Origin of the sequence: Streptomyces sp. NPDC005775 (genome assembly GCF_042871565.1) — a bacterium.
Lineage (GTDB): Bacteria > Actinomycetota > Actinomycetes > Streptomycetales > Streptomycetaceae > Streptomyces.
Genome location: NZ_JBIAIU010000010.1, coordinates 1 through 226,322, shown reverse-complemented (window position 1 = coordinate 226,322; position 226,322 = coordinate 1). Strand labels below are relative to the sequence as shown.

The window sequence follows — 226,322 nt, the reverse complement described above, 5'->3', positions numbered from 1 at the left end:
GGCCTTCCGGATCGGCACGATCCTGATCGGTGTGGCGCTCATCGGGGGTGCGGTCCTGCGTCTGGTGGTCCCCTCGGTGGGCATGCTCGCGGTGCGTTCCCGCTTCACCGACCTGGTGACGTACGGACTGCTGGGCGTCCTCATCGTGATGCTGTCGCTCATGGCGCAGCCCAAACCGTGGCTGGACATCCCGTTCCTGGAGGACGCGGTCCACTTCACGATCCGTTGAGCGGAGCCGTCAGGCGCGCAGTCCGTGAGCGCGCAGTCCGTTGAACGCGCAGTCCGTTGAACGCGTAGTCCGTTGAACGGTGTCCGTCCCCTCCCCCGAGAAGGGACGGACACCATGGACGAGGCATACCGGAGCGAAACGCCCCGGAAAGTGGCGACTTGAGCGGCCTTGCCCCGTCCTGGTGTCAGCCTTGTCGAACGGGATCACGGGTTCAAGGGATGGCTGTGGCCTGTGGCACGGAAGTGACCATTCCGCCACGGTGTGATCGCTGGGCAACGGTGGCAGACTGGCCCGGCTGCCACGGGCGGGCGCGCGAGGGCGCGCCCGGACGCCCGAGTGCCACCGTGCGCTCCCTCCTCAGGAACTGGCAGCCTGCGTTCGCGCATCTACCTGGGTAGTCCGGAACGGCAGACCACCGGTTCCGGACAGGTGGGCAGACCGTGCGCGGCGCAGCAAGCCCGTTGGTGAGTGGGGGAAGTGGGGAAGTAATGCCTCGTTGGAAGGCACTGCCGGAGGAGCTCGACCCGCAGATCCGGGAGTTCACCGGCCAGCTGCGCAGACTCGTCGACCGCAGCGGCCTGAGCATCGCCTCGGTGGCCGACCGCACGGGTTACAGCAAGACGTCGTGGGAGCGGTATCTGAACGGCCGGCTGCTCGCTCCGCGCGGGGCGATCGTCGCGCTCGCCGAGGTGACCGGCACCGACCAGTCCCACCTCAACACCATGTGGGAGCTGGCGGAGCGGGCCTGGAGCCGGGCCGAGATGCGCCACGACATGACGATGGAAGCCATCCGGATCACCCAGGCACGGGCCGCGCTCGACGAGGCCGGGGGCCCGCGCGGCCACGGCAGGAGCCGACCCTCCGGCGCCGTCGGTACGTCGCGGGGAGCGGCGGCGGGACCGGTGCCCGCTGAGGGCGGCTCACCGTCCGTGCCGGCTCAGCGCGGGCCCCTCCCCCGGGTGCCGCAGCAGCCGCAGGCCGGGCCGGGCGCCGCCCCGGGGCACGGCCTGCCACCCGCCGTGGCCTTCGCCGCGGGTATCGGTGGACACCAGCCCCCGCCGCCCACGCGCCGCGACGGCAGGGGCAGCCGCAGGACGGCCGTGATCGCGGCGGTCGTGGGCGTCCTTCTCGTGGCCGCCGGTGCGGTGCTGCTGGTCGGCCGGGGCGGCGACTCCAAGGACGACGAGGCCGCGACCACGCCCTCCCCGACGCCGACGACCGGCGCTCCGGTCCTGCCCGCCGGCGTCGAGTGCGGCGGACTCACCTGCGCGGGCGGGGACCCCGAGGAGATGGGCTGCGGCGGCGAGCACGTCCGTACGCTCTCCAGCGCCACCGTCGGTACGAGTGTCATAGAGGTGCGCTACAGCGAGACCTGCACGGCGGCGTGGGCGCGGATCACCAAGGCCGCCCCCGGTGACATCGTGAAGATCACCGCGGGCGGGAGGGGGCAGAACAGCGCGGTGGACGCGACGGCCGCCGCGTACACGCCGATGGTCGCCGTGAAGCGGATCGCCGACGTCCGGGCGTGCGCCACGCTCGTCTCCGGTACGCAGGGGTGCACGACCGGAACCGCCGGGTAGGCGAGACGACCGGGTTGCCGCGAGTGACGGGTTGTGTGCGGGGCCACAGGGGGGCGGGCGGCCGGGGGGTTCCGGGTCCGATAGCCTGATCGCCGGATATCTCTTCACATCAAGATTCAGGGATGTCCAGCACCAGGGGCCAGGAGCCCCCACCGCCAGCTGTCTAACGGAGATCGCCATGACCCGCACTCCCGTGAATGTCACCGTGACCGGCGCAGCCGGCCAGATCGGCTACGCGCTGCTCTTCCGCATCGCCTCCGGCCACCTGCTCGGCCCGGACGTGCCGGTCAACCTGCGTCTCCTGGAGATCCCCCAGGGCCTGAAGGCCGCCGAGGGCACCGCGATGGAGCTCGACGACTGCGCCTTCCCGCTGCTGCGCAACATCGAGATCACCGACGACGCCAACGTCGGCTTCGCCGGTGCCAACGTCGCTCTGCTCGTCGGTGCCCGCCCGCGCACCAAGGGCATGGAGCGCGGCGACCTGCTCTCCGCCAACGGCGGCATCTTCAAGCCGCAGGGCAAGGCGATCAACGACAACGCCGCGGACGACATCAAGGTCCTCGTCGTCGGCAACCCGGCCAACACCAACGCGCTCATCGCGCAGGCCGCCGCTCCGGACGTACCGGCGGAGCGCTTCACCGCGATGACCCGTCTGGACCACAACCGCGCGATCTCGCAGCTGGCCGCCAAGACCGGTGCCGCCGTCTCCGACATCAAGAAGCTGACGATCTGGGGCAACCACTCGGCCACCCAGTACCCGGACATCTTCCACGCGGAGGTCGGCGGGAAGAACGCCGCCGAGCTCGTCAACGACGAGGCGTGGCTGGCCGACACCTTCATCCCGACCGTCGCCAAGCGCGGCGCCGCGATCATCGAGGCCCGTGGCGCGTCCTCGGCCGCCTCGGCCGCGAATGCCGCCATCGACCACGTGCACACCTGGGTCAACGGCACGGCCGCCGGCGACTGGACCTCCATGGGTATCCCGTCGGACGGCTCCTACGGCGTGCCCGAGGGCATCATCTCGTCCTTCCCCGTCACCACGGAGAACGGCACCTACAAGATCGTCCAGGGCCTGGACATCAACGAGTTCTCCCGTGCGCGCATCGACGCGTCGGTGAAGGAGCTCACCGAGGAGCGCGACGCGGTTCGCGAGCTCGGCCTGATCTGATCCGTCACGTCCCCCGGGGACCACGCGGACGCCACCGCCCCCGGCAGCAGTCACTCGCTGCCGGGGGCGGTGGCGTCTTCGCGTAAGGGGGCTCGGCCTCACGCCTCGCGGAGCCCGTGGGCGAACTCACCCAGGGCGGCCATGGCCCGGCGCTGGAGCCCGGGGCCGAACGTGACGCGGCCGGCGCCCAGTTCACCCAGGCGCCGCGGACCCGGGCCGTCCGGCCGGGCGAGGGCGTTCAGCGGTACGGGAACGGCGGCGGCCAGGCGGGGGAGCGCCTCGGGCGGCGCCATGATCGGGTAGACGCCGTCGGCGCCCGCCTCCGCGTACAGCAGGGCGCGGCGCACGGTCTCGGCCTCCTGGTCCGTGCCGTCCGGGACGCCGGTCACGTACGTGTCCACCCGGGCGTTGACGAACAGCTCGTCGCCGGCGGCCGCCCGCACCTCCGCCAGCCGGTCCGCCTGCCACCGGGCGTCCACGAGGACCCCGTCCACCGTGTCCTCCAGATTGCAGCCGACGGCCCCGGCGGCGAGCAGCCGCTCCATCAGCTCCCGGGGCGCCAGCCCGTACCCCGCCTCGATGTCGGCCGAGACCGGTACGGGGACGGCGCGGGCGATCCGCGCCACGGCCGCGAACATCTCGGCGGCGGGTGTGGCCCCGTCCTCGTACCCGAGCGAGGCCGCGACGCCCGCGCTCGGGGTGGCGAGAGCGGGGAAGCCCGCGTCGGCGAGGACGCGGGCGCTCGCGGCGTCCCACGGGCCGGGGAGGACCAGCGGATCGCCGGGGGTGCGGCCGTGGTGCAGCGCGCGGAGGGCGGAGGCGGTCATCGGAAGGCTCCTGCGGTGGACGGAGTGGGAGTGGGCGGCTCGATCAGTGGTCGCCGGGGGTGTAGTGGCCCGGGACCATGCGCGTGGACACGGCGAACCGGTTCCAGGCGTTGATCGCGATGATCGCGGCGATGAGGTGGGTCAGCTCGGTCTCGTCGAAGTGCTTGGCGGCCTTCGCGTACACCTCGTCGGGCACGAAGCCGTCGGTCAGGACGGTGATCGCCTCGGTCAGCTCGATCGCCGCGATCTCCTTCGGCGTGTAGAAGTGCTGCGACTCCTCCCAGGCGCTGAGCTGCACGATCCGCTGGATGGACTCGCCCGCGGCGAGTGCGTCCTTGGTGTGCATGTCGAGGCAGAACGCGCAGTGGTTGAGCTGCGAGGACCGGATCTTCACCAGCTCGGCCACCACCGGGTCGAGCCCCTTGTTGGCCGCGGCGTCCATGCGGGCCATCGCCTTGTAGACGTCGGGGGCGTGCTGGGTCCACTGCATGCGCGGGGTGTGCTCGGCGGTGTACTCGGAGGTCGTGTGGCTGTTCTCGTTCGTCGTCATGGATATGACGCTACGCGGCCAGTGGCGCACCTGTATGGTCCATTTCCATGACGGAACCCTGGGCCACTTTCGGTGCCGACCTCCACCTCGACCTGACCGGATCGACGGGGCTGCGGGCCGGTCTCATGGACGCACTGCGGGAAGCGGCCCGGACCGGCCGGCTGGCGCCCGGCACCCGGCTGCCCTCGTCCAGGACCCTCGCCGCCGACCTCGGCATCGCCCGGAACACCGTCGCCGACGCCTACGCGGAGCTGGTCGCGGAGGGCTGGCTCACGGCCCGGCAGGGCTCCGGCACCCGGGTCGCGCGGCGGTCCGAGCCCCGCCCGTCCGCCTCCAGGGCGCCGCGCACCCGGCCGCCCCGCAGCAGCCCCGCGTACAGCCTGATGCCCGGCTCGCCCGACCTCGCGACGTTCCCGCGCGCCGAATGGCTGAAGGCGGCCCGCCGCGCCCTCACGCGCGCGCCCAACGACGCCTTCGGCTACGGCGATCCGCGCGGCCGCATCGAACTGCGCACCGTGCTCGCCGACTATCTGGCTCGGGCCCGCGGGGTGTACGCGGACCCCGAACGCATCGTGATCTGCGCCGGCTTCGTCCACGGGCTGAGGATGATGGGCAAGGTGCTGCGGGATCGCCGCGTGCGCGAGGTGGCCGTCGAGTCGTACGGACTGGACCAGCACACGAGCCTGCTCACGGAGGCCGGACTGCGCATCCCCTGCCTGCCGCTCGACGGACTCGGCTCGCGGACCGGCGAACTGCACGGGATGCGAGGCGCGGGCGCGGTGCTCCTGACCCCCGCCCACCAGTTCCCCACCGGGGTGCCGCTCCACCCCGACCGGCGGGCCGCCGCGGTCGACTGGGCGCGCAGCACCGGCGGCCTGATCCTGGAGGACGACTACGACGGGGAGTTCCGCTACGACCGCCAGCCGGTCGGCGCACTCCAGGGCCTGGACCCCGAACGCGTCGTGTACTTCGGGACGGCCAGCAAGTCCCTGGCGCCGGGCCTGCGGATGGGATGGATGGTCGTGCCGCGGGCACTGGTGGGCGACGTGAGCGCGGCCAAGGGCTGGAGCGACTGGGCGTCGAGCGCGCTGGACCAGCTGACACTGGCGGAGTTCATCGCCTCCGGTGCGTACGACCGGCATGTGCGCTCCATGCGGCTGCGCTACCGCAACCGCCGCGACCAACTGGTCGCGGCACTGGCGGAACGGGCCCCCACCATTCAGGTCAGCGGAATCGCCGCCGGCCTGCACGCCGTGCTCGAACTCCCGGAGGGCACCGAGGCCGAGGTGATCCGCGCGGCGGCCTGGCAGGGCCTCGCGGTGGAAGGCCTGTCCTTCTTCCGCCACCCGGACGCCGAGGTGCGACGCGAGGCGCTGGTCATCGGGTACGGCACACCGACCGACAGCGCGTGGGCGGGCACACTGGACGCGCTCGTGCGGGTGCTGCCGTGAGCGGGGTACGGGCCGTCAGGCGGTCGTACCCGGGACCGCGGGCTCCGGGGCGTCCGCCGGCGCCTCGCCGAACCGGGCCAGGGCCAGTGCTCCGGCCACGGCCACCGCGAAGCCGGTGACCGCCAGCCAGCCGAGGCCGTCGCGGGTGCGGTCCCCGAGCCAGACCACCCCCACCAGCGCGGGCCCGATCGTCTCGCCCAGCACCATCCCGGCCGTCGCCGTCGTCACCGAACCGCGCTGCAGCGCCGAGGTGAGGAGCAGGAACGCCGAGCCGCCGCCCACCAGCAACGCGTACACGGCGGGATCGGTGACGAGCGCGGACGGCGACACGTCGTCGATCAGCCGGACGGCGACCTCCACCACGCCGAAACCGCAGCCGGCTCCGAGCCCCAGGACGAGGGCGCGCGCCCGCTCGGGCAGCCGGCCCGCCGCCGTGCCGATCAGCAGGATGCCGACGGCGATGCCCAGCATCGACCAGCCCAGCGCGTCCGGTCCTGCCGTGTGCCCCTCCTCGCCGGAGGAGAGCCCCAGCATGCCGAGGCCCGCGCAGACGACGGCCACGGCCGTCCACTCGGTGGAGCTCAGCCGCACCCCGAGCAGCCGGGCGGCGACGACCGCCGTCACGGCGAGACTCGCGGCCAGGGCCGCGCCCACCGCGTAGATGGGCAGGGAGCGCAGGGCGATGATCTGGAAGACGAAGCCGAGGCCGTCGAGCGCGAGCCCGGCCACGTAACGCCACTGGCGGAGCGCCCGCAGCAGCAGCGCCGGATCCACCCCCGCGCCGGCCCCCGGCTGGGCCGCGGCCCGCGCGGCGACGGCCTGAAGGACGGAGGCCGTGCCGAAGCAGACCGCGGAACCGAGCGCACAGATCATCCCCAGGAGCACACAGCGACTCTACTGGCGGGGCCGGACCACTCCGCGCGGTCTCGGCATCAGCCCCGGAGCACCTCGCGCAGCTGCTCCAGGCCCCAGTCCAGGTCCTCCTTGCTGATCACCAGCGGCGGGGCGATCCGGATCGTCGAGCCGTGCGTGTCCTTCACCAGCACCCGCCGATCCATCAGCCTCTCGGAGATCTCCCGGCCCGTGCCGCGGCCCGGCTCGATGTCGACACCCGCCCACAGCCCGCGGCCCCGCACCGCCTCCACCGCGCCGCCGCCCACCAGCAGGCCCAGCTCCTGGTGCAGGTGCTCACCCAGCTCGGCCGCACGCTGCTGGTACTCGCCGGTGCGCAGCATCGCGATGACCTCCAGCGCGACCGCGCACGCCAGCGGGTTGCCGCCGAACGTCGAGCCGTGCTCGCCGGGCCGGTGGACCCCCAGCACCGCCGCGGACGACACCACCGCCGACACCGGCACCACACCCCCGCCCAGCGCCTTGCCGAGCACGTACATGTCCGGAACGACACCCTCGTGCTCGCACGCGAAGGTCCTCCCGGTCCGGCCGAGGCCCGACTGGATCTCGTCCGCGATGAACAGCACGTTCCGCTCGCGGGTCAGCTCCCGGACCCCGGGGAGGTAGCCGGACGGCGGGACGAGCACCCCGGCCTCGCCCTGGATCGGCTCCAGCAGCACCGCCACCGTGTTCTCGGTCATCGCCTCCCGCAGCGCGGTCAGATCCCCGTACGGCACGATCTCGAACCCCGGGGTGTACGGACCGAAGTCCGCCCGCGCCTCGTGGTCCGTGGAGAAGCTGATGATCGTCGTCGTCCGGCCGTGGAAGTTGTCGGCGGCGACGATGATCTTCGCCATGCCGTCCGGGACGCCCTTGACCCGGTAGCCCCACTTGCGGGCGGTCTTCACCGCGGTCTCCACGGCCTCCGCCCCGGTGTTCATCGGCAGCACCATCTCCATGCCGCACAGCTCGGCGAGCTCCGTACAGAAGTCGGCGAACCGGTCGTGGTGGAAGGCCCGCGACGTGAGGGTCACCCGTTCCAGCTGGGCCTTGGCCGCGTCGATCAGACGCCGGTTGCCGTGGCCGAAATTGAGCGCCGAGTAGCCGGCGAGCATGTCGAGGTAGCGGCGTCCCTCGACATCGGTCATCCAGGCGCCGTCCGCCGTCGCGACGACGACGGGAAGCGGATGGTAGTTGTGCGCGCTGTGCGCCTCGGCGGAGGCGATGGCGGTTTCCGTGGTCGACACGGGATCTCCGTTCGTCGTGCGGCGTGGGCCGTGGATGGGCCCACTTTGTATCGTCGGTCGGATCTCCCGCGAGGAAACCTTCACTACGCGGCGCGCCCGCGTTTTCCGCTGTCCGGTGCCATCCGAGCGCCGCCCGTGCGCCCCCTCCGGCGTCCTCACACCTTTCCCGCACCGGCTGCCCGGGATGGGCCGCGTACCTGAGACAATGACGTCCATGGCCTCTGAACGTCCCCGTGTGCTCTCCGGAATCCAGCCCACCGCCGGCTCGTTCCACCTCGGCAACTACCTCGGCGCGGTCCGCCAGTGGGTGGCCCTGCAGGATTCCCACGACGCCTTCTACATGGTGGTCGACCTGCACGCGATCACCGTCCCGCAGGACCCCGCGGAGCTGCGCGCCAACACCAGGCTCGCCGTCGCCCAGCTGCTGGCCGCCGGAGTGGACCCGGAGCGCTGCACGCTCTTCGTTCAGAGTCACGTCCCCCAGCACGCCGAGCTGGGGTGGGTCATGAACTGTCTGGCCGGGTTCGGCGAGGCGTCCCGGATGACGCAGTTCAAGGACAAGTCGGCCAAGCAGGGCAGTGACCGCACCACGGTGGGTCTGTTCACCTACCCGCTGCTGATGGTCGCCGACATCCTGCTCTACCAGGCCGACCAGGTCCCGGTGGGCGAGGACCAGCGCCAGCACCTGGAGCTCACCCGCAACCTCGCCGAGCGTTTCAACGGCACCTACGGGGACACCTTCACCGTGCCGGACCCGTACATCCTCAAGGAGACGGCGAAGATCTACGACCTGCAGGACCCGTCCGCGAAGATGAGCAAGTCGGCGGCGACCACCAAGGGCCTGATCAACCTCCTCGACGAGCCGAAGGTGACCGCCAAGAAGGTGAAGAGCGCCGTCACCGACACCGACATGGTGATCCGGTTCGACCAGGTCGAGAAGCCGGGTGTCAGCAATCTGCTGTCCATCTACTCGACCCTCACCGACACGTCCGTCGCCGACCTGGAGCAGAAGTACGAGGGCAAGGGCTACGGTGCGCTGAAGACGGACCTCGCCGAGGTCATGGTCGACTTCGTCACACCGTTCCGCACCCGCACCCAGGAATATCTCGACGACACGGAGACGCTGGACTCCATCCTGGCCAAGGGAGCGGAGAAGGCACGGGCCGTCGCCGCCGAGACCCTGGCGCGGACCTACGACCGGATGGGCCTCCTGCCCGCCAAGCACTAGCGGCTGTCGGGTGACCTGTGTCCGGGAAGCGTGCGTGCCGGGGTGCGGCCGCCCGGTCGCGGGTCACCGGAGAGCCTCCGGGTCCAAGGACCCTGGCGCCAGGGCCTTCACAGGCGGCACACTGGCGGCGTGAAGCATGCGGCCGACAGTGGCTGAAAACAGATGCTCGAGGATTGAGGAGAACGACGTGGGGACCGTAACGCTCGGCGTTTCGATCGCGGTCCCGGAGCCCTACGGCAGCCTGCTCCAGGAGCGGCGCGCGAGCTTCGGGGACCCTGCCGCACACGGCATTCCCACCCACGTCACCCTCGTCCCGCCGACCGTGGTCGAGGCGGCCCACGTGCCCGCGATCGAGGCTCACCTCGCCGCGATCGCGAGCGGCGGCCGCCCCTTCCCGATGAGGCTCTCCGGGACGGGCACCTTCCGTCCGCTCTCGCCGGTCGTCTTCGTCCAGGTCGTCGAGGGCGCCTCGGCCTGTTCCTGGCTCCAGAAGCGGGTCCGTGACGCCTCCGGGCCGCTGGTGCGCGAGCTCATGTTCCCGTACCACCCGCACGTGACCGTGGCGCACGGCATCTCCGAAGCGGCCATGGACCGGGCCTACGCGGAGCTCGGCGACTACGAGGCGTCCTGGACCTGCGGTTCCTTCGGGCTGTACGAGCAGGGCCGGGACAGCGTCTGGCGCCAGATCAACGAGTTCCCGTTCGGAGGGGGCGGGGGCAGCCCCGCCGTCCCCGCGCAGAGCGGCAGCTCCATGGACGCCCCCTCGCTCCGTACCTGAGCGGGGCCGTCACATCGGCAGGCGCCGGAACAGCGGCCGCGGCACGTGCCGCAGCGCCGACATCACCGCCCGCAGCGCCCCCGGCACCCACACCGTCTCCGAACGCCGCCGCAGCCCCGTGACGATCGCGTCCGCGACCGCGTCCGGCGTGGTCACGAGCGGGGTCCGGGTGAACGGGATCATCGCGAGCGGTGCCCCGGCCGCCGCAGCGCCGGATCCGGCCGGTGCGGTCGCCGGCCGGACGAGGCCGGGACGTACGACCATCACGTGCACGCCCGTCCCGTGCAGGGCGTCCCCGAGTCCCTGGGCGAACGCGTCCAGGCCCGCCTTGCTCGACCCGTAGATGAAGTCCGCGCGCCGGGCGCGCTCCCCGGCGACGGAGGAGAGCACCACCAGCGAGCCGTGCCCCTGCGCCTGGAGCGCACCGGCGCACACCAGGCCCGCGGAGACCGCCCCCGTGTAGTTCGTCTGGGCGACCCGGACCGCGGCGAGGGGTTCCTCCTCGTCGCGCTCCTGGTCGCCGGGGATGCCGAAGGCGAGGAGCACCATGTCGATGTCCCCCTCCGTGAAGATCTTGCCGAGGCCCGTCTCGTGGGACTCGGTGTCCAGGGCGTCGAAGTCGACGGTACGGACGTAGGCCCCCCGGCCGCGCAGTTCGGCAGCGGCCGAGTCCAGGGCGGGGGAGGGGCGTCCGGCCAGCCAGACCGTGCGGGTGCGGCGGGCGATCAGGCGGCGTGCGGTGGCGAGCCCGATCTCCGACGTGCCGCCGAGGATGAGCAGGGACTGCGGGGCACCGAAGGCATCCTTCACGGGAACGCTCCTTAAAGGCGGATGGCGGAAGAGGGAAGGGTGCGTGGCGGCCGGGGTGGCCGCCGTCGCGCCGTCAGAGGGACAGCCGGCGCGAGAGGTCCGAGCGGAACGCCCCGGTCGGGTCCAACTCAGCCCTCAGCTGCCGGAATTCGCCCAGCCGGGGGTACATCGCGGCGACCGTGTCGGGGCGCAGCCGGGAGTCGGCCGTCAGACAGACCCGGCCGCCCGCCGCCGCGACCTCCTCGTCCACACGGTCGAGGAAGCGGGCCAGCCCCGGCAGGCCCGCGGGCAGGTCGACGGCGAGACTCCAGCCGGGTGCCGGGAACGACAGCCAGCCGGGATCGCTCGGCCCGAACCGCTTGAGCGCGGCGAGGAACGAGGGGCAGCGCCGCTGCGAGAGCTGACCGACGATCCGGCGCAGGGTCTCCGCCCGCTTGTCCGCCACGGCGAACTCGTAGTGCACGAAGCCGGCCCGGCCGCGGAACCGGGGGGCGTGCGGGACGGCGTCCAGCGGGTGGAAGAACGTGGAGATCCGCTGGAGTTCACCGGTGCGGGACCTGGGCGCGCGGCGGTAGCGGACCTCGTTGAGCGCGGCGGCCGACACGCGGCCGAGCAGCCCGCCCGGCACGAGGTCCGGTCCGAGGAAGGGGGTGGGCGGCAGGGGGGCGGGGCGCAGGGCCAACGGTGTGCGCCGGGCGTGCGCCGGGAGCATGTTCAGGGGTGCGTGCTCCCCCAGCGTCAGCACGCCGCGCCCGGTCGACCGGCCGCGGGCGGTCAGGTCGACCCAGGCGGACGCGTAGTGATGGCGTCGGCTGCCGGTGGCGAGCCTCGTCATCAGGTCGTCGAGATCGAGGGCCCGCTCGGTGTCGACCGACATCAGGGACGTCGCGACAGGAAGGAACCGGAGCGTGGCCGAGAGGATGACCCCGGTCAGGCCCAGGCCGCCCGCCGTCGCGTCGAAGAGCGGCGTGCCGGGGCGGACCGTGCGGATCGCGCCGTCCGCGGTGAGGAGCGCCAACTCCGTGACGTGCCGGGAGAAGGAGCCGGCGGTGCGGTGGTTGTGACCGTGGACGTCGGAGCCGATCGCCCCGCCCACGGTGATGTACCGGCTGCCGGGCGCCACCGGCAGGAACCAGCCGAGCGGCAGCAGCATCTCCATCAGCCGGTGCAGGCTCACCCCCGCGTCGCACACCACGAGTCCGGCCCCGGCGTCGATGGTGCGGATCCGGTCCAGCCCCGTCATGTCGAGGACGGAACCCCCGGCGTTCTGCGCCGCGTCGCCGTGCGCCCGGCCCAGGCCGCGGGCGATCGAGCCGCGCGGCCCACAGCCGCGCACCGCGACGACCGCCTCCTCGGGACTACGGGGGTGGAAGCGGATCGCGGTCGTCGGGGCGGTACGGCCCCAGCCGGTCAGGGACACGGTGTCGACAGACATGAGGGTGACCGTATCGCCCGAGAAAACACCTTTGAGGGATTTGTTACAACACTCACCGAAATGGGTGATTGAGGGGTCGTCATCAGGCCCTCGGCAGAACGGGCGCCGGTTTTCGGCGCCGGGGAGGGTAGTCGTACGTCATGGACTGGCTGAAGAAACTCCCCGTCATCGGGCCGATCGTCTCCCGGCTGATGGAGACGCACGCCTGGCGCAGCTACGAAACGCTGGAACGGGTCCACTGGGCCAGGCTCGCCGCGGCGATCACCTTCATCAGCTTCCTGGCGCTCTTCCCGCTGATCGCGGTCGCCGCGGCGATCGGCGCGGCGCTGCTCTCCGACCAGCAGCTGGACAAGATCGAGGACAAGCTCGCCGACCAGGTGCCCGGCATCTCGGACCAGCTGGGCATCGACAATCTGGTCGCCCACGCGGGAACGGTCGGGCTGGTGGCCGGTGCGCTGCTGCTCTTCACCGGCGTCGGCTGGATCGGCTCGATGCGGGACTGTCTGCGCGCCGTCTGGGAGAAGGACGACCAGGACGAGGGCAATCCCGTCCTGCGCAAACTCAAGGACGCCGGGGTGCTGTTCGGGCTGGGCGGGGCCGCCCTGGTGACCCTGGCGATCTCCTCGGTCGGCTCCGTGGCCGTCGGCCGGGTCGCGGATCTGCTCAACATCCCGGAGAACGGCGCGGGCGGTGTGCTGCTGCGCGTCGCGGCCCTGCTGGTGGCCGTACTCGCCGACTTCCTGCTGCTGCTCTACCTGCTGACCCTGCTGCCCGGCGTCGAACCGCCGCGGCGCCGGCTCGTGGTGGCCGGGCTGATCGGCGCGGTCGGCTTCGAACTGCTCAAGCTGCTGCTCGGCAGTTACATGAACGGCGTCGCCTCGAAGAGCATGTACGGCGCCTTCGGGGTGCCGATCGCGCTGCTGCTGTGGATCAACTTCACCGCGAAGCTCCTGCTGTTCTGCTCCGCCTGGACCGCCACGCGGAGCAAGGGCGAGGCCGGACCGGCGGCGGACGCGGAGCGGGACTCCGGGCCCGCCGTCGGCGGAAAGGCCGGTGGCAGCACCCTCAGCGGCGGGGGAGGCGCCGCATCAGGTCCGGCAGCGGCCAGCGCCGGTTGACCAGGAACACCGCCCCGGCCAGCAGCACCAGCACCCCGCCGGTGATGCCCAGGGCGATCCCGGCCCCGCCGGAGCCGCCGGTGGCCGCTGCGGCCTTCGTCGTCCCGGGCCCGTTCCGGCCCTTGGCCACGGCCGGCTTGTCGGCCTGGGCGCCCTTGCCCGTACCCGTCCCGGTGTCGGCGGACTGCGGCGGTACGAGTTCGCCGACCGGGGTGACCTTGCCACTGGCGGCGAAGCCCCAGTCGAGCAGCCTCGCCGCTTCCTTGTAGACGGCGTGCGTCTCGTCGGACGACGGGTTCATGACGGTGACGAGCAGCACCTTGCCGTTGCGCTCGGCGACACCGGTGAAGGTGTTCCCGGCGTGCGTCGTGTAGCCGTTCTTGACGCCCGCGATGCCCTCGTACTGGGTGACGCCGTCCGCCCCGGTGAGCAGCCGGTTGGTGTTCTGGATGCCGAAGCTCTCGCGCTTCTTGCCCTTCTCCTGCTCACCGGGGAACTGCGCGGTCGCGGTGGCGCAGTACTCGCGGAAGTCCGCCTTCTGCAGCCCGCTGCGGGCGAACAGCGTGAGGTCGTACGCGCTGGAGACCTGGTTGGGGGCGTCGTACCCGTCGGGCGAGACGACCGTGGTGTCCAGGGCCTGCAGCTCCTGCGCGTGCGCCTGCATGTCGTTGACGGTCTTCGGCACGCCCCCGTACATCGAGGCCAGCACGTGCACCGCGTCGTTGCCCGAACGCAGGAAGACCCCGAGCCACAGGTCGTGCACCGTGTAGCTGAGGTCCTCCTTGACGCCGACCAGGCTGCTGCCCTCGCCCATATCGGCGAGGTCCTCGTCCTTCACGGTGTACGAGAGCGTCTTCGGCTGGAGCGCCGGCGCCTGGATCAGGGTGTCGGCGAAGAGCATCTTCAGCGTGGAGGCGGGGGGCAGTCGCCAGTGCGGGTTGTGCGAGGCGAGTACGTCACCGGTCTCCGCGTCCGAGACCATCCAGGACCTGCCCGTCAGGTCCTTCGGCAGGACCGGTGCGCCGGCGCCGAGATTGACCTGGGTTCCGCTCCGGCCGAGCTGCGCGCCGCCGACCTGTGACATGACCGAGGGCGGCTTCGGTTCCTTGTCCGCGGTGTCCTGGCCGACCGCGGACGCGGGACTGACGAGGAAAGCGGACAGCAGGGCGGCAGAGGTGACCGACAGCGCGGCCTTCTTGAGAGCTGACACGGTCGAAAACGTACATGCCATTGATGTGATTATCGGCACCGGAGGTGTGACCCGCCGTGCGTACCGCCGGGACAGCCCACCCCGGGCGAGGCGGCCGGAGCGTGCCGGAGATACTGATGCCATGAAGCTCAGCCGCCCCGTCTCCTGGTTCCTGCTCGCGTTCGGGGTGTGGAGCTGGTTCATCTGGGTCACTTTCGCTAAGAATCTCTGGCAGGACGGCAGTGGTCTCGCCTTCGACGACGCGGGTGACCCGACTGCCTACTTCTGGGTGCATCTGCTGCTCGCCATCACGTCCTTTCTCCTGGGGACGGCAGTCGGCGTGATCGGGTTCCGTGGCGTCAGGTCCCTGCGCCGCCAGGACGCGTAGCACGTCGACTTCCGGCCGGAACCGCACGCGGGACAAACAGGGACGAACGGGGCGAGGGGGCGCGCATGGCGGTCGTGGGGTTCGCTCTGGTGGCGGTCGTGGTGCTCGCCCTGCTGGTCCTCGTCCACCGCTACGTCTGGCGCCGCTTCGTCGGTGACACCACGACAGCGGGCAGCCTCCCGCGCAGGGCCGGCACGGTGGCGGCGTACGTCCTGCCGCTGCTGAGCGTCGGCGCCCTCGTCTCCGGGCGGGCGGGCACGCCCTTCTGGCTCCAGCGGGTGCTGGCCTGGCCCGGCTACCTGTGGCCGGCCGCCCTCCTCTATCTGACGCTCGCCCTGCTGGCCGGGGAGTTGGTGCGGCCGCTGCTGCGCCGGCTGCTCGCCCGCCGGGACCGCGGCGCGAGGACGGCGGAGACCGCTCCCGCCGAACCGGCCCACGCCGCCGGCGCGTCCACCCTCACGGCCGCGGTCCCGCCGGCCCCCGCACCGCCCGCCCCCGCCACCCCCTCGCGCCGCCTCTTCGTCGCGCAAACCGTCGGGGGCGCCGCCGCCGTCGCGGGGCTCGGTACGACCGGATACGGCGCCTACGGGGTGCTGCGCGGGCCCCGCGTCAAACGCGTCACCGTCCCGCTGGCCAGGCTGCCCCGGTCCGCCCACGGCTTCCGGATCGCCGTCGTCAGCGACATCCACCTGGGCCCGATCCTCGGCAGGGACCACACCCGCCGGATCGTCGACACGGTCAACCGGACCCAGCCCGACCTGATCGCGGTCGTCGGGGACCTGGTCGACGGATCGGTCGCCGATCTCGGGCCGGCCGCCGAACCGCTCGCCCGGCTCCGCTCCCGGCACGGCGCGTTCTTCGTGACCGGAAATCACGAGTACTACTCCGGAGCCGCCGAATGGGTGGACCACGTAAGGGAATTGGGACTGCACCCGCTGGAGAACGCCCGGGTCGAGATCGGCGGCTTCGACCTCGCCGGGGTCAATGACATCGCGGGCGAGAGTGAAGGGCAGGGCCCCGATTTCGGCCGGGCGCTCGGTGACCGGGACCGAACCCGCGCCGCCGTCCTCATGGCCCACCAGCCCGTCGTCATCGACGAGGCCGTCGAGCACGGCGTGGACCTCCAGCTCTCCGGGCACACCCACGGCGGCCAGCTCTGGCCGGGCAACTACGTCGCGGAACTGTCCAATCCCACGGTCGCGGGCCTCGAACGGTACGGAGACACCCAGCTGTACGTCACCCGGGGCGCCGGTGCCTGGGGCCCGCCGGTACGGGTCGGCGCCCCCTCCGACATCACCGTCGTCGAGCTCGCCTCCCGCCAGGCGTAATCACCGTCGAACGCCGCCGGAACGGTGATCGGGTGACCGGTGATGAACCCTCTGTATTCGGTCTATCGGCCCAAGGTTTCAAGTATCGAACAAAAGGCTATGAGCCTCCGATTTCCTCTTCCAGATGTGAAAATCGTGTGATTGGCTGAGCACGAACGTGCGGTGATCTGCGTATCTGAGCGCGACGCCGAGGTGGGGCTGTTAAGGGAGAGCACGGCAATGCGGTCGATCCGGCTACGGATTCTCGCGATTTTCGCGGTATTGGTCATCGCAGGCGTGGTCGCCTGGCAGTTGCTTCCCTCGGACGAGGGGAAGAGTGATCCGGTCACCGTCGGCACGACCGACGAGGTGACCTCGCTGGACCCGGCGGGGGCGTACGACGCGGGTTCGTGGGCGATGTACAGCAACGTCTACCAGTCGCTCATGACGTTCAAGTCCGGGGCGATCGTCCCCGAGCCGGACGCCGCGGAGAGCTGCGGGTTCATCGGCGGGAAGCTGCAGACGTACCAGTGCAAGCTCCGTGACGACCTGACCTTCTCCGACGGCAAGGAGATCACCGCGGAGGACGTCAAGTACTCCTTCGACCGGATGATGGCCATCAAGACGGACGTCGGTCCGTCGGTCCTCTTCCCCAGTCTGAAGAACGTGGTGACCGAGGGCCGGACCATCACCTTCAACCTCACCGCGCGCGACGCGACCTTCCCGCAGAAGCTCGCCACCGGCGCGGGCTCGATCGTCGAGCAGGACGCCTACGCCGAGCACAAGCTGCGCAACGACGGCCATGTGACCGGCTCGGGGCCGTACGTACTGAAGTCGTACGAGCCGGGTGTCTCCGCCGAACTCGTGCCGAACACGAAGTACAAGGGCGCGCTGAAGGGCACCGGTGGTCCGGTCACCGTGCGCTACTACAAGCAGTCGGAAGAACTGCTGGCGGCCTGGAAGTCCGGCCAGGTCGATGTCACGCACCGTCAGCTCCCGCCGTCCACGCTCGCGGAGCTGGACCCCGGCGCCGTCGACCAGCACGTGACGGAGGCCGACAGCGCCGAGATCCGCAACCTGGTCTTCAACGTCCGGGACAACTCGCCGCTGGCCGACAAGAAGGTCCGCCAGGCCATCGCGGCGATCATCGACCGTGCGCCGCTGGTGACCGATGTCTACAAGGGCACCGTCGAACCGCTCTACTCGCTGATCCCGCAGGGCTACATCGGACACAGCACCCCGTTCTTCGACGCGTACCCCTCGCCGAACCCCGAGCGGGCCAAGGAACTGATGCAGGAGGCGGGCGTCAAGCTGCCGCTGTCCGTCACCTTCGCCTACCGGGAAGGCGACGAGTACACGACGGAGACCGCGGAGATCCGCCGCCAGCTGGAGGCGGACGGACTCTTCAAGGTCAAGATGAAGGCCGTCGAGTGGACGAGGTTCCAGAAGGGCTACGCGGCCGGTGAGTACGACATGTACACCGTCGGCTGGCTCCCCGACTACCCGGACCCCGACACCTTCAGCCAGCCGCTCGTCGGCCGCGACAGCAGCCTCCACAACGGCTACACCAGCAAGAAGATGGACCAGCTGATCAGCTCCACGCTGCAGTACAGCGACCGCAGCCGCACCTCGGCCGACTTCAAGGAACTCCAGAAGCTGGTCGGCGAGGACGTGCCGCTCGTACCGCTGTGGCAGAAGAAGGACTACGTCCTGGCCAAGCCCGACATCTCCGGATCGCAGTACCTCTCCGACGGCACCGGCATCTGGCGGCTGTGGGAACTGGGCTGGATCTGATCCGGCATCACAGCACGACAGCGAGCGGCCGCCCCCGGATCATCCGGGGGCGGCCGCTCGGCCGTTTTCCCGCGCTACTTGCCCGGCACCCGGCGTGCCACTCCGGGCAGGAACTCCTCCAGTACCTCGTACACCTGCCGCACGAGCGGCCGCAGCACCCGGAACCGGGACAGGGCGATGGCCCGCGCGACGATCGGGGCGGTGCGCTCGACGAGGCGGCGGCTGCGTTCGGCGTCGTCCGTCCGGTCGTACACCCAATACAGCACCAGACCCATCTGGTTCAGCCACATCAGCTGGGGCAGCAACTCGGCCAGCTCGGGGTCGATCTTGGTGTCGGAGCCCGCCAGGCAGCGCTCGTGGATGGAGATCGCCGCCTGACGCGCGGAGACCGAGTCGGGCGAGAACGGGCTGAGCGGACTCTCGGGGTCGGCGGCGTTCTTGAAGAACTGCGCGGCGAAGCGGTGATACGGCTCCGCCACGTCCAGCCAGCTGAGCAGGACCCCGCGGATGCGCACCGCGAGGTCCTCGTCGCCGGCCAGGACCGGCTGGACCGCCGCCTCGTGCTCGGCGGCGATCCGGTCGTAGAAGCCCTGGACCAGGTGCTCCTTGGACGAGAAGTAGTAGTAGGCGTTCCCCACGGAGACGCCGGCCTCCTGGGCGATGGCCCGCATCGTCGTCTTGTCGTAGCCGCGTTCCTGGAAGAGCCGGAGCGCGGTTTCGAGGATGAGTGTGCGGGTCTGCTCGCTCTTGGGAGCCCTGACTTCCTTCACGGCCTTCTCTTCCTTCACCACGGTCCCGAGGGTATCCGGACCGGCTACGTCGCCGGGCCGGGGCCCCGCACCCGGCACCCGCCGTCCCCGGCGTCGCCCCCGTCCGCGCGGCACGGCTCGGCCGTCAGCGAGCGGTACTTGGCGGCGGCGAGGACGGTCGCCCGGGCGAACGGCCGGCCCGCAGGGGTGGTCAGCCAGTGGGCCTTGGGCCGGTGCTCGGCCAGTGCCCAGAGGCAGACGATCCACGCGGAGGTTCCGCGGTAGACCTGACCTCCGTCACCGATCACCGTGATCTCCTCCAGGGTTCCGGCGTGGTCGAGACCGGGGAAGCGGCGGTGCGCCTCGGCCGAGTCAGCCGGGACGAGGTCGAGCGGGACCAGCTGACGCTGGTTCATCAGCCACTGGCGCAGATGGACGCAGAGCGAGCACTGTGCGTCGTAGAGCACGGTGAGCCGCTCGACGGACCACCGCCCTCCACCGGTACGGGGCGTCATGACCGGCCCTCAGGCCCTGGGAGCGGGGGCGGCCCACGGTCCCTGTCCCGGTCCCGTCCAGCCCTGCGGAGCGACGGGCGGGGTCTGCTCGCGTTCCATCAGGCCGCGACGGCGGATCTTGTTGAGTACGTAGACGTTGCCCAGGTGCAGGACCCCGAGGACGAGCAGGACCACGCCGACCTTGACCGACAGGGCCTCGAAGAGCTCCCGGGCGTCGGTGACGCCGTCGGAGTTCTTCAGATAGAGCGTCACGAACCCCAGGTTGACCAGGTAGAAGCCCACCACCAGCAGGTGGTTGACCGCGTCGGCGAGCTTCTCGTTCCCGTGCAGCACATCGGCCAGGAAGACCCTGCCGTTGCGGCTCAGTGTGCGGGCGACCCAGATGGTGAGCGCCACGCTGATGAGCAGGTAGATGACGTACGCGACAACAGTGAGGTCCATGCCCCACCCTCCCTTGAACGCGTTCAAATGCTGTTGTCATGGACTGTAGACCCGTCTTTGAACATGTTCAAGCCGGGGCCCCCGTGGTCCGCGTCACCGCCTCGGCGGGCCTGTCGGACGCCTTGAAGTGCCGCACGCCCGGCACGGCCGCGGTGGCTACGCAGGCCGCTCCGACCAGCAACCCGGCTACGGCGAGCGGGACTTCGACACCCCACGCGGAGGCGGCGAGCGGGGCCAAGGCGTATCCCAGCGGCATCGCCCCGAGCGAGAGCAGCCAGTCGTACGAGGTCACGCGGGCGAGCGCGTGCGCGGGGACGGCGGACTGGACGGCGGTCTCCCAGACGGGGTTGAGGAAGCCCAGCCCGGCCAGCGCGATCCCGTACGCGGCGACGGAGACGGCGACGGGTGCGTGGGCGGCCAGCAGGCAGAGCGGGAGGGCGTAGAGGGCGCCGCCCAGGTTGGCGGTCAGGACCGGGCGGCGCGGCCGGACCCGGCCGGCCACCAGTGAGCCGATGAGCAGGCCGACGGCGCCGGTCTGCAGGAAGGTGAGCCAGACGCCCTTGCCGCCCAGGTCGCGCAGGAAGAGGGCGGGGCCGAGCGTCATCAGGACGGCGGCCGCGCCGTTCCACGCGGCGTGGGCGAGCAGGCTCGTCCAGTACCAGTCGCGGCCCCGGACCTCGCTCCAGCCCTCCTTGAGGTCGCCGATCAGTGAACGCCGCGGGATGGGGACGTGCCGCACCTCGATCGCGGCGAGCAGTGCCGCGCTCACCGCGAAGCTCGCGCCGTCCAGGACGAAGGCCCAGCCCGGCCCCGCGGTGAACACCAGCGCTCCGGCGACGGCCGGGCCGCCGATCCGGGTGGCGCTGTTGACCACCGCCATCAGGGCGTTGGCGCGCAGCAGTTCCGACGCCGCCACGGTGCCGCGGATCAGTGGCGAGACGGTCGGCATCGAGAAGGCGCCGGCGGCGCCGCCGATCGCCTCGGCCAGGGCGATCTGCCAGAGCGCCGGTGTTCCGGAGAGCAGTTCGGCGCCGACGAAGAGCTGGGTGACGCACCGCACGAGGTCGGTGGTCAGCGCCACCGTGCGGGCGTTGAAGCGGTCGCCGACCACGCCGCCCAGGGGCAGCAGGAGCAGCTTGGGCACCATCGCGCAGGCGAGCACCAGGGCGAGGGCGCCGGTCGAGCCGGTGGCGAGGTAGACGGCGATGCTGAGCGCGGCGGGAATCGCGGCGTCACCGAGCAGCGAGAGGCTGCGTCCGACGAAGAGCAGGCGGAAGGAGCGCGTGCGTAAGGGGTGGGACATGAGCGGGAATCTATTTCGTCACCGAACTATTCGTCAACGAAATATTAGTTTCCGAAGCGTGTAGGGCCCCGGCGTAGGCTGTCGTGCATGCAGCAACGCGACTGGACCGACGGCCACGTGGAGCGGTGGAAGCCGGTCCTCCCGGAACTCGACCCCGATGTCGAGGGCGCGGTGACCCGGATGAAGAAGCTCTCCGTCCATCTGCGCCGGGTGCGCGAGCAGTCCCTGGTCGACTTCGACCTGGACCGTCAGGAGTTCGACACCCTGCACAAGCTCGCCGGCCGCGGCGGCACGGCCGCCCCTTCCGAGCTCGCCGCCGACCTCGACCTCGCGCCCGCCTCCGTCACCGGCCGGCTGGACGCCCTGGAGCGCCGCGGCTTCGTCCGACGTACGCCCTCCGTCACCGACCGGCGCCGTGTCGACGTGGAGCTGACCGACGAGGGCCGCTCGACCTGGGTCGGCGCGATGAAGTTCCTCGGCAACGAGGAGGACCGGCTGCTGGGCGTCCTCGCCGAGGACGAACGCGCCCTGCTCAACGACATGCTGCGGCGCATCATGGTCGTCGCGGAGCACAAGGGCGGCGCGGACTGGGACTGAGCCGCCCCGGGTGCGCCCCGGGTACGGCAAGAGGCCCCGCCCTCCGCAGTGTTCCTGCGAGGGGCGGGGCCTCTGGTGCGCTCGGGGAATCCCGGGGGATCAGAAGCGACGCGTGATCAGCGCGCGCTTGACCTCCTGGATCGCCTTCGTGACCTCGATGCCACGCGGGCAGGCGTCCGTGCAGTTGAAGGTGGTGCGGCAACGCCACACACCGTCACGGTCGTTGAGGATCTCCAGGCGCTGCTCGCCGCCCTCGTCACGCGAGTCGAAGATGAAACGGTGCGCGTTGACGATCGCCGCCGGGCCGAAGTACTGGCCGTCGTTCCAGAACACCGGGCACGAGGACGTGCACGCGGCGCACAGGATGCACTTGGTGGTGTCGTCGAAGCGCTCGCGGTCCTCGGGGGACTGCAGACGCTCGCGGGTCGGCTCGTTCCCCTTGGTGATGAGGAAGGGCATGACGTCGCGGTAGGCCTGGAAGAACGGGTCCATGTCGACCACGAGGTCCTTGAGGACCGTGAGGCCCTTGATGGCCTCGACCGTGATCGGCTTCTCCGGGTTCAGGTCCTTGATCAGCGTCTTGCAGGCGAGCCGGTTCTTGCCGTTGATCCGCATCGCGTCGGAACCGCAGATGCCGTGCGCGCACGAGCGGCGGAACGTCAGCGTGCCGTCGGTCTCCCACTTGATCTTGTGAAGGGCGTCGAGCACACGCTCCTTCGGGTCGATCTCGATCTGGAAGTCCTGCCACTGCGCCTCGTCCGAGACCTCCGGGTTGAACCGGCGGATGCGGAAGGTGGCCGTGATGTACGGCGAGTCGGCGAAACCGGCTTCGGGCTCGGGAGCCTTGTCTGCCTTTTCCAAGGTGGGGGTAGCCATCAGTACTTACGCTCCATCGGCTGGTAGCGGGTCTGGACGACCGGCTTGTAGTCCAGCCGGATCGACTCGGTGCCGTCGTCGGCGACCTCGCGGTACGCCATGGTGTGGCGCATGAAGTTGACGTCGTCGCGGTTCGGGTAGTCCTCGCGGTAGTGACCGCCGCGGGACTCCTTGCGCGCCAGCGCCGAAGTCGCCATGACCTCGGCGAGGTCGAGCAGGTTGCCCAGCTCGATGGCCTCCAGCAGGTCCGTGTTGAACCGCTTGCCCTTGTCCTGGATGGACACGTTGAGGTAGCGCGCGCGCAGCTCCGCGATCTTGTCGACCGCGGTCTTGATCGTCTGCTCGGTGCGGAACACCATCACGTTGGCGTCCATGCACTCCTGCAGCTCCAGGCGGATCGCCGAGACGCGCTCGGTCCCCGTGGAGCCGCGCAGCCGCTCGACCTGGTCGATGACCATCTGCGCCGGGTTCTCGGGAAGCTCGACGAAGTCGTTCTTCGCGCAGTACTCGGCGGCGGCGATGCCCGACCGGCGTCCGAAGACGTTGATGTCGAGCAGCGAGTTGGTGCCCAGGCGGTTGGCGCCGTGCACGGAGACACAGGCGACCTCGCCGGCGGCGTAGAGGCCCGGGACGACGGTGGTGTTGTCGGCCAGCACCTCGCCCTGGACGTTGGTCGGGATGCCGCCCATGGCGTAGTGCGCGGTGGGCTGGATCGGGATCGGGTCCGTGTAGGGCTCGATGCCGAGGTACGTACGCGCGAACTCCGTGATGTCCGGGAGCTTGGCGTCCAGCTGCTCCGGCGGCAGGTGCGTGAGGTCGAGGTAGACGTGGTCGCCCTCGGGACCGCAGCCGCGGCCCTCACGGATCTCCGTGTAGATGGAGCGGGACACGACGTCACGGGACGCGAGGTCCTTCATGACGGGCGCGTACTTCTCCATGAAGCGCTCGCCGTCCTTGTTGCGGAGGATGCCGCCCTCACCGCGGGCGCCCTCCGTCAGAAGGATGCCCATGCGCCAGATGCCCGTCGGGTGGAACTGGAAGAACTCCATGTCCTCCAGCGGCAGACCGCGGCGGTAGCAGGCGGCCTGGCCGTCACCGGTCAGGGTGTGCGCGTTCGACGTCACCTTGAAGAACTTGCCGGTGCCGCCGGAGGCGTAGATGACCGACTTCGCCTGGAAGACGTGGATCTCGCCGGTGGCCAGCTCGTAGGCGACGACGCCGGCGGACTTCTTGACGCCGTCCTCCTCGACGACCAGCTGGTCCAGGACGTAGAACTCGTTGAAGAACTCCACGCCCTCCTTGACGCAGTTCTGGTAGAGCGTCTGGAGGATCATGTGGCCGGTGCGGTCGCCCGAGTAGCAGGCGCGGCGGACCGGGGCCTCACCGTGGTTGCGGGAGTGACCGCCGAACCGGCGCTGGTCGATCTTGCCCTCGGGCGTACGGCCGAACGGCAGGCCCATCTTCTCCAGGTCGAGAACGGCGTCGATGGCCTCCTTCGCCAGGATCTCGGCGGCGTCCTGGTCGACCAGGTAGTCGCCACCCTTGATCGTGTCGAAGGTGTGCCACTCCCAGTTGTCCTCCTCCACGTTGGCGAGCGCGGCGGCCATGCCGCCCTGCGCCGCGCCCGTGTGGGAGCGGGTGGGATAGAGCTTGGTCAGCACGGCGGTGCGGCTGCGCTTGGTCGACTCGATGGCCGCGCGCATGCCGGCGCCGCCGGCGCCGACGATGACGGTGTCGTACTTGTGGATCTGCATGGTTTACCTCTGGTCCTTCGGGCCCGGCGCCTAGCGGATGTTCGGGTCGAAGGTGAAGATCACCAGCGTGCCCAGCAGGACGGTGAACACCGTGGCGGTGTACAGCAGCATCTTCAGCCAGAAGCGGGTGTTGTCCCGTTCGGCGTAGTCGTTGATGACCGTACGGAGGCCGTTGGCGCCGTGCAGCATGGCGAGCCACAGCATCGCCAGGTCCCAGACCTGCCAGAACGGCGAGGCCCAGCGGCCCGCCACGAAGGCGAAACCGATCTTGGACACGCCGCCGTCCAGCACCAGCTGGATCAGCAGGTGGCCGATGACGAGGACGACCAGCACGATGCCCGACAGGCGCATGAAGAGCCAGGCGTACATCTCGAAGTTGGTGCGCGAACCCTTGGGGGTCTTGCCGGTCCGCTGGCGCGGCGGCTCGATCACGGGCGCCGGGTTGTCGACGTCGTAGAGGGCGGAGCCTTCGACGTCGCCGATCGCGGAAGTTTCGGTGGACATTGGCCTCAGCTCCCGAATACTTCGCGTACGGCGTGGCCGAGGACGGGGTACAGGGCCCCGACCATCAGCACGATCCAGATACCCAGCACGGCCCAGAGCATCTGCTTCTGCACGCGAGGGCCCTTGGCCCAGAAGTCCACGGCGACGATGCGCAGACCGTTCAGCGCGTGGAAGAGAATCGCGGCCACCAGGCCGTATTCGAGGAGCGCGACGATGGGCGTCTTGTACGTGGACACGACGTCGTCGTATGCCTCGGGGGAGACGCGGACGAGTGCGGTGTCCAGGACATGTACGAACAGGAAGAAGAAAATGAGGACACCGGTGACTCGATGAGCCACCCAGGACCACATGCCTTCCCGGCCGCGGTACAGCGTTCCAGCCGGCACGGAAGAACCCTCCGGGAGCGGGGATTGGGGTCGGCCGGCTTGACTGTCGGTCTGACCCGGCCGGGTACGGTCCACCGGCCCTGGCCATCGTAGCGACGGTTTGTCGGTTCGATCGCGCGGGGGCCTGTGGTGTGATCAAAGTGGCAACGAATCAGGCACGGACGGACTATGGACAGGCTTCCGGGAGCCTGTTTGCCCGCCTCTGGCAGGGAATCCGCCCGTCGCGCACCGCTGCCAAGCCGTTACTGACTCGATACCAGCTCGATGATGCGGCCCCGGGCGAGTCGCCGCATCTCGTCGGCCGTCACCACCCGCTCCTCCTCGGGTTCGTGCCCCAGCCGGGTGCGGATGCCGGCCAGCACCTGATCGGGGTGCTCGGCGGACCGGAAGTCGTCCAGGCAGATCACGAAGACATGGCCGAACCTGCATTCGTACGCGGCGTGCGCTGCGGCCAGCGCGAGGTGGGCGGAGTGCGGCGCGTCCGGGGGCAGCCCGGGGGAGACCTCGGCGGCCAGTGCCTCGGCGCGATCGGCGGGGGAGAGGTCGTAGCCCGCCTCGTCGGCGGCGGCCAGCAGCGCGTCCAGATCCGGGTAGGGACGGTGGTCCGCCAGCCGCTTGGCCCAGCGGCGGCTGCCGTAACACTCCAGCAGGGCGGCCTCGGCCTCGGCGGTGGAGGCGGCGTTGAATCCCGGCAGGCCGAAGGGGCCGCGGGAGGCCCGGCCCGGCACGGATCCGCAGCTCTGCACGGGTACGGCGGTCCGCCGGGCGGACGGGGACGGCTGCGCGGGGAGGCCGGCGTGGGACTCGCTGGACCTGGACAGCGTGGGCTCCTCGAATCAACGGCATCTGTGAACCTGGAGTGGGGAGGGACCGGAGGGACCAGGTGGATGCAGGGTGAAGGGAGAGACGAATGTGCCTCAAAGCTAGCGACGCCGGGCAACGGTCGTCCGACGGATGAGCGAATTTCACCCGGACGGGAGAGTTTTGCGATGCCTGCCGGGCAAATGGGCGACGAGAATACCCGCCTATCTCCTGACATCTGCGCTGTTCCCTCTCGCTTCTGCTCCCATTCCCCCTCGAACCGGAGGTTTCTGACTGATGGCACCCTCACGTGGCGCCCTCATGGCCGTCGCGACGGCCGCTGCGGCGACCCTCACCGTCGCCGCCTGCGACAGCTCCGGCACCGGACACGGGAACGGATCCGAGACGTCCCGCTCGTCCTCGGCGCCCCCGTCCGCGTCCCCCACGCCTTCCCCCACCCGGAGCTACCCCCTTTCGAAGACGCCCCGCACCATCCCCTCCGTACGGGACCACACCCCCGCCCGCGGCCCCGGCTGGCAGCCCGGCAAGGACAGCGGCGTGGTGATCGCCAAGGGCGACAAGGCGCTCGCCGACGAGGGACGGATGCTCGCCGGGGAGCTGAAGATCCGCTACCGCGGCGAGGTCGCGGCCCGCGCGGGTGACGTGGAACTGGCCCTGAACCCGAAGGGCGGCGGCGGCCCCGAGTCGTACACCCTGCGCACCCACGACGGACGCGTCACGATCAGCGGTCCGGGGGAGGCGGGCGTCTTCTACGGAACCCGCACCCTCAAGCAGTCCGTGCGCGCCGACGGGAACATGCCCGAGGGCGAGGTGCGCGACCGCCCCGGCCGCCCGCAGCGCGGGCTCAACCTCGACATCGCGCGCAAGCACTACAGCGCAGGCTGGATCGAGGACCGGCTGCGCGGGATGGCCGACCTCAAGCTCAACCAGCTCGGCCTGCACTTCTCCGACGACCAGGCCTTCCGCATCGAGTCCGACACCCACCCCGAGATCGTTTCGCGCGACCACCTGACCAAGGCCGAGGTGCGGCGCATCGTCGCCCTGGCCGACCGGCTGCACATCGAGGTCGTCCCCGAGATCGACTCGCCGGGCCACCTCGGGGCGGTCCTGCTCGCCCACCCCGAGCTCCAGCTGCGCAACGTCTCGGGTGTGCCCTCGAAGGGATCGCTCGACATCTCGAAGCCGGGCGCGGCGAAGCTCGTCGACGAGCTCCTCGGCGAGTACACCGAACTCTTCGGGGGCGCCTACTGGCATCTGGGCGCCGACGAGTACCAGGCACTCACCGTGAACGATCCCGCCGCCTCGTACCCACAGCTCCAGCGCGCGGCCGTGAAGAAGTACGGGGCACAGGCCGGGATCGAGGACCTCGCCACCGGCTGGCTCAACGACCGGGCGGCGGTGGTCCGGCCGCACGGCATGAAGCCCAAGGCGTGGAACGACGGTCTCTTCCGCGACAGCACGGTCCGGGCCGACAAGGACATCGAGATCGAGTACTGGACGGGCAAGGAGTACGGCGCCCGCCCGCCGGAGCAGTACCTGCGTGAGGGGTTCAAGATGCTGAACCTCAACGACGAGTTCCTCTACTACGTCCTCGGCCAGCCCAACGCCTTCGTCTATCCCACGGGCAAGCGCATCTACGAGCAGTGGACCCCCCTCGTGCTGCGCGGCACGAGCCCCGTCCCGGCGAAGTACTCGGACCAGATCCTCGGCGGACGCTTCGCTGTCTGGGGCGACTTCCCGAACGCCCAGACCGCGGCCCAGGTGGCCGAGGGCATCCGGATGCCGCTGCGGGCGACCTCCCAGAAGCTGTGGGACCCGGACAAACCACAGTTGACCTGGGACGGGTTCAAGGCACTGGCGAAGGAGATCGACCAGGGCTGAGGGCTGAAACGCGTGGACAGCGCGGAGAGCGGGGGCTACGTTCCGCTTGCCGCGCGGTCCGGGGAGGGACGCGCGCTCCATGCGTAGACGTCCGAATCCTGGGGGGTTCCACTTTCATGCTCTGCTCACTCTGCGGTACGAGACCTGCCCGCACCGCCGACGGGCGGTGCACGGTGTGCGCCGCCTTCCGCCGTTCACGGGCGGGCGGGCTGATGCCGACGCCGGTGGGACCGCAGTCCACGAGGTCTTTGCGGTCACCGGTCGGGCTGGGCAAGGCGGTGTGCGTGCTGCTGGGCTCGGTGGCCGTGGCGGACGTGCTGGCGCTCGGCGCCGGTGTCCACTCGCGACAGGTGCTCAGCGAGGGGATGGCCGATGACTTCCTGACGTACGACGAAGCGGTCGGGGACCGTGCCGACATGCTGTACCAGGCCTCCGGATCGCTGCAGGTGCTGACCTTCCTGGCCACCGTCGTCGTCTTCCTCATCTGGTTCCGCCGGGTGCGGCTCAACGCGGAGGTGTTCGATCCGTACGCCCACTCGATGCGGCCCGGCTGGGCGATCGGTGGCTGGTTCGTACCCATCGGTGCTCTCTGGCTGCCCCACCGCGTCGCGGGAGGTGTCTGGACCGCGAGCTCCCCGGGCGGCAGCAACCGGCCGACGGCCCCGCGCGGGCTGCTGCATGCCTGGTGGGCGGCGCTTCTCGGCGCCGAGATCTTCTCCCGGTACGCCGGGGAGGTCTATTCGGACGCCCAGGAGCCGGACGAGGTTCTGAGCGCCTTCGCCCTGGTCATGACCTCCGACGCGCTCGACATCGCCGCCGCCGTGCTCGCGATCCTGTTCGTGCGCCGGCTGACCGCCATGCAGGGCGAGCGGGCGGCGCAGGGGCCGGCTTCCGTCACCCCGCCGATCCCGGCGGAACGGGCCGGCTGGGGCCGGGCGCACTGACGGGCGGGGGTCGGCGCGTCAGGTCGAGCAGCGGTAATCAGACGGAGTCAGTGACGCTTTTCGGCCATTCGGCGCTGAACGCGATAAGACGACGCGCCGCGTCCCCGTGCGTCCGGTTACGGGGAGGCCGACGGGAGACGCCGATGAGCCTGCTCGAACTGATCGCCGCCGCTGACGCGCGGGGGCTCGCCGCAAGCGCGGCCGCCTGCCTGGACCGCTGCCTGCCGCAGCCGGCCGCCGGGGCCGATCCGGATCCGCTGCGACCGCTGTGGCCCGGCTGCGCCGACCCGGAGGACTGGCCGGACCGGCTGGCCGAGGCACGCGCGGCGCTGGACGCCCTGTCCGATCCGCCGGAGGGCCTCCTGCGCGTCCGGACCCTGCTCGGCGAGGCACCCGCGGACCGGTCGGGGGAGGGGCTGCGCACCTGGGCGGACGCCTGCTCGGTGCTGGCCCTGGACACGCACCGTCGGCACGACGCCGAACGCGCCGACGCCGCGGAGCTGGTGGCGCGCTGCCGGGCGGGTGATCCGGCCGGGGCGGGACCGCTGCTGTCCGGGGAGGCCGCCCGCCAGGTCCGCATCCTGGAGATGCTGGCGGAGACCGGGGACGGCGCCCCCACGGGAGCCGGACTGCGCCAGGTGAGGGACGTCTCGACCGAGGGCCAGCGGGTGCTGCGCGCGGCGGTCTCACGCCGGGCACGGGTGCGCGGCTGACGGGGTGCGGTCCGGTGCCCCGCGGGGCACCGGCGGTCCGGCAGGGTGAGGAGCGGTCCGGTCATGGCCGAGGTGAACGGAGCCATGACGACCATGGAGCCGGACAGGGCCGGGCCCGGCCGGTCGGCCGCCGGGCCCGTGCCTCCCGCCGGGGGAACCCGCAGGTCAGGCGGCCAGTGCCTGGCGCCACCGTACCGGCGCACCCACCCTCAGCACCGAGTTGCGATAGATCCGCGCGGCGAGAGTCATGCAGCCGGCCGTGACCACCAGCAGGATGCCGGCGGCGGCAAGCTGCTCCGACACCGTCGCCGTGCCCACGGAGGCCTTGAGCGGCATCAGCAGGCCGGAGAAGGGCGGTATGTACTGCACGACCGACACCCAGGGCGCGGAGAGATGGGCCGCGGCCGCCGTCGCCGCGCCGACCGGCGCCAGGGCGAGCAGCATCACCGGCGTCAGTACGCCCTGCAGGTCCTCGGGCCGGGACACCAGTGATCCGGCCGCCGCGTACAGAGAGGCGAACATGGCGAAGGTCAGGAGGAACCAGAGCACCGTCACCACCAGGGCCCCCGGGCCCGGCATCGCGGTGCTCTGCTCGGATACCACCGACTGCGCCCCCGCCACGGCGCCCACCATCATGGCCACCTGTGCCATGCCGGCCGTGACGATGCCGGAGACCTTGCCCAGGAGCAGCTCCAGCGGAGTGAGCGTGGCGAGCAGCACCTCCACCACCCGGGTGGACTTCTCCTCGACCACGCCCTGCGCGATCACCGATCCCTGATTGACGATCTGCATGAACAGCACGATGATCAGGCTCGCCGCGGCGCCCAGTTGGAGCGTGCCCACGGACTTCCCGACGGTCACGACGGTGGGCGCGGCGGCCGCGGTGTCCCGTGCCAGTCGGCCCAGATCCACGTCCTGCCGGAGCATGGCCTGCCGGCCGGCCCAGGTCCCGGCCAGCGCGTCGGCGCTCGCCCGCGCCTGCTCGCCGGTGTCGGCACGGGCCAGGAGGGATGCCCGGCCTCCGGCGACGACCACCGCCGCGTCCGCGTCCTTGTTCTCGACGAGCTCGCGCGCCTCGGCCATGCCGTCGCACGACGTCACCCGCACGCCGGGCGGCGCGGTGCCGAGCGATGAGACCGGGGTGCCGCAGACGGCCACGGTGGCGGACGAGCTGCCCCCGATCAGGTTGAAGCCGATCACCAGACCGAAGGTGACGAGGGAGAGCAGAACCAGGCTGACGAGATAGCCCCTGGTGAACATGCGCGCCCTCAGTTCCCGGACGTACACCAGGCGGACGCGGGTGGGGCGGGGCGAGCGCCGCTCGGATCCGGGGCGCTTCATGCGGACACCTTGCCCGAGCCGGAGGTGCGGGCCGGGGCCCCGGTGGCCGCGGAGCCCGGCGGCGGCGGCTCCTCGACCGGATCGACCAGGTCCCGGAACAGTTCGGCGAGACTGGGTACGTGTCGCCGTATCTCCTTCACGGTGCCGTGCCGCACGGCCTCCACGAGCAGGTCGTTCTCGGTGTGGCCCACTGCGGGCTCGACCAGGACGCCCTGCTGGTGCGTCCGGAATCCGGCAGCCGCGGTGCAGCCCGCGAGCCAGTTCTCGTCGGCGCCCTCGACCTCGATGTACACCTGTCCGTTCGCCTCCGCGGGCCGCAGCTCGGCGAGGGTGCCACAGGCCACGCGGCGGCCGGCGCGCACGATCGAGACCCGGTCGCAGAGTTGCTCGACCAGATCCAGCTGGTGGCTGGAGAAGAGGACGGGCACACCCTGCGCCGCCTTGTCGCGAAGGACGTCACTCATGGTGTCGACGGCGATCGGGTCGAGCCCCGAGAACGGCTCGTCCAGGATGAGTACTTCGGGATCGTGCACCAGGGCGGCGGCCAGCTGGACGCGCTGCTGGTTGCCCAGGCTCAGGGTGTTCACCCGCTTGTCGCGGTGCTGGGCGATCCGCAGCCTGTCCGTCCAGCGGACCATCGCCTCACTGGCATCGGCATGGGACAGCCCGTGGAGCTCGCCGAGATAGACCAGCTGCCGCGCCACGGTCATCTTGGGGTACAGCCCACGCTCCTCCGGCATGTAGCCGAACCGCGCCGACTCCAGTCTCCCGACCGGTTCCTCACCCCAGAGCACCTGTCCGCTGTCCGGAGCGAGCACCCCGACACCGATGCGCATGGCCGTGGTCTTGCCTGCCCCGTTGCCGCCGACGAAGCCGGATATCTCCCCCGGTCCTACGGTCAACGTGAGTGCGTCCAAAGCCTGTTGGGATCCAAAGCACTTCGAGACTTCCTCAAGTACCAAGGGTTTCACGGGTCCTCGCCTTCCGCTTCCTGTGGCTGCCGATCTGTGCGCGGAGTCTACTTTCCTGTCAGGAAAATACCTGTTACTTTCTCAATAGGAAAGTAGAAGTGCAGGAGGAGCGATGGCGCCCGACGACACGTACGACAGGAACCCCGGAGACCGGCAGGCCGTGACACCGGTCGACGCCGAAGCCGCACTCGAGGACATCCGCAGACGGCAGGAGCAGTCCGGTGTGGCCGAACTGCGGTTCGGTCTGTCCCGTTCTTCCCTTCTGACGGCGGCCCTGCTGCTGTTCATCTCGTTCGCGTCCTTCGACCTGCCCAACCCCTGGGGCGGTGCGGTGCTGGTCCCGGGGCTGCTGCTGGTGGCGCTGATCGTGGTCCGCCACACGCACCGCGCGCCGGTCCGCAACAGGCCGGGGGTCGGAGCCGCGCTGGTGGGGTCGGCCTGCGGGATCGCCGCGTACGGGGTGTTCCGGGGGCTGGCGGCCGCACTCTCCTCGGGCGGGGTGCCGACGCCTCATCTCATCGCCGCCGCGGTGGTGGTCGGGGCCTGCCTGCTGGTGGCGCCCCGTGTTCGCGGGGCCGCCGAGGCGCGGCTGCGGCGCCGGGCGGAGCGGCGGTTCTGATGGACGCAGACTTCGACGCCTTTCTGCACCCGGCCCAGCGGCTGACGATCGTCGCCCTGTTGGCGCCCGCGGGATGGACCGAGTTCGGATTCATCCGGGATGCGATCGACACGAGTGACTCCGCCCTGTCCAAGCAGTTGTCGGCACTCGCGGCCGAGGGGTACGTCGAGGTGCGCAAGCAGGTGGGCGTGGGTGGCCGGCGCACGCTCGCACGGCTCACGCCGAAGGGGCGGGAGGCGTTCGCGCGGCATGCGGGGGCGCTGGAGCGGATCGCGGCGACGGCACGGGCCGCGCGACCGGCCGACTGATCACGTGTGACGTCCCGGTGATCCGGGAGGGTACGGGCGCCTGACGCTCGCCGACGGGCCGGCATCGCGCGTCCTGTCGCGCCACCGGGACGGACGCGGCGCTGCCGAACGGTACGTGGGGCACCCGCCCGGCCCTTCCCTGCCCATGTTCATGTACGGAAAGTCAACAAGGGGAGACTCGGTGTGATGATCGAAGTTCGAAACCTGACGAAATGGTACGGAAAGACTCGGGCGGTCGATCAGCTCAGTTTTCGCGTCGAGCCGGGACGGGTGACGGGATTCCTGGGGCCCAACGGCGCCGGAAAGTCGACGACGATCCGCATGATGATCGGTCTCGACCGGCCCACCTCGGGCGAAGTGCTCATCGACGGCAAGCGGTACGAGGAGCTGTCCCGCCCCCTGACCCGCGTGGGCGCACTGCTCGACGCCCGCGCGGTGCACAACGGCCGGAGCGTGCGGGGACACCTGACGGGCCTGGCCCGCAGCAACCGGCTGCCGCTGCGGCGGGTCGACGAACTCCTGGAGATGGTCGGGCTCGCGAGCGTCGCGGACAAGCGGGCGAAAGGGCTGTCGCTGGGCATGGCCCAGCGGCTCGGCATCGCTGCCGCTCTTCTCGGCGACCCGCAGGCACTGCTGTTCGACGAGCCGGTCAACGGCCTCGATCCGGAGGGCGTGAAGTGGATCCGCGACCTGATGAAGCGCATGGCGGACGAGGGACGTGTGGTCCTGGTCTCCAGCCACCTGATGAGCGAGATGGCGCTGACCGCCGGGCACCTGGTCGTGATCGGACGCGGCCGGCTCCTCGCCGACACCTCCGTGGAGGACTTCATCGCGGGCAACTCCCGGTCCTACGTGCTCATTCACACACCTGAGCCCGAGCGCATGCGCGACCTCCTGACCGCCCGGGGCGTCCAGGTGGACGCGGGGCCCGACGGATCACTCGAGGCGGTGGGCACCGACCCGAAGACGGTGGGCACCCTGGCTGCCGAGAACCGGATCGCCGTCTACGAGGTCAGTCCGAGGACCGCCTCCCTGGAGGAGGCGTTCATGCAGTTCACCGCGGATGCTGTCGAGTACCGCGCAGGGCAGGAGGCAGTGCGATGAGCGACGATCTGCACGCGGCCGTCGGTTTTGAGTGGTCCAAGGTGCGCACCCTGCGTTCCGTGCTCTGGAGCCTTGCCGTCTGCGCCGGCCTCAGCCTTGCCTTCGCCCTGCTCACCGGAGTCGTGGTCCAGCACCAGTACGCCGACAAGCCCGCCCCCTCGTCCTTCGACCCGGTCTCCGCCGGCTTCAGCGGGCTGAGGCTGGGGCTGATCGGGCTCGTGGTCTTCGGTGTGCTGGTCGTCACCAGCGAGTACTCCTCCGGGACGATTCGCAGTTCACTGGCCGCGGTGCCCCGGCGCGGGGTCTTCTACACGGCCAAGATGCTCGCCGGCGGCCTGACGGCCCTGGCCGTGTCCGCCGCCGCCGCGGTCACCAGTTTCTTCCTCGCCCAGGCGACCATGGGGGACGAGGGCGTGTCCCTCACGGACGACGGGGTGCTGCCCGCCCTGATCGGGGCGGTGCTCTACGCGACCCTGCTCTGCCTGTTCTCGATGGGCGTCGCCGTCCTGCTGCGCTCCTCCGCCATCAGCATGGGCATCCTCGTGCCGCTCTTCTTCACGATCTCGACGATCCTCACGAACATCCCCGGCGTCGGAAAGGTCGCACAGTTCCTCCCCGACCAGGCCGGCGGGCTGGTGCTCTACCGGAACGTGCCCGACGAGTACGTGCTGAACGCGTGGTCCGGACTCGCGGTCCTCGCCGCGTGGACCGCGTGCGCGGCCGGCGCCGGCTATCTGGCCCTGAGGCGACGCGACGCCTGACGGTGCGGTCCGTGTGCCCCACGCATGCGGACCTTATGCGGGGCCGATGCGCGCTCTCCCCTGTCGGTCATGCGGCGGCTGAATGCGGGCCTCCCATGATCGGTGCGGGCGCCGATGGCGAACGGAAGTTCGACGCCCGCATCGACCACATAAGGGAGAACCTCCATGTACCAGGGCGACCTGTCCCTCCTCGAGGAGATCGACGAGCAGGACTTCGACGGTGTGGCGTACGGAGCATGCACCACGAACACCTTCTCGCTCTCGGACGCGCTGGGCAACGGCGGCGGCTGGTGCACGCTCACCAAGGAATGCCAGCCCAACTGCAACTGACCTTTACCAGAATGAGGAGAAACACCATGCAGAACGAGAAGGACATCATCGGGGCCTATGACGAGCTCGAGCTCATAGAGCTGAGCGAGGCGGACGTCACCGGTGGCACGACGCCGGTCTCCATCGCGGTGACCGTGGCGGCCAGCGTCGCCTTCTGCCCGACCACCAAGTGCACCAGCTCCTGCTGATTGCTCTGTAGGCCGGTGTAAGCGGGTGGGGGCGGAATGAATCGAAACCCCAAAGATCCATTCCGCCCCCGCCTTTGGGGTCACTTCACATCGCGTGCAGAAGGACAGCAATGAGATCTGCGATCAACCTCTATCCGGAGTTCGACGACACGGAGATCGGTGAGACGATCACGCCGCTGGCGCCATTCGACGACCATGTGCTCGCCGTGCTCGCCGGTGAGCCGCAGAAGCAGACCGTGGTGTCCGCCCTGCCCGGCGTCGTCAAGGACTGGCTGACACGGCCTGAGGAGTACCCGTTCCAGCACGTGGTCAGGGCGATCGCGGCCGAGGCCGCGGACGGAGATCCGTTGGCCGCCTTCCCCGGCCTGTTCGCCGACCCCGACGACGCACTCGTCGAACTGCTCGGCCGGGCGGAGATCCGCGTCCGCGAGTTGCACACCCGCCCGTTGGTGGTGGCCGTCAACCACGCCCGCGAGCAGGGACTTCTCGAAGGGGACAGCCCGCAGGAGCGCTACCGGTACTTCGTGGACGAGGCGATCCGCAGTTCGCTCACCGCCGCCGGGGGCCTCAGCTTCCCCGTGCTGCGGGATCTCACGCCGGTGGTGCTGGCCGGCACCGTCGACGCCGTCGTCGAGCTCTGCTCCAGGCTGGTGGCCGACAGGGAGGCTCTCCGCGACGCCTTCGACCTCGCACCGGGCGACCGGCTGGTCTCCTTCGGCGCCCCCGAGGGAGACACCCACCATCACGGCCGGGCGGTCTGCGTCCTCACCTTCGAGTCCGGCAGGCGCCTTGTCTACAAGCCGCGCGACGTGTCCTGCGAGGCCGCCTTCGTCCGGCTCGCCGCGGAACTCAACACCGCATTCGGCACCCGTCTCGTCGCCGCCGAGGCGCTCGCCCGTGACGGTTACGGATATGTCGAGTACATCGAGACCGAGGACGTCTCCGACATCTCCGAGAGCTTCATGCGCGACAGTGGCGAACTGGCCGCGGTCCTCTACGTGCTGAACGCGCGTGACATGCACTTCGAGAACATCGTGCCGACCCGCCGCGGTCCCGTCCCGGTGGACCTCGAGACTCTTCTCCATCCGGAGCGGGTCCACGACGGGCCGGTCCCGGAAGCGGAGGGGAACGCGTACGCCACGATCGGGCAGTCGGTCTACGGGGTCGGCATCCTGCCGCTGGTGATGGCGGGCAGGAAGAAGGACCGGGGCGGACATGTGGACCTCGGATTCCTCGGCGGGCCGGGGCGCGGCATGTCCCCGTTCAAGCGGATGAGCTTCGACGCCCCCTACACGGACCGGATCAAGCTTTCCCTCGAACCGCAGAGGGTGCAGGGGCGCAAGACCGTCGTGGGCGAGCAGACCGAGGAGGCGATCCTCCGCCTGGGCCGGGAGATGGCGGACGGCTTCGCCCGTACGTACCGTGCGGTCCTCGCGGCACCCGACACCTGGACCGCACTGTTGCGGACGTTCGCCGACGGCCTGCGGATCCGCTACGTCCACAACCCCACCGCGCTCTACTCGCAGACCCTGCGCATGACCACGGGGCCGAGCGCACTCGACGACCCGGGCACCTATCTCGCGCTGCTCAAGCGCATCGCCATAGCCAGCAAGACCTCGGCCCGGCCGCTGATCGTCTCGGAGCTCCGGCAGATGGCGGAGCGTGACGTCCCGTACTTCACCGTCAGCGCCACCGGCACCGAGATCCGCGACGGAGACGGCCAGGAAGTGGGCGCCGCCTTCAGCCGCTCCCCGCTGGAACTCGCCCTCGGCAAGGCGGACCGCCTCGGCGAGACCGATCTCGTACAGCAACTGCGGCTCATCCGGTCGGCGTTCACCGCACAGTTCCCGGACAACCACCTGTCTCCCGCACGGGACGCGGATGCCCCCGCGGTGGCCGGCGGCCCCGGCAACGACGAGCGTCAGGACCTCGTCGCCCTCGCGCGGGAACTCTGCGACGGCCTGGTCGAGACCGCCCTGCCCGACCGCTTCGCGCACCTGCCCAGGACGTGGATCGGGCCGCTGGCGTCCGCGGAGGCGGACCGCCCCTGGCCGCCCGGCGTACTCGGCTACGACCTGTACACCGGCCGGACCGGTATCGCTCTCACCCTCTGCGCGGCCGGACGTGTCCTGGACGACGACCGTTACCTGAGTGCGTCTCGGCAGGTCTTCTCGGCGACCGCCGACATCCTGGCCACACACCGCTACGAGTCCCGCAGCCTCCAGCAGGCCGGTTACGGCGGCTACACCGGAATGGCGGGCATCCTGTTCTGCCTCTCGGCGGCGGGCCGCCTGGCCGGTGAGGACGACTGGGTGCGCGCCGCCCGGGGAGCGGTACCCCTGATCATCGATCAGATCCGCGCCGAGCCGGCCGACGAGCTGCCGCTCGACGTCATCAGTGGTCTCGCGGGTGTGCTGAGCTGCCTCACGGACATCGTGGGACCTGACTCGCCCGAAGCGATCACCGAGGTGGCGCTCCTCCTCGCCCGGGCCGTCGAGGGGGACGGGGCCTACGCCCGGTCGCTCCTGGACCAGTCGGGGTTCGCCCATGGCATCAGCGGGGTCGTGCACGCCCTCGGCCGCGCCCACCCCCTGCTGCCGGCGGAACACCGGCCACCCGTCGAGAAGGTGCTGACCGCGCTCGTCCGGCGGCTCGACACGTTCTACGACCCGGCCGAACGGAACTGGTCGTCCCGGGCCTCGCAGGACGGAACCTTCGCGACGGGCTGGTGCCACGGCTCGACCAGTGTCGCCCTGGCCCTCACCACCTACGGGACGGTGGCCGGCAGCGAGGACGTCACGGCCCTGCGGGACCAGGCGGTCAGCAACACGCTGCGTCTCGGTTTCGGCCGGAACCTGACCTGGTGCCACGGTGACCTGGGGAACCACGCCGTCCTGCGCTTCGTCGCCGGCCCGGACAGCGCGCCGCTGCACGCCGAGGTGCGGGAAAGGGAACACCGGTGGCTGCGGCCGGAGGTGTTCCGCCGCAAGATGGCCGACCCCGACAGCCGCTACGCGCACACCAACAGCCTCATGGTCGGCAGCGCGGGCCTGGCACTGCACCTGCTCAACCGGATCGATCCGGACCTGCGCCTGTGCCCGGTCACCCTCACCACGGGAGGGCGTCGGCCATGACGAATTCCCCCCGGGAGAAGATCTCCACGGCACGCCGCGTGCCGACCGTGACCCAGGTCACGCAGACGGAGTGCGGTCTGTGTTCGTGCGTCGCCCTGCTGCGGTACTACGGGCGCGCGGAGGAGATCGTCAGTGCCCGCGAGGTCATGGAAGCGGGACGTGACGGCCTGTCGGCCAGCCAGTTGGCGCAGTTCCTGGAATCACGCGGCATGCGGGTCAAGCCGTACCGGGTCAGGAACGTGGCCGCCCTCGAGAACTTCACCTCACCGGTGATCCTCTACTGGGAGAACTACCACTTCGTCGTCCTGGAGAGCTTCGACGGCCGGACGGCCGTCGTCATGGACCCCGCGGTCGGACGGCGCAGGATCGGCCGCGAGGAGCTGGAGAAGAGCTTCACCGAAGTCGTCCTCGCCGCCGAGCCGGCCGAAGGATTCGAGAAGAAGCGCGCGAGGCCGTTCTCCGAGTGGCGTAAATTCCTGCTGCTCACGGCGGACGCGAAGAAGCGCATCGGCATGGTGGCCCTGCTGTCGCTCAGCGGGTACGGGACGGTCCTCGGTATTCCCATCCTCACCCGGTGGGCCGTCGACCGGCACACCCAGTGGGACGGGCTCGGTGATTCGGCCGTTCTCCTGGGCGTCGTGGTGGCTGCCGCGCTGTGCTACTTCCTGCTGCACGTCACGAGGGTCCTGCTGCTGTCCTCGCTGATCGCCGTCCTCGGCAAGGACCTGATGAGTCAGACGTTCACCAGGCTCCTCAACCTGCCGTACAAGTTCTTCACCACACGGCCGCCAGGTGAACTGATCTACCGGCTCAACAGTGTGACCGCGGTACGCGACCTGGTCTCGTCACGGATGGCCCAGGGTGTGCTCGACGTGGGCACACTGCTCTGCGTCACGGTGTACCTGCTGGTCACGGAGTGGCGCCTGGGCCTGGTCGCGGTCGGCCTCTTCCTGCTCAACGCCCTGTATCTGATGAAGACGCGCTACCGCGTCACCGAGGCGGTCGACTCGGAGATCGCGTACCTCGCCAAGAGCCAGGGAACCCAGCTGGACGCCATCGTGTCGATCCCGGCGATCAAGATGGGCGGCTACGCCCAGGAGTTCCTGGCCGGCTGGAACGAGACGTACAGCAACTCGCTGAACGCGATGAAGACGCGGATGCGTCTCCAACAGGGCCGGATCGCCGGACTGTCGACCACGACACAGATGTTCGCGCCCCTGGTCCTGCTGCTGTTCAGCCTCTACCTGGTCAGCCACGGGGGCATCTCCCTCGGGGCCGCCGTCTCGGTCCAGGCGATCTCCGCGACCTACTTCTCCCTGGCCAGTTCGGTGTTCCAGACCTGGACCTCGTTCAACGAGGTGACCCGGTACGTGTCCCGGCTGGCGGAGATCTCCGAAGAGGAGCCGGAGGCCCCCGGCGGCAGCCGTACCGAGCTCGGCTCCCCCTCCATCAGCCTCAAGAACGTCAGCTTCCGCTTCACCAAGCACAGCGACCTGGTGGTCCAGGACGTCACGATGACGATCGGCGCCGGAGAACGCGTGGCCATCGTCGGACCCTCGGGATCGGGAAAGAGCACGCTCGGCCGCATCATCTGCGGGCTCTACGGGGCCACGAGCGGATCGATCGAGTTCGGCGGCCACGACCTCGACGCCTACGACAAGACCGCCCTGCGCCGCAACATCGGCTACATCCCCCAGGAGGTGCACATGCACAACCGCACCATCCTGGAGAACCTGACACTGGGCAAGAACCTGTCCGAGGAGCACGTCCGGGCGTTCTGCGACCGTCTGGGAATTCTCGACTTCGTCGACGACCTGCCCATGGGGTTCAACACCCTGATCTCCGACATGGGAGCCAATTTCTCGGGCGGTCAACGCCAGCGGATCGCCATCGCCCGGGCCCTGCTGGGAAATCCGAAGATCCTGGTCATGGACGAGGCCACGGCGGCACTCGACAACATCAACGAACGCCGCGTCATGCGGGTCATCTCGGAGATCGGGGCCACCCAGGTCGTCATAGCGCACCGCCTGGCCACCGTGAAGTCGGCCGACCGGATCTACGTCCTCGACAAGGGCACGATCACGGAAGCCGGAACCCATGAAGAACTGCTCGGCGAGGGTGACTTGTACGCGAACCTTTACGGTGAAGACCAGCGGGAGGAAACGCTGGTGGGGGGAGAACGAGCGTGACCGACCCGCAGGTGGCAGTCGTCGACTTCCTGCCCTTCTACACGAACCGCATATCCCGTGGGGCAGTCGTGGCCCGACTGCACGTTCCCCTGTCCCAGGTGGCCACGCCCGAACACGCGGAAGAACTGACCGACCAGATCTGGGAAGACCTCGTCACCACCGTGGAGGGGCACTCCCTTCGCGTGCTGATAGCGGAATTCCACGCCTTCCGCGAAGCTCAGGGACTGCCCATGGCAGCCGAGAGCGACGAGGCGCTCCAGAAATTCCGCCGGCATCTGGACGACCCGCCCAACTGTCGTGAAATCCTGTCCCGTTACGAGGTATTGCGCCGTCGGATCACGGTGGTCCTGGACCACTTCCTCGATGCCTACGACGACCTGTTCACCGCCTTCCGCCAGGACCGGCCGCGGCTCGTGGCGGCCGGTCTGATGGAGGACGGGAACGACACGCTCGCCTCGCTGATCACCACGGGCGGGGATCCCCACAACGACAACCGGCGCGTCGTGGGCGCGCGCCTCGCCGGCGGCGGGAAGCTGGTCTTCAAGCCGCGCACCCTGGCGGCCGACGACCTGGTCCGTGACCTGTACGCCGTGGCCGAGCCGTATCTCGCCCACTCCCTCGACGGATGCGTGCCGGCCTCGCTGTCCGTCGGGGACCACGGATGGCAGGGGTTCGTCACCCCCCGCGCCATGACCTCACCGGAACAGCCGGCCCGGTACTTCTACCGCTTCGGTGCGCTGTGCGCGCTCTTCGGCGCCATCGGCGCGTCCGATCTCCATGACGAGAACCTGCTGGCCGCCGGGGAGCACCCGTGCGTCATCGACACGGAGATGATGCTGCGGCCGGGCGCCGGGTCCGGGAACGACTCGCTGGAACACCGGCTGATCAACCACCTCGAGGTCTCGGTGGCCTCCACCATGCTGGTCCCCAACGTCAGACCCGAGTCACCGATCGACGTGATCATGGCGGGCGTCGGCGTCGGCGGCGAGCAGGTGTCCGGCAAACTGAAGAAGACCGTGATCCAGGACGGTGGCACTGACGCCGTCCACCTGCGCTGGGAACCCGTCGTGTACCGGCACAAGGAGAACGTGCCGCGGCTCGGCGAGGAGAAGCTTGCAGCGGTGCGGTACTACCGCGACATCGTCGCCGGATACGTCGACGCCCTGGGAGCCGTCCGGCAGCGCGAGGCCATCGAGGGCGTCCTCGACCGGTACGCCGATCTGCCCGTCCGCTGCCTGATCCGTTCGACGATGGTGTACGGGCGCTTCCTCGACGCGGCCACCCAACCGCGGTACCTGAGCGACGCCGGGGAGACCGAGCGCCTCCTGGGGCTGCTGAAGGGCTTCCCCCGGCATCTGACGCCCGAGGCCCGCGTGTTCGCGGGCGAGGCAGAGCGCGCCGCGCTGGACACCGGGAACGTGCCCTACTTCACGGCACGGGCCGGCTCCACGGAGCTGGCCACGAACAGCTCCCGGCAGGAGGGGGCCCACCCGTCGTCACCGGCCGACTTCGCCCGGGCGGGCCTCGCGCTCCACGCCGGGCAGAGCGACGCCTACCACCGGTTCGTGCTGGAGGAGTGCTTCGGTGAACTCGCCGAGGGAGCACCGGGCGTCATGCCGCCCCAGAGCGTCTTCGCCCCGGTCCTCCACACCGCCGCGGACGGGGCGTGGTGGCCTCAGGTGGCCCGCACGCTTCAGGAGCTCCAGGTGACCCACCAGGGCGAGCAGGGTGCGGAGTCCGGGTGGATCGGCGGGGTGGGGCCCGACCGCGGAGCCCCCACCATCGTCCCGGGCAACTTCCTGTCGTTCCACGACAACGGCGGGATCGTCACCTTCCTCCAGGACGCAGCGCGGCACGACCCGGAGCTGGAAGAGTCGCACCTGAGCGCCGACCGCGGCCTGAGCGCCCTTCTCGAGGTGTACGGCGAGGCGCTGCTGCGGGCCCCGGAGAGCGTGTTCACCGGAGCGGCCTCCCTGCTGCTCACCCGGCCTCGCCGGCAGGACCGTGCCTGGGTGGCCCGGCTGCTGGAGCGGCTGCCGGAGCGAATCGAGGCCGGCACCGTCGAGAAGGACCTGGTCAATGGTCCCGCCGGTCTCCTCATGGCCGTGCTGGCCCGCCTCGAAGCGGGTCAGGACCCCCTGATGGACGAGGCCCGGCTGACGCGGCTGTGCGACCTGGTGCTCGCACAGGCCGGGACGAAGCTGGACCGCGCGTGGTTCGACGTCGCCCACGGCGACATCGGCATGCGGTGGGCCGTCTCCCGGATCGGCCGGCACCTGGGCGACCCGGCCCTGACCGACGCGGCCGCGGACTGGCTGACAGAGCGCCTGGCCGACGGAGGGCTGCCGCCGGTGCCGGGATGGTGCAACGGCAACGCCGGGCTGCTGCTGGTCGCGGCGGAGATCCTGACGTCGGCGGGCCGGCCGCGGACACTCACCGACGGCCGCCTCGCGGAACTGGCCGACCGGGCGACGTCGTTGCGGGAGCAGCACCCGGTGGACCTGTCGGTGTGCCACGGCTCCAGCGGCGTCATCCAGTCGTTGATCGCGGCGAGCGACCTGCTGGACGACTCCTCCCTCCTCGACCGGGCAGCCGACTACCGGGGCCGCGTGGCGCGGGCGGCCCGCAGACAGGGGTTCCACACCGGCTGTCCGGGAAGAACCTCGCTGCTGGGCTACATGTTCGGCTGGTCGGGCATCGGCCATACCGATCTCATGCTGAGCAGGGCACTCGACGGCAGGGCCCCGGACTTCGTGCCGGTCGCACTGACCGCCTCAGGCGTGCCGGAACCGTCGTCGCCGCGGCCACGCGGCGCCGGTGCCGTGACGGGAGGCCTGCGATGACCACCGAGACAAGGGAGAACCCAGTGATGAGCCGGAACCAGAAGAAGGGCATGGCGCCCGCCTTCCCCCTGTTCATCGGGGCGGTGATCGCGGCCGCGGCCTTCAGCCAGGACAACCGGGGCGGTGCGGTGCTGGGTCTGGTGGCCGGCGCCGTGATCTCCCTGATCGTGTCGGTGCGGCGGCGGAAGCGGTAGCGGACGATGAAGTACTCGATACTGCTGCCGGTGGTGCCGGCCCGTCCCGAGCAGGCGGTGCTGTTCGCGAACCTCGTGCAGTGGACCGCCGCCGAGCGCCTGTGGCAGGGGCAGTCGCTGCTCCTCGACCCCCACCACCTGGCCACCTGGCTCGCCGGGATCGGGGTGCGCGTCCCGATGGGTTTCGGGGTCTCCCTGATGCCGCTTCGATCGCCCTACCAGGCCGCACTCGAGGCGCGCTCGGTCGCATTCGCCACCGGGCACTCCGTGGTGGCCGGGTTCGGGCCGGGGCCCGTGTCCTTTCAGCGTGCTCTCATGGGGAAGCCGTACGCCAGTCCGCTGCGGGCCTCGCGGGAATACGCGACGATCGTGCGCTCCCTGGTGTCGGGTGACGACGCCATGGTCGAGGGCGAGGACTTCTCGGTGGCCGCCCGGTTGCTGAAGCGCCCCGCACCACCGGTGGAGGTGGGCCTCGGGGTGCTGCGCCCGAAGATGGCGGCCCTCGCGGGCGAGGTGGCCGACCGGGCCATCACCTGGCTCCTGCCGGCCGGACACCTCGGCGAGACGCTGATCCCGGCGATGCGCGGTGCCGACCGGAAGCTGGAGAAGCCCGTGCACACCACGGCCATCGTGCCGCTGGCGGTCGCCCGCCAGGGGCGGGACGTCACCGCCCTGGTCGAAGCGACCTGCGGAAACCATCTGAAGGCGCCCCACTACCAGGACGCACTGCGGAAGGCCGGGATCGCCGTGTCCGACCGGGGCGACGCCCAGGATGCCGCGCGGGTCGTGGACGCGGGCGCGTTCCTGTACGGCACCGTGGAACAGATCCACGGCCGGCTCGCCGAGTTCGCCGATGCGGGGGTGGACGAGATCGTCCTCAACACCATCGGCGTCGCGCAGACGTACGGACCGAAAGCGGCTGCCCAGGACCTCCTGCAGGTCCTCGGCAGCGAGACGGGTGTGTCGGCAGCCGAGGTCGGACTCACCTGACGTGTGGCCGGGCGGCGCCCGCTCGCCCGGCGTCGCCCGCGGGAGCCATTTCTCCCGGCCCGGCACGCGCCACCGAACGCGTGTCACTTCTTCATGCCGTGATCACACAATTTTCCGACAGCAGAGAGGGTGACCGCACATGTCCCGCACTGAGAGCGTCGATGTCGTCGTCGTGGGAGGGGGCCCGGCCGGAGCCACGGCCGGAAGCCTGCTCGCCAAGGCGGGCCACACGGTGCTCATCCTGGAACGCGAGACGTTCCCCCGGTACCACATCGGGGAGTCCATGGTGTCCGGCATGGCTCCGCTCATGGAGGAACTGGGCCTCGTGGAGGAGCTGGACGCCCGCTTCCGGCCCAAGAGCGGGATCACTCTGCGGTGGGGCAGGGATCCCGAGCCGTGGCGCAGCGACTTCTCCGCGGCCTTCTCCGCGACCGGCAGCCACTTCACCCACGCCTGGCACGTCACGCGGAGCGAGTTCGACGAGCTGATGCTCGACAACGCCCGCAAGCTGGGCGCCATGGTGCACGAGGCCGCCCAGGTCACGAAGGTCCTCCAGGACGAGACCGGCAGGGTGACGGGGGTGGCCTACACGCAGGACGGGGAGACCCACCAGGTCACCGCCCGGTTCGTGGTGGACGCCTCCGGCCAGGGGCGCCTGCTGACCCGTCAGCTGACTGAGACCAGCTGGCAGGAGGACCTGCGCAACGTCGCGGTGTGGACCTACTTCGACTCCTACACACCCATCGAGGACAAGGACGACATCCTTGTCGAGGCCATCCAGGGCGGTGGCTGGGTATGGGGCATCCCGCTCTCGGAAACCAAGCTGAGCATGGGGTACGTGCTGCCCGCGGAGATGCTCGCCGAACAGACCCGTGGCGGCCGTACCCAGCGGGACGTCTTCCTCGACTGCCTGAAGGACAGCCACGTCGCGAAGAAGATGGTCGACGTGGCGGCCCTCGGTGACCTGAGCACCACGCGCGACTGGTCCCATGTGTGCGACACCTTCCACGGTCCGGGCTGGGCCGCGGTGGGGGACGCCGCCGCGTTCATCGACCCCCTGTTCTCCTCCGGCGTGTGGCTGGGCACCTCCGGGGCCTGGCTGGCCGCCCGGGCGCTCGACGCCGCGCTGAAGGACGAGGGCCGGGAGGAGCAGGTCCTGGAGCGGTTCGACTCCCTGTACCGCCAGTTGTTCAAGGACATCCTGGCCTACGTGCGCTTCTTCATGGACCCGACCCGGCTGCGCGAGGAGTACGAGGAGCGGGCGCGGGAGATCGGGAACATGGTGACGCAGAGCTCGCGCGTCGGGTTCGTCTCGATGATCTCGGGCGTGAGCGCCGTCGCGGATGTCGTGGACTTCGACCCGATGAGTGCCGAGGAGGTCGAGGGCGTCATGCAGGAGTGGGACGAGCAGGCCGCCGCGAGCCAGGAAGCCGGCGAAGGCGACGAAGAAAGGTCCCTCGCACAGGAGGCGCACGCGTCCTGACGCGCCCTCGGGGCACCGGCACGGACCGGTCGGTCATGCGAATCGCGTATGGCCGGCCGGTCCGTGCCCGCGGTCCGGGTCCTGCCTAGTGCCTCGGCAGGCAACGTTCGCCCTGTCGCGACGCCCGGCACGCACTCTCGCCGCACCGGCCGAAAGCCCGAGTACGTCCAGTACGGGGGCTTCCGGCCGGCACGCCGAGAGCACGCACCTGACGCCGCTCCTTACCGGGCGAACGTTGCCTGCCGAGGCACTAGATCCACTGTCGGCGAGCGGCCTGCACACCTGCCTCGAAACGGCTGGAGACGCCGAGCCGCTCCATCAGCGTGGCCAGCTTCCGTCTCTCCGTGCGCACACTGATGCCGAGTATTCGTGCCACCGCGGTGTCGGTCAGCCCGGCGGCCAGCAGCTCGAGCAGCCTGCGGTCCTGGGGTGTGATCTCGTCGCGCTCCGCCTCGTGGGGGGCGGCTGCCTGGGACAGCGGGTTCGCATGGTCCCAGTACGCCTCGAACAGGGCCCGCATGGCCAGCACCATCGGTCTGTTCCTGAACAGCAGCGTCGAGCTCGATCCCTGCCCCGGCAGCCCGTCGACCACGGCAGCCGTCGTGTCCACGATCAGGAGCCGCATCGGCAGGGAAGGGGCGGTGCGGACCTCGCAGGTGTGCTCGTCCATCCATCGGGCCTGCGATCTGGTGACGGGATCGCGCATGATCTTGTCGACGTAGATGGAACGAAAACGCGCGCTGCGCCCGAACGCCCGCTTTTTCAGGAGGCGGCAGGTCTCCAGCGACTCCTCGGTCGGTCCTCCCGCCGGGTGGAGGGCCAGGCTTTCCTGCCGGCAGGACTTCAGCAGGGTCTCCACCCGTGTACGGACATCGTCGACGTGGTGCAGTTGCTCGACGCCGTCGGCATGGGCCGATCTTCCGTCAGCGGCGTACTCCGCGGCTATGGTGCCGAGCACCGTCGTGTTCTGCTGGATGCGGCGGGCTCGCCCTGCGAGCGTCTCCTGTTCCCGTTGGAGCAGGGTCCTCATCCCGCACAACGGGTTCACGGCCCTCAGACCCCTGGGCGAGTCCTCGGAGGGGGCAAGCAGTGCCAGGTCGATGAGCTTCGCTATGGCCGCCTCGGTGGTGCCGGCGTCGCCGTTGGTCAGCCGGGCCAGCTCGTGCGCGTCCTGTTCGTCGTGGAACAGGAACGCGCGATACACCTGGAGTGCCTCTTGGTCGAGTGCGAGCGCATCCATGAAGTCCCCCTTGGGCTGCTCTGAGAGCTGACGCGCGTGGGCCACGACCACGCGCCTGGATCGGAGCGCCAGCTTGTGTGTTCCTGGTGAACTTCCGTCAACAGTTTGCAAGATCTTCACATGACTCAGAGCCCATCGCTTTGCGGTTCGGTGACCCTGTGTGAGTCATGTGCGGTCCTGTCCGAGGCTGGTGGGGTGCGGGAGCGGCACGAGGCCCGCACGGGGAGACCTGGCCGCCGTCGCGCGGCCCACCGGGCCGGAGGGCCGGGCCGAATGACCGTCGGGCCCCGGGTTCCTCCGCCGGCTGTAACGTCGCCCGTCGCTTCGTCACAGGCTGCTTCAAAACCCCGTACGCCGGACGTGTCCTCGACGAGAGAATTCGCGAGTTCCGACGACTCGTCACTTCCCCGCCTTACGCGCCAGAAAGCATTGCGGGAGTGGGTCGAAGAGATCTCGGTCGACCGGCAGTAGTGGCGGACGGCGCCGGTTCGTCCTGCCATGTCCGGCTCGACGTATCCGTGGGCTGCTCCAGCGGCTCTCTGGCAGCTTCCTGACAGATCCCGGATGTAGACAGGCGGGATGCTGAAATGGTTCCCTTTCCTGGATAGGCGATGCCACTGGAAGAAGGCGACAGTGGCCGTAGTGAAGGAGTGTCACCGACCCAATGCTCCTAAACGGCCGCTGCGTTCGCATGAAAGGGAGTGGCGTCAAGTTCCCGGAAGTCGCACTCTCCGCGGCCTTCGCGTCGAGCTCCTCGCGCCGACGGTGGCCATGAGTGACCACGCACCGTCAGGGTGTGCTCCGCCTGCCCGTCCGTAGACCGTGCCGCAGGCGATCTGGACAGATCATTATAATGAGGAATTATGGGGGACAATGATGACCTCGACCGCACGACGCTGCTCGCTCTTACCGAAATTCTCTCCCCGGAGGAAGGCGTTTTTTGCAGCAATGTGCTGCCCACTCCCATGAAAGGGATAGGTGACACGATGCTGTTCAGAATTCTGGGACACCTTCGAATTCAGGAAGAGGTCGAGGTCCGTTCACCCACGCGGCGGGCGATTCTCACGGCCATGCTCCTGCGGTCCGGTCATCCCATCGGGATGACGGAATTGGCCGAACTCCTCTGGGACGATCCGCCCTTGTCGGCCAGTGCGAACATTCGCAGTCACTTCACTGGACTGCGGCGCGACCTCGACCGTGCCCTGCCGGGGCTGAGCCACAGGATCAAGACATGCCGCGGCGCCCAGAGCGGCTACCGGATCGAGGTCGGGCCGGAAGAGGTGGACCTGCCCGTGTTCGTCCGGGCCTCCAGGCAGGGCCGCATGTGCTGGGCGCGGGGCGAAGTCGAGAGCGCCATTGCCGTACTCGAGGATGCGCTGGCTCTCTGGCGCGGCCCGTTCGGGCAGGATCTGCCGATGACGCGCTGGTTCGACGCACACGCGACGGGACTTCGCAACGGGTGGCTCGACACGTACGAGGACCTCTTCACCGTGCTCCTCAGCGCGGGCAGGACGGAGATGCTGTCCTATCGCATCGAGACGATCATCGCGGAAGCGCCCTACCGGCAGCGTCTGTGGGAACTCCTGGCAGCGGTGTACTGCGTCCAGGGCGACTCGGCGGGCGCGTTGAACGTCCTCAAGCGATGCAGGGCGGTTCTGGTCGAGGACCTGGGCCTCGACGTACCTCCGAGCATCGAGGCCATCAGGGGAGCGGCGCTCGCCTGGGACGGCGACGAGGCCCTGCGCCTGGTCGTACGCGCCGCCTGAGGGCCTTCGTCCCGCGCCCGGTGTTGACCCGGGGCGACGAACAGGGCCGAGATCCGGACCGGCGGGTGGAACGCCGCCGTCGCGGTGCTCTCGTGTCTTTCGAACGTACTGGCGCACGGCAACGCGTCCCATGTTCCGCGGCGGCTCATACCGCAACCGATGGGCGTGCGCCGATGGTGAATCACGGAGGAGTCATGGAACACCCGAGAGGCCTCTCGAAGGCAATAGATGATTTCGTTTCCACGCTGACGGGCGGCGACTTCCTGTCGGAGGTCTACCACCACGATCACCGCGTATTACCCGGTGCCGCGGAGGAGATCAGGAGCCTCTTCGGCTGGGGCGACCTGAACGAGATCCTGGAGACGCACCAACTCAGGTCCCCCCAGATGCGGTTGTCACGGGACGGCAAGCAACTCCCCGAGACCTCCTACCTGGAGGTGGGCGCCGCCCGGCGCGGACGCCGGCGCATCCGCGTCGATCCGGCGAGGCTGCGAGCGGCGTTGTGCGCGGGCCACACGCTCGCGATGCGGTACGTGGACGAGATCCACCCCGGACTGTCGAAGCTCTCCGAAGCCTTCGAGCGCGTGCTGCTCAGCGACTTCGAGTTCAACCTCTACGCCTCGTGGGCGCCCACCGGCGGTTTCAACGCCCACTGGGACAACCACGACGTGTTCGCCATCCAGCTCCAGGGCAGGAAGCGGTGGCGCATCTTCGGGCGCAACGAGTTCTCCATGCGTCCGAGGGATTCGGCGATGGGTACTCCGCCCACCGAGGTCGTCGACGACGTGGTGCTCTCTCCCGGCGACGTTCTCTTCCTGCCCCGGGGCTACTGGCACGACCCGGTGACCGAGGAGGGCCCCTCCCTCCACATCACCGGTTCGATCCCCTGCACCACCGGCCTGGACCTGGCCCGCTGGCTGCTGGAGCAGCTCCGGGAGGACGAGGCCATGTGCGCGGAGCTGTTGCGCTTCGGCGACCCGCAAGGCCCGCAGGAGGTGCTGCGGAAGGTGCGGGAGCGGCTGAATGGAGCGTTCGCGGAGGAGGACCTGTTGAAGCGGTTCTTCGCCGTCCGGGACGGTGCGCAGTTCGGGAGGTTCGCCATCGGGCTCCCGGACATCGGCCCCACGTCCCCCGCGCCGGGTGGCCCCCCGCCAGGGCTGTGACCACGGCTGCCGCGAGTCCCGGCTGCCGCGGCACGGACACGCGGCTCGTCATGCACCGGCACGTGCGCAGGGCCGTGACGCGCTGAGGTCCGGGCGGTCTCCGCCCTCTCGGATCCTCTCCCGACCGGGCGAAGGCGTGGCCGTGGACGTCACTGCCACGACTGCCACCACCCCACCGGGTACCTGTCGTTACCCGGTGGGGTGGTGGCCGAGGTGGGCGGCGATCAGCTCCCGCAGCCGGTCCGAGTCCTGCGGTGCGGCCAGACCGCGTTTGGGCAGGATCATCACCCCGGCTCTCGACGCGTCCGGAGTGAGCAGCACGAATACTCTCCGGCCCTCGACGCAGCGTCCGTAGAACTGCCAGCCGGTCTCTTGCGCGTGCCGCTCGGTCACAGTCCTGATGCCGGACGCGTCGACAGTCACGCGGTGCTCGCCCAGATGCCGGGCGTAGCCCAGCAGCCCCAGAGCCGACACCCAGCGGACGCCCGCCAACAGGAGGCACGTGACCAGGAACGCGATCCATGTGCTCGCGTCCACGGCACCGATGCCCCGGGTCAGCACCGTGGCGGCGACCGCGAAGGCGAAGAACGCACCCAGACCCCACATGATGCGATGGCACCACCGCCCGATCGGACTGTGCCGCAGTTGGATCTTCAACCCGTCGGATATCTCCCGCCACGTCACTGTGTACGTCAGCTGCACCGGCACATCAACGGCCATGCTTTCTCCCCCGGAGTTGATGGGCAGGGACTGTACCGGTGGGTGGCCGGCGTCGGCGGGCGCCCGCTGAAAGAGCGGCAGCCGGCACCGGACGAGCCCGGTGCCGCGACCTGACGCCGTGACGTTCGACACCAACCCGAAGGGACGGTCGTACCCGACAGGACCGATCGTCTTGTCCTTTGAGGCACAGGTCCCGACCGGCCCGGGCCCCGACTGCCGTGCGCGGCCGAGCGGCTCGGTGTGCGGCCACGGCAACGCCGGGCTGCCCGGCATCGGGGCGGCGAGGCGCCCCGATCCGAGTCGGGGTGAATGGAAGGACGACCGGGGCCGCCACCCCCCACAGGAGAGGCCCCGGTCGTCTTCCTGGGGGCCGCAGGACGACCCCGTACTCATCTCAGCGCCGTGACTGCGTTTTCTGTCACACCGTGCGGTGCCGGAGGAATGTTGCGGGTTGTACAAGTCATGGACGCGATGCCCGCCCAGGACGTAGCGTGCTGAGTCGCGCAGGGTGGCGCGGCAGTGGTGACCAGCTGCGATTCAGGACAGCAGGGCAGGTTGAGGGAGTGCTGGGGGACGACGCGGGGCTTACTGCCGCGGTGCTCGCGGCGCAGGACGGGGACGAGGACGCCTTCCGTACTGTGTACCGCGCTGTGCAGCCGCGGCTGCTGGGCTACATACGGACGCTCGTGGGGGAGCCGGACGCCGAGGACGTGGCGTCCGAGGCGTGGCTGCAGATAGCCAGGGACCTCGGCCGGTTCAGCGGTGACGCCGACCGGTTCCGGGGGTGGGCGGCTCGGATAGCGCGCAATCGCGCCCTGGACCATCTGCGGATGCGCGGCAGGCGGCCCGCCACCGGCGGCGACGAGACGGAACTGTCCGAGAAACCGGCCGGGTCCGACACGGCCGATGAGGCGATCGAGGCGCTGGCCACCGGCCGCACCATGTCGCTCATCGCGCAGCTGCCGCAGGACCAGGCCGAAGCCGTGGTGCTGCGCGTGGTGGTCGGCCTCGACGCCAAGAGCGCGGCGCAGACACTGGGCAAGCGGCCCGGGGCGGTCCGCACGGCCGCTCACCGGGGGCTGAAGCGGCTCGCCGAACTGCTGCGGGCGGACGGTGCGGACGGCCCGGACGGCGCCGGGCACCCGGGCGGTGAAGGCGGCCTGTCGGACGCCGGCCGCGCGGAAGGGAGCCGTCCGCGGGGCGACGGGCCGGCCGGGGGAGTCGGCGCACCGAGGGGACAGGCCGAGGGCACGGCCCCGGCGCAGTCGCCGCAGGGGAACGGGGCGGGGCGGTCGCTGGAACTCGGCGCCGTCCCCGCGCAACGCCCCAACCGCACCGGCCTGGTGGCGCCCGCCGGTGTGACGCATTCGCGTCTGTGGACGCAGAAGGACATGTGATGGCCGACGAGCAGCACGAATGGCTTGACAAGGAAGCGGCGGAGAAGATGCTCCGCCGCGAACCGGTCGACCCTTCCGACGGCCGCCCCCGACACGAAGCCGAGAGGCTCGCGGCCGCCCTGGACGCCGTGGCCCGCACCGCCCGCCCCGCCGCGGGGGAGCTGCCCGGCGAGGCCGCGGCGCTGGCCGCCTTCCGTGCCGCCCGAGGCTCCGCTCCCCGTACCCCCGCCCTCTCCGCGCCGGCGGACCGGGTGCGGGCCGCCCGGACCACGGGGGCGGACGACTCCGCCGAGTCCGGGATGCTCGCCCCCGTACACATACGCCCGGCCGGTTCCGGCACGCCGGCGGGGGCCGCGGACAGCCGCGGCCCCCGCCCCATGCGCTGGAGCCGGCCCATCCGCTTCGGCCTGGTCGCCTCCCTCGCGTGCTGTGCGATCGGCGGGGTGGCCGTGGCCGCCGGGACCGGGATGCTGCCCGGCCCCTTCGGCCGGCACGCGCCGACGCCGGCCACCTCGGTGTCGGCCGCCGCGTCCCCCGAGGAACTGGGCTCCGGACTCACCGGCGACGACGAGATGTCCGCCCCGCCGCCCCGGTCCCCGGGCGAGGGCGCGGCGTCGCCGGACGCGCCCGGGGCCGGTCCGACCGCCGGGCCGGAGAGCGGCCGCCCCGACGACGGCGACCGCACCACCGGCGAGGACCCTGCGGGCGACAGCACGGACGGCGGCGAGAGCCGCTCCGGTGGCGCCCAGGACGACCCGGCGGACGGCACCGGTGCGACGAAGGGCTCGGCCGGCCAGGACGGCGACGGGACGTCCGGTGACTCCGACACCACCGGTGACACCGGCGACAAGACGTCCGCCTGGTACGCCAAGACGCTGAAGGCCTGCCGCGCCTACCGCGACGGCAAGCTCGACGACGAGAGCCGGAGCCGCCTCGAAGCGCTGGCCAAGGGGGCCCGCAACCTCGACCGCTTCTGCGACCGGATGCTCGACCAGGCCGATGGCAAGAACGGCGACGGGAACAACGGCAACGGGAACGACGGCAACGGCCAGAGCGACGACGACCAGGCCGGCGGCGACGGCGCGTCCGGCGGTTCGGGCACTCTGCCGTCGATCGGGTTCTCCACCGCCTCCCCGGAGCCCTCGGGGGCCGCGGGTTCCACGGACTCGGCGACCTCGCACTCCGCGTCGCCGTCGCTCCCCCTCGCGGCCCGCTGAGGGCGCGCACCGCCCCTCCGACGCCGGCGTACACGCTCTCACTCCGCCGTCCGCACCGCCCCCGCCACCAGGGGTGTGACGTTTTTCGGCCTGCGGACGCAGTAACAAGTGAGCCGACTGGTCATCGGCAGCGCCCGGAGCCGGGGTTCCCCCCGTACCTACGGCTCGGCGCAATGGCGCGGGCGGGACACGTTCCCCCGGTCCCGCCCGCGCCCCTCATTCATGGCCTCACTTGTAGACCACGACCTTGTCGCCGTCGCGGACCTGGGCGAACAGCGACGCGATCTTCCCCTCGTCCCGGACGTTGACGCAGCCGTGCGAGGCACCGTTGTAGCCGCGGGCCGCGAAGTCCGACGAGTAGTGCACCGCCTGGCCGCCGCTGAAGAACATCGCGTACGGCATGGCCGTGTGGTAGATCGACGACACGTGGTGCCGGGACTTCCAGTAGACGGAGAAGGTGCCTTCGCGGGTCGGCGTGTACTGCGAGCCGAACCGCACGTCCATCGACGAGACGACCTTGCCGTCGATGATCCAGGACAGCGACCGGCTGTTCTTGCTGATGCAGATCACCCGGCCCGTCATACAGCGCTTGTCCGGCTTCGCGGCCGGCCGGGTGGTCGGCGGGTGCAGCTCGGCGGCCGTCGGCTCGTGTGTCATGCCGAGCAGCTTCTGCCAGGTGAGCGTGTCCGTCCTGCCCGTACGGGACAGGCCGCGCTTGCCCTGGAACGACTGCACGGCGGTGACCGTGACGGAGCCGTAGTAGCCCGTGGGGCTGCGGTCGAAGTGGCCGATCTGACGCAGCCGGGCCTGGAGCTCGCGCACCTGCCCGCTCTGCGCGCCGCTCGCCATCAGCACCTCGGCCTGCGGATCGGCCGACGGCGTGGATTTCGGTGGTGTCCCGGGCTTCGTGCTCGGCCTCCCGCTCGGCTTCGCGCTGGCGGACGGTGTCGCCGACCGGGTGCGGTCCGTGCCCGGTTTGGCGTCATCGGTGGGTGTGCGGCTCGCCGACGCCGCCGGGGAAGCGGCCGGTGCGCTGCCGGCGGGCTCCGCCTTGCACCCGGCGGTCACGGCGACGAGTGCGAGTACGGCGACAGCCGCGGAGACCGTGCCGGCTCCCCGGCCGCCTCGGCGTGCGTGGCCGCGCCCGGTCCTGCTGCTGCGTATCATCCCGGCCCCCTGAGTCTGCGGTATCTCATGAGACGGATTCCCGCTCTGCCCGGTTGCCGAATCCTGCGCATGATGGGGAAAGCGGCATCGAGGACCGGAGGATGTCAGGCATCAGGGCTGTGAGCAAGGTCCCGGCCCGGGCCCCTCCGACGGTTGCGGAGCCGTCGCTACCGTCGGTCGCGAGGGCCATCGGTCACCAGCGAGCAGCTCCAGCGGGAGGCACAGCAGATGACGCGCGAGTCGGAATCGGGACTGCCCATCGAGCCGGTCTACGGGCCGGACACGCTCGACGGATGGAACCCCGCCGAGAAGCTGGGCGAGCCCGGCGCCTACCCCTTCACGCGCGGCGTGTACCCGTCCATGTACACCGGACGCCCGTGGACGATGCGCCAGTACGCCGGCTTCGGTACGGCCACCGAGTCCAACGCCCGTTACAAGCAGCTCATCGCCAACGGCACGACGGGCCTGTCCGTCGCCTTCGACCTGCCCACCCAGATGGGCCACGACTCCGACGCGGAGATCGCGTCCGGCGAGGTCGGCAAGGTCGGCGTGGCGATCGACTCCATCGACGACATGCGCGTGCTGTTCGGCGGGATCCCCCTGGACCAGGTCTCCACGTCCATGACGATCAACGCCCCCGCCGCCCTGCTCCTGCTGATGTACCAGCTGGTGGGCGAGGAGCAGGGCGTCCCGGCGCAGCAGCTCACGGGCACCATCCAGAACGACGTGCTCAAGGAGTACATCGCCCGGGGCACGTACATCTTCCCGCCCGCGCCCTCGCTGCGGCTGACCGCCGACATCTTCAAGTACTGCCGGGCCGAGATCCCGAAGTGGAACACCATCTCGATCTCCGGCTACCACATGGCGGAGGCCGGGGCCTCGCCCGCGCAGGAGATCGCGTTCACGCTCGCGGACGGCATCGAGTACGTCCGTACCGCCGTCGCGGCCGGCATGGACGTCGACGACTTCGCCCCGCGGCTCTCCTTCTTCTTCGTCTCGCGGACGACGATCCTGGAGGAGGTCGCCAAGTTCCGTGCCGCCCGTCGCATCTGGGCGAAGGTGATGAAGGAGGAGTTCGGCGCGGAGAACCCCAAGTCGCTGATGCTGCGCTTCCACACCCAGACCGCCGGCGTCCAGCTCACCGCCCAGCAGCCCGAGGTCAACCTGGTGCGCGTCGCGGTACAGGGCCTGGCCGCGGTCCTCGGCGGCACGCAGTCCCTGCACACCAACTCCTTCGACGAGGCGATCGCCCTCCCCACCGACAAGTCCGCCCGCCTCGCCCTGCGTACGCAGCAGGTCCTGGCGTACGAGACGGACGTGACGGCCACCGTCGATCCGTTCGCGGGCAGTTACGTCGTCGAGAGGATGACCGACGACGTCGAGGCCGCGGCCGTGGAACTGATGCTCCGGATCGAGGACATGGGCGGTGCCGTCCACGCGATCGAGCGCGGCTTCCAGAAGGACGAGATCGAGCGCAGCGCCTACCGCGTCGCCCTGGAGACGGACAGCGCCGAACGAGTCGTCGTCGGCGTCAACCGCTTCCGGCTCGACGAGGAGGAGCCGTACGAGCCGCTCCGCGTCGACCCGGCGATCGAGGCCCAGCAGGCGGCCCGGCTGACGAAGCTCCGCGCCGAACGCGACCGGGGCGCCGTGGACACGGCCCTGGCAGCCCTGCGCAGGGCTGCCGGGGGCACGGACAACGTGCTGTACCCGATGAAGGACGCGCTCAGGGCCCGCGCCACGGTGGGCGAGGTGTGCGACGCGCTCCGGGAGGTATGGGGGGCGTACGTGCCCACCGACGCCTTCTGAGGCGCGGGGTGAAGGTGGGGCGCGGGGCGCAACATGCCTCCCCGCGAACCCAGTTGTGACGTGAGGAACCCGGCCTCCTGTCACGCGCCTGTGACACGGAACGGATGGCTCCGCTGCTGTATGCACCTAGATTTATCCATGCAGCCCGCCCCACCTCACGGCCCCACACTTCGAGGAAGCGGCATGCGACTCTCCCAGCCTTCCGAGCCCGCCAGGGCCATTCCTCACGGAGTCGATCATGTCTTTCCGTCCCTCGTACCGCCGTGTCTCCCTCCGTACCGCCGTTGTCGCGGCCGCACTGGGGGGCGCCGCCCTCGTCCCGGCCGGCGCGGCTTTCGCCGACACCGTCCCGGCCACCCCGGCCGGCCGGGTGCAGCAGGTCACCGACGAAGGCACGCCGGTCCGCACCGACGAACTCGAGGGCGGCCTGACCGCCAAGGTGTACAAGCACGGTGACCAGCACATCTACTACACCGCGACGGTGCTCGAGGGCGCCAGGGAGCTGGGGGTGCTCACCGCGGGCGGTGGTTACGCTCCCGAGGAAAGCAAGGTGTTCGGCAACGGCGTCAAGGTGACGCTGGACTTCACCGGCGCCGTCACCTCCGTCGTCGACGCGGGCAGCGACGGCCAGGGGCCCGAGACGCCGGCGGGCGTGCTGGTCCACACCGACGAGCTCGAGGGCGGGCTGACCGCCAAGGTGTACAAGCACGGCGACACGGACGTGTACTACTCCGCCGACATCGACCGGGAAGGCAAGGTGCTCGACGGCCTCGTGGCCGGATTCGGGTACGCGAAGCAGGACACCAAGGTCTACGGCGACATCTCCGTCACGCTCTACTCCGACGGCCGGATCACGTCCGTCGACGACCACGGCAGCGACGGCCAGGGCCCCGTCACTTCCGTCAAGTGCGTCGCCACGGTGACGAAGAGCATCGGGGCCGGCACCGTGGCCGAGCTCAGCATCAGCCCGACGGGCCCGTCCGCCGTCTTCAAGGGCGCGGGGGAGGACACGGTCATCGGCCGGCTCGACCGGCTGCACCCGAAGCTGCCGGTGAGCGCGGGCTTCCTCGGCGAGATCATCGACCCGAGCGGCCCCGCGCCGCGGCTGCGGACCAACATGGAGGGCGGCGGCCAACCGGCGTCCGTCACGGACTTTCCGAAGCTGCCCAAGGGCTGCGGCTTCACGTACGCCACGACCTCGGGCAACGGTACTCAGACGCGGACTCAGACCTCGCAGACGTCCGTCGTCCCGAAGGGCAGTGTCGCCGCCGGTGCCGAGATCGAGCAGAGCGGCAGCCCGGTGCTGATCGCAGTCGGCGGTGCGGCGGCGGTCGGCGCGGCGGGCCTCGGCTTCGTCCTCATCCGCCGTCGTACGGCGGCGTCCGCCCGCTGACCCGGTCGTCCCCTGCCGAGGGAGGGGCTGTCGCACCGCGCGGCAGCCCTTTCCGGTTCCGCCTGTCGGGAGTCCCCGTATGCACACCTCTGTCTCGCGCCGTCTCCTGACGGCCCCGTTCCTCGCCCTCGTCTCCGCCGCCGCACTGACCGGCTGCGCCTCGGGCGACGGCGGGCCCGCCACCCCGCCCGCGCACATCGCGGCCCCGGCCACCGCACCGGCGTCACCCGCCCCGTCCACGTCCGCAGCCCCGCTGCCCGCCTCCGAGCCGGTCCGGGTCCGGATCCCGTCGGCGGGCGTCGACACCGGCCCGGTCCTGAAGCTGGGCCTGGCGTCCGACGGCACCGTCGAGGTCCCGTCCGTGGCGCAGGCGGACCGGATCGGCTGGTACACCAAGGGCGTCACCCCCGGAGAGACGGGACCCGCCGTCCTCATCGGCCACTTCGACACCGCCGAAGGCCCCGCCGTCCTGAAGAACGTCGCGAAGATCGCGGCCGGTGACCGGATCACCGTCACCCGGGCGGACGGGTCCGACGCGGTGTTCGCCGTACGGAAGCTCCAGCAGGTCGACAAGGGCGCCTTCCCGACCGACGAGGTCTACGGCGACACCTCCGGCCCCGAGCTGCGTCTGATCACCTGCGGCGGAGAGCTGCGAGGCGGCCACCGGCCGGACAACATCATCGTCTTCGCGGATCTGGTGGGCTGAGACCTCACCGGGGCGACAGTGCCGGAACCCCCGTCCCCGGAGTGTCGTACCCCCGTGCGACACTCCGTTTCATGCTGGGTGTCACCGACCTTCCGACCTACCTCGCCGGCCTCGTGCTGATCGTGCTGCTGCCGGGGCCGAATTCGCTGTACGTGCTGTCCGTCGCCGCCCGGCGCGGGGTGCGGACCGGCTATGTGGCCGCCGCCGGGGTGTGGACCGGGGACACCGTCCTGATGACCCTGTCCGCACTCGGGGCCTCGTCCCTGCTGCAGACGACGCCGGTGCTCTTCGCCGTGGTGAAGTACGCCGGCGCGGGCTATCTGACCTGGATGGCCATCGGGATGCTGCGTGCCGCGGTGTCGATGTGGCGCGAGCGCCACCGCCGGGTGGCCGAGATCACGGGCGAGGCGGCGGCGGACGGGGCCGGGGCCCCGGGGGCCATGGAGCGGCCCTACCGGCGGGCGCTGGTGGTCAGCCTGTTCAACCCGAAGGCGATCCTGTTCCTGATCTCCTTCTTCGTGCAGTTCGTCGATCCGGGGTACGCCTACCCGGCGCTCTCCTTCCTGGTGCTGGGCACCCTGCTCCAGATCGCCAGCTTCCTGTACCTGTCGATGCTGATCTTCGGCGGCACCCGGCTGTCCGCCGCGTTCCGCCGCCGCAAGCGGCTCTCGGCGGGGGCCACGTCGGCGGCCGGGGTGCTGTTCCTCGGCTTCGCGGCCAAGCTCTCGCTCAGCAGCGTCTGACTCTCACGCCGCCTCGGGGCACAGGCCCAGCGGTGCGGCGTACTCCACGAGTCCTGACGTGTCCTCGCCCGCCCAGCCGACGTAGCCGTCCGGCCGGACCAGGAAGAGCCCCTTGCCGTACGCCTCGTAGGCGTCCATGCGGTGCACCCGGACCGCCGGGGTGTCGAACTCCGGCAGCTCCGCGTCCGTGCCGACCGCCAGCAGCGTGAAATGCGGGCCCCTGAAGACGTCGAACAGCCGCTGGTCGCCCGTGGGGCCGTCGGGGGCCCGGTCGCCCGCCTCCAGGACGCCCGCCCGGCCCGCCGACAGCGGCCCCTCCCGGTAGCCGAGGCCCAACTGCTGGACGGCCGCGCCGCGTTCCTGCTGGCCGCGGTGGATACGGGTGGACAGGCCGAGCACCTCGGCGGCGATGGGGCGGCGCTCCTCCTCGTAGCTGTCGAGCAGCGCCCCGGGCGTCCCGTGGCCGAGCACCTGGCCGAGCTTCCAGCCCAGGTTGTACGCGTCCTGCACGCTGGTGTTGAGCCCTTGGCCGCCTGCGGGGGAGTGGACGTGGGCGGCGTCCCCGGCCAGGAGGACCCGCCCGTCGCGGAACCGGTCGGCGAGGGCGGCACGCGGGCGGAAATCGGAGGCCCATAGCACCTCGGTGACGTCCTGCGCGTCCAGGTGGGTGCGCTCCGCGACGACGGCCCGCACGCCCTCCGGGGAGGTGTCCGGCGCCCCCTCCTTGAACTGGGCGACCAGCTGGAAGTCCGTCGTACCGGGCAGCGGGCACAGCGCGATGAACCCTGCGTCGGTGTTCATCATGTGCCAGTTGAGCCGGTCGAGCGCCTCCTCGGCGACCCGGACGTCCGCCACCAGCATCGGCGCCGGGTCGACCGTCTCCCCGGTCATCGCGATGCCCAGCGCCCGCCGCACGGTGGAGCGCCCGCCGTCCGCCGCGACCAGGTAGGAGGCGCGGACCGGGCCGGTGGAGAGCTGTGCGGTGACCCCGTCGGCGTCCTGCGCGAGGCCGGTCAGCGCGGTCGAGAACACCACGTCGCCGCCCAGTTCGCGCAGTCGGGCGAGCAGGATCTCCTGGGTGCGCCACTGCGGCATCATCCACGGCTCCCCGTACGGCTCGGCGTCCGTCGGGGCCGCGACCCGGAACATGGGGTGCTCGCCCATCCGCTCCCCGTCCTGCCAGGCCATCCCGACCGGCGCGGGCCCCCCGTGCTCGCGGACCGCGTCGCCGACCCCGAGGTCGTCGAGGACCTCCCGGGTGCGGGGCTGGATGCCCTTGCCGCGTGAACCGGGGAAGAGCGTGGGCGCCTGCTCGACGAGGAGCGCGGGGACACCACGGCGGGCCAGGTCGCACGCCAGGGCGAGGCCGCAGGGACCGGCGCCGACGATGAGGACCTGGGCCTCCCCGACGCTTTCCTTAACACCGTTAAGTTCCATGGCCCGGAGTCTGCGCTTAACGCTGTTAAGTTGTCAAGGAGGGGCTGTTAACTTGTCGAGGTGGGTACGACGAAGATCGACCGGTCCCGAGTGGCCGACACGGCACTGCGGCTGCTGAACGAGGTGGGCCTCGACGGCCTCAGCCTGCGCGCCATCGCCAGGGAGCTGGACGTCAAGGCGCCGGCCCTCTACTGGCACTTCAAGGACAAGCAGGCACTCCTCGACGAGATGGCCACGGTGATGTACCGCCGGATGCTCGACGAGGGCCTGCCGGGCCCGACCCCGGAGAGCTGGCAGGACCAGCTCATCGCGTACAACAGCGGGCTGCGCACCGCACTGCTGCGCTACCGCGACGGGGCCAAGGTCTACGGGGGTGCGCAGTTCACCGGCACGGACCACGCGGACGGGCTCGAAGGCCATCTGCGGACCATGGTCGACGCGGGCTTCGAGCTGTGGCAGGCCGTCCGGGCGGGCACCACCGCGTACTCCTACACGATGGGCTTCGTCAGCGAGGAGCAGGGCGTCCGTCCGATGCCGGACCAGCGGCGCGAGGGCTTCGACATCGGCGAACGCGCGGAACGCATGGCCCGCTACCCGCTGGCCGCCGCGGCCGGTGAGGAGATCTTCGCCCACTACGACGAACGGTTCGAGGACGGCCTGCGGCTGATCATCGCGGGCATCGAGGCGCGGTACGGGGGACGGGTGTGAGGCGGCGACCCCGCTTGCGCGCCCAGGGGACCAGTGCGGTCGCCAGCAGTGCCGCCAGGGCCCCCGCCCCGGCGACGGACCCGGCCCGCAGTCCCGGCGGCCGGAACGTGCAGTCCACCACGGTCCGGTCGCCACGCACCGGTACGGCGACCAGGCCGAGGTAGGAGTCGGCCGGACGGCCGTCGCAGCTCCACCCGGCGATCCGGGGCGCGGCCAGCACGGCCACTCCCGCGGAATGAGCGGGGAGTCGGGCCCGTACACCGCTGTCGGTGACCTCGGTGCTCGTCGCGCCCGTCCGCTGCAGCGCGGACACCGCACCGGACAGGCGCCGCCGGTCCAGGCAGCCGACGGACTCGTGCGGAACGGTGCCCGCCCTGGCGGCCCGCAGTGACACGGCGAGCTGTCCGCCGCCCGTACCCAGGACGCGCATCTCGGCGCGCCGGCCCGGCAACTCCCCTCGGAAGTCGGCCGGTTCGCCCGCCGCTCCCAGCTGTGCCCGGCCGAACAGGTCGGGGGCCCACAGGTACACCTCGCTGTTCGCAGGGCAGTTCACGCTCAGGGTGTACGTGCCCGGCCGAACCCGGTAGTCGTACGCACCCTCGTCCGTGGCATCCGTCCCGTCCGCGGAACGCAGCGTGGTCGCGGGCACCGTGTACACGGACGCGCCCAGCAGCTTCTCCTGGTTGCGGAACGGCGAACGGCCCAGCCCCGCACCGGCGTCGGCGGCGGGCCGCACCGTCACCAGGGGCGGCACGTCCTGCCGGGTGACCGTGACCGGGCTGTCGTCCGGGCGGTTCCATCCCTGGTGCGGATCGCGCGGCACGTGGACCCGGGCACCGACGGAGAACACCGCGTCGGTCACCGGGTTGTCCAGGCTGTGCAGGGCCCGGCCGTTCGACGTCCAGCCGGCGCCCAGAGCCAGGAACGTGCGCGTGAGCACGTCCGGTGTGTGACTGCTGTAGTAGGCACCGCCCTGGCCCCCGACCAGCAGCGGGTCGTTGGCGGTGGACTGCTCCAGGCCGGGGTCGGTGCGGTAGCGCGGCCAGCCGTCGGCGCGGGCGACCGCGGCGGCCTGCAGGTCCTGGCGCTCACCCCACGGGGCGTAGTCGTCGAGCCGGTTCAGCCGCTGCCGGTCGGCGTACGCGGTCGTCGCGGCGGCCTGACCTGCCTGCGCCCCCACCAGCAGCAGCGCCGCGAGCACGGCGAACCTGCCGTCGCGCGCCAGGACCAGCGCACCGATCACGGCCAGCAGGCCCGCGGCGAACAGCGGATACGTCCATCCGGTGATCAGGGTGCTGGACGCGGCGCCGGCCGCGATCAGTGTCAGGACCATCGCCCCGCCCAGCAGGGTCCGCCGGTCCGGCCAGGCGGTGGCGACCGAGGTCCAGGCGGCGATCACGACGAGCCCGGAGAGGACGAAGGTCTGCCGGAACGGGCTCCCGTTCGGCGTCGCGAAGGCATGCCACAGCAGATGCGTGGGCCCCCACTGCAACGACAGGGCCACCGCCGCCACCAGCCCCGCCCAGACGAGGCGTTCGGTGCGCGGCACCGCGCGGTGGAAGGCCAGCGCGCAGGCCAGCAGCAGGGCGCCCGTCCCCAGGAACAGCGCCGGGCTGAAGAAGCTGTACGTGGCCGGCAGCAGCCGCGCCGCGACGTCCGGCCAGGCGGCCGGGGCGAACGCCCGGTTCCAGCCCGGGTAGGCGTGCTTGGTGCCGAGGAACACCGGGATCAGGACGGGAGCGGCCAGCCCGATGCCGATCAGCACCGTCCGTACCGCACGCACCAGGCCCCGGACCCGCTCCCGCGACGTCCCGTCCTCCAGCAGCAGCCGTACGACCAGCACCAGGGCCGCGCCGAGCGTGGCCATGTACGCGGTGTAGAAGTTGGACACCCAGGCGAGCGTCACCAGGAGCGTCCCCCACACCGGCCGCCGCGCGGTACGCGCCCACTCGCCGGCCAGGCACAGCAGCGGGAACGCGATCAGCCCGTCCAGCCACATCGGGTTGTACACGGCCTCGACGACCGACCAGCCGCACAGCGCGTACGAGGCGCCGAGCACGGCCGCCAGCCACTCCCGGCCCCGGCCCCTGCGCAACGCGGTGAGCAGCCAGGTCATGGCCGCCGCCGCCACCCCGGTCTTCACCAGCGTGACCGCGTACACGGCCAGGTCGATGCGGTCCCGCGGGAAGACACCGACGAGCAGGGCGAACGGGCTGCTCAGATACGTACCGAAGTCCGGCAGGAAACTGCTGCCGAAGCCGGACTGCCAGTTCAGCAGCAGCCCGCCGTCCGCCCGCCCGTGCAGCAGGTCCCAGAGCCGGGCGTGGAACGGGACGAACTGATTGCCCAGGTCGTTCACGCTGCGGGTGTGCGGGCCGAACGGGTAGCTGCGGGCCACGGCGTCCCCGGCGCAGACGATCGCGACGGTGAGCAGTGCGGCAAGGGCGGCACCCCGGGCGCGCGGCGAGCGGAGCATCGGCATCGACGGAGTTCTCATGATGAGTCGAATATGTCATCGGACATCGTGAAATCACGGGCGCGGAAGGCTGGTTCATGCAATGGACGGCCGGGCTTCACGCAGCCGTCCCTGCCCGGTCACGCGCCGCGCCGGTGCCGGGGGGAGCCGTCGCCGCGGCCCCGCCCCGGCCGCTGGGTCAGCTGCCGGACGGCTCGGGCAGAACCCGGGACTCGAACGCCGGTGCGGTCCCGCTCGTGGCCGCTGCCGTGCGCGCCGCGAAGCTCTGCTGGACCTGGTAGACGCGCGTCTGGTTGTCGGCGGTGCGGAAGGTGTAGGCCCAGGTCGGGCCGTTGCCGTTGGTGTAGGTGAAGGCCGTCGGCACGGTGGCCGCCGCCTCGTTCGACGGCTGCTGCCAGGCGCGCCAGGTGCCACTGCCCTGGGTCGTCTCACCGGTGTTGTGGATGAAGCCGTCGGTGCCGCGCGCGGCGATCTCGGTCAGGCCGGTCAGCGGCGAGATGACGGCGCTGGGCTCTCCGTCGGCTGCCAGCCCGGCGACGGTGTCCCAGGAGCCGTATGCGCCGTTCTCGGCGGACTGGGCCGCGGTGATGATGTGGCCCTGGCCGTCGTTGGCGAACACCCGGACGCGGTAGCCGGGGTAGACGACGACCGACGGCGTGCCGCTGACGTTCTGCGCGCCGAGCCCGGTCCAGGCGGAGAGCGTGCCGCTGGCGGAGAACGTGGCCGTGCTCAGCGTCCCCGCGGTGGTCGTGGCGAAGAGCTGGATGCCGTCGCGCGCGGTGACCGCCTGGAGGGTGCCGGAGAGCCCGGTGCCGGTGAGCGGCATCCAGCCCATGAAGTCCACGTTGGCCCGCTGCTGGATGCGGTACCAGGGCTTGCCGTCGCCGTCGACGGCGAACTGTACGAGCAGCCCGTCCGGGGTCTTCGCGGTGACCGGGTGGTGGGCCATGGCGCCGCCCAGGTCGATCCAGTCGTTCCAGTCCGCCGAGGCCTTGGCGGTCTGGTTGCGCTGCCAGATGCCGCCGGACGTGTTCTGTGCGGTGAGGACCACGCGGCCGTCGGTGTGCTCGGCGAGGGTGGGCCGGCCGGTGAACGCCTCGTTGCCCGACACGGTGGTCCACTGCACGCCGTTGAAGTCCGAGGCGTCCGCCATCCGGCCGTGCACCAGACGCCCGATGTTGTCCGTGTAGGCGAACTCCAGCGAACCCGTGGCGGACTGGGTCACCGCGGCCGGCGTGTAGCTTTCCAGCGGCGCCGAGGGAGATGCCGGGGTGTGGTTCGTGGTGATGCGGCAGGCGTCCGGGGCCCCTGACACGTTGGAGTAGTTCTGCCAGCCCGCACTGCCGACGGTCTTGTTGTACACCGGGAAGTCGCGGATGTTCTCGTCGAAGCGGTAGTAGTCGGCGACGCCCGCCGCGTTCACCCCGACCAGGGTGTCCCCGCCGATCGAAGTGATCCCCCTGCTGTACTGGCGCCAGTCGGCCAGGCTCTCCACGACGTGGCGCTCGATCCATCGCTGGCTGGCGAAGTCGTAGCGCGAACGGTAGAGCCGCCCGTCGGAGGCCGCACGCCCGTAGACCACGCCGGAATCGGCGGCGACGATCAGGTCGTAGCGCTCCCAGCCCTGGTCGATGATCTTCCCGCTGTCGGCGCTGAAGGTGCCGGCGGCGGAGTCGTACTTGTACGTGCGCAGGGCGCCCTCGTTGTCGAGCACCCAGATCCGGTCGCCCCGGTCGATGGTGACCTGGTTGCGGTCCGCGGCCTTGGTCAGCCAGCCGAAGTTGGGGCTGATCTTCTTGTGGTGGATGTCCCAGGTGCCGGTCGCGCTGACCCGATGACTCAGATAGAGACCGTCGGACTTGATCCCGTAGAAGCGCGCGCCCTGCCCGGCCATCATCCGCCCGTAGCCGGTCCAGCCGGTGTCGATCGTGCTGGGAGAGGCGAGATTGCCGCCGCTGACCGGCGTGGGCATGTCGTATCGGAGCAGTTTGCCCGCGGAGTCCAGGGCGTATACGGGGCCCGTGGCCGTGCAGGTGGCGGAATCCGCCGCCTGTGCGGTGCCGGGCAGGGCCACGAGCAGCGGGAACGCGGTGACGGCGGCAGCCGCGACGGCGGCCCAGCGTGCCGTACGTCGATCGGTGTGGGAAGTCATGAAGTCGGACGCTAGGCGAGCGGTGGTGAACGGGGCGGTAGCGGCCGGGTGAAGAAGACCTGACGCTGATTGACGGGTACATGAACACTTCGTGCAACCGTCGACACACGTCCCTCACGGTCCTCAACATCAATTGGTCCGTTCCATCACGCACTTGGGGGAGCCGTGCCTGCGTACCGAATAATCGCGCGACGTCTGATGATGCTTCGCGCGGTACGTGGGATCTGGGGCACGGGCGTCGGGCTGGCCGTCGCCGTGACGCTGGCCGTCGGTTCACTGGCCCTGGCCGGTTCCGGATTCCCGTTGTTCCCGGACAGGCCCGGGACGGCCGAGGGGCCCGAGCAGCGGTGGGCGAGCGCGGAGGGGCGTAGCCACGTCGCAGGCGGACCGGGCAACACCGACTCTCCGCTGTCGATGCGCGCCAAGTACCCGCTGAAGCCCCCGCAGCCGGCCCGGCCGGTGACCCGCCCGAACGTCGCCGCGGTCACCGCGCCACCCGTCCCGAGGGCCACCGGCTTCGACCGCGCGACCAGCACGGAGCTCGTCTCCGAGCGCGACGCCCGCAGCCGCACCTACGCCAACCAGGACGGCACACGCACCACCGAGATCTCCACCACGTCCCTCAACTACCGTGACGGCAAGGGCGACTGGCGCCCGATCGACTCCTCGCTGGCCGAGCGCGAGAAGCCCGCCGGAACCGCCCGAGAGGGTGAGGCGGGCGCCGGGTGGACCAACACGGCCGACTCCGTCGGCCTCGCACTGGCAGCGCGGGCCGACGCCCCTCGGCTCGCCGCTCTCACCCTCCCGTCCGGGGAGTCCTTCTCCTACGGGCTGAGCGACGCCGCGCCCGTACCGGGAAGCGCGGACGGCGCCAGAGTCAGTTACGAGAAGGTTCTGCCCGAAACCGATCTGTGGCTGGACTCGCAGGCCGGCGGGGTCAAGGAGACCCTCGTCCTGCGCTCCGCCGCGGCCCCCGCCGAGTTCCTCTTCCCGCTGGACCTCGACGGCCTCGACGCCACCGTCCGGGACGGCGCTGTCGTGCTCACCGGGTCCGACGGCCGCACCCGGGCAGTCATCCCGGCCGGCTTCATGACGGACGCCCGCGGCGCCACCTCGTACGCCGTCCGCTACACGCTCGTCGAGCGGGACGGCCACCCGGTCCTCAAGGTGAACGCCGACCGCGGCTGGCTCACCGACCCGGGCAGGGCCTTCCCCGTCCGTGTCGACCCGTCCGTCGAGACCGGCGCCGCCGCCACTTCCCTGTACGTCAGGGACGGGGGCCCCTCCGTGGTCGGCGCCGACGAACTCCAGGTCGGGCGCGGCCCGTCCGGCGCGACGGCTTCCTATCTCGGCTTCCCCGGTCTCGACGAGCGGCTGCGCAACCACCGGATCTTCGGGGCGCAGCTCCAGATCGTGAACTTCGACTCCGCCTCCTGCAAGCCGCGGCCGGTCTCCGTCCACCCCGTGACCCAGTCCTGGACCGCGGGTACCACCACGGCCTACCCGGGACCGGCGGTCGGCGGGGCGCTCGCCACCAGGTCGTTCGCGTACGGGCACGTCGCCTTCGGCGCCTCGAGGTCCAACTGCCCCGCGGCAGGCGAGCTCTTCGACCTCGGCAAGGGCGGCCGCGACCTCGTCCAGCGCTGGGCCGACGGCACCCAGGCCAACAACGGCCTGTCGCTGCGGGCCTCGGCCACCGACACGCTCTCCTTCAAGAAGCTCACCGGCCACGCCACCGCGAACCCGCCCAAGCTGTTCGTCACGCACTCCCCGTACAGCGCCACGTACGCCTTTCCCAAGCCCGTTCCCGACCCGCCCGTGCTCCAGAACCAGGCGGGCAAGGTCAAGGTCGCGGTGACCAACACAGGTGCCGAGACCTGGACTCCCGGCACCTACTACCTCGCCTACCGCGCCTATGACGCCAAGGGCAAGCTCGTCACCCAGCAGCGCGCCGCCAACCTCACCGGCAGCGTCGCCCACGGGGCGAAGGCCACGCTCGACGCGACCATCAAGGCGCTGCCCCCGGGCACGTACCTGGTCGACTTCACCATGGTCCGCACCGGTGGCAAGGTCTTCACCGACGAACAGGTCCCACCCGGCCGGCTCACCCTCCAGGTCTTCGACATCGCCCCGGTGGTCAAGGAGCAGTTCCCGCCCAACGGCTACCAGGCCCAGACCCTCACCCCGCAGCTGTGGGCGGCCGGGGTCGACATCGACGCCCCGCCCGGCTCGGCCCTCCAGTACAAGTACGAGATCTGCGAGGCGGACAAGGACGGCAAGCCGACCGGCTGCACCACCTCCGCCTACCAGACGTCGTCCGCCTACCCCGTCCCGGCCGGCCGGCTGAAGTGGGGCACCACCTACCTGTGGCGCGGCTTCGTCAAGGACGCGTCCAACGAGGTCCCCACCGCGCAGATCGCGTTGGTCGCCGCCGTGCCGCAGCCCGAGATAACCTCACGGCTGTCCGAAGCTCCGGGCAAGGAGTTCGACCCCAACGTCGGCAACTTCACCTCCTCCGCCATCGACGCGTCACTCACCACGACCGGCCCCGACCTGACCCTGGTCCGCACGTACAACAGCCTCGACCCGCGGCGCGACCTCGCGTTCGGCGCGGGCTGGTCGACCCGGTACGACATGCGGCTCACCGACGACGGCGACGGCAGCGGCAACGTCGTCATCCGCTACCCCGACGGCCAGGACGTCCGCTTCGGCAAGAACCCGGACGGCACCTTCGCCCCGCCGCCCGGCCGCTACGCCAAGCTCACCCTCGACGCCGCGACGGCCACCTACCGGCTCCAGGACAAGTCCGGCACCAGCTACGACTTCAGCACCGGCGGGCTGCTGGCGAAGATCACGGACGCCTCGTCCAACGTGGTCACCTACACCTGGTCCGGCGGGAAGATCCGGAGTGCGACGCACCCCCGCAGCGGCCGTTCGCTGAACTTCACCTGGACCGGCTCCCACGTCAGCGGGGTGTCGACCAACCCGGTCGACGGTGCCCCGCTCACCTGGTCGTACACGTACACCGGCGACCTGCTCGACCATGTCTGCGACCCGACCGGAGGCTGCACCCGCTACGCGTACGGGGAGGGCAGTCACTACGGCACCACCGTGCTCGATTCCCACCCCGAGTCCTACTGGAAACTGGGCGAGGCCGAAGGCACGGCGGCCGACAGCGCCGTCGAGGCCAACCTCGCCAAGGACCGCGGCACCTCCACCGACGTCACCCTCGGCGTGACCGGGGCGATCCCCGGGGACCCGGGCACGGCGGCCGGGTTCAACGGCAGCAGCTCCCGCGTCGTGCTGCCCTCCGGCACGCTCAAGAAGAGCCGGGACACGGCCGTCGAGGTGTGGTTCAAGACGCCTGCCACCGGAGTCGGCGGCCCGCTCGTCGGCTACCAGAACAAGGCATGGGGCACCGCACCCGGGACCGGGGTGCCCGCGCTGTACGTCGGCAACGACGGCAAGCTGCGCGGCCAGTTCTGGACCGGGGCCGTCGCCCCGATCACCGACACCACCAAGAACGTCAACGATGGCAAGTGGCACCACGCCGTGCTCTCGTCCTCAGGGTCCAACCAGAGCCTCTATCTGGACGGGAAGCTCTCCGGAACCCTCACCGGCAGACAGCTCGCCGCCGGCGACCTGACCTACAACCAGATAGGCGCCGCACACGCCACCACCCCGGCCTCCTGGCCCGGCTGGGGCAGCACCGCGGCCCGTTCCTTCGCCGGAACCATCGACGACGTCGCCGTCTACCACCATCCGCTGGGTGCGACGGCCGTCGCCGGCCACTACCGCGAGGGCACCCGGACCTCGGACATGCTGACCCGGACGACGCTGCCCTCCGGCCGCGTGGCCTCCGAGGTCACGTACGACACGGCCCGCGACCGCGTCCAGGAGTACACCGACCGCAACGGCGGCACCTGGAAGATCGGTACGCCCGCGGTCTTCGGTGACGACAGCGACCTGCGGCGCACGGTCGAGGTCCACGACCCGGTCGACTCGCCGTACTTCTACGAGTACGACGGCCTGACCTCCCGCATGCTGCGCTACGGCGAGCCCATGGCGCTCGGCGCCCGCGAACCCGGCCCCTCGCCGAGTCCGTCGGACACCGACCCGCCGCAGGAGGTCTGCACCGAACCCGACCCGGGCGACCCGGCGTTCTGCACCGATCCGCCCGGTGACGGCGGCAGCGAACCGGACTTCATCCGGCACCCCGCCGACGGCGTGGCCATCCGCCTCTTCGCGTACGACGACAAGGGCTTCCAGACCGGCATCACCAGCGAGAACGGTGACCGGGTCACCCTCGGCTACGACGACCGGGGCAACGTCACCACCCGGACCACCTGCCGGACCAAGGACGACTGCCAGACCACGTACACCACCTATCCGACCCCTGCGGGCGACATCGACCTGCGCGCGGACCAGCCCTCGCAGACGCTCGACGGCCGGTCCTCAGGACCCACCGACACCCGCTTCCGCACCCAGTACCAGTACGACACCCGGGGGCTGCTCACCCTGCAGACGTCCCCCGACGGCGGGACCGTCAAGAACAGTTACACCACCGGCGCCGAACCCGCCGTCAACGGCGGCAACACCCCGACCGGACTTCCGCTGACGTCCACCGACCCGCGCGGCAAGATCACCGGCTACCGGTACTTCAACAGCGGTGACCTCGCGCAGGTCACCGAACCCTCCGGCCTCGTCACGAAGTTCACCTACGACGCACTGGGCCGAAAACTCACCGAGACCGCCGTCTCGGACGCGCAGCCCGACGGCGCCACCGTCACCCTCGCCTACGACAAGCTGTCCCGCCTCGTCTCCACCACCGAACCGGCCACAACCAACGTCGTCACCCTCTCCAGGCACCAGCAGCGCACCGTCACCGGCTACGACGCCGACGGCAACACCGTGCGTACCGAGGTCGGCGACGTGCTCGGGGGCGATGCGGCACGCGTGATGACCTTCGAACACGACGCCTACGGCCGGCCGGAGAAGGTGACCGACGCCGAGGGCAGCGAGACCACGTACGGCTACGACTCCCTCGGTAACAGGACTTCGATGGTGGATGCCAACGGCAACCACTTCGACTACGTGTACACCGCGCGCAACATGATGGCCGAGACCCGGTTGCGCGACTGGGACGACGACGGCGGAAACCCGGACTACACCGTGGTGCAGTCGTACGCGTACGACATGGGCGGCCGGGTCGTCCGCAACACCGACGCGATGGGACGCGACCTCGTCTACGAGTACTTCGGCGACGACCTGCTCAAGTCCCTCACACTCAAGGGATTTCACGACCCCGACGGCACGCGACGGGACATCGTCGTCGAATCCAACACCTACGACGGCGCCGGCAACGTCCTGACCGAGAAGGCGAACAACGGCAAGCTCGTCACCGAGTACACCTACGACGCGGTCGGCCGCGCCAAGTCCGAGGTCACCGACCCGGCCGGACTGGCCCGCCGGACCACGTACGGCTACGACCTCGCGGGCAACGTGGAGACCACCACCTCCAACGGCGCTCCGTCCAACGTGCCGTGGCCCACGAGCGTCACCCCCGAGACGGTCCGGTACGTCTACGACAACGCGGGCAACGCCGAGCAGGAGATCGTCCAGAACGGCACCGAGAGCCGTGCCACGGTCTACGCGTACGACCAGCGCGGCCTCGTCACCGCCCGTACGGACCCGGCGGGCAACCGCACCGACTACGCCTACGACGAGGTCGGCCGACCGCTGTCGGCCACCGCGCCCGCCGTGGACACCGAGTCAGGCGGCGCGGCTCCCGTGAGCTCCCGCCCCACCACCTACACGGGCTACGACACCTTCGGCGCGGTCACCGAATCCGTTGACGCGCTGGGCAACACCAACCGCACCACCTACGACCGGCTGGGACGGGCGCTCACCGCCACCGCCCCCGGCTACCGCGCCCCCGGCTCCGCGGAGACCGTCACCCCGACGACCTCCCGGAGCTATGACGCACTGGGCAACGTCACCACCGCCACCGACCCGCTCGGCCGGGTCACCGAGTTCGGCTACGACCGGCAGAACCGGCTCACCACGAAGGACGTGCCCGTAGGCAAGGACGACGAGCAGGCCCGGTGGTCGTACACCTACACCCGCACCGGTGAGCCCCTGTCGGTCACCGGCCCCGACGGATCCCGCGCCGAGACCACGTACGACGATCTCGACCGCCCCGTCACCAGCACCTCGATCGAACGCAGTCCGGAGCCCGGCGCGTTCACCACGCGCAACGACTACGACGACGCCGGCAACGTCGTCAAGCAGACCGCACCGGGCGGGGGCGTCAGCCTGTACGGCTACGACGGCCTGGGGCAGCTCACCCGGGCCACCGACCCGGGCGGCGTGGTCACCCGGTTCGGCTACGACATGAGCGGGCGCGAGGTCCGCAGCACCGACGGCATGGGCCGCACCTCGGCCAAGGTCTTCGACGCCTTCGGCCAACTGGTCCAGGACTCCGACCTGGACGCGGACAACAGCCCGTTGCGCAAGGTGGACTACGGCTACGACACCGCCGGCAACCTCACCACCTCCACCGACCCGCTGGGCCGCACCACCCGCTACGCCTACGACGCGCTGGGCCGGCTCACCGAACAGACCGAACCGGTCTCCGCAGCCGAGTCCATCACCACCTCCTTCGGCTACGACGCCCTGGGCAACCGCACCCGCTACACCGACGGCCGCGGCAACAGGAGCCTCTACACGGTCAACACCCTCGGCCTGCCCGAGTCCGTCGTCGAACCCGCCACCAGCCGCGACCCGGAGCCGCAGGACCGCACCTGGACCACCGCGTACGACGTCGCGGGCCAGGCGGTGAAGGCCACCGCACCCGGCGGCGTGGTCCGGAGCCGGGCCTACGACCGTGCCGGTCTGCTCGTCCACGAGACGGGCAGTGGCGCCGAGGGTGCCACCGCGGAGAAGTCCTTCGGTTACGACACGTCCGGCCGGCTGACGAAGGCGTCCTCCCCCAAGGGCGACAACACCTACGCGTACAACGACCGCGGCTCCCTGACCGAGGCGGACGGGCCGTCCGGCAAGGCGTCGTACACCTACGACTCCGACGGCCTGCTCACCTCCCGCACCGACGCCGCGGGCACCGCGAGCTTCGGCTACGCCCGCAGTCAGCTGACCTCCGCCACCGACCCGCTCACCGGCACCGCCCAGACCTACCGCTACGACGGGGCGGGCTCCGTCAAGCAGATCGACTACGGCGCGGGGCAGTCGCGCACCTTCGCCTACGACGACCTGGGCCGCATCGACACGGACACGGTCACGAGCAGCGGCGGCGCCACGATCGCGGCGACCGACTACGGATACGACACCGACGACCACCTCACCGCCAAGAAGACCACCGGCACGGCCGGAGCCGGTGAGAACACCTACGGCTACGACGACGCCGGCCGTCTCACCTCCTGGACGGAGAACGGCGCCACCACCGAGTACGGCTGGGACAAGGGCGGCAACCGCGTCAGGAACGGGGACAAGGCGGCCACCTTCGACGAACGCAACCGGCTGCTGTCCGACGGGGACTACACCTACGACCACACCGCGCGCGGCACCCTGGCCAGTCGCACCAGCTCCGGCATGACGGAGGAGTTCACCTTCGACGCCTTCGACCGGCTGACGAAGGCGGGGGAGTCCGGGACCGAGTACACCTACGACTCCCTCGACCGGGTGGCGTCCCGCAACGAGGCGGACTTCAGCTACGCGGGCCTGGCCCCCGACCCGGTGCAGGACAACAACTCCACCTACGGCAGAGGTGCGTCGGACGAACTGCTGTCGGTCGCCGAGGGCACGGGTGCGGCGCAGCTGACGGTGACGGACAAGCACGGCGATGTGGTCGGCGACCTGTCGGCGAGCGACGGCGCGGCCACCTCGCTGACCGGCTCCACGGCCTTCGACCCGTTCGGGCAGGCGTCCGCGGCGAGTGACGCGCAGCCGGGCACGGCGGGCAACGCCGGCTACCAGGGCGACTGGACCGACCCCGACACCGAGCAGGTGGACATGGGGGCGCGCTGGTACGACCCGGGGACCGGTGTCTTCGACTCGCGGGACTCCTACACGTACGCGTCCGGGGCCTCGATCCTCGCGAACCGGTACACCTACGGGGCCGGGGCGCCGATGGACTACACCGACCCGGACGGTCACTGGCCCAGCTGCGGCTGGTGCAAGAAGGCGTACAACAAGGTCAAGAAGAACAAGTACGTCCGGGCCGCCGTCAAGACGGCCAAGAACATCGGCAAGGCGGTCGTCTACACGGTCCGCCACCCCATCTCCGCTCTGAAGAAGGCCCTCAGCTACGTCGGCAAGGCGGCCGGCTACGTCTACCGCAAGTCCGGGCTCAAGACGATCGTCGACGCCGGCGTGCGGATAGCGAAGAGCGTCGGACGCAGTACCGGGGCCACCCAGTGGGCCCGGGAAAAAGCGGCTGAGGCCCGCCGGATCTACCACGAGACCCGGGCCGCGGTCAGCCGCAAGGCCAGGGCGGCGGTCGCCTTCGTGGCCAAGCACAACCCGATCCCCGACATCGTGGCCGCGGCCCGGCCCCTCATGGCGGTCGCCAAGGCGATCGTGACGGCCGATCCCAATCTGCCGGCGATTCTCGTCGGCGCGGCGCGCGACGTGATCGCCGACGTGGCGAAGGCGACGGACGCCATTCGCGAGGCCGTGGTCGAGCAGGTCGGTGCCGTCGTCGAGACGGTCCGCGACTCCGTCGAGTGGGGCGCGGTCTGGGAGGGAGTCAAGACGGTCGGCAACGTCGTCGGCGACGTCACGGGCTTCAACGACATCAGGGACTGCGTCACCACCGGCGACATGGAGGCCTGCGCCTGGGCCGTCGCGACGGTGGCGGGGGTGGCCCTCGGCGGGGTCGGCGCGGGTGCGGTCCGGGCGGCGAAGGCGGGCCGGATGGCGACGAAGGCCGCGAAGTACGCGAACGACATCGCGAAGGCCGCCAGGAAGGCCGACGACACACTCGACCGCGTCGAGTCGGCGGTCGAATGCGTCCAGCTCGCCTCGGACCTGGTGGGCAACAGCTTCGTGCCCGGCACCGAAGTGGTGATGGCCGACGGCAGCCGGGAACCCATCGAACAGGTCGAGGCGGGCGACGAGGTGCGGGCCACCGACCCCACCACCGGCAAGGCCTCCAGCCAGGAGGTCACGGCCACGATCAAGGGCAAGGGCCTGAAGAAGCTTGTCCGGGTCACCATCGACACGGACGGCGACAAGGGCGACGCCACCGACACCCTGACCGCGACCGCCGGCCACCCGTTCTGGGTTCCGTCCGCGCACGAGTGGCTGACCGCCGGGGAACTGAAGCCGGGCCAGTGGCTGGAGACCGGCTCGGGCACCCGCGTCCAGGTGGCGGCGGTCCGCGCCTGGACGCAGCAGGCGGCGGTCTACAACCTGAGCGTCGCCCGGGCGCACACGTACTTCGTGGCAGCGGGCGCCACTCCGGTCCTGGTGCACAACTGCGTGGCCAGCCCCCATGCGCTGGAGCGCACGGAATCGCTGGAAGGCGCCTACTCCCGGCAGCACGTGGACGAGATCGCCGAAAGCATGAGCCGCGACGGATGGAGCGGGGACCCCATCGAGGTCCTTGAGCACAACGACCGCAAGTACGTGATCAACGGACACCACCGGGTCGCCGCTGCCAAGAAGGCGGGAATCGATGTCCAGTACCGTTCGCTCAGCCTCGAAGAGGTGCAGGCCTACGGCTACAAGGATGTGGACCAGGTGGTCTGGTCGGCGGTCGAGGTGGGCCGGGACTTTCCCACCAACCGAAGGGGGAGGCGCAGGTGAGCGGTACCGGAGAGGAAGCCGGGACCACGGTCGTCGCGTTCCTGGAGGACCTGCACCGCATCAGGCAGGGCCTGCTGCGCGAACTCCCGGAGTTCACCCGCCTGGAGGCGGTCCTGCGCGGCGTTCGGTCGGGCGGCCTCCCGCGGAGGGGACGGACAGCCGGAGGATTCACGTATTCCGTGCACGGACGGGGCTGTCTGCTCATGGCCCCGGACGGCACGGAAGTCGATGTGGACCTCCTGCCGGACGGGTGCGAGGCCTTCGACGTCTGGCGGCTGGCCAGATTCGAGAAGAGCCGGGGCACTCAGCCCGTCCCCGATGACGCCGCTCTGCTGCGCGAGTGCCGTCGGTTCGTCGACCGGGGCTTTCTGACCGAACCGCTCCCCGGCTGGTTCGGCCCCGCTGCTCGGCAGCGGTAGAAGCCCCCGCTGCTCGGCAGCGGGGGCGTGCATGGCGCCCGGGTCAGCCCGCCGCGGCCCGCTTCAGCGTGCGGGCCCTGCGGGCGAGGCGGCGGACCGTCGCGTTGCGCGGGATGAACGCGAGCTGGGCGGGTATGGCCCCCGGCAGCCCGAGCGCGGTCAGCCGGCGCCGTTTGAAGTACCGCCAGAGGGTGTCACGCTGCCCGCTGAGGTAGCGCTCGGCGTCGGGGCGCAGGACGGCCTGGATCTGCGGCTGCATCGCGTAGCCGACGGCGGCGACGAGACCGGTGGTTTCACCCCGGACCTCCTCGGCGGACGGGAGCGACCAGCCGGTGACCGCGGCCGGGTCCTCCAGATCGGGCAGCAGGGCGTCGACGATCGTCAGGGGGATGCGGTTGCTGTTCTGGTACGGACTGAGCTGTTCCAGCAGCGGGCCGGTGCCGACCCGGGCGACCGGGAGCCCGTAGAACGAGGCGGCGGTCAGCAGGGCGGTGGAGAAACAGCCGACGACCAGGGCGGGACGCATCGTGTCGAAAAGCGTCTCCGCGAGGACCGGGCTGTCGAGCACGGTGAGGTCCGCGCCCAGCCGCTCCGCCTCCTGCTCCAGCGAGCGGGCCCAGTGGGCCGGTGCGCTGGGGTGCGGCTTGAAGACGATCCGGGTGTGACCGAGGGCGACGGCCCCGCGCAGCATCCGCGCGTGCTGCTCCTCCTCCTGCTGGGGCGTGAGGATGCCCAGCGTGGACAGGTACTGGCCGAGCAGCAGGGCCGCACCCGGGCCGGTGTGGGCGTCGGGGAGATCCGCTGAACCGGCGAGCTCGGCCAGGACCTTCAGGAAGACATCCGTCGGCACGATCTCCGGCTCGACGCCGAACTCGGTGAGCAGCAGCGGCCGCAGGCCCGGCACCAGGTCGAGGTGGAGCAGCCGGCGGATGCGGGTGCCGACCAGCTGGTCGAGCTTGCTGCGGGTCGGGCCGTAACTCATCAGCCCGTCTGCGTAGATGTGCACCGGGCTGTCGCCGAAGATCACGGTGAGGGCCTGGGCGGGATTGGCCTGGATGGACTCGCAGGCGATCTCGACCGGACCGTCGCCGATCTCCCACGCGGCGCGCACGGCCCGTTCCCACAGGGAGGCGTCCTGGTCCCTGGGCGACCAGCCCGCCGGATGGAACGGCCGGATGAAGTCGTTCCAGGACCGCACCGCGTCGAACTCGGCGGCCAGCGCCTCGAATCCGGGCCGGTGGTGAAGCGGGGTGCCGAGCTCGGGGGAGGGCGAGGTATCGCTGACGACGAGGATGCGCCGGTGTTCGTCGCGCGGACCGAACTGACCCGCGCGCAGGGCGGCGACGAGCGTGGCGGCCGCGTACTGCGTGCACGCGGAGAAGATCTGGGTGGTGGACCGGCCGACCGGCGCGGTGTACGTGCCGGGCATCAGGCCGCGACCTCCCGGGAGACGGAGCGGCGGCGTACCCGTCGCAGCTGGTCCGCGCGGCGGTCGCCCAGCGAATTCAGGGTATCGGCGAGAACTTCCTGAGGCATGCGCCGCAGGGAAGCCGCGCTCATGGAGCGCAATTTCCGTGCCACTGCCGGTTCGAACCTTTCGATGGATTCCAAGTGATGCGCCATGACCGCGCAATAGGTGCGTACGGCCTTCGGTAGCAGTCGGTCCGCCTCCGGGTCCCGGGACGTTTCTTCCAGGACCTGGTCGAAAGCCCGGATGAAGTCGAGTTGGCGCACATCGCCGATCTGCGTGAGCGAAGAGGCGACGCCGCGCCGGTAGAAGACTCCCGGCAGGCCGACCACCGCGAACGATTCCGCCTCACGGTGCAGCCGCCAGATCCAGGGCCGGTCCTCCGCGGTGCGCAGCCCGTCCCGGAACCGGAGCAGCCCCGAATCCGCGAGCCGCCGGTGATAGGCACCGGCCCAGGCGTACGCGTAGTCCACCGGCGTCGACCGGTCGGAGGGCAGGATCACGTCCCGCGGACGCAGAACGGTGTCGCGCAGGCCGTGCGGGACCCGGTGCACGGTGCGCACCCGGTCCGTGAACTGCACGTGATCCGTACGGACGAAGTCGCACCCCAGCCGCGTGATGGCGGCCAGCAGCCGCTCGTAGTGGCCGGGAACGACCCAGTCGTCGCCGTCGAGGAAGGTGAGGTACTCGCCACGCGCCGCATCGATCCCCGTGTTGCGTGCGGTGGCCAGGCCCCCGTTCCTCTCGTGCGCGACCAGGACGGCGCCGGGGATCTCGCGTTCGGCGCGCCGGAGGATCTCCAGAGTCCCATCGGTCGAACAGTCGTCGACGAAAATGAATTCGAAGTCATCACGGGTGTTGGCCCGCAGACTTCGCAAGGTATCGGGGGCATAGGCCCGTACGTTGTAGAACGGCACGATGACGGAGAGCTTAACCACGGGTCACACGCTAGGCGGAGGTCCGGCATTTACCCTGGCCCCGATGGGGACGGCAGGTGAACGACGCATGTCGAAGTGATGAACCGGGTTCACCGCTCGCCGTCAGTGGGGCGGGCAGGAGGGTGATTCGCCAATAGTCGGCAGGCTGTTAACCCGCTGTTGCCGTCACGTTGGGCTGCGAATCGGAATGCCTTCCTAAGTTTTGGGACGTGCCCCCACGTACCGAAAAGACGACCGCCCTCCGGGTAGCCGTACTCGCCGACTCCGACACCCGATGGAAGTGGGGCGCGCTCACCGCGCGCCGGCTGACCACGGGCGACGGCGGCGCGCCCATGCCCCGTGCGGAGATCAGCGGACTGCTGCTGCGTGGCCGGGCGACCCCGACACCCCGCCAGCTCGCCGAGGTCGGCGACGTCGGCATCGACACCGGCCGGGTGCGCGAGGTGACGGCCCTGGAATTCCTCGACGCGGTGCGCGAGGAGGAGTACGACCTCGTGGTCCTCGCCCTCGTCGGCGGCGCCGTCCAGGCGATGCTCCACGGGCTCGCCGCGCTTCGGACGGAACCCCGGCCCGTCGTCGTCACCGGCTACGTGGGAGTCGTCTACGAGAAGCTCGCCGACGGACTGCTGCTGCGGCACGGCGCCGACGTCGTCCTCGCCAACTCCCGTCACGACGCGGAGCGTTTCCGTACCGTGTACGAAGGGGTGGGCGCCGACGCCTCGGCTGTCACGGAGGCCGCCCTGCCCTTCCTCGGCGGCGCCCCGCACACCCCCGAACAGGGGCGCGACACCGTCGTCTTCGCCGCCCAGCCGTCCGTGCCGGCCTCCCGCGCCGACCGTACGTACCTGCTGCGCAGGCTCGTCGAGCACGCCAGGCTGCACCCGCACCGCGAGGTGCTCCTCAAGCTCCGCTCCAAGCCCGGCGAGCACACCACGCACATCGAGGAACTCCCGTACCAGCGCCTCGCCGAGAGGCTGCCCGGCGGGCTCCCGCCCAACTTCCGCCTCGTGTACGGACACATGGGCGAGGTCCTGGACCGCACGGACCTGCTGGTCACCGTCTCCTCGACCGCAGCCCTGGAGTCCCTGCACCGGCGCATCCCCACGGCCGTACTCACCGACCTCGGGGTGCGCGAGACCCTCGGCAACCACCACTTCATCGGCTCGGGGCTGCTCACCTCCTGGGACCACCTCGACGGCGGCGCCCACCCGCGGCCCGACGCGGCCTGGCTGGCCGGCCAGGGCGTCGCCGCCGACGGCACCTACGCCACGGCCTACGACACCGCCCGGGCCCGGGTCACCGCCCTGCTGGCCCAGGACCGGCTGCCGGACCTCGCCCCGTACTACACACCCGCCACCGCCCCCGGCTACCTCCCGGGCATCCTCGCCCGCCACCACCTGGCCCCCGACGGCCACCCGCTGCCGGGAGCCGCCGCGCCCAGGGAGGCCGGCCGGGTCAGGGGAGCGGTGCGCGAGGCGGTCCGGGACGCGGCCCGGGGCGCGTACCGCCACGGCGTCCAGCGGGTCGCCCCGGTCATCCGACGGATGGGCGAGCTGTGAAGACCACCACCCCGACCCCTCCTGGAGCAGCGATGACGCAGCCCACCAAGCAGCACGCGAAGCAGCCCGCCAGGCAGCCCACCGTGCTCGCCGTGATCCCCGCCCGCGGCGGATCCAAGGGCGTACCCGCCAAGAACCTCGCCCGGGTCGGCGGCGTACCGCTCGTCGTGCGCGCGGTCCGCGCCTGCCTCGCGTCGAGCGAGGTGACGGACGTGGTCGTGACGACCGACGCCCCGGCCGTCGCGGAGACGGCCCGGGCAGCGGGCGACGCGCTCGGCGAGACCGGCCGGCTGCACTGCGTCCAGCGCCCCGAAGCCATCGCGGGCGACACCGCGACCAGCGAGGCCGCCGTCCTGCACGCCCTCGACACCTACGAGGCGGAGCACGGCCGGACCGTGGACGTGGTCCTGCTCGTCCAGTGCACCAGCCCCTTCATCACCCGCGAGGACATCGACGGTGTCGCCGCCGCGGTCGCCCGCGAAGGCGCCGACACGGCCGTCACGGTCGCCCCGTTCCACGGCTTCCTGTGGCGCGACGGCAGCGCGGTCGAGGACCACAACTACGGCGTCAACCACGACAAGGCCGTCCGCCCCCGCCGCCAGGACCGCCCCGAGGACCTCCTGGAGACGGGCGCCGCCTACGCGATGGACGCGGCAGGATTCCGCACCCACCGCCACCGCTTCTTCGGCCACACCGCGCTGGTGCGCACCGACCCGGCCCGCGTCCTGGAGATCGACGATCCGCACGACCTGGCCCGCGCCCGCGCCCTGGCCCCGCTCCTGGACCCGGCCCCGCTGCCCACCCGCGACGACATCGACGCGGTCGTCCTCGACTTCGACGGCACCCAGACCGACGACCGGGTCCTCATCGACTCCGACGGCCGCGAGACGGTCGCCGTCCACCGGGGCGACGGACTGGGCATCGCCGCCCTCCGCAAGGCGGGCCTCCCCCTCCTGATCCTCTCCACGGAACAGAACCCGGTCGTCGCGGCCCGCGCCCACAAGCTCCGCGTCCCCGTCCTGCACGGCATCGACCGCAAGGACCTCGCGCTCAAGCAGTGGTGCGACGAACAGTCCATCGCCCCCGAACGCGTCCTGTACGTCGGCAACGACGTCAACGACCTCCCCTGCTTCGCACTCGCCGGCTGGCCGGTGGCCGTGGCGAGCGCGCACGACTCGGTACGCGCCGCCGCGCGTGCCGTGACGACAACCCCCGGCGGCTTCGGCGCCATCCGCGAGATCGCGGCCTGGCTCCTGGGCCCCACCCTCACCCTCAACACCCCCCTCCCCAAGTAAGGAAACGCACCATGAGCACCTCCCGTCTGCGCACCCTCGGCGACCGCACCGCGGGCCCCGGCAACCCCGTGTACGTCACCGGTGAGATCGGCATCAACCACAACGGCGACCTCGACAACGCCATCAAGCTGATCGACGTGGCCGCCGAAGCCGGCTGCGACGCCGTCAAGTTCCAGAAGCGCACCCCGGAGATCTGCACCCCGCGCGACCAGTGGGACATCGAGCGCGACACCCCCTGGGGCCGGATGACGTACATCGACTACCGCCACCGCGTGGAGTTCGGCGAGAGCGAGTACCGGGCCATCTCCGAGCACTGCGCCGAGCGCGGCATCGACTGGTTCGCCTCCCCGTGGGACACCGAGGCCGTCGCCTTCCTGGAGAAGTTCGACGTCCCGGCCCACAAGGTGGCCTCCGCATCCCTCACCGACGACGAGCTCCTGCGCTCGCTGCGCGCCACCGGCCGCACGGTGATCCTCTCCACCGGCATGTCGACCCCGCGCCAGATCCGGCACGCCGTCGAGGTCCTCGGCTCGGACAACATCCTGCTCTGCCACGCCACGTCGACGTACCCGGCGAAGGCCGAGGAGCTGAACCTGCGGGTCATCAACACCCTCCAGCAGGAGTACCCCAACGTCCCGATCGGCTACAGCGGCCACGAGACGGGCCTGCAGACCACCCTCGCGGCCGTCGCGCTCGGCGCCGCGTTCGTCGAGCGCCACATCACCCTCGACCGCGCCATGTGGGGCTCCGACCAGGCCGCGTCCGTCGAGCCGCAGGGCCTGACCCGCCTGGTCCGCGACATCCGCACCATCGAGGCGTCCCTCGGCGACGGCGTCAAGAAGGTGTACGAGTCGGAGCTCGGCCCGATGAAGAAGCTCCGCCGGGTCCCGGGCGTCGTGGCGGAGAGCGGCGAGACGGCCCAGGCCGCCGAGCCGGTCGCGGTCTGACGGGCAGACCGGTGAACCTCGCCTTCGTCGAGAGCCCGGTCCAGCTCCTGAACGTCCTGGAGTGGGCCTACACAGAGGGGGGCGGCGGCCGTGTCGTCGCGGACGTCACCGTCGTCGTCCTCCCTCCGGTCGACCCGATGTCGCGCGGCCAGCTGCGCCGGATGGCGGAGCTGGCCCGCGACGAGGGCATCACCGTGCGCTGGCAGGAGGCGCGCGGCGACTCGGGTACGCCCCTGAAGTCGCTGCGCGCCCTCACCCGGCTCGTCCGCAACGCCGACCACATCGTCATCGGGGATCCGTTCTCCCGGTACGTACAGCTCCTGCTCTCCCTGGTCCGCCCCCGCCGGCTCACCGTGGTCGACGACGGGACCGCCACCATGGAGTTCGTCGCCCTGCTGACCCGCGGCGAGCGCCTGGTGCGCTGGCACCGCCGCGGCGGCTCCGGCCCCCGCGACCTGGCCCTGGCCCCGGTCTCCGCCACCGCCCGCCGCCGCTTCACCCCGTCCGCGGTCCGCGAGGTCGAACTCTTCACCGCGATGCCGGTGATCCCGCCGCCCGGCATCACCCTCATCCCCAACACCTTCTCCTGGACCCGCTCCCGCTTCGGCCCGCCGAGGCTGACCAAGGGTGCGGACCTGGTCGGCACCTCACTGGTCGAGACGGGCGTGGTGGACCGCGCCCCGTACCTGGAGGCGGTCGCGGCCCTGGCCCGTACGCACGGCGCCACCCGCTACTTCGCCCACCGCCGCGAGTCCACCGAGAAGCTCCACGCCCTGGAGGCCGCCACCAACCTGGAGATCGTCCGCCCCGACCTCCCCCTGGAACTCATCGCCCGCCGCGGCCCCATCGGCCGCACGGTCCTGAGCTTCCCCTCCACGGTGGTCCACACCCTCCCCCTGGCCCTGGCCGGCACCGAGGTGAAGGTCGCGGTCTGCGACATCGCCCCGGAATGGCTCCGCGAAACGGCGTCCCCGAGGGCGCAGGGCTTCCTGGCGGGCGTCACGGAGACGGCCCGCGACGTCCAGCGGCTGGCACCGTGGCGGGTTACGGCGGTGACTACGGAGGCGTGAACCGGCCTGGCAGGCCCCTGCGGATCAAACGGGCGTGACCCGCACGTCGTAGGAAGGGATCCACTTGTCCCGGGTCAGGATGGTCATGCCCTCGGTCTGGGCCTGAGCGATCAGTATCCGATCGAAGGGGTCCCGGTGGTGTCCGGGCAGTCGGCCCGCCCGTACGGCGTGTCCGGCGGTGATCGGAAGTGAGATGAGCTGGCTGTCCCGCACGCGCTCCGCCAGGTCCTCGGGGCCGTCGAGCTTTCCGAGGGACTGTTTGATCGCGATCTCCCAAGGCGTGACCGCACTGACGAAGACCGACGGTTCCGTGTCCACCAGGTGTTTGACCTCGTCAGTGAGCTCGGCGGAGTCGCTGAGCCACCACAGGACGACGTGGGTGTCGAGCAGCAGCTTCATCAGCGCATCCCGAAGGCGTCGGCCACATCGGCCGGCAGTTCGTCGAAGTCGTCGGCGATGCGAATCTGCCCCTCCAGTGAGCCACGTCCGGTCCGCCGCACGCGGGCGCGCAGCGGCACCACCTTCGCCACTGGTTCTCCCGCCTTGGAGATCACCACCTCCTCACCGGTGGCCACCTGCTCCAGAATCCGGGAGAAGTGGGTCTTGGCCTCATGGACGTTGTACTGACGAGCTGCTTCCACGGCTGCCTCACAGGGGCGATGACGGGGTGGACTAACCACTGGACCAAGCTTACGCCGCGAGGTATCGACATGCCGAACTTCGGCTCCGCGACTCGTGGTCCTCCGAGCCGAGAGGGGCGGAAGCCCTACCCGCCTCGCAGTCCTCCCACACGCCGCGACCCAGTCATCTATTCGTCTATGTGGCTGAACTTTTCTTGTTTCATGGTCAGTTGGATGGGGAAGGGCCTTACCCTTCACCAGTGAACGACTCGACGCCCCGCGATGGTGACGCCCGCCTCCTCACCGGAGAAGCCCTGCCCGGCACACTTCCCGCGTCCCTGCGCGCCGAGCTCATCGCCTTCCGTCGCGATCTGCACATGCACCCCGAGCTCGGCAACCAGGAGTTCCGGACCACCGCGGCCATCAAGGCCCGGCTGGAGCAGGCCGGCCTGGAGCCGCGGGTGCTCGCCTCCGGGACCGGGCTCATGTGTGACGTCGGGACGCGGGGCGAGGGGACGCGGCCCATGCTGGCGCTGCGGGCCGACATCGACGCGCTGCCGATCCCGGACACCAAGGCCGGCGTCCCGTACCGCTCCACCGTCCCCGACCGGGCGCACGCCTGCGGCCACGACGTGCACACCACCACCGTCCTCGGGGCCGGCCTCGTGCTCGCCGAGCTGGACCGGCAGGGGCTGCTGCCCAACCCGGTGCGGCTGATCTTCCAGCCGGCCGAGGAGGTGCTCCCCGGCGGGGCGCCCGACGCGATCGGGTCGGGAGTGCTGGAGGGCGTCGGCCGGATCATCGGGGTGCACTGCGATCCGAAGGTCGACGCGGGCCGGATCGGGCTGCGGGTCGGGGCCATCACCTCCGCCTGCGACCGCCTGGAGGTGTCCCTGGACGGCCCAGGCGGTCACACCGCCCGCCCGCACCTGACCACGGACCTGGTCACCGCCGCCGCCAAGGTCGCCACCGAGGTGCCCGCGCTGCTCGCCCGCCGGGTCGACGCCCGGGCCGGGCTCGCGGTGACCTGGGGGCGGCTGGAGACCGGGCACGCGTGCAACGTGATCCCGCAACACGCCGAGCTGTCGGGCACGGTCCGCTGCCTGGACCTGACGGCGTGGCGCGACGCACCGGACCTGGTGCACGCCGCGATCGACGAGGTGGCCGGAATGTACGGCGCCAAGACGGTGATCAACTACGTCCGGGGCGTCCCGCCCGTGGTCAACGACGCGGCCTCGATCGACCTGCTCGGCGGTGCGATGGCCGCCCGCCGGGGTTCGTACACGATCGAGGACACCGAACAGAGCCTGGGCGGAGAGGACTTCTCCTGGTACCTGGAACACGTCCCCGGCGCGATGGCGCGCCTCGGAGTGCGCACCCCCGGCGACACGCGCGGGCTCGACCTGCACCGGGGCAACTTCGACGCGGACGAGGAGGCGATCACCGTGGGGGTGGAGCTCTTCACCGCTTCCGCTCTGCTTGACACGGTGGGCTGAGGGCGGTCTGGTCGGAGCTGGTCGGCAGAGCCAGGTCGGCGACCATTGGTGAACCGTTCCGGATCGGCGAGCTATTAAATGGACTCGCGCGCCTCGTAGGTGTCCAGGGTGTGCGTTTTCCGAACACTGAGTGCTGGAGATATTGCCTCCGGAGCGTCCCCGTTGCATTCCGTTGGCCGACCGAATGGGTAGGTCAGCATAGGTGGGGTATGCCCGCGCCTCGGAGCGCGAGGGAGTACGCCACTGCACGTCGGCAACAACGTCCGTGGAGGCGTCCTCGTCCTCGTACCCGACTGGGCGAGGACGAGGACGCAGTGTCAGACTATCGTGGTGTGCACCTTAAGGATGCCGACGTTTGGGTTATCCGAGCACTTGACGGCCGAAGTCCCAGTGTTTCGCGCCCACGGTCCGTTCACGACCCAGGTGCTCCCGCGAGGATCGACGCACGTGGCCTGCACCCGAAACCGTTTGGCCAGCGACAATCCGCTGCAGGAGGTGTAGGCGACATATGGTGCAGTTTTGGAAACTCCGTACTTGCATGTCGGCATCGCTGTTGCTGTTGGAGCCATTGCGCCTGCGGCTGCCAGCATTCCTGCTGTGATTGAAAGAATGGAAATTGTCCGCTTCATGTTTTCCCTTCGTCAGTGGTCCGGAAACGGGGGGGGGATTCGTCGCAGGGCGTCGTCGTCGACGAGCCTATTCGCGGAATATCCAACGAGGGTCGCCCATTAAAGGCGCGTACGATTAACCCCCACCTTGTAGATGCCCACGCTCGAGTTGTCGGAGCACTGGGCGCTGGAGGTCTTGCCGTTGCCCACCCGGTTTCCATTGACGTGCCACTGGGAACCGCGTGGGTCGATGCAGGTCAGCCGTACCTGTACACCCTCGAGTGGGTAAGGGAGCATACCCGTGCACTTGGCGTATCCCTTGTAGGGCGCGGTGCTCGACTTCCAGGTATCGCAGTCGACGGAGGCTGCGCCGACTTCCGTGGCGGTTGCGGTGGGCGCAGCGACGAAGATCGAGCCAGCTGCGACGATAAGCCCGGCGGCCAGGTTGTACATCTTCTTCATGGGAATCCCTCAGATGCGTGGAAGTGGTCGGGTATCTGTGCGGTCACCCCCGTCCCCCGATTGGTTGAGGGACGAGGGGAGGCCGGAGTCAGGCGCTGAACGAGACCCCGGTCTTGAGGATGCCGACGTTCGGATTGTCCGAGCACTTGACGGTCGAGGTTTTGGTATTTTTCACCCATGGGCCGTACGCGATCCACGTGCTCCCGCGAGGATCGACGCAGGTGACCCTCACTCGGAACTTGTCGGCTGCAGCTATTTCGCTGCAGTAGGCGGAGCCGGTATAGGGAGCGCTGTTGGACGTCCAGGTCTTACAGTTTCCTACGCCAGCCGATGCCGTCGGAGCCATTACGCCGGCGGTCGCCAGCGCCGCTGCCGTGATCGAAAGAATGGACAATATGCGTTTCATTGCTCTCCTCGGTCCGGAAAGTAGCGTCACGATCGAGTGGGTAGGTTTATTCAATGAAACTTTAAGATTTGGGTCAACTTTTTTGCAAGATTTGGCCAAATAATGTAGATCGGTAGAACGTGAGTGTTCATTGTGGGTGCATATGGAACGGTTTGTGCCCGGGGTGTGGCCTGTTCCGTTCGAATGGACGGCAATGATGCGTGAGCCCTCGCCTGAGTTGCTGTGGTGGTTTGCGCACACCGCGCGTCGGGTGGCGGTGGTCGATTGGTCATGTCTGGTGGGTCGAATGGTGTCGGGCGCATGCAGGTCTGCGGCCTCTCGCGGGCGAGCCGGCGCAGACGAGGGGAGCATGGGATCGCCGTGCTCGCGCTGCTGCGCGGCAACCATCCGTAACCGGACAGGTCACCCCAGGTTCGCGACGATCCGATAACGGCTTCCGTACAGGGCTTTATCTGACATCTACGCGCGTTACGATCGCGGCGAAACCAGCGCCGGAAGAGGCGCTTCGGTCAGGTTTGAAGGAGCCTTCCCTTGCGCCGGGTATCCAAGATCACCGCAGCGTGTGCTGTCACCGCAGCTCTCGCGCTCACCGCCACCGCGTGTGGCGAGTCGTCCGACGAGAGCTCCACCTCGGACAACGGCCAGATGAAGATCGGCATGGCCTACGACGTCGGCGGCCGTGGCGACAACTCGTTCAACGACTCCGCCGCCCGTGGCCTCGATAAGGCCAAGGCCGATTTCGACGCCACGACGAAGGAGCTCACCGCCAAGAACGGTGAGACCCCCGCCGACCGCGAGCAGCGCCTGCAGTCGCTGGCCGAGGGTGGCTACAATCCGGTGATCGCCGTCGGCTTCGCGTACAAGGACGCGGTCGACAAGATCGCCCCCAAGTACCCGAAGGTCAACTTCGGTCTGGTCGACTCGGTCGCCGAGGCCAAGAACGTCGCCTCCATCGTCTTCACCGAGGAGCAGGGCTCCTACCTCGCCGGTGTTGCGGCCGCGCTGAAGTCGAAGGATGGCAAGGTCGGCTTCATCGGTGGTGTGGACCTTCCGCTGATCAAGAAGTTCGCCGCCGGTTTCCAGCAGGGCGTCAAGGACACCAAGCCCAAGGCCACCGTGCAGATCCAGTACCTGTCCACCGGCTCGGACCTGTCCGGCTTCGGTAGCCCCGACAAGGGCAAGGCCGCCGCCAAGGGCATGCTCGACAAGGGCATCGACGTCATCTTCGCCGCCGCGGGCGGCTCGGGTGCCGGTGCGATCGAGGCCGTCGCGGGCCAGAAGGGTGCCTGGGTCATCGGCGTCGACTCCGACCAGGCCCTGGACCCGGCGCTGGCCAAGTACAAGGCGTCGATCCTGACCTCGGTCGTCAAGAACGTCGACACCGGCGTCTTCGACCTGGTCAAGTCCGTCAAGGACGGCAAGCCGCTGACCGGCACGCAGACGTACTCCCTGGCCAAGGGCGGCGTCAGCCTCACCACCACGGGTGACCACCTCAAGGACATCCAGACCCAGCTCGACGAGGCGAAGAAGAAGATCGTCGACGGCACCATCACGGTCAAGACCACGACCTGATCCGTCCCGTCGATCGGGGCCCGGACGAGCGGCTTCGGCTGCTCGACCGGGCCCCGATTCCCGTACCCCCGTCTAGGGGGCCAACGCCCCGGTCCGCCATCTGTGATCAGGTGGCCAACGATTCGGTGGCGCTACGCGCGTAGCTCCGGCTCGGGCGCGGTACCTTTTTCCGCCCCCCGCTCACGCCTTCCCGTCTCCGTCCCACCGCCTTCGCCCTCCGCTCCTGCCAATGGAGAGTGCGCCATCAACGCGTCCAGCAGTCCTCATGCCGTGGAGCTCCGCGGCATCACCAAGCGATTCCCCGGGGTCGTGGCCAACCACGACATCGACATCACCGTGCGCCGCGGCACCGTCCACGCTCTCGTCGGTGAGAACGGCGCCGGCAAGTCCACTCTGATGAAGATCCTGTACGGCATGCAGAAGCCGGACGAGGGCACCATTGCGGTGGACGGCGAACAGGCCACGTTCTCCAACCCGGGCGACGCCATCGACCGCGGCATCGGCATGGTGCACCAGCACTTCATGCTCGCCGACTACCTCACCGTCCTGGAGAACGTCGTACTCGGCTCCGAGAAGCTGTACGGCATCGGCGACCGGGCCCGCGCGAAGATTCGGGAGATCTCCGACGCCTACGGTCTGGGCGTCCGCCCGGACGCCATGGTCGAGGACCTCGGGGTCGCCGACCGTCAGCGCGTGGAGATCCTCAAGGTCCTTTACCGGGGTGCCCGCACCCTGATCCTGGACGAGCCCACCGCCGTACTCGTACCGCAGGAGGTCGACGCGCTCTTCGACAACCTGCGCGAGCTCAAGGCCGAGGGTCTGACGGTCATCTTCATCTCGCACAAGCTGGGCGAGGTCCTGTCGGTGGCCGACGAGATCACCGTCATCCGGCGCGGCACGACCGTGGGCACCGCAGATCCGAAGCACACCACGACCAAGCAGCTCGCCGAGCTGATGGTCGGCAGTGAGCTGCCGTCGCCGGAGACCCGCGAGTCGACCGTCACCGACACGCCGATGCTCACCGCCGACGGGCTGCGGCTGACCGCGACCGACCCGGACGGGGTGGTGCGCGCCGTGCTCGACGGCATCACCTTCACCATCCACAAGGGCGAGGTCCTCGGCATCGCCGGCGTCGAGGGCAACGGCCAGTCGGAACTCGTCGACGCCGTCATGGGCATGCGCACCCTCGACGCGGGCTCCTTGTCCCTGGACGGTGCGGACATCTCCCGTACGCCGACGCGCGCGCGCCGCGAGAGCGGCATGGCCGTCATTCCCGAGGACCGCCACCGGCACGGTCTGCTGCTGGAGGCGCCCCTCTGGGAGAACCGCATCCTCGGCCACGTCACCGAACGCCCCAACAGCAAGGGCGCCTTCCTCGACCTCAAGGCGGCCCGCGCCGACACCGAGCGGATCGTGCGCGAGTACGACGTGCGCACGCCCGGCATCGAGGTCACCGCCGCCTCCCTTTCCGGCGGCAACCAGCAGAAGCTGATCGTCGGCCGCGAGATGAGCCACGCGCCCAAGCTCCTGATCGCCGCGCACCCCACCCGGGGCGTGGACGTCGGGGCCCAGGCCCAGATCTGGGACCAGATCCGCGAGGCGCGCCGTGAGGGACTGGCGGTGCTGCTGATCTCCGCCGACCTGGACGAGCTGATCGGGCTCTCCGACACCCTGCGCGTCATGTACCGCGGCCGGCTGGTCGCGGACGCCGACCCGGCCTCCGTCACCCCCGAAGAGCTCGGCTCGGCGATGACGGGCGCGGCCGACGGCCACCTCGAAGCGCCGGAGGACGACGGCGGATCCGCCGCCGCCACGGACGACACCGACCCCCGGAACGGGGGAGAGGACCGATGAAGAAGATCGACAAGGAGCGGCTGCTCCTGGGGATCGCGGCCCCCGTACTCGCGATCGTGGTGGCCTTCCTGGTGACAGCACTCGTGCTCGCCGCCACCGGCAAGGAACCCTTCAGCGCCTTCGGCATCATGTTCGACTACGGCCTGAAGTCGGACAGCCAGGTCTACATCCTCAACAAGGCGACGACGTACTACCTCGCGGGTCTCGCGGTGGCCGTCGGCTTCCGGATGAACCTCTTCAACATCGGCGTCGACGGCCAGTACCGCCTCGCCGCTTTCTTCGCCGCCGCCCTCGGCGGCGCACTCACCCTGCCCGGCTCCCTCCAGATCCCGCTGATCATCCTCACCGCGATGATCGTCGGCGCGATGTGGGCCGGCATCGCTGGTGTCCTCAAGGTCACCCGGGGCGTCAGCGAGGTCGTCTCGACGATCATGCTGAACGCCATCGCGACCGCAATCATCGGCTATCTGCTCCAGCAGAAGCGCCTCGGTCACCTCGACGAGGCCGGCACCAAGATCTCCACCAAGCCGCTCCCGGATTCCTCGCACTTCTTCGAGTTCCCGACCACCCCGACGCCCATCTGGGGCTTCATCGTGGTCGCGATCGTCGCGGGCATCGCCTACTGGTTCACGCTCTCGCGCACCCGGTTCGGCTTCGACCTGCGCACCGTCGGCCAGTCCGGCTCCGCAGCCGAGGCCAGCGGCGTGAACGTCAAGAAGATGGTCGTTACCTCGATGCTCATCTCGGGCGCCGTCGCCGGCCTGATCGGCATGCCGACCCTGCTCAACGACAGCTACGAGTACAGCGGCGACTTCCCGGTCGGTATCGGCTTCACCGGCATCGCCATCGCCCTCCTCGGCCGCAACCACCCCATCGGCATCGCGCTCGGCGCACTGCTCTGGGGCTTCCTGGAACGCGGCACCGGAAAGCTGGAGTTCGAGGGGTACGACAAGGAGATCGTCGGCGTGATCCAGGGAGTCATCGTCCTGTGCGTCGTCATCGCCTACGAAGTCGTCCGCCGCTACGGACTCAAGCGCCAGCAGAGCAAGGTCGGCGCGGAACTCGCCGCACAGGCCGCCCGTAACTCCGACCAGCAGGAGGTGTCGGCGTGACCGTCACGGCGACTTCCACCCCGCCCCCCGCGGCCCCCAAGGTCTCCGGCGGCAAGGGCGGCCGCACCCGTCTCTCCTTCCCTGTCGTCCTGCTGATCATCGCGGGCGTCCTGCTCGCGCTGTCCGCGGTGCGCGCCATCACCGGCGCGCAGGACGTCACCTCGGCCGGACAGATCAGCGCGGCCCTCGCAATGGCCGTACCGATTGGCCTCGCCGGTCTCGGCGGCCTCTGGGCCGAACGCGCTGGCGTGGTCAACATTGGCCTCGAAGGCATGATGATCCTGGGCACCTTCTTCGGCGCCTGGGCCGGCTGGCAGACCAACCCCTGGCTCGGCGTTCTCGCCGGTGTCATCGGCGGCATGCTCGGCGGACTGCTGCACGCGGTCGCCACCGTCACCTTCGGCGTCGACCACATCATCTCCGGCATCGCGATCAACATCCTGGCGCTCGGTTTCACCACGTACTTCGCCAAGCTGTGGTTCAACTCCGGTGACGCCGCCGCCAAGGGCGGGTCCCCGAAGCAGTCCCCGCCCGCCGACGAGATCACGTCGGTGACGATCCCCGGCCTCTCCGACTGGCTGCACTCCGTCGAGAAGCACCACTGGTTCTTCGTCTCCGACCTGGCCGGTGTCATTGGCGGCGTGGTCACCAACGTGTCCCTGCTGACGATCGTCGCCGCCGTCCTGTTCGTCGCGACGTTCTTCATCCTGTGGAAGACGGCCTTCGGCCTGCGCCTGCGCTCCTGCGGCGAGAACCCGGTGGCCGCCGAATCGCTCGGCGTAAACGTCTATACGTACAAGTACATCGCGGTGATTGTCTCCGGCGGCCTGGCCGGACTCGGCGGTGCCTTCCTCTCCCTGGTCACCTCGCACATCTACAACGAGGGACAGACCGGCGGCCGCGGATACATCGGTCTCGCCGCGATGATCTTCGGTAACTGGCGTCCCGGCGGACTTGCCATGGGTGCGGGCCTGTTCGGCTTCGCCGACGCGCTCCAGTTGCGCAACGGTGGCGAGTCCGTCCACGCGCTGCTCCTGCTGCTCGTGGTCGTCCTGGTCGGCATCGCCGCCTGGAAGCTCTACCGCAAGAGCTTCCTGCAGGGCGTCGTCAGCGCGGTCATCGCCGCCGCTGTGCTGGTCTGGTACCTCGGTACGGACACGGTGCCCACCGAGTTCGTGAGCGCCACCCCGTACGTCGTCACGCTGCTCGTCCTCTCGCTCTCCGCGCAGCGGCTGCGGATGCCGAAGGCGGACGGCATGCGCTACCGCAAGGGACAGGGCAAGTGACGCCCACCGCCGGCGCGGACGCCGCTGCCGTCGCAGGGGCCGACTGGGACGCCCTGCGGGCCGCCGCCCGGGACGCCATGTCCCGGGCGTACGCCCCGTATTCGGGCTACCCGGTCGGCGTCGCCGCACGGGTCGACGACGGCCGCACCGTCGTCGGATGCAACGTCGAGAACGCCTCGTACGGCATCGGACTGTGCGCGGAGTGCGGACTGGTCTCCCAGCTGCACGCCACCGGCGGCGGCCGCCTCACCCACTTCACCTGCGTGGACGGAGCGGGCGAGATCCTGGTGCCGTGCGGCAGGTGCAGGCAGTTGCTGTACGAGTTCGGCGGACCGGAACTCCTCCTGGAGACGCCGGACGGCTTCCGCACGCTGGACGAGATGCTGCCGCAGGCCTTCGGGCCGGCGCACCTCCGGTAACAACCCGCCGGGTGGGCCCACATGCGGCCCACCCGGCGGCCTTTTCCTCCTCTATGCGCGTAGAGTCAACGGGACTCATGCGTGCTCATGTGCGTACGTACGTACCGGCCGGAAGGACTCCAGACCATGGACGCCATCTCCGTCATCCGCACCAAGCGGGACCGAGGCGAGCTGACCCCTGAGCAGATCGACTGGGTCATCGACGCGTACACCCGCGGCGAGGTCGCCGACGAGCAGATGTCCGCGCTGGCCATGGCGATCCTGCTGAACGGCATGAACCGTACGGAGATCGCCCGCTGGACCGCCGCCATGATCGCCTCCGGTGAGCGGATGAACTTCGACGCGCTCTCCCGCCCCACCACCGACAAGCACTCCACCGGCGGCGTCGGCGACAAGATCACCCTGCCGCTGGCCCCCCTGGTCGCCGCCTGTGGCGCCGCCGTACCGCAGCTCAGCGGCCGCGGCCTCGGCCACACCGGCGGCACGCTCGACAAGCTGGAGTCCATCCCCGGCTGGCGCGCGCACCTGTCCAACGCCGAGATGCTGAACGTCCTCGACACCACGGGCGCCGTGATCTGCGCGGCCGGCGACGGGCTCGCCCCCGCGGACAAGAAGCTGTACGCGCTCCGCGACGTCACCGGCACCGTCGAGGCGATCCCGCTCATCGCCAGCTCGATCATGTCCAAGAAGATCGCCGAGGGCACCGGCGCACTCGTCCTGGACGTCAAGGTCGGCTCCGGCGCCTTCATGAAGACCATCGAGGACGCCCGCGAACTGGCCTCCACCATGGTCGCCCTGGGCACCGACAGCGGCGTACGCACGGTGGCCCTGCTCACCGACATGGCCACCCCCCTCGGCCTCACCGCCGGCAACGCCCTGGAGGTCCGCGAGTCCGTGGACGTCCTGGCCGGCGGCGGCCCGAAGGACGTCGTCGACCTCACCCTGGCCCTGGCCCGCGAGATGCTGGACGCGGCCGGGCTCAAGGACGCCGACCCGGAGAAGGCCCTCGCGGACGGCTCCGCGATGGACGTGTGGCGCCGCATGATCTCCGCCCAGGGCGGCGACCCGGACGCCACCCTCCCGGTCGCCCGCGAGCAGCACGTCGTCACGGCCCCGTCCTCCGGCGTCCTCACCCGCCTCGACGCCTACGACATCGGCGTCGCCGCCTGGCGCCTCGGCGCGGGCCGCGCCCGCAAGGAGGACCCGGTCCAGGCCGGCGCGGGTGTCGAACTGCACGCCAAGCCGGGCGACGAGGTGACGGCCGGGATGCCGCTGCTGACGCTGCACACGGACACCCCGGAGAAGTTCGAGTACGCGCTGAAGGCGCTGCCGGACTCGTACGACATCGCCCCGACGGGCACGCCGTTCGCCGCCGTCCCGGTGGTGCGGGAACGTATCGCCTGACCTGCGGCTTCACGTGCGGTTACCTCGTGCGGGTGAACGGGACCGGTGGACTGCCACCGGTCCCGTTCGGCATGCTGGACTCGGTGACGCACCGATAAGAGGAGACCGCCATGAGCGCACTCACTGTCGACCCCGCGCCGGGCTTCGGCCAGGACTGGGACGACCTCGTCCGGATCTGGGAGGAGACGGACGCGCCCGAGGGCTGCAAGGTGGAGATCATCGAGGGGATCGTCACCGTGTCGCCACCGCCGTCCAAGGACCACAACACCACCGCTGCTCTGCTCCAGCGCAGGCTCTACACCGTCATCCCGGAGGACTGGGAGATCTACCAGACCCTCGGCGTCTCCGTTCCGGGCCGCGCCGGGCTCTACATCCCCGACCTCGTGGTGCTGCCGCGAGCGGTGGCCACCGGGCCGGGCAACCGCGTCCCGGCGGAAGAGGTACGGCTCGTCGTCGAGATCACCTCGCGGGCCAACGCCAATCACGACCGCATCGGCAAGACACACGGCTACGCGCAGGCCGGCGTCGAGCTCTTTCTGCTCCTCGATCCCTGGCACTCCGGCCGCCCCACCGCCACGCTGTACGGGGAGCCGGCCGACGGCACATACCGTGTGCTGAACACGGTCGAGTACGGCGAGAAGTTGACGCTGCCCGAGCCGTTCGGGCTGGATCTGGACACCGGGATCTTCCCCGTGAGTTGAGAAGTGCCGCAGCGCCGCGATGAGTTTCGCCCGCGTCGCCGGTCTCCTAGGTATGGATCCCTTGTCGCCGGCCGTCTTCGTCCTCTCCGGGCACGTCACCAGGGCCGGTACGCCCCGTCTCTGCGCCGAGTTGGAGGCGATACTGGCCACGTCGGAAGCCGCGGTGGTGGACTGCGACGTGGGCGGTATCGTGCGTCCCGACCTGGCCGCGGTGGAGGCGATCGCGCGCCTGTCGCTGGTGGCCCGCAGGGCGGGAGGCCGACGTCTACGGCTGCGCGGGTCCGCTCCGGAACTTCAGCTGCTGCTCGACCTGGTGGGGCTGGCGGACGTGGTGGGCTTGGCGGAGACGGGGCGGATGCCGTCGGCCGGGGAGTGAGCGGGGACGGGGTGCGAAGACCCGGTTCGGCTGGTCTGGCGTTCCCAGGAAGATCTGGACCGGCACAACGCGACCCCGCCGCTACGTGCCTTCTTGGACAACCTGCTGGATTTCCTCGAAGAAGCCCCTGACGGCTACTTCAACACCATGGTCAGTCCTTACCCGAGCCCATCCGTCCCCAGCGGGCGTCACTCGGGCTCGCCGGACGCGGAGCCGATCACGAGCACGAGCTTCCCGCGCACGTGACCGCTCTCGCCGACGCGGTGCGCCTCCGCGATCTCGGCGAGGGGGAAGGTCTGCGCGACCGGGAGCGCGAAGCGGCCGGACTCGACCAACTCACCGATCCCGGCCAGCGCGTGCACCGCGCGGCCGGTGTCCCCGCGGCTGAAGGTCACGCCGTGCTCCGCCGCACCGGCGAAGTCGGCGATCGTCACGACGTGCTCCGCCCCGCCCGCGAGTCCGATGAGCTCGGGCAGGACGCCGCTGCCTGCGACGTCGAGCGCGGCGTCCACGCCGTCGGGCGCGAGTGCGCGGACCCGCTCGGCCAGACCCTCGCCGTAGGCGACGGGCTCGGCGCCCAGTGAGCGCAGGTACGCGTGGTTCGCCGGACTCGCGGTGCCGATCACCCGCGCGCCGCGCGCCACGGCGAGCTGGACCGCTGCGCTGCCAACGCTTCCGGAGGCGCCGTTGACGAGCAGGATGCTGTCCTTGCCGAGCCCTCGGCCGTGATCGCCCGGGGGTGATCCCTCCCCGGCAGCGAGCTGGTCGAGAGCGCGCGTGGCCGTCTCGACGGCGGCCGGCAGGGCGGCGGCGCCGGTGAAGTCGAGCGACGGCGGGATCGGCGCGTAGTGGGCCAGCACGACCAGCTCGGCCTGGGCCGCCGGCTCGGCGGAGAAGCCGAACACGCGATCACCGACCGCCACGTCCGTGACGCCGTCGCCGAGCTCGTCGACGATGCCTGCCGCCTCGTGGCCCAGAGTCTGCGGGAGCTCCTCGTCCATCAGGCCCCCGCGCTTCTTCCAGTCGCTCGCGTTGACGCCGGCCGCACGCACCATGATCCGGATCCGGCCGGGACCTGGGTGCGGATCGGGGAGGTCCACGATTTCGAGGACCTCCGGGCCCCCGAACTGCTGGAAACGAGCTGCCTTCATCAATGTGCTCCGAACCGGAATCGCTCCGAACTGGAATCAAGGGGTCGCGGTTGCTCCGCGAACGTACGACACCCGGGCCGCGCACGGCTTGGCGCGGGGATCGGCGCATGACTGCCCCCGCTGCCCCCGTCCGGCAACATCGCCGGATCAGCCGACCACCGCGTAGTCGCACAACACCTGGGTGGCCCGGGAGGCCTGAACGTCTGCCTCCACCGGCGCACGCTTCGTCGGCAGGCCGGTGACAGAGGGATCCGGCGTTCTGGGCCGCGACCGCTCCTCAGCCCGGGCGAGCGCCTCCCGGCAGTCGGACTCCGGCTGCGGCCCCGGCTCCGCCCCGGAGCCCGGCGGCACGACGCGGGCCGGTCCCGACGTCGCCGCCGGCTCACCCACCCACTGCGTGACGCCCCACCCGGCGACGGCGAGTACCACCCACCCCGCGACCAGCCCCCGCGCGACGCCCCGTCTCACGCGGCGTCCGCCTCCAGATGATCCGGCAGGCCGAACAGCGGGAACCAGCGCGGCGTGTCCAGGAAGCAGTGCATCCCCGTGATCGCACCGTCCTGGATGTCGATGACCTGCACCGCCCACGGCACGAAGCCGGGTCCGTCAGGATTCGGCTTGTAGTGCGCGAAAGCCGGGGTGCCGTTCGCCGACGTCGCGACCAGGCGGGAGCCCTCGCAGGCCGCGCCCATCGACGTCATGAAGCCTGTGATGTCGTCGTGCCCCTGGAGCCAGAGGTCGAACGGCGGCATCGTCATGATCGCGTCCTCGTGGAGCAGCGCGGTCAGTGCCTTCATGTCGTAGCCCTCGAACGCCGCCACGTAACGCTCCAGGAGCTTCGCCTGCTCCTCGTCGAGCGGATCCGCCGCGTCGGCGGGGGAGCTCTGCTGGTCGGTCAACGTGGCCCGGGCCCGCTGGAGCGCGCTGTTGACCGAGGCGACCGAGGTGTCCAGCAGCTCGGCGACCTCGGCGGCCTTCCACGCCAGCACCTCGCGCAGGATCAGCACCGCCCGCTGCTTCGGCGGCAGGTGCTGGAGCGCGGCGACGAAGGCGAGCCGTACCGACTCGCGCGCGACGGCGGCCTCCGCCGGGTCCTCCACCGACGGCAGGATCCGCCCGTCCGGCATCGGCTCCAGCCAGGCGTTCTCCGGAAGCGGATTGAGGGCCGCCTGCGCGAGCGGCGTCGGGCCCGACAGGTCGACCGGCCGGGCGCGCTTGTTGCCCGCGTTCAGCATGTCGAGGCAGACGTTCGTCGCGATGCGGTACAGCCAGGACCGCAGCGACGAACGTCCCTCGAACTTCTCGATGTTGCGCCACGCGCGCACCAGGGTGTCCTGGACCGCGTCCTCCGCCTCGAAGGCCGAGCCGAGCATCCGGTAGCAGTAGCCGGTCAGCTCGACCCGGTGTCCCTCCAGACGACTGTCGAAGTCGGTCGCCGTCGCCGTCAGATCACTCATCGCTTTCGCTCACCCCTGTTGCGCTGTGACACCGCTCACTCCAGCACTTCGGAAGCTACCGCAAGCCACTGACAACGGGGGCGGGAAGGGGAGAAGCGGTCACGTCCCGAGCTTGCGCCCGTACACGTACACGTCGTCGCCGTTCTTCAACAGGTTCCAGTATGACTTCGCGTCGGCGGTGCGCATGTTGACGCAACCGTGCGAGCCCGGCGGGTTCCACATCTTCACGCCCACCGCGTGGAAGGCCTGCCCGCCGTCGAAGAACTGCGAGTACGGCATCTTCACGTGGTAGAGCGACGAGACGTGGTTCTTGTGCTTCCAGTAGATCTTCTTCGCCCCGGTCCGGGTCTCGTACCCGTTCCGCCCGGTCCGCACCGGCACCGGCCCGAACTTCAGCTTGCTGCCGTCCTGGATCCAGGTGATCTGCCGGGTCAGGTCCACGCACGCGATGCGCCCCTTGTTCGTGGGGCACTTCCTGGCCTTGTTCGGGTTCTTCCCGGCCGCCTTCTGCGCGGAGAGCGTCTGCATGGTGCGCCAGGTGACGGGCCCCGCGTAACCGATCGTGGGCGTGACGCCGTACTTGCTCTGGAACGAGCGGATCGCCTTGCAGTCGGCGGCCGACTGCTTGCCGTCCACCTTCAGGTGCAGGTACTTCTCGACCTGCTTCTGGTACGGCCCCCTGGACGTCGTGCACGACGCCGCCTGGGCGGTGCCGCCGGTGCCGAGTACGAACGCCGGTACGGCCGTCAGACCGGCGACGGACAGCGCGAGCACGCGCCGTGCCCGCACACCCCGTATGTTCCCCGTGATCTTCATATACGCCAACTCCCCTTCGCGCGCAGTGCGGTGATTCCGCCTGCTAGACGCGCGTCGGGGAGTGGATGGTTGTGCGCCGAATGTCTCAGTTCTGTACGGACGCCATCGCGGGCACCGGCCGACGCCGCTCGACCCGCGCCGCCCGTGTCCCGTACAGCGTGATCGATACGACCCCGAGCACCGCGACCAGCCCCAGCGTCACCGTGCCCGCCCAGCCACCGGCGTGGAAGGCGACCGCGCCGAGCGTGCCGCCCGCGCTGGAGCCCAGGTAGTACGCCGACTGGTAGAGCGCCGACGCCTGGGCGCGGCCCGTGGTCGCCGTACGGCTCACGGAGGACGAGGCGACCGCGTGTCCGGCGAAGAAGCCAGCCGTGATCAGGACCAGGCCGAGGAGCACGGCGGCCAGCTGGTCGGCGAGCGAGAGCAGGAGCCCGGCGGCGGTGGTGGAGACGGCGAGGTACAGCGCGCCCCGGCGCCCCAGCCGGCCGACGAGCCGCCCCGCGGCCGCCGAGGACACCGTGCCGACCAGATAGACGAGGAAGATGGACCCGACGACACCCTGCGGGAGGCTGAACGGCGCCTCGGCGAGCCGGAAGCCGATCACCGTGTAGACCGCGCCGAACACCGTCATGAACAGGGCGCCGATCGCGTACAGCCGACGCAGCAGCGGGTCGGAGAGGTGCCCCCCGACGGTCTTCGCCAGGGCCTTCGGGTTCAGCGAACCGGGGGTGAAGTTCCGGGCCCGGGGGATCATGAAGTGGAAGACGACCGCGCACGCCACGGCCAGCAGCCCGACGGCGCCGAGCGCCGCCCGCCAGCCCCACGCCTGGGCGACCCAGCCGGTGAGGATGCGGCCGCTCATCCCGCCGATGCTGTTCCCGGCCACGAACAGCCCGATCGCGGCGACGAGCGCCTTCGGCCGGACCTCCTCCGCCAGGTACGCCATCGCGGAGGCGGGCAGACCGGCGAGTGCGGCGCCCTGGACCGCACGCAGCGCGATCAGCCAGCCGAGCGAGGGCGCGAACGGCACGAACAGCCCCACGGTCACCGCGACCACCAGCGAGGCGGTCATCATCTGCCGCCGCCCGAACCGCTCGGACAGCGCGCTCAGCGGCAGCACGCACAGCGCCAGCGCACCCGTCGCCGCGGACACCGTCCAGCTCGCCTGCCCGGCCGTGGCGCCGAAGGACGCGGAGACGGCGGGCAGCAGCGCCTGGGTGGAGTAGAGGAGCGCGAACGTCGCGACACCGGCGGCGAAGAGCGCGAAGCTCATCCGGCGATAGCCGGGGTGTCCGGGCTCGAGCCGGTCTGCGGTGGAGGGTACGGGGGACGGCTGGGTCGAGGCGGCCACGATGAGGGTGGACGCCCCGGTACTGGCAGGAGGCATGCCACGAAAGTAGGCCCGACACCTTTCATGCGTCCAATGCACAAACACGCGATAATCAATCCCATGGCGCATCAGTACAGCTCACAGCCTCGGCTGTCACCAAGCAGTTACGAAGAAGACATCCGCGCGGTCCTCGCGCCGCGCCTGGCGTACTTCGAGGCCGTCGCCCGCCACGAACACGTCACCCGCGCCGCGCACGAGCTGGGCGTCCCGCAGTCCACACTCTCCCGGGCCATGGTCCGTCTGGAACAGGACCTGGGCGTCGCCCTGTTCGCCCGCAAAGGCCGCACGGTCTCCCTGACCCCCGCAGGCCGCACCTTCCTGGGCTCGGCGGAACGGGCACTGGCGGAAGTGGAGAAGGCCGCCGACTCGGTACGGGCCGACGCCGACCCCACGGCCGGCAAGGTCGCCTTCGGGTTCCTGCACACGATGGGCTCGGAAACCGTCCCCGCCCTGATCCGCGCCTTCCGCGTCGACCACCCCCTGGTCCGCTTCCAGCTCGTCCAGAACTACGGCGAGGCGATGCTGGAACGCCTCCGCGCGGGCGGCCTCGACCTGTGCCTCACCTCACCGGTCCCGGACGCCCCGGACCTCGTCGCCCGCCGCCTGGACGAACAGCGCCTGCGCCTGGTCGTCCCGGAGGACCACCGCCTGGCCGGCCGCCGCCGCGTCCGCCTGGCGGAGGCCGCCGACGAAACGTTCGTCACCCTGGAACCGGGCTACGGCCTGCGCCGCATCACGGACGACCTCTGCACGGAGGCGGGCTTCGTCCCGCGCGTCGCCTTCGAGGGCGAGGAGGCGGAGACCCTGCGCGGCCTGGTCGCGGCGGGCCTGGGCGTGGCCCTGCTCCCGCCACCGGCGGTGGCCCGCCCGGGGGTGGTGGAGCTGACGGTGACGGCACCGCGGGCTGCTCGGGAGATCGGGGTGGCGTGGCTGGACGGGCACCCGGACACCCCGCCGGTGGCGGCGTTCAAGAAGTTCCTGCTGTCGCGGCGGGGGAATCTGCTGCCGGACTGACAGGTCAGGCGGCGGGCATGGTGGCGGACGCGTACGCGGTGAAGTCCGCCCACGCGGCGGGGGAGACGGCGAACGGGCGGCGGGCGGTGTCCTTGGAGTCGCGGACGTGGACGGCGTGGGGGCGCAGGGCGACCTCGACGCAGTTGTCGCCGTCGCCGCCGCTGTAGCTGCTCCTGAACCAGTCCAGCTCTGTGGTGGTGCTCATAGCGCTCCTCGCATCTGTTGCAGCAAGTTCACCGTAGCCCGGCAGTCCAGGGCCTGGGAACGCAGCTTGCCATAGCGCTGAAGCAGGATGCTGACTTCGCTGGGAGCGGTGAGCAGGGCGCTTGAACGGTGGCCCTCGGTGTAGCCGAACCATTGGTTGCCCTGACTCTCGGCCAGGTACATCTGCCCGTCGATGCCCGTGTGATCCTCTTGTTTGAGCGGCATGATCTGGACTTCCACGTTGGTGTATAGGCCGACGCTGAGCAGGTGGTCGATGACGACGGCGGTGACGTCCGCTCCGCCCACCTGGCGCTCAAGAATGCCCTGTTCGATGATGAAGCTGAAGGCAGTGTTGGGGCGTTGGGCCAGGAGCCGCTGCCGCTCAAGGCGAGCTGATACCTGCCGTTGGATCTGCGTTTCGGTGAGTGGCGGAAGCTGGCGCTCGAACACTGCTCGGATGTAGTCCTCCGGCTGCAGCAGCCCTGGAACGCCACGGCACTCGTACGCGTACAGCGTGATCGCTTCCTCTTCGATCCCCGCCCACTGCAGGAACCAGCTCGCCAGCCCTGCCTTCCTTCGCAGGCTCTGTGCGGCAGCGCCCAGGACCTTGCCTGCGACCGGTCCGAGAGCCTCGGCAGCCCGCTCCGGGAGGTTCTCAGGCGGATACCTCTTGCCCTGCTCGATCTTGGCGATGTAGGCGGGCGAGTACTGCACACGGGGCGCGAACTCCTCCTGAGTGAGACCGGCGGCCTCACGCAGGGCCTTTATGACTGCGCCGAAGGTCTTGAGGCCATCAGAAAGCTCGGGCTCGCTGCCCGCCGTGGTGCTCTCGTGCTCCGACGCCATCGCCGCCCCGCCTTCCACGCATCGATCAACGCGACAATGATCACGGACGGTCACCCACCCCGTCCAGAGCGTCAACCCGTACAGGTGGATCTGTATGGGCGTCGTTCCTGCTGGAAGCAAGGGCCGAGGCGGAACGCTTGGCGCATGACAGCACTGCAAGCCCAACCGCCAGTGACCGTAAGCGTGTTCGTTCAGCGCTGCTCCGCCACCCGCCTGGGCGCCACCCTCGCGCGGCGCCTGGCCGTGTGGAAGCTCGACGTCTGGGGGGTTCCGTACGGCACCCCGCTCTCCGAGGACGTGGCGCTCCTCGTCGCGGAGCTCGCGGCCAACGCGGTCCTGCATGGACGCGTCCCCGGGCGCGACTTCGAGCTGCGGCTCTCGTACGCGTATGGAGCCGGAGTCGTACGGGTCGAGATCTCCGACACCCACGAGGCCCGCCCGGACCCCGCCGCCGTGCCCCCGCCCGGCTCGATGGCCGACGGGGGCAGGGGCCTCCTCATCGTCGAGGCGATCGCCGCCCGGTGGGGCGTGACCGATCGGCTCGGGCCGGGTAAGACCGTGTGGGCGGAGACGGGGCCGGCGGTTACCCGGTGAGGACCGACTCGGGGCCGGACGCCGTCAGGAGAGGGGTTCGTGGTTGGCCCAGACCACCTTGTACGGGTGGCGGGACTGCCAGCGCTTGATGACGTCCTCGAGTCCGGGAGCCGTGAACGAGGCGTTCAGTGCGTCGAGGTCGGCGAGGGCGATCTGCACGATCGCGGTGGCGGCGGGCCCGGGACTGTGGTCATCGGCGGCTACACGGATGTGGTGCGAGGCCGCGAACGTCTGGATCTGCCCCGAGTCGCGCATGACCTGTTCGATGTCGTCGAGGAACTGATCCAGCTCGGCGGCCGGGATGGAGTCGGTGAAGGAGACGATCATTGTGTGGTGAATCATGGGTCAATCGAACCTCGCTCCCCGAACGAAGTCCAAGACCGATTGATTCTCCAGCGATAACCTGGAGGCATGGTTGATCTGGAGACGCGTGAGCTGGAGTACTTCGTCGCGGTCGCCGAGGAGCTGCACTTCGGCCGTGCCGCCGCGCGCCTCGCCATCGCGCAGCCGGCCCTGTCGAAAGCGATCCAACGCGTCGAATCGCGGCTCGGCGTCCAGCTGCTCGTGCGTTCCAGTCGTCATGTCTCGCTGACGCCGGGCGGGGAGGCGTTGCTGCACCACGGCCGCCATGCGCTCAACGCGGTGAGCGCCGCGGCCCGGAGCGCGCGCCGGGCCGGTGACGTCCAGGCGCAGTTGCGGCTGGTGATCAAGCCCGGTGGCGATGCCAACCTGTTGTCCGGGATCCTCGCCGCGTACGCCGGGCAGCCGGATGCGCGCCGGGTGGACATCCTGTTCGGCGGTGCCACCGACCGCGCCGACTACCTGCGTGACGGCAGAGCCGATGTGGCGCTGCTGTACGCGCCGTTCGACGATCTCACGGGGCTGGAGTCCGAGACGCTGTACGTCGAAGGGCGCGTGGCGATTCTGCCTCGCGGCCACAGGCTGGCCTCGCGCGGCGAGGTGCGGATGGCCGACCTGGAGCACGAGACGCTGCCGCGCTGGAAAGGGGTGCCGGACGGCGGGACCGGTCCGGAGATCGTGGACCTGGCGCAGATGACGCAGATGATCATGCTCGGACGGACCATCGCCATCCTGCCGCGCTCGTCCATCGACCCCCTTCACCCCGGGCTGGTCTACAAACCGGTGATCGATGCGGCGCCCAGCCGCCTGGTCGTCGCATGGTCGCGACTCGACCAGCGGCCGCTGGTCGCCTCGTTCGTCACCGCCGCGGTTGCCGCAAGCCGTGCGCGGCGGGATCCGGCGTCGTCGTCCCCGGAGGCGGGCGCCTTCCCGGGCGGTGAGGCCGGATAGTCGCCGGGGACGCCGGTGCAGGGGCCCCGCCCGGGTGAGGTCGGGACGGGGCTCGCTCCCGGTCAGATTCCCCGCCGGCCTCCCCCGAATGACCTCGCGGCGCGTTGGCGTGCGGTGCGGGCGAGGCGGAAGTCGAGGTAGGCCAGAGCCATGACGATGAGGGGAGCGACGGTGCACATGAGCAGCAGTCGCAGGTCTCCGTCGGTCAGGGTGGCCACCAGAACGATCGCGACCGTACCTCCGACGAACCCCGCGAGCTGCCGGTAGGACCGGAAGGACCCGAGGGCCACCGAGGTGTTCGACTCCTCCGGCTCCTCCTCCGCGAAGGCGGCGCGTACGGGGTGATCGGCACCGTCGTGGTGTGCCTGGCGCCAGGCCAGGACCAGGCGGGTGAGCACGTAGAGGGCGAACGCACCGAGGTAGATCCACCACTCGGTCGCGCTGTCGGGTAAGGAGTGGGCCGGAGTCATGACGTACGCGTGCCCCGGATCCCCGGGAAGAGCCCACGTCTCCACGGCCGAAGTCGCTACCCTGACGCGGAAGTTGTGTGCGATCGGGACGAGCCGGCGCAGGTGTTCGGATGGGTGAGGGCAACGGAGAACATGGTGCGCTTGATCAGGACGGTCGTTCCGGTGCTTGCTCTGCTCGTGGTGACGGCCGGGTGTTCCTCCGGTGACGGCAGGAGCGAACAGCGGCTGACCGAGCAGCGCGAGGGTTACTGCACCCAGCTCGGGGCGTGGGAGGACGCGAAGGGAGAAGAGAAGGACGCTGAGGCGGAGGGAGCGGAAGCGGATGAGGCGTCGGGGTTCGACATGGTCGGGGCCGTCGCCGATGATGTGTTCCTTGCGATGGACCCGCTCCGGGACGAGTCCGTCGGAGGAGGGCGCACCCTGGCGGAGGCCACGGCGGCGGCGCTGAAGAGCAATGATCGCGGGGCAGGCGGGCTCATCGTGCGGTACTGCCAGGACAACGGCTTCGAGACCCAGGTCGGTTGAGCCGGGCCGGGGTTCTCCGGCCCGGGCCCGCCATGCCCCCTCACCCCCGCAACGACTCCCCGAACCCCGCCGCCAGCGGCATCCGCAGCCCGAGCGGCGGCGGGGCCGCCAGAGCGTCGGCGACCGGGCGGGCGTAGCCGTGGCCGAAGAGGGAACCGCGGACGAAGTCGGCTGCCAGGGCGGCGACTTCGGAGTGGTGCTGGCGTAGTGCGTGGCCGTCCGAGTGGACCTCGAAGCGGCAGGTGTCGCGGTTGGACTTCTTGGCGCGTTCGGCCAGGCGGAACGACAACTCCGGGTCGCAGTGCGCGTCGTTCGTCCCGTGGACCAGCAGGACCTGGCGGCCGACCAGGTGCTTGACCGGTTCCGGTTCGGTGTCCGGGTCGCCGGGGAGCCAAGGGGCCATCGCGAGGACCGACGTGACGGCCGGGTGGCCGCCCGCGCGGAGGGCCGCGCGGCCGCCCATGCCGTGGCCGGCCAGGCAGATGGGGATGTCGCCGTAGCGGCGTACGACCTCGTCCACCGCCCATTCGGCGTCCGCCGCGAGCTGGGCGTCCGTGGTGTTCCAGCCCCGGCAGCGGTAGTGCACGACGTGGGCGGCCAGGCCGTCCGTGCCGCCGGCCCGGGCCAGTGAGCGGGCCAGAGGGAGGCGGCGGGCGTAGGAGAGGGGGGAGGGGCGGCGGTGCGAGTAGGGCTCGCCGTCCGGGAGCAGCAGCACCACGCCGCTGACCGTGGTGGATGCTCCGGCCGTCCTGACGGCCCGTCCCAGCCTTGCAGCAGGCAGGGGGAGTGCGCGCTGTGCCATGACGTAACAGTGTCAGAAGGGTGGGTGTACGCCACCCGTATTCGCGGTCTCTGTTACGTATCGGCGGCCCGTTCCCGCAGCGCCCCGCGCGAGTGGCGCGCGGTCTCTGTTACGTATCGGCGAGCCCCGCCCAGCGGCGCTCTACGCGCGTAGGCGTTAGAGTGCGTGGATGATGAGCCCGACCCTCAATGTGCCCGGCCAGGATCAGATCCGGCGTGCCCCCAAGGTCCTTCTCCACGACCACCTCGACGGCGGCCTGCGCCCCGGGACGGTCGTCGACCTCGCGGCGATCAACGGTTACGACGGACTTCCGGAGAGCGATGCCGACAAGCTCGGCATCTGGTTCCGGGAGGCCGCCGACTCCGGGTCGCTGGAGCGGTATCTGGAGACGTTCGCCCACACCTGTGCCGTCATGCAGACCCGTGACGCGCTGTTCAGGGTCGCCGCCGAGTGTGCGGAGGACCTGGCCGCCGACGGGGTCGTGTACGCCGAGGTGCGGTACGCCCCCGAGCAGCACCTCGAAGCCGGCCTGACCCTCGAAGAGGTCGTCGAGGCCGTCAACGAGGGCTTCCGCGAGGGAGAGCGCAGGGCCCGCCAGGACGGGAACCGGATCAGGGTGGGCGCGCTGCTCACCGCGATGCGGCACGCCGCGCGGTCGCTGGAGATCGCCGAGCTGGCCAACCGCTACCGCGAGCAGGGCGTCGTCGGCTTCGACATCGCGGGCGCCGAGGCGGGCTTCCCGCCCACCCGGCACCTCGACGCCTTCGAGTACCTCAAGCGCGAGAACAACCACTTCACCATCCACGCCGGCGAGGCCTTCGGCCTGCCGTCGATCTGGCAGGCCATCCAGTGGTGCGGCGCCGACCGGCTCGGCCACGGTGTCCGGATCATCGACGACATCGAGGTCGCCGAGGACGGCAGCGTGAAGCTCGGCCGCCTTGCCTCCTACGTACGGGACAAGCGCATCCCGCTGGAGCTCTGCCCGACCTCCAACCTGCAGACCGGTGCCGCGGCCTCGTACGCCGAGCACCCCATCGGGCTGCTGCGACGGCTCCACTTCCGGGCGACCGTGAACACGGACAACCGGCTGATGAGCGGTACGAGCATGAGTAAGGAATTCGAGAAGCTGACCGAGACATTCGGATACACGCTCGATGACATGCAGTGGTTCACCGTCAATGCGATGAAATCAGCATTCATTCCTTTCGATGAACGTCTGGCGATGATCAGCGACGTCATCAAGCCCGGATACGCCGAGCTGAAGTCCGAATGGCTCTTCGAGCAGACCGCTGCGACCAGCGTGTCCACCTCGGTCGCCGGCTGAACGGCCGCCTTCGCGGAACGGCCGGGAATCACTTTCCCGGCCGTTTTTCGCGTTTTTCGATGTTTGCGGTAGGGGCAGGGGGCTGACTACGTTCAAGAGCCGCTCACATCCCCCTCCCCAAGGATGAATTTCACATGAAGCAGTCTGCTGCCAGGACTCTCGGCGTCGCCGTTCTCGGTGCCGCCTTCGCCGCTGCCGCCGCCGGTACCGCTTCGGCCTCCGCGCTGCCGCTGGAGGCCGCGACCAGCGCCCTGCCCGTCGCCGGCGCCCTGGCGAACGCCACGTCGACCCTGCCGGTCCAGGACACCGCCACCGAGCTCCTCGGCACCAGCCAGACGAAGGTCCTGGGCGACGTCACCGCCCCGGCCAAGGGACTCCTCGGCGGTATGCCGTCCGGTGGTCTGACGACCAGCGGTCTGTCGGCCAACGGGCTGCCGCTCGGCCGCTGAGCCCGCTCCACACGCGCCTGTGGGCGGACACCCGGTTCCGGGGGTCCGCCCACAGGCGTATGCGTACGTGGATCAGTGGATCAGTGCGTCACCAGGCGGTCGCGGACGCCGCCTTCTCCTCGGGGAGCAGCAGCCACAGGGCCAGGTAGAGCAGGAACTGCGGCCCCGGCAGCAGGCACGAGACGACGAAGATGATGCGCATGGTCCTCGCGGAGGTGCCGAAGCGCCGTGCCAGCGCTGCGCACACTCCGCCGAGCATGCGTCCGTCACGGGGGCGGGCAAGTGCGGCCATGGTGGGCTCCTTCGCGAACCTTTACGGAGGGAGCGGTCCGTCGCGCTCCCGATGTATCCAGGATGGCTCGCGGAACGGGGCAAAGCATCGCTCTACGGGGCCATCCCGACCCTGGAAATCGTCGGGGTCGACCCCTGAGATCCGCGAGCGGGCGACGATGCCTGAGAGGTACGGGCCGTCCCGAGGCCGCTTCGCTGCTCCCGGCGGCGCTGCCGCGACCGCCAGGCCGGGACGATCAGGACGTGGGCGAACCCGACGCCGATGGTGTTCAGGATCAGCGAGTCGACGTCGACGACCTGGCCGGGCACTCCCGTCTGGCCCAGTTCGATGGCCAGCGAGATCAGCGCCCCGGCCGCGACCGTACGGGCCAGTGAGGACCACGAGGAGACGAGGAGCCGGCCCCCGGCCATCGGCAGCAGCACGCCCAGGGGCGCCAGCAGCAGGAGCTCCCTGCCGATGCGGCGGGTGGCGGCGACCGGGCCCAGGGACAGGTCGGCCTTGATGCCGGCGAACGGCTGGAGGTTGGCGGCGGTCATCCACGGCACGTCCAGCGGGCGCAGAGTCAGCCACCCGACGAGCAGCAGATGCGCGAGGAGGAGGGACACTCCGACCGCGCGGAAACGGATGACGGCTTGGCCGCCCGAACCTTGACGCACGCCACCCAAGACGCGGGCGGCGGCAGGATCGGTTCCGCTCGGGTGGGGGAGACCTGGCTCACCACGCCCGAGGACTGCCCGGAAGCGACCCGCGGCCCGCCCGGGGCCGGGCCCGCCACCCGCCCGTCCCCGACCCGCTCAGGGCAGTTGGGCCGTGCCCTTCGTCGATACGGCCTTCGGGCTGGCCTTCGTCTCCGTCGTGCACACGTAGCCGCGCGGGGCGTAGCTCCCCGGGCCGCCGAGCGTGACCGAGCCGTCGGGGACGAGCGCCTCGCTCTCGGCGTACGTACAGACGATCTGCGCCAGCGCCTCGGACGGCAGGTCCTCCGGCTGCTCGCTCAGGCGCAGTGTGCCCTTCGGGTCGCCCGCGAGGGGGCCGTCGACCCGGAGCGTCTCGGGTACGTGGGTGGAGAAGCCCGCCTGCTCCTCCGCGCTCGGCGGATCCCGGCGCAGCTCGTCCAGGAGGGCCCGCGCGATCCGGAGCCGGTCCGAGGCGGTCTCCCGGACCTGCACGGTGCGGTCGACGGTGACCAGTTCCGAGGCGCAGACCAGATAGATCTGTACGGGGATGCCCTGCTGGGCCTGGGTGGTGATGTCCTCCGCCGGCATGGCGCACGGCACCCGGGAGGGGGCCGGGCCCGCGTCGACGGGTACCGAGGTCGTCCTGATGCCGCAGCCCGCCGCCAGTACGGCGCAGAGTGCGGCAGCGGCCAGAGTCGCGGCGGGGCGGGCCCCCCGGCGTTCGGTGGGCGTCACGTCGCGTCGTTCCCCTCGTCCGGGATCTCGGCGTCGTGACCCTCGGTGGTGCGGTTCAGCGCCTCCGCGTCGCGCGGCAGACGCAGGACGAATATCGCGCCGTCGCCGTCCGGCGAGTTGGCGGCGGTGATGTCGCCGCCGTGGATGTGCGCGTTCTCCATGGCGATCGAGAGCCCCAGCCCGCTGCCCTCGGAGCGGGGGCGCGAGGCGCTGGCCTTGTAGAAGCGGTCGAAGACGTGCGGCAGCACGTCCTCGGGGATGCCGGGGCCGTGGTCACGCACCTCGATGACCAGGTCGTCGCCCACGGTCCGTACCGTGACCCGGACCGGCGAACCGCCGTGCTTCAGCGCGTTGCCGATCAGATTGGCCAGGATCACGTCGAGCCGGCGCGGATCGAGGCGGACCATCATGCCGCGCTCGGCGTCCAGGTCCACCGCGTCCAGCCAGGCGCGGACGTCGATGCAGGCGGTCACCTGGTCGGCGACGTCGACGGTGTCGAGGACCAGGCGGGCCGTGCCCGCGTCGAAGCGGGTCACCTCCATCAGGTTCTCCACCAGGTCGTTGAGGCGCCGGGTCTCGCTGACCACCAGGTGCACGGCGGGCGCGATCATCGGGTCCAGGTTGTCGGCCTCGTCCTCCAGCACCTCGGCGACCGCGGTGATCGCGGTGAGCGGGGTGCGCAGTTCGTGCGACATGTCGGCGACGAAGCGGCGGCTGGACTCCTCCCGCGCGCTCATGTCCGCGACCTTCTTCTCCAGGGAGCTCGCCGTTCTGTTGAACGTCCTGGAGAGGTCGGCCAGTTCATCGGTGCCGGACACCGTGAGCCGGGTGTCGAGCTTGCCTTCGCCGAGCTTGCGGGCGGCGTCGCCGAGCCGCTGCACGGGACGCAGCACCGTCGTCGCCGCGGCCTGGGCGAGCAGGGCGGAGCCGACCAGGGCCAGGGCGGTGGCGATCCCCAGTGACCAGGCGAGGGAGTTGAGGTCCTGCCGTTCCTGGTCGAGCGACTTGAGCATGTAACCGGTCGGGCCGCCGCCGATGATCTTCGTACCGGCGACGAGGTACGGCGTACCGCGGATCGAGGTCCGCTGCCAGAACAGGTGGTACTCGTACTTGTTGCCGGCCTTGACCGGCTGCTTCTTGTCGACCTGCTTCTGCAGCGACACCGGCACGTTGTCGCGGGTGAAGGTGTCCAGGTCGGAGTTGCCCACGATCGGCTTGCCCGGGTCGCGTTCGTCGATCAGCAGCACGCTGTAGCCGGGGCTGCTGCTCGCCATCTGTACGGCGGCGGTCTGCAGGTCCTCCCTGGTGGGGCGCAGCGGCAGCGAGGCCGCCCGGCCCTGCATCTCCTGACGGAAGTCCCCGAGCGCGGAGTCCTGCGTACGCGTCAGCACCGCCTCGCGGTTCAGCCAGTACGCGATCCCGGACGCGGACACCGCGGCGGTCAGCGCGACCAGCGCGAACACGACGACGAGCCGCAGCCGCAGGCTGGTCCAGCGGAGCCCGGCGAGCAGGCTCCGCCGCACAGCCGTGCTCACTGCGGCGAGTCCAGCCGGTACCCGACGCCCCGCACGGTACGGATCAGGGTCGGCGAGGACGGTACGTCCTCCACCTTCGCGCGCAGCCGCTGGACACAGGCGTCCACCAGCCGGGAGTCACCGAGGTAGTCGTGCTCCCACACCAGGCGCAGCAACTGCTGCCGGGACAGGGCCTGGCCCGGCCGGCGGCTCAGCTCCAGGAGGAGGCGCAGCTCGGTCGGCGTGAGCTGCAGATCCTCCCCGTTCTTGGTCACGGTCATGGCGGACCGGTCGATCACCACGCTGCCGAACGTGGCGGAGTCCGTGGACTCGCGCTCACCGCGGCGCAGTACCGCGCGGATCCGGGCGTCGAGCACCCGGCCCTGCACGGGTTTCACCACATAGTCGTCGGCACCGGACTCCAGCCCGACCACGACGTCGATGTCGTCGCTCCGGGCGGTCAGCAGGATGATCGGCAGTTGGTCGGTGCGCCGGATGCGCCGGCACACCTCGAAACCGTCGATCCCGGGCAGCATCACATCCAGCACGACCAGGTCGGGCCGCTGCTCACGCAGCAGGTTGAGGCCGTCCTCTCCCGTCGCCGCGGTGGCCACACGGTGGCCCTGGCGAGACAGCGAGAGTTCGAGGGCCGTGCGGATGGCGTCGTCGTCCTCGATCAGCAACAGGAAAGGCACGTTGGTCATTCTGACCCATGGGGGTGCCCCAGTTCGACAGTTGGTCCCCTCTCATGCATCCGGCAGCCCCGAATCGTGTGCGCGCCGGGCCCTGTGACAGGTCTGTGACAGTCGGAGGACAGGGCCATGAAATCGCCCCGGCAAGCTCGTTGACACAAGGAACGGACGGACTCCACCGATGGGGGGCGCGAGATGAACACAACGCACAGCATCACCACGAGCGCAGTTGTCACGCGTCTCCACGACGTCGGGCGGAGCACCGAGAAGTCCGGCGCCGCAGTGAACGGACGGGGGTGCGTTCGAGGCGCCGGGCGTCAGCTCCCGTCGTACATGACGGTGGTCGACGCGTCTGCCGCTACGGGGGCGGGCAACGGGGGAAACGCGTACGGGGAGGTCACGGGGGAGCGGAAGGCACCGGAGCGGGCCGAGGACGCCGAAGCGGCGTTCACGGCCTACGTCCGGGAGCGCCGCGCCTCCCTGTACGCCACCGCCTACCACCTGACCGGTGACCGGTTCGAGGCCGAGGACCTGCTGCAGAGCGCCCTCTTCTCCACGTACCGGGCATGGGACCGGATCAGCGACAAGGCGGCGGTCGGCGGCTATATGCGCCGCACCATGACCAACCTGCACATCAGCGCGTGGCGCAGGCGCAAGCTGAACGAATACCCGACCGAGGAGCTGCCGGAGACGGCGGGCGACACGGACGCGATGCGCGGTACGGAGCTGCGCGCCGTGCTCTGGCAGGCGCTGGCGCGACTGCCCGAGACGCAGCGCACGATGCTGGTCCTGCGCTACTACGAGGGCCGCACGGACCCGGAGATCGCGTCGATCCTCGACATCAGTGTCGGCACGGTGAAGTCCAGCATCTGGCGGTCGCTCCGTCGGCTGCGTGAGGACGAGGTCCTCAGCTTCGGCCGTGACGAGGAGGAGTCCTTCGGCGAGCTGGTGGCCTGAGGCAGCAGGGGGAACGGGGACGTCGCTTCGGGGGAGGCGGCGGTTGTACGGGGGGATCGGGGACGTCGCTTCGGGGGAGGCGGCGGTGTACGGGGGAAGCTGAGGGGTCGGACGGGCCGGGGGGTCTTGTCCGGCCCCTCGGCGCGTCCGCCCCGGGGCTCCCGTGTGCGCGGGCCTTTCGGGGGCGCTGCCCCGGCGCCCGCGCTCCTCAGTCCCCGGCGGGGCTCACGTTCGCCGCCGGTGTGCGGCACCGGCCCGCAGCGGCGGCGGCGAGGCGGCCCAGCGCCTCGTCCTTGCCGCAGGGGTACGCCCCCAATTCCGCCTGCCGCGCCACGATCCGCCGTTCGGCGCGCATCAGCCGCCAGCCCCGGCGCAGCAGGAACGGCACGGACTTGCGGCCTTCCCGCAGGTCCCGCAGCAGCCGGCGGCGGAAGGTCGTCGACGGACGGCCGCGCAGGCACAGGGCGTCCGCGAGGAGGCCCAGCGACTGGCACCGCCCGACGATGTCCGCGGCGAAGATGCCCTCGGCCACGAAGAGCGCCGTGCGCTCGATGTGGAAGCCCTCGTGGCCCGTGCGGGAGCTGGTCGCGATGTCGTACACCGGTATGTCGGTGCGTCCGGTGCGGCACAGCTCCGTGATCGCGGCGACCGCCGCGTCGGCGTCCCAGGACAGTGCGGAGTCCCAGTCGATGTCCGTGCTGCCCTGGACGAGCGGCAGCGTGGGGTCGCCCGCCTCCTTGTAGAAGTCGTCCAGCCGCAGCACCGGAAGACCGGTACGGGCGGCCAGGGAGGACTTGCCGGAGCCGGAGGGGCCGGCCAGCAGGACGACACGGCTCGAAATCGCTTGGGGACTCACAGAACACAAGTGTGAGGCATTGACCCGCACAGGGGATCCCCGGAGGTCCTGTTGGTATCCGGCATCACAACTCAACTACTCTGTGCACTCAACCGATTACTCGATTGATGGTTCGAATCGGCCCGATCAGGTGGGAACTTCATGGCACGTCACGCACTTTCCAAGTCCCGGCGCCGCACGCTGCTCCGGGCAGGTCTGACCGTCACCGCGGTGGGCGCCGCGCTCGGTGCGGGGGGTGCGGCGGCCCAGGCGGCCCCGCTGCCCCTCGTGCAGGCGACGGGCACGGACACCAGCCTCGGCGAGGCGGGCGAGGCGGCCGGCGGCGCGGTCACCGGCGCGCTCGGCCACTCGCTCGACCATGGCATCGCGCCCGTGACGCATCTGCGCCTCGACCCGCTGGCCGGTACGGGCGTCGACCCGCTGGACAACGCGGTGGGCACGCAGGTCGCCGACTTCAAGCCGGTCTCCACCGCGGCCGTCACCGACCCGGTGACCAATGGCGGCGCGCTGAAGGACCTGCCGGTCCTGGGACAGGTCACCGGCCTGCTGCACGGCTGACGGCACAGCGGCCCGTACCCCGCAGCCGCGGGGTACGGGCCGCTGTCGTGGATCGTCCGTGTCAGTATGAGGAGCCCGACACGCCCAGTGCGCCCGTCGGGTGCCAGACCGTCTTGGTCTCCAGGAACGCGGTCAGCCGGCGGGTGCCCGGATCGGCCGTCCAGTCGGCCTCCGTGTCCGCGTCCACAGCCTCGGGGCGCGAGACGCGCTTGAGGTTGTCGGCGGCCGCGATCTCCAGCTCCTTCGCCAGCTCCGCACCCGCCCCCGTCAGATCGATGCCGTTCACGTCCTGGTGGGAGGCGAGCGGCGCGGCGATCTCCGCCGTCTTCCCCGACAGGATGTTGACCACACCGCCCGGCAGGTCCGAGGTGGCCAGCACCTCGCCCAGCGACAGCGCGGGCAGCGGTGACCGGGCCGAGGCCACGACGACCGCCGTGTTGCCGGCCGCGATCACGGGTGCCAGCACCGAGACCAGGCCAAGGAACGACGACTCCTGCGGGGCGAGGACGGTCACGACCCCGGTCGGCTCGGGGGTCGAGAGGTTGAGATACGGCCCCGCCACCGGGTTGGCGCCGCCCACGACCTGGGCGATCTTGTCCGTCCAGCCCGCGTACCAGACCCACCGGTCGACCGCCGCGTCCACGACGGCCGCGGCCTTGGACTTCGACAGCCCCTCGGCCTCCGCCACCTCGCGGACGAACTGGTCCCGGCGGCCCTCCAGCATCTCGGCGACGCGGTACAGGATCTGGCCGCGGTTGTACGCGGTCGCGCCCGACCAGCCGCCGAACGCCTTGCGGGCGGCCACGACGGCGTCCCGGGCGTCCTTGCGGGAGGACTGGGGCGCGTTCGCCAGCCACTTGCCCTTCGAGTCCGTCACCTCGTACACCCGGCCGCTCTCGGAGCGGGGGAACTTGCCCCCGACGTACAGCTTGTAGGTCTTGAAGACGCTCAGTCGCCCGTCAGACATCGAGGTAGGCCTCCAGACCGTGACGGCCGCCTTCGCGGCCGAAGCCCGACTCCTTGTAGCCGCCGAACGGCGAGGTCGGGTCGAACTTGTTGAACGTGTTGGCCCAGACGACGCCCGCCCGGAGCTTGTTCGCCACCGCGAGGATGCGGGAGCCCTTCTCCGTCCAGATGCCGGCCGAGAGGCCGTACTGGCTGTTGTTGGCCTTGGCGACCGCCTCGTCCGGCGTACGGAAGGTCAGGACGGACAGCACCGGGCCGAAGATCTCGTCGCGGGCGACGGTGTGCGCCTGCGTGACCCCGGTGAACAGCGTCGGCGCGAACCAGTAACCGGCCGACGGCAGCTCGCACGGCGCCGACCAGCGGTCCGCGCCCTCGGCCTCGCCCGTCTCGACGAGCGTGGTGATGCGGGAGAGCTGCTCCGCGGAGTTGATCGCACCGATGTCGGTGTTCTTGTCCAGCGGGTCGCCCAGGCGCAGCGTGGACAGCCGGCGCTTGAGCGAGTCCAGCAGCTCCTCCTCGATCGACTCCTGTACGAGGAGGCGCGAGCCGGCGCAGCAGACCTGGCCCTGGTTGAAGAAGATGCCGGTGACGATGCCCTCGACGGCCTGGTCGATCGGGGCGTCGTCGAAGACGATGTTGGCGCCCTTGCCGCCCAGTTCGAGCGTGGCCTTCTTGCCCGTGCCGGCGATCTGGCGGGCGATGGCCTTGCCGACGGCGGTCGAGCCCGTGAAGGCGATCTTGTTGATGTCCGGGTGCTCGACGAGGGCCGAACCCGCGTCCCCGTACCCCGTCAGGATGTTGACGACGCCCTTGGGCAGACCGGCCTGGCGGCAGATGTCCGCGAAGAAGAGCGCGGAGAGCGGAGTCGTCTCGGCGGGCTTGAGGACCACCGTGTTGCCGGTGGCGAGCGCCGGGGCGATCTTCCACGCGAGCATCAGGAGCGGGAAGTTCCACGGGATGATCTGACCGGCCACGCCGAGCGGACGCGGGTTCGCGCCGTAGCCCGCGTGGTCCAGCTTGTCGGCCCAGCCCGCGTAGTAGAAGAAGTGCGCGGCGACCAGCGGGAGGTCCGCGTCGCGGGTCTCCTTGATCGGCTTGCCGTTGTCCAGCGTCTCCAGGACGGCCAGCTCGCGCGAGCGCTCCTGGATGATCCGGGCGATCCGGAACAGGTACTTGGCGCGCTCGGAGCCGGGCAGCGCCGACCACTTCTCGAACGCGCGGCGGGCCGCCTGCACCGCCCGGTCCACGTCCGCGGAGCCTGCCCGCGCGACCTCGGCGAGCACCTCCTCGGACGACGGGCTGACCGTCTTGAAGACCTTGCCGTCGGCGGCTTCGGTGAACTCGCCGTCGATGAACAGGCCGTACGAGGGGGCGATGTCGACGACGGAACGGGATTCCGGCGCCGGTGCGTACTCGAATGCAGATGCCATGGGAATCAGTCCACCGTCACGTAATCGGGGCCGGAGTAACGGCCGGTGCTGAGCTTCTGGCGCTGCATCAGCAGGTCGTTCAGCAGGCTGGAGGCGCCGAAGCGGAACCAGTGGCTGTCCAGCCAGTCCTCGCCCGCCGTCTCGTTCACCAGCACCAGGAACTTGATCGCGTCCTTGGTGGTGCGGATGCCGCCGGCCGGCTTCACGCCGATCTGGACGCCGGTCTGCGCACGGAAGTCGCGCACCGCCTCCAGCATCAGCAGGGTGTTCGCGGGGGTGGCGTTGACCCCGACCTTGCCGGTCGACGTCTTGATGAAGTCCGCGCCGGCCAGCATCCCGAGCCAGGAGGCCCGCCGGATGTTGTCGTACGTGGACAGCTCGCCGGTCTCGAAGATCACCTTCAGCCGTGCCCGGCCGCACTCGGCCTTCACGGCGAGGATCTCCTCGTACACCTTCAGGTAGCGGCCGGAGAGGAACGCGCCGCGGTCGATCACCATGTCGATCTCGTCGGCCCCGGCCGCCACGGCGTCACGGACGTCCGCGAGCTTCACGTCGAGCGCGGCGCGCCCGGCGGGGAAGGCCGTCGCGACGGACGCCACCTTCACGCCGGAGCCGGCCAGCGCGGCGACCGCGGTCGCCGCCATGTCGGGGTAGACGCAGACCGCCGCGGTGTGCGGGGTCGTGCGGTCGGTGGGGTCGGGATGGACGGCCTTGGTGGCGAGCGCGCGGACCTTGCCCGGGGTGTCCGAGCCTTCCAGCGTCGTCAGGTCGATCATCGAAATGGCGAGGTCGATGGCGTGAGCCTTGGCCGTCGTCTTGATCGAACGGGTTCCGAGCGAGGCGGCGCGCGCTTCGAGGCCGACGGCGTCGACGCCGGGCAGCCCGTGCAGGAAGCGGCGCAGCGCACTGTCGGACGCCGTCGCGTCGGCGAATGCGGGGGCAGTGGTGGGCATGGTCACCACATGAGCATATCTACGCGCGTAGCGGCCTGTACAGGGGCCCGGGCCGTTCGCGCATCGAGCGGCCCGGTACGCGGTGTGCACACCTGCCCGAGGCGGGCCCCGCCCGCCCTCGTACGCGTGTCCGGGCAGCCGCCACCGCGTTCGGTGCGCACGTCAGGCAGAATCGGGCTCATGACGAGCCCCACGCCGCCCACCGAGCCCACCTACGCCGACCGGACGTTCCGGTCGCCCGCCGGGCTGGTCGGTGGAGTCCTGCTGCTCCTGCTCATCGGCTGGATCGGCGGGGACGCAGCCCTCCGCGGCGAGGGCCGCGTGCCGTGGCTGGCGCTGGCCGGGCTGCTGACGGTGGTGCCACTGGTGATCGCCTTCAGCCTGCGGCCGATGGTGGCGGCCAACGAGGAGCGCATCCGGATCCGCAACCCGTTCCGGACGATCACGCTGCCGTGGACCGAGGTGGCGGACGTCCGGGCCGGGTATTCGAGCGAGCTCCTCACGCGCGACAGCGAGAAGTTCCAGCTCTGGGCGGTCCCGGTGTCGTTGCGCCAGCGCAAGAAGGCCGCCCGTCACCAGTCCAGGCAGGCGATGGACGACCCGTACGGCAAGACGTCCGTCACCGCGGACGTGCGCGACACGGCGGCACGGACGGCAGCCGCGGACCAGGCGGTCGTGGACCTGAGGGAGCTGTCCGAACGGGCGGGCGACAAGCCCGCCGCCGGGGGCACCGCCAGGTCGGTCCGCTGGGCGTACGAGGTGATCGCCCCGGCCGTGGTGGGTGCGGTGCTGCTGGTGGTGCTGGGCGCCATCGGCTGAGCCCGTACGAAGGGTCCGGACCGTCCGGCTCTCAGGCCCCGCGTCCGTCCCTGCCGGGACCGCCCGCCGTCTGCCCCGCAGCGTCCAGGAAGGGCTCCAGCAGCCCGAGCAGCGCCTGCGGGCGGTGCAGCGGGATGATGTGGCCGCAGTCCTCGACGAGGTGGCCGACGAGGTCGTCGGCCACCGGCCGGAGTTGCTGTTCGAGCGCCCTGCCCACCGGGTGGGAGCCGATGGCCATGGCCGGGACGGTCAGCCGTCCCGTACGGACGGACTCCTGGATCTGCCGGGCACTCGTCGGCAGCGCCCGGTAGTACGAGAAAGCGCACCGCAGTGCCTCGGTACCGGTGTACGCGCGGACGAAGGCGTCACGGACGGCGGGAGCCACTCCCTGCCCGAGCGTTCCCTCGGTGAGGAACCAGTCGACGTACCGGGCCTCGTGGCCGGTGAGCACCGATTCCGCGAGGCCGGGCTCGCGGTGGAAGCCGAACCACCAGGGCGCCCCGTGCGCGAGGAATTCCTCCGCACCGGGCAGTCCGCCCAGAAGCGACTCCATCAGCACCAGCCGCCGGACCCGGCCGGGGCGGCGCATGGCGAGCAGGAAGGCCGGGGGCGCGCCCGCGTCGATGCCGATCACGGCCGCCGAGCTCTCCCCGAGGGCGTCGAGGAGTGCCTCGGCGTCGGCCGCGAGCGTACCGGCGTCGTATCCGTCGTCCGACCGCGTGCTCAGCCCGGCCCCGCGCAGGTCGGGGGCGATGACGCGGTGGCGCCCGGCCAGCGCGTCCATGACGTGGGTCCACAGCTGCCAGGTGTGGGGGAAGCCGTGCAGCAGCAGAACGGCGGGGCCCTCGCCGGCGATCGCCACGTTGAGTTCGACCCCGTTGGCCGTGATCCGGCGGAGCTCGACGGGACGGTGACGGCTGCGCGGCGGGGGCGGCGACACGGGCATGTGGTTCTCCCAGGCAGTTACCAATGGTGACAACCCAACGGTAGGTAACTAGCCTGGAGGAGCCAAGACCGCACTTCTGCCACAGGTGGTGAGCTCCAGGTGACCTCCTCGACCCTTCACGCCTCCGACGGGCGGCGCGGGGATCTCTTCGACCCGCAGTGTCCGACCCGCCGCCTGCTGGACCGGATCGGCACGAAGTGGATGTCGATGGCCGTCAAGGTGCTGGCGGAGGCTTCCCCCGGGGAGGTGCGCTTCGGCGAGCTCCGGCGCGGGATGACGGGCGTCTCCCAGAAGATGCTGTCGGTCACCCTCCGCGGGCTGACCCGGGACGGCCTGGTGGGCCGCCGGGTGGAACCGTCGGTGCCGCCGCGCGTGTACTACCGGCTCACCCCGCTCGGCCTGACCCTGGTGGAACCGCTGGCCGTGCTGCGCGCGTGGGCCGAGGAGCACATGGCCGAGGTCGACCTCGCGAACCGGCGCAGCGAGGAGGAGGACGCGGCGGTCGACGCCTGACCCGTGGACGGGGGCCGAGTGGCCGGCCCCGTCGAACCCGCCCCGGCCGACGGCACGCGCCCCCGCCCCCAGCGCACCCGGACCGCCGGCCGCGCGCACGGCCGCCTGGGATGACCCGGCGCCGGGCGGGGGCCGCGGCCCGGGCGTGCGGTCAGATCCCGGCCGCGGCCGCCAGGTCCCTCTTGATGCCGCCCAGCAGCTCCGCGCCCCGCGCACGGGCGGCGGGCAGCTCGTCGGCCGAGCCGACCGGGACCACGACCTCCAGATAGCACTTGAGCTTCGGCTCGGTGCCGCTCGGGCGGACGATCACCCGCGCGCCCTCCAGGTGGTAGCGCAGCCCGTCGGTGGGAGGCAGCAGCTCCGTGCCCCGGGACAGGTCCTCGGCCGAGACGACGGCGAGGCCCGCGAGCGCGGTCGGCGGCCGCTCGCGCAGGCGGCGCATGGCGTCGGCGATGACGGACAGGTCCTCGACCCGGACCGAGAGCTGGTCCGTGGCGTGCAGCCCGTGCTCCAGGGCGAGGTCGTCCAGCAGGTCGAGCAGGGTGCGGCCCCGCTCCTTGAGCACGGAGGCGAGCTCGGCGACCAGGAGCGCGGCCGTGATGCCGTCCTTGTCGCGGACGCCGTCCGGGTCGACGCAGTAGCCGAGCGCCTCCTCGTAGCCGTACCGCAGACCCTCCACGCGGGCGATCCACTTGAAGCCGGTCAGCGTCTCCTCGTAGCCGAGGCCCGCCTTCCCGGCGATCCGGCCGAGGAGGGACGAGGACACGATCGACTCGGCGAACACGCCGGTGACACCGCGGCGGACCAGGTGGGCGGCGAGCAGCGCGCCGACCTCGTCGCCCCGCAGCATCCGCCAGCCGCCGTCCACGGCCGTGTCCGGCACGGCGACGGCACAGCGGTCCGCGTCCGGGTCGTTGGCGATGACGATGTCCGGGTTCGCGCGCCGGGCCGTGGCGAACGCGAGATCCATCGCGCCGGGCTCCTCCGGGTTGGGGAAGGCCACGGTGGGGAACGCGGGGTCGGGCTCGGCCTGCTCGGCGACGAGGACCGGGGCCGGGAAGCCGGCCCGGTCGAAGGCGGCGGTGAGCACGGAGGTGCCGACGCCGTGCATCGCGGTGTACACGACGCGGGCGGTACGCGGTGAACCTGCCTCCAGCACGGTGTCCGTACGCGCCAGATAGGCGTCCAGGACCTCGTCGCCGAGGGTCTCCCAGCCGCCCTGGGGGCGGGGCACGGTGTCCAGCGGGCCGACCGCGGCGATGGCGGCGGCGATCTCGCCGTCGGCCGGCGGCACGATCTGCGAGCCGTCGCCGAGGTAGACCTTGTAGCCGTTGTCGCGCGGCGGGTTGTGGCTGGCGGTGACCTCGACGCCGGCGACGGCCCCCAGGTGCCTTATGGCGTACGCCAGTACGGGGGTGGGGAGCGGGCGGGGGAGTACGGCCGCCCGGAGACCGGCGCCGGTCATCACGGCCGCGGTGTCCCGGGCGAAGTCGGTGGACTTGTAGCGGGCGTCGTAGCCGATGACGACGAGGCCGCCGTCCTGGCCCTGAGCCTTCAGGTACGCGGCGAGCCCGGCGGCGGCGCGGATGACCACGGCGCGGTTCATCCGCAGGGGCCCCGCACCGATCTCCCCGCGGAGTCCGGCGGTGCCGAACTGGAGCGTGCCGGCGAAGCGGGCGGTGAGCTCGGCGAGGTCCCCGGCGTCGATGAGCTTCGCCAGTTCGTCGCGGGTCTCGGGGTCGGGGTCCTCGGCGAGCCAGGTCCTGGCCCGCGTCATGAGGTCCTGCTGCACGGTGGTCCGCCTTTCGGGGGTCGGGGCGAGATCAAGCCCCTCCGGCGATCGAGGAGCGGGGGCACGGGGGCGGCGCCCCCGAAACGGCCGGAGCCGGATCAGATCCGGTCCAGGACCCTCGCCAGCAGCGACCCCATCCGGGTCGCCGAGTCGCGCCCCGCCTGCAGCACCTCTTCGTGGTTCAGCGGCTCCCCGCTCAGCCCCGCCGCCAGGTTCGTCACCAGGGAGATGCCCAGCACCTCCGCGCCCGCCTCACGCGCGGCGATGGCCTCCAGCACGGTGGACATGCCGACGAGGTCGCCGCCCATCACGCGGACCATGTTGATCTCGGCCGGGGTCTCGTAGTGCGGGCCGGGGAACTGCACGTACACGCCCTCTTCGAGCGTCTCGTCGATCTCCTTGCACAGGGCCCGCAGCCGCGGGGAGTACAGGTCGGTCAGGTCGACGAAGTTGGCGCCGATGATCGGCGACGCCGCCGTGAGGTTGATGTGGTCGCTGATCAGGACCGGCTGTCCGGGGCGCATGCCCTCGCGCAGACCGCCGCAGCCGTTCGTCAGCACGATGGTCTCGCAGCCCGCCGCGACCGCGGTGCGCACCCCGTGCGAGACGGCGGCGACGCCACGGCCCTCGTAGAAGTGCGTGCGGCCCAGGAAGACCAGGGCGCGCTTCTCGCCGATGCGGTACGAGCGGACCGTGCCGCCGTGGCCCTCGACGGCGGGCGCGGGGAAACCGGGCAGGGCGGTCACCGGGAAGTCGGCCTCCGGAGTGCCGAGCGCATCGACGGCGGGCGCCCAGCCGGAGCCCAGCACGAGGGCGACGTCGTGGGTCTCGGCACCGGTCAGCTCGCGCAGGCGGGCGGCGGCGTCGGCGGCGGAGGCGTGCGGGTCGCCCTGGATGTGGTCCGGAATAACTGATGCGTTCACGCGGATGAGGGTAACCGCTGAATCCCTACGCGCGTAGATGCTCCCGCACAGAGTCTGACCGTGCGCGTTCGTGCGTTCCCACAGTCATTCGGCCGGGATCAAGCGAAAGCGCAGATCAGAGTGGGTTTCCGGCGCTCAGCAGGGGCGCTTGCGAAGTTCCATCACATAATCGTGCGGCGCGCCCGCGGAATCGGCCGCGTCGGCCACCTCGCCCAGGTAGCGGGCCGACGGCAGCCCGCCCTCGTACCCGTTCAGCACGTACATCCAGGCCGGCTCCTCGCCGTCCAGGGTGTGCACCCGGACCCGCATGCGGCGGTAGATGTCGAGGCCGACACCCTCCCAGCGGTCCATGGAGTCCTCGTCCATCGGCGCCAGGTCGTACAGCGCCACGAACACCTGGGAGCGCGGCGCCTCGACCACCGTGGCCAGCGCGCCCTCCCAGCCCATCTGCTCGCCGCCGAACGTCAGCCGCCAGCCGTTCAGCCAGCCGGTGCCGCGCAGCGGGGAGTGCGGTGCGCGGCGCGTCATCAGCCGCGCGTCGAGGTTGCCGGCGTACGCGGCGTAGAGCGACATGGGATCGAGGGTACGGGAGGTGACACCGGGAGCGGCGATTCCTGGGAGGAACAACCCGGGGAACCACCCCGGGGACGACCCGGCCCGGGGACGCGGATTCACCGGCCGCTTCCCTTCTCCGGGGCGCCCCGGAGCACGTATGGAGGGCCCCGGGGCGAAGCACCTTGGCGCGTGCGGGACAATGAAGTACGTACTGCATTCCCCCGGGGCGGCCCCCCGGACCCCCGGCCGGGACAGCAGACGGCCGCGGGACGAGAAACGCGAGGCGGACTTTTCGTGACCCGGATCGTGATCATCGGCGGCGGACCCGGCGGGTACGAGGCGGCATTGGTGGGCGCCCAGCTCGGCGCGGAGGTGACCGTCGTCGACTGTGACGGCCTCGGCGGCGCGTCCGTGCTCACCGACTGCGTGCCCTCGAAGACCCTGATCGCGACGGCAGAGGTGATGACCACCTTCGACTCCTCGTACGAGGAGCTCGGCATCATCGTCGCGGACGACACGCCGCACATCGAGCAGGCGGCGCGTGTGGTCGGCGTCGACCTGGGCAAGGTCAACCGACGGGTGAAGCGCCTGGCGCTCGCCCAGTCCCACGACATCACCGCGTCCGTCACCCGCGCCGGTGCCAGGGTGATGCGCGGGCGCGGCCGTCTGGAGGGCCTCCAGGCCGCCGACGGCTCGCGCCAGGTCGTCGTCACCGCGGCCGACGGCACGGAGGAGACGCTCACCGCGGACGCCGTGCTGATCGCCACCGGCGGCCACCCCCGGGAGATCCCGGACGCACTGCCCGACGGCGAGCGGATCCTGAACTGGACGCAGGTCTACGACCTCGACGAGCTCCCCGAGGAGCTCATCGTGGTCGGCTCGGGCGTGACCGGCGCCGAGTTCGCCGGCGCCTACCAGGCCCTCGGCTCCCGCGTCACCCTCGTCTCGTCCCGGGACCGGGTGCTGCCGGGCGAGGACCCCGACGCGGCGGCCGTCCTGGAGGACGTCTTCCGGCGCCGCGGCATGAACGTGATGGCCCGCTCCCGCGCCCAGTCGGCCAAGCGGGTCGGCGACCGGGTCGAGGTGACCCTCGCCGACGGCCGGGTCATCACCGGCTCGCACTGCCTGATGGCGGTCGGCGCGATCCCGAACAGCGCGGGCATGGGCCTGGAGGACGCCGGGGTCCGGCTCAAGGACTCGGGCCACATCTGGACCGACAAGGTCTCCCGCACCAGCGCGCCGGGCGTCTACGCCGCCGGTGACGTCACCGGGATCTTCGCACTCGCCTCGGTCGCCGCCATGCAGGGCCGGATCGCGATGTACCACTTCCTCGGTGACGCGGTGGCCCCGCTGAACCTGAAGACGGTCTCCTCCAACGTCTTCACCGACCCCGAGATCGCCACGGTCGGCTACAGCCAGGCCGACGTCGACGGAGGCAAGATCGACGCCCGGGTCGTCAAGCTCCCGCTGCTGCGCAACCCGCGGGCCAAGATGCAGGGCATCCGGGACGGCTTCGTCAAGATCTTCTGCCGGCCCGGCACCGGCATCGTGGTGGGCGGCTGTGTCGTCGCGCCGAAGGCGAGCGAGCTGATCCACCCCATCTCGATCGCGGTCGACAACAACCTGACCGTGGAACAGATCGCAAACGCCTTCACTGTGTATCCGTCCCTGTCGGGATCGATCGCGGAAGTGGCCCGTCAGTTGCACACCCGGAAGCAGGCGGGCGAGGGGTAGCCACCCCGCCCGAGTCCCCGGGGAACCCGCCATTCCCCGGCAACTCCCGGCAACTCAGGCGGTCCGCCGACCGCCGTTCGATCAGTACGGAACAACAACGGGGCCGCCTATACCACTTGGCGGCCCCTTGTATGTACAACTTCTGTTATTCGGCGCAAACAGCTGAAAACGCTCGGGCGGTCACGTTACTGTCAGTTTTGTGTTCGCTGCAGAACGTCGTCAGTTGATCCTCGAAATGGTGCGTGCCAACGGGGCGGTATCGCTCCGTGAGCTCGCCCGCGTCGTCCAGACCTCCGAAGTGACCGTACGGCGGGACGTGCGGGCACTGGAGGCAGAAGGACTCCTCGACCGCCGGCACGGCGGTGCGGTCTTGCCGGGCGGTTTTACGCGGGAGTCCGGCTTTCCGCAGAAATCCCATCTCGCCACCGCGGAGAAAACGGCCATCGCCGACCTGGCCGCCGGCCTCGTCGAAGAGGGCGAGGCCATCGTCGTCGGCGCCGGTACGACCACGCAGGAGCTGGCCCGCCGGCTCGCGCGGGTCCCCGGTCTGACCGTGGTCACCAACTCGCTGCTCGTCGCCCAGGCGCTGGCCCATGCCAACCGGGTGGAAGTGGTGATGACCGGGGGCACCCTGCGCGGTTCCAACTACGCCCTGGTGGGCAGTGGGGCCGAGCAGTCGCTCCAGGGACTGCGGGTCTCGCGCGCCTTCCTGTCCGGGAGCGGCCTCACCGCCGAACGCGGACTCTCCACGTCCAACATGCTCTCCGCGAGCGTGGACCGGGCGCTGGTGCAGGCCGCGGGGGAGGTGGTGGTCCTCGCCGACCACACCAAGCTGGGCTCCGACACCATGTTCCAGACCGTGCCGACGGATCTCATCACCCGTCTGGTGACGGACGAACCGGCCGCGCACGACGACCGGGCGGCCGCGGAGCTGCAGGCCCTGGCGGACCAGGGCGTACAGATCGCGGTGGCGGGCGCGGGAGGCGCGCCCGCCTCGGCCGACACCGCGCCACCGGGGCGTGCGGCCCGTCGCGACATGCCCCTGCCGGGGCAGCGCCGGACGCATGCGCAGCAGTTGCGGGGGGCGGCGGTGCTGGCCGAGCAGGGGCAGGGGGACCGGGCGAGGGTTGCGGACCTGCGTCGGCGGTAGCCGGGGGCTCCGCCCCCGGGCCCCCGTACCTCAATCGCCGCGGGGGCTGGAACTGCTCAGCCCCCGCAGCGTCAGCGTCAGCAGCCGCCCCGCCAGTTCCGGATCGTCCGGTGACTGCTCGGCGGCCAGCGCGATCGCGTTCGTCAGCTGCATCAGGTCGTCGATGGACACCTCGGCCCGTACGGCCCCGCTCGTCTGGGCCCGGGCCAGCAGCACCGCACCCGCCTCGCGCAACGGCACGTTGCACGGCGACAGGGCCGAGGTCTCGTCCCGGCACGTCGACATGAGCGCCTGGGCCAGCCCGCGGTACTCACCCGCATGAGTGATGAGCGCACCCAGCCACTCCACCAGGCCGGCGCACGGCTGCTCCGCCCCGGCCAGTTCGCGGGAGCGGGCGATCAGGGAGGTCACCGCCTCCTGGAAGACCGCGCTCATCAGTGCGTGCCGGGTCGGGAAGTGCCGGTAGAGGGTGCCGATGCCCACGCCCGCCCGTCGCGCGACGTCCTCCAGGGAGGCGGCGGTGCCGTGCTCGGCGAAGGATTCGCGGGCCTCGGTCAGCAGCCGGTCGTAGTTGCGGCGCGCGTCGGCGCGCATGGGCCGGTCCGGCGTGTGGACCGGTGTCCGTACCGTGCTCATCGCCATCGCGCAGTCCTCCCTTTATCGCTCCGGGGTCCAGGATGCCATCGTGCAACCGGAGGTGCCCTCCGTAATGTCGGGCGGCGGACCGCTCCCGGAATGACCGGCGCCCCGGTCACGTCGTACGACATGAGCGGGGCGCCGGTGGAACAGGTGGGGAGCAGATGCCCTGCGGATCAGTCCTTGATCTCGCAGATGACCGCACCGGAGGAGACCGAGCTGCCGACCTCGGCGGCCAGGCCCTTGATCGTGCCGGCACGGTGGGCGTTGAGCGGCTGCTCCATCTTCATGGCCTCCAGGACGACGATCAGATCGCCCTCCTTGACCTCCTGGCCCTCCTCCACCGCGATCTTCACGATCGTGCCCTGCATCGGGGAGGCGAGGGTGTCACCGGATACCGCCGAGCCGGACTTCTTCGCCGCACGGCGCTTCGGCCTGGCGCCCGCCGCGAGTCCCGTACGGGCCAGGCTCATGCCCAGCGACGAGGGCAGCGAGACCTCCAGGCGCTTGCCGCCGACCTCGACGACGACCGTCTCGCGGCCGGACTCCTCGTCCGCCTCCGCGTCGGCCGGGACGGTGAACGGCTTGATCTCGTTGACGAACTCCGTCTCGATCCAGCGGGTGTGGATGCGGAACGGGTCGGAGGTGAACGCCGGGTCCGCGACGACCGCGCGGTGGAAGGGGATGGCGGTGGCCATGCCCTCGACGTTGAACTCGGCCAGCGCGCGGGCCGCGCGCTGGAGCGCCTGTGCGCGTGACGCACCGGTCACGATCAGCTTGGCGAGCAGGGAGTCCCACGCCGGGCCGATGACCGAGCCCGACTCCACGCCCGCGTCGAGGCGGACACCGGGACCGCTCGGCGGCGCGAAGACGGTGACGGTGCCCGGGGCGGGCAGGAAGCCGCGGCCCGGGTCCTCGCCGTTGATGCGGAACTCGAACGAGTGGCCGCGCATCTCCGGGTCCCCGTAGCCGAGCTCCTCGCCGTCGGCGATGCGGAACATCTCGCGTACGAGGTCGATTCCGGTGACCTCCTCGGTGACCGGGTGCTCCACCTGGAGGCGGGTGTTGACCTCGAGGAAGGAGATCGTGCCGTCCGTACCGACCAGGAACTCGACCGTGCCGGCGCCGACGTAGCCGGCCTCCTTCAGGATCGCCTTGGACGCCGCGTACAGCTCCGCGTTCTGCGCCTCGGACAGGAAGGGGGCCGGGGCCTCCTCGACCAGCTTCTGGTGGCGGCGCTGGAGCGAGCAGTCACGGGTGGAGACGACGACCACGTTGCCGTGGGTGTCGGCCAGGCACTGGGTCTCCACGTGCCGCGGCTTGTCGAGGTAGCGCTCCACGAAGCACTCCCCGCGCCCGAACGCGGCGACGGCCTCACGGACCGCGGAGTCGTACAGCTCCGGGATCTCCTCCAGCGTGCGCGCGACCTTCAGCCCGCGCCCGCCACCGCCGAAGGCCGCCTTGATGGCGATCGGCAGCCCGTGCTCCTCGGCGAAGGCGACGACCTCGGCGGAACCCCCGACCGGGTCCGGGGTGCCCGCGACGAGCGGGGCGCCGGCGCGCTGGGCGATGTGACGGGCCGCGACCTTGTCGCCGAGGTCCCGGATCGCCTGCGGCGGCGGGCCGATCCACGTGAGACCGGCGTCGAGTACGGCCTGGGCGAACTCGGCGTTCTCCGAAAGGAAGCCGTAACCCGGGTGGATCGCGTCCGCCCCGGAGTCCTTGGCCGCCTGGAGCACCTTGGCCATGTCCAGATAGCTGGCGGCCGGGGTGTCACCGCCCAGCGCGAATGCCTCGTCGGCCGCACGCACATGCAGAGCGTCGCGGTCCGGGTCTGCGTAGACGGCCACGCTCCCGATTCCCGCATCCCGGCAAGCTCGGGCAACACGGACAGCAATTTCGCCACGGTTGGCGATGAGCACCTTGCGCACGATGGCTCCCTCCTTGAAACAAGCTGAGTTTAGGGACAACCGACACGGTCCTACGACCCGTCCCCAATGGTGAGCTTGCCCACACGGAGTGTGATTCGAGGCTTGCTCGAGTCGCGTAATCCCTTGTGGCACCACGGTACGCCGGAGACCATGACGGCACAGTAGCCACGAGGTGTGGCCCAGGTCTCTGTCGGCACGGGCAGCGACTCCCCGTGTTTCTTTGTGGAGTTCCTACTAAGCGGTGCGTAATTCTTTGCCCGACGCACCCGGGCCCGCACAAGTGGGGTCCGAGCAGGGGTGTGAAGGGGTTGGCCCCACCCCTTGTCCGCGGGATTACCGGTTAGTAGGGTCCGCGCTATCGCACGTACTGCAGGTAACAGGGGGTGAGCGCCGTGGTGCGCAGGCCGGTGGCTGTCATAGCCGCGCTGGTGCTGTTCGCGGAAGCCGTGGGCATCGTGATCATCAACGTGGTCCTGGGAACGGTCGTGAAGAACCAGGACATGTCCCTGGCCGGCACCGATCCCGCCGTCATGTCCAAGGGGACGTGGGTGCTGGGCGGTGTCTCGGGACTGTTCCTGGTGCTGTGCGGCGTACTGCTCCTGCTGGCGGGCATCCGCGACCGGGCCCCGGGCCGCGTCGCCCGGATCGTGCTCATCGGCTGCGCGGTCATCCACGGCGTGCTGGGCGCGCTGACGGTCGGCCTGGTGGGCTGGTCGGCGTTCGCCCTGATGATGGTGGTGCTCGGCCTGATCGTGCTGACCCTGGTGGCGTACGGCCCCGCCGCCGACGAGGAGCCGGCCCCCGGCGCCGAGCCCGGGCAGCCGGCGGCTCCCGCCCCCGTCTGATCCGGGCGCGTCAGACCCAGAGGTCGGTGACCTGGATCCCGAGCTCTCCCAGCAGCCGTCGCAGCAACGGCAGCGAGAGCCCGATGACATTGCCCGGGTCGCCGTCGATGGAGTCCACGAAGGGCGCCGAGCGCCCGTCGAGGGTGAAGGCGCCCGCGACGTGGAGCGGCTCGCCGGAGGCCACGTACGCGGCGACCTCGGCGTCGGACGGCTCCCCGAAGCGGACCGTCGTGGACGCGGTGGCGGCGGCGGTGCGCCCGCTCGCGGTGTCCGTCAGGCAGTGACCCGTCCGCAGGACCCCGGAGCGCCCCCGCATGGACTTCCAGCGGGCCGTGGCCTCCTCGGCGTCGGCCGGTTTGCCGAGGGCCTCACCGTCGAGTTCGAGCACCGAGTCGCAGCCGATGACCAGCGCGCCCGCGGCCTCCGGCAGGCCGGCCACGACGGCGGCCTTGGCCCGGGCCAGGACGAGCGCGAGCTCGGCCGGTGTCGGGGCGCTCAGCGCGTCCTCGTCGACCCCGCTGACGATCACCTCGGGCGCGAATCCGGCCTGCCGCAGCAGTCCCAGACGGGCGGGTGATTGCGAGGCGAGCACGAGGCGGCGGGGTGCGGGAACAGTCATGGGCGCCATCGTACGAGGGCGGGCGCGGGCCCCCTCACCGCGTCCCGAGCACGATCATCGCGACGACCATGGCGAGCGCGAGCACCAGCCCCGCGCGCCGCATCATGTCCTGGGCGTCGCGCAGTTCCTTCGGCGGCTTGTTCTCGGGGTCGGACCACAACATGATCCGATCCTGCGGTGGGCCCGGCCGTCGCGCCTGAGTATCCGTACTCAACCGCACGTGTGAGAACGGACCAGGTCCTTCCGGTGCGTGCCGGAGGCCCGGACCCCCCGCGGGGAATCCGGGCCTCCGGTGACGTCCACGACCAGGGGCTTTCGTCTGGATCGAGCCCAGCCTGCTCCGAAGGAGAGGCCTTAGCCGGGCCAGTACGTACGCGCCCAGGCGCGCGGTCCCGGCACGTGGCGGCCGCGACGGGCCAGCCCGGCCGGGTCGGACCACTGAGCGGGCAGCTCCGGCGCGCCGGAGGACACGGCGGACGCCGCCGCGGCGCGCGCACGGACCACCGCGAGGGCGGCGGCCAGCTCCTCCGGGGTCGGGTTGCCCCGTACGACCTTGATCATGGCCAGGACCCTTTCTAGAGGGGGATGTTGCCGTGCTTCTTCGGGGGCAGCGACTCCCGCTTGGTCCGCAGCTGCCGCAACCCCTTCACCACCTGTGCCCGGGTCTCGTGCGGCATGATCACCGCGTCGACGTAGCCGCGCTCGGCCGCCACGTACGGGTTGAGGAGCGCGTCCTCGTAGTCCGCCATCAGCTCGGCGCGGGTCGCCTCCCTCTCGTCGGCGTCCGTGACGGCGGCGATCGTGCGGCGGTGCAGGATGTTGACCGCGCCCTGCGCGCCCATGACGGCGATCTGCGCGGTCGGCCAGGCGACGTTGATGTCGGCGCCCAGGTGCTTGGAGCCCATGACGTCGTAGGCGCCGCCGAACGCCTTGCGGGTGATCACCGTGATCAGCGGGACGGTCGCCTCCGCGTACGCGTAGATCAGCTTGGCGCCGCGGCGGATGATGCCGCCGTACTCCTGGTCGACACCCGGCAGGAAGCCCGGGACGTCGACGAAGGTCAGCACCGGCACGTTGAAGGCGTCACACGTGCGGACGAACCGTGCGGCCTTCTCGCTCGCGTTGATGTCGAGGCAACCGGCGAACTGCATGGGCTGGTTGGCGACGATGCCGACCGGATAACCCTCCACCCGGCCGAAGCCGGTGAGGATGTTCGGCGCGAACAGGGCCTGCGTCTCCAGGAATTCGCCGTCGTCCAGCACGTGCTCGATCGCGGTGTGCATGTCGTACGGCTGGTTCGCCGAGTCCGGGATGAGCGTGTCCAGCTCACGGTCCTCGGCGGAGGTCTCCAGGTCCGCCTCCTCCGGGAAGGCCGGGGCCTCGGAGAGGTTGTTCGACGGCAGGTACGACAGCAGCGACTTGACGTACTCGATGGCGTCCTTCTCGTCACCCGCCATGTGGTGCGCCACGCCCGAGGTGGTGTTGTGCGTACGGGCGCCGCCGAGCTCCTCGAAGCCCACGTCCTCGCCGGTGACCGTCTTGATGACGTCGGGTCCGGTGATGAACATGTGCGAGGTCTGGTCGACCATGACCGTGAAGTCGGTGATCGCGGGGGAATAGACCGCGCCGCCGGCGCACGGGCCGACGATCAGGGAGATCTGCGGGACGACACCCGAGGCGTGCACGTTGCGGCGGAAGATCTCCGCGAAGAGGCCCAGCGCCGCGACACCCTCCTGGATGCGCGCGCCACCGCCGTCGTTGATGCCGATGACCGGACAGCCGGTCTTCAGCGCGAAGTCCATCACCTTGACGATCTTCTCACCGTAGACCTCGCCGAGCGAGCCGCCGAAGATGGTGAAGTCCTGCGAGTACACGCAGACGGGGCGGCCGTCGACCGTGCCGTACCCGGTGACGACACCGTCCCCGTACGGCCGGTTCTTCTCGATGCCGAAGTTCGTCGAGCGGTGCCGGGCGAATTCGTCCAGCTCCACGAACGAACCCTCGTCGAGCAGGAGATCGACGCGCTCGCGCGCGGTCAACTTGCCCTTCGCGTGCTGCTTTTCCACCGCGCGCGCGGAACCCGCGTGGGTCGCCTCGTCGATACGGCGCTGCAGGTCCGCGAGCTTGCCCGCGGTGGTGTGGATGTCGATCTCTTCCGGCTCGGACATCGGGTGGCGGCTCCCTGCCTGGTCACGGGGACGACTGTGCTGCTGATCAGCGGGTGTACGGCTGACGGGCCGCACGCTGACGGCTACTGATCCGTAGCGTATCGGCGCGGATACGGTTCGGCAGTGCGTCGTTTGACACACCTAGGGTGGCTTGCATGACACCCTCGGATGCGCCACAGAGCCGTTGGTCGGACCTGGACCGGCCGCCCCTGAACGTTCCCGCGCTGCGCCGCGGACTGCTGCTCCCCGGCGGGCTGTGGACCGCCCTCGACGTCGTCGACAGCACCGGTTCCACCAACTCCGACCTCGCCGCACGCGCGGCCTCCCTCGCCGAGGGCGCCGTCCTGGTCGCCGAGGAGCAGACCGCCGGCCGCGGCCGCCTGGACCGCACCTGGACCGCTCCGGCCCGCTCCGGCCTGTTCTTCTCCGTCTACCTGACGCCGGGTGCCGTCCCGGTGCGGCGGTGGGGCTGGCTGCCGCTCCTGGCGGGCGTCGCGGCGGCGACCGGCCTGGCGCGGGCGGCGGGCGTCGACACGGCACTGAAGTGGCCCAACGACCTCCTGGTCACGGTCGACGGCCAGGAGCGCAAGACGGGCGGCATCCTCGCCGAGCGGGCCGGCGACGGCGTCGTCATCGGCATCGGACTCAACGTCTCCCTGCGGGCCGACGAGCTGCCCGCCCCCACCGCCGCCTCGCTCGCCCTCGCCGGCGCGGTCTCCACCGACCGCGAGACGCTGCTGCGGGGCGTCCTGCGCTCCCTGGAGCAGTGGTACGGGCAGTGGAGGGCGGCGGACGGCGACGCCATGGCCAGCGGGCTCCAGGAGGCGTACGCGGCGGGCTGCGCGACCCTCGGGCGGACCGTACGGGCGCAGCTGCCGGGCGACCGCACCCTCGTCGGCGAGGCGGTGGCGATCGACGGGGACGGCCGGCTGGTCCTGTCCTCGGGCGACGGCCTGAGGGAGCCGGTCTCGGCGGGCGACATCGTGCACCTGCGCGGCGCGGAGGGTGGACTGACCTGAGAAGGACTTCCGAGCGGTACCGCACGCCCCGACCCGTCGGGTAACGCCTCGACGACGTGAGGTAGGGCACACCTGCCGTATCGTTGAGGCGATCCACCGACAGATCGGCAGGGCAGTGCGCAGGGAACGGGCAGGAGGCGGCTGGTGACCGTCGACGACACGAACTCCGACGCGGGCGCGGAGCCCCCGCCGGACTCCTCGGTCCACGCGACACCGCATCACGAAGTCGACCACACGGCCGAACCGACCGACGATCCCCTGGCGATCCGGCTGGAACAGCTGATCCTGGGCGCCGACCGCCGCTACACCCCGTTCCAGGCCGCCCGGACCGCGGGCGTCTCCATGGACCTGGCTTCCCGGTTCTGGCGGGCCATGGGCTTCGCCGACATCGGCCAGGCCAAGGCGCTCACCGAGGCGGACGTGCTGGCGCTGCGGCGGCTCTCGGGTCTGGTCGAGGCCGGGCTGCTCAGCGAGCCGATGGCGATCCAGGTGGCCCGGTCGACCGGGCAGACCACCGCCCGGCTGGCCGAATGGCAGATCGATTCCTTCCTGGAGGGCCTCACCGAGCCGCCCGAGCCGGGCATGACCCGCACCGAGGTCACGTATCCCCTGATCGAGCTGCTCCTGCCCGAACTGGAGGAGTTCCTGGTCTACGTGTGGCGGCGCCAGCTCGCCGCCGCCACCGGCCGGGTCGTGCAGGCCGCGGACGACGACGAGATGGTCGACCGGCGCCTGGCCGTCGGCTTCGCCGACCTCGTCGGTTTCACCCGGCTGACCCGCCGGCTGGAGGAGGAGGAGCTCGGGGAACTCGTCGAGTCCTTCGAGACCACCTGCGCCGACCTCGTCGCCGCGCACGGCGGCCGGCTCATCAAGACCCTCGGTGACGAGGTCCTCTTCGCCGCCGACGACGCGGGCACCGCGTCCGAGATCGCGCTGCGCCTCATCGAGGCGATGACCCTGGACGAGACGATGCCGGCGCTGCGCGTCGGCATCGCGTTCGGCACCGTCACCACCCGGATGGGCGATGTCTTCGGCACCACGGTGAACCTGGCCAGCCGGCTGACGTCGATAGCGCCGAAGGACGCCGTCCTGGTGGACGGGGCGTTCGCCAAGGAGCTGACCCGTACCGGCGACGCCCCCGTCTCCGAGGCCCAGGCCGCGGAGGAGGCGGCGGCCGCCGCGAAGGAGGCCGCGGACGGCGTGGAGCCCGCTCACGTACCCAAGTACCGCTACGGGCTGCAGCCGATGTGGCAGCGCCCGGTGCGTGGGCTCGGCATCGTCGAGCCGTGGCTGCTGGCCCGCCGCGGCACGTCCTGACCGCCCCCTGATCTCCCTGGGTCCTGTCCGGAGTTCCGGTCAGGACCGGGCGGGAGAGCTCTGGGGTGTGTTTCGAAAGTCCCGCCTGCCCCGCGACGCCTGGCACGCACGCTCGCCGCGTTGTGGAAATGCCCTAGTAGCTCCGCTACGAGACCAATTCCACGCCTTGCGATCGCACGCACCAGACGCCGCGGGGCCCGCCCTCCGGGCGGACGGCGCTACTTTCGAAACACGCCCTAGGATCCCTCCGGTAACGCTCGTTAACCGACAGGGGTGCAGTCATGACCGTCACGTCCGAGCAGCGGTTCGGGGAGTTCGTCGTCGTACGGGGTCACGAGGGCCTGGAGCACGTGGCCGAGCTGGTCCTCGACCGGACCGGGGCCATGAACGCGGTGTCCACCGACATGGCCCGCTCGATCGCCGCCGCCTGTGCCTCGCTCGCCGCCGACCCGGACGTCCGGGTCACGGTGCTCACCTCCAGCCACGAGCGGGCCTTCTGCGTCGGCGCGGACCTCAAGGAGCGCAACTCCTTCACCGACGCCGACCTGGTGCGCCAGCGGCCCACCGCGCGCGCCGCCTACACCGGAGTCCTCGAACTGCCGATGCCGACGATCGCCGCCGTGCACGGCTTCGCGCTCGGGGGCGGGTTCGAGCTCGCCCTGTCCTGCGATCTCATCGTCGCCGACCGGACCGCCCTGGTGGGCCTGCCCGAGGTGTCGGTCGGGGTCATCCCGGGCGGTGGCGGCACCCAGCTGCTGCCGCGTCGGATCGGGGCGGCGCGGGCCGCCGAGCTGATCTTCACCGCCCGCCGCGTGGAGGCGGCCGAGGCGCGCGAGCTGGGCCTGGTCGACGAGCTGGTCGCGGCCGGTGAGGACCGGGGCGAGGCGCTCGCGCTGGCCGGCCGGATCGCGGGGAACTCCCCGGTGGGCCTGCGGGCGGCCAAGCGGGCGCTGCGGCTCGGCCACGGGCTCGATCTGCGGGCAGGTCTGGAGGTCGAGGACTCCGCGTGGCGTTCGGTGGCCTTCTCCGGCGACCGGGCGGAGGGGGTGGCCGCGTTCAACGAGAAGCGGAAGCCGAACTGGCCGGGGGAGTGACCGGATATTGACTCGCTGTGACGGTTTCGCGACGCACCGTGCATGAATAGGGCTTCGCGCTGATCAAATCATCGCAAAACTACATAAGCTGGGGCGATGGGTGGTGACGATGCGCGGCTGCGGGCCGTGGTTTCGCTTGCGCAGGCGATGGCGGCGGCGCACACCCCGCGGGGGTGCTGGCGGGCGGCCGCGCTGGGTGCGTGCGAGGCGCTGGGCGGCAGCTTCGCCGCGCTGTCGGTCTGGGAGCGCGACCGCGGGCGGCTGCGGGTGCTGGTCAACGCGGGCGAGCGGGCCGAGGGGGAGGAGGAGTTCCCCGACGAGGAGACGTACCCGGTGCACCAGTTCCCGGAGATCACCGAGTTCCTGCACGAGCGGTGGGCCGGGGGCGGTGAGCCGGACGCCTGGGTGGAGACCGCCGACGGTCCGGTGGAGCGGGAGCCCGGGGGTGTGGACACGGGGGGCGCGGAGGTGGCGGGCGCGCATGGTTACGGGCGGGGCTACTGCCACCAGCGGGTGGCCGCGCTGCGCCGGCGCGGGCGTGGCTGCTGCGTGGTCGCGCCGATCGTGCTGCACGGGCGGGCCTGGGGCGAGCTCTATGTGGCGCGGCCGGTGGGGGAGCCGGTGTTCGACCGCCGGGACGCGGACTTCGCCACCGTGCTGGCCGCCGTGGTGGCCGCCGGGATCTCGCAGACGGAGCGCCTGGAGGAGGTGCGCAAGCTCGCCTTCACCGACCCGCTGACCGGCCTCGCCAACCGTCGGGCCGTCGACATGCGCCTCGACGAGGCGGTGGAGCGGCACCGGGAGGACGGTTCGGTGGTGAGCCTGGCCGTCTGCGACCTCAACGGGCTCAAGCGGGTCAACGACACGCACGGGCATGCCGTCGGCGACCGTCTGCTGGAACGTTTCGGCTCCGTGCTCTCCCGGTGCGGCGCCATGCTGCCCGGCGCGCTGGCGGCCCGGCTCGGCGGGGACGAGTTCTGTCTGCTGGCCCTGGGGCCCGGGGCGGACGAGGTGATCGCGGTGGCCACGGAGCTCTGCGACCGGGCCGCCGAGCTGGAGTTCGGCAACGGGGTCGCCTGCGGGATCGCGTCCACGGGGGACCCGATCGGTCCCGTGGTCTCCGCGCGGCGGCTCTTCCGGCTCGCGGACGCGGCCCAGTACCGGGCGAAGGCGGCCCGCTCCAGCAGGCCCGTGGTGGCCGGGCGGGACGGCGAGGTCATCCGGCTGGCGGACTCCCCGCCCAAATCCGCCCACGACCGTCGCCGGCTGCGCGGAGCCGTCCCCGAGGCGATGGATCCGGTAAGGGGTCAACCCGACGACCACTAGTGACATGAAGGCTTTCAATCCGTACGCTTCTGAATATGGATATGCATACAGTCGTGGTGGGGACGTCCGGTACCACTGCTCAGGACGTCATCGCCGTGGCCCGCGGCAACGCCCGTGTCGAGCTCTCCGCCACCGCGGTGAGCGCCCTGGCCGCCGCGCGCGAGATCGTGGAAGCGCTCGCCGCCAAGCCGGAGCCGGTCTACGGCGTCTCCACCGGATTCGGTGCCCTGGCCAGCCGCCACATCAGCCCGGAGCTCCGCGCTCAGCTCCAGCGCAACATCGTCCGCTCGCACGCCGCCGGCATGGGCCCGCGCGTCGAGCGCGAGGTCGTCAGGGCGCTGATGTTCCTGCGGCTGAAGACCGTCGCCTCCGGTCACACGGGCGTGCGGCCCGAGGTCGCGCAGACGATGGCGGACGTACTCAACGCCGGAATCACACCCGTCGTGCACGAGTACGGTTCCCTGGGCTGCTCCGGCGACCTGGCACCGCTCTCGCACTGCGCCCTGACCCTGATGGGCGAGGGCGACGCGGAGGGCCCCGACGGCACCGTGCGCCCCGCCGGTGAGCTCCTCGCCGCCCACGGCATCACCCCGGTCGAGCTGCGCGAGAAGGAGGGCCTCGCCCTCCTCAACGGCACCGACGGCATGCTCGGCATGCTCGTGATGGCCCTCGCCGACCTGCGCAGCCTCTACACCTCGGCCGACATCACGGCGGCCCTCTCGCTGGAGGCCCTGCTCGGCACGGACCGGGTCCTCGCCCCCGAGCTGCACGCCATCCGCCCGCACCCCGGCCAGGGCGCCAGCGCCGACAACATGCTGCGGGTGCTGGCAGGCTCCGGCCTCACCGGTCACCACCAGGACGACGCGCCGCGCGTCCAGGACGCCTACTCGGTGCGCTGTGCGCCCCAGGTCAACGGCGCGGGCCGCGACACCCTCGCGTACGCCGCGACCGTCGCCGACCGCGAACTGGCCTCGTCCGTCGACAACCCGGTGGTGCTGCCCGATGGAAGGGTCGAGTCCAACGGCAACTTCCACGGGGCGCCGGTCGCGTACGTCCTCGACTTCCTGGCGATCGTCGCGGCGGACCTCGGCTCGATCACCGAGCGGCGCACCGACCGGCTGCTGGACAAGAACCGTTCGCACGGGCTGCCGCCGTTCCTCGCCGACGACGCCGGAGTCGACTCGGGCCTGATGATCGCCCAGTACACCCAGGCCGCCCTGGTCAGCGAGATGAAGCGGCTCGCCGTCCCCGCCTCCGCCGACTCGATCCCGTCCTCCGCGATGCAGGAGGACCACGTCTCGATGGGCTGGTCGGCCGCGCGCAAGCTCCGTACCGCCGTCGACAACCTCGCCCGGATCGTCGCCGTCGAGCTGTACGCGGCGACCCGCGCCGTCGAACTGCGCGCCGCGCAGGGCCTGACCCCGGCCCCCGCCTCGCTCGCCGCCATCGAGGCGCTGCGGGCGGCGGGCGTCGAGGGCCCCGGCCCGGACCGCTTCCTGTCGCCGGACCTGGCGGCGGCTGACGCCTTCGTCCGGGCCGGCAAGCTCGTCGCGGCGGTCGAGCCCGTCACCGGCCCGCTGGCCTGACCGCGGCCGTACACGGGGAAGCGGCCACCGGGCGAACCTGGTGGCCGCTCTCGCGTACGCGGCTCACACCGCGGGCTGCGGACCCCCGGGGCGGCCCGAGTGGGCGACGAAACCGGCACCCGCGCCCAGGAGCGCCATGCCGCCGAGGACGTACGGCGTCGTGTCGGTGCCGGTCCCGGTGTCGGAGAGCGCTGCCGACTCCGTACCCGAATCATCGGCGGTGGCGCTGTGGCCTGCCGTGCCCGGCGCGGTGCCCGCGTCGCCCGCGTTGGCGGACGGGACGAACCACAAGGCGCACAGGAGTGTCGCCGCGGCGGTGGCGGTCAGGAACGGGCGGCGGGCAATGACCACGGGATCGATCCCCCTCGGGGCAGCCGTACGGGAGAGGGCTCCCCGAATGCCGGGTGCCCTCAGGCCTGTTGCGCCGATGCTAATGAACGCAGCGGGTCGCGGGAAAGTCATGACGGCCGGTCCCTTTACGCTCCACCTCATGAGTACTTCTGAGTCATCACGATTCGTTCGCCTTCGTGTCGAAATGGTGTTGGAGATCACGGACGCCGACGCCCTGAGCGGGACCGCGCTGGAAAGCCTCGCGGCGGAGTACGGGGAGCCGGGCGGCGAGTCCGCCGAGGAACGCACGCGTGCCGAGACCGCGGTACGGGAAGACGGTGCGGAGGCGCTCGCCTCCCTGATCGACCCGTTCGACCTGGTCAGCGAGGTGCCGGGGGTCGAGCTGACCCAGGCCTCCTGGAGCAGCGAGACCATCGACTACGACCCCGAGGATCCGGACGGATGGAACCTCGACGACGACCAGGACGAGGACGGTGAGGAGGGCGACGACGAGGACGACGAAGAGGCCGAAGGCGACGAGCGCACTTTTGGCGTCCCGCACAATGGGGAGAAGGACGACAGGAACGGCAGCACGGAGCGGCGGGCCTAGCCAGTGGGAACACCGGCCCCGGCCCGCACCCGGCGGACCGGGGCCGGTGCGCGTGAGCGGCCGGTACATCCGGGTCGCGGACGTGCTGGACGACCGGGCGTCGAGCGCCGGCGGACACATAGGTGAGGACCAGCGGGAACCACGGCTGTCACCACCGCGTCGATGAGTGGTGTTCCCCACATCTGAGGCAGATGTGGAACGGGTCACCCATTCAGGGTGTTCTTGGAACATTGACGGGTATCGCCGGTCGACGGCCTGGCTCGGGGTTTTTGGGGATTTCGGCAACGATGGAGAAGCGTGTGATGACGGACAGCAAACGGCGCAAGGGCCTCATGGCCGCGTCCGCACTGCTCGGCGGCGTGCTGGTGCTCACGGCCTGCAGCGACGACGGGGACAAGAGCGGCGCAAGCCCGGACAGCTCGAAGAAGTCACAGGCGGCCGAGGTCGACAAGGCGGCGGCCGAGGAGGCCTCCGAGGCGCAGATAGCGATCTCGCCGAAGAACGGCTCGACCAACGCGAGCATCAACAACGCCGCCAAGGTCGCCGTCACCAAGGGCAAGCTGACCGTCGTCACGATGACCACGGCGGCCGGCGAGAGCGTCAAGGGCACCCTGTCGGCCGACGGCACCAGCTGGAAGCCGGACGCGCAGCTGGAGCGTTCGACCACGTACAAGATCAACGCGACCGCGCAGGACTCGAAGGGCCGCGAGGCCCACGAGAACTCCTCCTTCACCACCGTCTCGCCCGCCAACAGCTTCATCGGGAACTTCACCCCCGAGGACGGTTCCACCGTCGGCGTCGGCATGCCGGTCTCGATCAACTTCAACAAGCCGATCACGGACCAGAAGGCCGTCCAGGCCGGCATCACCGTGACGTCCAGCAGCGGCCAGCAGGTCGCCGGCCACTGGTTCAACTCCCAGCGCCTGGACCTGCGCCCCGAGGACTACTGGACGGGCGGCTCCACCGTCACGCTGAAGCTCGCGCTCGACGGTGTCGAAGGTGCGGACGGCGTGTACGGCGTGCAGCAGAAGACGGTCACCTTCAAGGTCGGCCGCAACCAGGTGTCGACCGTGGACGCCAAGACGCACACGATGACCGTCACCCAGAACGGCAAGACGATCAAGACCATCCCGATCTCGGCCGGTTCGACGGACAACCCGACGTACAACGGCCAGATGGTGATCTCCGAGAAGTTCAAGGAGACCCGGATGGACGGCTCGACGGTCGGCTTCACCGACGACGACGGAAAGGGTGAGTACGACATCAAGGACGTGCCGCACGCCATGCGGCTCTCCACGTCGGGCACCTTCATCCACGGCAACTACTGGGGCGCCAAGTCCATCTTCGGCAGCGCCAACACCAGCCACGGCTGCGTGGGCCTCGCCGACGCCAAGGGAGCCGGTGACCCCGGCCAGCCCGCCGCCTGGTTCTACAACAACTCCATGATCGGCGACGTGGTCATCGTCAAGAACTCCCCGGACGCGACCATCAAGCCCGACAACGGCCTCAACGGCTGGAACATGAGCTGGTCCCAGTGGACGGCGGGCTCCAACGCCTGAGCCGGCCGCACCCCAGCCCGTACGCCGAAGGCGGCGGCACCCGGTCCCCATGGACGCGGTGCCGCCGCCTTCGGCGTACCGGGGTGTTCTCATCCCGCTCTCATCGTGGCCTTAACCCACCATCACAAGAGGTTCCTAACCTCACGCCATGTTCTTCACCTACCTCCGGCGCGAGCTGCGCCGCCGCAGAAAGGCGGCGCTCGTCGTCGCCTCGGGGCTCGCCCTCGGCATTGCGCTGGTCATCATCGTCAGCTCGGTCTCCTCGGGCATGAGCAAGGCCCAGGACAAGGTCCTCCAATCGCTGTACGGCCTCGGCACGGACATGACCGTCACCAAGGCCGCCGCGGCGCCGGGCTCCACCACGGAGCGCCCCAGGTTCGAGTTCGACGCCAAGGACAGCGACGACGAGGCGACGCAGAGCACGGACCGCGTCATGGTCCAGGGCTTCCAGACGCTCGCCTCCAGCACGGTCACCGAGGTGAACGGGCAGAGCGGCGTCGCCGACGCCGTCGGCGGGCTCAGCATGACCGTCATGAAGGTGGACGGCCAGTTCAAGCGCGGCGAGTTCAAGCAGGAGGAAGGCACCACCCAGGGCGGCGGCCGGGGCGGCCCCGGCGGCGGCACCAGCCAGCCGCAGGGCGAGGTCCGGGGCGGCGGCGCCTCCTTCGACGTCAACTCCTACACCGTGTACGGAACCGACGTCGCCAAGCAGGATCTCGGCCCGCTCACCTCGTCGAAGATCACCACCGGACGTACGTTCAAGACGACCGAGACCAACGCGAAGGTGGCCGTCGTCGACGCCGCGTACGCGAAGGAGAAGGAACTCTCGACCGGCAAGACGGTGACGATCCACGGGACGAAGTTCTCGATCATCGGCGTCTCGACGGCCGAGAGCGGCGAAGCGGCCGCCAACCTGTACATCCCGCTCCAGCAGGCCCAGACCCTCGCCGACGCGAAGGACAAGGTCACCACGGTCTACGTGAAGGCTGCTGACTCCCAGCAGATCGACAGCGTCAAGGCCGCGATCCAGAAGAACATCACGGGCACCACGGTCACCACCTCCGCCGACCTCGCGGACACCGTGTCCGGCTCCCTGTCCACCGCGTCCGACCTGGCCTCCAGCGTCGGCAAGTGGCTCTCCATCGCCGTGCTCATCGCCGCCTTCCTGGTGGCGGGGCTGCTGACCTCCTCGGCGGTCAGCCGCCGCGTACGGGAGTTCGGCACGCTCAAGGCGCTCGGCTGGAAGAGCGGCCGCGTCACCCGGCAGGTCATCGGCGAAGCCCTCGTCAACGGCCTGATGGGCGGCGTCCTCGGCATCGCGATCGGCCTCGCCGGGGCGTACGCCGTCACCGCCATCAGCCCCACCCTCACCGCACAGCTCGGCTCCACGGGCGGCGGCGCGGGGCGCGGCGGCGGCATGGGCGGCCCCGGCCGTCAGACCGCGTCCAAGGCGCTCGACATCGCGCTGACCGCACCCGTCTCCCTCTCGGTCATCCTGATCGCCGTCGGCCTGGCCGTCGCGGGCGGGCTGATCGCGGGCGCCTTCGGCGGCTGGCGCGCCTCCCGGCTGCGCCCCGCGGACGCGCTGCGCCGCGTCGAGTAGCCCGTACGGGATGACCGGCACCCGGGCATCCCGTACCCCGTTCCCCAGCGATCCGCGATCCCCGAGGCGGTCGCCCGGGATCCGCGATCACCGTCCAGCAGGAGTTGGCCCATGTACACGCTTCAAGGCGTCACCAAGCGCTACACGCGCGGCAAGTCCACCGTCCACGCGCTCGCGGGCGTCGACCTGACCATCGAGGACGGCGGCCGCCTCGTCATCCAGGGCCCCACCGGCGGCGGCAAGTCCACGCTGCTGCAGATGCTCGGCGGCCTGGACCGTCCCACGGACGGCAGCGTCGAACTCGACGGGGTGGACCTCGCCCGGCTCAGCGAGGCCAAGCTCACCAAGGTCCGCGCCGAGAACATCGGCTTCGTCTTCCAGAGCTTCAACCTCATCCCGACGCTCACCGCCCAGGAGAACGTCGAGACCGCCCTCGTCCCGCTCGGCGTCAAGGCGCCGGAGCGGCGCAGACGGGCCGCCGAGGCGCTCGACTCGGTCGGGCTCGGCGAACGGCTCGGCCACCTTCCCGGTGAGATGTCCGGCGGCCAGCAGCAGCGCGTCGCGATAGCCAGGGCCCTGGTCAAGCAGCCCAAGGTGCTGCTCGCCGACGAGCCCACCGGCAACCTCGACGAGTCGATGCGCGACGAGATCATGGAGGTGCTGGAGACCATGTGGAAGGAGCACGGGCTCACCTTCATCATGGTCACCCATGACAGCGCGATCGCCCGCAGGGCCCCGCGCCTGGCGACCATCCGCAAGGGCAAGGTCACCATCACGGAGAACGCCGCGGCCTGACCGGGCCGCTTACCTCCCGTCCGGCCGGTGGCAACGGGTCCGCCGGCCGGACGTCCCTCCGGCTCTCCCGTCACTCCCGGCCGGCGGGCCCGGGCCACGGTCCGCCGGCTCAGCCCGCCCGTCCGGCCACGGCCCGGCGGTGCGCCGCCAAGTCGGTGCGCAGGACCTGGCGCAGTCCGTACGGGTCGCCGTACGCGCCGCTCTCCTCGCAGCCCGTGCGCGGACCGGGGCCACCGGCGCCACCGGACCCGGCCGACCGGGTGCGCAGCCCGTACCAGGGCCGCAGCGGCAGCCAGCACAGCCCGTACAGCCAGCGCCGCACGAGCTGCCCGGGGCCGGGACGCCCCACGTCCGGCAGGCTCACCACCCGTATCCCCATGATCAGCTTCCCCACGCCCGCGCCGACGACCGAGGTGAGCACCACCTGGTTGAGGAACGAGAGGACGAGCACCGGCACGATCAGCAGTCCGACGGCCCGGGGAAGGGTCGCCGAGTCTGCGTACGGCCGGACCAGTAAGCCGCCGGCGACCATGCAGAGGTAGCAGTCGAGTCCCACCGCGAGGTAGCGCCGCATGTCGCCGGCCCGGGGCGGTGTGCCGGGTGTGTGCCGCTCCGGGCGGCCGGGCGCGTACGAGGGGTTCGGCTGCCCGTATCCGAACAGCGGTCCGGTGGCCAACGGCGTTGGTCTGTAAGGGGGATGAGGGGTGCGGTCGCTGCGGTTCCCCCGTGATGTCGTCATGACGGAATCATGTCTGATAGTCCGTCATCGCGGGCCCGGACGGCGCACTCCGCAGGCCGGGTCCGCACCCCTGCGCGGACGGGGGCGGGGCGCCGCGAGGTGTAGACCGCTACACCATGGGTCCGGGAGGCCGCTCCCTCGTGCCGGAGTCCGCGCGCTGGAAGCATGAGGACACCGCCGCCGGAGAAGGCCCGGCACCCCGCCCCCTGGAGGAACCCCGTGAAACCGCTGCTCCGGACCGTCGTCCTCGTCGCTCTCGTCGCGAACCTCTCGCTCAACTTCCTGGTGGGCCAGGAAGGGCTGCACATCGCCCTGAGCGTGGTGTCGGGCGTGGTGCTGCTCGCGGCGGCGGCCGGTCTGTGGATGCTGCGCAGCCCGCGCGAGGACTGACGGAACCTCACAGTCGCCCCTTCGCCGCTGTGAGGTTCACCACTTCGGATGATGTGCGACCCCGCCGCAACCCGGCCAATTCTGCCCGGAACCGGCCTCCCGCCGGACGGTCGCGGCCTTCCCGCGGACGGCATGAAGGGATCACCATGTGGATGCCCGTGGAGCATTCCGTCGTCCCGCTGGGACACTCGGTACGCCACAACGGTCCTGTACGTCGCTTTCGTGAGCACGGTCTGCGTGAAGTCGGGCGACGCCCTCAACGGCGAGGGGGACCTGGTGCGCCCCTCGGGACGGGGGTGCCTTCGCGCATGAGCCGAACCATGGAAGGTCTTGATCAGATGCCGGCCACCCCTGACTCCGCAACGCCGCACGCCGCCGACCGCGTCATCGAGCCGCTGTACGCGGAGATCCTCCGCCGCAACCAGGGCGAGAAGGAGTTCCACCAGGCCGTCCGGGAAGTCCTGGAGACGCTCGGACCGGTGCTGGCCCAGCGGCCGGAGTTCGTGGACGCCCGGATCATCGAGCGCATATGCGAGCCGGAGCGCCAGCTCATCTTCCGCGTGCCGTGGTCGGACGACTCCGGCGACATCCACGTGAACCGCGGCTTCCGGGTCGAGTTCTCCAGTTCGCTGGGCCCGTACAAGGGCGGACTGCGCTTCCATCCGTCGGTCAACCTCGGCATCGTGAAGTTCCTCGGCTTCGAGCAGATCTTCAAGAACGCCCTCACCGGCATGCCCATCGGCGGCGGCAAGGGCGGCTCCGACTTCGACCCGAAGGGCCGCTCGGACGCCGAGATCATGCGGTTCTGCCAGTCGTTCATGACCGAGCTCCACCGCCACCTCGGCGAGTACACCGACGTCCCCGCCGGCGACATCGGCGTGGGTGGCCGCGAGATCGGCTACCTCTTCGGCCAGTACAAGCGCATCACCAACCGCTACGAGTCCGGAGTCCTCACCGGTAAGGGCCTCGGCTGGGGCGGCGCCCTGGTCCGTACGGAGGCGACCGGTTACGGCTGCGTCCTGTTCACCGCCGAAATGCTCCGCAGCCAGGGCGACAGCCTCGACGGCCGGCGCATCGTCGTCTCCGGCTCGGGCAACGTCGCGATCTACGCGATCGAGAAGGCCCAGCAGCTCGGCGCCACGGTGGTGACCTGCTCCGACTCCAACGGCTACGTCGTGGACGAGAAGGGCATCGACCTCGCCCTGCTCAAGGAGATCAAGGAGGCCGGCCGCGGCCGCGTCTCCGAGTACGCGGAACGCCGGCCCGAGGCCGTCTTCGTGCCCGGCACCGGCGTCTGGAGCGTGCCCTGCGATGTGGCGCTGCCCTGCGCCACGCAGAACGAACTCCACGAGGCGGACGCGCTGACCCTCGTACGCAACGGCGTGAAGGCGGTCGCCGAGGGCGCCAACATGCCCACCACCCCCGAGGCCGTCCGCGTCTTCCAGCAGGCCGGCGTGGCCTTCGCCCCCGGCAAGGCGGCCAACGCGGGCGGTGTGGCCACCAGCGCCCTGGAGATGCAGCAGAACGCCTCGCGCGACTCCTGGACGTTCGCCCACACCGAGGAGCGGCTCGCGGAGATCATGCGCCACATCCACGACTCCTGCTTCACCACGGCGGAGCGCTACGGCAGCCCCGGCAACTACGTGGTCGGCGCGAACATCGCCGGCTTCGAGCTGGTCGCGGACGCGATGCTGGCACAGGGACTGATCTGACCGGTCTTCCGACGGACCGACACGGGCGGACCGACACGGGCCCGGGACGCGGACGCGTCCCGGGCCCGTGGCCGTGCGGGCACGTCGGAGCGCGTGTCATCGGCTACATCCGCCGGGCCGGCAGAAGCAGGCCGGCCGGCGTCTGAGACGTCCGGTGGACGTCGCCCGGATGGCAAAGGCGCGGTCCCGCGCTATGCCGTAGCAGCCGGCCGGCGCCGGAACGTCTCCGCCAGGCCCGTGTTCACCACCACGACGACGGCCATGATCGTGGCCGCCACCGGATGACCCACCGCGTACAGGGCGAGAGCGCCGCCGCCGAGCACCACGGCCTTGACCACGAGTACGCCGGCCAGCGGCAGCGGGAAGCGGGCGCGGGGCGCGGCGAACAGCGCCCACAGAGCGATGGCGACCGCCAGCACACCGGCCCCCAGCAGCAGTTGGAGGGCCAGGCCGTCGCCGAGGGTGAAGCCCCACCCGAACAGGCAGGCCAGCGCCACCAGTTCCACGAGGAAGGCCAGAACTTCGTTGGCGGCCCACCAGGGCCGGCCGCTCAGCGAAGGGATCGCCGGTCTGTCCGTACGGTCGTCGTGCATGGTGCCCCCACCCTTGCCGAACCCTCGCCGTGCATGTCGCAGCGAGGGTAACCGGCCCGGCCCGCGGGGTGCCGATTCCGCCGCCCGCGGTCAGTGGCGGGGCGTGCCGGTGTCGGACTCGGCGTCCTCGACGTAGGCGGCGGCCCGCTTGCGGGCCTTGAACCAGAAGTAGAGGCCGATGCCGATCAGGATCAGGGGTATCAGTCGGGCCACGGGAACACCGGTCCTTGTCGTGGGTGCGTCGGTACGGGGGTACGGGGATGCGGGGTGCGGGGATTCGGGGTGCGTCACCACGGTCGCACACCGCGGGGCTGCGGAGCTTCCCGGCTAACGGGGCAGCGTCGCCGGGTTGCCGCCGTTCGCCTCGTAGCCGGCCACCGCCAGGGCCCGGTACACGGTGTACTCCGCGGCCGGGTCGGAGTTCTCCGTCCACGGCAGCGCGCCCACGTAGCCGTCGATGTGGACCAGCTGGTTCATCGCCTCGGACCAGCGTTCCATCCGGACCAGGAACAGCACCAGGAGATGGCGGACGTGCGCGAGCATCGGGTCGTCGGCGCGCGCCGCGTGGACCGCGAACATCGCGCCCTCCACCGCCTTCGTCACCACCAGGCTCCGGTAGAAGCCCTGCACCAGATTGACCTCGGGCAGGTGCTCGTACACCGCGAACAGCGGCAGCGCGGCCAGCAGTGAGCCCTGCGGGGCGCGGGCGGCAGCCGCCGTCGCGAAGCGGTCGGCCTCCTCGCGCGATCCGTGCCACTTCTCGCACCAGAAGTGCAGCGCCGCGATGTGCGCGCCCATGTGGGCCGGAGCCCGGTCGATGATCTTGGCCCAGAGCTGGTCGAACTCCTCGTGGGAGTAACCCAGTCCGCGGGCGACGGCCAGCTCCGTCAGATACGGGACGGGGTCGCCCGGCGCCAGCAGGGCCGCCTCGCCGACCACGGTACGGGCCTCCTCCAGGATGATCCGGAAGTCGTCCGTACCGGCCGTGGAGGAACGCCAGGCCTGCTGGACCAGGAATTCCGCGTGCACGGCCGCGCCGCCCGCGTCCTTCGGTGCCTCGGCCCGCCACTTGCGCAGCCACGCCCCGCCCACGCCCGGCCGCCGCATCAGCTCCAGCGACGCGGCCCCGGCGAACGCCTGCACCCGCTGCCACCGCACCTCGCCGTCCTTCGGTGTCCCGGACAGCAGCTGGGAGGCGGCCCGCCACTCCTGGGTGTGCTGGACGACCTCCAGGACGTCGAGGAGATCCTGGTCGGGGCCCGGCGTCCGGATGTCGAGCTCCTCCTGACGCACGAAGCCGTAGGTGTCCGGATCGGCCGCGTCGGGGGAGCCGGGCGCCACCTGACGGATACCACCGCGCCGCCGCAGCACGAAGGGGCCGACGACCGCGGCGAGCATGCACAGCGCGAGCAGGAACCACAGAATCTCCATGCCCCCATTGTCACCGGACGGCACGGTGCCCGGTCGAGCGCCCTCGGAACGAACTACGCTCGGGGCCCATGAGCGACCAGCACAGCTTCGAGACTCTCGCGATCCATGCGGGAAACACCGCCGACCCCCTCACCGGCGCCGTTGTCCCGCCCATTTACCAGGTGTCCACGTACAAGCAGGACGGCGTGGGCGGCCTGCGCGGCGGCTACGAGTACAGCCGCAGCGCCAACCCCACGCGCACCGCGCTGGAGGAGAACCTCGCGGCCCTGGAGGGCGGCCGCCGCGGACTGGCCTTCGCGTCCGGCCTCGCCGCCGAGGACTGCCTGCTCCGTACGCTGCTGACGCCCGGCGACCACGTGGTCATCCCGAACGACGCCTACGGCGGCACGTTCCGGCTGTTCGCGAAGGTCGCCTCGCGCTGGGGTGTGGAATTCTCGGTCGCCGACACCTCGGACGTGGCGGCGGTCCGGGCGGCGATCACCCCGCGCACCAAGGCGATCTGGGTGGAGACCCCCTCCAACCCGCTGCTCGGCATCACCGACATCGCGGCCGTCGCCGACGTGGCCCGCACGGCCGGTGCGCGGCTGGTCGTCGACAACACCTTCGCCAGCCCCTACCTCCAGCAGCCCCTCGCTCTGGGCGCCGACGTCGTGGTGCACTCCACCACCAAGTACATGGGCGGCCACTCGGACGTCGTCGGCGGCGCGCTGATCGTCAACGACCCGGACCTGTCCGAGGAGTTGGCGTACCACCAGAACGCCATGGGCGCCGTCGCCGGGCCGTTCGACGCCTGGCTGGTGCTGCGCGGCATCAAGACCCTCGCCGTCCGGATGGACCGGCACAGCGAGAACGCCACCAAGGTCGCCGACCTGCTGACCCGCCACCCCAAGGTCACCCAGGTCCTCTACCCCGGGCTGCCCGAGCACCAGGGACATGAGATCGCCGCCAAGCAGATGAAGGCGTTCGGCGGAATGGTGTCCTTCCGCGTCCAGGGCGGCGAGGAGGCGGCCGTCGAGGTCTGCAACCGCGCGAAGCTCTTCACGCTCGGTGAATCGCTCGGCGGCGTCGAGTCGCTGCTGGAGCACCCGGGCCGGATGACGCACGCCTCCGCCGCCGGGTCCCCGCTGGAGGTCCCGGCCGACCTGGTCCGGCTCTCCGTCGGCATCGAGAACGGCGACGACCTGCTGGCCGACCTGACGCAGGCGCTCGGCTAGGGTCTTTCGTCCGGAGACCCCAGGCCATGCACTCCCGGGCGGGGCCGATAGCGCCGGCCCCGCCTGGCGGTGTGCCTGGGGTGGTCACCTCAGACGGCGGCCTTCTCGTCCTCCAGCGATTCCCTGATCTGCTTGCGCAGGTCGAGGCTGTCGGTGTGCTCATGGACGGAGACCGCGTGCTCGGTCGCGGCCCGCACGACTTCCTCCTCCTCGCCGGAGATGGTCAGCGAGCAGTTCGACACGCTCGGATACTTGCGGCAGTCGGCGATCTTCCTGGTCATCACAGCCTCCTCGGCGGATGCCTTTCCAGGATAAATCGGGCAGCCGTGCGCGCGACCCGTCAGCGACCCCTCAGTGGCCTCGGCGGGCGTTGAGCCGGGCGGCCTGGCGTGTCAGGTGATCGCGCTCGGCGAGGTTGGGCGCCCGGTGGGCCGCCTCCGCGTACAGCCGTGCCGCCGTCGCCGGGTCGCCGTCGCGCTCGTGGAAGTACGCCGCCACGGCGGTGTGGCGGGGCAGCGAGGCGTCCAGCGGCGCGAGCGCCGCGAGGCCGGCGCGCGGCCCGTCGGCCTCCCCGACGGCGACCGCGCGGTTGAGCCGGACGACCGGGCTGTCGGTCAGGCCCGCCAGCTCGTCGTACCACTCGACGATCTGGACCCAGTCGGTCTCCTCGGCGGCGGGCGCGTCGGCGTGGAGCGCCGCGATGGCGGCCTGCGCCTGGAACTCGCCCAGCCGGTCGCGGGCGAGAGCCGCCTGAAGGATTCCGACGCCCTCGGCGATCGACGCGGTGTCCCACCGGCCCCGGTCCTGCTCGGCGAGCGGCACCAGGCTGCCGTCGGACGCGGTCCGGGCGGCCCGCCGGGCGTGGTGGAGCAGCATGAGGGCGAGCAGCCCCGCCACCTCGGGGTGGTCGACGGCTGCCGCGAGCTGCCGGGTGAGCCGGATGGCCTCGGCGGCCAGGTCGACATCGCCCGAGTAGCCCTCGTTGAAGACCAGATAGAGGACCCGCAGCACGGTGGCGACATCGCCGGGCCGGTCGAACCGCACGTCGGAGACGGTGCGCTTGGCGCGGCTGATCCGCTGCGCCATGGTCGCCTCGGGCACCAGATAGGCCTGGGCGATCTGGCGCGTGGTCAGCCCGCCGACCGCGCGCAGCGTGAGCGCGACCGCCGATGCCGGGGTCAGTGACGGGTGGGCGCACAGGAAGTAGAGCTGGAGCGTGTCGTCCCCGGCGGGCGCCGGCCCGGGAACCGGCTCCTCCTCGACCCGGTCCTCGCGGCGGCGGCGCGCACGGTCGGCGCGCGTGGCGTCGAGGAACTTGCGCCAGGCCACGGTCACCAGCCAGCCCTTGGCGTCCCGGGGCGGGTCGGCCTCCCACACGCGGAGCGCCTCGACCAGGGCGTCCTGCACCGCGTCCTCGGCCGCCGCGAAGTCGGCTCCGCGGCGGACGAGGACGGTGAGCACGCCCGGCGTGAGGCTCCTGAGCAGGACCTCGTCCACCGGTGGCGTCACTCGGAGATGGTGGGCGGCTCGGTCAGGAACGGGCGCAGCTCGAGCCACTCGTGGATCGGCTCGCCACCCGCGCCGGGGGCGGCCGACAGCTCCCCGGCGAGCTCGACGGCCCGCTCGTAACTGTCGACGTCGATGATCATCCAGCCGGCGATGAGGTCCTTGGTCTCCGCGAACGGGCCGTCGGTGACCGGCGGGCGCCCCTCGCCGTCGTAGCGGACCCACGCCCCCTCGGGGGCGAGGGCCTGACCGTCGACGAACTCGCCCGACTTCTCCAGCCGGGCCGCGAAGTCGTTCATGTACCGCATGTGGGCCGAGATCTCCTCCGGCGTCCACTGGTCCATACAGACGTCGTTGACCGGGGCCGGGGCGCCGCGGTAGTGCTTCAGCATCAGGTACTTGGCCATGAGGGTTCTCCTTGGTGCTCGTGCGACCCGTCGTGGTCGCGTTCACCCCGGGGACGGAGCCGGTCACCGGTTCTCGACATCGCCGCCCGATCTGTCGTGGCGGGTTTCTGGCGCGTGCGGGGACGAGCGTAGGGGAGCACTCCCGCGAGATCCGGCTCCGCCGCCCTACCAGCCGTCCAGCGGCGGCGTCGTCTCGGCGGGCGGCACCTGCCAGGGCTGGACCGCCACCGCCCACACCGTGAACGCCACGACCACCGCGGCCGCCGTCACCAGCCACAGCCGGCGCAGCACCCGACGCCGGCGCAGCAGCCGGGCACCGCGCTCCGCCGCCCGCGCCGCCAGTCCGGCGGGCACCTGCGGACGGTGACAGGCCTCCAGCATCCGCCGGACCTCGTCCTCCTTGCGCCCGGTCCCGCTCACCGGGCGGCCCCCAGCGGCCGGGTGTGCCCCCGGCGCACCGTGGGACTCCTGGTCCCGCGCATCGTGGCCACCGAGCGGTTGCACACCGCGCGGATCCGGTCCGCCGGCACCCCGAGCAGCGCCGCCGTCCGCTCCTCGGGAACACCCTCGTACAGGCGCAGCACCAGGACGAGGCGTTCCTGCGGGGTCAGCCGGTCCAGCAGCCCGCCGCGCGGACGGTGATGACGCCACGCCTCCCGGGCGAACCGGGCGGCCAGGTCCTGCCGGGTGCGGTCGTACGGATCCTCGCCGTGCAGCCGGTCCCAGTCCGCGTACGTCCGGGCCAGCGCGGCCGTCAGCAGCCGCAGCGCACGCGCGTTGGCACCGGGCGGATCAGCCGGCTCGGCGGTGAGCAGGGTCGCGGTATGCAGCAGCCGGCCCGCCGCGCCCGCCACGAAGGCATCGAACTCCTGGGCACGGCGCCGCAGTCGGACCTCCTGGCGCTCTCGCACGAGGTCCATCGGAGCGCCCCGCGGGCCCCGGGTCAACCCCCGGGGGCCCGGTGGGTGTCCGATGGGTGCCCGCTATCCCGCCGGCGGTGGCTGGTGCGCCGCCTGCCGCGCGGCCAGGGCCGCGTTGAAGCGGGTCAGCAACGCGCAGAACGTGTCCCGCTCGTCCTCGTCCCACTCGTCCGTCACCTGGGACATCAACTCGCGCCGCGAGGCGCGGACCTCCTCCAGTCGCGCCTGGCCGCGCGGGGACAGCTGGAGCACGACCGCCCGGCCGTCCTCCGGATGCGACGTGCGCTTGACCAGACCGGTGTCCACGAGCGGCGCGACCTGCCGGGTCACCGTCGAGGAGTCGATCCCCATGCCGGCGGCCAGCGCCTTGACGCCCATGGGGCCTTCCCGGTCCAGCCGGTTGAGCAGCAGATACGCGGCCCGGTCCATGGAGTTGCGCACCTGGCCGACGCCGCCGAGGCGGGTCTGCTCGGCACGCCGGGCGAAGACCGCCACCTGGTGCTGCAGGGCGTCGAGAAGGTGGTCGTGACCCGGGTTCTCCGGGGTGGCGCCCCCGGAAGGAGACGCGGCAGTCGTCATGTCCTGAGGGGGCATGGCCGGGAGCTCTCTTCGTGCGGTGTCGGATGGGTGGGGGACAGAGTACGCGGCCCCGGGGCAACGCGTACCAGTGCCGCACAAACCTGCGGACATCGACGCAGGGCGGGACCGACGACGTCGGCCACAACCGCTCTCAGCTGCAAGACTTGCGGTATGAACTTCCCGCCGCCCGGCCGTTTTCCCCCGCTGATCCTCGATGACGTCCGGGGGGCGCAGAAGATGCTCTCCGGGGTTTCCCGGGTCACCCCGCTGGAGGGCAGCCGCCATCTGTCGGCGCTGGTCGGCGCACCCGTCCAGTTCAAGTGCGAGAACCTGCAGCGGACCGGCTCGTTCAAACTGCGGGGCGCGTACGTACGCATCGCGGGCCTCTCCCCGGTCGAACGCGCCGCCGGTGTCGTCGCCGCGAGCGCCGGAAACCATGCGCAGGGTGTCGCGCTCGCGTCTGCGCTCCTCGGCGTACGGGCAACGGTCTTCATGCCGGTCGGGGCGCCGCTGCCCAAGGTCGCAGCGACCCGTGAGTACGGGGCACGGGTGCGGCTGCACGGCCAGGTCGTCGACGAGACGCTCGCCGCGGCGCAGGAGTACGCGCACGAGACCGGCGCGGTCTTCATCCACCCCTTCGACCACCCGGACATCATCGCGGGACAGGGCACGGTCGGCCTGGAGATCCTGGACCAGTGCCCCGAGGTGCGCACCATTGTCGTGGGCATCGGCGGCGGCGGCCTCGCGGCGGGGATCGCCGTGGCCGTGAAGGCGATCCGGCCCGACGTACGGATCATCGGCGTGCAGGCGGCCGGCGCCGCCTGCTACCCGCCGTCGCTGGCCGCCGGCCACCCCGTCTCGATCGGCTCGCTCCAGACGATGGCGGACGGCATCAAGGTGGGACGCCCCGGCGACGTACCGTTCGGCCTGGTCCAGGAGCTGGTCGACGAAGTCCGTACGGTCTCCGAGGACGAGCTGGCCGGCGCCCTGCTGCTCTGCCTGGAGCGGGCGAAGATGGTGGTGGAACCGGCCGGTGCGAGCCCGGTGGCCGCCCTGCTCAGCGACCCGAAGTCGTTCCGGGGGCCGGTGGTGGCGCTGCTGTCCGGCGGCAACGTGGACCCGCTGCTGACGCAGCGCATCCTGACCCACGGCATGTCGGCGGCCGGCCGCTATCTGAGCCTGCGGCTGCGCCTGACGGACCGCCCCGGCGCGCTGGCGACCATGCTGGGCGTGCTGTCGGTCGCCGACGCCAACGTCCTCGACATCAGCCATGTGCGGACCGACCCCCGACTCGGCCTGACCGAGGCCGAGGTGGAACTGCAACTGGAGACCAAGGGCCCGGAGCACTGCGAGGAGGTCGCGGCGGCGCTGCGCGGGGCGGGCTATCTCGTGATGGGCTGACCTCTTGTAAGTCGCGATGTATCGCGTTACGTTGCCTGCGCCCGGCCAGGCGGTGTACGCGCATGTGTCCCGTGTGTTCACCGGGCGCCGAAACCCGGGCAAATCTAGGATCTGTGAGGAAGTCACCCGAACGCACTGGGGGAATCCCGTATGCCAGGCGCGATCTACGCCGAAGGTCTGGTGAAGACCTTCGGCGACGTCACCGCACTCGGCGGCGTCGACCTCGACGTGCCGCAAGGCACCGTCCTCGGACTCCTCGGCCCCAACGGGGCCGGCAAGACGACCGCCGTACGCGTCCTCACGACGCTGCTCAGGCCCGACAGCGGCAGCGCCTTCGTCGCGGGCATCGACGTACTCAAGAAGCCCAACGAGGTGCGGCGCTCGATCGGGCTCTCCGGCCAGTTCGCCGCCGTCGACGAATACCTGACCGGCCGCGAGAACCTCCGGATGGTCGGCCAGCTCTACCAGATGTCCTCCCGCGACGCGAAGGCCCGGGCCGGGGAGCTGCTGGAACGCTTCCACCTCGCCGACGCGGCCGACCGCACCGCCAAGACCTACTCCGGCGGCATGCGCCGCCGCCTCGACCTCGCGGCGGCTCTCGTCGTCTCCCCGCCGGTCATGTTCATGGACGAGCCGACCACCGGCCTCGACCCCCGCAACCGGCAGCAGCTCTGGGACGTCATCGAGGAACTCGTCGCCGGCGGCACGACCCTGCTCCTCACCACGCAGTACCTGGAGGAGGCCGACCGCCTCGCCCACGACATCTGCGTGATCGACCACGGCCTGGTCATCGCCCGCGGCACCTCCGACCAGCTCAAGGCCCGCACGGGCGGCGAACGCGTCGAGGTCGTCGTCCAGCAGCGCGACCAGATCGAGCCCGCCCGGGACGTCCTCGCCCATCTGGGCAAGGGCGAGGTCGCCGTCGTCCCGCACATGCGGAAACTGACGGTCCCGGTCGACGGCGGCGCCAAACTCCTCGCCGAGGTCATCCGCGACCTCGACGCCCGCGGTGTGGAGATCGACGACATCGGCCTGCGCCGCCCCACGCTCGACGACGTGTTCATCTCGCTCACCGGCCACGCGGCCGAGAAGGAGAGGGCCGACGACAACAACGAGGACGGGGCGGGCCCGCAGCCGGCCGCCCGGACGGAGGCCGAGAAGTGAGTGCCGTTACCGAGACGTCCGCCCCTCGCGCGCCCCGCGGTGCCGGAGGGATCGGCCAGTCCGTCCGTGACTCGTTGGTCATGGCCCGTCGGAACCTGATCAGGATGTCCAGAATTCCTGAGATGTTGCTTTTCGGGGTCATTCAGCCGGTCATGTTCGTCGTCCTCTTCAGCTACGTCTTCGGTGGCTCCCTGGTCGTGGACGGCTCGACCAGCGCCTCTGAGTACCGAGAGTTCCTGATGGCCGGCATCTTCGCCCAGACCGTCACGTTCGCCACGGCGGGCGCGGGCGCCGGGATCGCGGACGACATGCACAAGGGGCTGATCGACCGCTTCCGGTCGCTGCCCATGGCGCGTGGTGCGGTGCTGACCGGGCGGACGCTGGCCGACCTCGTCCAGACCACGATCACCATCGTCGTCCTCGCGATCGTGGCCCTGCTGGTCGGCTGGCGCACGCACACGAACATCGGTGAGGTGCTGGGGGCGTTCGGCCTCCTGCTCCTCCTCGGTTACTCCTTCTCCTGGATCGGCGCGCTGATCGGCCTGTCCGTACGGACGCCCGAGGCCGCCACCTCGGGCGGGCTGATCTGGCTGTTCCCGGTCACCTTCATCTCGAACGCCTTCGTGCCCACCGAGAACATGGCGAGCTGGCTCCAGCCCATCGCGGAGTGGAACCCGTTCAGCGCGACCGTGCAGGCGTGCCGGGAGCTGTTCGGTAATCCCGGGGTCTCCCCGTCGGACGCCTGGCCGATGCAGCACCCCGTCTGGGCCTCGCTGATCTGGTCCGTGGTGATCATCGCGGTGTTCAGGACCCTGGCGGTCCGCAAGTACCGCTCGGTCGCCGTCTGAGGGCAGTCGTCGTCCGAGGACAGCGGAGAGCCCCGGCCGCTCGCGGCCGGGGCTCTCTCGTGCGGTGTGCGGATCAGCCGGAGTACGGCTTCGCCGAGAGGATCTTCACCGTGGCGGTCTTGCCGTTCGGCAGCTCGTACTCCGCGCTCTCGCCCATCTTCTTGCCGTTCACGCCCACGCCGAGGGGGGACTGCGGGGAGTAGGTCTCGATGTCCGAGCTGGCGTACTCGCGCGAGGCCAGGAGGAACGTCGTCGTGTCGTCGTCGTCGCCGTCGAAGGCGATGGTCACGATCATGCCGGGCTCGACCACGCCGTCGTCGGCCGGCGCCTCGCCGACCTTCGCGTGCTCCAGGAGCTGGGTCAGCTGACGCACCCGGAGCTCCATCTTGCCCTGCTCCTCCTTGGCCGCGTGGTACCCGCCGTTCTCACGCAGGTCGCCCTCCTCACGGGCCGCCGCGATCTTGACGGCGATCTCCGTGCGCGCGGGACCAGACAGGTGCTCCAGCTCGGCCTTGAGCTGGCTGTACGCCTCCGGCGTGAGCCAGGTGACGTTTTCGCTGGTCTGGGTCACAGGGTGCTCCTCGTCGGTACTGGGAATACAAAGCATCGCCCTACCCCGAAGCATGCGCTTCCACGGGTGGGCGAAACCACGAGCCTAACAATTCGCCGGGGAAAGGGGGAGGAGGTAAACGGTTGAGAGTGTCGAACCGCAGGTCAGCGCCTTGAGGGGTCGCTCAGGTCACCCGTGCGGCCGTCAACGCTACGCCCCGTCGTCGTCCGTGCACCCCACCAGCTCGACGGCGGTCGCCCTGGACGTCGTGCGCAGGGTGAGGACCTGGTCGATGCGGTCGGTGTCCCCGTCGAAGCGGAAGTCCTTGCGGGCGACCTCCATGCCGTCCTCGCTCAGCGAGCGGAGCGTGCAGTAGCCCTTGGCGTCCCGGTCCTTGCGGACCTCCAGGTGCGCCTCGACGCGGTCGTCCGAGACGACCTTGGACTTGATCAGCTCGGCACTCAGGCCCTGGCCGCTCACGTAGCCGAAGCCGATCCAGCCGAGCACGCCCAGCAGGACGACGCCGAGGACCGAGCCGATGATCTTGAGCTTGCGGTCCGCGCGCTGGTCCGCGGAGCGGCCGTAGCGGTTCTCGGGTAGCGCCTCGCGCACCGCCGTCATGATCGTTCCTCCCGTACCGGAGATCGAGGAATTTTCCACCCCCCGGTTCGGTCACTATAGAAGTTGCACTTCGCGACCAATCACTGAGGATCGAGTCTTGACTGAGCAGCTTCGACTGATGGCCGTACACGCCCACCCCGACGACGAGTCGAGCAAGGGCGCGGCCACCATGGCCAAGTATGTGTCCGAGGGGGTGGACGTGCTGGTCGTGACCTGCACGGGAGGCGAGCGCGGCTCCATCCTCAACCCGAAACTCCAGGGCGACGCGTACATCGAGGAGAACATCCACGAAGTACGCAAGAAGGAGATGGACGAGGCCCGGGCGATCCTGGGCGTCAAGCAGGAGTGGCTCGGCTTCGTCGACTCGGGCCTGCCGGAGGGCGACCCGCTGCCGCCGCTGCCCGAGGGCTGCTTCGCGCTGGAGGACGAGACCGTGGCGGCGGGGCGTCTCGTGGCGAAGATCCGCGCGTTCCGGCCGCAGGTCATCACGACGTACGACGAGAACGGGGGCTACCCGCACCCCGACCACATCATGACGCACACGATCTCGATGATCGCCTTCGAGGGCGCGGCGGACACCGAGAAGTTCCCCGAGGCGGAGTTCGGCCCCGCCTGGACGCCGCGGAAGCTCTACTACAACCAGGGCTTCAACAAGCCGCGCACGGTCGCGCTGCACGAGGCACTGCTGGCGCGCGGTCTGGAGTCGCCGTACGGGGACTGGCTGGAGCGGTGGAAGGAGTTCGGGCGCGCCGAGCGCACGCTGACCACGCACGTTCCTTGCGCGGACTTCTATGAGATCCGCGACAAGGCGCTGATCGCGCACGCGACGCAGATCGACCCGGACGGCGGCTGGTTCCGCGTTCCGATGGACATCCAGCGGGAGGTCTGGCCGACCGAGGAGTACGAGCTGGCGAAGTCTCTCGTCGATACCTCCCTCCCCGAGAGCGACCTCTTCGCGGGCATCCGCGACAATGCCTGATATGTACGCGACTCAGGCACTGACGCACCTCGTCCCGCTCGCCGAGGAACTGGACAAGAACAAGGTGACCCCCGGGGTCCTCGGCTTCATCGTCTTCGCAGCGCTCGCCGTGGGCGTGTGGCTGCTGATGAAGTCCATGAACCGGCACATGGGGAAGGTCGACTTCGAGGAGACCCCCGAGGCGCCGGAAGCCTCCGGCGACGCGGCGGGTGTGACGGAGCCCGCGGGATCCGCGAAGCGGAAGTAGGAAGCAGTCGGGGGCGGTACCGGTCGGCGGACGCTGTCCGGTCGGCCGGTGCCGCCCCCGCCCGTGCTGCGGGCCGGCGGTACACGACTCGGGTCTGCCCGGGCCGTGGCTCCCCGCGGTCAGACGGTCGTCGCGCTCACGCGCCCACGGCCACGGGCCGGTCCGGGTCCGCGATCCACTCGCTCCACGAGCCGGCGTACAGCGCCGCGTCGAAGCCGGCCAGCCGCAGGGCCAGGACCTGGTGCGCGGCGGTCACCCCCGACCCGCAGTAGGCGGCCACCGGCCGGTCGTGGGTGAGGCCCAGGCCGGAGAAGCGGCTGCGGAGCTCCTCGGGGGAGCGGAACCGCCCGTCCGGGGCGCTGTTGTCGAACGTGGGCGCGGAGAGGGCCCCCGGGATGTGACCGGCGACGGGATCGAGGGGCTCGACCTCGCCGCGGAAGCGCTCGGGGAGCCGCGAGTCGAGCAGGAATCCCCTGGCGGCCGCATCCGGGACCTCGTCGACCGTCAGCAGCGGCATGGCGCCGGGCGTACCGGTGAACCCGCCGGGGGCCACCGGTGCGCCCGGCCCGGTCCCGACCGGCGCGCCGGCCCTGACCCAGGCCTCGTAGCCGCCGTCCAGGACCCGGACCGCGGGGTGGCCGTAGTCGCGCAGCATCCACCACAGGCGGGCGGAGATCGTGGCGTCCCGCTGGTCGTAGACCACCACGGGCCGGTCCCGGTCGACGCCGAGGCGCCGCATCGCCGCCAGGAACGTCTCGGGGTCCGGGAGGGGGTGCCGCCCGCCGGTGCCGGGCGGTGCGGCCAGGTCGGCGTCCAGGTCGGCGCGGACGGCTCCGGGGAGGTGGCCGTCCAGGTAGCGCCGCGCCGGCGTCGGGCCCTGCCCGCCCCAGCGGAGGTCGACCACGGTGGGAGGTGCCGCGTCCGACAGGAGCGCGCGCAGTTCGTCGACCTGGATCAGCGGGTCCGTCTCGGACATCTCACTCCTCTGGTTCGGGCTCGGCGGGTGCCACGCCCGCGCTGGCCATCATGGCAGCGACGGGGGAACGGTCCGGCCGCCGACGGCACCCGCCCGCCGGTCGCCCTCACGGCCTCGCCGGGACCAGGACACCCATGATTTCCCGGGCCTGACGGGCCGGGGTCAGCCCCAGGCGCCACGCCTGCCAGCCGTCCTCCAGGTCCACCCCCCGGTTCAGGACCACCCGGAACGCCTCCGCGCAGTCCTCCAGCCTCGCGTCCCGTGTCGGATGGCCGGCCTCGATCAGGTCGGCCAGCTCCTGCTGCGCCACCACCGTGCCCACCTCGATGCCGCCCGGCGAGGCGTACGGCAACAGCGTGCAGCGCAGGAAGCGGGCCCAGTCCGCCCCCCGTGCGTCCCCGTACGAGTCGAACAGCACGGCCGCCTCGCCGCACAGCTCCAGGGCCTGCGGCGCGCGGTGGTTGCCCGCGTCGACGAGGGCCAGCTCCAGAGCCGTCCAGGCCTCCCCGTGGGCGACCCCGATGCGGCGGAAGTCGGCCCTCGCGTCGACGAGCAGCTGACGGGCGAAACCGGAATTGCGCAGGTTGCCCGTCTGCGCGGCCCGCTGGTCGCGGGTGACGCGCCCCGAATGGTGGCGGGCGCACGCCAGCCCGTACACATCCCGCATCCGGGAGAACATCGTGCGCGCCCGCTCCAGCTGCCGAACCGCCTGATCGGTGTCCCCGGCCTCCTCCAGGGCCTGACCCAGGTAGTAGAGCGTCCACGCCTCGCCGCGGGCGTCCTCGCTGTCGCGGTGACGGGCCAGGGCCGCGTTCAGCTGCTCGACCGCGGGGGCCGGATCGCCGTCCAGCAGCCGGGCCCGGGCCAGCTGGGTCAGCGCCCACGCCTCGCCCCGCTCGTCCCGGGTCCGCCCGTACAGCTCCAGGGCCGTACGCAGCGCCGCCTCGGCCCGCTCCACGTCGCCCATCCGCAGGAGCACCTGACCCAGCTGGAACTGCGTCCACGCCTCCCCGTGCAGCGACTCGCCCTCGCGGTGCAGGACCAGCGCCGTGTCCAGGAGCTCCAGCGCCTCGGACAGGTGGGCCCGGTCGCGCTCCACCGCGGCCAGCGCGTGCAGCGACCAGGCCCGGTCCTCCGCCTGCGCCGCCGGGGACTGCAGCTCGATCGCCTCGCGCAGCCGCGCCGACGCCTCCGTCAGATTGCCCTGGTGGTGCAGGGTGATGCCGAGCGAGCACAGCGCCAGCGCCGTACCGGAGTCGTTCTGCGCCTCGCGGTACAGGCCGACGACGGACGACAGCGTGGTGCGGGCCTTGTCGAGCTCGCCGAGCTGTCGGGCCGCGATGCCGGTCCGCCACTGCACCGACCGCTCCAGCAGCCCCTGGTCGACCGCCTGGGTCAACTCGCTGATCTCGCCCAGCCGGTAGAGGTCGCCGCGCAGCAGGCAGTAGTCGCAGAGCGCGCCCAGGAGGTCGAGCACCGCTCCCTGGTCGACGCCCTCGCTGTGCCGCAGGGCGGAGGTGATGAAGCTCGACTCGTCGTCCAGCCAGCGCAGCGCCGCGTCGAGTGAGGCGAACCCGTGCGGCCCGAACTGCCCGGCCCGGGTGGACATCTTGCCGTCGACCATGCGGATCACCGAACCCGCCAGCTCGGCGTAGTTCGCGATGAGCCGCTCCTGCGCGGCCGTGCGGTCGGCGGGCTCCTCCTCGTCGTTCAGCCGGGCCAGGGCGAAGCCCCGTACGAGATCGTGCAACCGGTAGCGCGAGCCCCGCACATGGTCCAGCAGCCCGGCCCCGGACAGGGCGGACAGCAGCTGCCCGGCCTCCTGCTCGTCGGCCGACAGGAGCGCCGCGGCCGCGGCCGCGCCGAGGCTGGCACGACCGGCCAGCGCGAGCCGGCGCAGCAGCCGCCGCGCCTGCTCGGACTGGTCGGTGTAGCGCAGCCACAGCGCCCGCTCGACCGGCGCGACCGGACCGTACGCGGCCAGGTCGGCGGCCAGCGTGCTCGGCGTGCGCTCCCCGAGCGAGGATCCCGCGATCCGCAGCGCCAGCGGCAGGCCGCCGCACAGCTCGGTGATGGCCTCGCTCGACGGGTAGTCGTACGGGCCCTGCCCGTCCTCCTGGGACGCCTCGCGCAGCAGCTCCTCCGCGCCGGCCGGGTCCAGCGCGCCGACCTCCAGCTGATGCACCCGGGCGGGCAGGGACTCCGGCAGATCGAGCGGCTCACGGGCGGTGACCAGCACCAGGCTGTCCGAGCGCTCCGGTATCAGGGTGCGGACCTGCTCGGCGTCGCTCGCGTCGTCGAGGACGACCGTCACCGGGGTGCCGGTCAGGTGCTGGTGGTACAGCTCGCTGAGCCGGCGCACCTGGTGCTCGGCGGAGGAGCTGTCGCGGAACAGCAGTTGCTCGCGGGGGGCACCGAGCCGGTTCAGCAGATGCAGCAGCGCGTCCCGGGTCGGCAGCGGCGCCTCGTCGTCCGCGCCGCCGCGCAGATCGACCACGCAAGCGCCCCGGAACTGGTCCTTCAGGTCGTGCGCCGCCCGTACGGCCAGGGTGGTGCGCCCGGCGCCCGGCGGCCCGTGGAGCACGACGACGGTCGGCTTCGTCTCCGTCGACGCGCGGGCCGCCCGCACCCACTGGGCGATCCGGGCCAGCTCGGCCCGGCGGCCCGCGAACCCGCCGTCGGGGGTGGGCAGATGACTGAACGACTGCTCCAGGAGCGAGCGCATCCGGGCTGCCGCGCTGCGGTCCCCGCCCCGCAGCTGCGGTGCGGACCGGTCGGCCGCGGCCTTCTTCTTGGCCGGGGTGCGGGACGAGGCAGTCAGCATGCGCTGCTGGTCGATGAAGGGGCGGATGCCCCGTACCTCCAGGGCGGTCAGCCACTGGAGGCGCAGCTGTTCCGTACCGCCCGGCTGTCCGAGCGCTCCGGCCCGGCGGTGTGCGGCCGGCCAGTGCGAGGCGGTGACCTTGACGACGGTGGCCGTGGTGCCCGCGACCGCGACGACGGCGCCCGCTCCGAGCGCCAGGCCGCCCGCCGTGCCGAGTGCCACGTCCGCGCCGAAGGCCGCCGCCGCGGCGACTCCCGTGACGAGCAACGGCGTTCCCAGGGTGGCCCGGCTGAACCGCCGGCCCAGTGACTGCTGTCCGGCGTCGGCGGCGTCGAGCGCCTGGGTGTACGCGGCGTACTCCTCGGCCGCCCCGGCCGCCAGCGAGTCGAGTGCGGCGCGGCCGCGTGCCATCAGCGTGCCGGGGTCGGTCCGGCCGCCCGAGCGGCGCACCTCTTCCTCCACGGCCCGTGCCAACAGCCGTTCGGCTTCCGCCCGGTGGCTGTCCCGCATCCGCATAAGTCCCCCTCGGTTCCTGCCCTTTCGGCCGATCCGGCGTCCGGCCGCTCGAACTGCCAGTCTCCTGCCTGGGGCCGGTGCGCGACAGGGAGTCTGCGAGACTGCGCCGACAGGCCCACGGAGGAAGCGGAGCGCAGGATCATGACCGACCGCGGCAACGGCGAACCGGCCGACGGGTTCTCCGGCGCCGATTCCGACGGGCGCCGGCACGCGGCGGCCGGGGGGTACGGCGAGTGGTCCGGGCTCCCGGAGGGCGGCGGATACGGTCAGTGGTCCGAACCCCCGGCTGCCGGCGAACGGTCCGGGCTCCCGGAGGGCGGCGGATACGGTCAGTGGTCCGACGCCGCCCTGGCGGCGGCGATACGCGCGGGCGGCGATGCCGGGGCGACCGCCGAGCTCTACCGGCGTCACGCGCCCGCCGTCCTGGTGTACGCCCGCACCTGCTGCCGCGACCCGCACACCGCCGAGGACCTCGCGTCGGAGGCGTTCGCGCGCACCGTCCAGACGGTCCTGGACGGCAGGGGCCCCGTCCACGCGTGGCGCCCCTACCTCCTGACGGTCGTACGCCGCACCGCCGCCGACTGGGCCGACGGCGCCCGCCGGGTCGATCTCACGCCCGGCTTCGGGGCGTGGCTGGACGCGGCCGCCCAGGGCGGCGGGCCGGACGGGCCGAGCCGTGAGGAGACCGGTGAGGAGCGGGTGGTGCGGGCGGAGAGCGGTGGCATCGTCGCTCACGCCTTCCGCTCGCTGCCCGAGCGGTGGAGGGCGGTGCTCTGGCACTGCGTGGTGGAGGAGGAGCCCGCCGCGAAGGTGGGGAACCTGCTGGGGCTCACCCCCAGCGGGGTGGCCTCGCTGACGGCCCGCGCCCGGGAGGGGCTGCGGGAGGCCTATCTCGCCGCCCACGCCGGGCAGGGCGCGGCCGACGAGGAGTGCCGGCGGTGCAGTGCCCGGCTCGCCGCCGCCGTGCGGCGTTCGCGCCCGCGCGGTGACGTCCACCTCGACCGGCACCTGGAGCGCTGCGGCCGTTGCCGTGAGGCGGCCCGGGAACTGACGGACCTCAACCAGCGGCTCCGTGCGGTGCTTCCCGTCGCGGTGCTGCTGTTCGGCGGCCCCGCCTACCTCGAGGCGCGTGCGGCCGCGGCGACGGTGACGGGCGCGGCGGCGGGCGGGCAGGGCGCGGGCGCGGGGGCCGTCGGCGCGAAGGCCGCCGTCCTCGCCGTGGTGACGTCGGCAGCCCTGTTCGGGGGATGGCTGCTCTGGCCGGACGGCGACGAGCCGGAGGCGGGGCCGCCCGCCGCCGCTGCCGCGCCCTCCTCCAGCGGGAGTCCGTCCCCGGCTCCGTCGCTGTCTCCGTCCCCGACCGCCGTCCGGAGCGCGTCCGCGTCCTCCGCCGCTTCCTCCCCGGCGGCCCGGGCCGAACGGGCGGCGGTGCCCGACGCGGGTGCCGTCGGCGGGCCCAGCAGCCTGCGCTTCGTATCGACGGGTGCGTGCATGGAGATCCCCGGCGGTACGACCCACTCCGGTGCGCGGCCGGTCGAGGCCGCGTGCGACGGCGGGGCGTACCAGCGGTGGGTGCTGCTGGAGCCGTTCCGGGGGGGCCGGGCGCGTGCCCAGGTGCGCAACGAGGCGACCGGGCTGTGTCTGACGCGCTCCGGCAGCGCGCAGGACCACGCCGAGGTGACCCAGTCCGGGTGCGACGCCTCCCGGGTGACCCAGCTGTGGAACCTGTGGACGGACTCCGCCACGGGCGAGGCCGCCCTGCGCGACGGCGGCGGTACGCGGTATCTGGGTCTGGTCGAGTGGGCGAAGGCGGACAAGGGCCAGGCGCACGGGCCGGCGCTGGGGACCACGCGTTACTACTACGGCTCCGCCTCGATGAGATTCCGCTTCGAACCCGCTTTCCTGGGGGAGCAGTAGGGCCTGCCACCCCTCCGGGTAAAGGATCGGCAAAGTCGCGGGATGCCGGACGGGCGGCTTCCTCTTTTCCTTCGAAAGCGCCTCCGAAGGAAAAAGGACCTCATGAAGACATCCGCTCTTGGCCGCATCGCTCTGGTCTGCGGCGTCGCCGCCCTCGCCGGGGGCGTCGTCCCCGGCGCGGCGCACGCGGACGATGCCACGGTGGAGAAGAAGATCCTCCCCGTCATGGTCGAGTTCAGCGACAGCACCTTTCAGCACGTGGACGCGGTGAAGGCGAGTACGCCGGACACCTACTTCGGCACGAAGGCGGACTCGGTCGCCTCGTTCTTCAAGGAGATGTCGCGCGGCAGGTTCGCCTACGTACCGGCCGTCAAGGAGCAGATGGCCGGGCCCATCACGCTGTCGCTGTCCGCCGCGGGCTGCGACCACGGCAAGATCAACACGCTGACGCAGGAGGCCCTCGCCAAGCAGGGGCTGGTGCGGGGCGAGGACTACGACAGCCTGTCGATGGTCTTCCCCGCGCAGAAGACCGGCTGCCCCTGGGCCGGCCTGGCCACGGTCCCCGGCCCGTACAGCTGGATCAATCTGTACGGCACCGCCGGCGGACTGGGCGTCGTCGGCCACGAGCTCGGCCACAACCAGGGTCTCGGTCACCAGGGCCGCGAGATGTGCACCGACGGCGACCTGGTCGACTGCGAGGCCGACGGCACCAGCGCGAAGTCGATCATGGGCGGGGGCGGCCCGGCCGCCGGCTTCTCCGCCCCCGAGCTGATCCGCGCCGGCTGGCTCTCCGGCGGCGAGGCCGTCAAGGTCGCCGAGTCCGGTACGTACACCCTGCGTTCCCTGCACGGTGAGGGCGGCGGGACGCGCGCCCTCGACATCCCGATGGGCGAGGACCGGCTCGTCATCGAGTACCGCCACGCGGCGGGAACCGTGGACGCCCGGATCGAGGGCGTCCACGCCTACCGCGTCCCCAAGGGTGCCTACGGGTCCTCCTCGCTGATCGACCTGACCGAGGAGAACGAGACGGCCGGCAACTCCGCCCCGTCCGACGCGGACGCCGTCACGACCCTCACCGACACCGCGAGCAGGGTCTCCGTGGCGGTCCTCTCCTCCGGGGGTGGCAAGGCCACCGTCAAGGTCGCCCTGAACGGCGAGAGCCTGGCCGCCGGGGTGTCCGACGACACCCCGGAGAAGGCCGTGAACCCGGAGCACACCGCCTCGGACACGGACGCCGGTGACGGCGCGTCCGCCGCCCCCGCCGCCTCCGCCGATTCCGGCACCGAGGCGCAGGGCGAGACCGCTTCCGGCGCCGAGGGGCGGAGCGGCGACGCGGTCCGGGCCACCGCCGGGAACGACTCCGCCGACCTCGCGGCCACCGGGGCCGGCCCCGGCACGCTCCCGCTGGTCGCGGCCGGAGCCGCACTGGTCGTCGTCGGAGGCGCCATCGTGCTGGGCCGGCGCCGCAAGCGCGCCTGACCTCACCCCGGCCGGCCCGTCCGCCCGCGCGACATCTCGCGTCGGGCGGACGGTGCCCGGCCGGTACGCTTCCGGGGTGATGGAGCACACCGGGCAGCAGGCGCGGCGGCCCGCGAACGACGGGCCGAAGGCGGCCGCCCGCAACCGGGCCGCTCTGGTCACCGCCGCCCGTGAGGTCTTCTCGGAGCACGGCCTGGAGGCGCCGCTGTCCGCGATCGCCCGCAGGGCCGGGGTCGGGCAGGGCGTCCTCTACCGGCACTTCCCGGACCGGACCGCCGCCGTGGCCGCGGTCCTGGAGGAGAACGTGCGGCAGATCGAGCAGGCGGCCGACGCCGAGGGCATGACCTTCGCCGGTGTTCTCGGGGTGCTGACGTGGCACCTCGCGGAGTCGGCGGCCTTCATCGGTCTTTTACACGCCGGTTGGGCGGCTGACCGGTCCGGCATCCGCGCCCACGCCCTGGCGCTGTCCGCCCGCGTCGAACGCGCCCTGCGCCGCCACCTGCCCCACGGCCACCGGCTCGGCGCCCCCGACGACCTCATGCTCTCGGTCGCCATGGCCTCCGCCGCCGTCACCGGCGCCACCCACGAGGAGCGGGAGCGGCGGGCGCTGGCCGCGTGGCGGCTGCTGGGCGTGGACGTCGGACCGGTCCGGCCCTACGACGGCTGAACGGCGTCCGCCTCAGCCGCCGTTGGACTGCCGGATGCCCTCGGCGAGTGCGTCGAAGGTGTACAGATATCCGCCGGCGGGGCCGCTCACGGTCATGTACGCCTTGGTCCCGCCGGGCGTGATGGCCACGTTCGTCGCCGACTCCAGACCCTTGGCCCGCGAGGGCACTTCGATCGTCGCCAGCCGCGCGCCGTACCGGTCGTAGACGGCCATCGCGGCCCGCCCGTGCAGCCCCTGGTAGAGGTTGCCGTCGGCGTCCACGGCGATCGAGTCGGTCTGGGCGATACCGCCGTTGACGCGGATGGCGGTGTGGCGGGAGGCAGCCTTCCCCTCCCCGTCCAGGCGCAGGTAGGAGATCCGGTCCTCGGTGAGCTCGCTGAACCAGAGCCCCTGGTAGTCCTGGTCGAACGAGATCCCGTTGGGCGCGGCGAGATCCTGGGCCAGGACGCGGGCCTCGGTGCCGTCGCGACTGATCCGCACCACCCGGCCGTGCGCCTCGCCCTCGGACATGCCGCGTGAGTCGCTGACGTACAGATTGCCCGCCCCGTCGAAGGCGATGTCGTCGGGGTTCATCCGCGCGCCGTCGACCTCGCCGGTGAAGAAGGTCCGCTTGTCGCCGCCGCCGGGGGCCAGGCTCACGATCTCACCGTGGGAGAAGTCGCTGAGGTAGAGCCGGCCGTCGTACGGGCTGAACTGCGCGGAGGTGTACGTCCCCCGCCCGTCCGTGTGGACCGCCCGGAGGGTCTTCTTTCCGACATCGACCCGCATGACCTTGGGTTCGCCCTCGGGTGCGGTGACGTCGACGACGAAGAGCCCGCCGTCCTCGCCGAACGTGGGCCCCTCCAGCAGCGTCATGCCGGTCTCGTCGTGCACCTGGGTGAGCCGCATGAACTCCTGCGCGCGGATGGTCCTGCCCGCCTCGGTGGAAGTCGCCGTCCGCTCCCCGGGGTTCGCGCTCTGCGTACCGCAGCCGGTGAGGACCAGCGTGCCGATCGTGGCGAGCGCGGCCAGGGGCCGGGCCGAATGTCGCTGCATGGGGGTCACTCTTCCTGTCCGCCGCGAGGGTTCCGAGGCCGGCGCCGCATGACGTACCGGAGGCACGGACGCGCCCTGGCCGAATGTCGTCGCCCCGCCGGAACTCAACCGGACACTGTTGTCCGGTCCTTGTTACCGTAGCGGACGGCCGCTCGTACGGGGCGGCCCCACCGTCGAGGAACGAGCCCCCACATGACGAACCCTCACGAATCGGCCCCCCATGATCCGGCCGCGCTGCGCAAGCGCTACCGCCTCGAACGCGAGCGGCGTGTCCGCCCCGACGGCGCCGCCCAATACCGTGACGCCGACGCCGAGTTCGGCTACTACGCCGCCGACCCGTACACGGAGCCGGCCGAGCGGGCCCCCCTCCGGGACGCCGTCGACGTCGCCGTGATCGGTGGCGGCTTCGGCGGCATCCTCGCCGGGGCGCGGCTGCGGCAGCAGGGGGTGGAGCGCGTCCGGATCGTCGAGAAGGGCGGCGACTTCGGGGGCACCTGGTACTGGAACCGGTACCCGGGCGTCCACTGCGACATCGAGTCGCACGTGTATCTGCCGATGCTCGACGAGACGGGCTACGTACCGGAGTGGAAGTACGCCCCCGGTGAGGAGATCCGCCGCCACGCCATGCGGATCGCGCGCACGTTCCACCTCTACGAGGACGCGCTGTTCTCCACCGGAGTCACCGCTCTGACCTGGGACGAGGCCGCGGAGACATGGATCGTGGCCACGGATCGCGGGGACGCCTTCCGGGCCACGTACGTCGTCACCGCCACCGGCACCCTCACCGACCCGAAGCTCCCCGGGATACCCGGCATCGAGGACTTCGAGGGCCACACGTTCCACACCTCCCGGTGGGACTACGCCTACACCGGCGGCACCCCCCGGGGCGGCATGACCGGCCTCGCGGACAAGCGCGTGGGCATCGTCGGCACCGGAGCCACCGGCATCCAGGTCATCCCGATGCTGGCCGAGGACGCCGCACACCTGTACGTCTTCCAGCGCACCCCTTCCACCGTGGACGTACGGGCCAACCGCCGCACCACCGCCGGGGACGTCGGGGCCGACCGCGAGGGCTGGGCCCGCGAACGGCGTGAGAACTACCTCCGGATCGTGTCCGGGGAGAGCGCGGACCAGGACCTCGTGGCGGACGCCTGGACCGCGTCGGCGGGCCTGCTGGAGAAGCTGCTGCCCAGCTTCCGGCGCCAGGGCGACCGCGAGGCCTTCGAGAGCGCCTACGAGGCGGCCGACGCCGCCAAGATGAACGAGCTCCGCTCGCGCGTCGAGGACACCGTCACCGATCCCGAGACGGCCGACAAGCTCAAGCCCTGGTACCGCTACGCCTGCAAGCGCCCCACCTTCTCGGACCTCTACTACCCGGCGTTCAACCGCGGCAACGTCACCCTGGTCGACACCGCGGACACCCACGGCATCGAGCGCGTCACCGCACACGGTGTCGTGGTCGACGGTACGGAGTACGCACTCGACTGCCTCGTCTTCGCCACCGGGTTCAACGTCGGGACCTCCGGCATCCACTCCGGCAAGCTGCCCGTCCACGGCCGGGGCGGCGCCCAACTGCTGCACACCTGGGCGCGGCGGGGCCCGCGCACGCTCCACGGCCTCACGTGCAACGGCTTCCCCAACCTGATGCAGATGGGTCCGCTCCAGAACGCCAGCAGCGTCAACTTCACGCACGTCCTGGACGAGCAGGCGATCCACGCGGCCGCCCTCGTCGCGGCCGCCGAGGCCGAGGGCGCCTGCGTCGAACCGCCCCGCGAAGCCGAGGACGCCTGGCTCGCCACCCTCGCCGCGGACGCCCCCGACCACGAGTGGTTCCACGCGGAGTGCACCCCCGGCTACTACAACCGCGAAGGCCGCGGCCGGCCCAACGGCCCGGGCGGCTACCCGCACGGCGCGGTCGCCTTCCACCGCCTCCTCAAGGAATGGCGCGAGACGTCGATGGGCGAAGCCCTCCGGCCCAGGACCGCCCCTCGCGTCTGACGGTGCCCGCCCCCGTCCGGCCCGGTTCGGCCGGACGGGGCGGGGTCCGTGCGGTCTCCATGGCACGGACGGGCGCTGTGAGAGGCTGGGACGCATGAACCGGCTGGCTGGTGTGACCTCGCCTTATCTGCTGCAGCACGCTGACAACCCGGTCGACTGGTGGCCCTGGACGCCGGAGGCCTTCGAGGAGGCGCGGCGGCGTGACGTGCCCGTGCTGCTGTCGGTCGGCTACTCGGCGTGCCACTGGTGCCACGTCATGGCGCACGAGTCCTTCGAGGACGAGATCACGGCGGCGTACATGAACGAGCACTTCGTGAACGTCAAGGTCGACCGCGAGGAACGCCCCGACGTGGACGCCGTGTACATGGAGGCGGTGCAGGCGGCGACCGGCCAGGGCGGCTGGCCGATGACCGTCTTCCTCACCGCGGACGCGCGTCCCTTCTACTTCGGCACCTACTTCCCGCCCGAGTCCCGGCACGGTCTGCCGTCGTTCCGCCAGGTCCTCGAAGGTGTGGCGGCGGCCTGGACCGACCGCCGGGACGAGGTCGGCGAGGTCGCGTCGCGCATCGTCCACGACCTGTCCGAGCGCACCCTCGCGCTCGGCGGGGAAGGGCTGCCCGGAGAGGCGGAGCTCGCCCAGGGGCTGCTCGGGCTGACCCGCGAGTACGACGCGAAGCACGGCGGCTTCGGCGGTGCGCCCAAGTTCCCCCCGTCCATGGCGATCGAGTTCCTGCTGCGGCACCACGCCCGCACCGGGGCGGACGGCGCACTCCAGATGGCGGCCGACACCTGCGAGGCGATGGCCAGGGGCGGGATCTACGACCAGCTGGGCGGCGGCTTCGCCCGCTACGCGGTGGACCGCGAGTGGGTCGTCCCGCACTTCGAGAAGATGCTCTACGACAACGCGCTGCTCTGCCGGGTGTACGCCCATCTGTGGCGCTCCACCGGTTCGGAGCTCGCCCGCCGGGTGGCGCTGGAGACCGCCGACTTCATGGTCCGTGAACTGCGCACCGCCGAGGGCGGGTTCGCCTCCGCGCTGGACGCCGACAGCGAGGACGCGAACGGCAAGCACGTCGAGGGTGCCTACTACGTCTGGACGCCCGCGCAGCTGCGCGAGGTGCTGGGTGATCAGGACGCCGCGTTCGCCGCGGAACTCTTCGCGGTGACCGACGAGGGCACCTTCGAGGAGGGTTCCTCCGTGCTCCAGCTCCCTGCGGCGGACGCCACGGACGAGGCCCGCGCCGCCGGTGTGCGGGCCCGGCTGCTCGCGGCCCGTGAACTGCGCGCGCGGCCCGGGCGGGACGACAAGGTCGTCGCGGCGTGGAACGGTCTGGCGATCGCCGCGCTCGCCGAGACCGGCGCGTACTTCGACCGGCCCGACCTGATCGAGCGTGCCACCGAGGCGGCGGACCTGCTGGTGCGGCTCCACATGGGCCCGGTCGCCCGGCTGGTCCGTACGTCGAAGGACGGCCGCGCCGGAGCGCACGCCGGGGTGCTGGAGGACTACGGCGATGTCGCGGAGGGCTTCCTGGCCCTGGCCGCCGTCACCGGCGAGGGCGCCTGGCTGGAGTTCGCGGGCTTCCTGACGGACATCGTGCTCCAGCACTTCACCGGCGAGGGCGGGCAGTTGTACGACACGGCCGACGACGCCGAGCAGTTGATCCGCCGCCCCCAGGACCCGACCGACAGCGCGACCCCGGCGGGCTGGACCGCCGCGGCCGGCGCGCTGCTCTCGTACGCGGCCTACACCGGGTCGGAGCCCCACCGCACGGCCGCCGAGGGGGCGTTGGGCGTCGTGAAGGCGCTCGGCCCGCGGGCGCCGCGGTTCATCGGCTGGGGGCTCGCGGTGGCCGAGGCGCTGCTCGACGGGCCGCGCGAGGTGGCGGTCGCCGGACCGGTCGGCGGCGCGCTGCACCGAACGGCCCTGCTGGGACGGGCGCCCGGCGCGGTGGTCGCGGCGGGGGAGACGGCGGGCTCGGAGTTCCCGCTGCTGGCGGACCGGCCGATGGTGGACGGGGCGCCGACGGCGTACGTGTGCAGGCACTTCGCCTGCGACGCGCCGACCACGGACCCGGAGGTACTGGCCCGCGCGCTCAGGGGCGCCGGAGACTGAGGCGGCTCACAGCCGCAGGCCGCCCTCCAGCATGTCCAGCGCCTCGTCGATCATCGTGAGCAGGTCGCCCTCCTGGCCGTGCTCGCCCCAGTACAGCGTGACCTCGCGCAGCGCACCGAGCACCGCCGCGATGAAGACCCGGACCCGCACGTCGTCCGCGCTGCGGCCGGTGCGGTCGGCGAGCACCCCGGAGAGCAGCTTGGCGGTGTCGGACATGCTCTCCGTCATCCGGGCCCGGATGGCGGGGATCTCCACCATCAGCCGGGTGCGCTGGCGCAGTTCCTCGTCCTCCGCGGTCACGAACGACGTCAGTGCCTCGCGCATCATCAACCGCAGGGACTGCAGCGGAGGTTCGTCCAGGGGGCGGCTGCGGAGCACTGCTTCCATGATGGGGTCGTACTCGTCGGTGAGGACGATGTCCTCCTTCGTCGCGAAGTACCGGAACACCGTGCTCGGCGACACCTCGGCCGCCTCCGCGATCTGCTCGATGGTCGTCGCCTCGTAGCCCTGCTCCTGGATGAGGCGGTACGTCGCCTGCCGGATCGCGACCCGCGTCTTGAGCTTCTTGCGCTCGCGCAGCCCCATCGGAGGCTGTGCCTCGGGTGCGGCGAAGGAGGGGGTACGGGGGGTGGCGGCCATACTCGCCATTGTCACGCATCGACGGGGGCGGCGGCCACGTCCGGGGACTCCACGGGCCGCCGCTCCGCCGTGGTCAGGAACGCCCCGACGAGCAGGGCGCTGACCAGGGCCGTCGCACCGATGACCAGCAGGACCAGGCTCATCCCGTGCACGTACGCCGCGTCGGCGGAGTCGGCGAGCCGCTGAGCGCCGAGCCGTACGGCGACGGCGTGCGCGGCGACGACGGAGTCCCCGGCCGTGTCCGCGGCGGCGGCCGGCACGCCCGTGGTGTCGAGCCGGCCGCTGTAGGCCCCGGCCAGCAGACTGCCCAGCAGGGCGATCCCGAGGGCGCTGCCCGTCTGTCGTACGGTCATCAGCAGCCCGGATCCACTCCCCGCGCGGTCGGCGGGCAGGGCGCCCAGCGCCGCGTCCATGGCGGGAACGACGGCGAAGCCGAAGCCGACGCCGGCGATGGAGAGCCACAGCGCGGTGAAGCCGTAGCCGCTGTCGACCGTCGTACGGCTGCCGAGCAGCGCGGCGAAGGCGAGCACCACGAGTCCGGCCGACATGGTGGCGCGGGCCCCGAACCGTCCGGTGACCGGGCCGCCGGCCTTCGCGGCGACGATGAGCCCGCCCATCATCGGGAGCATCCGCAGCCCCGTACCGAAGGCGTCGTGGCCCAGGACGGCCTGGAGGTAGCCGGGCAGGATGAACATCAGCCCCGCCATCACGAACATCACGAGCGTGGCGGCGAGCGAGCTGAGCAGGAACGGCCGCTGCCGCAGCAGGGACATGTCGAGCATCGGGCGGACGGCCTTGCGCTCCCGGACGACGAGCGCGGCGAGCAGCGCCGCGCCGGCGGCCAGGACGCCGAGCACCAGCGGGTCGCCCCAGCCGCGGCCCGGCGCCTCGATGATGGCGTAGATCAGGGCCCCGAGGCCGGTGGCGGTCAGCGCGGTGGAGACGATGTCGACCTCGGGCGACGCCGGATCCCGGGTCTCGGGGAGCAGGAACACGCAGGCGGCGATGCCGATGCCGACCATGGGGACGTTGACCAGGAAGATCGAGCCCCACCAGAAGTGGTCGAGGAGCCAGCCGCCGATTATCGGGCCGAGCGGCATGCCGAGCGCGGAGGCGGCCGAGACGATGCCGATGGCCTTGATCCGGTCCTTCGGCTCACCGAAGAGCGAGGGCAGTACGGCGAGGGCGAGCGGCATGACGAGCGCGCCGCCGACGCCCATCACGCAGCGGGCGGCCACGACGCCGCTCACGCCGTCGGCGAGGGTTCCGGCGATCGAGCCGACGAGGAAGACACCGAGGCCGGTGATGAGCATCCGGCGGCGGCCGAACCGGTCGCCGAGCAGGCCCGCCGGGAGCATCAGGGCGGCGAAGACGACGACGTAGGCGTCGGCCATCCACTGTTGTTCGCCGGTGGTGGCGCCGAGATCTCCCGCCATGGTCGGCAGCGCCACATTGAGGATGGTCATGTCGAAGCCGAGGACGAGCATGCTCGCCACCAGCGCGCCCAGGGCCCACCAGCGTCGGTTCATGGCTTACTCCTTTGAGAGTTGCAGTCAAGTGACAGTAACTCTCAAAAGATGGTCAGTGTCAATGTCGTCCGTGCTCGCGCGCCTGTCCGCGCAAAAAAGGGCCGCGGCTCGAAAGCCGCGGCCCTGGTGATCGGGAGTGTCGGTACTCAGGTGTGGTTGTACGCCACCAGGGAGATGCCGACGTAGTGGACGGCGAACGCCGCGAGGGTCAGGGAGTGGAAGACCTCGTGGAAGCCGAAGTAGCGCGGCGACGGGTTCGGCCGCTTGATGCCGTAGATGACACCGCCCGCGCTGTAGAGCAGCCCGCCGACGACGACGAGCACCAGGACCGCGATCCCGCCGCTCCGCATGAAGTCCGGCAGGAAGAAGACCGCCGCCCAGCCCATCGCGATGTAGCAGGGGGTGTAGAGCCAGCGCGGGGCGCCGACCCAGAACACCCGGAAGGCGATCCCCGCGAGCGCCGCCGCCCAGACCGCCCACAGGAGCGGTGTCCCGGTGGACTCGGGCAGCAGGAGCAGGGTCAGCGGGGTGTACGTGCCCGCGATGATCAGGAAGATGTTCGCGTGGTCGAGCCGGCGCAGAACGGCCTCGCCGCGCGGCCCCCACGTGCCGCGGTGGTAGATCGCGCTCACGCCGAAGAGCAGGCACGCCGACGCGATGTAGATCGTGCAGGCGACGCGGCCGCGGGTGCTGTCCGCCAGTGCGATGAGCACGATGCCCGCGATGAGGACGGCGGGGAACATCCCGGCGTGCAGCCAGCCGCGCATGCGCGGCTTCACCTCCGCTTCGAAGGTTCCGGCTGGTTCCGGCGCGGTGGGTTCGGGCGCGGCGGCCGATGCGGCAGTCATTCCCGCATCGTACCTACGCCTCCGTAGGTAGCGAATTCGAGTGGCGATGCTCACGTGGGCGGCCCTCTGGACATATGGGCGGAACGGTCGGATGATCAAATGAGTGCGGTCGGCACCGGATGAGCGCCAGGGAATTCGAAAGGGTAGAAGTATCCGGGTCGCGGCCCCCACGGGGCACCTACCAGACAGACACCCTCATCAAGGAGCGATCGTGGCGCGCGACATCGCGGCTCCCCTCACTGTTCCCACCAACCACCAGGAGCTCGTCTCCTGGGTCGACGAGATCGCAGCCCTCACCGAACCGGACCGAGTGGTGTGGTGCGACGGCTCCGAGGCCGAGTACGAGCGCCTGTGCGGGGAGCTCGTCGCCAGGGGCACGTTCACCAAACTCGACGAGATCAAGCGCCCGAACTCGTACTACGCCGCATCCGACCCGAGCGATGTCGCGCGCGTCGAGACCCGGACGTTCATCTGCTCCGCGAAGGAGGAGGACGCCGGTCCGACGAACCACTGGAAGGACCCCGCCGAGATGCGGGAGATCTTCGTGGGGGACAAGGGCGTCTTCCGCGGCTCCATGCGTGGCCGCACCATGTACGTCGTGCCCTTCTGCATGGGCCCCGTGGGTTCGCCGCTCTCCGCCATCGGCGTCGAGATCACCGACTCCGCGTACGTCGCCGTCTCGATGCGCACCATGACGCGCATGGGCCAGGCCGTCCTCGACGAGCTCGGCTCCGACGGCTTCTTCGTCAAGGCCGTCCACACCCTCGGCGCCCCTCTGGAGGAGGGCCAGGAGGACGTCCCGTGGCCCTGCAACTCCACCAAGTACATCTCGCACTTCCCCGAGGACCGCGAGATCTGGTCCTACGGCTCCGGCTACGGCGGCAACGCCCTGCTCGGCAAGAAGTGCTACGCGCTGCGCATCGCCTCCGTCATGGCGCGCGACGAGGGCTGGCTCGCCGAGCACATGCTGATCCTCAAGCTCACGCCGCCGCGGGGTGAGTCGAAGTACGTCGCGGCCGCGTTCCCGAGCGCCTGCGGCAAGACCAACCTCGCCATGCTGGAGCCCACGATCTCCGGCTGGACCGTCGAGACCATCGGCGACGACATCGCCTGGATGCGGTTCGGCGAGGACGGCCGCCTCTACGCGATCAACCCCGAGGCCGGCTTCTTCGGCGTCGCGCCCGGCACCGGCGAGCACACCAACGCCAACGCCATGAAGACCATGTGGGGCAACTCCGTCTTCACCAACGTCGCGCTCACCGACGACGGCGACGTCTGGTGGGAGGGCATGACCGAGGAGCTCCCCAAGCACCTCACGGACTGGAAGGGCAACGACTGGACCCCCGAGTCCGGCACGCCCGCCGCCCACCCCAACGCCCGCTTCACCGTCCCGGCCGGCCAGTGCCCGATCATCGCCCCCGAGTGGGAGGACCCGAAGGGCGTGCCCATCTCGGCCATCCTCTTCGGCGGCCGTCGTGCCTCGGCCGTCCCGCTGGTCACCGAGTCCTTCAACTGGCAGCACGGCGTCTTCCTCGGAGCCAACGTCGCCTCCGAGAAGACCGCCGCCGCCGAGGGCAAGGTCGGTGAGCTGCGCCGCGACCCGTTCGCCATGCTGCCGTTCTGCGGCTACAACATGGGCGACTACATGAACCACTGGCTGAAGGTCGGCGCGGACAAGCCGGACCAGTCGAAGCTCCCGAAGATCTACTACGTGAACTGGTTCCGCAAGAATGACGCGGGCAAGTTCGTCTGGCCCGGCTTCGGCGAGAACAGCCGCGTCCTGAAGTGGATCGTCGAGCGCCTGGAGGGCAAGGCCGAGGGCGTCGAGACCCCGATCGGCATCCTGCCGGCCAAGGGCTCGATCGACACCGCGGGCCTGAACCTCTCCGAGTCCGACCTGGACTTCCTGCTCAAGGTCGACAAGGAGGTCTGGCGCGAGGAGGCGGCGCTGGTCCCCGAGCACCTGAACACCTTCGGTGACCACACGCCGAAGGAACTGTGGGACGAGTACCGCGCACTGGTCCAGCGCCTGGGTTGACCGCCCCTTCCATCTCCGCGGCCCGGCTCCCGACATCCGCCCTGACCTGTGGGGTCAAAGGCCTGCCGCGGTAGGGACGTGCACGAACACGCCCCTGGCCCTCGTAACCGGCAGCGGTTGCGGGGGCCACTCCCTTTTCCGCGCGTGGTCCCCGGCCCCGGCCGGCCGTGTGCGTCAGGGGGGTGGCACCCGGTCCACGCGCCTCTACGGCACGTGGACCGGGGCCGTCAGAGGGCGCCGACCAGCCGCGACGGGGCAGCGGGGGAGTCGGCGGGGGCAGCGGCCTTCACCGCTGCGGTGTGGGCGTCCATGCGCTCGGCCGAGAGGATCGCGGCCACGGTGTCGGCGCGGGACGCCGCCACCACCAGGGCCCGGCCCGCGAGGGCGTGGGCGCGGCGGTGGAGGGTGGTCGCGGGCGCGTCGCTCAGGCCGGCGTGCCGGGCGGGCGGGGCGCCGCGCAGCCGGGCGACCTGTTCGGCGATGCGGTCGCCCGCCTCGCCGAGCCCCAGCTCGTCGGTGACCGCGAGCAGGGCGGCCAGGTGTCCGGCGAGCTGGATGTCCAGCTCCTCCTCGCGGGTGCGGTGCGGGAAGTCGCCGGCGTGGTCGGCCGGTGTGTGGACCGATTTGGTGCGGATCGGTTCGTACATGGATGGCCTCCTGGTGATGCTGTGGGAACCATCCTAGCTTGGATTCAGTCTAAAGTTGTCCCTCATCGAGACAGAAGGTGTACGTGAGGCGTCACACCTGCCCGTATCCGTCCAGGAACCGGGCGATCCGGCCGATCGCGTCCGTCAGGTCCTTCGTCGAGGGCAGCGTCACGACCCGGAAGTGATCGGGCTCCGGCCAGTTGAACCCCGTCCCCTGCACCACCATGATCTTCTCGGCCCGCAGCAGGTCGAGGACCATCTGCCGGTCGTCCTTGATCTTGTAGACCTTGGGGTCGAGCCGGGGGAAGAGGTACAGCGCCCCCTTCGGCTTCACGCAGGTGACGCCGGGAATCTGCGTCAGCAGGTCGTACGCCACGTCCCGCTGCTCCAGGATCCGGCCGCCCGGCAGCACCAGGTCGTTGATCGACTGCCGCCCGCCGAGCGCGGTGGCCACGGCGTGCTGCGAGGGCATGTTGGCGCACAGCCGCATGTTGGCCAGGATCGTCAGCCCCTCGATGTACGAGGATGCGTGGGCCTTCGGCCCGCAGACCGCCATCCAGCCGGAGCGGTACCCGGCCACCCGGTAGTTCTTGGACAGCCCGTTGAAGGTGAGCACCATCAGATCGGGGGCGATGGCCGCGGTCGGCGTGTGCGTCGCGCCGTCGTACAGGATGCGGTCGTAGATCTCGTCCGAGCAGACCACCAGGTTGTGCCGCCGGGCGATCTCCGTCAGCCCGCGCAGCATCTCGTCGTCGTAGACGGCGCCCGTCGGGTTGTTCGGATTGATGATCACCATGGCCTTGGTGCGGTCGGTGATCTTCCGCTCGATGTCGGCCAGGTCCGGCATCCAGTCCGACTGCTCGTCGCACCGGTAGTGCACCGCCGTACCGCCGGCGAGCGAGACGGACGCCGTCCACAGCGGATAGTCCGGAGCCGGTACGAGCACCTCGTCGCCGTCGTCGAGCAGCGCCTGCATCGACATCTGGATCAGTTCGGAGACGCCGTTGCCCAGGTAGACGTCCTCGACGTCGAGGTCGATTCCCTTGGTCTGGTAGTGCTGCATCACCGCGCGCCGTGCGGACAGCAGCCCCTTCGCGTCGCCGTAACCGTGCGCCCCGGAGAGGTTGCGCAGGATGTCTTCGAGGATCTCGGGCGGGCACTCGAAACCGAACGCGGCAGGGTTGCCGGTGTTCAGCTTGAGGATGCGGTGACCTGCGGCTTCCAGCCGCATCGCTTCCTCGAGCACGGGGCCGCGGATTTCGTAACAGACGTTGGCGAGCTTCGTGGACTGGATGACCTGCATGTCTGCGAGCTTACGACTGTGTTTCGCGGCCTGCCGGGACTTTCCCCGCCCATTCGCCCACCCGGGTCCGTCGGTCCCCCGCCCCGGCTTCCATCGGCATGCTCCCGCGCCCACGGGCCGTCGGAAACCGGGGCGCGCGCCGCACCGGGGCTTGGAATGGGGTGGAACGGGGAAGTGACGGACCGGGCCGGGTGACATGCGCCACGGCGCGCCGCGGTCCGTCGCCGCCGCCCGCGTCACTCCGGCAGCCGGGCGCCCTCCGGCAGCCGGATCCCGAACGTGTCCGCGAGGACCCGAACCGTCTCCGCGGTGTCCGCCAGCTCCCGCTCCTCCCGCTTCCCGTCGTGGGCCGTCACCACGAGGGTGCGGCCCGTGAGCGACAGGTGGGAGTCCGGGGTGGTGCGCTGCACGTACAGCAGGTGCTCGAACGGCGATCGCGGGTTGGTCGCGATGTGCCAGTTGATGACATCGAAGTCGGGCGCCTCGAACGGCTCCACCGTGAACGCGTACTGCGCCTGCCAGGCCCCGTCCGCCGTCTCGGCCCGGAGCTCCCACCTCTCCAGCGGTCCGTCGTGCGGTGTGTGGACCAGCCGGTGGTGGCGCGGGGTGTCGTGCAGCTCGGCGTCCGCGACCAGCGGGATCGGCTCCAGCAGCGAGCCCGCGGCACCGAATCCGACATCGGCGAGATAGGGCGTCGGCTCGCCCGGCACCCCGACCCGCATCAGCATGTGCGTCCGCGGCCGGACGTCCCCGGGGCCGGCGCCCAGCATCACCCGGGCGCACAGCAGCGTGACCTCGAAGCCCAGTGCCCGCAGCGCGGCCGCCAGCAGCGTGTTCTGCTCGTAGCAGTAGCCGCCGCGCTCACCGCGTACGAGCTTCGCCTCCAGGTCGGCGAGGGCGAGCGAGGGCACGGTACCGAGGACGGGGTCCAGGTTCTCGAACGGGATGCCCAGCGCGTGCGCACGGTGCACGGAGCGCAGCACGGCCACGGTGGGCCGGCGCTCCCCGCTCCAGCCGATCCGGGCGAGATAGGCGTCGAGGTCGAGGACGTGAGCGGCTTGGCGAGTCATGCCCCGAGAGTAGTCACGGCCAACCGGCGTGCGCGGCGGAGCGCGTGAGGGGGCGTGAACCTCCGAAGTACCTCGATCCGGGTGAGGGCCGGGGCGTGACAGGGGCCGCTGCCCGCATGATCGGAAACGGGAAGAAGGACGGCCCCCGTACGGCCCGCTACGCGGTCTTGTCCTCGGCGAGGGTGTGGGCGACCAGGGCGTTGGCGTGGCCGTGTCCCATCGCGTGCTCGGACTTGAGCCAGTTCACGATCTCCATGTGCTTGGTCAGCGGCGAGGCGCGGATGAGCTCCTTCCACTCCGCGACCGGACGGCCGTACTTCTGCTCGATCGACGGGAAATAGCTCGCGGGGCCCTTCACGGCATCGGTCATGACGGAAGTCTGGCAGCAGGGTCTGACATCGACCCGTCCAGAGCGGTATGACGGGCTCCCACCCGACCGGACCGGGCACAGGATGTCGGGTGGGGCAGGGGGGTCGATTCCTAGCGTGGTGGGTGAAAGGGAAGGAGGCCCGGGTGCTGGAGCGGCTGAACGAGGCCATGGACCACATCGAGCGCCGTCTCGATGACCGCATCGACGTCGCCGAGCTGGCCAGGACCGCCATGACGTCGGAGTACCACCTGAGGCGGATGTTCTCCGCACTCGCCGGGATACCGCTGTCGGAGTACATCCGGCGCAGGCGGCTCACGGTCGCCGGTGCCGAGGTGCTGGCCGGTGAGCGGACGCTGCTGGATGTCGCGGTGCGGTACGGCTACGCATCCGGCGAGGCGTTCGCCCGTGCGTTCCGGACGGTGCACGGCATCGGCCCCGGCGAGGCCAGGCGTACCGGGGCCGCACTGCGGTCCCAGCCCCGGATGTCCTTCCGCCTCATCGTCGAAGGGACCAGCAGCATGCGATACCGGATCGTGGAGAAGGAGAAGTTCTGTGTGGTGGGGAGGAAGGCGCGCGTTCCTCTGGTGCACGAGGGGATGAACCCGGCCATCGCCACGTTCATCCGGAGCATCGACAAGGAGACCGTGGGGCGGATCAGCGGCCTGTCCGACCAGGAGCCGGAGGGGATCGTCCAGGTGAGTGACGACCTCGCGGAGAGTCGTGCCGAGGGCAGCGAACTGGACTACTACCACGGGGTGGTGAGCTCGGCGCCCGTCCCCGAGGACATGGACGCGCTCCCCGTGGCTGCGGGCACCTGGGCCGTCTTCGACAGTTCGGGTACGTTCCCGCAGGCCCTCCAGTACCTGTGGCGCGACGTGTTCACCGAGTGGTTCCCGTCCAATCCCTACCGGAGCAGGCCCGGTCCCGAGATCCTGCGCACCCGGCTCTCTCCCGACGGGGCGCGGGCGGACGCGCAGTTGTGGATTCCGGTGGAGAGAATCGGTAAGTGACGGAGCGTCGGTGCGTGGGGCGGCCGAACGCCGCGGCCTTCACGACGTGTTGGAAGGTCGTGGGCAGCGAGTTGTCCCCCGTGCGAGCTACACGCAGGTGTCCACCGTGCGGTGACGACTCCCGTCCGCCGGATCCGTAGCGTCGGAGCGTAGCCGCAGGGGGAGATGTCCGCGGCCCGGCAGAGGAGTGCGTATGCGAGTCGTCCGGCAGCTTTTGGTCATCGTCGCGGTGTGGATGATCGGCGGTCAATGCGTTGCGGCCGTGGACGGGAACCCGTGGCTCACGCTGGTTCTCGGCCTCCTGGTCGCGGTGCTCGCCGTGCCGGCCTACCGGTGGGTGGTGGGCCGGACCGAGCAGCGCCCGGTCACCGAGCTGGCCCCGGAGGGCGCGCGGTCGGCCGTCGGCCGCGGGGTGCTGATCGGTCTGGCGCTGTTCGGGGCCGTCATCGTGAACCTGGCCCTCTCCGGCAACTACCACGTCGACGGTATCGGCTCGGTCGGCGGAGCCGTGGGGCTGATCGGCTTCATGGCCGCCGCCGCCATGACGGAGGAACTGCTCTTCCGCGGCATCCTGTTCAGGATCATCGAGGAACGTGCCGGCACCTGGCTCTCGCTGGGCCTGACCGGAACCCTGTTCGGCCTCATGCACCTGCTGAACCCGAACGCCAGCCTGTGGGGCGCCATCGCCATCGCCGTCGAGGCCGGCGGCATGCTCGCCGCCGCGTACGCGGCCACCCGCACGCTGTGGTTGCCCATCGGCGTGCACTTCGCCTGGAACTTCGCCGCGTCCGGCATCTTCAGCACCGAGGTCTCGGGCAACGACACCCCGCAGGGGCTCCTGGACTCGTCCACCTCGGGCTCGCACCTGCTGACCGGCGGTGACTTCGGCCCGGAGGGCAGTCTGTACGCGGTGCTGTTCGGCGCGATGCTGACCGGGGCGTTCATGTGGATGGCCCACCGGCGTGGCCGCGTGGTGCCCCGGCGCAGCCGGCGCGTCGCTGAGGCCGGGGACACGACTAGAGTTCTTCGGTGACCAGACTGCGAAGGATCTCGGAGCTGTGGCACCGGTTGGACGTCACGGTTCGCGATCTCCCTCTCGGACTGCTTCTCCTCGCCGCGTCGCTCGTGCCCGCGTTGTACAACCGCGGTACGGAGATCGGCGGCATGCCGGCCCGCTCCCTCGACGTGCTGGGCGTCGTGGCCCTCTGCCTGCAGAGCCTGCCGCTCGCTGTGCGCCGGCGGTGGCCGTCGGCCGCGCTCGCACTGGTGGCACTCGGCTTCGTCGTGGACCAACTGAGCGGCTACCACCTGCTCGCGGGCTCCGCGCTGCCCGTCGCCCTGCTGAGTGCGGGTTCCCATCTCGCGCGGCACCGGCGCGCCACCGTGCTCGTCCTCTCCGGGGCGTACGTGGCCCTGGCGGTGGCGCTCCTGCGGCTCGGGCCCGGGGAGAGTCTGGCCGGCTTCGTGGCCTTCTACGCGGCGCTGGCCCTCTCCTGGGCCGCCGGGGCGTGGCTGCGCCACACGCGCGAGCTGGAGAGCGAACGCCGCCGCCGGGTCGTCGAGGACACCCGCCTCGCCGAACGGACCCGCATCGCCCGCGAACTCCACGACATCGTCACCCACCATGTGACGGCGATGGTCGTGCAGACCGAGGCGGCCCGCTACCTGACCGCGGCGCCCGAGCGGCTCGACCGGACCCTGGCCACGGTCACCGACACCGGCCGGCGGGCCATCACCGACCTGCGGCACCTGCTCGACCTGCTCAACCCCGACCACGGCGCCGAGGCCAGGAAACCGACCGTCGGCCGGATCCTCACCCTCGTGGAACAGACCCGCCGGGCCGGGCAGGAAGTGGAGTTCACCGAGCAGGGCACACCGGCCGCGTCGACCGGAAGCGCCGATCTGGTGGCCTACCGGGTCGTGCAGGAGGCCCTGACGAACGCCCTCAAGTACGCGCACGGCAGCAACACTTCGGTTCAGGTGCGACACAGCGAGAGAGAGATCACCGTGGAGGTCAGCACGGACGGTTCCGGCTCACGGGCCAAGGTTCCCGGAGGGAGCGGGCGGGGCCTCGCCGGGCTCCGTGAGCGCGTCGATGTCCTGGGCGGCGACTTCAGCGCGGACCCCCGCACGGGCGGCGGATTCGTCGTCCGGGCCCGCATACCCGCCGGGAGCGCCAAGTGACCGAGCCTCCCGCGCCCATCAGGGTCCTCGTCTGCGACGACCAGGTCCTGGTCCGCACCGGGCTGGCCACGATCATCGACGCCCAGCCCGACCTCGAGGTGGCGGGCGAGTGCGGGGACGGGCGGACGGCGGTCGAGATGGCCGGCCTTCTGCGCCCGGACGTCGTGGTGATGGACATCCGCATGCCGGTGCTCGACGGCATCGAGGCCACCCGCCTGCTGGCCGGCGCCGGGGTGGCGCACCCCGTCAAGGTGCTCGTGGTGACCACGTTCAACCTGGACGAGTACGTCTACGAGGCGCTGCGCGCCGGGGCGAGCGGGTTCCTGCTCAAGGACGCGCCCCCCGCCCAACTGCTGCACGGCATCAGGACGGTGCGGACGGGCCAGGCGCTGCTGGACCCCGAGGTGACGCGCCGGCTCGTGGGCCGGTACGCCGCCCGGATCCGGCCGACCGGCCACACGCCCCACGACATCCCGCTGACTCCGCGCGAACTGGAGGTCCTGCGCCTCATCGCGGACGGCTTCTCCAACAGCGAGATCGCCGTGACCCTCCTGATCAGTCCGGAGACCGTCAAGACCTTCGTGTCACGCATCCTCGCCAAACTCGGGCTGCGCGACCGCGTCCAGGCCGTCGTCTACGCCTACCGCCAGGGCCTGGTGACCTGAATTCGCCCCTTGTGGGCTTCCCTCCAGTGCGCCACCATGCGCATGTCAAAACCGGAAGAACTCCGGTCGCAGAGGCTCCTCACGCTCTGCGCAGGTCACTTGAGGGGACCCCCACATGAAAAAGCCTCTCGTCGGTGCGCTCTTCGCGGTGCTGCTCCTCGGAGCCGGCACCGCGCCCGCGTCAGCGGCCACAAGCCACGACGCGGCAGCGCCCGGCACGGTCAGGGCGGCAGCGGCCACCGCGAGCCGCACCGCGGCGGACGCGGCGTCATCCGGCCACGCGGCCGTCCGGGCGAAGGCCATCGGCTTCGCCGGGACCGTGGCGCTCAGCAACTGTTCGGGATCGGTCGTCCGCGCGCCCGGCTCCCAGCCGGGCGACCCCGCGCTCGTGCTCTCCAACGGGCACTGCATGGAGTCCGGCTTCCCCGGCCCGGGCGAGGTCGTGTTCAACCAGCGCTCCACCCGCAGCTTCACCCTGCTCAACGCCTCGGGCAGCGGTGTCGGCACCGTCCGGGCGAGCAAGATCGCGTACGGGACGATGACGGACACCGACATATCGGTGTACCAACTCACGTCCACGTACGCGCAGATCGAGAGTCGCTACGGCATCAAGGCGCTGGAGCTCAACACCGCGCACCCCGTGCAGGGCACCGCGATCACCGTCGTGTCCGGGTACTGGAAGCGCACGTACAGCTGCAACGTCGACGGGTTCGTCTACCGCCTCAAGGAGGGGGAGTGGACCTGGAAGGACTCGGTCCGTTACACCTCCGCCTGCCAGACCATCGGCGGTACGTCCGGCTCGCCGGTGATCGACAACGCGACCGGCAAGGTCGTCGCCGTCAACAACACCGGTAACGAGGACGGGCAGCGGTGCACGGACAACAATCCGTGCGAGGTCGACGCGAACGGGCAGGTGACGGTCCGCAAGGGCATCAACTACGCCCAGGAGACGTACGGCATCGTGCCGTGCATCGGCGCCGGAAACGTCTTCGACCTCAACCGTGCGGGGTGTGCGCTGCCCAAGCCGTGACGGGCCGGCGGGGGCGGGGACACCGTTCCCGCCCCCGCTTCCGGGTCAGATCCTGCGCCACCGGGCGTTCGCGCAGGAGAAGAGTCCGAAGGCCACCAGCCCGACGGCGATCAGGGCCAGCAGCCACGGGCCGGCCGGTGTCGTGCTGAAGGACCGCAGGGTGTCGTCCATCCCCTTGGCCTCGCCGGAGCGGGCCTTGACGGCCGCGGCCACGGCGAATCCGCCCGCCACCGCGAAGACGAGTCCGCGCGAGACGCCGCCGAAGATGCCGGTGATGTCCACGGCCCGTCGTACGGCGGGCGACATCTCGCCCATGCGCAGGTGCTTGTGGAACTTCCGCAGGGCCGCACGGCCGGCGATCCACAGGCCCGCGCCGGCGATGACCGCACCGCCCGTCGCCACCAGCCAGCGTCCGCCCGTCATGCCGAGGACCTCCGCCGTGACGTCCTTCGACTGCGAGTCCCCGGAACCGCTGCCGCTGCCCCGGTCGCCCGCGGCGAACATCAGGACCGAGTACGACACGAAGGCGTAGAAGACGGCGCGCGCCCCCGAGGCCAGGCGCTTGGTCGCCTTGTGCCCGTCCGGGCCCGCGGCGCCGAACGCCGCTTCGGACAGCCGCCACAGGGCCATGCCCGCCAGGGCGATCCCCAGGACCCACAACAGCACGGAACCGAAGGGCTTCTGCGCTATCTCCGCGAGTGCCCCGCCCCGGTCCGCCTGCTTTCCGCCGCCCCCGCCCGATCCGCCGTCGCCGAACGCGATGCGCAGCGCGAGGAAGCCGACGAGGAAGTAGATCACCCCGCGCGCCACGAATCCGGCGCGCCCGCCCGCCTCGACCGCCGCACTGTTTCCCGCGCGTCTCGCCTTTCCCTGACTCCTGCGGGCTGTCACAGAGATATTCATGACCTCCCACGTGCCCGCGCCCCGGGCCCGGAAACCAGGCGGAACCGCGGTCCGACCCCCCGCCCGTACGGCGGCCGGCCTGCTACGGCGCGACGGGCCGCGCCCCCGTGGACCGCACCGACCGGCCCGCCAGCACCTGCGTCCGCTTCCCGTCCTCGATGACGAAACGGCCGTCGATCAGCACGTGGGGGATGCCGGTCGGCAGGGTGCGGGGCTCGTCGAACGTCGAGCCCGCCGCGACCGTCGCCGGGTCGAACAGGACCAGGTCGGCGCGGTAGCCCTCGCGCACGTACCCGCGGTCGGGCAGCCGCAGACGGGCGGCCGGGCGCGAGGTGAGGTGGGCGACGCACTCCTCCAGGGAGAGGATGCCCAGATCACGCGCGTACCGGCCGAGGTACTGCGGGAACGTGCCGTACGCCCTCGGGTGCGGCTTGTCGCCCTGGAGGATGCCGTCGCTGCCGCCCGTGTGGACGCGGTGGCGCATGATCTGCCGGACGTTCTCCTCGTGGCCCACGTGCTGGAGGATCGTCGTCCCCAGCCGGTCGTCCATGAGCAGCCGCCGCGCGGTGGCCCAGGGCTCCTCGCCGCGCAGCCGCGCCGACTCGGCGACCGTCCGGCCGACGTACGGGGCGAGGTCCGGGACGCTGACGCCGGAGATCTCGATGGTCTCCCACTCGATCGGCACCCCGTGGCAGCCGTCCGACCCCACGACCTCCAGGTCGTGACGGATCCGCGCCGCCGTCGCGTCGTCGGCCAGCCGGGTCAGGACCGACTCGGGGCCGCCCTCGCTCGCCCAGCTCGGCAGCATCGCGACCAGGGTCGTACAGCCCGGGGTGTACGGGTAGGTGTCGAGCGAGATGTCGGCGCCCGCGTCGAGCGCGCGGTCGAGGAGGCCGAGCAGCTCGGGGGCGCGGCCCTCGTTCACGCCGAAGTTCATGGTGGCGTGGGCGAGATGGAGAGCGCAGCCCGCGGAGCGGGTGAGCCGCACCATCTCCTCGTACGCCTCCAGGGCCCCGGCGCCGTACGAGCGGTGGTGCGGGCAGTAGTAGCCGCCGTGCTCCGCCACCACCCGGCACAGGGCGGTGAGTTCGGCGTCGTCCGCGTACATGCCCGGGGTGTACGTGAGCCCGGAGGACATGCCGACGGCGCCCTCGGACAGGGACTGCGCGACGAGCCGCTTCATCCGGGTCAGTTCGGCATCGGTGGCCGGCCGGTCGTCCCAGCCGACCGCGTACATCCGCACGGTGCCCTGCGGGACGAGGTAGGCGGCGTTCACCGCGATGCCCCGGCCGCCGAAGTTGCGGTCGAGCCGGTCGAGGTACTCGCCGACGGTGCGCCAGTCGAAGTCGATGTCGCTCCCGTCGCCGTTCCACCCCGTGATGGAGCGGCGTACCTCCGCGAGGGTGCGGTCGTCGACGGGCGCGTACGACAGCCCGTCCTGGCCGAGCACTTCGAGGGTGACGCCCTGCGCCGCCTTCGCGCTGTGGTCGGGGTCGCGCAGCAGGGCGAGGTCGCTGTGGGCGTGCATGTCGACGAAGCCGGGGGAGAGGGCGAGGCCGTCGGCGTCCAGGATGCGGGCGGCCGTGGGGCGGGGCCCGGGGGAGTCCTCGTGGTGGATCTCCGCGATGCGGCCGTCGACGAGGGCCACGTCGGCGCGGTAGGAGGGGGTGGCGGTGCCGTCGATGACGCGGGCGTCGCGGATGACGAGGTCCATGGGATGCCTTTCAAGGGGGCCCGGGAGCTCCGCGACGCTGTGGTGACCTACAGCGCCGCTCCGCCCCCGGGCCCTCGTTCTTCGGTCGGGATCAGAAGAAGGTGCGGATGTAGTCCGTGACCGTGCCGTCCGCCTCCACCAGCGGGATCAGCTGCCACTTGTCGAAGCTGGTGCAGGGGTGCGAGAGGCCCATCCCCACCCAGTCCCCGACCTCCAGCGCGGCCTCCTCGTCCGTCCGTACCCACGCGTGCTGGTCCGACAGGCCGGTGACCTCGACCCCCGAGGCCTCCCGCACCGAGCCGTCGCGCCCGGACCGCACGACCTGCGCCCGGGGCAGATCCAGGTCGTAGGCCGCGTCCCGCTTGCCCGCGTTCAGGAACGCCTGCTCGCCCGTGGGACGCGACACGACCTGGGCCCAGAGGCGGAAGGCGGGCTGCAGGGCGCCCTCCTCGGGTACCCGGTTGAAGGGGGTGAGGTGGCGGTAGTGCCCGTCGTCGTGCGAGACGTACGCCCCCGAGCGGAGCAGCTTGAGTACGGGTGAGGAGAGTGCGGGGATCTGTGCGAACACGTCCGCGACCGCGTCGAACCACGCGCTGCCGCCCGCGCTGATCACGATCGGTTCACCCGCGTCCAGGGCGGCGAACCGCCCCGCCGCGTCGAAGTCCGAGGCGAGTGCGACGAGCCGGCGCAGCCAGTCCCGTACCCGCTCGCCCGTCGCGTCCGGCACCTCGCCCTCGTAACCGGCCACGCCCACCAGGCGCAGCGTCCCCGCGGCGGCCACCGCGTCGGCGACCGCGGCGCAGTCGGCCTCGGTGCGGGCACCCGTGCGGGCGCCCTCGCCGGCGCCGAGCTCCACGACGACGTCCACGGGGCGGGAGGCGCCCGCCGCGCGCAGGGCCTCCTCCATCAGCTCGACGCCGCGCACCGAGTCGACGTAACAGACGAAGCGGAACTCCGGGTCGGCGTCGAGCTCGCCCGCGAGCCACCGCAGCGCCACCGCGTCGACGAGTTCGTTGGCGAGGAAGATCCGCTGGATGCCGTACGCCCGGTAGACCCGCGCCTGGTGCGGCACCGCGGCGGTGATGCCCCACGCGCCGTGCTCCAGCTGACGGGCGAAGAGCTGCGGTGACATCGACGTCTTGCCGTGCGGCGCGAACGCGAGGCCGTGGCGCTGCGCGTACGTCTCCAGCAGGGCGAGGTTGTGCGCGACGGACTCGGCCGACAGGGCGAGCACGGGAGTGGTGAACCCGCCGGTGAAGAGGTTGCGCCGCTCGGCGGCCAGCTCGCCGACGGTCAGGCCGTCCGCGTCGGGCGGGAGGGCCTTGAACCGGTGGTCCACCCGCTCCTCGGCGAGCGGGGCCACGGGACGGTCGGCAGCCATGGGGGCTCCTTCTCGATCGAAGTAGGTCGTGTCGTACCTGGTCGTACGTGGTCGTGCGCCGTTGCATGCGCACCGTCGTTGCAACATGTGCAACACCCGTTGCGTATATCGCTCAGGGCTGTCTAACATCCGAGCCGACGCCCGGTCAATGCTGAGACCCGGCGCCGCCCGCCCGACCACGAGGAGCCCGAGTGTCCGGAACCCCGGCCAGGACCGACGCCGCCACGGCCGCCGCCGTCGTGTGCCTCGGCGAGTCCATGGTGACGTTCCTGCCCTCGCGGCCCGGGCGCCTCGCCGACGTCCCCTCCTTCGACCGCGGCATCGGCGGCGCCGAGTCCAACGTGGCCTGCGCGCTCGCCGCGGCCGGCCACCGCACGGCCTGGGTGGGCAGGGTCGGGGCGGACGGCTTCGGCGACCACCTCGTCGAGGCGATCTCCGCGTACGGGGTCGACACCTCCGCCGTGCGCCGCGATCCCGCCCGGCCCACGGGCATCTACTTCCGCACGGCGACGGACCGCGGCACCGACGTGCACGAGGTGGCGTACTACCGGGCCGGGTCAGCGGCCTCCGCGATGTCCCCCTCGAACGCCCCGTACGACGCACTGTTCGCCGGGCGGGTCCTGCACCTGTCCGGCATCACGGCGGCGCTCTCCGCCGACTGCCTGGCCCTCCTGCACGAGCTGACGGCACCGCGCCCCTGGCGCCCCCTCGTCTCCTTCGACGTCAACCACCGGCCCGGCCTGTGGCGCGACGCCGGCGCGTCACCCGCCGTCCTGCTGGACCTGGCCCGCCGCGCCGACCTCGTCTTCGTCGGCGAGGACGAGGCGGAGGAGGCGTGGGGGATCGCGGGAACCGAGGCCATCCGCGCGGCGCTGCCGGAACCGGCGGTGCTGGTCGTGAAGCGGGGGGCGGAGGGCGCGACGGTCTTCTCCCGGGGGGCGGGCGCGGCCGACACCGTCACCGACGTCCCCGCCCTCCACGTCGACGTCGTCGCCGCCGTGGGCGCCGGTGACGCGTTCGCCGCCGGGTTCCTCTCCGCCACCCTGCGCGGACTGCCCGTCCGCGACCGCGCCCGCCACGGCCACCTGATGGCCGCCGCCGTCCTCACGGTCCCCGGCGACCTCACCGACCCGCCCGCCCGCGACCGGGCCGACCGCCTCGTCGCCCTCGACGACACCGACTGGGGGAGACTGCGTCTCGGCCCCGGGTGGACGGGGGACGACACGGAGGTACGTACGACATGAGTCAGACCGTCGACCGGGCGCTGAGCATCCTGCCGCTGCTCGCCCAGGGGCCCGCCGACCTCGGACAGGTCGCCGAGCGGCTCGGCGTCCACAAGTCCACGGCCCTGCGCCTGCTCCGTACCCTCCACGAGCACGGGCTCGTCTACCGCCAGCAGGACCAGCGCTACCGCCTCGGCGCGCGGCTCTTCGCACTCGCCCAGGAAGCCGTCGAGAACCTCGACGTGCGGGAGATCGCCCACGCGCACCTCGTCGAGCTCAACGCGAACTGCGGGCACACCGTCCACCTCGCCGTGTACGAGGAGAACGAGGTCCTCTACATCGACAAGGTCGAGAGCCGCTACCCGGTCCGGATGTACTCCCGCGTCGGCAAGCCCGTCGCGATCACCGTCGCCGCCGTGGCCAAGCTCCTGCTCGCCGACCTGTCCGAAGCCGAGCGGCGCGCCATCGCGGAGAAGCTCGACTACCCCATGTACACGTCCCGTTCGACCTCCGGCCCCGGCGCCTTCCTCAAGGAACTCGCCACCGTGCGCGAACAGGGATGGGCCACCGACCTCGGCGGCCACGAGGAGTCCATCAACTGCGTCGGCGCCCCCATTCGCGGCGCCGACGGGCGCGTCGTCGCCGCGATGTCGGTCTCCGCGCCGAACGTGGTCGTCACGGCCGAGGAACTCCTCACCCTGCTCCCCCTGGTCCGGCGCACCGCCGACACCATCAGCCGGGAGTACTCCGGCACCAACCGACCCAAGAGAGCCTGATCAGCGATGACCGACAGCACCGTCAAGACCCCCCTCACCCCGAGCACCCACACCACCCCGCCCGCGAAGTTCTCGCACGGGGTGCGCAAGGGGAACATCCTCCAGGTCGCCGGCCAGGTCGGCTTCCTGCCCGCCGTCGAGGGCCAGGCCCCGACTCCGGCCGGTCCGACCCTGCGCGAGCAGACCCTCCAGACCTTCGCCAACGTCAAGGCGATCCTGGAGGAGGGCGGCGCGAGCTGGGACGACGTGATGATGATGCGCGTCTACCTCACGGACGTGGACCACTTCGCCGAGATGAACGAGATCTACAACGCCTACTTCGGCGAGCAGGACCTCAAGGAGGCTCCCGCCGCCCGCACGACGGTCTACGTCGGCCTGCCCAAGGGCCTGCTCATCGAGATCGACGCCCTCGCGGTCCTCGGCCGATCCTGATCACCTTGCCTGACCCGCTCCACCGCACCACCCAGCTGTACGGCACGGCGCCCCGCCCCGCGGCGGCGCCGTGCCGCGGTCCGCCCTGCCCAAGTACCATGGAAAACAACGGAGTTACCCATGCTGCTCGCCGCAAGCCCACCGCCGGCCGAGGCGCCACCCCACACCGGTGGACTCCTCCTGCTCATAGACGGGACGGCCGGTCTGCTGACCGTCGCCGTCCTCGGTATCGCGCTCCTCCTCTTCCTGATCATCAAGGTCAGGCTGCAGCCGTTCGTCGCGCTGCTCGCCGTCTCCATAGCCGTCGGCCTGGGCGCCGGACTCTCCGTCACCGAGCTCTTCGGTACGGTGCAGAAGTCCGCCGCCGTCTCCGTCATCGAGTCCGGCATGGGCGGCATCCTCGGCCACGTCGCGATCATCATCGGACTCGGTACGATGCTCGGCGCGGTCCTCGAAGTGTCCGGCGGCGCCGAGGTGTTGAGCGCCCGGCTGCTGAACCTCTTCGGTGAGAAGCGCGCCCCGCTCGCCATGGGCCTGACCGGTCTGATCTTCGGTATCCCGGTCTTCTTCGACGTCGGCATCTTCGTCCTCGCGCCGATCGTGTACGCGGCGGCCAAGCGCTCCGGCAAGTCGATCCTGCTCTACGCGATGCCGCTCCTCGCCGGTCTGTCCATGACCCACGCGTTCCTGCCGCCGCACCCCGGCCCGGTCGCCGCCGCCGGCCTCTTCCACGTCTCGCTCGGCTGGGTCATCCTGATGGGCGCCGTCGTCGGCATCCCGTCCGTCCTGGCCGCCTGGGGCTACGCCGCCTGGATCGGAAAGCGAATCTTCGTCGACGTCCCGCAGGACATGGTCGAGGCCGCCGCGGAAGCGAAGGCCGCGGTCGTCGCCGAGCAGCGGGCCGCCGGAGTCACCCCGCACGAGGCGCCGGTCGCGCTCTCCACCGTCCTCGCGATCATCGGCACCCCCTTGGTGCTGATCCTCGCCGCGACGTTCTCCTCCATCGCGCTCGACCCCTCGACGCTCCGCTCGGTCATCGAGTTCTTCGGCAACCCGTTCGTCGCCCTGACGATCGCGCTGCTGCTCGCGTACTACCTGCTCGGCATCCGGCGCGGCTGGTCCCGCAAGTCCCTCGAGTCCGTGTCGACGTCGTCCCTCAAGCCGGTCGGCAACATCCTGCTCGTCGTCGGTGCGGGCGGCATCTTCGGCGCCGTACTCAAGAGCAGCGGCATCGCGGACGCGCTCGCCGACACGTTCAACGACGTGGGCCTGCCCGTCATCCTGCTCGCCTGGCTCATCTCGGCGGTCCTGCGCATCGCCCAGGGCTCGGCGACGGTCGCCATCGTCACCACCGCCGGCATCGTGGTCCCGCTCGTCGAGGACCAGGACTTCTCACAGCCGCACCTGGCACTGATCATCATGGCGATCTCGGCCGGTTCGATCATCGCCTCGCACGTCAACGACGGCGGCTTCTGGATGGTGTCGAAGTACTTCGGCATCTCCGAGCGCGACACCCTGAAGTCCTGGACGGTCCTGGAGACGGTCCTGTCGGTCGCGGGATTCGTCGTCGCGGCGCTGCTCAGCCTGGTGATCTGAGGGCCCTCGACGGGGCACGGCCCGTACGGGTACTGGCAGGTTCACGCCGCGGACGCGCAGATGATGCTCCGCCCCTCGTTGACCTGCCAGTACCAGAACTTCTCGCCCCTCCCCGACGGGCAGGTCCAGTTCTGGCCCGCCGTGGGAGCCCGGTAGACCCCGGTGATCCGCAGGATCGACTGGCCGGCCCTCGGCACGGTCGAGGCGTCGCAGCGCCAGACCACCGTCAGATCGGCGCTGGTGGTCCCCGTGACGTCAGCCGGGAAGCACTGGCCCACCTGGTACACCCGGTCCAGGCACAGCGTCCTGTCGACCCCGTCGTCGCCGGACCTGCTCCACCAGGTGAAACCCGCCCCGGTGTCGCAGAGGCCGGAGCCGCCGGAGCGGGCACTGACCTGGTTGACGTGCATGTACGCATTCGCGGCACCGCAGCCCACCCGGATCGGGCGGGAGGCGCTCATGTCGTCGTGCCCGTCGTTGTACACGTCGAGGCAGTCCCCGGCGCGCACCGCGGCGAACGCCCGGTCGGTGGCGTCCGGGGTGGGCGTCGGCGTCGGAGTGGGCGTGGGCGTGGGCGTCGATTCCTCCACGGTGTCGCTGCCGGAGCCGTCGTCACTGCTGCTGTCGGTGTCCGGACCGGTGTCGTGCGTCTGGGTGTCGAGACCGCTGCCGGACGACGTCGAGCCGGAACTGCCGGAGGCGGAGGAACTACCGCTGTTGCTCCCCTCACCGCCCGTCGACTCCCACGGCTGCCAGGCCAGCAGCCCGATGACGACGGCCACGGCGACCAGCCAGCCCAGTGCCGACGAGTTCCCCGAGGAGCCGGTCCGCGGGGAGGCCGGGGAAGGCGGGGGCGTCGGACGCCTCGTGCCCGGGCCGGTCGGGGCGGTGCCGGGGGAGGATGTGCGTGCCCGGGCGGCACGGGCCGCCCGCCGCGCCGCCTCCTGCTCGGCCCGTTCCCGCGACGCGCGCTCGGCCTCTTCCCTTGCCGCGCGCTCCCGTTCGGCCCGCTCGCGCGCCGCGCGCTCCCGCTGGACCCGTTCCTGCTCGGCCCGCCTGTGCGCACGCTCCTGCTCGGCACGCGCGTGTTCCTGCGCTGCGCGCTCCCGCTCGCGCCGGGCGCGTTCGGCCTCCCGCCGCTGGGCCGCCTGCCGCTCGGCCTCCAGCCGGGCCGCCTCGACGCGTTCCTGTTCGGCGCGTTCCTGCTCGGCCTGTTCCGCGCGCTGGCGCTGCGCCAGTTCCGCGAGGGCCGCCATCTCCCGCCGTGTGCGATCGAGGCGGCGGTCGCGGTCGCGGGCCGCGCGGGCCCGGCGCTCGGGCGGGTAGACCAGCGTCGGCGGCGGGGGCGGCACCGCGCTCGTGCGCTGTACGAGGGTCGGGGCGGCGGGGTGCGCCGCCGACGGCCTCGTCCCATCCGCGCGACCGGTCCGGCCGGGTGGACCCGGCGGGCGGTCGTTCGCGAGCTCCAGGCCCTGGGTCGCGTACGCGCCGATCAGCGCCGTCCACCGTGGCGGCAGCCACCTGGCCCCGCTCTGGGACGCCGGCAGACCCTCCTGCTCCCGGCGGAAGCGGGCGAGCAGGTCGGCGGGCTCGGGGCGCCCGTCCGGGTCGACGGACAGGCAGGGCCGGATCGTCGGGGCGAGCTCCTTCGGCAGCCCGCCGAGGTCGAGTTCGCCCCGCTGGACGCGGGCCAGCAGCCGCAGAGTGTCACCGTCGGCGGCGTAGGGCGGCCGTCCGGTGGCGAGCAGGAAGAGGGTCGCGCCGAGCGAGTAGACATCGGACGCGGCGGTCGACTCCTCGCCGCGCGCCTGCTCGGGGGAGGTGAAGGCGATCGTGCCGAGCGTGAGCCCGGTGAGCGTGAGGTCGCTGGCGTGCGAGATGCCGAAGTCGATGACGCGGGGGCCGTCCAGGGGCAGCAGCACGTTCTGCGGCTTCACGTCGCGGTGGACGATCCCCACCCCGTGGAGCGTGACCAGGGCCTCCGCGGTTCCGGCCGCGATCCACCGTACGGCCGAGGCGGGCAGCACCCCGCAGGTGCGCACGAGTTCGGAGAGCGCCGGCGCGGCTATGTAGTCGATGGCCATCCACGGCCGCTCGGCGCCCGGGTCGGCCTCCCGCACGCGCGCCGTGTACGCGCTGGCGACCCGTTGCGCCACCGCCACCTCGCGCGCGAAGCGACGGCGGTCGACGTCGCTGACGTTCCCCTCCGCCAGCAGCGTCTTCACCGCGACCAGCCCCCGCCCGCCGCGGTCACCGCTGCGGGCCAGATAGATCCGCCCCATGCCGCCGGACGCGAGCCGTCCGATCAGCCGGTACGGTCCGAGCGTCGCCGGATCGTCCCCACCCAGCGCCTGAACCCGCGCCCCGGCCATGTCACTCCCCCTGTCACACCCTCGGATCAACGGTGCCACGAGGCTGCCCGAACAGCCATGGGATGCGACAACTCCCCGGCACTCTGTTGCGGGTCCGATACAGGCGGCCCGGTACGCCCGCCGGACCCCGCACGTGCAGCAGCGCCACCGGGGGAGCGGCGGCGCTGCTGGTCAGTGATGCCGTGCGAGGGTGCGGATCGCGCTACGGGTGGGGGTTACGGCAGGCCGTGGACGTGCGGGCCGACCGCGTTCGACCAGGCGTTGCCCGACGTGGCGTCCCAGTTGGTCGACCAGGTCATCGCGCCGCGCACACCCGGGTAGGCCTTCGACGGCTTGAAGGAACCGCAGTTGGTGCCCTTGGCGAGGCAGTCCAGGGCCGCGTTCACGACCGAGGGGGCCACGTACCCACTGCCGGCGCCCCTGGTGGAGGCGGGGACACCGAGGCCGACCTGCGACGCGTCGAGGCCGCCCTCCAACTGGATGCAGGCCAGCGCGGTGAGGAAGTCCACCGAGCCCTGCGAGTAGACCTTGCCGTCGCAGCCGAGCATCGAACCGCTGTTGTAGTACTGCATGTTGACGACGGTCAGGATGTCCTTGATGTTGAGCGCCGTCTTGAAGTACTCACCCGAGGTGGACTGCATGTCGATGGTCTGCGGCGCCATCGTGATGACGAGGCCGGAGCCCGCCTTCTGCGACAGGGAGCGCAGCGCCTTCGTCATGTACGTGGAGTTGAGCCCGTTCTCCAGGTCGATGTCGACGCCGTTGAAGCCGTACTCCTGGATGAGGGAGTAGAGCGAGTTGGCGAAGTTGGTGGCGGAGGCGTCGCTGTTGACCGCGACGGACCCCTTCTCGCCGCCGACGGAGATGATGACGTTCTTGCCGGCCGCCTGCTTCGCCTTGATGTCGGCCTTGAACTGGTCGACGGTGTAGCCGTTCAGACCCGCCGAGTCCAGGTTGAAGGTGACGGCTCCGGGCGTGGCCGTGGCGTCGGCGAAGGAGACCGCGATGATGTCGTAGTTCGCGGGGACGTCGCTGAGCTTCTGCACGGTCGCGCCGTTGTTGAAGTTCTGCCAGTAGCCGGTGACCGCGTGCTTGGGCACGGAGGTGCCGGGGTTCGGGTTCCCGCCACCGGTCTTGGCCGTACGCCCGCTGACGGTGGCGGACTTGACCGACTCACCGGCCGCGTTGGTGGCGGTCACCGCGAACTGGTACGCGGTGTCGGCCGCCAGCCCCGTGATCGTCGCCGAGGTCCCGGTGGAGGTGGTGGTCTTGGCGCCGTCCTTGTAGACGGTGTAGCCGGTCGCGCCGGACACCGCGTTCCAGGACAGGGGGAGGGAGGAGGACGTGGCCGTGCCGACGGTGAGACCGGCGGGGGCCGCGGGGATCGTCGGGGCGGGGTCGGTGCCACCGCCGCCGTCGGGTCCGCTGACCGAGACGTCGTCGACGAGGTAGGCGGGCTGCCCGTACCAGCCGTGCGTGTACACGGTGACGGAGGTGGTGCTGGGCCCGGTGGTGAAGCTGGTGGAGAGTTGGCTCCAGCCGCTGGAGCCGGGGGTCCAGGTCGACACGTCGGTGGTGCCGGTGCCGCTGGCTCCCAGGTAGACGTACGAACCCTGCACCCAGGAGCTGAGGGCGTACGTCGAGTTGGGCTTCACGGCGACGGTCTGCGTGCACTGGGCGTTGTCCAGGCCGGCCGGGGTCGCCCTGAGGGCGGCGGTGCCGCCGTGCACGGGCGAGGAGACGGTGGCGCCGGAGCCGCCGGAACAGGTCCAGTTGGCGAGGCCGGACTCGAACCCGGCGTTCTTGGCGACGTTGACGTCGGCGGCCTCGGCGCTGCTCACGAGCCCGGTGAGTGACAGGGCGCCCGCGGCGACGACGGCCATGGCGGCGCCGAGGAGAGGGCGGCTGTGCCGTCTTCTGTGGGTGGTTGCGGGGGAACGTTCCACTTGCTGCCTCCGTGGGGGAGTCGGGGATGGCGGGGAAGCGACACGGGGATGCCGGGGGTGCGGCACGGGGGGTGCCGGGGGTGTGGAATCGAGGAACGGTGGCCACCGCTGGGCGCTAAAACTGGTCCAGACCAATCAAGTTGTCAAGACCTCTGGCAGCTCCCGCTCGCAATACACCGTCCGGCGAGGGGTGATGGGCCGGTGGCCACCCCCGGCCCGTTCACTCCGGAGGGGGAGGTGAGTCCGGAGTCGAGCCCCCTCGGTGGGCATGCGCGTCGACCACGTCCCTCCCGTAGGCCCGGGGGCCCCAATTCGGGCCCAGAGTTCACGTGGGCCCCACCGGTAACACCCGCGAGCGCTCGCGTGAAAGCGCTCCCACGCCCCTGACGTGCGAGGGAGCGAGAAAGGATCATGTATTAACACGATGGCCGCGGCTAAACCTCTGAATGGTCCGCAATTTAACAACCAGTCACTTGGGCTGATTTGTCATGCGGACGACCCGTGGGGAGTTCGTGAGCCCGCCCTCACTGGGCCCCCAAAAGTGTTCTCTGCCCCGCAGTACGTGGATAAAGTGCTGAGGCGGGAGTGCCTGAGCAAGGAGCGCCTGGCAGGACGATTGCGGCCGGCGGTACGCGGCGGCCGGAGCCGAACGGGGAACAGCGTGCCAACAGCAATAGCAGTGACCAGTGCTGACCTCGTGCTGCCTCCGACCGATCAGCAGACGCCCACGGCGGTGGTCCTGCGCGCGCCCGGCGAGCAGCCGCTCGACCAGGCGCTGAGCGACATGCATCTGCTCCTGGAGCAGCACGGCTATGTCATCGCGGTCTACCCCGCCGGCATCCCGGTCGCCCATGAGCGACGGCTGCACACCATGCGCTCGGTGCTGGAGAGCGACCGCATTGCGCTGATCAAGTCTGATCTGCCCCCCTTGGGGGTGGCGGTACTGGTGCGCCAATTGCGGCAGTTGTCCATCTGTGACTTCAGTGCCGGGGTCGTCGCCTCCGCGGCGAGGCTGCTCTCCCACTACATCTACTCGGGCGCGCTGCTGAACACGGTCACCAAGCTGGACCGGGTCCCGGTCAGCCTGAAGGCCCATGCGAAGTCATGGGTGCCCGGCTCGCAGTTCGGCGTGCTGGCCAACCCGAACCCGCAGCTGATCAAGATCGGCTCGGGGGACCTGACCGGCCCGGAATTCGCCACCCATCTGCTGGTCGCCAAAGGGCAGCTGCAATCCGAGTGGGTGACGTCCACGATCGCCCCGGCCTGGCAGGTGCAGGCCGTACACGACATGGCGTTGCCCGCGGATTCGCCCGCTTGGTGGGGCACTTCGAAGATGATCGAATTCGCCGCCTTTCTGCCCGATATTTCACTGATTTACCAGCTGGTTTCTTCGGTTCGCAGGGAGGTCTGCACCTGGTGCGGAAATGAACTCATCGGCGACCGCTGCGGGCTGTGTTCGGCGCCATTGAAACCGCCGGAGAACCAAACGCACGGTTCCGGTGTCCTGAACCACGGAACACCCATGCATCACGGGTCGTGAGCCACCACGACGACGGCGGTGCGCCGCTGCCGCACCCACCCACAGCCCGCCGGACAGCGCACGGCCCGGCCCGTTCCGTACGGGTGAAACGCCCGGCGTGACCCGCGGCGGTCCGACCCCGCTCCGCTCCTCTGTCCGCTCATCGGCCCACGTCTCCCAACGAGGTTGCTCCGCTCATGAACTCTCGGCAACGCCGCGGCGTCATCCTTCTCCTCCTCTCGGTCCTCTGCGCCTTCGGTGCGTTCGCCGGTGTGCTCTCGGTGATCAGTGATGTGAACTCGAAGGTAGGACCGGAGGTGACCGCCTATCAGGTCAAAGCGAACATAGCGCCCTACCGGCCGCTGGACCCGGGGCAGTTCAAGAAGATCTCGATGCCGAAGCGCTGGCTGGCCAAGAACGCCGTCACCGATCTCTCGGTCTTGGACGGCAAGATCGCCGTCACCACCCTCCGCCCGGGCTCGCTGCTTCAGGAGGACATGCTCGTCAAGCGCCCGGCGCTGGAGAGCGGGCAGCAGGAGATCGCGATCATGATCGACGCCGCGACGGGCGTCGCCGGCAAGATCCGGCCCGGCAGCCTGGTCAACATCTACGCGACGTTCGGTGGCCAGAACGACAAGGAGAAGCCCACCTCGCGCGTCATCGTGCCGAACGCCAAGGTCATCGACGTCGGTGAGCTGACCTCGCTCGAGCCGAAGAGCGACGAACGCAGCGGCCCGAGCGAGGCCGTGCCGATCACCTTCGCCCTGGACACCACCGACGCGCAGCGCGTCGCCTACGCCGAGTCGTTCGCGGAGCACGTCCGGCTGGCCCTGCTGCCGAACGACAGCCCGACCACGCTCCGTCCGGGCGAGGGCAGCTACAACCTCGACGAAGACAAGAACAAGTGAGGACCGGATGAGCACACGAATCCTCCCGGCCGTCGGCGATGCCGACGCCGCCCGATCCATCACCACGCTGCTCAGTCAGCTCCCCGACGCGGAGCCGGCCGGGCCCCTGGGTGATTCCACCGCGCTGCTCGACACCCTGGCCCGGCTCGCCGCCGAGTCGCTGGACGAGCTGCCCGAGGTCGTGCTGGTGCACGAACGGATCGGTCCGGTCCCAGCCCTTGAGCTGATCCGGGAGGTGGCCCTGCGCTTTCCGGCGGTCGGGGTCGTGCTCGTCACCGCCGACGCGAGCCCCGGGCTCTACTCGGCAGCCATGGACTCCGGCGCCCGCGGCCTGGTCGGCCTGCCCCTCTCGTACGAGGAGCTGGCCCAGCGCGTCCAGGCCGCCGCCGGCTGGTCCGTCGGAGTCCGCCGCCACCTCGGGGCGGGCGCCGAGGTCTTCACCGGCCCCGGCGGCACGGTCGTCACCGTCAGCGGCGCGAAGGGCGGCGTCGGAGCGACGGTCACCGCCGTACAGCTGGCCCTGGCGGCCCAGGCCTCCGGCCACACGGTCGCCCTGGTCGACATGGACCTGCAGTCCGGCGACATCGCCTCGTTCCTGGACGTACAGTTCCGCCGCTCCATCGTCGATCTGGCCGCGATCAGCGACATCTCGCCCCGCGTCCTGTCCGACGCCGTGTTCAGCCACACCAGCGGGCTCGCCCTGCTGCTGGCACCCGGCGAGGGCGAACGCGGCGAGGAGGTCAGCGACCGTTCCGCCCGCCAGATCGTCAGCGCACTGCGCTCACGGTACGAGGTCGTGGTCATCGACGGCGGCAGCCAGATGAACGGCGCCAACGCCGCAGCCATCGAGATGGCCGACATCGCACTGCTGGTCACGACGCCGGACGTGGTCGCGGTACGCGGCGCGAAGCGCATCGTACGGATGTGGGACCGCCTCCAGGTCCGCAAGGCGGAGGAGACGACGACCCTCGTCAACCGCTACACCCGCAACACCGAGATCCAGCCCCCGCTGATCCAGAAGATCACGGGGACCCGGATCGCGGGTGTGGCGATCCCGGCCAACTTCAAGGAACTCCAGGGCGCGGTCGACGCGGGCCGCATGCACGAACTCGACTCGAAGAGCGTCGTCAAGCAGGCGCTCTGGGCCCTCGCGGGTGAGCTCGGGTTGGTGAAGGTACCCGCCGGAGCGGAAGGCGGCGGCAAGTACAGAAACGACCGGGGTTCGATCGGGCGCTCGCGCAGACGGGGCGATTCCGCGGGCCGGGGCAGGACCGACTGAGGGGGCAGGTTGATCCATGGTGACCACCGAGAGGGCGGAAACCGGAATAGGCAGGAGACGTGACCGCGACCGCGGACAGACCGCGATCGAGTTCGTCGGGGTCACGCCACTGATCATCCTGCTGCTCGTCGCGCTGTGGCAGTGCGCGCTGTTCGGCTACACGTTCATCCTGGCGGGCAACGCGGCAGATGTGGCGGCGCGGGCGGGGAACGGGGCGCGGTTCAGACCGACGGCTGCCTGTCGGGAGGCTGGGAAGAAGGACCTGCCGAGCGCCTGGCACGGCAGAGCGTACTTCGGATGCGACGTGAATCCGGAGCCCGGCCTGTACAAGGCAAAGGTTGAGCTCCACGTGCCCGTACTGGTCCCTGGAGTGCTCGACTGGGGCCCGAAGGTCACCGGCGAAGCAGCGTCCGCGAGGGAGGGCTGACCATGACCGGGAACACACGAAGGTCTGCACGCGACCGGGGTCAAGTCGCCATCGAGTACATGGGATTCATCCCCCTGCTGCTCCTGGTCGGACTGTGCGCCATCCAGCTGGGCATTGCCGCGTACACCGTCAATCAGGCGGGGACGGCCGCACGCGCGGCAGCCCGTACGGCGAGCCACGAGCGGCCCCCCATGTCGCCGGAGCTGGCCGGCAAGCACGCGATGAGCGACTGGCTGGCGGACGGGGCGGAATTGGAGGGGGCGTACGGCTACGACACGGTGGCCTACACCGCCCGCGTCAAGATCCCCAGCCTCATCCCCGGCCTCTCGTTCGACCCGGCCACCCGCACCTCCACCATGCCCCGCGAATAGCCGATCCGCACCGACCCCCGCCGCACCACACCGGCACGCCGGACCAAGGAGTCAGCACCATGAGCCTGCGGGCACGCATCACCGCCCCCGAGGAGCGCGGCGGGGGGCTGGAGGACGGCCACATGGTCGCCTCCTACCGGGCCAAGCTGCTTGAGGAGATCGACCTCGCGGAGATGTCCTCGCTGGCCGCCGCCGACCGGCGGGCCCGCCTGGAACGCGTACTCGGGCACATCATCAGCCGCGAAGGGCCGGTCCTCTCCTCCGTCGAACGCTCGCAGCTGATCCGCCGGGTCGTCGATGAGGCCCTGGGCCTCGGCATCCTGGAACCGCTCCTCGAAGACGCGTCCATCACCGAAATCATGGTGAACGGACCGGACCAGATCTTCGTCGAGCGCAGCGGCAAGGTCGAACAGCTCCCGATGCGCTTCGGCTCGCACGAACAACTGATGCAGACCATCGAGCGCATCGTGTCGACCGTCAACCGCCGCGTGGACGAGGCGAACCCGATGGTGGACGCCCGCCTCCCCAGTGGCGAGCGCGTCAACGTGATCATTCCGCCGCTCTCGCTGACCGGCGCCACGCTCACCATCCGACGGTTCCCGAGGGCCTTCACCCTCCAGGAGATGATCGCGTTCGGTTCGCTGGACGAACAGATGCTGATCCTGCTCTCGGGGCTCGTCCAGGCCAAACTCAACATCATCGTCTCGGGCGCCACCGGCACCGGCAAGACGACCCTCCTCAACGCACTCTCCGGGCTGATCCCCAACCACGAGCGCATCGTCACCATCGAGGACTCGGCGGAACTCCAGCTCCAGCAGAACCACGTCATCCGGCTGGAGTCCCGCCCGGCGAACGTGGAGGGCAAGGGGCAGATCAGCATCCGTGACCTGGTCCGCAACTCCTTGCGTATGCGCCCCGACCGCATCGTCGTCGGTGAGGTCCGTGGCGGCGAGTCCCTCGACATGCTCCAGGCGATGTCGACGGGCCACGACGGCTCCCTCGCCACCGTCCACGCCAACAACGCCGAGGACGCGCTGATGCGTCTGCAGACCCTTGCCTCCATGTCGGAGATCAAGATCCCCTTCGAGGCCCTGCACGACCAGATCAACAGTGCCGTCGACGTGATCGTCCAGCTCACCCGGTTCGCGGACGGCGGACGAAAGGTCACCGAGATCGCGATCCTCGACTCGCACGGCCGCGACAACTACCGCATCGTCAGCGTGGCCCGCTTCGTTCCCCAGCCGATGGCCGCCGACGGCCGGATCTACGGCCAGTTCCAGTACCTCCCGCTCCCGCGCAAGATCGCCGAACGCCTCTACATGGCCAGCCAGCCCATTCCCCAGGCCTTCGGCGTCGCCTCGTCCGACGAACAGCTCGCCACCCGAGAGGCCAAGTAGGTACCGCGCCATGACCAATCTCCCCCTCCTCACGATCGGCGTCACGCTCGTCTGTGGCGTGCTCGGCGTCATGGGTCTGCACGCGTACGCCGGTGGCAAGGCCGACCGCGACGCCCTCGTCGACCGCCTCTCGCACACGGGCCAGATACAGGCCGCAGGACGCCACCGCCGCTTCCAGGGCGTCGACCGCAGGCTGCGCAAGACCACATTGGGCCGCAAGATCGAGCTGAAGCTCGCCGCCACCGGGCTCGAGATCACGCCGGGCGAGTTCTTCGTCTACGCCCTGATCGCGATGGCGGGGCTCTGGATGGCGGCCTCGTCGATCCTGGCCTCGTTCTTCGGACCCGTGGCAGCCCTGATCGGGCTCTGGGGCACCAACGCCTTCCTGAACTGGCAGCGCACCAAGCGCACCGACCGCTTCATCAACCAGCTCCCCGAGCTCTCCCGCATCCTCGCCAACGCCACGCAGGCCGGACTCGCGCTGCGTACCGCGCTCTCCATGGCGGCGGACGAACTGGAGGACCCGGCAGGCGAGGAACTCGCCCGGGTCGCGCGCCGGCTCAGCGTCGGCGAATCGCTCGACGACGCCCTGAGCGAGCTGACCGAGCGCCTGCCGTCCCGCGAACTCGTCGTCCTGGTCACGACCCTCGTCCTGTCCAACCGGGCCGGCGGTACGGTCGTCAGCTCCCTGCGCAACCTCACGGAGACGCTGGAGGAGCGCAAGGAAACCCGTCGCGAGGTCAAGACGCAGCTGTCGCAGGTGACCGTCACGGCCTACGCCGTTCCGGGCTTCGGCTTCGGCGCCATGCTCCTGATGAACGCCGTCATGCCCGGCGCACTCGACCGCATGACCGGTGCGCTGATCGGCCAGGCCGCGGTCGTCGTCTCGCTCATCCTGTACGCGATCGGATTCATCGTGATCCGCCGCCTGTCCCGTATCGACGTCTAAGGGGAGGAGCGGACATGGACCTGTTGCTCGCACTCGTTGTGGGTCTCGCTGTGTACGGGGCGATCGCCGGCATCCGGATGTACCGTGCCGACGCCAAACTTCCCGGCGACCTCGCCATCGCCCTGGAGGTCGGCTCCACCCGGACCAGCGCGGTCGGCTCCGGCATCGACCGGATGGGCATGCGGTGGGCCCCTGCGGTGCTCAGGATGATGGGCCCCAAGGCCGTCAACAAGAAGCGGCGTCAGATCGACATGGCCGGCAACCCCGGCGGCCTCACCATCGACCGGTACGCCGCCCGGCGTGCGGTCTATGGAGCGCTCGGCGCGTTCGGCGCGCTGTCGATGCTCATGCGCGGTCAGTTCTTCCTCGCCATCCTGCTCCTCGCCTTCGGCGCCTTCTGGGTCGAGGTCGGCATCTGGTCGGCCGTCCGCGTCCGCAAGGAACACATCGAACGCACGCTCCCCGACTTCCTCGACGTCCTCGCGGTCGTCGTCTCGGCCGGCCTCGGCTTCCGCCAGGCCCTGGAGCGGGTCGCCGAGAAGTACGAAGGCCCCTGGGCGGACGAACTCCGCATCACGCTGCGCCAGATGGACATGGGCGTCAGCCGCCGTCAGGCGTTCGAGGAACTGAGGAAGCGGAACGACTCGGAGCAGGTTGCGATGTTCGTGACCACACTTCAACAGGGCGAGGAGCTGGGTGCACCGATCGTCGAGACGCTGATCCAGATCGCCAATGACATGCGGCGCACCGACGCCCAGAACGCTCGACGGAAGGCCGCGAAGGCCGTCCCGAAGGCGACCTTCGCAGTGACCTCATTCCTGCTTCCCGGAACGCTGCTGCTGCTGACGGTCGGATTCGTGTACGGGGCCAACGTCGACTTCTCGTTCCTCGGCGGATGACCTGAATGACGGGGATGATGAGTATCACGAGCGGCGGGAGGTGACAGGCGCATGGCATTTCAACTCGGTGACTCTAGACCGGGATTGACCCACGAGGTGCGCCAGGCACTGGCGAATCCGGGCGCGCAACCGGCGTTCGCGATCCAGCTCAACGCGCTCCAGGCCATGTGCCGTCAGGTATTCGGCTTCCGCCTCGCGATGACGGCCATAGCGACACCGTTCGCGATCGACCGCACCGCACCGGGTCTGGCCACCTGGCTGATCGGCGCGGCCATCCTCGTCACCTTCATGGGCTCCTACGTCCTCTTCCGGGACTGGGAGCGCTTCGGCCCGCTCTTCCTGCGCCATCCCTGGCTGCTCGGCGTCGACGCCCTCTTCGGCGCCCTGCTGCTGATCACCGCCACGCCGGAATCCACCCTGGCGTACGTCACGGTCTGTACGCCGCTGCTCGCCGGGCTCGTCTACGGCTGGCGCGGAGCGGCGGTCTTCGCCTGCCTCGAAACGCTGATCATCTTCGGCGTGTACGGCACCGACGAAAAGCTGCAGGCCAGCGATGGCACCGGGCTGCTCCTCCCGGGCTTCTGCGTAATCGCCGGCGCGGTCGGTGTCACCCTGCGCAACCTGTTGCTCCGCTTCGGCACGGCGAGTCAGGCGCTCACGGAGACGCGGGCACGACTCGCCGTGAACGAGGCGGTCGAAGGCGAACGCACCCGACTCGCTCGCGAGATGCACGATTCGGTCGCCAAGACACTCCACGGCCTGGCCATGGCAGCCGACGGTCTGGCCAGTTCCTCGGACCGGATGGACCCGCTGACCGTCAGGCACCAGGCCGAACTCGTCGCCCGGTCCGCTCGCCGTGCGGCCGCGGAATCACGTGAGCTGCTGTCGGACCTGCGACGCGAATCGGGGCTGGACGGAGGGATCGACGTGGTGGCGGAGCTCCACGCCCGCGCAGACGACTTCACGCGGCGGCACGGCCTCACCGCGACCTTCCGACTGCTCAACGAGATCCCGGTCCCGCCGGTACCGCAGGTCGTGGCCCGGCAACTGCTCACCATCGCCTCGGAAGCCATGGAGAACGCCAACCGTCACGCCCACCCCACCTACCTCGTCGTCCTGGCCGGAGTGAAGGGCGACGTCCTGAGGATCAGCGTGTACGACGACGGGCGAGGACTGCCCGCCGGCGTCACGCTCGACGACCTCAGGCGTGCCGGCCACTTCGGACTCGTCGGCATGGTGGAACGCGCCGCCTCCATCGGCGCCCGCATCCGGATCGGCAAGGGCAAGGCGGCCACGGGCACGGAAGTCCGCCTGGAGCTGCCGATGGCCGCCCTGTCCCAGGCACCACCTGCTCCGCCGCTCGACTGAAATCCGCTCGCTTTCCCCCCACCACCCGTCCCCACAGACCATGAGAGGAGGTCGCAGAATGCCGGACGACGTCTCACGCACTTCGGGCCAGAACTGGGGCGCACAGCATCACGCCTCCCAGCACACGTCCTCGCACGCCACGCCCGTCACCTCGGAATCCAGTTCCCCAGGGTTTCCCGCTCCCCAGCAGACCGCGGCATCCGGACCCATGCCCGCCTTCCCCTCCGCTCCGGCTCCTGCCGCCCCAGCACCGATGAGGGTCGTCGTCGCCGACGACAATCCCGTGGTCCGGGCCGGGCTGGGCGCTCTGCTCTCCGGCCGTGAGGACATCGAAGTCGTTGCCGAGGCCGCGGACGGCCGCCAGGCCTACGACGTGGCCGTGCAACACCGCCCGGATGTCGTGCTGCTCGACGTGCGGATGCCGGGCGTGGACGGTATCTCCGCACTGCCGCACCTGGTCCGGGTCGCGCCCGTGCTGATGCTCACCTACAGCCGCGAGAGCGCGATCGTCCATGAGGCGCTGCGGCTGGGGGCCGGCGGCTACTTGGTGCACGGCGAGTTCACCGCAGACCAGCTGGTGCAAGCGGTACGCGACACGCAGAGCGGCCGGGCCCACTTCACGGCCACGGCGGCGAACGCACTCCTGGCCCATATGCGCCAGGGGCCCGGGCCGGACGGAGCTCCTCTGCCCGAGGGGCTGGGGAGTGCGCTGACCACAGGCGTTCCGTACCAGCAGCCCGGATACGGCGGCCGCGCGCCAGGATCTCAGCAGCAACACGATGCGTATGCACATTCGCCCATGCCTCTGCCTGACACCCAACGGGCCCCATCTGGGGCGCGACTGACTCCTCCCGCGCGGGGTCTTTCGCATCTGCAATCAAATGTGGGACAGTCTTCCGTACCTGGGCGGCCTGGTGTGCCTCCCGACAGGGAGCAGTACGGGCTGAGTGCACGGGAGGTGGAGGTCATGGACCTGATCGCGTCAGGCATGAGTAATCAGCAGATCGCCGCCACCTGCTTCATCAGTGAGAAGACGGTCAAGAACCACATCAACCGCATCTTCACCAAACTGCACAGCGGCAGTCGCAGCGAGGCGATCGCCCGCTGGCTCGGCACGGCATCGGCTGCCGGACCTGCCGCCAGGGGAGACAGGTAGCCATGGCCTTTCGGGGGAGTAAGCGAAACGTGGTGAGTCCGGGCGCGGGGGCCCACCCTGTGACGCCCAGGGCCCAACTGGGCGATTGGGCCCGGGAATGGGCCCTGGGGCCCTCTGGTGGGCATGGTGTTCCGCCTTATGTTTCTCATGTCGCAAACGGCACCGGCCAGGAGGAAGCCGGTAACGGGCGGGACGACAAAGGAACTTGCGAGTCGGCCGGCAGTCGGTCGGCCGAATCTGGAGGGGAACACCATGTCGAACATCACCCTGAAGACCGCCGTCCGCGTCAACGGCTGGGCCAACACCGCCGTCTCCAAGATCCAGAAGCGCTACGAGACCGCGGACCGCGGCCAGACGGCCTTCGAGTACCTCGGCATCATCCTGGTGGTCGTCGCGATCATCGGTGGCATGGTGGCCTCGGGCATCGGCGGCGCGATCACGACTCGTATCACCGGTCTGGTGAACTCCATCACCGCGGGCTCGTGATCAAAGGATCCCACCGCGATCGAGGGCAAGCCTTCCCCATCTACATTGTGATGGTGGCGGGCTTGCTCTTTCTCGCGTTCGCGTTCTTTGCTGTCGGTCAAGCCTCCGCTACACGCAACGGCGCTCAGGGCGCCGCGGACGCGGCCGCGCTCGCCGCTGCCCAGGAAGCCCGAGATGATCTGGCGGTGCCCTTCCTTGCCGCTCTGCGGGAGCCCAACGGCCTCCATGAGTTTCTGGCGAACCATCGCTACTTCGAAGCCGGATGTTGGAAGGCGCGGGAGTTGGCAGCGGCCAATCGCTCGCACCTCCATAGCGACGGCTCCTTCAGCCGGCCCCTGTGCGGCTGGGACGAAGGTTTCGTCCGGGACAGGGTGACTGTCAGTGTCGAAACCGATTACACGGTTGGTTCTTCGGTGATCCCCAGTACGAAGACCACGCACGGCAAGGCCACGGCCACCGCTGTTATCGAGTTCAGGTGCTCGCCGAAGCTCAGAGACGAGCCGAGTGATGACACGGCATCCGATGTCGGAGACGACGGAGACGACGAGGGCGGCAAGCCGGACCTGCCGATACCCACCCTTGAGTGTGATGGTCAGGATCGCGGCCTAGAGGTCGATCCTGACCACCCGGAGCTGTGGGAAGCCGTGGCCAAGACCATTTTCGCCGTGCACTTGATCGACGACTGACAGCGAACGACGACTAAAGGAATCTGAACCCATGAGTATTCGGCGCACCACGAAGTCCCGAAGGGCAGTGGCCGCTGCCTCGGTGGCGGCCGCCTTGGCCTTCGTCGTCACCGGTTGCGGTGGTGATGACGGAGGAAAGACAAAGGACCCTGGGGCATCGTCCTCCAAGTCCTCAGGCGGGGACAAGGGGGCGAACGGAGATACGGCCGCCGGGGACCCGGTGGACACGAATGCCAATCTTGCCCAAGTCAACGGGCGCGATGGGCTGACTCTTATCGTCAATGAGGTCAAGCGAGACAGCGGTGGGTTCGTCACTGTCAGCGGTGTGATCAAAAATGCTGGAGACGGAATTCGAAGTGCCGGTCAGTGGGCTGGTACTGAGAGCGCCATCCTGGCCAACAATCCGAATTCGGTAGCGGGCGCGACTCTCGTGGACAAGGTCGGAAAGAAGCGCTACTACATTCTCCGGGACACTGATGGGCGGTGCCTCTGCACCACGGGGCTGTCAGCGATCCAGCCAGGCAAATCCATCTCGGTCTTCATGCAGTTCCCGGCCCCCCCGGCGACAAGCACTGAGGTCGACTTCACGTTGCCGACCTTTGCCACCGCCTCACTGAAGATCTCTGGGTGACGGCCGACATGGACACCATCCGCACACGGCGCCAGCCAATCCATCTTGCTGGACGGGCCCTTGCTGTAGCTGTGTTGTTGGCAGGCTCGACGGCCTTCGGCGCGACAACGGCCTTCGCAGACGATGGTCCGAGCGTTCCTCCGGGCACCGAGGCTTCGTCGGAGCCTCCGGTCAAGCTCGATAGCAACGACCCCGACCTCAAGATGCCCGAGGGCGGCACCCTGGCCCCGGGCAAGGTCCTGGACATCATCCAGGTCGTCGAGGACGAGGGTGGCGAGGAGCGGCGCGAGGACACGAACGCGGACATCAAGTTCGCGCTCCAGGCCGAGGTGCTGTTCGGCAAGGACAGCGCGAAGCTGAGCGCCGCCGCCAACTCCCGTATCGCTGCCATCGGCGCCGAGATCAAGAAGCAGAACGCCACGAAGGTGCGCGTCTTCGGCTTCACGGACAACCTCGGCTCCTCCGCACACGGTGACGTGCTCTCCAAGCAGCGGGCCGACGCGGTGCAGTCGGTGCTGGTGACGTCCACGGGCGCGAACGTCACCTTCGAGATCCGCGGGTACGGCGAGCAGTACCCGATCGCCGACAACAGCACGGAAGAGGGCCGCAAGAAGAACCGCCGCGTGGAGGTCTCCTTCCCGCGCGGGGAGGACTGACAGGGCGGAGCAGCGCCTCGGTGTTGCCTTGCGCTCCACCTCACGGCCGATGTCGTATGCACCTCGCATACGGCACCGGCCGTGACCCGTTTGCGGTGGGCTTCGCCCCTACCTGTCACTGCGACCGGGAACCCGAACTGAGGCTTTGATGCCCGTCAGTCCGTTCCTGCGCATGTCACGAGGGCTGCGTGAGTCCGGCCTTGCCGTAGATGCTTGCCGGGCGACGGTCGCAGCGGTGAGCGCGCCGGCGCCACCCCACGCGAGTACGGAGCGGCGGCTGGGGCGGTCGGATCTGTCGTGAGTCATGGGGCCTTATCTGAGCGACAGGTGGGGGCGTACTCCACCGTGTTCGTCTCCGGGGCAACCCTCGCCCGCTGCGCGGTAGTTCGTAGACGCTGGGTTGTCGAGGCGTCGGAGCTTTACCTGAGTGCCCCGGCGGCGCCGGGAACGCGCGCTGTCACAGCAGGTGGTCGGCCTTGCCGGCCTTGATGTCGCGGATCATCTGCTGGAGTGCTTCGCGGGTGTCGGTGAGATACCGGTCCTCGGCGCCGGCGACCGCGATGTAGCTGTTGCCGTCGCTGTCCACCCCGAAGCGGTAGCAGGAGTTTCCCTCACCGCAGAATGAGTCTTCCCATATGACGTCCGGCATCTGCCGTCTCCTCACAGTTGGCGTGCGATGTTGTGGATGAAGTCCCGCGACTTGCCTGGAGGCAGCGCGATTCCTTCCATCCAGTCCAAGTGCGCCCGATACTTCGCCAACTGTTCTTCCGAGTGGACGAAGAGGGGACCGTGCGAGTTGTCGATCTGTACGGTGTCGAGTCGGGGAACAGCGCCCTCGGCATACAGGACGGTCTGGCCGGCCCCGGGAAATGCGCCTGCGTCGAAGGGGATGACCAGAAGTGTCACATTCGGCTGCTCCGACCTGGTAACCAGGTGCGTGAGTTGGCTGCGCGCAACCGCTCGACCGCCGAACTGCATGCGAAGTGCCGCCTCGTGGATGATGCCTGTGTAGGGCGATGGTGAGCCTCCCTCCAGGATCCCCTGTCGCTCCACGCGGTGAGCGAGCCGCAGTGCGATTTCCGGTTCAGGCAATTGGGGGACAACTACCCGGAAGAGTGCCAGGGCGTGGTCCGACGTCTGGAGCAGGCCCGGGATGTGCATGGAGTACGCCGCCCGCATGCCGAGCGCGGAGGCCTCCAGTTCGGCGATGTCGATCAGGCCCTGAGGCAGTACACCCCTGTACCTCTCCCACCAGCCACGAGAGCTGGGATGAGCCATCTTGATCAGTGCTTCAACATATCTCTCGTCCGTGCAACCGCAGTTGAGCGCAAGGGTTTGCAGGCGCTCCGCGCTGATGGGGCGCGTTCCGGCCTCGATGTTCGAGATCTTTCCCCGGTCCACGCCGAGCAGGCCGGCGGCCGACTCGGCCGAGACGTCAGCGGCCGTGCGCATCCGTCGCAGCTCCGAACCAAGCCGCTTCTGCCGTTCGGTGGGGGAGGGCCTAGCTGCCATGCCGTTCCTTTCCGGGTGCGATCACTGGCAGTCTGCCGCGTGCGCGCGCCGGGTGGCCACGAAAGGGTTCATTCACCCAGAGGGGAGGGTAAATTTACCCCGCATGCGATACGTTCTGTAACGCACCGCTCACGCAGCGACAAGCAAGAAGTGCATCGCGCGGTCCTGCCCGCAGCCTCCTCCCCTGGAGGGGCGGGCCCGCGTCAGGGGGACAGGCCACTGCTCGTCGTCCGTATCGCGTGAGCCATTCGTGCGCACCCATGAGGAAGAGGGACACCGCCAACTCGTCACCCGTAACGGGGAGTCAGTCATGCACCCATCTCCACTCACCGCACTCTGCCCGGCCGTCGCCGAGGCGCGCACGCCCTACCCGGATGCGTACGCGAACTCCGCCCGACCCCGCCCGCCGCAGCCGTATCTCCGCCCGAAAGGCGGCTCCGGGCGGTCCGCTCCCCGCCTTTCCCTGAGCTTCACCCTTCCCGGCGACATCCGCAGCGCACGCATCGCCCGTACGGCGACCGCCGCCGCCCTGGAGGCACACGGCCTCGCAACGTACGTCTGGCCGGTGACGTACGCGGTCACCGAGCTCGTCTCGGTCACCGCGAGGATGAGCCCCGGCCGGGAGCTCTACGTATCCCTGCGCCGGCGCGCCGACGCCGTCCGGCTCCTGGTCTGGGACCAGCATCCGCAGCACGCCGAACCGGACACGGCCGCACTCTGCGAGGCGTGGCGCCGGCGGGCCCTGTGGCTCCTGGCCGCTGTCGTCGACGACTGGGGAGGGGAATGGGGGGTGTGTGAGGCGGAACAGTCGCAGCGCGGTATCAAGTCCTGGGTGGTTCTGCCGCGCTGAGCCGCGAAGGTGTGCCGTACGGGCGCCTCGGCCGGTGCGGAGGGTGCGCTGACTGTGCGCGGGGCCCCGCCGGTCCGCCGCATGGGACGGCTCAGCGACCTGCTTCTTCTCGTGCGTCGAAGGCTTCACGGGCGCGTGTGATGGCGGGCATGTTCACCGAGGCCCACGCCAGCAGTACGTCGATGGGAGGCCGCAGGGTCTTGCCGAAGGGCGTGATCCGGTAGCAGACGGCCACCGGGCGGGTGGAGACGACCTCGCGCTCGACCACGCCGTTTCGCTCGAGTCGCCGAAGTGTCGCCGTCAGCGACTTCTGCGTGACCTGCGGGATGGCCCGGCGCAACTCGTTGAAGCGGCAGGGGCGTTCGCACAGTTCGCTCAGGACGCTGAGCGACCACTTGTCCAGGACCTGGTCGAGCACCTCGCGATGCGGCGGGCCGATGAGGAATTCGTCCTCGGTATCCATGGAGAAACCTGGTCTCGTTGAAGTGTCCTTCTGCCACTAAGTAGCTTACGGATACCTGACTCGGAGAGGGAAGAACACTGATGACCGTCCAGCACTTCACGCCCGCAGGCATGCTGCAACCGACTCCGTACCACCACGTGGCCGTCGGCACCGGCGCGACACACGTCCACGTCAGCGGGCAGGTCGCTCGCCGGGCCGACGGGACTCCGGTGGCGCCCGGTGACCTGGCAGGTCAGGTCGCCCATGCACTGCGCAACACCGCCGTCGGGCTGGCGGGCGCGGGCGCTTCGTTCGCGGACGTGCTGCGCCTGACGTTCTACGTGACCCGGTGGAGCCCGGAGAAGATCGGCGACTTCATGGCCGGTGTGGAATCCGTCGCCGAGGAGATCGGGCTCCAGATCCCCATGCCGCCGGCTTCCCTGATCGGTGTCGAGTACCTCTTCGAGCCGGATGTGCTCGTGGAGGTCGAAGCGACTGCCCTCCTCGACTGACCCCTGGGGCTTGGCTGGAGACCAAGGGGGTCCTGGGGCGGCTTTTGAGCCGGCGCCCTCGAAACACCAGAACGCTCGTGTCCGCACCCGAGGCGTGCGGCGCGTGGCAGACACCACCGAGGCCGGAGCGGCGGGCGCGATTCTTCGCGCGCCGTGCCGCTCCGGCCTCAGGGGCAGGTGCGCTCAGTGTCCTCAGAGCCCTCAGAGCCCTCAGGGCCCTCAGGTGTGCTCGGGTGTCAGAACCCGGCCTCGTAGAAGAGGTCTTCCAGCAGCACGCCGTTGCCCTTCGCACCCTTGAACGGAGCGCGCCAGTCGCCCGTGCCCGCGTAGAAGTACGAACCGGGGCTCGCCCCTTGCTTCAGCGCGAGCAGGTCGGGGCGGCCGTCGCCGTTGCCGTCACCGATACCGATGATGTCCTTGTACGTGTTCCAGCCCGACCCGATCTTCGTACGGGCGGCGAAGGTGCCGTCGCCCCTGCCGAGGTAGAGCCAGAGCACACCGGCCTTGTCGCGCGCGACGAGGTCGCCCGCCGCTGCTCCGGCGAGGTTGCCGACGGCGGTGAGCTGGTTGTAGACGCCCCAGCCGCCACCGATCATCTTCCGTGCGGAGAAGGGGGACTTGCTGTTGCCGGTCCCGCGGTAGAGCCAGAGGACGCCGGACTTGTCGGTGGCCACCACGTCGGCCCTGCCGTCGCCGGTCAGGTCGCTGCCGCCCGCGAACTGGTCGTAGATCCCCCAGCCGCCGCCGACCCTCACCCGGGTCCCGAACGTCTTCGTCTCCAGGCCGGTGCCCTCGTAGAGCCAGAGCACACCGCTCCTGTCCCGGGTGATCGCGTCGCTCACCGACGTGCCCGCCACGTTCCCGACGGACTCCATCCGGTCGTACACCTGCCAGCCGGAGCCGACGTTCCACGCGCCTCCGTGGACGACGTTGTCGCCCGCCGCCGACCGTTCCACGGCGACGCGGGCCAGGGCGCCGCTCGTGTTGCGGACCAGCACGTCGGGAGTGCCGTTGTCGTCGTAGTCGTGCGGGGCCACGGGACGGGACACGGTGAACCGCCCGGTGGCCCGCAGCTCCGGGCCGATGCCGTCGTCCGGCTGCGCGAGGATCTCCCACGTGTACTCACCGTTGGGGGCGGGGGCGGGGGCGGTGGAGCCCTCGGGAGTCAGTGCCTTGCCGTTCCAGTGCAGACCGACCGTCCGCCGTGCCGGCGTTCCGCCTTCGCGTACGAGCGGCCACTGCTTGCGCTGTCCGGTCCGTACGTGGACCAGCGTCGCCCATACGTACGCGTCACCCCGGGACAGGTCCCAGTTCAGGTCGATGCCCTTGTCCAGCTGCTCACCGCCGATCGCGGTCGGGACGGTGTTGCCGAGCAGGGTCACGGCGGTCGCCTGACCGGTCGGCGCGACCATCGTGGCGACCGGCTTCCCGTTCGCGCCGAGGGCTACGCGGTAGAGGCCCTCGCCCGCGGCCGCCGTGCCGCCCCGCACCATCAGGGAGCCGTCCGGGGCGGGGGCGGCGGACGAGAGGTGCGTGAGGAGCTGGACCGTCTCGCCGGTCGTCGCCGACTCCGCGACGAAGGGGCGCGGGGGTGCGGGGGTGTTGCCGGCGTACGTGCCCTGGCCCCACTCGATGGAGCGGGGCTGGCCCAGGGTCACCCAGTCGCCGAGCAGCCGGAAGTCGTCTCCGTAGGAGCCCTCCGCCTTGAGCTGCTTGCGCTCGGCCGTGCCGCGACGGGAGACGACGATCGTCCGGGCCGCATCGTTCGCCTCGTGCCACGCCACGTGCGTGTCGGAGACGGCGGACTCGGTCATGCGCCAAGGATCGCCCTGCTGGAGATGCTCGGACACGACGGTGGCGGTGGCGAGATCGACGATGACCTTGCCGCGGACCTCGTTGTACCCGAGACCGCAGTCGAACAGGGCGGTGCTCGCGGTGTACGCCGTCGTGTTGAGGTCGCACACCCCCGACGGCATGCCGGTCACCACCCGGTCCTTCAGGGTCCCGTCCTCGACGGTGACGAGGTGGGGCTGCCAGAGTTCTTCCGGGTCGTCCACCATGACGATCAGAGTCGAGCCGACCACACCACGGAACCAGTAGTCCTCGGGGAGCTCTGCGAGGTCGGCGAGGTCCACCTCCACCGGCGGCGCCGACGGCGTGGCCATGTCGTGGATCTTCAGGAACCGGCTGTCATCGATGTCTGCCGCGTCCCCCGTCACCACGATGTCCGAGCTCCCGCCGGTCACCGAAGGGGCGGGAAGCACGGTCGACGTGCCGTCCGAGTACCGCGTCCAGCGGTACTCGTGGCCGGTGGCGTTGCTCCGCGACAGGAAGCCGGTGGTGCCGGCGCTGACGATCTCCGCGTTCAGCGGGAACCGTACGGTCGCCTCCTGCGGAGCCGCGTCGGCGGCGTTCGCCGGCACGGCAGCGGCGGTGCCGGTGGTGCTCGTCGCGGCGGTGGCCGGGACGGCGGCCAGGGTTCCCCCGGTGGCCGCGAGGACGGCGGTGACGGCCAGGGCCGTCAGACGTCGACCGGGTCTGTGCTTGTGCATCTGGGCACGCGTGTGGCGCAAGTGCGCTCCTCCCCTAGAGCGCAGGACATTAGCCGGTGCGGCCTGCGGGTTCTCACTCGGGAGGGCCCTACCGCCCCCAGGAGTGGGGGCGTTGAGCCGGGCGGGGGGTGGTCCGGCTCGGACGGGTGGCCGCGCAGGTGGGAGGACGCCGGTTCGAATCGGGCCGGTCCCATTCCGCCCCCCCCGGGCGGCCGAAAGTAGTGGCCGCCCAACCCGTCCCTGCCGGGCGGGGTTGGGCGACCGAGTCCGAGCACACCGGGGTGGGGTGTCGTCAGACCTTCAGCAGGACGTACGTACCGGAGCCGTCCTGCCTTCCGCTGCTGTACTGGCGCAGGGGCTGGCCTTCGGCATGGCGGTCGTGACCGATCATGTAGCCGGTGTACTTGTTCTGGATTCCGACCTTTTCGGAACCGGGAACATCCCGGTAGGTGTAGAACCGCTGCAGGTCATCTGTCTTGCAGTCGACCTGCACCAGGGGAGACCCCTCATTGCCGGCGCTCTGCTCCGCGATGGCCAGGCACTTGTTGCTCGAGTGGTTGATGAATACCTGTTCGGCGATGCCGTTGATCTCCGGCCCCTGACACATTTGCCATTGGTCCAGATTGAGGCTGAATATCGTCGAAGGCTTCAGCTGGACGTTGTCGCCCTGCAGGAATCCGGGCGCGGTCCAGAACAGGGACTGGTCAGGTGTGCCGATCTTGTAGTAGCCCGCGGCGCAGGTGAGCGACGCGGCAGGGCTGGTGAGCCGGTCGGCCGGGTGCCGCGTCGCCGTCGCCACCGGCGCGGGTGCCTTCGCCGCCGCTGCCCGGTCGGTGCGGGCGACCGTGGTGCCGCAGTCGAGGAGCTCCTGCGCCTTGCGCATGACGCTGCCGGCCGGGACCGTGTCCTCGCAGCGGACCGCGCCCTCTTCGAGGGTCGTGTAGGTGGTGTAGCTGCCGCTGTCGGGAGCTTCGACCCACTTCAGGGCGTGGGTGCCGTCACCCAGGTCGACCCGGTTGCAGTTGAGACTGCCGTACGTGCCGGTGACCTTCTTCGTTCCCTCGTAGAGGCCGTAGTAGCCGGGCTTCTGGAAGTCCCACGTGATCGACTTCGAGGTGCTGTCGGTGGAGGTGTAGGACATCTTCACCTCCAGGCCCGCGGTCGTGCCGGCCTTGCTGAGGGCTTCGACCTCGAAGCCGGCCTCGATGCTGGCCGTCTCGCCGACCGACACCGAGATGACCGTCTGGGTGGTGGTCTCGACCGTCTGGGAGCCCAGTGAGCCGTCGGTGACGTACCAGCCCTTGAAGTGTGTGATCGTCGGGGCGACTTCGGCGCTCTTGATGAACGCGTGGCGCTTGCCGAGATCGGCGGAGGTGCAGGCATCGCCGAGCTCCGCCTGAGTCTGCGCGGACGCGGTCGTCCCCGTCCCGGCGACGGCCGGTGAGGCCGCGAAACTCATGGCGGCTATTGCGGAGGTGGCCGCGACGGTGAATGCGATGAGGCCTCTGCCTAAACGGTTGGCCGCTGTGGTGTGAAGCACTGTTCATTTCCCCCTTTGATCGGTCCTCGCCCGGGTGCGAGCCGTGTGGTGGTGCATTCGGCATGATGCCGGCGAGCATGAGCGAACATAACGCCATGAGTAACAACTGGATGTAGCCTGAATCAGCCATGGGGATCAGGCAGGGGCGGAATGGCCTGTTCTCCGTTGTCGCACAGGGGCATGGCCCGAGTTCACCGTGTCGCTCTCACGTGGGGCCGTCCGCCGGGCCGGTCGTCGGGACGAACCGGAACGGCTCGCAGCCGGAGCGCTCGAACCGCTGCCCGTACCCTTCGATCGCGACACGTTCTGACGCGGGGAGTCAGGCGCGGTCGGCCCGAGCGGATCGAGGGGTGCGAAGGATTCGAGGAGCGATGACGCCGGACGTGCGACTCGTGAAGGACCTCGTGGCCGAGGTCCCCGCCTTCGAGGACCTCTACGCCACGCATGTGTTCAACCAGGGCGGGGTGCTGCCGCATGTCTTCTTCTGGGACGTCACCCAGGAGACGGTGCGGTCGTACGTCGGTCCCGAGGCGGATGCCGGCGCCCGGGCTGACGCCCTCGCAGACGCGCCGGACTGGCGGCGCACCCTGCGGTTCCTGGAGGAACAGTGCGCACGGGGCGTCCCCGGGATCGATGAGGTCGTGGTGACCTCGTTTCTGGAATACCTGCCCTTTCCCGGGAAGCCGGGGCACGAGATCGTCAGGGAGCTCGGGCCCGTCATGGCGGCGACGTTCGCGAAGGTCCGCCCCGCCGGATGACGGAACGGGCCGCCGTCCCCGTCGGGGAAGGCGGCCCGCCTCGTGCGTCCTGCCCGTCCGTACGGTTACAGCAGGTTGTAGGCCTGGAAGCCGTGGCCGATCACGGCCGGGCTCTTGAACACGGCCGAGGCGTCGCCGGTGCCCGAGTACCGGTACAGGTCACCGTTCAGCTTGCGCGCGACCAGGTCCGTCCTGCCGTCGGAGTCGAGGTCGCCGACCGACAGGAGGCGGTCGTACGCGTTCCAGCCGCCGCCGACCCTCGTACGCGCGGCGAAGGGCGACTTGTAGTCGCCGGTGCCCTTGTAGAGCCACAGGACGCCGGACTTGTCCTGGGCAACGATGTCAGCCTTTCCGTCACCGGTCAGATCGGCCTGACCGGCGAGCTGGGCGTACTGGCCCCAGCCGCCACCGATCCGCGTGCGCGCGGTGACCGTGCCGTCCGGGTAGCCGAGGTAGCCCCAGAGGACACCGGCCTTGTCCAGGCCGATGAGGTCGGCCTCCTTGGCCCCGCCGAGGTCGCCGGGGGAGAGGACCGTGGTGTAGATGTCCCAGCCCTTGCCCACCTGCTTGCTGTACACGTCGAAGTCGTCACTCCAGGTGTAGTACAGCCGCCCGTCCTTGCGGAGGTTCCAAGTCCCGTCGCTGTAACCGTCCTTGTCGTTGTCGACATCGATGGCGTCGGCGGCGAACTCGTAGGTGACACCCACGTCGTACTGGGGGTCGAACCCGCCCGCGCGGTCGGCGAAGTACAGGTAAAGCTCGGAGGTGCGCTTGTGCACGGCGGTCATGGGGAACGTGGGCGTCTCCACGACTTCGCCCGCGGCACGCAGGCCCGGGTTCGTGGCGCGCTGAGCGGCACGCTCGGCCTCGGCCGAGGCCGAGGCGCGTGCGTGGTCGGCGCCGACGGGGTCGGCGCCTGTGGAAGCGAAGGAGATACCGGCCGTGGCGGCCAGGGCGACCGTGGCAGCGATGGCGGCGACTGCGCCGCGGACCGTACGCCGGCGTCTGGTGCTGATCATGAAGAATCCCCCCAGGGATCTGCTGAGCCTGTTCAGTTTGCCCAACGGCACATGGTGTGTGCTGCCGTTGCACGAAGCCTCTCACGGGGAACTGACAGTCGCCCGGCTGGGCGGAGTTGCCGCTTGGCGGCCGGCGCCGCGACGACCGTCAGCGGCCGTCCGTCAGTGGCGGTCCGTGTGGTGGCTCCGAGTGCGCGGAACGACGGCCGGGCCGGTACGCGCCCCGGGCGGCGCGTTGACAGCCCGCCCGGCGCGTGGCTGTAATGGACGCGGTGCCGCGTGGCGCCGGCCAAAGAGCAGTGGGCCGGCCGGTGGTCGGGCGAGCACCCCTCTCTCAGGAGCCCGTCGTGAGTTCATACTCCGCGCTCTGCATCTGAGCATCCGAGCATTCGACGCGGCGCTGCCGCATGTGCGAGCCCCGCGTCCTCACCGGCCATGGCCGCTGCCGCAGTCGCCGCAGCCGCCGTGGCGCACCCCTCATTCTCCGGAGACAGAAATCCGTATGCCCACGTATGACAACGCACCGCTCGACACCACGGTCATCGAGGAGTTCCGTGCCAACCAGGGGAAGGTCGGTGGCCCCTTCGAGGGCCGGGACCTGCTCCTGCTGACGACCACCGCCCCCGTGTCCGGAACCCCGCGGACCACCGTGCTCGGTTACGTACGCCGAGGCGACTCGCTCACCGTCGTCGGGGTCGGCGCCGGTACACCGAACCACCCCGGCTGGTACCACGATCTGCTCGCCCACCCGGTGGTGGGAGTGGAGATCGGTACGCGGAACTACCAGGCGCTCGCCGTTCCCCTTCCTGACCAGGGCGCGGAGGGCGAGGACCTGCTCGTTCATGCCGTGCCGACTGCCCCTGGTGCCGGCACCGGTGCCGGGGGCCGGGCCGCGACCACCGTCCGTGTTCCCCTGGTCGTCGCGCTGGAGCGCGCCGATCCCGAGGTGTGGGAGGGGCGGCCGCGCGAGGTCCGGACCCTGGCCGACAAGGTGGCGGAGGTCCACACCTGGCTCCGTGGGCAACTGCGTCAGGTGAAGGCGGAGACCGACGCGCACTTCGCCGCACGCGCCGCCCACCAGGGGCCCGGCGAGCCGCCGGCACCGGGGCTCGGGCTGCAGATCCGGCAGCGGTGTCTGGCGTTCTGCCAGGCGCTGGAGTTCCACCACACCAGCGAGGACGAGCACCTGTTCCCGGGGATCGCGCGGTACCACCCGGAGTTGGGCGACGTCTTCGACCGGCTGCGCGACGAACACCGCACCGTGGCCCGTATCCAGGGCGACCTGGCGGACCTCCTGGCGGGCATCGGCATCGCCGAACCTCAGCGGTTCCGCACCGAACTCGATGCGATGTCAGCTGAGTTGAACGCCCACCTCGACTACGAGGACGAGACCATCGTGCCCCTGCTGGCCGACGTGCCCTGGCCGCCCGCGCCGCCGGCCGGTGCGGAAGGGGGTGCGGGCGCGGCGGAGTGAAGCGACGGCGCCGGACCGGGGGCCGTCCGCGGTCCTCAGTCCGGCGCCGGGCCCCGTAGGCGTACCGGAGGGGGCCTGCCCGGGGAACCCGGACCCTGCTTCGCCGCCCACGACCGGGAGCACCGAGCGGACCGCGCGCTACCCGAACCGTTCCACGGGCGTCCGCGCGCCCGCCCGGAACTCGGCCAGCGCGACACCGATGTCGCGGGACGAGGGGGAGAAGAGCACCGACCGGTCGGCCCCCACCAGAACGGTCCCGCCGCCCCGCACCTGGTGCACGACCGCCACCACGTCGTCCTCGGGCAGCAGCACATGGCCGAGAGCGGCGTCGGGCGCTATGCGGCGATACAGCGCCGCACCGAACTCGAGGAGCTGTCGCTGCCCCGGCGTCGGCGGGGCGGAGCCCGTGGCCGCCCCCGCGTTCCCCTCGCTCATCGGGCCGCCTCGTCCTCGCCCCGGGCCGCCGAGAGCTCGGCGATCAGGTCCGCGTCACGCATTCCGGGCAGGGCGTACCCCTCCTCCTCGTCCCACTCGACGTCGAGATCATCCATGTGCACGCGCCACCGCGCATCCGGCAGGGCCCGGCGCAACTCCGACACGGAATCCAGCACATGGGCGATCACGGGCATCAGCCGGCCGGGGTCGAACGGCATCTTGGTCGACCCGGCGACGATCTTCTCCGGCTCGGCGGCGGTCCGGTCGTACAGGTACAGGCTTTCCTCGTCTTCGTACGGGAACGACGCCATGTGCGCGGCGACGACCCGCTCGACGGCCGCGGACTCGGCCTCGGTCAGCGGTGTCGCGCGGTGCGCGCTGTAGTAGAGGGAGACGCTCATGAGGGGAGCGTACGACCGGGGTGTGACAACGGCGGCGGCCGGAGCGCGTGGGAGATGGTGGCGGGCTCCGCCGACGCCCCTGCCGGGCCCGCGCCCGCCCCGGAGGAAACGGGTGTACCGGGGGCGTACCGGAGCAGAAGACGAAGAGGCAGCACACGGCGTCCCCATGCCCTTCGCCACGCTCCCGCGGCGGTGGGTGTCCGACCGTGCCGACCCTCTACATCCCCGGAGCCTCATCCGTGTTCAGCAAGATCAACGGCACCCGTGCCGGGGCGCCGGCCCGGGCGTCCGGCCGGTCCGGGAAGCCGCGGCACTGGCCCGTCGCGTTGCGGCGGACGCCGGTCTCGCTGTGGAACGACGACCTGTCGGACTGGGCGGCGGCCCTCACGTACTACGCCATCCTCGCCCTGCTCCCCGCACTCCTGGTGACGGTGTCCGTCATCGGGCTGAGCAGTCCCGGGGCCACGGACGCGCTGATCGCCGACATCACCGCCTTCGCCCCGGCGGAGTCCGGCGCCGCGCTGCGTCAGCCGCTGGAGGCGGCCACCCATCAGCGCACCGCGGTCTGGCTGCTGGTCGCGACCGGGACCGTCAGCGCGGTGTGGTCCGCGTCCAGCTATCTGGCCGTGTTCCGGCGGGCGCTGCACGCGATGCACGGCGTGCCCGACACCCGGCCCGCCCTGCGCAAGGCCCACATCATCGTGGTTTCCGCGATCGGGCTGCTGCTGCTCCTGATGGCCAGCGCGTTCGCTCTCGTGCTCTCCGGACCGCTGGCCCGCTGGCTCGGGCACCGGATGGGGCTCGCGCATCTGGGGGACGCGGTGTGGGGCGTGCTGAAGTGGCCGGTGCTGCTCTGTCTCGTCGCCTGCCTGATCATGGTCCTCTTCCGGACCGGACCGGCGTCCGCGCGCGGTACGCGGCAGAGCCTGCCGGGCGGGATGCTGGCCGCGCTGCTGTGGCTGGCCGCCTCGGCGGGCTTCGCGCTGTACGCGACCTACATCGGGTCCTACAGCAGGCTGTACGGCTCACTGGCCGGGCTGGTGGTGTTCCTGATCTGGGTGTGGTTCACCAACCTGGCGCTGCTGGCCGGCGCGCAGTTCAACGTCGAGCTGAACCGGGCCGGACAGCGTCGCGATCCGGCCCGGAGGAGCCCGGCGCCAGGCAGCGTCTCGGAGCGGTCCTAGTCGCCCGTGGTGCCGTCGACGATCTCCCGGATGATGTCGATGTGGCCGTTGTGCCGGGCCGTCTCCTCGATGAGGTGGTGCACGATCCAGCGAAGATCGGGATGCCGGCCGTCCCTGCGCGGGTTCTTGGCCGCGGTGTCGAGGTCATGGGCGGCGACGAGCTCGCGGTAGCGGGCGCATTGCGCCTCGTACTCCGACAGCACGTCGGCGATCGGCATGTCGACGGCGATGCGCATCTCGCGGTCGGGGTCCTCGTCCGTCCAGGGGCCCTCGTCCTCCCCGCCGAGGAACTGGACCTCGAACCAGAAGTACTCGACCCAGCGAAGATGGTTGACGAGACCCGCGAGGGTCATCAGCGGAGAACCCGGGAGCGGGGCCCTGACCGCGTCCTCCTGCGAGAGTCCCTCGCACTTGGCCACCGCGGTGGCACGGACGTAGTCGAGGAAGGTGGTCAGCTGGGTGCGCTCGTCCCAGGCGGGAGGCGAATCGGTGCGTGTCATCGGCGTACACGATGGCCGGTGCGCGGGCCCCTGTCCACCACTTAACGGCCCGGAGCCACCACTTGGCAGCCGCCCCCGCGCCCCATTGGGGTCCGCCCGTGGGCCCGTGGGCCCACGCACCGGGCGGCGGTGCTCACTACGCTCATGGTGACCAACCGTGAGCCCCTCGCGACGCCGCCCGATCGGCGGCGGAGCGGGTGCGGCTCCCGGGCGCAGGGATCTTCGCGCTCCACCTGACTTCACGCTCTACCTGACCAGCAGGGCGGCCACCTCTCATCCGGCATGGGCCGGGGTGAATCCGGGGTGCCCAGATTCTCATCATGAGGTGACGTGTCGATGAGTGACGGATTCTTCTACTCGTACCACCTGGGCTGGAACCGCCCCGACGCCGAGTCGCTGCTCGGTGACCTGGAAGCGGCGGGCGTGCGGCCGGACCACCCGGTCACCCGGCGCATCACGCTGACCGGGTCGGGGCCCCGGCGGACCGTCACCCAGTCGTGGGTGACGAGGGACCAGCTCGTGCTCCTGGCCGGCCTGCAACGGCTGGACCAGGTCGACTTCCTGCTCTGGCTGCCCAGCGGTTCCGAGGTGCCCGCCCGCGTTCGGCGGACGGACGACGGCACAGTGGTGCTGCAGTTCGCCCTCGGAGGCCTGAGCCGGGACGAGCGGGAGACGGTCGTCCGCGCGGTGCGGGAGGCGATAGGGAGGGCTTCGGTGCTCTGCGTCGGGTTCGTGGTCGACCGGGAGGGCGCGTCGGCGGCCACCGACTGGAGGGGGTTCATCGTGCGGGGGACGGTGTACTTCGACCACTGGCCGGACACGCTGGCGGTGCAGCCGGAAGTGGCTGCCGTGCAACCGCAGTTGTCCGGGGTGAACTCGTTCGAGCAGTCGCCCTGGATCGTGTACGGAAGTGACGTGCCGAACCGGTAGGCGGGGCCCGCGGGCCCGGGCATCTGCACATGCGTGGCGGCCGCTGTCAGCAGAAGCAGGGCTGCGACGCCGTCGTAGACGATCAGGCCCGGCACGCTCACTGTTCCCCCAAGCTCACCGCGGCACTGATGGGCATGCAATCAGCCCACGGTGCCCTCGGCGACGGCTGTCCCCCGGCTCGCGGAGCCGGAGGACGAGTGAGGCAAGGGGAAGTCCGGCGCGGTAGCGGGCGCCCGCCACGACCCCTCACACGAGCAGCTGTCGGGCAGCCCTCAGCCGACGACCCCCGCCGCGGCGAGCGTCGCGACCATGCCGGTGGCCACGAGGATCCCCCCGACGTACCCCGTGGCGGTGGCACCGCCGTCACGCCAGGAGTACGGGGCGGACCGCGGCGACACCGTGTCTCCGTCGTCCATCAGCCGGTCCACGGCCAGGCCCACCGCCGCTCCGGTCGCCAGCGTGACGACGGGCATCAGGGCCCCCTCCAGGTCGGAGACCTGCCACAGCACCGCGTACCCGTAGCCGAGGGCGGCCACCGGGACGCCGAGCGCGGCCGACAGGTGCAGCGGCCGGGACGCGCGCCGCTCAGCGGGCAGGACCCGGGCGGCGGCCGGCACGGTGACCACGGTGATGAGGAGGGCGGGTACGTGCTGGAGGCCCAGCCGCCAGGTGAAGACGTCCAGCCGTTCGTCGGTGGCCAGTGGGTCGACGAGCCCGCGGGAGATCACGTACGCGGCGATGACGTGGACGACGGCACCGACGGCCCAGCTCCGGCCCAGCGCCGACAACGCCCCCGCGCCGCCGCCTCTCCCCGTACGGCCGGGTCCGTGCCCCGGGGGCCGGTGCCCCGCGCTGCCGTCTGCCCAGCCGCTGCCACCGTTCACGGTCTCTCCCTCTCCGACGTCACTCGCCCGGTCCGTCCTCGGCATGCTCCGACCACCGGGAGTGGGGCGAGCGTACGGCGATCCGCCCGGGGTGACCTGGGCCTATGGCACCAAAGTCGGGCCCACGCGGGCGGGGTCGGGATGAGGGCGGGGTGCTGCGGTCGGAGGCGGGGCGGACGAGCCGGCTCGCCGGACGCGCGGAGCCTCGCCGCGGGCGGGGTGCCCGCGGCCTGACCGTCGGCGCCGCAGGGGTGGTCGCCTCACGTGTGCGCGGCTTTGGGTCTGTGGGCCCATGACGGTGGGTCGGTTGCGGCCCTAGGGTCAAAAGCATGTCATCCATGGGGGAGTTGGGTCGTCGGGTGCGGCGTTGGTCGCGTACGT

212 protein-coding genes (1 of these 212 running past the window's edge) are annotated in these 226,322 nt (G+C 70.8%); 115 read left to right on the top strand and 97 right to left on the bottom strand.

Features of this window, described 5'->3' with window-relative positions; translation table 11 throughout:
• The 3 genes from ACFYPA_RS23675 to ACFYPA_RS23665 all read left to right on the top strand — a co-directional run.
• Positions 1-229, top strand: the end of a protein-coding gene (locus tag ACFYPA_RS23675) for a DUF3017 domain-containing protein (protein WP_359078505.1). It extends 356 nt beyond the left edge of the window; the window shows 229 of its 585 coding nt (coding positions 357-585); its start codon lies beyond the left edge, outside the window; its stop codon occupies positions 227-229.
• A gap of 488 nt (positions 230-717) precedes the next feature.
• A complete protein-coding gene (locus ACFYPA_RS23670; RefSeq protein WP_389134031.1) occupies positions 718-1,809 on the top strand; it encodes a DUF2690 domain-containing protein in 1,092 nt (363 codons plus the stop codon).
• 178 nt (positions 1,810-1,987) lie between these two features.
• Positions 1,988-2,977 carry a malate dehydrogenase gene (locus ACFYPA_RS23665; protein ID WP_148020313.1) on the top strand — a complete coding sequence of 330 codons (990 nt, stop codon included), beginning with the start codon at positions 1,988-1,990 and terminating at the stop codon, positions 2,975-2,977.
• 98 nt (positions 2,978-3,075) lie between these two features.
• Here ACFYPA_RS23665 and ACFYPA_RS23660 read toward each other — a convergent pair whose 3' ends face one another.
• Together ACFYPA_RS23660 and ACFYPA_RS23655 are read right to left on the bottom strand one after the other, a co-directional pair.
• Positions 3,076-3,804: an isocitrate lyase/phosphoenolpyruvate mutase family protein gene (locus tag ACFYPA_RS23660; protein ID WP_389134028.1), complete on the bottom strand. Its 729-nt coding sequence runs from the start codon at positions 3,802-3,804 to the stop codon at positions 3,076-3,078.
• A 43-nt stretch (positions 3,805-3,847) separates the two neighbouring features.
• Positions 3,848-4,354: a carboxymuconolactone decarboxylase family protein gene (locus ACFYPA_RS23655; RefSeq protein ID WP_359078512.1), complete on the bottom strand. Its 507-nt coding sequence runs from the start codon at positions 4,352-4,354 to the stop codon at positions 3,848-3,850.
• Positions 4,355-4,401: 47 nt separating this feature from the next.
• On the opposite strand from ACFYPA_RS23655, the gene ACFYPA_RS23650 reads away from it, so the two are divergent.
• The gene (locus tag ACFYPA_RS23650) at positions 4,402-5,805 is read left to right on the top strand and encodes a PLP-dependent aminotransferase family protein (RefSeq protein ID WP_359078514.1); all 1,404 of its coding nucleotides are present in this window, start codon (positions 4,402-4,404) and stop codon (positions 5,803-5,805) included.
• Between the two features lie 15 nt (positions 5,806-5,820).
• Here the strand turns inward: ACFYPA_RS23650 and ACFYPA_RS23645 are convergent, their stop codons facing one another.
• Positions 5,821-6,678 (bottom strand): hypothetical protein, encoded by an 858-nt coding sequence (locus ACFYPA_RS23645; protein ID WP_359313987.1) that lies wholly within the window; start codon positions 6,676-6,678, stop codon positions 5,821-5,823.
• 59 nt (positions 6,679-6,737) lie between these two features.
• A complete protein-coding gene (gene rocD, locus ACFYPA_RS23640) occupies positions 6,738-7,943 on the bottom strand; it encodes an ornithine--oxo-acid transaminase (protein ID WP_359350713.1) in 1,206 nt (401 codons plus the stop codon).
• A gap of 214 nt (positions 7,944-8,157) precedes the next feature.
• On the opposite strand from rocD, the gene trpS reads away from it, so the two are divergent.
• Positions 8,158-9,171 carry a tryptophan--tRNA ligase gene (gene trpS / locus ACFYPA_RS23635; protein WP_359078518.1) on the top strand — a complete coding sequence of 338 codons (1,014 nt, stop codon included), beginning with the start codon at positions 8,158-8,160 and terminating at the stop codon, positions 9,169-9,171.
• A gap of 187 nt (positions 9,172-9,358) precedes the next feature.
• Positions 9,359-9,949, top strand: coding sequence for a 2'-5' RNA ligase family protein (locus ACFYPA_RS23630; RefSeq protein ID WP_359078520.1), 591 nt, complete (start codon positions 9,359-9,361; stop codon positions 9,947-9,949).
• A gap of 9 nt (positions 9,950-9,958) precedes the next feature.
• Here ACFYPA_RS23630 and ACFYPA_RS23625 read toward each other — a convergent pair whose 3' ends face one another.
• Both ACFYPA_RS23625 and ACFYPA_RS23620 read right to left on the bottom strand, forming a co-directional pair.
• Complete coding sequence (locus ACFYPA_RS23625; RefSeq protein ID WP_359078522.1) at positions 9,959-10,759, bottom strand: decaprenylphospho-beta-D-erythro-pentofuranosid-2-ulose 2-reductase; 801 nt, start codon at positions 10,757-10,759, stop codon at positions 9,959-9,961.
• A gap of 73 nt (positions 10,760-10,832) precedes the next feature.
• Positions 10,833-12,194 (bottom strand): FAD-binding protein, encoded by a 1,362-nt coding sequence (locus ACFYPA_RS23620; RefSeq protein WP_389134024.1) that lies wholly within the window; start codon positions 12,192-12,194, stop codon positions 10,833-10,835.
• 140 nt (positions 12,195-12,334) lie between these two features.
• Between ACFYPA_RS23620 and ACFYPA_RS23615 the strand changes: the two genes are divergently transcribed.
• Positions 12,335-13,312, top strand: coding sequence for a YihY/virulence factor BrkB family protein (locus ACFYPA_RS23615; protein ID WP_359078526.1), 978 nt, complete (start codon positions 12,335-12,337; stop codon positions 13,310-13,312).
• Here the strand turns inward: ACFYPA_RS23615 and ACFYPA_RS23610 are convergent.
• Entirely contained in the window at positions 13,260-14,522 is a 1,263-nt protein-coding gene (locus ACFYPA_RS23610; protein ID WP_359313631.1) for a D-alanyl-D-alanine carboxypeptidase, read from the bottom strand. The genes ACFYPA_RS23615 and ACFYPA_RS23610 overlap by 53 nt on opposite strands.
• Positions 14,523-14,643: 121 nt before the next feature.
• On the opposite strand from ACFYPA_RS23610, the gene ACFYPA_RS23605 reads away from it, so the two are divergent.
• The 3 genes from ACFYPA_RS23605 to ACFYPA_RS23595 all read left to right on the top strand — a co-directional run bounded on the left by ACFYPA_RS23605 (position 14,644) and on the right by ACFYPA_RS23595 (position 17,990).
• Positions 14,644-14,889, top strand: coding sequence for an SCO4848 family membrane protein (locus ACFYPA_RS23605; RefSeq protein WP_359078530.1), 246 nt, complete (start codon positions 14,644-14,646; stop codon positions 14,887-14,889).
• A gap of 65 nt (positions 14,890-14,954) precedes the next feature.
• Entirely contained in the window at positions 14,955-16,217 is a 1,263-nt protein-coding gene (locus ACFYPA_RS23600) for a metallophosphoesterase (protein WP_389134022.1), read from the top strand.
• Between the two features lie 219 nt (positions 16,218-16,436).
• Positions 16,437-17,990: an ABC transporter substrate-binding protein gene (locus ACFYPA_RS23595; RefSeq protein WP_359078925.1), complete on the top strand. Its 1,554-nt coding sequence runs from the start codon at positions 16,437-16,439 to the stop codon at positions 17,988-17,990.
• Positions 17,991-18,064: 74 nt separating this feature from the next.
• On the opposite strand, the gene ACFYPA_RS23590 is transcribed toward ACFYPA_RS23595, so the two are convergent.
• The 4 genes from ACFYPA_RS23590 to ACFYPA_RS23575 form a co-directional block, all read right to left on the bottom strand.
• Entirely contained in the window at positions 18,065-18,781 is a 717-nt protein-coding gene (locus ACFYPA_RS23590; RefSeq protein ID WP_359078533.1) for a TetR family transcriptional regulator, read from the bottom strand.
• Between the two features lie 23 nt (positions 18,782-18,804).
• Complete coding sequence (locus ACFYPA_RS23585) at positions 18,805-19,254, bottom strand: DCC1-like thiol-disulfide oxidoreductase family protein (RefSeq protein WP_359078535.1); 450 nt, start codon at positions 19,252-19,254, stop codon at positions 18,805-18,807.
• A gap of 9 nt (positions 19,255-19,263) precedes the next feature.
• Positions 19,264-19,695, bottom strand: a complete 432-nt coding sequence (locus ACFYPA_RS23580; RefSeq protein WP_359078537.1) for a hypothetical protein — start codon at positions 19,693-19,695, stop codon at positions 19,264-19,266.
• A 67-nt stretch (positions 19,696-19,762) separates the two neighbouring features.
• The gene (locus tag ACFYPA_RS23575) at positions 19,763-20,998 is read right to left on the bottom strand and encodes an MFS transporter (RefSeq protein ID WP_389134019.1); all 1,236 of its coding nucleotides are present in this window, start codon (positions 20,996-20,998) and stop codon (positions 19,763-19,765) included.
• Between the two features lie 87 nt (positions 20,999-21,085).
• Here ACFYPA_RS23575 and ACFYPA_RS23570 point away from each other — a divergent pair, with 87 nt between their 5' ends.
• Positions 21,086-21,595, top strand: a complete 510-nt coding sequence (locus tag ACFYPA_RS23570) for a MarR family transcriptional regulator (RefSeq protein ID WP_359078540.1) — start codon at positions 21,086-21,088, stop codon at positions 21,593-21,595.
• Between the two features lie 99 nt (positions 21,596-21,694).
• Here ACFYPA_RS23570 and ACFYPA_RS23565 read toward each other — a convergent pair whose 3' ends face one another.
• The 5 genes from ACFYPA_RS23565 to ACFYPA_RS23545 all read right to left on the bottom strand — a co-directional run bounded on the left by ACFYPA_RS23565 (position 21,695) and on the right by ACFYPA_RS23545 (position 25,861).
• Entirely contained in the window at positions 21,695-22,471 is a 777-nt protein-coding gene (locus ACFYPA_RS23565) for a succinate dehydrogenase iron-sulfur subunit (RefSeq protein WP_326658475.1), read from the bottom strand.
• Entirely contained in the window at positions 22,471-24,225 is a 1,755-nt protein-coding gene (sdhA, locus tag ACFYPA_RS23560; RefSeq protein WP_359078543.1) for a succinate dehydrogenase flavoprotein subunit, read from the bottom strand. Before sdhA ends, ACFYPA_RS23565 begins: the two co-directional genes overlap by 1 nt.
• Positions 24,226-24,255: 30 nt before the next feature.
• Complete coding sequence (locus tag ACFYPA_RS23555; protein ID WP_359078545.1) at positions 24,256-24,729, bottom strand: succinate dehydrogenase hydrophobic membrane anchor subunit; 474 nt, start codon at positions 24,727-24,729, stop codon at positions 24,256-24,258.
• 5 nt (positions 24,730-24,734) lie between these two features.
• Entirely contained in the window at positions 24,735-25,115 is a 381-nt protein-coding gene (sdhC, locus tag ACFYPA_RS23550) for a succinate dehydrogenase, cytochrome b556 subunit (RefSeq protein WP_026249405.1), read from the bottom strand.
• A 242-nt stretch (positions 25,116-25,357) separates the two neighbouring features.
• Positions 25,358-25,861: a 2-oxo-4-hydroxy-4-carboxy-5-ureidoimidazoline decarboxylase gene (locus ACFYPA_RS23545; protein WP_359078547.1), complete on the bottom strand. Its 504-nt coding sequence runs from the start codon at positions 25,859-25,861 to the stop codon at positions 25,358-25,360.
• Positions 25,862-26,213: 352 nt separating this feature from the next.
• Between ACFYPA_RS23545 and ACFYPA_RS23540 the strand changes: the two genes are divergently transcribed.
• From ACFYPA_RS23540 to ACFYPA_RS23530, 3 genes are all read left to right on the top strand, one after another.
• Positions 26,214-27,818, top strand: a complete 1,605-nt coding sequence (locus ACFYPA_RS23540) for a glycoside hydrolase family 20 protein (protein WP_359313622.1) — start codon at positions 26,214-26,216, stop codon at positions 27,816-27,818.
• 212 nt (positions 27,819-28,030) lie between these two features.
• Complete coding sequence (locus ACFYPA_RS23535; protein ID WP_389134014.1) at positions 28,031-28,762, top strand: DUF4328 domain-containing protein; 732 nt, start codon at positions 28,031-28,033, stop codon at positions 28,760-28,762.
• Between the two features lie 143 nt (positions 28,763-28,905).
• On the top strand, positions 28,906-29,475 hold the full coding sequence (locus ACFYPA_RS23530; RefSeq protein WP_389134012.1) for a hypothetical protein: 570 nt from the start codon (positions 28,906-28,908) through the stop codon (positions 29,473-29,475).
• A 165-nt stretch (positions 29,476-29,640) separates the two neighbouring features.
• On the opposite strand, the gene ACFYPA_RS23525 is transcribed toward ACFYPA_RS23530, so the two are convergent.
• Entirely contained in the window at positions 29,641-30,816 is a 1,176-nt protein-coding gene (locus ACFYPA_RS23525) for an ABC transporter permease (protein ID WP_359078555.1), read from the bottom strand.
• On the bottom strand, positions 30,813-31,787 hold the full coding sequence (locus tag ACFYPA_RS23520; protein ID WP_359078557.1) for an ATP-binding cassette domain-containing protein: 975 nt from the start codon (positions 31,785-31,787) through the stop codon (positions 30,813-30,815). Before ACFYPA_RS23520 ends, ACFYPA_RS23525 begins: the two co-directional genes overlap by 4 nt.
• 112 nt (positions 31,788-31,899) lie before the next feature.
• On the opposite strand from ACFYPA_RS23520, the gene ACFYPA_RS23515 reads away from it, so the two are divergent.
• The 12 genes from ACFYPA_RS23515 (at position 31,900) to ACFYPA_RS23460 (ending at position 45,930) form a co-directional block, all read left to right on the top strand.
• Positions 31,900-32,406 (top strand): hypothetical protein, encoded by a 507-nt coding sequence (locus ACFYPA_RS23515; RefSeq protein ID WP_359313611.1) that lies wholly within the window; start codon positions 31,900-31,902, stop codon positions 32,404-32,406.
• On the top strand, positions 32,406-32,714 hold the full coding sequence (locus ACFYPA_RS23510; RefSeq protein WP_359078561.1) for a transcriptional regulator: 309 nt from the start codon (positions 32,406-32,408) through the stop codon (positions 32,712-32,714). The genes ACFYPA_RS23515 and ACFYPA_RS23510 overlap by 1 nt, the downstream gene beginning before the upstream one ends.
• A 186-nt stretch (positions 32,715-32,900) precedes the next feature.
• Positions 32,901-33,818 carry an ATP-binding cassette domain-containing protein gene (locus tag ACFYPA_RS23505; protein ID WP_359313608.1) on the top strand — a complete coding sequence of 306 codons (918 nt, stop codon included), beginning with the start codon at positions 32,901-32,903 and terminating at the stop codon, positions 33,816-33,818.
• Positions 33,815-34,579 (top strand): ABC transporter permease subunit, encoded by a 765-nt coding sequence (locus ACFYPA_RS23500; protein WP_359078565.1) that lies wholly within the window; start codon positions 33,815-33,817, stop codon positions 34,577-34,579. Before ACFYPA_RS23505 ends, ACFYPA_RS23500 begins: the two co-directional genes overlap by 4 nt.
• Before the next feature lie 165 nt (positions 34,580-34,744).
• Entirely contained in the window at positions 34,745-34,909 is a 165-nt protein-coding gene (locus ACFYPA_RS23495) for a plantaricin C family lantibiotic (protein WP_359078567.1), read from the top strand.
• Positions 34,910-34,935: 26 nt separating this feature from the next.
• The gene (locus tag ACFYPA_RS23490; protein ID WP_359078569.1) at positions 34,936-35,097 is read left to right on the top strand and encodes a class II lanthipeptide, LchA2/BrtA2 family; all 162 of its coding nucleotides are present in this window, start codon (positions 34,936-34,938) and stop codon (positions 35,095-35,097) included.
• A gap of 110 nt (positions 35,098-35,207) precedes the next feature.
• Entirely contained in the window at positions 35,208-38,231 is a 3,024-nt protein-coding gene (lanM, locus tag ACFYPA_RS23485) for a type 2 lanthipeptide synthetase LanM (RefSeq protein WP_359350691.1), read from the top strand.
• Positions 38,228-40,420 (top strand): peptidase domain-containing ABC transporter, encoded by a 2,193-nt coding sequence (locus ACFYPA_RS23480; RefSeq protein WP_359078573.1) that lies wholly within the window; start codon positions 38,228-38,230, stop codon positions 40,418-40,420. Before lanM (ACFYPA_RS23485) ends, ACFYPA_RS23480 begins: the two co-directional genes overlap by 4 nt.
• Positions 40,417-43,263, top strand: a complete 2,847-nt coding sequence (gene lanM / locus ACFYPA_RS23475) for a type 2 lanthipeptide synthetase LanM (protein WP_389134003.1) — start codon at positions 40,417-40,419, stop codon at positions 43,261-43,263. The genes ACFYPA_RS23480 and lanM (ACFYPA_RS23475) overlap by 4 nt, the downstream gene beginning before the upstream one ends.
• 26 nt (positions 43,264-43,289) lie before the next feature.
• Positions 43,290-43,457 carry a hypothetical protein gene (locus tag ACFYPA_RS23470; protein WP_359078577.1) on the top strand — a complete coding sequence of 56 codons (168 nt, stop codon included), beginning with the start codon at positions 43,290-43,292 and terminating at the stop codon, positions 43,455-43,457.
• 6 nt (positions 43,458-43,463) lie between these two features.
• Positions 43,464-44,447, top strand: coding sequence for an LLM class flavin-dependent oxidoreductase (locus ACFYPA_RS23465; protein ID WP_389134000.1), 984 nt, complete (start codon positions 43,464-43,466; stop codon positions 44,445-44,447).
• A gap of 139 nt (positions 44,448-44,586) precedes the next feature.
• Entirely contained in the window at positions 44,587-45,930 is a 1,344-nt protein-coding gene (locus ACFYPA_RS23460; protein WP_389133998.1) for an NAD(P)/FAD-dependent oxidoreductase, read from the top strand.
• Between the two features lie 250 nt (positions 45,931-46,180).
• Here the strand turns inward: ACFYPA_RS23460 and ACFYPA_RS23455 are convergent, their stop codons facing one another.
• Complete coding sequence (locus ACFYPA_RS23455; RefSeq protein WP_359078583.1) at positions 46,181-47,170, bottom strand: helix-turn-helix transcriptional regulator; 990 nt, start codon at positions 47,168-47,170, stop codon at positions 46,181-46,183.
• An 863-nt stretch (positions 47,171-48,033) separates the two neighbouring features.
• On the opposite strand from ACFYPA_RS23455, the gene ACFYPA_RS23450 reads away from it, so the two are divergent.
• Together ACFYPA_RS23450 and ACFYPA_RS23445 are read left to right on the top strand one after the other, a co-directional pair.
• Positions 48,034-48,936 (top strand): BTAD domain-containing putative transcriptional regulator, encoded by a 903-nt coding sequence (locus ACFYPA_RS23450; RefSeq protein WP_359078585.1) that lies wholly within the window; start codon positions 48,034-48,036, stop codon positions 48,934-48,936.
• 194 nt (positions 48,937-49,130) lie between these two features.
• Complete coding sequence (locus ACFYPA_RS23445; protein WP_359078587.1) at positions 49,131-50,099, top strand: JmjC domain-containing protein; 969 nt, start codon at positions 49,131-49,133, stop codon at positions 50,097-50,099.
• 189 nt (positions 50,100-50,288) lie between these two features.
• On the opposite strand, the gene ACFYPA_RS23440 is transcribed toward ACFYPA_RS23445, so the two are convergent.
• Positions 50,289-50,819 (bottom strand): YcxB family protein, encoded by a 531-nt coding sequence (locus ACFYPA_RS23440; RefSeq protein ID WP_359313594.1) that lies wholly within the window; start codon positions 50,817-50,819, stop codon positions 50,289-50,291.
• A 563-nt stretch (positions 50,820-51,382) separates the two neighbouring features.
• Here ACFYPA_RS23440 and ACFYPA_RS23435 point away from each other — a divergent pair.
• Together ACFYPA_RS23435 and ACFYPA_RS23430 are read left to right on the top strand one after the other, a co-directional pair.
• Positions 51,383-52,216, top strand: coding sequence for an RNA polymerase sigma factor (locus ACFYPA_RS23435; RefSeq protein ID WP_359078590.1), 834 nt, complete (start codon positions 51,383-51,385; stop codon positions 52,214-52,216).
• A complete protein-coding gene (locus tag ACFYPA_RS23430; RefSeq protein WP_359313591.1) occupies positions 52,216-53,433 on the top strand; it encodes a hypothetical protein in 1,218 nt (405 codons plus the stop codon). The genes ACFYPA_RS23435 and ACFYPA_RS23430 overlap by 1 nt, the downstream gene beginning before the upstream one ends.
• A gap of 228 nt (positions 53,434-53,661) precedes the next feature.
• On the opposite strand, the gene ACFYPA_RS23425 is transcribed toward ACFYPA_RS23430, so the two are convergent.
• Positions 53,662-54,600 carry a L,D-transpeptidase family protein gene (locus ACFYPA_RS23425; RefSeq protein ID WP_359313589.1) on the bottom strand — a complete coding sequence of 313 codons (939 nt, stop codon included), beginning with the start codon at positions 54,598-54,600 and terminating at the stop codon, positions 53,662-53,664.
• Positions 54,601-54,828: 228 nt separating this feature from the next.
• Between ACFYPA_RS23425 and ACFYPA_RS23420 the strand changes: the two genes are divergently transcribed.
• The 4 genes from ACFYPA_RS23420 (at position 54,829) to leuE (ending at position 59,251) form a co-directional block, all read left to right on the top strand.
• Positions 54,829-56,409 carry a methylmalonyl-CoA mutase family protein gene (locus ACFYPA_RS23420; RefSeq protein ID WP_359313587.1) on the top strand — a complete coding sequence of 527 codons (1,581 nt, stop codon included), beginning with the start codon at positions 54,829-54,831 and terminating at the stop codon, positions 56,407-56,409.
• Positions 56,410-56,647: 238 nt separating this feature from the next.
• Positions 56,648-57,802 carry a hypothetical protein gene (locus ACFYPA_RS23415; protein ID WP_389133992.1) on the top strand — a complete coding sequence of 385 codons (1,155 nt, stop codon included), beginning with the start codon at positions 56,648-56,650 and terminating at the stop codon, positions 57,800-57,802.
• Positions 57,803-57,881: 79 nt separating this feature from the next.
• Complete coding sequence (locus ACFYPA_RS23410; RefSeq protein WP_359313581.1) at positions 57,882-58,508, top strand: class F sortase; 627 nt, start codon at positions 57,882-57,884, stop codon at positions 58,506-58,508.
• 71 nt (positions 58,509-58,579) lie between these two features.
• Entirely contained in the window at positions 58,580-59,251 is a 672-nt protein-coding gene (gene leuE, locus ACFYPA_RS23405) for a leucine efflux protein LeuE (protein WP_359313578.1), read from the top strand.
• Between the two features lie 3 nt (positions 59,252-59,254).
• Here the strand turns inward: leuE and ACFYPA_RS23400 are convergent, their stop codons facing one another.
• Entirely contained in the window at positions 59,255-60,688 is a 1,434-nt protein-coding gene (locus tag ACFYPA_RS23400; protein ID WP_359313577.1) for an FAD-dependent monooxygenase, read from the bottom strand.
• 60 nt (positions 60,689-60,748) lie between these two features.
• Between ACFYPA_RS23400 and ACFYPA_RS23395 the strand changes: the two genes are divergently transcribed.
• A complete protein-coding gene (locus ACFYPA_RS23395; RefSeq protein ID WP_359078604.1) occupies positions 60,749-61,396 on the top strand; it encodes a TetR/AcrR family transcriptional regulator C-terminal domain-containing protein in 648 nt (215 codons plus the stop codon).
• Here the strand turns inward: ACFYPA_RS23395 and ACFYPA_RS23390 are convergent.
• Complete coding sequence (locus ACFYPA_RS23390) at positions 61,356-63,893, bottom strand: YfhO family protein (protein WP_359313575.1); 2,538 nt, start codon at positions 63,891-63,893, stop codon at positions 61,356-61,358. The genes ACFYPA_RS23395 and ACFYPA_RS23390 overlap by 41 nt on opposite strands.
• Before the next feature lie 157 nt (positions 63,894-64,050).
• Complete coding sequence (locus ACFYPA_RS23385) at positions 64,051-66,024, bottom strand: tachylectin-related carbohydrate-binding protein (protein ID WP_359313572.1); 1,974 nt, start codon at positions 66,022-66,024, stop codon at positions 64,051-64,053.
• Between the two features lie 198 nt (positions 66,025-66,222).
• Between ACFYPA_RS23385 and ACFYPA_RS23380 the strand changes: the two genes are divergently transcribed.
• Complete coding sequence (locus ACFYPA_RS23380) at positions 66,223-75,849, top strand: polymorphic toxin-type HINT domain-containing protein (RefSeq protein WP_389133987.1); 9,627 nt, start codon at positions 66,223-66,225, stop codon at positions 75,847-75,849.
• Positions 75,846-76,268, top strand: coding sequence for a DUF6896 domain-containing protein (locus ACFYPA_RS23375; protein WP_389133985.1), 423 nt, complete (start codon positions 75,846-75,848; stop codon positions 76,266-76,268). The genes ACFYPA_RS23380 and ACFYPA_RS23375 overlap by 4 nt, the downstream gene beginning before the upstream one ends.
• Before the next feature lie 43 nt (positions 76,269-76,311).
• Here the strand turns inward: ACFYPA_RS23375 and ACFYPA_RS23370 are convergent, their stop codons facing one another.
• Positions 76,312-77,697 carry a polysialyltransferase family glycosyltransferase gene (locus ACFYPA_RS23370; protein ID WP_359313564.1) on the bottom strand — a complete coding sequence of 462 codons (1,386 nt, stop codon included), beginning with the start codon at positions 77,695-77,697 and terminating at the stop codon, positions 76,312-76,314.
• The gene (locus ACFYPA_RS23365) at positions 77,697-78,674 is read right to left on the bottom strand and encodes a glycosyltransferase family 2 protein (protein ID WP_359313562.1); all 978 of its coding nucleotides are present in this window, start codon (positions 78,672-78,674) and stop codon (positions 77,697-77,699) included. Before ACFYPA_RS23365 ends, ACFYPA_RS23370 begins: the two co-directional genes overlap by 1 nt.
• Positions 78,675-78,883: 209 nt before the next feature.
• On the opposite strand from ACFYPA_RS23365, the gene ACFYPA_RS23360 reads away from it, so the two are divergent.
• From ACFYPA_RS23360 to ACFYPA_RS23345, 4 genes are read left to right on the top strand one after another with little or no spacing between them, the layout of a single operon-like run.
• Positions 78,884-80,233: a DUF6716 putative glycosyltransferase gene (locus ACFYPA_RS23360; RefSeq protein ID WP_389133981.1), complete on the top strand. Its 1,350-nt coding sequence runs from the start codon at positions 78,884-78,886 to the stop codon at positions 80,231-80,233.
• A 32-nt stretch (positions 80,234-80,265) separates the two neighbouring features.
• Positions 80,266-81,528 (top strand): cytidylyltransferase domain-containing protein, encoded by a 1,263-nt coding sequence (locus tag ACFYPA_RS23355; RefSeq protein ID WP_389133979.1) that lies wholly within the window; start codon positions 80,266-80,268, stop codon positions 81,526-81,528.
• 11 nt (positions 81,529-81,539) lie between these two features.
• Positions 81,540-82,475, top strand: coding sequence for an N-acetylneuraminate synthase family protein (locus ACFYPA_RS23350; RefSeq protein WP_359313554.1), 936 nt, complete (start codon positions 81,540-81,542; stop codon positions 82,473-82,475).
• An 11-nt stretch (positions 82,476-82,486) separates the two neighbouring features.
• On the top strand, positions 82,487-83,545 hold the full coding sequence (locus tag ACFYPA_RS23345) for a hypothetical protein (protein WP_359078622.1): 1,059 nt from the start codon (positions 82,487-82,489) through the stop codon (positions 83,543-83,545).
• 24 nt (positions 83,546-83,569) lie between these two features.
• Here ACFYPA_RS23345 and ACFYPA_RS23340 read toward each other — a convergent pair whose 3' ends face one another.
• Together ACFYPA_RS23340 and ACFYPA_RS23335 are read right to left on the bottom strand one after the other, a co-directional pair.
• Positions 83,570-83,944, bottom strand: coding sequence for a type II toxin-antitoxin system VapC family toxin (locus ACFYPA_RS23340; RefSeq protein ID WP_359078624.1), 375 nt, complete (start codon positions 83,942-83,944; stop codon positions 83,570-83,572).
• Positions 83,944-84,186, bottom strand: a complete 243-nt coding sequence (locus tag ACFYPA_RS23335; RefSeq protein ID WP_359078626.1) for a type II toxin-antitoxin system prevent-host-death family antitoxin — start codon at positions 84,184-84,186, stop codon at positions 83,944-83,946. The genes ACFYPA_RS23340 and ACFYPA_RS23335 overlap by 1 nt, the downstream gene beginning before the upstream one ends.
• 239 nt (positions 84,187-84,425) lie before the next feature.
• On the opposite strand from ACFYPA_RS23335, the gene ACFYPA_RS23330 reads away from it, so the two are divergent.
• Positions 84,426-85,661, top strand: a complete 1,236-nt coding sequence (locus ACFYPA_RS23330; RefSeq protein ID WP_389133975.1) for an amidohydrolase — start codon at positions 84,426-84,428, stop codon at positions 85,659-85,661.
• A 728-nt stretch (positions 85,662-86,389) separates the two neighbouring features.
• On the opposite strand, the gene ACFYPA_RS23325 is transcribed toward ACFYPA_RS23330, so the two are convergent.
• Together ACFYPA_RS23325 and ACFYPA_RS23320 are read right to left on the bottom strand one after the other, a co-directional pair.
• Entirely contained in the window at positions 86,390-86,731 is a 342-nt protein-coding gene (locus ACFYPA_RS23325; RefSeq protein ID WP_359313551.1) for a hypothetical protein, read from the bottom strand.
• Positions 86,732-86,819: 88 nt separating this feature from the next.
• A complete protein-coding gene (locus ACFYPA_RS23320) occupies positions 86,820-87,137 on the bottom strand; it encodes a hypothetical protein (RefSeq protein WP_359313549.1) in 318 nt (105 codons plus the stop codon).
• A 531-nt stretch (positions 87,138-87,668) separates the two neighbouring features.
• Between ACFYPA_RS23320 and ACFYPA_RS23315 the strand changes: the two genes are divergently transcribed.
• The 8 genes from ACFYPA_RS23315 to ACFYPA_RS23280 all read left to right on the top strand — a co-directional run bounded on the left by ACFYPA_RS23315 (position 87,669) and on the right by ACFYPA_RS23280 (position 95,861).
• Positions 87,669-88,709 (top strand): BMP family ABC transporter substrate-binding protein, encoded by a 1,041-nt coding sequence (locus ACFYPA_RS23315; RefSeq protein WP_359313546.1) that lies wholly within the window; start codon positions 87,669-87,671, stop codon positions 88,707-88,709.
• Between the two features lie 270 nt (positions 88,710-88,979).
• On the top strand, positions 88,980-90,563 hold the full coding sequence (locus tag ACFYPA_RS23310) for an ABC transporter ATP-binding protein (protein WP_359313543.1): 1,584 nt from the start codon (positions 88,980-88,982) through the stop codon (positions 90,561-90,563).
• Positions 90,560-91,675, top strand: coding sequence for an ABC transporter permease (locus ACFYPA_RS23305; RefSeq protein ID WP_359313541.1), 1,116 nt, complete (start codon positions 90,560-90,562; stop codon positions 91,673-91,675). The genes ACFYPA_RS23310 and ACFYPA_RS23305 overlap by 4 nt, the downstream gene beginning before the upstream one ends.
• A complete protein-coding gene (locus tag ACFYPA_RS23300) occupies positions 91,672-92,961 on the top strand; it encodes an ABC transporter permease (protein WP_359313539.1) in 1,290 nt (429 codons plus the stop codon). The genes ACFYPA_RS23305 and ACFYPA_RS23300 overlap by 4 nt, the downstream gene beginning before the upstream one ends.
• The gene (locus tag ACFYPA_RS23295; protein ID WP_359313535.1) at positions 92,958-93,380 is read left to right on the top strand and encodes a cytidine deaminase; all 423 of its coding nucleotides are present in this window, start codon (positions 92,958-92,960) and stop codon (positions 93,378-93,380) included. Before ACFYPA_RS23300 ends, ACFYPA_RS23295 begins: the two co-directional genes overlap by 4 nt.
• Before the next feature lie 126 nt (positions 93,381-93,506).
• Positions 93,507-94,784 carry a thymidine phosphorylase gene (locus ACFYPA_RS23290; RefSeq protein WP_359078634.1) on the top strand — a complete coding sequence of 426 codons (1,278 nt, stop codon included), beginning with the start codon at positions 93,507-93,509 and terminating at the stop codon, positions 94,782-94,784.
• A gap of 110 nt (positions 94,785-94,894) precedes the next feature.
• Positions 94,895-95,485, top strand: a complete 591-nt coding sequence (locus tag ACFYPA_RS23285) for a Uma2 family endonuclease (RefSeq protein ID WP_359078636.1) — start codon at positions 94,895-94,897, stop codon at positions 95,483-95,485.
• A gap of 52 nt (positions 95,486-95,537) precedes the next feature.
• Positions 95,538-95,861 carry an STAS domain-containing protein gene (locus tag ACFYPA_RS23280; RefSeq protein ID WP_359078638.1) on the top strand — a complete coding sequence of 108 codons (324 nt, stop codon included), beginning with the start codon at positions 95,538-95,540 and terminating at the stop codon, positions 95,859-95,861.
• A 188-nt stretch (positions 95,862-96,049) separates the two neighbouring features.
• Here ACFYPA_RS23280 and ACFYPA_RS23275 read toward each other — a convergent pair whose 3' ends face one another.
• From ACFYPA_RS23275 to ACFYPA_RS23255, 5 genes are all read right to left on the bottom strand, one after another.
• Positions 96,050-97,012: an NADP-dependent oxidoreductase gene (locus tag ACFYPA_RS23275; RefSeq protein ID WP_389133967.1), complete on the bottom strand. Its 963-nt coding sequence runs from the start codon at positions 97,010-97,012 to the stop codon at positions 96,050-96,052.
• A gap of 147 nt (positions 97,013-97,159) precedes the next feature.
• Complete coding sequence (locus ACFYPA_RS23270; protein WP_359313532.1) at positions 97,160-97,480, bottom strand: hypothetical protein; 321 nt, start codon at positions 97,478-97,480, stop codon at positions 97,160-97,162.
• A complete protein-coding gene (locus ACFYPA_RS23265) occupies positions 97,477-98,469 on the bottom strand; it encodes a sigma-70 family RNA polymerase sigma factor (protein WP_389133964.1) in 993 nt (330 codons plus the stop codon). The genes ACFYPA_RS23270 and ACFYPA_RS23265 overlap by 4 nt, the downstream gene beginning before the upstream one ends.
• A gap of 99 nt (positions 98,470-98,568) precedes the next feature.
• A complete protein-coding gene (locus ACFYPA_RS23260; RefSeq protein ID WP_359078644.1) occupies positions 98,569-99,285 on the bottom strand; it encodes a L,D-transpeptidase family protein in 717 nt (238 codons plus the stop codon).
• A gap of 85 nt (positions 99,286-99,370) precedes the next feature.
• Complete coding sequence (locus ACFYPA_RS23255) at positions 99,371-100,672, bottom strand: MFS transporter (protein WP_389133961.1); 1,302 nt, start codon at positions 100,670-100,672, stop codon at positions 99,371-99,373.
• Between the two features lie 63 nt (positions 100,673-100,735).
• Here ACFYPA_RS23255 and ACFYPA_RS23250 point away from each other — a divergent pair, with 63 nt between their 5' ends.
• Complete coding sequence (locus ACFYPA_RS23250) at positions 100,736-101,689, top strand: LysR family transcriptional regulator (protein ID WP_389133958.1); 954 nt, start codon at positions 100,736-100,738, stop codon at positions 101,687-101,689.
• A 4-nt stretch (positions 101,690-101,693) separates the two neighbouring features.
• Here the strand turns inward: ACFYPA_RS23250 and ACFYPA_RS23245 are convergent, their stop codons facing one another.
• The gene (locus tag ACFYPA_RS23245) at positions 101,694-101,894 is read right to left on the bottom strand and encodes a DUF397 domain-containing protein (protein ID WP_389133955.1); all 201 of its coding nucleotides are present in this window, start codon (positions 101,892-101,894) and stop codon (positions 101,694-101,696) included.
• Positions 101,891-102,739 carry a helix-turn-helix domain-containing protein gene (locus tag ACFYPA_RS23240; protein ID WP_389134155.1) on the bottom strand — a complete coding sequence of 283 codons (849 nt, stop codon included), beginning with the start codon at positions 102,737-102,739 and terminating at the stop codon, positions 101,891-101,893. Before ACFYPA_RS23240 ends, ACFYPA_RS23245 begins: the two co-directional genes overlap by 4 nt.
• A 144-nt stretch (positions 102,740-102,883) precedes the next feature.
• Between ACFYPA_RS23240 and ACFYPA_RS23235 the strand changes: the two genes are divergently transcribed.
• Entirely contained in the window at positions 102,884-103,333 is a 450-nt protein-coding gene (locus ACFYPA_RS23235) for an ATP-binding protein (protein WP_359350613.1), read from the top strand.
• 24 nt (positions 103,334-103,357) lie between these two features.
• On the opposite strand, the gene ACFYPA_RS23230 is transcribed toward ACFYPA_RS23235, so the two are convergent.
• Positions 103,358-103,675 carry a hypothetical protein gene (locus ACFYPA_RS23230; RefSeq protein WP_389133953.1) on the bottom strand — a complete coding sequence of 106 codons (318 nt, stop codon included), beginning with the start codon at positions 103,673-103,675 and terminating at the stop codon, positions 103,358-103,360.
• 69 nt (positions 103,676-103,744) lie between these two features.
• Between ACFYPA_RS23230 and ACFYPA_RS23225 the strand changes: the two genes are divergently transcribed.
• Positions 103,745-104,644: a LysR family transcriptional regulator gene (locus tag ACFYPA_RS23225; protein ID WP_359313523.1), complete on the top strand. Its 900-nt coding sequence runs from the start codon at positions 103,745-103,747 to the stop codon at positions 104,642-104,644.
• A 62-nt stretch (positions 104,645-104,706) separates the two neighbouring features.
• On the opposite strand, the gene ACFYPA_RS23220 is transcribed toward ACFYPA_RS23225, so the two are convergent.
• Entirely contained in the window at positions 104,707-105,114 is a 408-nt protein-coding gene (locus tag ACFYPA_RS23220; protein WP_389133950.1) for a hypothetical protein, read from the bottom strand.
• A 132-nt stretch (positions 105,115-105,246) separates the two neighbouring features.
• Between ACFYPA_RS23220 and ACFYPA_RS23215 the strand changes: the two genes are divergently transcribed.
• Complete coding sequence (locus tag ACFYPA_RS23215; RefSeq protein WP_359313518.1) at positions 105,247-105,639, top strand: hypothetical protein; 393 nt, start codon at positions 105,247-105,249, stop codon at positions 105,637-105,639.
• 40 nt (positions 105,640-105,679) lie between these two features.
• Here ACFYPA_RS23215 and ACFYPA_RS23210 read toward each other — a convergent pair whose 3' ends face one another.
• Positions 105,680-106,441 (bottom strand): alpha/beta hydrolase, encoded by a 762-nt coding sequence (locus ACFYPA_RS23210; protein WP_389133947.1) that lies wholly within the window; start codon positions 106,439-106,441, stop codon positions 105,680-105,682.
• Positions 106,442-106,610: 169 nt separating this feature from the next.
• Between ACFYPA_RS23210 and ACFYPA_RS23205 the strand changes: the two genes are divergently transcribed.
• Both ACFYPA_RS23205 and ACFYPA_RS23200 read left to right on the top strand, forming a co-directional pair.
• Positions 106,611-107,765: an adenosine deaminase gene (locus ACFYPA_RS23205; protein WP_359078664.1), complete on the top strand. Its 1,155-nt coding sequence runs from the start codon at positions 106,611-106,613 to the stop codon at positions 107,763-107,765.
• A 134-nt stretch (positions 107,766-107,899) separates the two neighbouring features.
• Entirely contained in the window at positions 107,900-108,214 is a 315-nt protein-coding gene (locus tag ACFYPA_RS23200) for a hypothetical protein (RefSeq protein ID WP_359078666.1), read from the top strand.
• 88 nt (positions 108,215-108,302) lie between these two features.
• Here the strand turns inward: ACFYPA_RS23200 and ACFYPA_RS23195 are convergent, their stop codons facing one another.
• The 5 genes from ACFYPA_RS23195 to afsQ1 all read right to left on the bottom strand — a co-directional run bounded on the left by ACFYPA_RS23195 (position 108,303) and on the right by afsQ1 (position 112,127).
• Entirely contained in the window at positions 108,303-108,506 is a 204-nt protein-coding gene (locus ACFYPA_RS23195; protein WP_359078668.1) for a PspC domain-containing protein, read from the bottom strand.
• 92 nt (positions 108,507-108,598) lie between these two features.
• Positions 108,599-109,162: a VanZ family protein gene (locus ACFYPA_RS23190; RefSeq protein ID WP_359313515.1), complete on the bottom strand. Its 564-nt coding sequence runs from the start codon at positions 109,160-109,162 to the stop codon at positions 108,599-108,601.
• Positions 109,163-109,300: 138 nt separating this feature from the next.
• Positions 109,301-109,918: a hypothetical protein gene (locus ACFYPA_RS23185; RefSeq protein WP_359078672.1), complete on the bottom strand. Its 618-nt coding sequence runs from the start codon at positions 109,916-109,918 to the stop codon at positions 109,301-109,303.
• Positions 109,915-111,453, bottom strand: coding sequence for a HAMP domain-containing sensor histidine kinase (locus ACFYPA_RS23180; protein WP_359078673.1), 1,539 nt, complete (start codon positions 111,451-111,453; stop codon positions 109,915-109,917). The genes ACFYPA_RS23185 and ACFYPA_RS23180 overlap by 4 nt, the downstream gene beginning before the upstream one ends.
• Positions 111,450-112,127 carry a two-component system response regulator AfsQ1 gene (gene afsQ1, locus ACFYPA_RS23175; RefSeq protein WP_185095372.1) on the bottom strand — a complete coding sequence of 226 codons (678 nt, stop codon included), beginning with the start codon at positions 112,125-112,127 and terminating at the stop codon, positions 111,450-111,452. Before afsQ1 ends, ACFYPA_RS23180 begins: the two co-directional genes overlap by 4 nt.
• A 192-nt stretch (positions 112,128-112,319) precedes the next feature.
• Here afsQ1 and ACFYPA_RS23170 point away from each other — a divergent pair, with 192 nt between their 5' ends.
• On the top strand, positions 112,320-113,081 hold the full coding sequence (locus ACFYPA_RS23170) for a SigE family RNA polymerase sigma factor (protein WP_359078675.1): 762 nt from the start codon (positions 112,320-112,322) through the stop codon (positions 113,079-113,081).
• A gap of 208 nt (positions 113,082-113,289) precedes the next feature.
• On the opposite strand, the gene ACFYPA_RS23165 is transcribed toward ACFYPA_RS23170, so the two are convergent.
• A complete protein-coding gene (locus ACFYPA_RS23165; RefSeq protein ID WP_359078677.1) occupies positions 113,290-113,937 on the bottom strand; it encodes a uridine kinase in 648 nt (215 codons plus the stop codon).
• Between the two features lie 141 nt (positions 113,938-114,078).
• On the opposite strand from ACFYPA_RS23165, the gene ACFYPA_RS23160 reads away from it, so the two are divergent.
• Positions 114,079-114,495 carry a hypothetical protein gene (locus ACFYPA_RS23160; protein WP_359078679.1) on the top strand — a complete coding sequence of 139 codons (417 nt, stop codon included), beginning with the start codon at positions 114,079-114,081 and terminating at the stop codon, positions 114,493-114,495.
• A gap of 61 nt (positions 114,496-114,556) precedes the next feature.
• On the opposite strand, the gene ACFYPA_RS23155 is transcribed toward ACFYPA_RS23160, so the two are convergent.
• From ACFYPA_RS23155 to deoC, 3 genes are read right to left on the bottom strand one after another with little or no spacing between them, the layout of a single operon-like run.
• Positions 114,557-115,462, bottom strand: coding sequence for an aldehyde dehydrogenase family protein (locus ACFYPA_RS23155; protein WP_389133940.1), 906 nt, complete (start codon positions 115,460-115,462; stop codon positions 114,557-114,559).
• Complete coding sequence (locus tag ACFYPA_RS23150) at positions 115,455-116,891, bottom strand: aldehyde dehydrogenase family protein (RefSeq protein ID WP_359078683.1); 1,437 nt, start codon at positions 116,889-116,891, stop codon at positions 115,455-115,457. Before ACFYPA_RS23150 ends, ACFYPA_RS23155 begins: the two co-directional genes overlap by 8 nt.
• 5 nt (positions 116,892-116,896) lie before the next feature.
• Positions 116,897-117,844, bottom strand: a complete 948-nt coding sequence (gene deoC / locus ACFYPA_RS23145; protein ID WP_359078685.1) for a deoxyribose-phosphate aldolase — start codon at positions 117,842-117,844, stop codon at positions 116,897-116,899.
• A gap of 180 nt (positions 117,845-118,024) precedes the next feature.
• Between deoC and ACFYPA_RS23140 the strand changes: the two genes are divergently transcribed.
• Positions 118,025-118,663, top strand: coding sequence for a PH domain-containing protein (locus ACFYPA_RS23140; RefSeq protein WP_359078687.1), 639 nt, complete (start codon positions 118,025-118,027; stop codon positions 118,661-118,663).
• A gap of 31 nt (positions 118,664-118,694) precedes the next feature.
• Here the strand turns inward: ACFYPA_RS23140 and ACFYPA_RS23135 are convergent, their stop codons facing one another.
• On the bottom strand, positions 118,695-119,609 hold the full coding sequence (locus tag ACFYPA_RS23135) for an alpha/beta fold hydrolase (RefSeq protein WP_359350597.1): 915 nt from the start codon (positions 119,607-119,609) through the stop codon (positions 118,695-118,697).
• A 99-nt stretch (positions 119,610-119,708) separates the two neighbouring features.
• On the opposite strand from ACFYPA_RS23135, the gene ACFYPA_RS23130 reads away from it, so the two are divergent.
• On the top strand, positions 119,709-120,122 hold the full coding sequence (locus ACFYPA_RS23130; RefSeq protein WP_359078691.1) for a helix-turn-helix domain-containing protein: 414 nt from the start codon (positions 119,709-119,711) through the stop codon (positions 120,120-120,122).
• Between the two features lie 151 nt (positions 120,123-120,273).
• On the opposite strand, the gene ACFYPA_RS23125 is transcribed toward ACFYPA_RS23130, so the two are convergent.
• The 3 genes from ACFYPA_RS23125 to ACFYPA_RS23115 form a co-directional block, all read right to left on the bottom strand.
• Positions 120,274-121,914: a phospho-sugar mutase gene (locus ACFYPA_RS23125; protein WP_389133936.1), complete on the bottom strand. Its 1,641-nt coding sequence runs from the start codon at positions 121,912-121,914 to the stop codon at positions 120,274-120,276.
• A gap of 98 nt (positions 121,915-122,012) precedes the next feature.
• The gene (locus ACFYPA_RS23120; protein ID WP_359078695.1) at positions 122,013-122,837 is read right to left on the bottom strand and encodes a purine-nucleoside phosphorylase; all 825 of its coding nucleotides are present in this window, start codon (positions 122,835-122,837) and stop codon (positions 122,013-122,015) included.
• Positions 122,838-122,972: 135 nt separating this feature from the next.
• The gene (locus ACFYPA_RS23115) at positions 122,973-123,410 is read right to left on the bottom strand and encodes a gamma-glutamylcyclotransferase (protein WP_136327705.1); all 438 of its coding nucleotides are present in this window, start codon (positions 123,408-123,410) and stop codon (positions 122,973-122,975) included.
• Between the two features lie 276 nt (positions 123,411-123,686).
• Here ACFYPA_RS23115 and ACFYPA_RS23110 point away from each other — a divergent pair, with 276 nt between their 5' ends.
• Both ACFYPA_RS23110 and ACFYPA_RS23105 read left to right on the top strand, forming a co-directional pair.
• Positions 123,687-125,126 carry an NAD(P)H-quinone dehydrogenase gene (locus tag ACFYPA_RS23110; RefSeq protein WP_359078697.1) on the top strand — a complete coding sequence of 480 codons (1,440 nt, stop codon included), beginning with the start codon at positions 123,687-123,689 and terminating at the stop codon, positions 125,124-125,126.
• Between the two features lie 199 nt (positions 125,127-125,325).
• A complete protein-coding gene (locus tag ACFYPA_RS23105; RefSeq protein ID WP_359078699.1) occupies positions 125,326-126,276 on the top strand; it encodes a DeoR/GlpR family DNA-binding transcription regulator in 951 nt (316 codons plus the stop codon).
• A 30-nt stretch (positions 126,277-126,306) separates the two neighbouring features.
• Here the strand turns inward: ACFYPA_RS23105 and ACFYPA_RS23100 are convergent, their stop codons facing one another.
• On the bottom strand, positions 126,307-126,918 hold the full coding sequence (locus ACFYPA_RS23100) for a helix-turn-helix domain-containing protein (RefSeq protein WP_359078701.1): 612 nt from the start codon (positions 126,916-126,918) through the stop codon (positions 126,307-126,309).
• 170 nt (positions 126,919-127,088) lie between these two features.
• Positions 127,089-128,843, bottom strand: a complete 1,755-nt coding sequence (locus ACFYPA_RS23095) for a biotin carboxylase N-terminal domain-containing protein (RefSeq protein WP_359078703.1) — start codon at positions 128,841-128,843, stop codon at positions 127,089-127,091.
• Between the two features lie 383 nt (positions 128,844-129,226).
• Here ACFYPA_RS23095 and ACFYPA_RS23090 point away from each other — a divergent pair, with 383 nt between their 5' ends.
• Positions 129,227-129,688 (top strand): hypothetical protein, encoded by a 462-nt coding sequence (locus ACFYPA_RS23090; RefSeq protein ID WP_359350592.1) that lies wholly within the window; start codon positions 129,227-129,229, stop codon positions 129,686-129,688.
• A 10-nt stretch (positions 129,689-129,698) separates the two neighbouring features.
• Here the strand turns inward: ACFYPA_RS23090 and ACFYPA_RS23085 are convergent, their stop codons facing one another.
• The 4 genes from ACFYPA_RS23085 to ACFYPA_RS23070 form a co-directional block, all read right to left on the bottom strand.
• Positions 129,699-130,307 (bottom strand): nucleoside triphosphate pyrophosphatase, encoded by a 609-nt coding sequence (locus ACFYPA_RS23085; RefSeq protein ID WP_359313490.1) that lies wholly within the window; start codon positions 130,305-130,307, stop codon positions 129,699-129,701.
• A gap of 34 nt (positions 130,308-130,341) precedes the next feature.
• Complete coding sequence (gene mmpB / locus ACFYPA_RS23080; RefSeq protein ID WP_359078709.1) at positions 130,342-130,470, bottom strand: morphogenic membrane protein MmpB; 129 nt, start codon at positions 130,468-130,470, stop codon at positions 130,342-130,344.
• Positions 130,471-130,661: 191 nt separating this feature from the next.
• Positions 130,662-130,868, bottom strand: a complete 207-nt coding sequence (locus ACFYPA_RS23075; protein WP_359078711.1) for an acyl-CoA carboxylase epsilon subunit — start codon at positions 130,866-130,868, stop codon at positions 130,662-130,664.
• Between the two features lie 14 nt (positions 130,869-130,882).
• Positions 130,883-132,475, bottom strand: coding sequence for an acyl-CoA carboxylase subunit beta (locus ACFYPA_RS23070; RefSeq protein WP_359078713.1), 1,593 nt, complete (start codon positions 132,473-132,475; stop codon positions 130,883-130,885).
• A 155-nt stretch (positions 132,476-132,630) separates the two neighbouring features.
• On the opposite strand from ACFYPA_RS23070, the gene ACFYPA_RS23065 reads away from it, so the two are divergent.
• The 5 genes from ACFYPA_RS23065 (at position 132,631) to hutH (ending at position 138,817) form a co-directional block, all read left to right on the top strand.
• Positions 132,631-133,494, top strand: coding sequence for a biotin--[acetyl-CoA-carboxylase] ligase (locus tag ACFYPA_RS23065; RefSeq protein WP_359078715.1), 864 nt, complete (start codon positions 132,631-132,633; stop codon positions 133,492-133,494).
• Positions 133,495-133,638: 144 nt separating this feature from the next.
• Positions 133,639-134,811, top strand: a complete 1,173-nt coding sequence (locus ACFYPA_RS23060) for an adenylate/guanylate cyclase domain-containing protein (protein ID WP_359078717.1) — start codon at positions 133,639-133,641, stop codon at positions 134,809-134,811.
• A gap of 281 nt (positions 134,812-135,092) precedes the next feature.
• Positions 135,093-135,905, top strand: a complete 813-nt coding sequence (locus ACFYPA_RS23055; RefSeq protein WP_389133928.1) for an enoyl-CoA hydratase/isomerase family protein — start codon at positions 135,093-135,095, stop codon at positions 135,903-135,905.
• 96 nt (positions 135,906-136,001) lie between these two features.
• The gene (locus ACFYPA_RS23050; protein WP_359313487.1) at positions 136,002-137,231 is read left to right on the top strand and encodes a GGDEF domain-containing protein; all 1,230 of its coding nucleotides are present in this window, start codon (positions 136,002-136,004) and stop codon (positions 137,229-137,231) included.
• Positions 137,232-137,266: 35 nt separating this feature from the next.
• Complete coding sequence (gene hutH / locus ACFYPA_RS23045) at positions 137,267-138,817, top strand: histidine ammonia-lyase (RefSeq protein WP_359078723.1); 1,551 nt, start codon at positions 137,267-137,269, stop codon at positions 138,815-138,817.
• 63 nt (positions 138,818-138,880) lie between these two features.
• On the opposite strand, the gene ACFYPA_RS23040 is transcribed toward hutH, so the two are convergent.
• A complete protein-coding gene (locus ACFYPA_RS23040; protein WP_359078725.1) occupies positions 138,881-139,168 on the bottom strand; it encodes a hypothetical protein in 288 nt (95 codons plus the stop codon).
• Positions 139,169-139,352: 184 nt separating this feature from the next.
• Between ACFYPA_RS23040 and ACFYPA_RS23035 the strand changes: the two genes are divergently transcribed.
• From ACFYPA_RS23035 to ACFYPA_RS23020, 4 genes are all read left to right on the top strand, one after another.
• A complete protein-coding gene (locus tag ACFYPA_RS23035; RefSeq protein ID WP_359078727.1) occupies positions 139,353-139,757 on the top strand; it encodes a hypothetical protein in 405 nt (134 codons plus the stop codon).
• A 287-nt stretch (positions 139,758-140,044) separates the two neighbouring features.
• The gene (locus ACFYPA_RS23030; protein WP_359078730.1) at positions 140,045-141,316 is read left to right on the top strand and encodes an Ig-like domain-containing protein; all 1,272 of its coding nucleotides are present in this window, start codon (positions 140,045-140,047) and stop codon (positions 141,314-141,316) included.
• A gap of 148 nt (positions 141,317-141,464) precedes the next feature.
• Positions 141,465-142,919 carry an ABC transporter permease gene (locus ACFYPA_RS23025; RefSeq protein WP_389133923.1) on the top strand — a complete coding sequence of 485 codons (1,455 nt, stop codon included), beginning with the start codon at positions 141,465-141,467 and terminating at the stop codon, positions 142,917-142,919.
• 111 nt (positions 142,920-143,030) lie between these two features.
• A complete protein-coding gene (locus tag ACFYPA_RS23020) occupies positions 143,031-143,714 on the top strand; it encodes an ABC transporter ATP-binding protein (protein WP_389133920.1) in 684 nt (227 codons plus the stop codon).
• Between the two features lie 109 nt (positions 143,715-143,823).
• On the opposite strand, the gene ACFYPA_RS23015 is transcribed toward ACFYPA_RS23020, so the two are convergent.
• Positions 143,824-144,288 carry an RDD family protein gene (locus tag ACFYPA_RS23015; protein WP_359313981.1) on the bottom strand — a complete coding sequence of 155 codons (465 nt, stop codon included), beginning with the start codon at positions 144,286-144,288 and terminating at the stop codon, positions 143,824-143,826.
• A 384-nt stretch (positions 144,289-144,672) separates the two neighbouring features.
• Here ACFYPA_RS23015 and ACFYPA_RS23010 point away from each other — a divergent pair, with 384 nt between their 5' ends.
• Both ACFYPA_RS23010 and gdhA read left to right on the top strand, forming a co-directional pair.
• The gene (locus tag ACFYPA_RS23010; RefSeq protein ID WP_359078736.1) at positions 144,673-144,843 is read left to right on the top strand and encodes a hypothetical protein; all 171 of its coding nucleotides are present in this window, start codon (positions 144,673-144,675) and stop codon (positions 144,841-144,843) included.
• Between the two features lie 338 nt (positions 144,844-145,181).
• The gene (gene gdhA, locus ACFYPA_RS23005; protein WP_359078738.1) at positions 145,182-146,555 is read left to right on the top strand and encodes an NADP-specific glutamate dehydrogenase; all 1,374 of its coding nucleotides are present in this window, start codon (positions 145,182-145,184) and stop codon (positions 146,553-146,555) included.
• Positions 146,556-146,746: 191 nt separating this feature from the next.
• Here the strand turns inward: gdhA and ACFYPA_RS23000 are convergent, their stop codons facing one another.
• From ACFYPA_RS23000 to ACFYPA_RS22990, 3 genes are all read right to left on the bottom strand, one after another.
• Positions 146,747-147,148 carry a YrdB family protein gene (locus ACFYPA_RS23000; protein ID WP_359078740.1) on the bottom strand — a complete coding sequence of 134 codons (402 nt, stop codon included), beginning with the start codon at positions 147,146-147,148 and terminating at the stop codon, positions 146,747-146,749.
• Positions 147,149-147,238: 90 nt separating this feature from the next.
• Positions 147,239-147,361 carry a hypothetical protein gene (locus ACFYPA_RS22995; protein WP_359078742.1) on the bottom strand — a complete coding sequence of 41 codons (123 nt, stop codon included), beginning with the start codon at positions 147,359-147,361 and terminating at the stop codon, positions 147,239-147,241.
• 114 nt (positions 147,362-147,475) lie between these two features.
• Positions 147,476-148,579, bottom strand: coding sequence for a hypothetical protein (locus ACFYPA_RS22990; RefSeq protein ID WP_359078744.1), 1,104 nt, complete (start codon positions 148,577-148,579; stop codon positions 147,476-147,478).
• 68 nt (positions 148,580-148,647) lie between these two features.
• On the opposite strand from ACFYPA_RS22990, the gene ACFYPA_RS22985 reads away from it, so the two are divergent.
• On the top strand, positions 148,648-149,793 hold the full coding sequence (locus ACFYPA_RS22985; protein WP_359078745.1) for a cystathionine gamma-synthase: 1,146 nt from the start codon (positions 148,648-148,650) through the stop codon (positions 149,791-149,793).
• Positions 149,794-149,882: 89 nt separating this feature from the next.
• Here the strand turns inward: ACFYPA_RS22985 and ACFYPA_RS22980 are convergent, their stop codons facing one another.
• The 6 genes from ACFYPA_RS22980 to ACFYPA_RS22955 all read right to left on the bottom strand — a co-directional run bounded on the left by ACFYPA_RS22980 (position 149,883) and on the right by ACFYPA_RS22955 (position 153,220).
• Positions 149,883-150,074 carry a DUF1059 domain-containing protein gene (locus ACFYPA_RS22980; protein ID WP_359078747.1) on the bottom strand — a complete coding sequence of 64 codons (192 nt, stop codon included), beginning with the start codon at positions 150,072-150,074 and terminating at the stop codon, positions 149,883-149,885.
• Positions 150,075-150,144: 70 nt separating this feature from the next.
• Positions 150,145-151,290: an RNA polymerase sigma factor gene (locus ACFYPA_RS22975; RefSeq protein ID WP_389134151.1), complete on the bottom strand. Its 1,146-nt coding sequence runs from the start codon at positions 151,288-151,290 to the stop codon at positions 150,145-150,147.
• 8 nt (positions 151,291-151,298) lie between these two features.
• On the bottom strand, positions 151,299-151,706 hold the full coding sequence (locus ACFYPA_RS22970) for a YciI family protein (protein ID WP_359078748.1): 408 nt from the start codon (positions 151,704-151,706) through the stop codon (positions 151,299-151,301).
• Between the two features lie 165 nt (positions 151,707-151,871).
• Positions 151,872-152,126 carry a hypothetical protein gene (locus tag ACFYPA_RS22965; protein WP_359078750.1) on the bottom strand — a complete coding sequence of 85 codons (255 nt, stop codon included), beginning with the start codon at positions 152,124-152,126 and terminating at the stop codon, positions 151,872-151,874.
• Positions 152,123-152,617 (bottom strand): sigma factor-like helix-turn-helix DNA-binding protein, encoded by a 495-nt coding sequence (locus ACFYPA_RS22960; RefSeq protein WP_359078935.1) that lies wholly within the window; start codon positions 152,615-152,617, stop codon positions 152,123-152,125. Before ACFYPA_RS22960 ends, ACFYPA_RS22965 begins: the two co-directional genes overlap by 4 nt.
• A gap of 72 nt (positions 152,618-152,689) precedes the next feature.
• A complete protein-coding gene (locus tag ACFYPA_RS22955; RefSeq protein WP_359078751.1) occupies positions 152,690-153,220 on the bottom strand; it encodes a MarR family transcriptional regulator in 531 nt (176 codons plus the stop codon).
• 156 nt (positions 153,221-153,376) lie between these two features.
• Here ACFYPA_RS22955 and ilvA point away from each other — a divergent pair, with 156 nt between their 5' ends.
• The 3 genes from ilvA to ACFYPA_RS22940 all read left to right on the top strand — a co-directional run bounded on the left by ilvA (position 153,377) and on the right by ACFYPA_RS22940 (position 156,618).
• Complete coding sequence (gene ilvA / locus ACFYPA_RS22950) at positions 153,377-154,606, top strand: threonine ammonia-lyase (RefSeq protein ID WP_359078753.1); 1,230 nt, start codon at positions 153,377-153,379, stop codon at positions 154,604-154,606.
• Between the two features lie 150 nt (positions 154,607-154,756).
• On the top strand, positions 154,757-155,770 hold the full coding sequence (locus ACFYPA_RS22945; protein WP_359078755.1) for an ATP-binding cassette domain-containing protein: 1,014 nt from the start codon (positions 154,757-154,759) through the stop codon (positions 155,768-155,770).
• Positions 155,767-156,618: an ABC transporter permease gene (locus ACFYPA_RS22940; RefSeq protein WP_359078757.1), complete on the top strand. Its 852-nt coding sequence runs from the start codon at positions 155,767-155,769 to the stop codon at positions 156,616-156,618. Before ACFYPA_RS22945 ends, ACFYPA_RS22940 begins: the two co-directional genes overlap by 4 nt.
• A gap of 73 nt (positions 156,619-156,691) precedes the next feature.
• On the opposite strand, the gene greA is transcribed toward ACFYPA_RS22940, so the two are convergent.
• A complete protein-coding gene (greA, locus tag ACFYPA_RS22935; RefSeq protein WP_359078758.1) occupies positions 156,692-157,189 on the bottom strand; it encodes a transcription elongation factor GreA in 498 nt (165 codons plus the stop codon).
• A gap of 189 nt (positions 157,190-157,378) precedes the next feature.
• Positions 157,379-157,789 (bottom strand): DUF4307 domain-containing protein, encoded by a 411-nt coding sequence (locus ACFYPA_RS22930; protein WP_389133912.1) that lies wholly within the window; start codon positions 157,787-157,789, stop codon positions 157,379-157,381.
• 97 nt (positions 157,790-157,886) lie between these two features.
• Between ACFYPA_RS22930 and mca the strand changes: the two genes are divergently transcribed.
• Together mca and ACFYPA_RS22920 are read left to right on the top strand one after the other, a co-directional pair.
• Positions 157,887-158,768, top strand: coding sequence for a mycothiol conjugate amidase Mca (gene mca, locus ACFYPA_RS22925; RefSeq protein ID WP_359078762.1), 882 nt, complete (start codon positions 157,887-157,889; stop codon positions 158,766-158,768).
• Position 158,769: 1 nt separating this feature from the next.
• Positions 158,770-159,015 carry a hypothetical protein gene (locus ACFYPA_RS22920; protein WP_359313469.1) on the top strand — a complete coding sequence of 82 codons (246 nt, stop codon included), beginning with the start codon at positions 158,770-158,772 and terminating at the stop codon, positions 159,013-159,015.
• Between the two features lie 136 nt (positions 159,016-159,151).
• Here the strand turns inward: ACFYPA_RS22920 and ACFYPA_RS22915 are convergent, their stop codons facing one another.
• Together ACFYPA_RS22915 and ACFYPA_RS22910 are read right to left on the bottom strand one after the other, a co-directional pair.
• Positions 159,152-159,991 carry a sulfurtransferase gene (locus ACFYPA_RS22915; protein WP_359078766.1) on the bottom strand — a complete coding sequence of 280 codons (840 nt, stop codon included), beginning with the start codon at positions 159,989-159,991 and terminating at the stop codon, positions 159,152-159,154.
• Positions 159,992-160,097: 106 nt separating this feature from the next.
• On the bottom strand, positions 160,098-163,325 hold the full coding sequence (locus tag ACFYPA_RS22910) for a tetratricopeptide repeat protein (protein WP_359078768.1): 3,228 nt from the start codon (positions 163,323-163,325) through the stop codon (positions 160,098-160,100).
• A 147-nt stretch (positions 163,326-163,472) separates the two neighbouring features.
• On the opposite strand from ACFYPA_RS22910, the gene ACFYPA_RS22905 reads away from it, so the two are divergent.
• The 3 genes from ACFYPA_RS22905 (at position 163,473) to ACFYPA_RS22895 (ending at position 167,394) form a co-directional block, all read left to right on the top strand.
• Positions 163,473-165,248, top strand: a complete 1,776-nt coding sequence (locus tag ACFYPA_RS22905) for a sigma-70 family RNA polymerase sigma factor (RefSeq protein ID WP_389133908.1) — start codon at positions 163,473-163,475, stop codon at positions 165,246-165,248.
• A 102-nt stretch (positions 165,249-165,350) separates the two neighbouring features.
• The gene (locus tag ACFYPA_RS22900) at positions 165,351-166,727 is read left to right on the top strand and encodes a hypothetical protein (protein WP_389133906.1); all 1,377 of its coding nucleotides are present in this window, start codon (positions 165,351-165,353) and stop codon (positions 166,725-166,727) included.
• Between the two features lie 76 nt (positions 166,728-166,803).
• Positions 166,804-167,394 (top strand): TetR/AcrR family transcriptional regulator, encoded by a 591-nt coding sequence (locus tag ACFYPA_RS22895; RefSeq protein WP_389133903.1) that lies wholly within the window; start codon positions 166,804-166,806, stop codon positions 167,392-167,394.
• A gap of 12 nt (positions 167,395-167,406) precedes the next feature.
• On the opposite strand, the gene ACFYPA_RS22890 is transcribed toward ACFYPA_RS22895, so the two are convergent.
• A complete protein-coding gene (locus ACFYPA_RS22890; protein WP_389133900.1) occupies positions 167,407-168,429 on the bottom strand; it encodes an SMP-30/gluconolactonase/LRE family protein in 1,023 nt (340 codons plus the stop codon).
• Between the two features lie 192 nt (positions 168,430-168,621).
• Here ACFYPA_RS22890 and ACFYPA_RS22885 point away from each other — a divergent pair, with 192 nt between their 5' ends.
• Positions 168,622-170,427 (top strand): NAD(P)/FAD-dependent oxidoreductase, encoded by a 1,806-nt coding sequence (locus tag ACFYPA_RS22885; RefSeq protein ID WP_359078777.1) that lies wholly within the window; start codon positions 168,622-168,624, stop codon positions 170,425-170,427.
• 94 nt (positions 170,428-170,521) lie between these two features.
• Positions 170,522-172,540 carry a thioredoxin domain-containing protein gene (locus tag ACFYPA_RS22880; protein WP_359078779.1) on the top strand — a complete coding sequence of 673 codons (2,019 nt, stop codon included), beginning with the start codon at positions 170,522-170,524 and terminating at the stop codon, positions 172,538-172,540.
• A gap of 6 nt (positions 172,541-172,546) precedes the next feature.
• Here the strand turns inward: ACFYPA_RS22880 and ACFYPA_RS22875 are convergent, their stop codons facing one another.
• The 3 genes from ACFYPA_RS22875 to ACFYPA_RS22865 form a co-directional block, all read right to left on the bottom strand.
• On the bottom strand, positions 172,547-173,179 hold the full coding sequence (locus ACFYPA_RS22875; protein WP_359078781.1) for a TetR family transcriptional regulator: 633 nt from the start codon (positions 173,177-173,179) through the stop codon (positions 172,547-172,549).
• Positions 173,180-173,190: 11 nt separating this feature from the next.
• A complete protein-coding gene (locus ACFYPA_RS22870; protein ID WP_359078783.1) occupies positions 173,191-174,708 on the bottom strand; it encodes an MFS transporter in 1,518 nt (505 codons plus the stop codon).
• A 146-nt stretch (positions 174,709-174,854) separates the two neighbouring features.
• Entirely contained in the window at positions 174,855-175,556 is a 702-nt protein-coding gene (locus ACFYPA_RS22865; RefSeq protein WP_359078785.1) for a hemolysin III family protein, read from the bottom strand.
• Positions 175,557-175,767: 211 nt separating this feature from the next.
• Here ACFYPA_RS22865 and ACFYPA_RS22860 point away from each other — a divergent pair, with 211 nt between their 5' ends.
• Positions 175,768-177,594: a phosphoenolpyruvate carboxykinase (GTP) gene (locus ACFYPA_RS22860; protein ID WP_359313448.1), complete on the top strand. Its 1,827-nt coding sequence runs from the start codon at positions 175,768-175,770 to the stop codon at positions 177,592-177,594.
• A 227-nt stretch (positions 177,595-177,821) separates the two neighbouring features.
• Here the strand turns inward: ACFYPA_RS22860 and ACFYPA_RS22855 are convergent, their stop codons facing one another.
• From ACFYPA_RS22855 to ACFYPA_RS22840, 4 genes are all read right to left on the bottom strand, one after another.
• Complete coding sequence (locus tag ACFYPA_RS22855; RefSeq protein WP_359078789.1) at positions 177,822-178,241, bottom strand: hypothetical protein; 420 nt, start codon at positions 178,239-178,241, stop codon at positions 177,822-177,824.
• 91 nt (positions 178,242-178,332) lie between these two features.
• The gene (locus ACFYPA_RS22850) at positions 178,333-179,544 is read right to left on the bottom strand and encodes a pyridoxal phosphate-dependent aminotransferase (protein ID WP_359078791.1); all 1,212 of its coding nucleotides are present in this window, start codon (positions 179,542-179,544) and stop codon (positions 178,333-178,335) included.
• 236 nt (positions 179,545-179,780) lie between these two features.
• A complete protein-coding gene (locus ACFYPA_RS22845) occupies positions 179,781-180,614 on the bottom strand; it encodes an arylamine N-acetyltransferase (RefSeq protein WP_359078794.1) in 834 nt (277 codons plus the stop codon).
• A gap of 157 nt (positions 180,615-180,771) precedes the next feature.
• Positions 180,772-180,984, bottom strand: coding sequence for a DUF4287 domain-containing protein (locus tag ACFYPA_RS22840; protein ID WP_359078796.1), 213 nt, complete (start codon positions 180,982-180,984; stop codon positions 180,772-180,774).
• A gap of 143 nt (positions 180,985-181,127) precedes the next feature.
• Here ACFYPA_RS22840 and ACFYPA_RS22835 point away from each other — a divergent pair, with 143 nt between their 5' ends.
• The 5 genes from ACFYPA_RS22835 (at position 181,128) to ACFYPA_RS22815 (ending at position 185,873) form a co-directional block, all read left to right on the top strand.
• On the top strand, positions 181,128-181,994 hold the full coding sequence (locus ACFYPA_RS22835) for an AraC family transcriptional regulator (protein ID WP_359313974.1): 867 nt from the start codon (positions 181,128-181,130) through the stop codon (positions 181,992-181,994).
• Positions 181,995-182,187: 193 nt separating this feature from the next.
• Complete coding sequence (locus tag ACFYPA_RS22830; RefSeq protein WP_389133893.1) at positions 182,188-183,027, top strand: type II CAAX prenyl endopeptidase Rce1 family protein; 840 nt, start codon at positions 182,188-182,190, stop codon at positions 183,025-183,027.
• Positions 183,024-184,178 carry a histidine kinase gene (locus ACFYPA_RS22825; protein WP_359078802.1) on the top strand — a complete coding sequence of 385 codons (1,155 nt, stop codon included), beginning with the start codon at positions 183,024-183,026 and terminating at the stop codon, positions 184,176-184,178. Before ACFYPA_RS22830 ends, ACFYPA_RS22825 begins: the two co-directional genes overlap by 4 nt.
• On the top strand, positions 184,175-184,843 hold the full coding sequence (locus ACFYPA_RS22820; protein WP_389133890.1) for a response regulator: 669 nt from the start codon (positions 184,175-184,177) through the stop codon (positions 184,841-184,843). Before ACFYPA_RS22825 ends, ACFYPA_RS22820 begins: the two co-directional genes overlap by 4 nt.
• A 115-nt stretch (positions 184,844-184,958) precedes the next feature.
• Positions 184,959-185,873, top strand: a complete 915-nt coding sequence (locus tag ACFYPA_RS22815; protein ID WP_359078806.1) for a serine protease — start codon at positions 184,959-184,961, stop codon at positions 185,871-185,873.
• A gap of 45 nt (positions 185,874-185,918) precedes the next feature.
• Here ACFYPA_RS22815 and ACFYPA_RS22810 read toward each other — a convergent pair whose 3' ends face one another.
• The 3 genes from ACFYPA_RS22810 to ACFYPA_RS22800 form a co-directional block, all read right to left on the bottom strand.
• Complete coding sequence (locus ACFYPA_RS22810) at positions 185,919-186,776, bottom strand: DUF1206 domain-containing protein (protein ID WP_359078808.1); 858 nt, start codon at positions 186,774-186,776, stop codon at positions 185,919-185,921.
• 82 nt (positions 186,777-186,858) lie between these two features.
• On the bottom strand, positions 186,859-188,490 hold the full coding sequence (locus ACFYPA_RS22805; protein ID WP_359350542.1) for a D-aminoacylase: 1,632 nt from the start codon (positions 188,488-188,490) through the stop codon (positions 186,859-186,861).
• Between the two features lie 91 nt (positions 188,491-188,581).
• Positions 188,582-189,871 carry an alanine racemase gene (locus ACFYPA_RS22800; protein ID WP_359078812.1) on the bottom strand — a complete coding sequence of 430 codons (1,290 nt, stop codon included), beginning with the start codon at positions 189,869-189,871 and terminating at the stop codon, positions 188,582-188,584.
• 191 nt (positions 189,872-190,062) lie between these two features.
• Here ACFYPA_RS22800 and ACFYPA_RS22795 point away from each other — a divergent pair, with 191 nt between their 5' ends.
• From ACFYPA_RS22795 to ACFYPA_RS22780, 4 genes are all read left to right on the top strand, one after another.
• Positions 190,063-191,115 carry a sugar kinase gene (locus ACFYPA_RS22795; protein ID WP_389133885.1) on the top strand — a complete coding sequence of 351 codons (1,053 nt, stop codon included), beginning with the start codon at positions 190,063-190,065 and terminating at the stop codon, positions 191,113-191,115.
• A complete protein-coding gene (locus tag ACFYPA_RS22790) occupies positions 191,112-191,870 on the top strand; it encodes an IclR family transcriptional regulator (RefSeq protein WP_359078815.1) in 759 nt (252 codons plus the stop codon). The genes ACFYPA_RS22795 and ACFYPA_RS22790 overlap by 4 nt, the downstream gene beginning before the upstream one ends.
• Before the next feature lie 6 nt (positions 191,871-191,876).
• Entirely contained in the window at positions 191,877-192,302 is a 426-nt protein-coding gene (locus tag ACFYPA_RS22785) for a RidA family protein (protein WP_389133881.1), read from the top strand.
• Positions 192,303-192,422: 120 nt separating this feature from the next.
• Positions 192,423-193,898 carry a GntP family permease gene (locus tag ACFYPA_RS22780; RefSeq protein ID WP_389133878.1) on the top strand — a complete coding sequence of 492 codons (1,476 nt, stop codon included), beginning with the start codon at positions 192,423-192,425 and terminating at the stop codon, positions 193,896-193,898.
• A gap of 41 nt (positions 193,899-193,939) precedes the next feature.
• On the opposite strand, the gene ACFYPA_RS22775 is transcribed toward ACFYPA_RS22780, so the two are convergent.
• Both ACFYPA_RS22775 and ACFYPA_RS22770 read right to left on the bottom strand, forming a co-directional pair.
• Entirely contained in the window at positions 193,940-196,270 is a 2,331-nt protein-coding gene (locus tag ACFYPA_RS22775) for a serine/threonine-protein kinase (protein ID WP_359350531.1), read from the bottom strand.
• 215 nt (positions 196,271-196,485) lie between these two features.
• Entirely contained in the window at positions 196,486-198,153 is a 1,668-nt protein-coding gene (locus ACFYPA_RS22770) for a chitinase (protein WP_389134149.1), read from the bottom strand.
• Positions 198,154-198,895: 742 nt separating this feature from the next.
• On the opposite strand from ACFYPA_RS22770, the gene ACFYPA_RS22765 reads away from it, so the two are divergent.
• The 14 genes from ACFYPA_RS22765 to ACFYPA_RS22700 all read left to right on the top strand — a co-directional run bounded on the left by ACFYPA_RS22765 (position 198,896) and on the right by ACFYPA_RS22700 (position 210,948).
• Complete coding sequence (locus ACFYPA_RS22765; protein WP_359078823.1) at positions 198,896-199,756, top strand: hypothetical protein; 861 nt, start codon at positions 198,896-198,898, stop codon at positions 199,754-199,756.
• A gap of 176 nt (positions 199,757-199,932) precedes the next feature.
• Positions 199,933-200,643 (top strand): Flp pilus assembly protein CpaB, encoded by a 711-nt coding sequence (gene cpaB / locus ACFYPA_RS22760; RefSeq protein ID WP_389133874.1) that lies wholly within the window; start codon positions 199,933-199,935, stop codon positions 200,641-200,643.
• A 7-nt stretch (positions 200,644-200,650) separates the two neighbouring features.
• Positions 200,651-201,922, top strand: a complete 1,272-nt coding sequence (locus ACFYPA_RS22755) for an AAA family ATPase (protein ID WP_359078827.1) — start codon at positions 200,651-200,653, stop codon at positions 201,920-201,922.
• Between the two features lie 16 nt (positions 201,923-201,938).
• A complete protein-coding gene (locus ACFYPA_RS22750; protein WP_389133871.1) occupies positions 201,939-202,349 on the top strand; it encodes a TadE family protein in 411 nt (136 codons plus the stop codon).
• 2 nt (positions 202,350-202,351) lie between these two features.
• A complete protein-coding gene (locus ACFYPA_RS22745) occupies positions 202,352-202,720 on the top strand; it encodes a TadE/TadG family type IV pilus assembly protein (RefSeq protein ID WP_389133869.1) in 369 nt (122 codons plus the stop codon).
• Between the two features lie 59 nt (positions 202,721-202,779).
• The gene (locus tag ACFYPA_RS22740) at positions 202,780-204,117 is read left to right on the top strand and encodes a CpaF family protein (protein ID WP_359078832.1); all 1,338 of its coding nucleotides are present in this window, start codon (positions 202,780-202,782) and stop codon (positions 204,115-204,117) included.
• 10 nt (positions 204,118-204,127) lie between these two features.
• Entirely contained in the window at positions 204,128-205,066 is a 939-nt protein-coding gene (locus ACFYPA_RS22735; protein ID WP_359078834.1) for a type II secretion system F family protein, read from the top strand.
• Positions 205,067-205,080: 14 nt separating this feature from the next.
• The gene (locus ACFYPA_RS22730) at positions 205,081-205,965 is read left to right on the top strand and encodes a DUF5936 domain-containing protein (protein WP_359350520.1); all 885 of its coding nucleotides are present in this window, start codon (positions 205,081-205,083) and stop codon (positions 205,963-205,965) included.
• A 51-nt stretch (positions 205,966-206,016) separates the two neighbouring features.
• Positions 206,017-207,333, top strand: a complete 1,317-nt coding sequence (locus ACFYPA_RS22725; protein WP_359313419.1) for a histidine kinase — start codon at positions 206,017-206,019, stop codon at positions 207,331-207,333.
• 58 nt (positions 207,334-207,391) lie between these two features.
• Positions 207,392-208,489, top strand: coding sequence for a response regulator transcription factor (locus ACFYPA_RS22720; RefSeq protein WP_359350517.1), 1,098 nt, complete (start codon positions 207,392-207,394; stop codon positions 208,487-208,489).
• Between the two features lie 252 nt (positions 208,490-208,741).
• Complete coding sequence (locus ACFYPA_RS22715; RefSeq protein WP_389133865.1) at positions 208,742-208,975, top strand: hypothetical protein; 234 nt, start codon at positions 208,742-208,744, stop codon at positions 208,973-208,975.
• Positions 208,972-209,661: a pilus assembly protein TadG-related protein gene (locus tag ACFYPA_RS22710; RefSeq protein ID WP_389133863.1), complete on the top strand. Its 690-nt coding sequence runs from the start codon at positions 208,972-208,974 to the stop codon at positions 209,659-209,661. Before ACFYPA_RS22715 ends, ACFYPA_RS22710 begins: the two co-directional genes overlap by 4 nt.
• A 31-nt stretch (positions 209,662-209,692) precedes the next feature.
• The gene (locus tag ACFYPA_RS22705; protein WP_389133860.1) at positions 209,693-210,292 is read left to right on the top strand and encodes a hypothetical protein; all 600 of its coding nucleotides are present in this window, start codon (positions 209,693-209,695) and stop codon (positions 210,290-210,292) included.
• Positions 210,293-210,300: 8 nt separating this feature from the next.
• Positions 210,301-210,948: an OmpA family protein gene (locus tag ACFYPA_RS22700; protein WP_389134146.1), complete on the top strand. Its 648-nt coding sequence runs from the start codon at positions 210,301-210,303 to the stop codon at positions 210,946-210,948.
• Between the two features lie 457 nt (positions 210,949-211,405).
• Here ACFYPA_RS22700 and ACFYPA_RS22695 read toward each other — a convergent pair whose 3' ends face one another.
• Together ACFYPA_RS22695 and ACFYPA_RS22690 are read right to left on the bottom strand one after the other, a co-directional pair.
• Positions 211,406-211,597: a hypothetical protein gene (locus tag ACFYPA_RS22695; protein WP_359078845.1), complete on the bottom strand. Its 192-nt coding sequence runs from the start codon at positions 211,595-211,597 to the stop codon at positions 211,406-211,408.
• An 11-nt stretch (positions 211,598-211,608) separates the two neighbouring features.
• The gene (locus tag ACFYPA_RS22690) at positions 211,609-212,460 is read right to left on the bottom strand and encodes a helix-turn-helix domain-containing protein (RefSeq protein ID WP_389133856.1); all 852 of its coding nucleotides are present in this window, start codon (positions 212,458-212,460) and stop codon (positions 211,609-211,611) included.
• A gap of 310 nt (positions 212,461-212,770) precedes the next feature.
• On the opposite strand from ACFYPA_RS22690, the gene ACFYPA_RS22685 reads away from it, so the two are divergent.
• Complete coding sequence (locus tag ACFYPA_RS22685; RefSeq protein WP_359350495.1) at positions 212,771-213,310, top strand: ATP-binding protein; 540 nt, start codon at positions 212,771-212,773, stop codon at positions 213,308-213,310.
• Positions 213,311-213,401: 91 nt separating this feature from the next.
• Here ACFYPA_RS22685 and ACFYPA_RS22680 read toward each other — a convergent pair whose 3' ends face one another.
• The gene (locus tag ACFYPA_RS22680) at positions 213,402-213,773 is read right to left on the bottom strand and encodes a helix-turn-helix domain-containing protein (protein WP_359078851.1); all 372 of its coding nucleotides are present in this window, start codon (positions 213,771-213,773) and stop codon (positions 213,402-213,404) included.
• Positions 213,774-213,853: 80 nt separating this feature from the next.
• On the opposite strand from ACFYPA_RS22680, the gene ACFYPA_RS22675 reads away from it, so the two are divergent.
• On the top strand, positions 213,854-214,264 hold the full coding sequence (locus tag ACFYPA_RS22675; RefSeq protein ID WP_389133852.1) for a RidA family protein: 411 nt from the start codon (positions 213,854-213,856) through the stop codon (positions 214,262-214,264).
• Between the two features lie 236 nt (positions 214,265-214,500).
• On the opposite strand, the gene ACFYPA_RS22670 is transcribed toward ACFYPA_RS22675, so the two are convergent.
• Together ACFYPA_RS22670 and ACFYPA_RS22665 are read right to left on the bottom strand one after the other, a co-directional pair.
• Positions 214,501-216,816, bottom strand: coding sequence for an FG-GAP repeat domain-containing protein (locus tag ACFYPA_RS22670; RefSeq protein WP_389133849.1), 2,316 nt, complete (start codon positions 216,814-216,816; stop codon positions 214,501-214,503).
• A 292-nt stretch (positions 216,817-217,108) separates the two neighbouring features.
• The gene (locus ACFYPA_RS22665) at positions 217,109-218,356 is read right to left on the bottom strand and encodes a hypothetical protein (RefSeq protein ID WP_389133846.1); all 1,248 of its coding nucleotides are present in this window, start codon (positions 218,354-218,356) and stop codon (positions 217,109-217,111) included.
• Between the two features lie 371 nt (positions 218,357-218,727).
• Between ACFYPA_RS22665 and ACFYPA_RS22660 the strand changes: the two genes are divergently transcribed.
• On the top strand, positions 218,728-219,114 hold the full coding sequence (locus ACFYPA_RS22660; protein ID WP_389133843.1) for a hypothetical protein: 387 nt from the start codon (positions 218,728-218,730) through the stop codon (positions 219,112-219,114).
• A 65-nt stretch (positions 219,115-219,179) separates the two neighbouring features.
• On the opposite strand, the gene ACFYPA_RS22655 is transcribed toward ACFYPA_RS22660, so the two are convergent.
• The gene (locus ACFYPA_RS22655) at positions 219,180-220,133 is read right to left on the bottom strand and encodes an FG-GAP repeat domain-containing protein (RefSeq protein ID WP_389133840.1); all 954 of its coding nucleotides are present in this window, start codon (positions 220,131-220,133) and stop codon (positions 219,180-219,182) included.
• Positions 220,134-220,635: 502 nt separating this feature from the next.
• Here ACFYPA_RS22655 and ACFYPA_RS22650 point away from each other — a divergent pair.
• Entirely contained in the window at positions 220,636-221,607 is a 972-nt protein-coding gene (locus ACFYPA_RS22650; RefSeq protein WP_389133837.1) for a nitroreductase/quinone reductase family protein, read from the top strand.
• 138 nt (positions 221,608-221,745) lie between these two features.
• Here the strand turns inward: ACFYPA_RS22650 and ACFYPA_RS22645 are convergent, their stop codons facing one another.
• Together ACFYPA_RS22645 and ACFYPA_RS22640 are read right to left on the bottom strand one after the other, a co-directional pair.
• The gene (locus tag ACFYPA_RS22645) at positions 221,746-222,042 is read right to left on the bottom strand and encodes a hypothetical protein (RefSeq protein ID WP_359078866.1); all 297 of its coding nucleotides are present in this window, start codon (positions 222,040-222,042) and stop codon (positions 221,746-221,748) included.
• Positions 222,039-222,443, bottom strand: a complete 405-nt coding sequence (locus tag ACFYPA_RS22640; RefSeq protein ID WP_389133835.1) for a hypothetical protein — start codon at positions 222,441-222,443, stop codon at positions 222,039-222,041. Before ACFYPA_RS22640 ends, ACFYPA_RS22645 begins: the two co-directional genes overlap by 4 nt.
• Positions 222,444-222,682: 239 nt before the next feature.
• On the opposite strand from ACFYPA_RS22640, the gene ACFYPA_RS22635 reads away from it, so the two are divergent.
• Complete coding sequence (locus tag ACFYPA_RS22635; protein ID WP_389133833.1) at positions 222,683-223,627, top strand: YihY/virulence factor BrkB family protein; 945 nt, start codon at positions 222,683-222,685, stop codon at positions 223,625-223,627.
• On the opposite strand, the gene ACFYPA_RS22630 is transcribed toward ACFYPA_RS22635, so the two are convergent.
• On the bottom strand, positions 223,624-224,127 hold the full coding sequence (locus tag ACFYPA_RS22630) for a DinB family protein (RefSeq protein WP_359078870.1): 504 nt from the start codon (positions 224,125-224,127) through the stop codon (positions 223,624-223,626). The genes ACFYPA_RS22635 and ACFYPA_RS22630 overlap by 4 nt on opposite strands.
• A gap of 336 nt (positions 224,128-224,463) precedes the next feature.
• Here ACFYPA_RS22630 and ACFYPA_RS22625 point away from each other — a divergent pair, with 336 nt between their 5' ends.
• Entirely contained in the window at positions 224,464-225,057 is a 594-nt protein-coding gene (locus ACFYPA_RS22625) for a hypothetical protein (RefSeq protein ID WP_359078872.1), read from the top strand.
• Positions 225,058-225,329: 272 nt separating this feature from the next.
• Here ACFYPA_RS22625 and ACFYPA_RS22620 read toward each other — a convergent pair whose 3' ends face one another.
• On the bottom strand, positions 225,330-225,941 hold the full coding sequence (locus ACFYPA_RS22620; protein ID WP_359313372.1) for a hypothetical protein: 612 nt from the start codon (positions 225,939-225,941) through the stop codon (positions 225,330-225,332).
• Positions 225,942-226,322: the final 381 nt, after the last annotated feature.

Coding starts and splice junctions, on each gene's coding strand:
- ACFYPA_RS23670 (WP_389134031.1), top strand. CDS start 718: ATGCCTCGTTGGAAGGCACTGCCGGAGGAGCTCGACCCGCAGATCCGG.
- ACFYPA_RS23665 (WP_148020313.1), top strand. CDS start 1,988: ATGACCCGCACTCCCGTGAATGTCACCGTGACCGGCGCAGCCGGCCAG.
- ACFYPA_RS23660 (WP_389134028.1), bottom strand. CDS start 3,804: ATGACCGCCTCCGCCCTCCGCGCGCTGCACCACGGCCGCACCCCCGGC.
- ACFYPA_RS23655 (WP_359078512.1), bottom strand. CDS start 4,354: ATGACGACGAACGAGAACAGCCACACGACCTCCGAGTACACCGCCGAG.
- ACFYPA_RS23650 (WP_359078514.1), top strand. CDS start 4,402: ATGACGGAACCCTGGGCCACTTTCGGTGCCGACCTCCACCTCGACCTG.
- ACFYPA_RS23645 (WP_359313987.1), bottom strand. CDS start 6,678: ATGATCTGTGCGCTCGGTTCCGCGGTCTGCTTCGGCACGGCCTCCGTC.
- trpS (WP_359078518.1), top strand. CDS start 8,158: ATGGCCTCTGAACGTCCCCGTGTGCTCTCCGGAATCCAGCCCACCGCC.
- ACFYPA_RS23620 (WP_389134024.1), bottom strand. CDS start 12,194: ATGTCTGTCGACACCGTGTCCCTGACCGGCTGGGGCCGTACCGCCCCG.
- ACFYPA_RS23615 (WP_359078526.1), top strand. CDS start 12,335: ATGGACTGGCTGAAGAAACTCCCCGTCATCGGGCCGATCGTCTCCCGG.
- ACFYPA_RS23605 (WP_359078530.1), top strand. CDS start 14,644: ATGAAGCTCAGCCGCCCCGTCTCCTGGTTCCTGCTCGCGTTCGGGGTG.
- ACFYPA_RS23600 (WP_389134022.1), top strand. CDS start 14,955: ATGGCGGTCGTGGGGTTCGCTCTGGTGGCGGTCGTGGTGCTCGCCCTG.
- ACFYPA_RS23595 (WP_359078925.1), top strand. CDS start 16,437: ATGCGGTCGATCCGGCTACGGATTCTCGCGATTTTCGCGGTATTGGTC.
- ACFYPA_RS23585 (WP_359078535.1), bottom strand. CDS start 19,254: ATGACGCCCCGTACCGGTGGAGGGCGGTGGTCCGTCGAGCGGCTCACC.
- ACFYPA_RS23580 (WP_359078537.1), bottom strand. CDS start 19,695: ATGGACCTCACTGTTGTCGCGTACGTCATCTACCTGCTCATCAGCGTG.
- ACFYPA_RS23575 (WP_389134019.1), bottom strand. CDS start 20,998: ATGTCCCACCCCTTACGCACGCGCTCCTTCCGCCTGCTCTTCGTCGGA.
- ACFYPA_RS23570 (WP_359078540.1), top strand. CDS start 21,086: ATGCAGCAACGCGACTGGACCGACGGCCACGTGGAGCGGTGGAAGCCG.
- ACFYPA_RS23565 (WP_326658475.1), bottom strand. CDS start 22,471: ATGGCTACCCCCACCTTGGAAAAGGCAGACAAGGCTCCCGAGCCCGAA.
- sdhA (WP_359078543.1), bottom strand. CDS start 24,225: ATGCAGATCCACAAGTACGACACCGTCATCGTCGGCGCCGGCGGCGCC.
- ACFYPA_RS23555 (WP_359078545.1), bottom strand. CDS start 24,729: ATGTCCACCGAAACTTCCGCGATCGGCGACGTCGAAGGCTCCGCCCTC.
- ACFYPA_RS23540 (WP_359313622.1), top strand. CDS start 26,214: ATGGCACCCTCACGTGGCGCCCTCATGGCCGTCGCGACGGCCGCTGCG.
- ACFYPA_RS23535 (WP_389134014.1), top strand. CDS start 28,031: ATGCCGACGCCGGTGGGACCGCAGTCCACGAGGTCTTTGCGGTCACCG.
- ACFYPA_RS23530 (WP_389134012.1), top strand. CDS start 28,906: ATGAGCCTGCTCGAACTGATCGCCGCCGCTGACGCGCGGGGGCTCGCC.
- ACFYPA_RS23525 (WP_359078555.1), bottom strand. CDS start 30,816: ATGAAGCGCCCCGGATCCGAGCGGCGCTCGCCCCGCCCCACCCGCGTC.
- ACFYPA_RS23515 (WP_359313611.1), top strand. CDS start 31,900: ATGGCGCCCGACGACACGTACGACAGGAACCCCGGAGACCGGCAGGCC.
- ACFYPA_RS23510 (WP_359078561.1), top strand. CDS start 32,406: ATGGACGCAGACTTCGACGCCTTTCTGCACCCGGCCCAGCGGCTGACG.
- ACFYPA_RS23505 (WP_359313608.1), top strand. CDS start 32,901: ATGATCGAAGTTCGAAACCTGACGAAATGGTACGGAAAGACTCGGGCG.
- ACFYPA_RS23500 (WP_359078565.1), top strand. CDS start 33,815: ATGAGCGACGATCTGCACGCGGCCGTCGGTTTTGAGTGGTCCAAGGTG.
- ACFYPA_RS23495 (WP_359078567.1), top strand. CDS start 34,745: ATGTACCAGGGCGACCTGTCCCTCCTCGAGGAGATCGACGAGCAGGAC.
- ACFYPA_RS23490 (WP_359078569.1), top strand. CDS start 34,936: ATGCAGAACGAGAAGGACATCATCGGGGCCTATGACGAGCTCGAGCTC.
- lanM (WP_359350691.1), top strand. CDS start 35,208: ATGAGATCTGCGATCAACCTCTATCCGGAGTTCGACGACACGGAGATC.
- ACFYPA_RS23480 (WP_359078573.1), top strand. CDS start 38,228: ATGACGAATTCCCCCCGGGAGAAGATCTCCACGGCACGCCGCGTGCCG.
- ACFYPA_RS23470 (WP_359078577.1), top strand. CDS start 43,290: ATGAGCCGGAACCAGAAGAAGGGCATGGCGCCCGCCTTCCCCCTGTTC.
- ACFYPA_RS23465 (WP_389134000.1), top strand. CDS start 43,464: ATGAAGTACTCGATACTGCTGCCGGTGGTGCCGGCCCGTCCCGAGCAG.
- ACFYPA_RS23460 (WP_389133998.1), top strand. CDS start 44,587: ATGTCCCGCACTGAGAGCGTCGATGTCGTCGTCGTGGGAGGGGGCCCG.
- ACFYPA_RS23455 (WP_359078583.1), bottom strand. CDS start 47,170: ATGGATGCGCTCGCACTCGACCAAGAGGCACTCCAGGTGTATCGCGCG.
- ACFYPA_RS23450 (WP_359078585.1), top strand. CDS start 48,034: ATGGGGGACAATGATGACCTCGACCGCACGACGCTGCTCGCTCTTACC.
- ACFYPA_RS23445 (WP_359078587.1), top strand. CDS start 49,131: ATGGAACACCCGAGAGGCCTCTCGAAGGCAATAGATGATTTCGTTTCC.
- ACFYPA_RS23440 (WP_359313594.1), bottom strand. CDS start 50,819: ATGGCCGTTGATGTGCCGGTGCAGCTGACGTACACAGTGACGTGGCGG.
- ACFYPA_RS23430 (WP_359313591.1), top strand. CDS start 52,216: ATGGCCGACGAGCAGCACGAATGGCTTGACAAGGAAGCGGCGGAGAAG.
- ACFYPA_RS23425 (WP_359313589.1), bottom strand. CDS start 54,600: ATGATACGCAGCAGCAGGACCGGGCGCGGCCACGCACGCCGAGGCGGC.
- ACFYPA_RS23420 (WP_359313587.1), top strand. CDS start 54,829: ATGACGCGCGAGTCGGAATCGGGACTGCCCATCGAGCCGGTCTACGGG.
- ACFYPA_RS23415 (WP_389133992.1), top strand. CDS start 56,648: ATGTCTTTCCGTCCCTCGTACCGCCGTGTCTCCCTCCGTACCGCCGTT.
- ACFYPA_RS23410 (WP_359313581.1), top strand. CDS start 57,882: ATGCACACCTCTGTCTCGCGCCGTCTCCTGACGGCCCCGTTCCTCGCC.
- leuE (WP_359313578.1), top strand. CDS start 58,580: ATGCTGGGTGTCACCGACCTTCCGACCTACCTCGCCGGCCTCGTGCTG.
- ACFYPA_RS23400 (WP_359313577.1), bottom strand. CDS start 60,688: ATGGAACTTAACGGTGTTAAGGAAAGCGTCGGGGAGGCCCAGGTCCTC.
- ACFYPA_RS23390 (WP_359313575.1), bottom strand. CDS start 63,893: ATGAGAACTCCGTCGATGCCGATGCTCCGCTCGCCGCGCGCCCGGGGT.
- ACFYPA_RS23385 (WP_359313572.1), bottom strand. CDS start 66,024: ATGACTTCCCACACCGATCGACGTACGGCACGCTGGGCCGCCGTCGCG.
- ACFYPA_RS23380 (WP_389133987.1), top strand. CDS start 66,223: ATGATGCTTCGCGCGGTACGTGGGATCTGGGGCACGGGCGTCGGGCTG.
- ACFYPA_RS23370 (WP_359313564.1), bottom strand. CDS start 77,697: ATGCCCGGCACGTACACCGCGCCGGTCGGCCGGTCCACCACCCAGATC.
- ACFYPA_RS23355 (WP_389133979.1), top strand. CDS start 80,266: ATGACGCAGCCCACCAAGCAGCACGCGAAGCAGCCCGCCAGGCAGCCC.
- ACFYPA_RS23350 (WP_359313554.1), top strand. CDS start 81,540: ATGAGCACCTCCCGTCTGCGCACCCTCGGCGACCGCACCGCGGGCCCC.
- ACFYPA_RS23340 (WP_359078624.1), bottom strand. CDS start 83,944: ATGAAGCTGCTGCTCGACACCCACGTCGTCCTGTGGTGGCTCAGCGAC.
- ACFYPA_RS23325 (WP_359313551.1), bottom strand. CDS start 86,731: ATGAAGAAGATGTACAACCTGGCCGCCGGGCTTATCGTCGCAGCTGGC.
- ACFYPA_RS23320 (WP_359313549.1), bottom strand. CDS start 87,137: ATGAAACGCATATTGTCCATTCTTTCGATCACGGCAGCGGCGCTGGCG.
- ACFYPA_RS23305 (WP_359313541.1), top strand. CDS start 90,560: ATGAAGAAGATCGACAAGGAGCGGCTGCTCCTGGGGATCGCGGCCCCC.
- ACFYPA_RS23290 (WP_359078634.1), top strand. CDS start 93,507: ATGGACGCCATCTCCGTCATCCGCACCAAGCGGGACCGAGGCGAGCTG.
- ACFYPA_RS23285 (WP_359078636.1), top strand. CDS start 94,895: ATGAGCGCACTCACTGTCGACCCCGCGCCGGGCTTCGGCCAGGACTGG.
- ACFYPA_RS23280 (WP_359078638.1), top strand. CDS start 95,538: ATGGATCCCTTGTCGCCGGCCGTCTTCGTCCTCTCCGGGCACGTCACC.
- ACFYPA_RS23275 (WP_389133967.1), bottom strand. CDS start 97,012: ATGAAGGCAGCTCGTTTCCAGCAGTTCGGGGGCCCGGAGGTCCTCGAA.
- ACFYPA_RS23265 (WP_389133964.1), bottom strand. CDS start 98,469: ATGAGTGATCTGACGGCGACGGCGACCGACTTCGACAGTCGTCTGGAG.
- ACFYPA_RS23260 (WP_359078644.1), bottom strand. CDS start 99,285: ATGAAGATCACGGGGAACATACGGGGTGTGCGGGCACGGCGCGTGCTC.
- ACFYPA_RS23255 (WP_389133961.1), bottom strand. CDS start 100,672: ATGCCTCCTGCCAGTACCGGGGCGTCCACCCTCATCGTGGCCGCCTCG.
- ACFYPA_RS23250 (WP_389133958.1), top strand. CDS start 100,736: ATGGCGCATCAGTACAGCTCACAGCCTCGGCTGTCACCAAGCAGTTAC.
- ACFYPA_RS23245 (WP_389133955.1), bottom strand. CDS start 101,894: ATGAGCACCACCACAGAGCTGGACTGGTTCAGGAGCAGCTACAGCGGC.
- ACFYPA_RS23240 (WP_389134155.1), bottom strand. CDS start 102,739: ATGGCGTCGGAGCACGAGAGCACCACGGCGGGCAGCGAGCCCGAGCTT.
- ACFYPA_RS23235 (WP_359350613.1), top strand. CDS start 102,884: ATGACAGCACTGCAAGCCCAACCGCCAGTGACCGTAAGCGTGTTCGTT.
- ACFYPA_RS23230 (WP_389133953.1), bottom strand. CDS start 103,675: ATGATTCACCACACAATGATCGTCTCCTTCACCGACTCCATCCCGGCC.
- ACFYPA_RS23225 (WP_359313523.1), top strand. CDS start 103,745: ATGGTTGATCTGGAGACGCGTGAGCTGGAGTACTTCGTCGCGGTCGCC.
- ACFYPA_RS23220 (WP_389133950.1), bottom strand. CDS start 105,114: ATGACTCCGGCCCACTCCTTACCCGACAGCGCGACCGAGTGGTGGATC.
- ACFYPA_RS23215 (WP_359313518.1), top strand. CDS start 105,247: ATGGTGCGCTTGATCAGGACGGTCGTTCCGGTGCTTGCTCTGCTCGTG.
- ACFYPA_RS23210 (WP_389133947.1), bottom strand. CDS start 106,441: ATGGCACAGCGCGCACTCCCCCTGCCTGCTGCAAGGCTGGGACGGGCC.
- ACFYPA_RS23205 (WP_359078664.1), top strand. CDS start 106,611: ATGATGAGCCCGACCCTCAATGTGCCCGGCCAGGATCAGATCCGGCGT.
- ACFYPA_RS23200 (WP_359078666.1), top strand. CDS start 107,900: ATGAAGCAGTCTGCTGCCAGGACTCTCGGCGTCGCCGTTCTCGGTGCC.
- ACFYPA_RS23195 (WP_359078668.1), bottom strand. CDS start 108,506: ATGGCCGCACTTGCCCGCCCCCGTGACGGACGCATGCTCGGCGGAGTG.
- ACFYPA_RS23170 (WP_359078675.1), top strand. CDS start 112,320: ATGAACACAACGCACAGCATCACCACGAGCGCAGTTGTCACGCGTCTC.
- ACFYPA_RS23160 (WP_359078679.1), top strand. CDS start 114,079: ATGGCACGTCACGCACTTTCCAAGTCCCGGCGCCGCACGCTGCTCCGG.
- ACFYPA_RS23155 (WP_389133940.1), bottom strand. CDS start 115,462: ATGTCTGACGGGCGACTGAGCGTCTTCAAGACCTACAAGCTGTACGTC.
- ACFYPA_RS23150 (WP_359078683.1), bottom strand. CDS start 116,891: ATGGCATCTGCATTCGAGTACGCACCGGCGCCGGAATCCCGTTCCGTC.
- deoC (WP_359078685.1), bottom strand. CDS start 117,844: ATGCCCACCACTGCCCCCGCATTCGCCGACGCGACGGCGTCCGACAGT.
- ACFYPA_RS23140 (WP_359078687.1), top strand. CDS start 118,025: ATGACGAGCCCCACGCCGCCCACCGAGCCCACCTACGCCGACCGGACG.
- ACFYPA_RS23135 (WP_359350597.1), bottom strand. CDS start 119,609: ATGCCCGTGTCGCCGCCCCCGCCGCGCAGCCGTCACCGTCCCGTCGAG.
- ACFYPA_RS23115 (WP_136327705.1), bottom strand. CDS start 123,410: ATGTCGCTCTACGCCGCGTACGCCGGCAACCTCGACGCGCGGCTGATG.
- ACFYPA_RS23100 (WP_359078701.1), bottom strand. CDS start 126,918: ATGGCGATGAGCACGGTACGGACACCGGTCCACACGCCGGACCGGCCC.
- ACFYPA_RS23085 (WP_359313490.1), bottom strand. CDS start 130,307: ATGACTGTTCCCGCACCCCGCCGCCTCGTGCTCGCCTCGCAATCACCC.
- mmpB (WP_359078709.1), bottom strand. CDS start 130,470: ATGTTGTGGTCCGACCCCGAGAACAAGCCGCCGAAGGAACTGCGCGAC.
- ACFYPA_RS23075 (WP_359078711.1), bottom strand. CDS start 130,868: ATGATCAAGGTCGTACGGGGCAACCCGACCCCGGAGGAGCTGGCCGCC.
- ACFYPA_RS23070 (WP_359078713.1), bottom strand. CDS start 132,475: ATGTCCGAGCCGGAAGAGATCGACATCCACACCACCGCGGGCAAGCTC.
- ACFYPA_RS23065 (WP_359078715.1), top strand. CDS start 132,631: ATGACACCCTCGGATGCGCCACAGAGCCGTTGGTCGGACCTGGACCGG.
- ACFYPA_RS23055 (WP_389133928.1), top strand. CDS start 135,093: ATGACCGTCACGTCCGAGCAGCGGTTCGGGGAGTTCGTCGTCGTACGG.
- ACFYPA_RS23050 (WP_359313487.1), top strand. CDS start 136,002: ATGGGTGGTGACGATGCGCGGCTGCGGGCCGTGGTTTCGCTTGCGCAG.
- hutH (WP_359078723.1), top strand. CDS start 137,267: ATGGATATGCATACAGTCGTGGTGGGGACGTCCGGTACCACTGCTCAG.
- ACFYPA_RS23035 (WP_359078727.1), top strand. CDS start 139,353: ATGGTGTTGGAGATCACGGACGCCGACGCCCTGAGCGGGACCGCGCTG.
- ACFYPA_RS23030 (WP_359078730.1), top strand. CDS start 140,045: ATGGAGAAGCGTGTGATGACGGACAGCAAACGGCGCAAGGGCCTCATG.
- ACFYPA_RS23025 (WP_389133923.1), top strand. CDS start 141,465: ATGTTCTTCACCTACCTCCGGCGCGAGCTGCGCCGCCGCAGAAAGGCG.
- ACFYPA_RS23020 (WP_389133920.1), top strand. CDS start 143,031: ATGTACACGCTTCAAGGCGTCACCAAGCGCTACACGCGCGGCAAGTCC.
- ACFYPA_RS23015 (WP_359313981.1), bottom strand. CDS start 144,288: ATGCGGCGCTACCTCGCGGTGGGACTCGACTGCTACCTCTGCATGGTC.
- gdhA (WP_359078738.1), top strand. CDS start 145,182: ATGCCGGCCACCCCTGACTCCGCAACGCCGCACGCCGCCGACCGCGTC.
- ACFYPA_RS23000 (WP_359078740.1), bottom strand. CDS start 147,148: ATGCACGACGACCGTACGGACAGACCGGCGATCCCTTCGCTGAGCGGC.
- ACFYPA_RS22990 (WP_359078744.1), bottom strand. CDS start 148,579: ATGGAGATTCTGTGGTTCCTGCTCGCGCTGTGCATGCTCGCCGCGGTC.
- ACFYPA_RS22985 (WP_359078745.1), top strand. CDS start 148,648: ATGAGCGACCAGCACAGCTTCGAGACTCTCGCGATCCATGCGGGAAAC.
- ACFYPA_RS22980 (WP_359078747.1), bottom strand. CDS start 150,074: ATGACCAGGAAGATCGCCGACTGCCGCAAGTATCCGAGCGTGTCGAAC.
- ACFYPA_RS22970 (WP_359078748.1), bottom strand. CDS start 151,706: ATGGCCAAGTACCTGATGCTGAAGCACTACCGCGGCGCCCCGGCCCCG.
- ACFYPA_RS22955 (WP_359078751.1), bottom strand. CDS start 153,220: ATGCCCCCTCAGGACATGACGACTGCCGCGTCTCCTTCCGGGGGCGCC.
- ilvA (WP_359078753.1), top strand. CDS start 153,377: ATGAACTTCCCGCCGCCCGGCCGTTTTCCCCCGCTGATCCTCGATGAC.
- ACFYPA_RS22945 (WP_359078755.1), top strand. CDS start 154,757: ATGCCAGGCGCGATCTACGCCGAAGGTCTGGTGAAGACCTTCGGCGAC.
- ACFYPA_RS22930 (WP_389133912.1), bottom strand. CDS start 157,789: ATGACGGCGGTGCGCGAGGCGCTACCCGAGAACCGCTACGGCCGCTCC.
- ACFYPA_RS22920 (WP_359313469.1), top strand. CDS start 158,770: ATGTACGCGACTCAGGCACTGACGCACCTCGTCCCGCTCGCCGAGGAA.
- ACFYPA_RS22915 (WP_359078766.1), bottom strand. CDS start 159,991: ATGTCCGAGACGGACCCGCTGATCCAGGTCGACGAACTGCGCGCGCTC.
- ACFYPA_RS22910 (WP_359078768.1), bottom strand. CDS start 163,325: ATGCGGGACAGCCACCGGGCGGAAGCCGAACGGCTGTTGGCACGGGCC.
- ACFYPA_RS22905 (WP_389133908.1), top strand. CDS start 163,473: ATGACCGACCGCGGCAACGGCGAACCGGCCGACGGGTTCTCCGGCGCC.
- ACFYPA_RS22900 (WP_389133906.1), top strand. CDS start 165,351: ATGAAGACATCCGCTCTTGGCCGCATCGCTCTGGTCTGCGGCGTCGCC.
- ACFYPA_RS22890 (WP_389133900.1), bottom strand. CDS start 168,429: ATGCAGCGACATTCGGCCCGGCCCCTGGCCGCGCTCGCCACGATCGGC.
- ACFYPA_RS22885 (WP_359078777.1), top strand. CDS start 168,622: ATGACGAACCCTCACGAATCGGCCCCCCATGATCCGGCCGCGCTGCGC.
- ACFYPA_RS22880 (WP_359078779.1), top strand. CDS start 170,522: ATGAACCGGCTGGCTGGTGTGACCTCGCCTTATCTGCTGCAGCACGCT.
- ACFYPA_RS22875 (WP_359078781.1), bottom strand. CDS start 173,179: ATGGCCGCCACCCCCCGTACCCCCTCCTTCGCCGCACCCGAGGCACAG.
- ACFYPA_RS22870 (WP_359078783.1), bottom strand. CDS start 174,708: ATGAACCGACGCTGGTGGGCCCTGGGCGCGCTGGTGGCGAGCATGCTC.
- ACFYPA_RS22865 (WP_359078785.1), bottom strand. CDS start 175,556: ATGACTGCCGCATCGGCCGCCGCGCCCGAACCCACCGCGCCGGAACCA.
- ACFYPA_RS22855 (WP_359078789.1), bottom strand. CDS start 178,241: ATGTACGAACCGATCCGCACCAAATCGGTCCACACACCGGCCGACCAC.
- ACFYPA_RS22850 (WP_359078791.1), bottom strand. CDS start 179,544: ATGCAGGTCATCCAGTCCACGAAGCTCGCCAACGTCTGTTACGAAATC.
- ACFYPA_RS22845 (WP_359078794.1), bottom strand. CDS start 180,614: ATGACTCGCCAAGCCGCTCACGTCCTCGACCTCGACGCCTATCTCGCC.
- ACFYPA_RS22840 (WP_359078796.1), bottom strand. CDS start 180,984: ATGACCGATGCCGTGAAGGGCCCCGCGAGCTATTTCCCGTCGATCGAG.
- ACFYPA_RS22830 (WP_389133893.1), top strand. CDS start 182,188: ATGCGAGTCGTCCGGCAGCTTTTGGTCATCGTCGCGGTGTGGATGATC.
- ACFYPA_RS22815 (WP_359078806.1), top strand. CDS start 184,959: ATGAAAAAGCCTCTCGTCGGTGCGCTCTTCGCGGTGCTGCTCCTCGGA.
- ACFYPA_RS22810 (WP_359078808.1), bottom strand. CDS start 186,776: ATGAATATCTCTGTGACAGCCCGCAGGAGTCAGGGAAAGGCGAGACGC.
- ACFYPA_RS22805 (WP_359350542.1), bottom strand. CDS start 188,490: ATGGACCTCGTCATCCGCGACGCCCGCGTCATCGACGGCACCGCCACC.
- ACFYPA_RS22800 (WP_359078812.1), bottom strand. CDS start 189,871: ATGGCTGCCGACCGTCCCGTGGCCCCGCTCGCCGAGGAGCGGGTGGAC.
- ACFYPA_RS22790 (WP_359078815.1), top strand. CDS start 191,112: ATGAGTCAGACCGTCGACCGGGCGCTGAGCATCCTGCCGCTGCTCGCC.
- ACFYPA_RS22785 (WP_389133881.1), top strand. CDS start 191,877: ATGACCGACAGCACCGTCAAGACCCCCCTCACCCCGAGCACCCACACC.
- ACFYPA_RS22780 (WP_389133878.1), top strand. CDS start 192,423: ATGCTGCTCGCCGCAAGCCCACCGCCGGCCGAGGCGCCACCCCACACC.
- ACFYPA_RS22775 (WP_359350531.1), bottom strand. CDS start 196,270: ATGGCCGGGGCGCGGGTTCAGGCGCTGGGTGGGGACGATCCGGCGACG.
- ACFYPA_RS22770 (WP_389134149.1), bottom strand. CDS start 198,153: ATGGCCGTCGTCGCCGCGGGCGCCCTGTCACTCACCGGGCTCGTGAGC.
- cpaB (WP_389133874.1), top strand. CDS start 199,933: ATGAACTCTCGGCAACGCCGCGGCGTCATCCTTCTCCTCCTCTCGGTC.
- ACFYPA_RS22755 (WP_359078827.1), top strand. CDS start 200,651: ATGAGCACACGAATCCTCCCGGCCGTCGGCGATGCCGACGCCGCCCGA.
- ACFYPA_RS22750 (WP_389133871.1), top strand. CDS start 201,939: ATGGTGACCACCGAGAGGGCGGAAACCGGAATAGGCAGGAGACGTGAC.
- ACFYPA_RS22745 (WP_389133869.1), top strand. CDS start 202,352: ATGACCGGGAACACACGAAGGTCTGCACGCGACCGGGGTCAAGTCGCC.
- ACFYPA_RS22740 (WP_359078832.1), top strand. CDS start 202,780: ATGAGCCTGCGGGCACGCATCACCGCCCCCGAGGAGCGCGGCGGGGGG.
- ACFYPA_RS22735 (WP_359078834.1), top strand. CDS start 204,128: ATGACCAATCTCCCCCTCCTCACGATCGGCGTCACGCTCGTCTGTGGC.
- ACFYPA_RS22730 (WP_359350520.1), top strand. CDS start 205,081: ATGGACCTGTTGCTCGCACTCGTTGTGGGTCTCGCTGTGTACGGGGCG.
- ACFYPA_RS22725 (WP_359313419.1), top strand. CDS start 206,017: ATGGCATTTCAACTCGGTGACTCTAGACCGGGATTGACCCACGAGGTG.
- ACFYPA_RS22720 (WP_359350517.1), top strand. CDS start 207,392: ATGCCGGACGACGTCTCACGCACTTCGGGCCAGAACTGGGGCGCACAG.
- ACFYPA_RS22715 (WP_389133865.1), top strand. CDS start 208,742: ATGTCGAACATCACCCTGAAGACCGCCGTCCGCGTCAACGGCTGGGCC.
- ACFYPA_RS22705 (WP_389133860.1), top strand. CDS start 209,693: ATGAGTATTCGGCGCACCACGAAGTCCCGAAGGGCAGTGGCCGCTGCC.
- ACFYPA_RS22700 (WP_389134146.1), top strand. CDS start 210,301: ATGGACACCATCCGCACACGGCGCCAGCCAATCCATCTTGCTGGACGG.
- ACFYPA_RS22695 (WP_359078845.1), bottom strand. CDS start 211,597: ATGCCGGACGTCATATGGGAAGACTCATTCTGCGGTGAGGGAAACTCC.
- ACFYPA_RS22690 (WP_389133856.1), bottom strand. CDS start 212,460: ATGGCAGCTAGGCCCTCCCCCACCGAACGGCAGAAGCGGCTTGGTTCG.
- ACFYPA_RS22685 (WP_359350495.1), top strand. CDS start 212,771: ATGCACCCATCTCCACTCACCGCACTCTGCCCGGCCGTCGCCGAGGCG.
- ACFYPA_RS22680 (WP_359078851.1), bottom strand. CDS start 213,773: ATGGATACCGAGGACGAATTCCTCATCGGCCCGCCGCATCGCGAGGTG.
- ACFYPA_RS22675 (WP_389133852.1), top strand. CDS start 213,854: ATGACCGTCCAGCACTTCACGCCCGCAGGCATGCTGCAACCGACTCCG.
- ACFYPA_RS22670 (WP_389133849.1), bottom strand. CDS start 216,816: ATGCACAAGCACAGACCCGGTCGACGTCTGACGGCCCTGGCCGTCACC.
- ACFYPA_RS22660 (WP_389133843.1), top strand. CDS start 218,728: ATGACGCCGGACGTGCGACTCGTGAAGGACCTCGTGGCCGAGGTCCCC.
- ACFYPA_RS22655 (WP_389133840.1), bottom strand. CDS start 220,133: ATGATCAGCACCAGACGCCGGCGTACGGTCCGCGGCGCAGTCGCCGCC.
- ACFYPA_RS22650 (WP_389133837.1), top strand. CDS start 220,636: ATGCCCACGTATGACAACGCACCGCTCGACACCACGGTCATCGAGGAG.
- ACFYPA_RS22645 (WP_359078866.1), bottom strand. CDS start 222,042: ATGAGCGAGGGGAACGCGGGGGCGGCCACGGGCTCCGCCCCGCCGACG.
- ACFYPA_RS22640 (WP_389133835.1), bottom strand. CDS start 222,443: ATGAGCGTCTCCCTCTACTACAGCGCGCACCGCGCGACACCGCTGACC.
- ACFYPA_RS22630 (WP_359078870.1), bottom strand. CDS start 224,127: ATGACACGCACCGATTCGCCTCCCGCCTGGGACGAGCGCACCCAGCTG.
- ACFYPA_RS22625 (WP_359078872.1), top strand. CDS start 224,464: ATGAGTGACGGATTCTTCTACTCGTACCACCTGGGCTGGAACCGCCCC.